The sequence below is a fragment of the Parabacteroides sp. HGS0025 genome, assembly GCF_000969845.1.
Taxonomy (GTDB): domain Bacteria; phylum Bacteroidota; class Bacteroidia; order Bacteroidales; family Tannerellaceae; genus Parabacteroides; species Parabacteroides gordonii.
The window spans coordinates 698,729-929,414 of the sequence record NZ_KQ033902.1 but is presented as its reverse complement, the minus strand read 5'-3'; the positions used below and the strand labels follow the sequence as shown (position 1 = coordinate 929,414).

Below are 230,686 nucleotides of genomic sequence, written 5' to 3'. Positions count from 1 at the left end.
ATTGCTCACCAGCAACCCCGGAACCATCCCTTGCAGGCTCTGCACGGCATCAGCTACCGGGCGACGTTCCAACACCTCGCCTTTTACCGAAGAAACCGAACCTGTCAGATTCACTTTCTTCTGAACACCATAGCCTACGACTACTACTTCACTTAAATCCACTGCGTCACTAACCATTTTAATTGTTAAATTCGACATGCCTTCCTTCACAAGTATTTCCTGCGGGATCAGGCCGATATACGATACCAACAAAGTCTCTCCGGGCGATACGGTAATGGAAAACTTTCCATCCGCATCGGCAATCGTTCCGTTCAGGGAATTTTTCACCTGAACAGCGGCTCCGGCCAGGGGCTCCGACGTTGCCTCTTCGAGCACAACGCCATTCACGTTTTGCTGAGCAAAACCAACAAAACAACATAACATCAATAAGAATGTTACAACAGATTTTTTCATAAAATCAAATTTTAAATAATAAAATAAAGTTCTCAAGACGGGTAACTACCCAGTGGTTTACCTCATGTAAAAAATCAACTCTTACTATACCATAAGCGTTTATAATTAGTTAACTATTCACAACGCAAAGTTGCATTTTCCGTCACATCCCGATGTCAAAAAGCGTACTTTTCATGTCAAAATTCATCCCGAAGTTCTAATTAAGTCTGCTATTTTCAAGTTCAGATTGCTTTTACTACATTTGCAGTAGTTAGAATGAGATATGATGGAAAGAACCTCTGTTACACAAACTTTATACTTTCTGATTTTACTGTTTTTTTGCACCGGATCTATGAAAGGGAGCAATCCCAGTTATTATTTCCAACAACTGAGCCTCGACAAAGGACTCTCGCAGACAACAGTAAACACCATCCTCGCCGATAATAAAGGATTGATCTGGATCGGGACAGCTTCAGGACTGAATTGTTTCGACCGTTACGATATGAAAAGTTATTTCCATGAGAAAGACAACCCTCATTCCCTCCCCGGAAATACGATCTATTTTATCACCGAAGATTCCCTTAACAACATCTGGATATCTACCAACAACGGGTTGACCCTGTATGAGAAAAGTAGCGATTCTTTTCTACCCGTAGAATATGAAGGGAAAATCATCTCCGTCAATTCCTTCCATCTTGTGGAAGGAGCTATCCTTTTCAGCACGAACGGCGGACTTTATATATACGATTATAAAGAGAAAAGCCTTCGTAAGAAGCCTATCATGCAAGCCGATTCCTCCCCGTTCAATCCATTTTATATGTTCCTCTGGGATGAAGACGAGCTATTGCTGGTTTCACCCAATGCCGGGACATTGCGATACAACTTTGTCACCGGAACCGTCACCCCTACGAACTATCCGCTTCAGACAAACCTGAATGCGGCCTGGCTCGACAGTGAAAAGAAGCTTTACCTTTCCTCTTACAAAGAAGGGATCGTCTGTTATGGTACGGACGGGAAACAACTCTACCATATCTCCACCCAAAACTCAAAGCTGACGAACGATGTGGTACTCGATATCACAGAAAGAGAGAATAAGCTGTGGATCGCGACCGACGGCGGCGGCATTAATATAATGGATAAGAACGATCCTTCCGACATATCATCCATCATGCACACGCCGGGCGATATGAACTCTATCCCCGTCAACTCCATCAAATGTATTTATCAGGATAACCAGGGTAACATCTGGGCCGGGACGGTCAGAGGCGGTATGATAGGCATCAAGGAAGTCTTTATGAAAACATACAAGGATGTCCCCCTCAACCGTACCAGCGGGTTGAGCGAAAAGTCGGTAGTCAGTATCCATGAGGACAAAAAAGGACGGTTATGGATCGGGACAGACGGCGGCGGCATCAACCAGTATAACCCTTATACGGATACCTTCAAACATTATCCGTCCACTTACGGCGACAAAGTGGTTTCCATTACCGACTATTCGGATACGGAACTATTGGTTTCCTTATACACGACAGGCATCTTCCTTTTCAACAAAGAAACGGGCCAATCCCGTCCCTTCTATATCATAGACAAGGAAACAACGATCGACCAATGTTTCAGCAGTTACGTCAACCTGGCTTACCAGGTTACGGACGAATGGTTCTATTTCATCGGGAAGAATGCCATCAGCTACAACAGACGTGCCGGAAAGTTTTCTTTCTTGAAAATAGACGGGAACAGGCTCGCTGTCGGTGCCATGAAAATGGTTTGTGCAGACGAACATGCCGCCTATATCATCCAAAGCAATAAACTGTACGAAGTACGTCACGGGAATGACACGCTGCGGGTGTTGCTCAGTATCGGGCAACATGAAACGATCAAGGCCGTTGCCCGCGACAAGAACGGTATTTTCTGGATCGGGACGGAGTATGGTTTCGGCTATTTCGACTCCCATACAAAAGAGTTCACCAAGATCGAAACCAAGCTGTTCAATAGCGTATCCACCCTCCTGCTGGATGAACAGGAACGGCTTTGGATCGGTGCACGCAACATGTTGTTCACTTACGACCTGAAAAAGAAACGGTTCGCTTCGTGGGGAGAATCGGATGGCTATACGACTAACGAGTTCATCTATAAGTACCAGGTATCTTCCATCTCCGATTATATCTATCTGGGGGGAGCTTCCGGTTTGCTGCGTATCAACAAGAACATTTCGACCAAGGAAGAACCGTTGCCCGAAGTCAGGCTGATGGATGTCTTGCTGGACGGAAATTCCTGCATCGACAAAGTACAAACCAAAGATAACCGGATCACAATCCCCCACACCCACAGCTCGATAGAAATAAAGGTGATCGCAATGGAAAAAGATGTGTTCAGAAACAAGCTGTACCGCTACACGGTGGTCGGACTCGACAACCAGTACACCGAAACATACAGCCACATCCTCTCCCTGCGTATGCTGGCTCCCGGCAACTATTCGATACAGGTTTCCTGCAACTCGAAGAGCGGTGAATGGAGCGAACCGGCCGACGTGCTTCATATCACGGTGACGCCTCCCTGGTATCAGCGCCCTTACGTATACGCCATTTTTATTATCCTGTTCGTCCTGACGTTGCTCCGGCTCGATTACGTTTCTCGCCGCCGCAGGAACAGGAAAATGCAATGGAAGATACAACAACATACCAATAAGATAAACGAAGAGAAAGTCCATTTCCTGATCAATATCAGCCACGAACTGCGTACCCCGCTGACACTGATCTATGCCCCGTTAAAAAGGATACTCGACAAAAATAGCTGGAACGATCCGGATACACTGAAAGGCCAGCTGGGCGGCATCTACAAACAGGTACTCGATATGCGTAACATCATCAACATGGTACTGGATATGAACAGCCTGAAAGAAACAAAGAGCCCGCTGCATAAAACACCCCATGCACTCAACGAATGGATCGTCTCGATAGCCAAAGACTTTGAAAGCGAGTTGGAAGCCCGGAATATCCGGATAGACTACCACCTGGACGACAGGATCAGTCAGGTTACCTTCGACGGTCAGAAATGTACGACCGTCCTCTCGAACCTGCTGATGAATGCGTTGAAGTTCAGCTCATCGAATACAGTGATCACCCTGTCCAGCCAACTGCGGGAAGACAAGGTATATGTCAGCGTTGCCGATCAGGGGATCGGGCTGGGCAATCTGGATATCACGAAGCTATTCACCCGCTATTATCAGGGCAACCATGAGAAGTCGGGAAGCGGTATCGGCCTGTCTTTCGCCAAAGTATTGATCGAACGCCACGGTGGAACGATCGGAGCGATGAATAATGCAGACGGTGGGGCAACCTTCTTCTTCGAACTGCCTCTCGGTGCAGCCCATGATGATCCATCGAACGAAGAAAACCAGTACGACACCTGGCAGCCGGTCGAAACACCGTCGGAGCCGGCAGCGTTCTCTACCGGCAACTACTCCGTCATTATCGTTGAAGATAAGAAAGAGTTAAGTTCCTTCCTGAAAGAGTCGTTGCAAGAGTCGTTCAAGAATGTTTATGTAGCGGCCAACGGAGAGGAAGCCTTGGAGATCATTAGCCAGAAACATCCCGATATCATCGTCAGCGATATCATGATGCCAAAGATGAACGGTTACGAGCTATGCAAAAAGATCAAGGAAGACATAGCCACCAGCCACATCCCGGTAGTGCTTCTCACGGCAAGGGGCGATCTGGACAGTACCACGATGGGTTACAAACTGGGAGCGGACGCTTACCTCGCCAAGCCATTCGATATGGAGTTGCTGCTGGCCGTTATCACCAACCAGTTGAAGAACCGTGAAGCCATCCGGCAGAAATATAAGGAAAGCCATCTGCATCTGGCAGAGGCCACTGTCGCCCCGACAAACAACCTGGATGAAGAATTCATGCTGAAGCTGAACAAGCTGATCTATGATAACCTCTCCTCCCGCGAACTCGACGTCAAGTTCCTGACCACCCAGATGGGTATGAGCCGCACCCCGCTTTATGCCAAGCTCAAAGCGTTGACCAACATGGGGGTAAACGATTATATCAATATGATCCGTATCGAAAAGGCTTCGCAGTTGTTGACTGGATCAACCCTAAATATAACGGAGATATCCGAAGCCGTCGGCTTTGAATATCCCCGTCATTTCAGTACCCTGTTCAAACAGATTAAAGGGATGCCACCGTCGCAATACAGGCGCTCTTAAAACGCGTACCCGAAACCGATATTCAGATAAATCGGATACATGGCGAAAGTGATCGTATCAAAGTCTTTCTTAAAGATATCATTCAATCCCCAGGTCAGATCGGCATATACATTCAAGTGCTTGAACGCTTTCCATTCACCGCCGAGTTGCATACCCCACTGGAAGCGGCGCAGGTCTTTCGAGAAATCGTAAGGAGCACTTTTACCGTCTTCAAATATCACCTTGTTTCCTGTCGGATCGTTCTCGCGCAGGTAACCATCATACACGCTTCCGGTAAAGTCACCTTCCAGGCGGTAAGACACGTACGGGCCGAGATTCAGTTTCCAACGGGGAGAGACACGCCAGGCAGCCAACACAGGAACAGTCAGGTAGGAATTGCTAACCTTGGTCTTTACCTGTCCCGTCCAGTACCCTTTCATCAGCTCGCCGCCATCACCGATAATCTCCATCTTATAATTCTTCACACGCGCATCCGTTTTCATTCCCTTCGTTTCGAGACGCAGGGCAACCATAACGCCCCAAGTGCGGGCAGGATCGAGCCATTTCGTTACATTCCCCTCGATAGCTACCTGCAAAGTCGGGTTATAACTGTCGATAGAACGTATCTCTTTGGGCAAAGGGATCGGAGCCGTACCACCGATACTCAAACCGGCTTTTACTTCATACTCCAGACCGATCAACGATGATTTGATGATCCCCTGATTCCGGTCTTTCTGAGCCGAAAGAGTGACAGACACTAATAATAACAGACTCAGAATACTTATAAATCGATTGTTTCTCATATTTCTATCAGGTTTATTCTTCCACGGAATGGATCAGTTCAACTTCATCTATATATAATGTACTACCTACCGCACCGTTAAACAAGTCGCCTTCTATACTTGAAGAAAAGACGATGGCCACGTTATACTGTCCGGCTTCCAGCTTCGCTTTATCTACCGTCTTGCCCGGAAGAGTTTTGAAAGGAAGATAGAATTGCGTCCATTCATCCGTTTCCTTAGCATCTTCGATACGGGCGATCGATACCAGGTTCGGATGCGAGAACTTGTTGGTTCCGTCGAGCGTCCTTACCGTTTCGCTGGTTTCATAGAAGATGGCATATATATCGAACATATCATGTTTTCCCTGTACGATCTTGCCCGACTCCGAAAACTCTGTTCCTGCCTTATACTTATAATATCCGGTCAGATAAGTCGGCACATGTTCGAACGGCATACCGAATTTCGTCGCCTTCAAAGCATCCGTAATAGCACTAAGCATATCGAATGTACCCATGAATAAGTTTCCGGCAGCAATCGGCATTCCTACATCTGCTCCGAATTTACCGGTCGAACGGGTCACCAGCATGGCACATTTTCCTTTATAACCGTCATTCGACGCCATCGTAGGATAATTCTCACGCGGGGCACTCATATCGGTAAAGGCAAAGCCAGGGTTACCGCTGGCCCAGTCCATGATGCTGCCGCCGTTACCGTCAGATTCATAGAATATATCATAGCCGGCATTACCGCCATGTTTCACATCTTCAAAATGATATTCCGTACCGATACCCGTAACGATATAAGTTACTTCATACCGTTTTTTCCATCTTCCGTCCTCGGAAGTAACGGTATAATACTGGGAAGAATTAAAATCGAGAGTCGTACCGCTGGCCGGTGAAATTGTAGCCCCCGGTGTCAGAGTAAACTCGGGAGACTGCTTCGACAAGTCGGTATTGGCTTTAACCATCAAGGTTATTTTATCGTTATCAATAATCGGTTCGCGTCGTAATATCTCTGCCGGAACCGTACAAACCACGATATCGGCTTCCGCATTAGGAGCTTCGTCCTGTATACAGGACATCCCCATAACACATAATAAAAGACAGGTTAATAAGCGTGTCAGCTTCATTTTGTTTCATTTTTGGTGGATACTCTTTACATCGCCTTCTTCCGAAAGCAGCTGCAAATTTACTTTCCTTTTTCGGATTTATACTCTATATTATATATTTATTACATATTTTATTGGGGGATACCGGGCTTTATTCTTACTTTTGGTGTCTAACTAACAATTGTGTATCTTTACTATTAATTCATATAGACCATGACAACACGCAGAGATTTTATCCGGCAGGCAGCGATCCTGGGAGCCGGTATTTCTATCAATCCTTTCTTTATTAAAGCCGGTAATAACCCGGTGGGTGCCAACGACAAAATACGTGTCGGCCTGATCGGTTGCAAAGGGATGGGCTATTCCGATTTGCAGGCTTTCCTCCGTAATCCGGAAGTAGAATGTATCGCTTTATCCGATATTGATGAAAAAGTGTTAAACGACAGGGCTGCCGAGACGCAAAAGCTGACCGGTAAGAAGGTAAAACACCTCTACAAAGACTGGCGGAAGCTGATCGACAACAAAGATGTAGACGTCGTTATCGTCGGCACACCCGACCATTGGCACTGCCTGCAAATGGTAGCCGCCTGCGAAGCCGGTAAAGACGTTTATTGCGAAAAACCGCTGGGTAACAGCATCGAAGAATGTAACATCATGGTGCGCGCCGCCGAAAAATACAACCGTGTCGTACAGGTAGGCCAATGGCAACGCAGCGACCCGCACTGGCAGGATGCAATGGCTTTCGTGCATAGCGGAAAGCTGGGCAAGATCCGTACCGTACGGGTTTTCTCTTACCAGGGATGGTGCCCGTCGATCCCCGTTGTGGCCGACGAACCCGTTCCGGCAGGTGTAGATTACGATATGTGGCTCGGCCCGGCTCCCCTGCGTCCGTTCAACCGCAACCGCTTCCACTTCACTTTCCGCTGGTTCTGGGATTATGCCGGAGGGCTGATGACAGACTGGGGCGTCCATCTGCTGGATTACGCGCTTTACGGTATGAACGTGACGGCTCCGAACTCCATCATGGCTTCGGGCGGCAAATTCGGTTACCCGGATGATGCCTGCGAAACACCCGATTTGCTTCAAACGATTTACACTTTCGACGATTTCACCGTGATGTGGGATCATGCCATCGGTATAGACGACGGTGCTTACGGACGTAACCATGGGCTCGGCTTCGTGGGTGAGAACGGCACACTGGTTATCGATCGCGGCGGCTGGGAAGTCATTCCCGAAAAGGTAAACGGCAAAGCCCGTATGGAAGCCGTCGCCCTCAACAAAGCCTATGGCGAAGGCGGCCTGAACCTCCATGTGAAGAACCATCTGGAGTGTATCAAATCGCGCAACCGCAACTGTAATGCAAGTATCGAGATCGGCGCCCACATCGCAAAATTCTCCCAACTGGGTAACATCGCCTATCGTACCGGAAAGAAATTATCATGGGACGGTACGAGTTTCCACGATACGGAAGCAGATAAATACTTATGCAAGGAATACCGCACTCCGTGGGAATTACCGAAGATATAAGAAGATATAAAGAGGTACAGATAAAAGGCGGGCTCTCACGAGTCCGCCTTTCCCTGATAAAATTTAACCTCAATCAATACAATCTATAGTATCAAACTGATCATTGATGCTCAGACCGTAATAAGTCATTAACTGTTTTCACCGGGTTGAATGTTTCGATAGGCACTTCTACGAAGATCGTGTTCCAGTCGCTCATCGCACCGTTCCACAGGCCGGGCAATTCCAGCGCTTTCAGATCGCGTCCGTCCTTACTCTTGTAAGAGATAAAGCCGGTATTCTTATCTACATATTCCGGTAAATCATATTTTTCTCCTTTATGGTTCTTCAAAGCACATACCAAGTCAACCGGGTTGAAGTGGGTGCCTTGCTCGAACATGGCTTTCTTAACAGGGTCTTTCAGGTCGATCTGGGAACTTTCCAGGATCTGCAAAGAGACAGTTCCGTCGGGGTTGACTGCCAGGAACGGGCCACCGCCCGGTTCGCCTACATTCTTCACCATACCGCAAACGCGCAACGGACGCAACAGCTTACCTTTAATATAAAGGATCAGTTCGGCATCTTCCAGCAGTTTCATTTCCGGGTTCTTCACACAGAGTTCGTTCTGAAGGAACTGGATCATTTCTTCTACCTGGTCGTGTGTGTATTTGCCTGTTTCAATCAGGTTGAGATAGTTGAAGATGCGATCCTGCAACGTTACCAATACGCCGGCAATCACTTTCTTGAAGATAACAGTCGAGCATTTGAAGCTGTCGGGAACTACATTATCGATGTTCTTAACGAATACGACATCAGCGTCGATATCGTTCAGGTTTTCGATCAGTGCACCGTGGCCACCGGGACGGAACAAGAGTTTACCGTTCTTATCGCGGAAAGGATTGTTCTCCATATCGGCGGCAATCGTGTCGGTGCTCGGTTTCTGCACGCTGAAAGAAATATCGTAAGCAACGGAGAATTTTTCTTCGTATTCGTGTTTCTTTTCATTGACCAGTTTCTCGAACAAGGCTTTATGTTCGGGAGAGACGGTGAAATGGATATTGACTTCACCGGCATTGTTCTTGGCATACATGGCACCTTCAGCCAAGTGTTCTTCCATAGAGGTACGTACCTTGTCGGCTGTCTTATGGAAAAGGAGCAAGCCTTTGGGGAGTTGTCCGTAGTTCAGCCCTTTTTCTTCCAGCAGGTTGGCTACGACAGCTTTGTAATTGCCGGCGGCTACCAGGGCAGGGATATCTTTCCCTTCATTGGCCACGCAAGCGGCATTCAATTTTTCATAAAAGGCGAAACGGGTGATTTCGTTGAAGAACTTCTTTTCAAAATCAGTGGTCGGCACATCGTAGGCAGCAGACAGGAACTCATAGAGGTTCTTGAACATGCGGCTGGCAGCACCCGACGCCGGAACGAACTTAAGGATTCGTTTATTTTTAGCCAGGTAAGCGTCCCAGGCTTCCATATAAGTAGCCTGATCTTCCTGTGATACAACCATTATTCCTTTTTCGACTGAAGCCGAGGCTGAGATACCCAAATAAGGAAAGCCTTTTACGAAACAGGCTAGCTGTTCTTCAATCTGCTGTTCGCTGATTCCTTTGTCCGCCAGCTGTTTTAAATCGTTTGCGTTTAACATAGCATATCTTTTAAAATTAGTATTCTTCTTTTATTCATGGCCTTTTGGCCTATGCTTCTCGCAAATGTATAAAAATACCATTAGAATAGCATTGATATTCGGAGAAAAAAGATACTTTTACAGTATGTTTTACGGCCTGTCCTCAAATGGGCAGTAAAAAAAGAGACGCAACTATGGATATACAACCGTTCTTTACTAACGAGGAGAGAAAAGATTTCTTCTCGAAATACAGACAATTATTACGTAGTCTTTATTCTTTCTTGCAAAAAGAAGATATACGGAAAATGAAAGAGCTGATGCAGCGTGTTGTCGCACTCGACTGTTACGGGAGAGACAAGAACGGCATCAACGGCTTGATACGAAATATAAATACCGCCCTGATCGCAACCACGGAGATCGGTCTGAAACGGACTTCCGTGATTGCGCTCCTGCTCTATCGTCCCGTTCTGAAAAAGATCATTACCTGCGAGGAGGTCGAAAAGACTTTCGATGCCGACGTGACGCTCATCATCCGGCGATTGCTGAAGACGTCCGATCTGTATGCACGCAATACGGCCGTCAATTCCGAGAACTTCCATCACCTGCTTTTCTCGTTTGCCGAAGATGTGCGGGTGATCCTGATTATGATTGCCGACCGTCTTTGCCTGATGCGCCTGGGCAAGCAGTTGAAGGACGACGACCGGCTGCGGCTGGCTACCGAAGCGTCGTACCTGTACGCCCCGTTGGCTCACCGCCTGGGACTTTATAAAATCAAGAGCGAACTGGAAGATTTGTCGCTAAAGTATACCGACCGTAAGCAATATGATTTCATCAAAAAGAAGTTGAATGAAACAAAGCGTTCGCGCGACATCTATATTGCCGAGTTTATTGCGCCTATCAAGAAGAAATTGCAGGAGCTCGGTTTGCAGTTCGACATAAAAGGGCGTACCAAGTCGATCCATTCCATTAATAATAAGCTGAAAAAGCAGAAGATCGAGTTTGAAGGGATATACGACTTGTTTGCGATCCGTGTCGTACTGGATACGCCGCTGGAAAAAGAGCGTTCGGAATGCTGGCAGGTGTATTCGATCATTACCGACATGTACCAGCCCAACCCTAACCGCATGAAAGACTGGATCTCCATCCCGAAAACGAATGGATACGAAAGCCTTCATATCACGGTGATGGGGCCGCAGAATAAATGGGTGGAAGTACAGATACGTACCCGCCGCATGGACGAGATCGCCGAGCGTGGCCTGGCCGCCCATTGGAAATACAAAGGTGTGAAAGAGGAAAGCGGCTTGGATGAGTTCCTCAACACCGTACGTGCCGCCTTGGAAGAGAAGGAGAATAATCCGTTGGATCTGATGCAGGATTTCAAGATGGATCTCTACAAAGACGAGATATATGTCTTCACTCCTACCGGCGAACTGATCAAACTGGCCAAAGGGGCTACCGTGCTCGACTTTGCCTTTGCCATCCACTCGAAGCTGGGAAGCAAATGCGTTTCGGCCAAAGTAAACGAAAAGAATGTACCTATTAAATATGTACTGCATAACGGGGATACGGTTTCAATCGTCACCTCCCCTACGCAGTCGCCGAAGCGTGACTGGCTGAATATCGTCGTTACCTCCAAAGCCCGTGTGAAGATCAAACAGGCTTTGCGCGAAGAGACGGCCAAGGCGGTCGACTTTGCCAAGGAGATGTTGCAACGCCGTTTTAAGAACCGGAAGATCGAGATGGACGAGCCTTACCTGATGCGCTACATCAAGAAGAAAGGTTTCAAGACCGTCACCGATTTCTACATCGAAATAGCAGAGGAGCGCCTGGATGCCAATAACGTGATCGACGAATACCAGGAGTATGTTCGGAAGGAGACCGAAGCAAACGACCGTTCGGAAGTCCGCAGTGCGGAAGAGTACATCAAGACTACCGAAGTGGAAGAGATATCCACCAACAAGGATGTGCTTGTGATCGACAAAAACCTGACGGGCATAGAATACAAGTTGGCCAAATGCTGTAACCCGATCTATGGGGACGACGTTTTCGGGTTTGTTTCCACGCAAGGTATCAAGATACACCGTCTGGATTGCCCGAATGCGCAGGAGATGTTCAGCCGTTTCGGTTACCGTATCATCCGTGCCAAATGGAGCGGAAAGGGGGACAATGGCTATATCGTTACGCTGCGTGTGGTGGGACGGGATGATATTACGATCGTTACCAACATCACTTCCGTGATAGGAAAAGAAAGCAGCGTCACGCTCCGTTCGCTGAATATCGACTCGGTAGACGGTATCTTCCAAGGGAACTTTGCCGTGCTGGTAAGGGATACCAACTCGCTGAATATGCTGGTCAAAAAAATAAAGGCCGTCAAAGGGGTCAAGACGGTAGACCGCCTGAACTCATAAACACCATAAGAAAAAAGGCTCGTCCATAATGGCGAGCCTTTTTCATCTTTTCATAATCAATAAATTAATACTAAAGTAATAAAATAAAGTTCTTAATATTTTTACCTTAAAAACGTTCTATAGTTATTTATTTTCACAATTTGCTAGACAAAGATAAATCTTTTTGTTCAACTATTTAACGTATTATTAGCCGCCAAACAAACCCCGATGGTTATTGAACAAAAAGATTTATTTCGAGGACAAAATCAGTTTTTTACCTGATGCACCGTCAGTTGTGGGAACGGGAAACCGATGCCTTCCGCATTGAATGTCTCATAAATAGCCTTATTGGTATCGAAATACACGCCCCAGTAATCGGAACTCTTTACCCAGGCACGAACAACGACATTCACGCTGCTATCGGCCAATGCGCTCAAAGCGATGAAAGGTGCGGGGTTATCCAATACACGTGATTCTTTTGCCAGCACGTTTTCAATTACGCTTTTAACATGGTTGAAATCGCTGCCGTATTCTACGCCGAACGTCCATTCCACACGGCGGGTAGGTTCATTGCCGATATTGGTAACGACGCCGCTACTCAACGAGCCGTTCGGGATAAAGATATTCTTATTGTCCGCAGTCAGCAGGATCGTATGGAAGATCTGTATTTCCCTTACGGTTCCTCCTACGCCTTGCGACTCGATATAATCGCCTACTTTATAAGGCTTGAAAAGTAATATGATCAGCCCGCCTGCAAAGTTCGACAGGTTTCCGCTGAGTGCCATACCGATGGCAACACCGGCAGAAGCCAGCAGCGCAGCGAACGAAGTGGTTTGTACCCCCAGCGCACCGACCACCGAAATGATCAACAGCACCATCAAGGTCACATTGACAAGGCTTCCTACGAATGTCTTTACCGACGGATCGAAATCGCGCTTGGTTAAGATACGGCGGACAAGTTTGTTTATCATCCGGATAATAAACCGTCCTACTACAAATACAATTACCGCTTTAATGATTGTCCACCCCAAATGACTGCCCTGCTCTATCAGGGAATTGATAAACCCTTCCAATCTCGGATTGGACGCCAACACATCTAATAATATCATAAATCTATCATTTTTAATTAAACACTTTTACTCTTATAACAAGCTAAGCCCCGAAAAGTCTTATAAAATGTGGCAAAGGTATAAAGTTTTTTTAATCCGGCCACCGAACAATATATTTGAGTAGCTTTGCCGGACATTCCAAATAACAGATAAATACAACAGTATGAGACTACTTCCGATATTCATTCTCTTCCTCCTGATGGCAACCGGCAGTTATGCCCAGTCATACGAAGAGTTTATAGAAAAGAGTTACGATTTTCTGGACAAAAAAGACCTGGTATCTGCAGAAGAGAGCCTGCGTTCGGCCATGCGCAAAGAGCCGGGCAACCCGATGAACTATGCCTTGCTCACCAATCTGGGAAGTATCCAGCGCCGGCAGGGAAAGTTGGAAGAAGCCTTACTCTCATACACGGCCGCTCTAAGCGGACGCCCCAACAACCCGACAATTCTCGAAAACCGTGCTTCGCTATATTCTGAAATGGGCGAAACGGAAAAGGCTTTGAACGACTACAACGCCCTTCTGATCGAAGAACCGACAAATGAAGAGGCGCTCTATTGCCGAGGATTGATCTACATACAAAAGAAGAATTATATCTGGGCCGAACAGGATTTCGACAAGATCATGGAGATCAACGAGAAATCGGTACGTGCCCGCCTGGGACACGCCATTCTCGAAAAGATGCGTGGCAACTACGACGAGAGCGAAAAGATATTCAATTACCTGATCAGCCAGATGCCTCGCGACTGGCTCTTGTATGAAGGCCGTGCAGACGTTTATTTCATGATGGGAAAGAATGCCCGTGCCATGGCGGATATCAACAAGGTTTTCACTGAAAGTACTCCGAGTGCTTCGTTATATGTATTAAGAGGTAAAGTAAAACTGGCTCAATACGAAAAGACTTCCGCCGCCGCCGACTTCCAGAAAGCCCTCGAAATGGGATACGACCAGACGGTTATCGATGAACTGATGAAGATGACGAAATAACAAACCTATTGTTTTGGAACAGAAAATAAAATGATTTTTGTACTTTTGCGTTAATTTCATACACCTAAAAAAACAGGAACGTATGAAAGGACATATTTAAAGAGCGTTTTTAAGATATTATTCTTGTCATAGAAAATCCCCAATTTTCAAACCGTACAAGTTTAATAACAGCAGAAGACGCTCACGCCTTTGATATTATCAAACACTCTCCTGTAGAGTGTTGTTATATCATATTGGCGTGGGGCTGTTGTTTATTATTTGTACGGTGGGTATGGGGATACCTCTATGACAGATAAGACATAAAACAGTTTCCACGCCTCTTTTTTTGTTAATCTTTCCGGAGGAAACAGGAAGGGTAAAATTTAATTTATTATGAGAAGTTTTCTCTGCTTATTCGCCTGCGGACTCTTATTTACCGGCTGCGGGAAAGAACCTTTAAACCAAATGTTGAATCCGGATAGTATTACTGAAGTTGACTATCAACAGAGTATTAATGAGATCTATTCGAAACATGCGGAATTTGTCACTTTCGTGAATGAACTGGATGCTGCTTATTTGGAAGTAAATGATAAGACGGAATATTCGTCGGTTAAAGAAAAAAAGTATACCGGAGGAGATCCGTTAATCGAGCAGCTATGGAATGATGCATATGCGATAAGTTCAAGTCGTGTAAATCCCACATTAGACATAATGTATACAACTACGAATCCGACAAATAATATTAACGAAAGAAGTATCGGACAATTATTAGCAATAAGAGGGCATATCTATTTACAATTAGCACTCTGGTATGGAAAAGCACCATTGGTTTTAAAAATATGGGATGGCGGAAGTCCTATTTTCCCTGAAAGCAACAGAAATAAAATCCTAGATGAAGTCATAGCTGATTTAGAGGCAGCCTTGCTATATTACACGGATTCGGAATACACTTATATGAAGCGGGAACAAATCCGGCAATATCTTATCCAAGCTTATTCTTTGAAGGGGGAATTGTCGAGAGTTGTTCTATTGCTGAAAGATGAAAACGTTTCCGGTAATGCTTTTTATGCAGCACTGAACAATTGGCTGACCGGAGAAAAGAAAGGGAAAGTAATGGAGACTTACAAATCCACCTATTCCACAAGCCACAACTATGCCGGGAAATTATTATTGAATACCATGGAATATGACCAGACTTATTTCGGCTGGCCGGACAACCATTTAAGTATTTTTCCAATCCCTTCACATGAAGTATCCACAAACCAAGGAGTGACGCAGAATCCTGGCTATTAAATCACTTATAAAAATTAAAACGATATGAAACAATCTATTTACATTCTAATTGCCTTTGCAACAATTCTTTTTTATTCCTGTCAGAAAGATGATCCCATCGTAACAGCCATTAGCCTGGATAAATCGGAGATTGAAATTTATGTGGGAGAAACTTACCAGTTTGAAGTATCGCATATATCTTCGGAAGCTCCGACTCCAAAGTACAAATGGGAAGTAGCAGACTTTATCGATTACCGTCCGGCCGGTGTAGCCAAAGTGACGGACAACGGATTACTGACAGCTTTAAAGGAAGGGGAAACTGAAGTCAAAGTGTCGACCACCGAAATAGGCGATGCCAACGGACAGCCTTTCGTTGCAACCTGTCGGGTAAAGGTAAAACCGGTTGCCGCCGCCGGTATAAAATTGAATAAAACCGCGCTGACTTTGAAATCCGGCGAAACGGAACAACTATCCTATACAATATCTCCGGAAAACACCACTTATAAAGATGTCGAATGGAAATCGTCGGACGAAAAAGTAGCAACAGTCTCACCGTTAGGAGTGGTAAAAGCTATAGGAGTCGGAGAAGCTGTCGTTACAGTAAATGCCAAGAAAGACCAAGCGATAAAAGCCGTTTGTAATGTAAAGATAGAGGCAATGCCATTAAATGGAATTACACTGAATAAAGATAATATATCAGCAGTAGCCGGTGATTCTATTCAGTTAAGTATTACGTTCGATCCTGTATCGGCAACAAATAAAAATGTCAAATGGAGCTCTTCCGATACAAAAGTGGCGACAGTCGATGAAGCCGGTATGGTTCGTATCCTGTATCCCGGCAGTTGTGAAATAACAGCCATTTCGGAAGAAGGAAATTACACGGCGGTATGCAAGGTAAATGTAAAAGAAGTATCTATTGAGGATATTTATTTTTCTAATTCTTCATTAGAAGTGATAAAAGGGGATAAAATACAATTAGAGTTGTTCTTTATTCCTCAGAATGCGACTAATAAAGGGATTATCTGGAGTAGTTCTGACACGAATGTTGCATCGGTTGATCAAGAAGGGAATATCACTGCTATAAATGAGGGTACAACCTATATTAATGCCCAGACAAAGGATAATAAAATGATTGCGACTTGCAGGATTGTTGTTATTAATAAGGTGCAGGCAAATCTGAAGGTTGAGATTCGGCATAGTAGTTATGCTAATATTGGAGGATATGTAACTGCCAACTTTACTTGTATTCTTTTTAATGAGAATGAAAGACCGATTACTTTTACACGTCTTTTTGTGTGTGATGGCTCTACTGACCAGGTTCGAGTAAATTATGCCCCCGGTTGGGAAATTGAAGCTCATTCAAACATTGGATTACAAGGACATTATAATGGAATTTATCAACCATATTATGTAGTATTTTTTGAATATGAAGGAAAAGAATATTATAAAGAAGTAGGAAAGGAATAAATGACAGCACCAAAAAACTTCTATAAGCACTGTCCTGTTAGGGGACACGCTCTAAAAACTTCCGTACCCTCTGTCCCCAGCAGGGACAGTGTCAAAAAAACTCTGTAAGCACTTTCCCCGCCGGGGACAGTTTCATTAATTTTCTGTAAGCCCTGTCCTCGTCGGGGACGGGGCTTACAATTTTTTAGAGCTCCTATCCCCGCTTTTTCCAAGAGAACGGGAAATATATCAGAGAAAAAACCTACATTTGTCCATACTGTATTTAATATTAAACTTTTCAAACTAATATCATGAAGAAAATAAACACACTTAATGTGAAACAACTCCGCACCGAAGAAGACTTCGGTTTCCTCCAACAAGTCAGTGCTGAAACTGCATATCTTCCCGTTGAAGAAGGGGAAGACGACAGACCCGTTATCGAAAGTGTCAACGACGATGCGCCGGCCGTGGCTAGTTCCGTAGGAGCTACCCCGGCATTGACGGCAGCAAAAGACAATTTCAAGGCTGCATTAGATACGTTTGACGATGCTCTGAAAGACTCCGCCGGCCTTTCTTCGGCTGCCGCCGCTACCGAGGCCGACAATCTGCGGGATGCTGCCTGGCGCGGAGCGAATGCCTATGTCAAGGCGATGATAGCGCATCCAACAGAGGCAGCAAGTTCGGCCGCTGTCGAGGTGAAAAGCCTGTTCGACAAATACGGCGACCCGACTTCGCTTTCACAAACCGAAGAAAGCGGTATATTGCATAACCTGATTCAAGACTTGAAGGCTTTAGACAGTAACAAACTGACTGCCGCCGCTTTCTCTCCCTGGTTAACGAATATGGAGACCCGTGAGGAAAACTACCTGACTTCTGCGCAAGTGCGTACCGAAGAAGAAGCTTCACGTATAACCGGTATCGTAAAACAATCGCGCCTGGCAGCCGAGGGAGCTTACCGCTCGCTTGTAGAAATGGTTAATGCTCTTTGCCTGGTAAACGGAGAAGCGCCTTACGCAACATTCATCGACCATGTAAACGTACTTATCGACCGACAAAAGACAGTGCTCAAGTCGCGCTCGACAAAAAGTGCAAAGAAGAAAGAAGACGATCGCCCGGTGATTGAATGATCATCGCCCGGAAAAGTCAAAAAGCCGGAATTAAAGAATGCGTAACCTGCATTCCTTAATTCCGGCTTTTTATATCAGCTCCAATTGGTTACAACCTATATCTTCACGATATATTTAGCCATCCAATATATATACATTGTATATATGATGTATATTTTATACCTTTGTGGAAAATACGAAAGATTATGGCAACAATAGCAATCGAAAAGAAAAGGAAAAATATAGATTTGTCTGTGGACACTTTGAAAAAGCTGTCCATTATGGCTGCTTCACAAGGCAAGAGTTTAAAAGCTTTCATAGAAAACATTTTGGAAACCAAAGCAAATTCTTTGAGCGTAGAAGTTTCAAGCAATCCAAGTCCAAGCGGCGATCCATGGTTTGATGATCCGGAGAATATGGCCGAAGTGGAAAAACGGGTAAAAGCGTACAAAGAGGGAAAAGTTAAAACTACCGTAGTTTTACAATCTACAGAAGATATTACAAACTTCATAAACAGTCTATGAAATGGCATATATTATCGCATTTGCACCAAAAGCCATACAAGACATAGCTGAACTTAAAAAATCAGGGAATAAGGCTGTAACAACCAAAATTGAAAGATTGCTCCTAGAACTAAGAGAACACCCCACCACAGGAACGGGCCAGGTTGAAGCTCTAAAAGGTAATCTGTCCGGTTTTTGGAGCAGAAGGATTGACAAATTTAATCGTTTGATCTATACCATAGAAGAAGAAAAAATAACCGTTACAGTTGTTTCAGCAAAAAATCATTATGGAGATAAATAAAGATGAGGGTGTGTCAAAACTCACTATCCTGTCATCCCGGGCTTGACCCGGGATCGCATCCTAAACATTCTTTTGACACACTCTCACTAGATGTTGTAATCAAATTATTTCTTTGCAATATATTCAGCAATCCAATCCCCTACTTCGCTGGTCTTGTAAGCCTTGCCGTTTTCTGCGATATCTTCCGTTACCACGTTTGCATCCATAGAGGCGGCAACTGCTTCGCGGATCAGAGCGCCTTCTTCCATCAGATTGAAAGCATATTCGAACATCAGGGCGGCACTCAGGATCGTTGCCAGCGGGTTGGCAATGTTCTTACCGGCAGCCTGCGGGTAAGATCCGTGGATCGGCTCGAATACCGAAGTATGCACACCGATAGAAGCGGAAGGCAACATACCGAGTGAACCGGTTATTACAGACGCTTCGTCCGTCAGGATATCGCCGAACATATTCTCCGTTACCATCACATCAAAGCTTTTCGGCCATTGAACCAGACGCATAGCGGCATTATCCACAAACATGTACTCGGTTTCCACCTCCGGATATTCCTTTTCGATCTCCTGAGCCACCTGGCGCCACAGACGGGAAGTAGCCAGTACGTTCGCCTTGTCGACAACCGTTACTTTCTTACGACGTTTCTGTGCATACTGGTAAGCCAGGCGAACGATACGTTCGATCTCTTCGCGAGTATAAACACAAGTATCGTAAGCCGTGTTACCATCTTCGCTTCTACCCTGCGGACGACCGAAATACATACCGCCTGTCAGCTCACGGATACACATGAAGTCCGCTCCTTCAATCAGTTCGGCACGGAGCGGCGACTTATGCAGCAACGACGGGAAAGTTGTTACCGGGCGGATATTCGCAAAAAGTCCCAGTTTCTTACGCATTCCCAGCAATCCCTGTTCGGGACGTACCTTGGCTGACGGGTTATTATCGTATTTCGGAGAGCCGATCGCACCGAAATAAACAGCATCGCTCTGCATACAGAGTTCGTGTGTTTCGTCCGGATACGGGTTACCTGTTTCATCGATAGCTACGGCTCCTACCAGAGCGTGTTTATAACTTAGTTCGTGACCATATTTTTCACATACGGCTTTAACGGCTTTCATGCCTTGTTCTACAATCTCGGGACCGATACCGTCGCCGGGAAGGACTGCGATGTTCAATTTCATTTCAGTTTGTTATTTTAGTCTCTTTTAAATAGCACATATTTGGGCTCGGTGGGGACATAATTGTCGTCGTCCCACAGGGTGCTCGTAATCATCAGGTCGGCACTGTAACGGTTACAAGCAATAGGCACGTTATGAACACGGCACTGGCGAAGCAACATCTGGATGTCGGCTTCGTGCGGCTGCGGATTCAGGTCGTCGATCAGGAAGATCGCCAGATCCACCTCCTTGCGTACTACCATTGCTGCAATTTCGGCATCCCCGCCCAACGGCCCGGAATGCATACAAGTTACTTCAGCGCCAACGCCTTTCTCGTCAAAGGCATTGCGTATAAGTCCTCCGGTTGTACCGGTACATACCAAGTGATGATGGGAAAGGAACTCTGCATTGTGCACTGCCCATTCTACCATGTCTGCCTTACGATTGTCGTGCGCTACCAGCGCAATGGTCAATTTCTTGTTCATAACTAATACCTCCTATAATTATTGTTCAATCTTATTCAGCATCTTCAGCGTTGCCTTGATGGCGGCTTCTGTCTGGTCGGCATCAAGACCGCGGGTTTTGAAATCCACTCCGGCATAATTCCAGCTGATGATCGTCTGCACAAAGGCATCGGTACGACCGCCCGGGGGAATGGAAACGGAATAGTTGGTCAGCATCGGGAAGGGACGTCCCAGGTCGGAATAGATCTTCCGAAGGGCACGGACAAACGCGTCGTACTGTCCGTCGCCGCAAGCCGATTCCTGGTAAGCTTCACCGTCGATCTCTATCTTGATGGTTGCTACCGGCCTCAGTCCCTGCGCCAAAGATAAGGAATAATTTAATATACGGATGCGTTGATCAGTCATTGTATCATGGTGAAGAACATCACTGATGATATACGGCAGGTCTTCGGTCGTCACCATTTCTTTCTTGTCGCCCAGCTCGATGATGCGCTCGGTAATCTTACGCATGGATTCATCATCCACATCGATACCCAGCGACTCCAGGTTCATGCGGATATTCGCTTTACCGGACGTCTTGCCGAGCGCATACTCGCGGACGCGACCGAAACGTTCGGGGATCAGGTCGTTGCAATACAGATTGTTCTTGCTGTCGCCATCGGCATGCACCCCGGCACATTGCGTAAAGACATGTTCGCCGATGATCGGACGGTTCGGGGCGATATGGATGCCTGAATAGGTTTCGACCAGCCGGCTGGCTGCATTGATCTTTTCCTCCCGCACACTGGTCTGACCATTCAGATGGTCTTTGATTACTGCGATCACACTGCTGAGCGGGGCATTCCCTGCCCGTTCGCCCAACCCGTTGATCGTGGTATGCACACCATGTACCCCGGCCCTGACAGCCGAGTAGACATTGGCAACCGCCAGGTCATAATCGTTATGGGCATGGAAATCGAAATGCAGGCCGGGATAACGGTCGAGCATCTGCTTACAGAACTCGTACGTATTGCCCGGATTCAGGATGCCTAGCGTATCAGGCAGCATGAAACGGCGGATCGGCAGGTCTTTCAACGCATCGATCAGTTGGAATACATAATCGGGAGAGTTTTTGATCCCGTTCGACCAGTCTTCCAGGTAAACATTAACCTCAATACCTTTTTCGGTAGCCAGCGATACAACAGAACGGATATCTGCAATATGCTGTTCAGGCAATTTGCGGAGTTGTTCAGTCACGTGTTTATACGAACCTTTGCAGAGAAGGTTTACCACGCGACAACCGGCCGATTCGATCCAGTTGAGCGAGGCGTCGCCATCCACAAAGCCCAATACTTCGAGCTTATGCAGATTTCCGGTACGTTCGGCCCAGGCCGCCACGCGCTTCACGGCTTCGAACTCTCCGTCCGATACGCGGGCAGAGGCAATCTCCACGCGGTTTACTCCCAGATCGTTCAACAACACTTGCGCGATATTGAGCTTTTCGTGAGCCGCAAAAGAGACACCAGATGTTTGTTCCCCGTCCCGAAGGGTTGTATCCATTATTTCTACCATCTTACTTTCTGTTTGCTTCGTACGATTCTATTTTCGACTTATTAGCCAGCAGGTAATCGATATCGTCCAGACCGTTTACCAGACAGTCTTTCTTATATGCGTTGATGTCAAAGGATTCGCTTTTGCCTGTTGCATTGTTGGTGATCGTTTGCGCAGGCAGGTCGATTGTCAGCGTCGCTTTCGGATCAGCCTCTATGGATGCGAATATCTCTGCCAGAAACTCAGGAGAAACAACAACCGGAACAAGGCCGTTGTTCATCGAATTGTTCTTGAAGATATCGGCAAAGAAGCTGCTGACCACCACACGGAAGCCATATCCGGCGATCGCCCAGGCAGCATGCTCGCGGCTGGAACCGCTACCGAAGTTCTTTCCGGCTACCAGGATCTGACCTTTATAGGTATCCTGATTCAGCACAAAGTTGGGATTAGGGTTACCGGCCTTGTCATAACGCCAGTCGCGGAAAAGATTATCGCCGAAGCCTTCGCGTGTGGTGGCTTTCAGGAAGCGGGCCGGGATGATCTGGTCTGTGTCTACATTTTCCAGCGGAAGAGGGACACAGGTGGATGTTACTATATTGAATTTCTCTTTCATTTGATTTATCTTATTTGTTTACTATTTCTATTTGCTACATCAGGCAAAACACCTTTGCCCGGTAAGGCAAATTACATCAACTCACGGGGATCGGTAATCTTACCTGTTACTGCTGCTGCCGCTGCTACCAGCGGGCCTGCCAGAATAGTACGTGCGCCCGGTCCCTGGCGACCTTCGAAGTTGCGGTTTGAGGTAGACACGGCATATTTACCGGCCGGAACCTTATCTTCGTTCATGGCCAGGCAAGCCGAGCAACCCGGCTGACGCAATTCAAAACCAGCTTCCGTCAATACCTGATCGATACCCTCGGCACGGATCTGGCGTTCAACTTGCCAGCTTCCCGGAACCAGCCATACGACCACATCGTCGGCCTTCTTCTTTCCTTTCACCAATGAAGCGAAAGCACGGAAGTCTTCGATACGTCCGTTCGTACAACTTCCCAGGAAAACATAGTCGATCTTCTTACCCATGATCGGTTCGCCGGCTGTGAAGCCCATGTAGTCAAGAGATTTTTTATATGAGATACGTCCTGCTTCGTCTACGCTCTCCATAGCGGGGATGCTTTCGCGGATACCCATTCCCATTCCCGGATTAGTTCCGTAGGTAACCATCGGGTCGATATCTTCGGCATGGAAGACGATCTCTTTGTCGAACTTAGCATCGGGATCGCTGTACAACTCGCGCCATTCAGCCAGCTTCTTTTCCCAGGCTTCGGCACGGGGAGAGAACTCACGGTCTTTCAGGTAATCGAAAGTAACCTGGTCGGGGGCGATCATACCGCCACGGGCACCCATTTCGATAGAAAGGTTACAGATGGTAAGGCGTTCTTCCATCGTGGTGTTGCGGATAGCTTCACCGGCATATTCCACGAAGTAACCGGTAGCACCGCCCGTTGTCATCTTACTGATGATATAAAGGGCGAAGTCTTTAGCCGTTACGCCCGACTTACGTTTACCGTCGATGGTGATGCGCATCGTTTTCGGTTTGCGCTGCATAATACATTGAGTAGCCAGTGTCATTTCTACCTCGCTGGTACCGATACCGAAGGCGATTGCGCCCATTGCACCGTGGGTAGAAGTATGAGAGTCACCGCAAACGATCGTCATACCCGGCTGAGTCAGACCGGTTTCCGGCCCTACCACATGGATGATACCGTTCTTCGGATGTTGCAGACCGTAATAAGTCAGGTTGAAATCCTTGGCATTCTGCTCCAACGTATCTACCTGGTTTTTTGATACCGGATCTTCGATCGGTTTTTCCTGGTTCAATGTCGGAATGTTATGATCCGGCATACAAGTGATCTGTTCCGGACGGAAGGGTTTCAGGCCACGGGCACGCAATCCGGCAAAAGCTTGCGGACTGGTCACCTCATGGCAGAACAGACGGTCGATGTAAAACTGGATCGTTCCGTCGGGCAGTGTATCCACCACATGTTTCTCCCAAATCTTTTCAAATAATGTCTTACTCATTGCTAATTATGTATTATGTTATTTTACGAACTTATTGATTGCATCGATGAAGGCTTCAACGGAAGCAGCGATGATATCGGTGTTGGCGGCAAAACCGTAGTAGTTGTTTCCGTCATATTCCACCTGCATATGTACCTTACCCATATCGTCGCTACCTTTATTAATAGCCTGGATGAGGAACTCCTGGATGGTCATCGTACGGTGAATAATGGATTTAACAGCTTTAATGGCAGCATCGACAGGGCCGTTACCGGCAGCGGCAGCCTGGAACTTCTCTCCGGCAATATCCAGACAAACACTAGCAACCGACTGTAAGCCAACGCCCGATGTAACCTGCAAGTAATCCAGTTTGATACGGTGCATAGCCGTGCGGTCTTTTCCGGCCAGCATCAACACGTCGTCGTCGTTGATATCTTTCTTACGGTCGGCCAGCTTCAGGAATTCCTGATATACCTTATCCAGTTTTTCCTGGCTCAGTTCCACGCCTAAAACGCTCAAACGATGTTTCAGGGCGGCACGTCCGCTACGGGCAGTCAATACGATGGCACTATCGTCGATACCAACGTCTTTCGGGTCGATAATCTCGTAGCTCTCACGGTTTTTCAATACACCGTCCTGGTGGATACCTGAAGAATGGGCGAAAGCGTTACGTCCGACGATCGCTTTGTTCGGCTGAACCGGCATGTTCATCAAGCTGGAAACAGTGCGGCTGATACCATAGATCTTGGTTGTATTGATATTGGTTTCAATTTCCCGTTCCTTATGGCTACGGAAAATCATCGCCACTTCTTCCAGAGAAGTATTACCGGCACGTTCGCCGATACCATTGATCGTAACTTCCACCTGGCGGGCACCGTTCAGCACACCCTGTACGGTATTGGCCGTTGCCATACCCAGGTCGTTATGACAGTGGGTAGAGATGATTGCATTATGAATACCATCCACATGCTCCATCAGGTATTTGATCTTCGCGCCATATTCGTCAGGCAGACAGTATCCGGTCGTATCCGGGATATTCACCACTGTTGCACCGGCTTTGATCACCGCCTCAACGACACGGGCCAGATAAGCATTGTCCGTACGTCCGGCATCTTCGCAATAAAATTCAATATCTTCCACATATCGTTTGGCATATTTGGTTGCAGCGATAGCACGTTCCAGGATTTCATCCTGATTGGAGTTGAATTTATGACGGATATGGTAATCGGAAGTACCTATACCTGTATGGATACGTCCTCGTTTCGCGAACTTCAACGCTTCGGCTGCCACATCGATATCTTTCTCGACAGCGCGGGTCAAGGCACAGATAGTAGGCCATGTAACGGCTTTCGATATTTCAACCACACTGTTGAAGTCACCCGGGCTGGATACCGGAAACCCTGCTTCAATCACATCCACTCCCAGTTCTTCGAGTGCTCTGGCAACCTGGATCTTTTCAATACTGTTCAACTGGCACCCCGGCACTTGTTCACCATCTCTCAATGTGGTGTCGAAAATAAATAATCTGTCTGACATAATCTTATACTCTTAAATTTGTTTATATTCTTGTTTGTATCCATAAAAAAAGCCCTTCTCACAAGGAAGTGAGAAAGGCTCTTTTATATCTTCATGCATCAGAAAAGCACGTACAGTCTCACTTCCTATCCCGTTCCCAGAGTAGAATAATGTTTAGAGAAATAATGAGACTATTTGCTATGTTCTGTTTCATTGTCTTTTCTTATTTAACGCTGCAAAGATACAGCCTTTTTCTAAACCACCAAATATAAAACGATATTTTTTACACCTGTTTTCTTATAAAATGAAAGCGAAGACAGAATGTAACCTATAAATCATTACACAAAAGTAGGTTTAAAGACTGGATAGATACGTTATTACTTATTTATAATCAGCTTATCCATCTCCTTGCCGTCCTGGTCGAGTATCTTTATGCTCAGCTTATTATTCATGGCTTCGGCTTTCAACAGCGTATTATTGGAATTTACAATGACGGGGAACTTCACGCCGTCTTTCGGTTCATTCCTCATATACCGGTGCAAGTGTCCGCAAAGCATCACATCCACATCGGCATTATTTAGCAGCGGGATAAATTTCTCTGCCACTTCCAATTCTCCATGCCAACCACCAAACGGGGGCATATGGCATACCACGACTTTGAACGGGGCTTCTTTGTATTCCTTACTTTCCAGCACCTTCTTCAACCATTCTGCCTGCTCCGTGCGATACTGATCATACACGGTTATGCCAGCATATTCGAGATCGGTATCCGGTTTATCTTCCCCACTATCCAATATGACGAAACAAACCGGCCCCTGACGGAACATATAATAAATATGCTCTTGTCCCGGAGAGAAATAATCCTGAAAAGAGGTGGCAAACGATCCGCGTGTTTCATGGTTTCCACGGGTATAATACATCGGCAGCTCCGAAGCAAAAAGTTCTGTCGCCTTACTCATAAATCCGTCGAATATCTCTTTCTCGCTATTGAAGATAGATACCATATCTCCGTTGAACAGAAACAGGTCGGTCGCTTTCAGGTCACAATGTGAAACCAGTTTCTCCAGCATATCGCTCTTACCATGTATGTCGTTTACCATAGCAAAGTTCACCGTTTGCATTGCATGGTCGCTTGTCTTAAAAACCAGCGGCTTCTGGCCGTACACATCGGTAGCGGCCACATTCCCATAAATAACCTTCCAACCTACATGGCTCAACACTTCCTGCGAATATACACGATAACGGTAACGCGTTCCGGGTTCCAGTCCTTTCAGATGGACAGTATGAACCGTAGAAGTCAGCTTTATTCCGTTCTTCGCATTAAACACTTTGGGGCGTTCCGTCCGATAGAAATGTGTTCCGTCGTCCGGTGCCAGTTCCACCCATCCGACCGATGGTTTATTAACCGTCCAGACGATTGTTACTTCATTCTCACCCAGGTTTTGCAGATACGGGGCATGGGTGATCTTGATGTCTTCCTGGGCAAAGAGAGGGAGAGTAGTCAACAGACAAAAGAGAAAGAAAAGGTTGATCTTATTCATGGTATTATTTTAAGTTATTAATGATTTGAATACTACAAAGATATTCAGTTCATTGCTTCTTTACAAGAAAAAAGGCATGCCTTTACAGACATGCCTTATTACTTTACTTATTTTACCAACAAGTTAGTTTCCTTTAAACGGATTCTGTTCCGATTCACTGATCTCTGTATTTTGTGTGAATTCCAACTGCGGGATCTGATACAAGAAGCGGTAGTCGTTGGATGGAAGATAACCATAAGGAGCTTTGTCGGTCGGGTTATAGTTATCCAGGAAATTCAATCCTAAAGAGAAATGGCCTGCCGGATCTTCGTTGGTTGCAGCATAGCGATAAAGCGGTTTCTGCAAACGCATCAAGTCGTACATACCAGTTACACCTTCACCCAACAATTCTTTACGGCGCTCTACATAAATAGCTTCCAGAAGTTCATCTTTACCGGTAGCAGTAGTAGGTTTGGCTACTTCACGGGCATTCTGCAAAGTATTCAGATGAGATAAAGCAGCCCCTACGTTATTCAGGTTAGCTTCAGCTTCCGCCATGATCAGCAACATTTCAGCACTACGCATATAGCAGAATTCAGGATAGGAATGTCCCTGAGGAGAACCATTGGCATCACCATAATATTTGAATTTGTTATATGCCCATTTAGCCCTTGTTTCTTCATTACCGTTAGCAGTACGGTGCCAGAACATTACAGGCTTTTCATCGGCATCCGTCACACCTTCCGTTTTCGTACATTTGCTACCACGGAAATCTGTTTCGTCAAACAATTGTACATATTTGGAGTCTACGAATAAGTTGATGAAATTATAAATAGGGCCATCCGTCATACCTTCGCCATAACTCGGATCCTGGTTATACCAGTAGTTGAATTCTGTATTAGAGCTGATATTAGACAGGTTTGTAAACTTAATACCCCAGATAACTTCCTTGCATCCGTCTGTAATCAAATTATCAAAACCACTGCACCATTCCGCTTTAGTCATCAATGAAGAATGGTTGTCATACACCTTCTTTGCTTCCGTCAATGCATTATTCCAATCTCCCATCACCTGATATACACGAGCCAGATAACCTGTTGCAACTTCAGCATTCAGGCGCCACTCTTCAATACGGTCGAAAGAAGCCAGCAGAGACTCTGCTTCTTTCAGGTCTTTAACCACCTGTTGATAGCCCTGTTCCACTGTTGAGAAAGGCATAGAGTCCGGATCTTCGGAAGAAAGGCGAAGAATAACTCCGCGTTTATCTTTGGCAATAGCATAGGTCTGCTGATAGTTCAGAAGCAAGTTGAAATAAGCAATACCACGCATAGCCAGGCACTGTCCCTTTAATTCTGCTTTCTCCGCCTCAGTACCTGTAGCTTCGGGGAGTGCATCGATAATGATATTTACCTGGTTGATGATTTTATACATATTCGTCCAGATACGTTTTGCATAGTCACCGGCTGACTGTGTACGACCTTCGCTGAAACGATAGTGATCTTCCACCGAACCACCATAATTCTTTGTACTTAAGATATCCGCACCCAGAAGGTCATATCCCATGCAAAGCCCGGTAACACCGGCATAACATGCATCATTTTGACTACTAGCTCCAGATTCACCCAACAATAAATATTTATAAGTACCAGTCAATGACATGTTCAACCCCGTCGTACTGGCGAGGATGGTTGATTCATCCACATCCGTCGATGAATTGGTAGTCAACTCCCCTGTACAATTGCTCAAAGAAATAGCCAATAAAGCAATTGCTGTAAATTTGAATGTTCTATATAATCTTTTCATACTTCGACTTAATTAAAATGTTACCTGAATACCTGCCATATAAACTCTTCTCGATCCCTGAACACCATTATCGGTTTCCGTATTACCATTGTAGTTATTACCCAGCACACCGGTTTCAGGCTCGCTATGACGTTTAGCTGCCGGTCCGAATGTGCACAGGTTATCGCCAGTCAGATAAACGCGGGCATTCGAAATACCCAGTTTCTGAGTCAACATTTTCGGAATAGTATAACCTAATGTTACATTTCTCAAACGCAGGAAGTCATTGTTGAACAAGAAGAAATCCGTACGTTTCACATTCAGACTGGCATTTGCAGAGGACAGACGGGAGAACTCGGCCTGATCACCCGGTTTTTCCCAACGTTTTCCTTCCACCAGATCCTGGATCATACCTACACCGTCCAAACCAGCCGTACGTTCCAACCATGTATAATCGTACATAGTAGATCCAAATGAAGCATAGAACATAAATGAGAAGTCAAATCCTTTGTAATTGAATGTATTGGTAATCGATCCGAAAGCAGTCGGTATAGCCGATCCGCACCACTGGTAATCATTCATGGTTACATCAGAATAATTTTCTGTTGTCTTCCATCCACCGTTGCCATCTTTGATCAGATACAGGCGGTTACCGTTTTCCGGATTCACACCGGCATGCTTCGGCATGTAGAATTCATACAGTGAATGTCCTTCTTCCAACTTATAAGTAGCACCACGGTTGGCATAAGTATAAGCACCACCCGGCAGATAAGTTACTTCATTATCCAAAGTAGAGAAATTCAGATCGATATTCCATTGGAACTCTTTATTCTTGATGGCCGCAGCGCTTAAAGAGATTTCAAAACCACTGTTACGGACATTACCTAAGTTGGTATTGTAACCGGCTGCATCTCCCACCTGGGCTGACAACGGTAGATCCCGGTAATAAAGCAAATCTTTAGAACTACGTGAATAATATTCGATTGTTCCGCTCAAACGGTTCAGGAAGGAGAAATCGACTGCGATGTTATACTGTTCGTTACGTTCCCACTTCAGGTTGGGAGTAGCCAGTGTCATCGGTTTGTAGCCGGCTGATCCAAACAGATTCTCTTTCTTATAATAAGCCTGATAAGCATACAGAATTTCATCTCCGGCCTGTCCGTTACCTGCATTACGCGGATACAGCTTATCGTTACCCGATGTACCATAACTACCACGGAGAGACAAGTTATCCAGCCAACTGCTTGTACCTTCCATAAATTCTTCCTTAGAAATTCTCCAGGAAGCACCAAAAGAGAAGAAGTTACCCCAACGGCTCTCTTTGCTGAAACGAGAGGAACCGTCACGACGGAAAGAGCCTGACAAATAATACTTGTTCTGATAATTATAATCGGCCTTACCGAAGAACGACAACAAAGAATAACGGTTACGATAGGAATCTACTTCCCAGTTGGTTGTTGTAGAAGCCATTTCAAACTGTCCCATCTGCATGATACCTTCACCGTAGCTCCTATCATATTGCCGGTTGTAGTGGTAGAACTCATGTCCTAACATCAAATCCAGGTTATGTTCGCCAAACGACTTATTCCACGTCAACAGGTTATTCCATGTAACAGACTGAGTTTTGTAGTTTTCACGTTGAGCCCAACCACCATTTGTCAGCACGGTAACGCCATAAGGTTGTTGTTGTCCTTGTCCGTGAACAGCCGAACCATACTGGTAATACGTTTCCGTAATATCATCCAGGTTGACATTCGTCTTGAATTTTATATCGAAGGGAAGATTCACACCTGCGAAATAATGGGCTGTCAACATACCGCCTTCTTTATTATTGAAGTCGTCATCGTTAGGGTTATCCCAATAGTCACCGGAGTTGGCCAAACTGTGGATACCGAAGAAGTTCGCTGAATTCTCACCAAAATCATAGATACGCTTTCCGGTCTTTTGGGAAGTATACCAGGCTGTGTTATCTTCGTTACGCAACCACGGTGAGTTCAGCGTATTAGTATATACTGTGGCACGGGTCGCACCGGAGATATTCTGGCGTGAATAGCTATAAGCCAGGCTTCCACCCATATTCAGCCACTTGGTCAGTTCAGTTGTGACGCTGGCACGAAATGAATAACGTTTATAGTACTGGTTATTAGCATAACCTTTATCATTCAAATAAGATAAAGAGGTGAAGTAGTTGGTTTTGCCATCCTGTGTAGCACCACTGACATCAATACCGTAATCCTGACGCAGTTTGCGTGAGAACAAGGCACCATACCAATCATAATCGCTCTCGTCCCACACCATTTCCAGATCCGGGTTTGTCCAACAATTACCGGCACCATCATGCATTACATAATTGGAAGCATCACCCGTCCATTTAAACGGAGTGACATATACTGTTTCCCCTTTTGAATTGACACGCGGATTGACGGCACGCGAGAGCAGGTTGGCTGAAGCATAATCGCCCGCAGTCTTTGAGTCCAGCCCTTCTACATAATGTTTGTCATTATAGATACCACGCCATAAGTTAGTTAGCTGTTGGTAGGGGTCTGCCTTTTTAGGATTTGCTACGGCGTTATCGGAAGTACCCCAGGCACCACGGAAGTTTATAACCGGTTTACCCGCTTTACCTTTCTTGGTCGTAATCACCACAACTCCGTTTGCTGCACGCGATCCGTACAGTGAAGAAGCTGCCGCATCCTTCAAAACCGTCATCGACTCGATATCGGAAGGTGAAATAGAGTTTATACTACCGTCATAAGGCATACCATCCACCACATACAACGGGGTTGTCTTACCTGACATCGAACTGATACCACGGATCTGGATACGGGTTTCACCGCCCGGGTTACCTTCGTTGTTAGAAACATTTACACCGGCACTCATACCCTGCAATGCTTCTGTGAAGCTAGTGGCAGAAATCTTTTCCAGCTGATCGGATTTTACCACTGAAGCCGATCCGGTAAATGAGGACTTTTTGGTTGTACCGTAAGCTACTACCACTACCTCATCCAAATCTTGCGTATCACTGGCCAACTTTACATTCAGAGTGCTTTGTCCGTTCCAGACAATCTCCTGGGTTGTCAGACCGACAAATGAAACAACAAGTACAGAACCTTTCTTTAGACCATCCAATGTAAATTTACCATCCATATCCGAAATAGTACCGTAAGAAGTACCCTTGATAGAGATAGAAGCACCAGCTACAGGACCCATATCGTCTGTTACGACTCCTGTAACTTTTCCATTCTGCTGTGCGATCATAGCACCTGCTGAGGTGGGGATCACTGATGCATTGATAGTCCCGGCTGTACCAAATACAGTTGCAAGAACTAATGCTTTAACCAGTTTCGAGTTTGTCAACATAAGCTAAAATTAGAATTAAACAATTAGACACTTTTAACTACTTCGGAAGGCTTAAGTGGGGAGCTCAAGAGTACTAGTGAAACTCATTGACACTGTGAACCTTCCATACTGAAACTGAAATACCTGGTATACATAAATTAGCCCGGCAGTTTAACATTAATACCATAGTTTTTGTAGAACTCACGTATTTCACGGGGACAAATATAGTAATATTATTTAAATTGTGCTTAAAAATACAGCATTAACGTTACCAAATAAGAATTTTAACATAATAGACTGCAATAAGAAATGTGGCTAAAGCCAATAATACCCCAATATCTTGACCGTCGGTTGAAACCGACGGCAATCGAACTCAGGTTAAAACCATGAAGGGCATGAGTTCTACAAAGACTATGGTATATCTCTTGTCCGGTTTCGAAGTCTTCAACATCTTATTATCTGCTGAAATATTATTATCAACTTTTAGCCTTCATGCCTTCATATCAGGCGTATGTAATTAATAGACCGACAGTTACATATGAAGGCACAATGTATTCGCCTTCATCCGATGAAGGCACAAACCCGGCCGCCTTCACACATAACAAACTAACCAGCAATCAATTATGCCACACATGAAGGCTATGAATACAAAAAACACAAAACATTTTTCTATAATAACCAATCGTCGACAGTAACAATGGGAAAAGATGAAAAGTAATATACTAAAGATAAATCAGTAAGGTTTTAGTTCTAAGCCTATTGCCAACTAACCAAAAGCTCCTTACTCACTTTCACCAGGGTGTACAGGGTAGTCGGTTATCCTGTACACCCTAACACATCAGCCTGTACACCCTAGCGAACTACCCAGTACAGGATAATAGGACTATATCCTTAGATAACAACTAGTTTGTGACAATGAATAACATAATAGTAGGTGGGGCTAATGTTAGTAATAGCATATTTTAATAACGCAAAAAAGGCATGCCGTCACGACATGCCTTCTTCTGTATTAGTATGTAGGAATATGTATTAGTTGTTTTCCGGACGCAGTTTGCGAACAACGGCACCTGCACGCCACATTTCGCTTTCACGAAGGGCTTTCAGTTCTTTTTCCAGACCTTCACGGTAGTCAGGCTTGCTGTTAGTGTCGATAGAACGCTGTGCTTCGTTACCGCAGGCAACTTCGCTATACAGCTTCTGGAATACCGGTTTTGTGGCATCGTGGAACGGGCCCATCCAGTCCAGAGCACCGCGCTGTGCAGTGGTTGAACAGTTGGCGTACATCCAGTCCATACCGTTTTCAGCGAACAGCGGCATCAACGACTGTGTCAGTTCTTCTACTGTTTCATTGAATGCTTCTGAAGGTTCGTGACCGTTTTCACGCAGTGTTTCGTACTGAGCCAGCAGCAATCCCTGGATGGCACCCATCAAAGTACCACGTTCGCCTGTAAGGTCGGAATATACTTCTTTCTTGAATGTTGTTTCAAACAGGTAACCAGAACCTACACCGATACCCAATGCAATTACACGATCCCATGCACGGCCTGTTGCATCCTGGAAGATAGCGTAGCTTGAGTTCAGACCACGGCCCTGCAGGAACATGCGACGCAGTGAAGTACCCGAGCCTTTCGGAGCTACCAGGATCACGTCTACATCAGCAGGCGGGATGATGTTTGTACGTTCTTTGTATGTGATACCGAAGCCGTGTGAGAAATACAATGCCTTACCCGGAGTCAGGTATTTTTTGATGCGAGGCCATACTTCAATCTGTGCTGCATCTGAAAGCAGATACTGGATGATTGTTGCTTTTTCGCATGCTTCTTCAATATCGAACAGTGTTTCGCCCGGTACCCAACCGTCTGCAACGGCTTTTTCCCAAGTCTTACCACCTTTACGTTGTCCTACAATTACGTTAAAACCGTTGTCGCGTAGGTTCAGGCTCTGGCCCGGGCCCTGTACGCCATAACCTATAACGGCGATAGTTTCGTCTTTCAATACTTCTCTTGCCTTTTCCAACGGAAATTCTTCGCGGGTTACTACGTTTTCGTCAACGCCGCCAAAATTCATTACTGCCATTTTCTTTTTACTATTAAAATGAATGTATATAAAATAATTTATTTCTATGTGATGGGCGGGCAGACCCCGCCCCTACGGTTATGTCCAGGTGACGGCGGCGCGGCTGATGGCTTTGCCTTCGTGACAGATGGACATGTTATACTTTCCGGGGGAAACTTCCTGGTTGTGGAGAGTTAGCTCCATACCGTACTTTCCTTCGGACTGGTAAGCTATTTCGAAACGGCTTATCTCTTTTTCACGGAACAGGCTGATGTCGAACAGGTCGAGCAGGTGTTCCATGTATTTGATGCTGTTGAGATGGCCGTTTACGTCGAGGTCGCTGTACTTCACACGGTAGGGTTCGCCGGAGACGTTGTTTTCTACCGGGGCGATCTTGCCGGGTTTCTCGATCGGACAGGGACGGTCGGTGACGTAAGCACTCAGCCCTTCCACATCGAGCAGGGTCGGACGGCGTGTTTCCATATCGATGGCCGCCCAGATGGAACGGGCGAAGCCGAAGGTTTTACCTTCACCGTTCACCAGTTCGAAACAACGGCTGGTGAACAGCTTGCCGACTTCGTCTACCCAGGTGTATAAGGTTACGGATTCCGACATAGCAGGATAGGATGTCATTTCGATTGCTAGGCGGGAAAGTACCCAAGCTGTATGCCTTTCGGTCATGTCGTTATAACCGAACCCACGGTCGGCGGCATGACAGGAAGCTGCGTGCAGCAAATAGGTTCCGATCATCGGGATGGTGATGCGGCCCCGGAAGTCCATCAGATAGGACTCGGTGACAAAATGAAATTCTCCTACTTTGTTTTTCTCCATAATCTTCTTTTTATAGTGAGGACTGTGTCCTTTCGTTATTATTGATGTTTGTCCTGCAACTTCTTTTCCATAGAGGAAAGCATGTCGCTCAGACGTTCCACTTTACTCTTCGTAATGGCGACACGGCCGGAACGGATGAATTGCAGTACACCGATCGTTTCGCTCAATTCTTTGAACAGGGCTTGTGTCTCGTCGTAGTGACCGCTCTTTTCGAGCACGACACAGGTTTCGTTCACTTCGAGGATACGGGCGTTGTACTTGCGGATCAAGTCCTCTACCGTTCCCATCTTGATGAAAAGCTCGGTACTCAGTTTGTAGAGGGCGATTTCCTGATACACCAGGTCTTCATCCGTATTGTAATAGGCTTTCAGAATATCCACACGTTTGTCGATCTGTTTTACCACCTTGTCGATCATATCTTCTTCGGCAAAAGTAGTGATCGTGAACTTATGTATTCCCTTTATAGCAGAGGGGGAAACGGAAAGCGTCTCGATGTTCAGCTGCCGGCGCGTAAAGATAATCGTAATCTGGTTCAGAAGACCTACTGTGTTCTCTGAAAAGATAATAACGGTATATAATTTCTTTGTTGTCATAGCTTGTCCTCCTTACTTATCACCTAAAATCATGTTCGTAACGCTTCCTCCGGCCGGAACCATCGGATATACCATACCACAGGTTTCAACGTTGGCTACCAGCAGGTAAGCTCCGTCGTGGTTCAGCATTTCCGCTATTGCATCGTCCAGTTCTTCACGGTTGTCGACTGCGCGGGATGCGATACCGAATGCCTTGGCAATGGCCACGAAGTCGGGGTTCTTCATGATCGTATTCGAATAACGTTCGTGGAAGAACAGTTCCTGCCATTGGCGTACCATGCCGAGGAAGTTGTTGTTGAGCACGATGATCTTTACGTTCAGGTTTTCCTGCATGATAGTTCCCAGTTCCTGGATGGTCATCTGGATACCGCCGTCGCCGGTAAAGAAACAAACGGTGCGGTCGGGAGCTCCCAGTTTGGCGCCGATAGCGGCGGGAAGGCCGAAGCCCATCGTTCCCAATCCTCCGGAAGTAACCACGCTGCGGGTTTGTTTGTATTTAAAGTAACGTACACCCATCATCTGGTTCTGACCTACGTCGGTCACCAGGACAGCGTCGTCGTTGGTTGCTTCGGAGACTTTACGGACTACCTCACCCATCTTCAACTGTCCGCTGGTCGGATAAAGTTCTTTTTCGATCACCTTGTCATGCTCTTCCTTCGCATCCGGTTCGAATTCGGCATTCCATTCCGGACGCTTGCGTTCTTCCAGCAGGGTGGTGATCATCGGAATGGTGTGTTTGGCGTTACCAAGGACTTTTACGTCTACCGGAACGTTCTTTCCTATTTCCGAGTTGTCTATATCGAGGTGGATGATCTTCGCTTGCTTGGCGTAAGTCTTCAGATCACCGGTCACACGGTCGTCGAAACGCATACCGATGGCGATCAGCACATCGCATTCGTTGGTCTTGCGGTTAGGGCCTACATTTCCGTGCATTCCCAGCATACCTTTATGCAACGGGAAGTCGGATGGTAATGCGGATAGACCTAAGACGGTAGAGCCTGCGGGTATATCGTTCTTCAGCAAGAAAGCTTTCAATTCTTCTTCAGCCCCGCCCAGGATAACGCCCTGGCCTACCAGGCAGAAGGGTTTCTTTGCGCTGTTGATCAAAGCGGCGGCGGCTTCTATACGTTCTTCCCTGATATCCGGTTCCGGTTGGTAACTGCGGATATAATCTACTTTCTGGTATTCATAATCGACCAGGCCTACCTGTGCGTCTTTCGCCAAGTCCAGTACAACAGGGCCCGGACGGCCGGTAGAGGCGATATAGAAAGCACGGGAAACGGCCCAAGCTATTTCTTCGGGTTTACGGATCTGGTAAGCCCATTTCGTGATAGGCTGTGCAATGCCGATCACATCGACTTCCTGGAAAGCATCGGTTCCCAGCAGCGGAGACGGAACCTGTCCGGCTATTACTACCATCGGCGTACTGTCCATCAGTGCATCGGCAATACCGGTGATGGTATTGGTTGCGCCGGGGCCGGAAGTGACGAGCGTTACCCCTACTTTACCGGAGACACGGGCGTATCCCTGAGCCGCATGTGTCGCACCTTGTTCGTGGCGTACCAGAACGTGTTTCAATTGATCTTTGTAGTCATACAAACTATCGTAAATAGGGATCGCTTGCCCGCCCGGATAACCGAAGATAGTATCTACTCCTTCAGCGATCAGCGCTTTCAGCAAAGCTTCCGAACCGGTTATCTTTTGTTTATCCATCTCTAAATTATAGTGTTTGGTGTTTTATTAATCTTCTACTATTCGTACACCGCCTTTATCGGCCGAAGCAACCATCTTGGCATATGCTTTCAGGGCTTTCGATACCGTACGCTGGCGGAAAGGGGGTGTAAAGGCTTTTGTTCCGCGGGCTTCTTCTGCCTGACGGCGTTCTGCCAGTCCGGCATCGCTTACCTTTACATTTATAGTTCGTTCGGGGATATTGATTTCGATTATATCGCCGTCTTTCACCAGGCCAATCGCTCCGCCTGCTGCTGCTTCAGGAGAGATATGTCCGATTGACAATCCGGATGTTCCACCGCTGAAGCGTCCGTCTGTGATCAGCGCACATTCTTTACCTAGGTGTTTGCTCTTTATATAAGAGGTCGGATACAACATTTCCTGCATACCCGGGCCACCTTTGGGACCTTCATAGGTGATAACGACGACATCGCCGGAGACGACTTTGTTTTGAAGGATACCTTCGCATGCGGCATCCTGCGAGTCGAATACCTTGGCAGGGCCGGCAAAGCGGAAGATGCTTTCATCTACTCCGGCAGTCTTTACCACACAACCGTCCTGGGCGATGTTTCCGTAAAGGACGGCCAGACCGCCATCTTTTACATAGGCGTGTTCTACATCACGGATACAACCGTTTGCACGATCCGTATCGAGTTCCTTATAATAGCTTTCCTGTGAACCGAGCACCAGGTTGAAACGGTGCGCCGGAGCACTCTTATAGATATTTATTGCTTCATCCGTTACATTTACGGAAGTAATGCTGTATCGATCGATAGCTTCTGACAATGTCATACCGTCCACACGTTTTACCGAACCATCTACCAGGCCGGCTTTTACCAGCTCGCTCATAATACCGATGATACCGCCTGCACGGTTCACATCTTCCACATGGTATGAACAGCTGGGTGCAACCTTACAGATAACCGGGGTTTTACGTGAAAGCATATCGATATCCTTCATGGTGAAATCTGCTTCTGCTTCATGGGCGACTGCCAGCAGGTGAAGAACAGTATTGGTAGACCCTCCCATCGCGATATCGAGCGACATGGCATTCAGGAATGCCTGACGGGTAGCGATGCTGCGCGGCAGAACCGAGTCGTCGCCATCACGATAATATTTATAAGCATTATCGACAATCATTTTAGCCGCTTTCTTGAACAGGCGGGCACGGTTGGCGTGTGTTGCAACAACAGTTCCGTTTCCGGGAAGGGCCAGACCGATGGCTTCATTCAGGCAGTTCATCGAATTGGCGGTAAACATACCGGAGCAGCAACCGCAGGTCGGACAGGCTGAACGTTCCACCTTTTCTACTTGTTCGTCGCTTATCGAGTCATCGGCAGCTTCGATCATGGCATCGATCAGGTCGAGTGCACGGCCATCCAGGTTTCCGGCTTCCATCGGGCCTCCCGATACAAATACAGTCGGGATATTCAAACGCATCGTTGCCATCAGCATACCCGGCGTAATCTTGTCGCAGTTACTAATACAAACCATAGCATCTGCTTTATGGGCATTTACCATATATTCCACGCTGTCTGCAATAATGTCGCGTGAAGGAAGGGAATAAAGCATTCCGTCGTGTCCCATAGCAATACCGTCGTCGATGGCAATCGTATTGAATTCGGCGGCAAAGCAACCGAGCTTTTCAATCTCCGCCTTTACCTGCTGACCGATCTCGTGCAGATGCACATGTCCCGGCACAAACTGGGTAAATGAATTCACAATGGCTATAATTGGTTTACCGAACTGCTCTTCTTTCATGCCGTTGGCACGCCACAATGCACGGGCTCCGGCCATGCGTCTGCCCTCTGTGCTATATGAACTTCTTAACGGATTCTTCATCATATTTGTTTTTATCTTTTAGTCAATAAAAAAGCCCTTCTCTATATGGAGAAAGGCTTAAGAAATATCATTTACGACTTCACAACTTCTTACACACCTTTCTCCTTACCTACTAATGACTAGAAGGACCACCACGAGAATAATATGTAATACATTGTTCATCATCTTTTCTTATCGTCTTTATTTTGTTTGACGCTGCAAATGTAGAATAATAATTTATACGAGCAAAGGATTTAAAAGAAAAATCTTACTTTTTCTTTCATTTATCAAGAAAAGAGGGTAGTCCTCTTGCATTTTAACAGATAACCACCCTCTATATCTAAGGATTTTAATAATTATCAATACAGTATGGTTTCAATGATGTAGCCACCATCCCAGATATCCCCACATTATATGAGACCCGAACCATTCTTCCCGTGAAGGAAATTTATCTTCTTTTATATCCTGATAGTATTGTCCGGTTACATCACGATTTATCATATGAATCATTTCCGTATTCCGAACCGTAGCCCATTCTATTGCTTTTACAGAAGATTTATGATCCCATCCGTACAAATATGCCATTACATCCATCAACCAATAATTAGCCTGCCTCTTTCCTCCCCAATCATTTCCTTCAGGAAAATAAATCAAAGAAGATGCTTTCCCATCATTTGACTTCTGATACATCGTCTTTCCATTAAATTGCAGTTCAGTTAACACATTATAGATTATAGCCCCATTATATAATGAAGATTGTAACCCATTTCTACCAGCTAATTCATAAATCCAGACATTTATAGCATTATGCATAAACGCAGTCATATAATCAGGATGGAGTATATTATGATTAATAACTGTCCCATTCGAATTCATATTACTGCCTTTCAATATTTGGTTTAACTTCACACCATCTACCACTGTATCTTTATTAATATCTTCCGGGGTTGCATATGCAGATATTTGCATTTCCACATTCTTTGCCATCCAACGATCATGATGTTCATGATGTGGCATCATGGCCGTTGCAATTGTCAATATGTTAGAGTTCCAAGCATTTTCTTCAGCCTTGGTATCTCCTTCCGATATGATATTGCCGGATATATCCCGGTAATAAGGTACGTCATAATCGATGAACCGGTCGGCTTCATGAACTAACATCCGACATACCAATTCCCTATCAGAGACAGATAATTCATTCCATAAAAACCAACCGGCATTTGCCACTTGTGCTGCCCATAAAGCACTTTGCCACTGGTCTCCCCATCCCCCTTCACCGATATTCGATTTATGGTGATAAGCCAAAGAGCGAATTAAGTTTAAAGCGATATCCAATGCTTTTTCTTCCGAAACAAAAGTTATCTGCGGATCATACACATGCAATTTCAGACAAAGAGCCAATGTAAATACATGATGGGAAGCCGGGCGAATAAAATGTTCTGTATTTCCTCCAAAATCAAGATATTCACCAGACTGATCCTGAAACCGCTTAATCCCATAATACCATTTATTCACAGTGTATTTATTATTTTGTCTCAACATATACCTCATCTCATCAGGGAATCTCCCTTGAGGTGACTCGCGTTCCCACATCGAAACGGAAACAGGAATAACCAAATCCTGTAAAGTAATTGTATCTTCTGCAACTGCCCTCTCAAAACAAAAGAACAGACTAAACAGAAATATAAAAAAGCGGTCACTGTATTTCATGCTTACATTCTTATTTCACCAATTTATAGATCTCACAAGCCGCCATCAGAAAACCACCTGTTCCATAAACCTGAGTCATTCTTTTTTCTATTCTTTTAGGATCCTGCCCGACAGGTTGCACCCAGCAAACTTTACCTTCCGTATCGACAGATGCAACGAGAGCTTCCCATCCTTTAATTACTATAGGTAAGTAATCTTCTTTGGAAAGATATCCTTGATTAATGCCATAAGCTAAAGCATAAACAAACAAACCGGTACTACTTGTTTCCGGATCTGCGTATGTTTCAGTATCCAACATGCTGGCACGCCAAAAACCATCTTCACACTGCAAGTCAGCAACCCGGCGACTCATTTCCTTAAACAATTGTAAGTAAAACGAACGGTATTTTTTATCCTTCTCCGGTAATGTTTTTAAAATCTCTGCAAGACCACCCATTACCCAGCCATTACCTCGTCCCCAAAAGACCTTTTTACCATTAGCCTCTTTTTTATCAAAATATTTTGCATCGCGATAGAATAATTTTTCTTCTTTATCATATAAATGATCATAGGTCGCTTTAAACTCCTTATCTGCAAATTCCATAAAATCCTTATTACCAGTGATGGTATATAAACGAGAATAAACAGCAGGTGCCATATATAATGCATCACACCACCACCAACGATCACTATGTCCTTTCGTTATATCAATATTGCCTTGTGGTTGATGATTGATTACCCATTCTGCTCGCGCCAATGTAGGTATAAACATATTTTCCTTTTTATATTTGGTATACATATCCAAGTATGTTTGAGCCACACAAATATCATCGGCATTATACATCCGGTTTCCTATCTGCCAATATTCTTTATTGAATATATTTTCGAGATATTCAAAATACCTATCATCACCACTCAATTCTGCCCAATCAAACATTCCATTATATAATACCCCATTTCGCCAACCACGTGCAACATTACTGTTAAATGGAGCTGTTTGATAGTCACGAACCTGCCAATCGGCAACTTTAGTTGCCACCTTTTTAATAGCATCTTTATCCAACTTGTTATCAAATCCTTTTGCTTTTTGATTTATTCGGATAGCACTATCATAAGATCTAAATCCCGGATATTTATAATTATAGACCCAAAGTACATCCGGCTGATCTCCAGAGTGATTCCGAACCACAAACGGTCGAATATTATCACGTTCGGAATCTTTTGTCAATGCTTCCGACACCCAAGGTTCCTTATTTCCGGGAAAAGTCCATTTCTCAATTTCAAACACATTATTAATCGGACGTGAAGTATAAACTATTGAAGGATTTTCATGATCAAGATAAACGCCTCCCGAATAGTTTTCTTCAGTTTCCAGGTAATTTTTATTATTATAATCATTACGCATAAAACACTGCGCAGCATCGGTTATCTTATAATTTTCCCATTCTTTCCCATTCCAACGGGCATACCAATAGGAATGAATACTTCTTGCATGAGAAAAACGGGCATATACCAAAACCGGATTTTCGTCTTTATCAAACGCTATATCCCATATCCAGGCTTTATCAAATGTTTTAGTTGCATCATAAACTTTATCTGTTTGACTGGGCATTACCGGTTTACTGAAACTCTCAGAAATCACTTCTCCATTTGCTTTACACAATTTTCCATTTTGGTACATCATAAAGTAAATTGAATTAGTGGCCCTGTCGCGAGGATGCGCATCTGTAAAAGCAAAAAAGATTTTGTCTTTATGGTTTGTTGTCACTTTCATATATGGACGCCCACCTTCTCCATAAATAGTATCATTTACAACTATTGTCGTCGGATTACTCCATGTCTTAAAGTCGTCTGTAAAAATAAATGTCGGCTTAAAATTTCGTCCCCTAAAGAATAAATAAGTTCGATTATTCTCTTTCGATAACATAGCTGCATTTGTATAACAAACTCCTAAATTACCTGACATTTTCGGATCAATACTTTGCAGTTCACCCCAGGAACGAATATCTGAAGGATTCTTGGTTATTGCATAATAGATCGGTGAATTCTTTGTCCCTCCATGAGCTGAAAAATATAACACCAATCGCTTATCAGGCAATGCCATCACAGAAGGGTTAGCATGATCGTCATAATCAAACTTATCACTTAACTTATACTGAAACTTTTCCTGTGTTGCCGGATCATAGCTAAAAGCCCAGATACTACCCTCTTTATCAACAAAACCGCCAAACATTTTATTATCGACATAAATAGCCCTGGGGTCTGAAAACCAGCACCAGGCACCATCATTTGTAATAAATGCATAATCTTCCGCATAAGGAGGTGTATCCCAATTTCTTGTTTGTGCCACAAGAAAACTTGATGGCACAAACAATATTACTATTTGAATTAATAATAGAAATCCTTTCATTTTCATTCTTTTATATAAGTTACCAACCTGTGTTTTGTTCTAAACTCGGATTCAAGTCAAGTGCATCCTGAGGAATAGGCCATACATACATATGATCTTTCCATACACGTTTTTCCATAAAAATATTCTCCCGTTTTCCGGTTTCCTCATTCATTATGGCAAAACCATACATATCACCATTTTTTACCTGATCACAAATCCTCCAACGAATAATATCATAATAACGGAGGCCTTCACAAGCTAATTCAATACGACGTTCGTGACGAAGTATTTTTCTCATTGCATCTGCTCCCGCTACAGTAATATGAGGCATGCCTGCTCTATCTCTAATTTGATTTATCAAAGTCCCAGCTTCCTGTAAATCCCGATTCAATTCAATCAAAGCCTCAGCTCGCATCAACAGAATATCTGCATAACGTATTAATGTTATATTTTTGTAAGATTTAGTACGATCTGCATTTTCACCTGTCATGTCAACCCACTTTGTAATCACATAGCCTGTACTCCAAGGTTTATTTTTGATATAATCCAATCCATTTTTATCAGCCGGGTCAAAGACAAAGGTCGTAACACCATTCTTCTTCCATTCCCAACCAGGAGTAACGACTGTTGATTTCAATCGCGGATCTCTGAACTCATATTCACCATAGTTACCTTCAGCTTCAATAGCAGCTCGTTCTGCAACATGCTTACACCCTAAAGCTTCACATTCCGAAAAAGGATGTCCTTCCATACATTCATATTCATCTACCATATTTTCCAATGGCATAACACGTCCCCAACCTGCATAAGGAGATGCTCCTGCTGATAAATTTCGGTTTAAATCATGTAACTTTAACGGGTTTGAATACTGATACTCCAATATGACCTCTTTATTATTTCCATCAGCTTGTGGTCTGAACAAATCCTCATAAGAAGCATACAATTCATACTTCCCCGATTTAATCACAGCTGATGTTTGTTCCAAAACAGCTTCATAATCTTTTTCATACAAGTATACACGAGACAGAAAAGAACGAACGACCATTTCATTTACACGACCACTTTCTTCATTCGGATTTTTCTGAATATCCTGTAACGATTCATTTAATTCCTGCAATACGAATTTCAAGACATCCGCCCTGGGAGTACGTCCAGTCTGCTTTGATTCCTCGACCGTTAATAATTTTGTTACTAAAGGTATATCACCGAAATAGAATAACATGTCATAATACAGGAATGCACGAATAAAACGCACTTCAGCAGTCATATGGGCAAACTCATCTTCTGAAAAATTTTCTTTCGATTTTTCAAGACCCTCCAATACATAATTCAACTGAGCAATATCTGCATATTTCCATTCATCTTTCACCTTATTTTTTATTGCAGTAAATGAACCATCTCCCATCATATTTTCAGAACGCCAAATAGCATTATCAGAATAGCCATCCCGATAAGGTACAATTTCGTGATCAGGTAAGAAAGTATAACAATTATCTACCATCATTTTTGCCTGGGTTGCATCTTTCCACCAATTATCATCTGAGATTTCATGCAAAGGCGGCATATCTAAAAAAGAGTTACAACTAATTCCACAGCAAGCTAAGCATACAAACAATGTATATTTTATTATTTTTTTCATACTGCCATAATTTTAAAATTCAACATTCAGACCGAAAGAATAAGTTTTTGCCAATGGATATGTAAAAGCATTTTCCGTTTCAGGATCATAACCCGGCACAAAATTATCTATCGTAAATAGATTTGTAGCTGAGAAAAAGACACGCATATACTTCAATCCAATTGCGGATAATGCTGTTTGTGGAAGTTTATATCCCAACTGTAAGTTCTTCATGCGAAGATATCCTCCATTGATTTTCCAAAAATCAGAACATTCATAATTAAAACTACCTTCCGCATTCGGTTGTACTCTTGGGTAGGCAGCATCCCTATTCGTCTCAGACCAATAATCCATATGTTGTTTCATTAAAGGACTATCATTAAAAGGACGTACTCCAGGGCCAGTCATGATATAGTCTTTTTGCCCAATGCCCTGGAAAAACATTGATAAGTCAAAACCTTTGTATTCACCGCTCAAACGTAAGCCAAACAGATAATGCGGACTAGGATCGCCAATAACAACCCGATCATTTCCATCAATCTTTTTATCATTATTTTGGTCTACATAGCGAACATCTCCGGGCTTATTTTTAACATTCTGGAATGGAGCTTCTGCTATTTCTTCTTCAGATTGAAACAATCCCATCGACTCATAACCATAAATTGAATTTATCGGATAACCAACATTAGTATATTTATTCTCACTAATCCAGGCATTCGAATCACCGATATCTTTTACTTCATTTCGGTTATCCGAGATATTAGCACGGACACTATATCTGAAATCTTTTATCTGATCCGTCCAACCGACTTCTAATTCCCAACCCCGATTACCAACTTTACCTATGTTCATTTTAGGCTTACCTAAGCCGTATTCCATAGGAACAGGCATTTCTATTAGAATAGCACGGGTTTCTTTAGAATAATAGTCTGCAACAATACTTAAACGATTTCCTAACAATTGAGCATCCAATCCTATATCAAACATATATGTTTTTTCCCAACCCAAATCGGCATTTCCCAAAGACTTAAGATAAGCACTTTGCCCATAAATATTATTTAAAACAACATTTCCCATCGAGATAGTCGTATAACTAGGATACAGACTCATTTTTGTTTTAGCATCCACCAATCCGGAAGATGCACCAGCCATTCCCCATGATGCACGTATTTTCAAATCATCCAACACATTCGCTGTTCTCTTCATAAACGATTCTCCTGTCACACGCCAGGCGGCAGAAACAGTAGGGAAAGTAGACCATCTGTGACCTTTGGCAAAATTAGACGAGCCATCAGAACGGAAACTGGCAGACAACAAATATTTTCCGGCATAATCATAATTCAATCGGCCTATAACCGATGCTATACTCCAATGTTCTGCTGTTCCCTCATTACTCCATGCGTCTTTTGAACCCGCATCCAAAACATAAATCAGATCTGTCGGATACCCATCACGAAATGCATCCACATTATTTTTACTCTCACTTTCCGACTGGAAGCCAGCTAACAAATCAAAATTATGGTCTTTTATCTTTTTCTTATAATTCAATAATGCTTGTAAATTATAATATTGCAGAAAATCCCGTTCCTCTTTTAATGAGTTTACACCATTTTCATAAGTCTTCTGAGTAAAATAATCCGTAAAAGATATTTTTCTGCTACGGGAAGATACATTATCGAATACATAATTCACATTCGCTATACCAGTGAATTTCAATCCATCCAATATTTCATAATCCAACTTGAACACACCACTGGCATCATGTTTATCTTTATATCCATGACCACGTTCTTTCAGATAAGCTATTGGATTAATAATCAGACTTGAATTATATCCATATGTACCATCAGTGTAATAAGCGACCTGGGTTGGATTCATCTTATATACATCCTTAATAATGTCATCAAATCCCAGAACTTCATCTTTCTTACGCTGGATATAACGAAAATCAAAAGAAATTCCAAAGCGTTTTGTAATAGCAACATCTACATTGGAACGTACATTAAAGACATTCTGCGTTATCTCCGGAATAACTCCTGTTTGATGATCCACTCCTCCACTCAAATGATATTTCACGGTTTCATTTCCACCCGATGCAGCAATAGAATGCCGTGTAGAAATACTATTCTGAAACATTAAATCAAGCCAATCTGTACTAGGGAAACGATTTAAATCCTCACCACTGGCAAATTTGGCTATGTCGTCAGGTAAATAAACATCCGATTTGTCTATATTCCGATAAGCCTCATTAAGAACAGCTGCATACTCTGCTGAACTGAGGGTTTCAGGCATATCGGTCGGAGTATTTATTCCCACATAACCACTATATCTGAATGTCGGTTTTCCCGTTTTACCACGTTTCGTCGTAACCAATATTACGCCATGCGCAGCACGAGATCCGTAGATTGCTGCAGAAGCGGCATCTTTCAACACTGTCACATTATCAATGTCGTCCACATTCAGATAATTAAACTCACCGGGAACACCATCGATAAGAACTAAAGGAGTTCCACCATCATTCAATGAAGTTGCACCACGTAACTGCATCTTTGAAGCCTCACCAGGTCGTCCGGAACTTGTAATACTTAAACCCGCCACTTCGCCCTGAAGAGCATCCGTCACTGTTTGTATTGGACGATTCTGTAATGTTTCAGACTTAACAGAAGTGACTGCTGTTGTCAAGTTTCCCTTCTTTACAGTTCCATATCCTACCACAACAACTTCTTCCAATAATTCAGTATCCTCTTTCAATACTACAGTAAAAGTATTATTACCATTTACAGTCATTTCACGAGGAGCATAGCCGATATAGGAAATAAGCAATACAGCATCATCTGGAACTTCAAAGTTAAATTGCCCGTCCATATCTGTAATCGTACCGTTTGTAGTACCTTTCACAACAACGTTCGCACCAATAATAGTCTCGCCTTTATCATCTTTCACAACACCAGACACTTTCTTTGTTGAAGAAGATGCCTTGGTTTGTTTTTTAATGATAATATGCCCGTTAGTAAATGTTATTGAACAGCCAGAACCTTCCAGTAATTGTTCTAAAACTGTTTTCACGTTATTATTTTTAGGCAACTTGGTTATGACACGAGAATCATTTACTTCATGGACATTATAATCCACAAATAATTTTGTTTGCTGTTCGATCTGCTTGAAAGCAGTCTTCAATGTAACGTTATTCCCTGTAAGACTTACTCGTTGTTGTTGTGCATAAGAAAATATGCTACAAGCAGATAGAGCCATTACCAGCAACAATTTGGATATACTTTTTCTATTATTTATAGGTATTAGATTAGTTAATTTCATATATTTGTATGTTTGAAAATTGAATATTAATAAAATCTGACGATTTACTCGTCAATCCAAAGATGTTCAATGATCGATTTCGAATTCCGGAAAGAGGGATTTTCGCACTTTCTGTCTTTCCGGTTTTCTTTTGTTCATACCTGTTCTCTCCTATATTTTAGTTTATAAATACCACATTCCCTTTTATTTTATAATGTATACCAACCAATTGTTGCAATATATTCAGCACATCTTCCAGCTTTTCATCCGGTGAGAATTTCACATTATAATATTCCTCTGCAAACTTCTGAGAATTATAATGGATCGTCACATTGAACTTACGTTCCAAAGAAGCCATTAAACGATTGAATGATGTATTTTCAAATATCAGATAACCGTTTCTTTCCATATTATATAAGGAAGCATCGATAGAATGAACCATTACTGTATGTTCCGAATGTGAATAGACTAATTGCTGATCCAGCTTTAATATGGTTGGTTGAATGTTCTCATCCCTTACGGACACCAGCACACTTCCCTCTTCCAATGTAGCCATGGAACATGAATCGCTCGGATAAGCTTCCACAGTAAAAACTGTACCCAAAGCCTGGACATCGAGGTAAGTCGTCTTTACAATAAACGGTTGCTCCGGATTCTTACGGACAGAGAAGGATGCTTGCCCGGTCAGGTAAACCGTTCGTGTATCGGTATCGGTAAAATCTTTCGGATAAACCAACAGCGTACCGGCATCCACCCACACCTTCGAACCGTCAGGCAATACCACCTGCTCACTTTCTCCGTAAGGGACAAATATCTGTGCCATTTCCACATGACGGGCCGGTTTAAAATTATCGGTTGTCCAATAGGTTATTCCGGCGGTCATAATCAGTAAAGCAATAACGGCAGCATACTTTAACCATTGACGATACAATGGCACCGAACGTTCCCGGACAGGAGCGACGGAAAGATGCCTTTGCAGGATTTCCCAGTCGCTATGAGTCGAAGCGGTCACTTCCGGCTGCGACTTCTCCCATAAATCCTGTAGCATTTCCTCCTTTTCTATTTTTCCATCGTCCGCCTTCAACCAACGTCCAAACAAGATACGTCCATACCGGGAAAAGTGTTTTCCGAAGTACAGTCGCATCAATTGTTTTGTATTGTTGTTTTCTTCCATAAAATATCCGTCTTTATAAGGATGTAGGTTAACCGGACGGATACACACAACCAAAATATTTTTTTCTGAAAGTTTCAATCATTTCCTTTAGTTGAAACATTTGTTCCACCAAAGTGAAACACTTGTTTCTTCTAAGTGAAACAGTTGTTTCTCCATAGTGAAACTTTTATCGGATATAAAGACTTTTATTCTATACAAACGAGGAAGAAAAGATAAAGTACCTTCCGAAGAATGGCTAATGCTGCCGTCAGATGGTTTTCTACAGTTCGTTTACTGATATTCAGGCGGGTGGCAATCTCATCATTAGACAGACCTTGTTCACGGCTCATTTGGTAAATCAATTTCCGCTGGGGAGACATTTGTTCAACCGTACGGCTGATAATACTTTGCAACTCACGCGCAAACAGCGCCTCTTCTTCCGATTGGGAGACGGAAGCTTCCAACAAAAACTCATTCGTATACTTTTCCGAGACGGCAAGACGGTCGAAATAATCGTAGACGGTAAAACGTGCCATTTGAAATAGATAGGAAGAAAAAGAACGAACGTCTTTCAGTTTTCCCCGGTCTTTCCATAAGGTAAGGAACAAATCCTGAGCGATATCGCGACTGACTTCCTTATCGTGCGTCAGGCCAATAAGGAAATATACCAACCTAGGTTGGTAGCAGAAAAAAAGCTGTTCGAAAGCTTTTATATCCCCTTTTGCGATCTCCTTTAAGATATGTTGCTCCTCTGGTAATTCCATAACTAGTGCGAAGTAGCGAAAAATATCAGAAATATCAAAATAAAAAGAATCAGATAAAATAATTTGTATCTTTGACCCCGATCAATCGACAAACTAAGAAAAACTGACTGAACTAAGATAAAATGAAACAATACAACTTTGACGAAGTAATCGAACGCCGCGGAACCAATTGCGTCAAATATGATGCGATCAAAGAGCGGTACGGCAATGAGAATCTTACTCCTCTATGGGTTGCCGATATGGATTTCCGTACACCTGACTTTATTGTCAATGCAATAAAAAAACGCTGTGAGCACGAAATATTCGGTTATACTTTCGGTTCTGACTCTTACTATCAAAGTATTATCGAATGGGTAGACTACAAACAAAAGTGGAAGATCAAACGGGAATGGCTTAGCTATATTCCGGGTATTGTGAAAGGAATTGGCTTCGTAATCCAGTGTTTCACCAAGCCGGGAGATAAAGTGATCATACAACCTCCTGTATATCATCCCTTCCGTATCGTGCCGGAAAGCATGAAACGTGAAGTGGTCAATAATCCGTTGAAATTGGTTGATGGTATTTATGAAATGGACTTCGACCAACTCGAATCCGTGATCGACGAGCAATGTAAAGTCCTGATCCTTTGTAATCCTCATAACCCGGGCGGAATTGTATGGAAAAAAGATACACTGATCAAACTCGCTGAAATCTGTGCAAAGCATAATATCCTGGTCGTTTCAGATGAGATACATGCAGAGATGGCTTACCCGCAATTCACCCATCATCCGTTTGCCACCGTTTCGGAAGCTGCCGCCAATTGCAATATTACTTTCATGGCGCCAAGCAAGACATTTAATATTGCGGGCATCGTAACTTCCTACTCTATCGTTCCTAACGAAAGGATAAGAAAAGAATTTTACGAATTCCTGGAAGCCGGAGAACTGGGTGACGGTACGATCTTTGCTTATACGGCAACCGAAGCAGCTTATACATACGGAGCCGAATGGTTACAACAAATGCGAATGTATATAATGGAGAATGTCCGTTTCGTAGACGAATTCTTCAAAACAAAACTGCCGAAGATCAAAGTATATCCTCCACAAGCCTCCTTCCTGGTCTGGCTGGATTGCCGCGATTTGAAGTTAAGCCAGGAAGAACTGGTTAAACTATTTCAGGAGAAAGCCGGCTTATTGTTGAATGATGGAAGTATGTTCGGACCTGGCGGAGAAGGTTATATGCGACTGAATATTGGTTGCCCACGTTCCATTCTGGATACAGCATTGAACGCATTGAAAAAAGCAATCGACAAAAAATAAACCCCTATAAGCCGGTTCTCTCCAGAATCGGCTTTTTTATTACTTAACAGCAACTATATCAGTCCTTTTATTCTGATCATACCGATGTCCCAGATAATCGTACCGGATAATCATATCTGATATCTCCCAAGCTTTCTTAGCCATATAAATATCCTCTTTAGAAACTCCCGCCGTATCTCCCAGAACATTCAACTGGGGATCCACTTCAAAACCCGGTCTATGAGGATCTAATATGCTTTCTCCCATTCCTCGCCACCAATAATCATTCAGGCCTAATAAATCCAATAAAGTCGGATATACATCCACCTGCCCCATCACCTTTCCATAATATAAATTGAAAGGTGCATTTAGTATGATCAAAGGAACAAATGACTTATCTGAAACGATCTGCTTCCCTACCGGATCATCGCAGAGTTCTTTTCTTACTGTGCCTAACGCTTCATGGTCTCCCATGATCATGATCAACGTATTTTCAAAACGTTTATCAGCCCGGAGTTGCGCAATGAACTCACCGAGAGCCCGGTCTGTATAATTGGCCATCGTCATATAGTTATTAAGCACTTCGGGTACTTCGGGAGAAAAGAATACCTTTTTCAATGAATCAGGTAAGAGGAAAGGGTTATGCCCCGAATAAGTTACGCATTGCAGAAATGTATTTCCCGATTCATTCCAGACTTCATTATTCCGAATCTTCTTCAAACACTGACGCAGAAAGGCACGATCGCCCACTTGTCCACGCGATCCGACAGGCTCCTCTTTTATAAAACATTTCTTTGAAACCAAGCTATCATAACCCATAGCCGGTGTTATTACACACTGATTCCATACCATCGGTTTATCAATAGTCAGACTATACGTTTCAGAATCTTTATACTTTTCTTTAAACGCTTTTGCCAGTGAAGGATAATATGAGTCCGGGAATTTTATACTATAAGGCCCGGAGTTTATAGGTAAAAGACCTGTATTTACCAATAATTGCGCATCGATAGAACGGCCGCCTTTTACCTGCGATAATACATGAGGAGCATAGATTACGGATGAATCCCCTATTATCCGGTTCAGATTCGGCGTTATCTCCTGCCCTTCGACTGTCTTTTCGAGTACCCAACTTTCCAGAGATTCAGCTAAAATAATAATACAATTATCCCTTGAATAAGTCTTTGGGAGAACGGATTTCCAATCCGTTCTCCTGGTTAACCAGGAGTCAATGCGATCCTTTATTTCCGGACTGTATGTGATATTACTACATGAATAGTCATAATAAAGAGAACCGAATATCGTATACATCGGGATATTGCATGTATGAAGATAGGCATCCTGTAATTTCTCGTAGGCTGTTTTAAAACCATTCTGGCTCCAAAGCCGGATCGCAGGAAACAAAGAAACAAGTAATATCAGACAAATATACCGGACAAAGGCTAAAGGCATTTTACCCCCTTGAACTGTTTTAATATCTGTTCCTTTCCGGTAGTTGAACCACCATAAGAGACCGACCACCAAAGTCGAGAGCGGAAATAAAGTATCTACTATCCGTAGTGAGTCAAACACACTTCCTGAAAATTCAGTCAGGTTGGCTGCCAACGAATAGCTATCCAATGGAATTGCCGTAAAATAAGTACGGAAATACATCAGGTTGGAGACAAACAAACAGTCCATCAACACGAAGATAACCAAAGTAACCTTTACCGCCCGGAAACAGACCAACGGCAATAATAAGAACAAGGCTACCAGCAGAGTATCCAGATAGGTCTCTATCTTTGAAAACGGAGTAAACGTGGATAACATGCACCAGAGCAAATTAAACCACATAAACTTCAGGATCAAACAGGAAAAAAACAGACTTACTAACCTTCTGTTATCCATACAACAAGGAAAGAAAAAGTCCCTCAATTTAGAAAACCACATGTGTAACTACTACTTTATTAACCTATCGATAAACACTATCTACTCACTGCTAAAATATATAATTTGTAGATTTTTGTTTCAGCCGACAAAGATAAGTATATTATAGATTAAAACATTACATATCTTTATTTTTAAAAGAATAACCTGATTAACTCGGAAATTATACGTAAATTTGTCTCGTTTTATTTATTACAAATACAATTAAAAATGAAAATTACAGCAAATAAGTTCGTTGCGGTTACATACGACCTGAACGTAGGAGAAGGTGAAGAGCGCGAGTTGATGGAAAAAGCAGTGACAGAAGCTCCCTTAAAATTCATCTTTGGAACAGGCGCCATGCTTCCTGCTTTCGAAGATGCTTTGAAAGGTCTCGAAGTAGGTGACAAATTCGACTTCTCTATCGCTCCTGCCGACGCATACGGAGAATATGTGGAAGATCATGTATTGGATCTGCCGAAAAACATTTTTGAAGTTGAAGGTAAATTCGACTCGGAAGTGATCAAAGAAGGTAACACAGTTCCTATGATGGACTCGAACGGTAACCGTCTGAACGGTTCTATCCTTGAAGTTAAAGACGATGTGGTTGTTATGGACTTCAATCACCCGTTGGCTGGTGAGACTTTACACTTCAGCGGTGAGGTTATCGATGTTCATGAACCGACAGCAGAAGAAATTGCAGCGTTATCAGCTCCGGCTGGCGGATGTGGTTGCGGATGCGACGACTGCGGAAGCGATTGCGGTGACCACAATCACGAAGGTGGTTGCGGATGTGGTAGCTGCCACTAATAAATAAAAAAAAGATGCAGAATGGGGAATGAAGAATTAAAAGAGATTCTGCATTCCTCATTTTCATTTCCAGACTCATTCTTAATTCTCTACTTTTTCATTTATCAAGTATGAATACATTCGGAAATATATACAGATTAACCTCATTCGGCGAATCACACGGCCCGGGTATCGGAGGTGTTATCGATGGATGTCCGGCTGGCATCGAACTGGACACAGAGTTTATCCAGCAAGAATTGAACCGACGTAAACCGGGACAATCAAAAATCACGACTCCCCGTAAGGAAGACGATGAAGTACAGTTCCTTTCCGGTATCTACGAAGGAAAGACTACAGGTACACCGATCGGATTCATTATCTGGAACAAGAACCAGCATTCGTCGGATTACGACAATATGAAGACGGTTTACCGCCCTTCACATGCCGATTATACTTACCAGACGAAGTATGGCATCCGCGATCCTCGTGGCGGTGGACGTTCTTCTGCCCGCGAAACGATAGCCAGATGCGTTGCCGGTGCAATTGCAAAACTGGCATTGCGTCAGAAAGGAATCAATATACAGGCATTCACTTCCCAGGTCGGCCCTATCAAGCTGGAAGGCAGTTATAAAGAATATGATCTCAACCTGACAGAAGAAAATGCAGTAAGATGTCCTGATCCGGCTAAGGCTGCCGAAATGGAAACATTGATTGCCGAAGTGAAATCAAAAGGCGATACGATCGGTGGAGTGATCACTTGTGTGGTAAAAGGCACGCCTGTCGGTCTGGGAGAACCGGTATTCGGTAAACTACATGCAGCTTTAGGTCATGCCATGCTGACAATCAATGCAGTAAAAGGGTTTGAATACGGCGATGGATTCGATGCTGCCTTGTATCGTGGTTCCGAACGCAACGACCGTTTCTTCAATGACAACGGACATATCAATACACATACCAACAACTCAGGCGGTATCCAGGGAGGAATTTCCAACGGACAGGATATCTATTTCCGTGTTGCCTTCAAATCTGTGGCTACAATTCTGATGGAACAGGAAACCATCGATATGGATGGAGAAGATACCATCTTGAAAGCTCGCGGACGCCATGACCCGTGCGTACTTCCCCGGGCTGTGCCTATTGTCGAGTCAATGGCTGCAATGACGTTACTGGATTATTTATTGATACAGAAGACAAGAGAGTAATAATGTGACAATTATACAATGTGCCGATATGCTAATTAAGAGAATGATAGTTCTATTCTTTAACTGGCATATCGGCACATTTCTTACCTTAGCACATTACTTTTATTCGTGATGATAAGGTTCATTATTCAATATGGTCATCGCCCGATAAATCTGTTCCACGAAGATCAGGCGGATCATCTGGTGCGAGAAAGTCATCTTACTTAATGAGATCTTTTCGGAAGCGGCCTTGTAAACAGCTTCACTAAATCCGTACGGCCCACCTACAACAAAGACCAGCCGCTTCGGAACTGTATGCATCTTCTTTTCTATATAGGCAGAAAACTGTACAGATGTAAAATCCTTTCCTTTTTCATCCAATAATACTAAATAGTCTCCAGCCTGTAAAGTCTTCAATATCAACTCACCTTCTTTTTCTTTCTGTTGGGTTTCCGATAAGTTCTTTACGTTCTTTATATCCGGGATCACTTCCATTTCAAACGGGATGTAATGGACTAAACGGTTCTTATATTCATTGATTGCCTCTACAAAATAACCGGCATCCGTTTTGCCTATTACGACCAGTGCTATTTTCATTCGTTTACATTTTAAGTGTTGAAGGCGCTAATTTACAGGAAAAATACATACCTTTGCCTCAGAAAACTCATAAAAAGAGGAGATAGCTTATGAAACGATTATTACTTACATTGGCATTGATACTCTCATTTTTGAGCGTCATGGCGGCCGATATTACTCCTATATCAAATGCCTTCAAAGGAGGAAATGCCTCTTCACTAACAGGAGCAATGGATCAGGAAGTAGATATGGCCATACCCGGCTCATCTAAGAAGTGCAACGGAAGCGAGGCCGTAAAGATGCTGTCTACCTTCTTCGGGAGCAATAAACCCACAGGCTTTTCAGTAGTACATCACGCGGATAAAAAGGACGCAGGTTTCTTTGTTGGAAAACTTCCGACAGCTTCAGGCGAATACCGTGTAAACATCACTTATCGTGCCGATGGGGATAAAGCGATCATACAATCAATCAGAATAGAATAACAAATGGATCAGTTAATCGACGACTTAATTAAATTATCGTTTGCCGAAGATATTGGCGACGGCGATCATACAACATTATGCTGCATTCCCGATACAGCCATGGGAAAGAGCCAGCTTATCATTAAAGAAGATGGCGTACTGGCCGGCATTGAAATGGCTAAACGTATCTTCCACGACTTCGACCCGGAACTGAAAATGACAATCTTTATCAATGACGGTGCAGAGGTTAAGAAAGGCGACATCGCTTTCACCGTAGAAGGTAAAGTGCAGTCATTATTACAGACAGAACGCCTGATGTTGAACGTGATGCAGCGCATGAGCGGCATTGCAACGACAACCCGCAAATATGTCAAGGCACTGGAAGGTACTAAAACCCGTGTGCTGGATACCCGTAAAACAACTCCGGGTATGCGTATGATGGAAAAGGATGCCGTAAAGATCGGTGGTGGCGTTAATCACCGTATCGGATTGTTCGATATGATCCTGCTGAAAGATAATCACGTAGACTTTGCCGGTGGTATCGAACAAGCAATTACCCGTGCACAGAACTACCTGAAAGAAAAAGGCAAGAACCTGAAAATCGAAATCGAAGTTCGCAACTTCGACGAACTGCAACAGGCCATGAACGTGGGCGGCATCGACCGTATCATGCTGGATAACTTCAATATCGAAGACACAAAGAAGGCTGTTGAAATGATTGGCGGACGCTTCGAAACCGAATCATCCGGCGGTATCACTTTCGATACATTACGCGATTATGCTGAATGCGGCGTAGACTTTATCTCTGTCGGAGCACTGACCCACTCGGTCAAGAGCCTCGATATGAGTTTGAAGGCTTGCTAAGAAATATTTATAAGGCGGATAGTTGACTATCCGCCTTTCTTTTTATATATTTGCCACAGTATTAACAAAACAACTATAAACTATGAAAAATGCTACGACAATCCGTAGGCCTAAAAAGCCCGATAAACTAAAGTTTCTCACCCGAATAAGTAAGAAAACACAAAAGGCTGTTTATCTGGAAGCCAGCAAATACATTAGCGATCTTACCAAGTTGATATTCGGCGGCATCATTTTAACGAACATATTAAACTTTAATATTGATAAAGTGATTATCTTTGTAGCAGGAACAATCGCAATTATAGGTTTTGTCATCCTGAGTTTATTATTATTTTTAAAAGGAAAGGAGTAAATTATGGGATTTCTTTATTTATGCATAACATGTATTGTTATATCTGCAGTTTTCTTTATTTGGCTTATGACTCCAAGTGGCCAAAGATGGTTAAATGAGAAATAACGACTTACATTAACTAAAATATACCAAAGGCGGAGTCACTTCCGCCTTTTCTATTTTTATCCGATACGGGTAACCTCATTATCCTTCAACTGATACCTCTCCCCGCTTTCCGGGCAAACCGCACAGCCATTCCCGTTAAAATACAGCCGATGGCCATACTCGCTCACCCAACCGATCTGTTTGGAAGGATTGCCAACCACCAGCGCATAAGGCGGAATCTCTTTAGTGACAACCGCACCGGCACCAATCAAGGCATACGCACCGATATTATGTCCGCAAACGATCGTCGCATTTGCACCGATCGTAGCCCCTTTGCCTACATGCGTTTTCATATATTCGTCTTTACGGCAAACGGCACTGCGCGGGTTGATCACATTTGTAAATACACAGCTAGGCCCCAAGAAAACATCCTCTTCACAAGTCACGCCGGTATAGACGGAGACGTTGTTCTGCACCTTTACGTTATTACCCAGCACCACTTCAGGCGATATAACGACGTTCTGCCCGATGTTACATCGTTCACCAATCGTACAACCGGTCATAATATGGGAGAAATGCCAGATGCGGGTATCATCGCCAATTGTACAACCGGGGTCGATAACTGCTGTTTCGTGTGCCTGATAAGTTGCCATAACAGATTATTTATAGATTAAGAAAATAGTCGGTTTCTTGCTCAGATCGGGCACTTTCCCTGCCCAATCCTTTACCGGACGGGTATGGATATATTCATCTTCGCAGGTGATGTCCGATGCAATACATAACTTGGTAGAAGGGCGGCAGGTACGGATCAGCTCCTCAGCCAGTTTATTGTTGCGGTAAGGCGTTTCGATAAAAAGCTGCGTCTGATTCTCCGCATAGATACGTCCTTCCAGCTTCTTGATCGCATGGGTACGTTCCGACGCATCGATAGGCAGATAGCCATGAAAGGCAAAACTCTGTCCATTGAAGCCGGAAGCCATCACCGACATCAGTATGGACGACGGCCCTACCAGCGGCACAACCGGATAATTCTTCCGCTGTGCTATAGCCACCACATCCGCCCCCGGATCGGCAACCGCCGGACATCCCGCTTCGGAGATAACACCTACGTGTTCTCCCTTAGCCAACGGAGCCAGGTAACCCGCCACATCCTCCACAGAGGTACGCTTATTCAGTTCATAAAAAGTCAGGTCGTCGATCACGATAGACGGCTCCGTCTTTTTCAGGAAACGGCGGGCGGTACGTATATTTTCTACAATAAAATGTTTAATCTGAAGAATGATCTCACGATTATATTCAGGAAGAACCCGACGATGTTCAGTCTCCCCCAAAGTAACCGGTATAAGGAAAAGCGATGCTTGCATACTGTTAGTTTTCTGCAAAGTTAGTATTTTTGCACCAAACAAACAGAATAAGATGGCACTTCCTATCGATTTTATCACACGCACCCGTGCCTTGTTAGGCGACGAATATGAGAAACTGGAAGCCGCATTGCAAGCGGATGTTCCCGTAAGTATCCGTATCAACCAAGAAAAAGGGACGAAAGCTCCGGAGACATCTCCCGTAGGCTGGAGCAAAACAGGTTATTATTTACCCGAACGCCTGTCGTTCACCTTCGACCCGCTGTTCCATGCCGGAGCTTATTATGTGCAGGAAGCCTCTTCGATGTTCCTCGAACAAGCCATCCGCAATTTCGTTACGGAGCCCGTCAGATGCCTCGACCTGTGTGCCGCACCGGGTGGGAAATCCACCCATCTGTTAAGCACCTTGCCCGAAGGCAGTCTGTTGGTCAGCAATGAAGTGATCCGCAGCCGCAGTAATATCCTGGCTGAGAACATCACCAAATGGGGTAACCCGAACAACATCGTAATCAATAATGATCCCGAAGAGATCGGCCGCCTCACCCATCTGTTTGATGTGATCGTCACCGACGTGCCCTGTTCCGGCGAAGGAATGTTCCGCAAAGATACCGACAGCACCGGCGAGTGGAGCGTGGCCAACGTCAACCTTTGTGCCGCCCGCCAGCGACGCATCATCCACGATATATGGGATGCTCTGAAACCCGGTGGCCTGCTTATTTACAGCACCTGCACGTACAATACGGAAGAAGACGAGGACAATATACATTATATTACAGAAGAACTGGGAGCCGAAGCCCTGACCATCCCCCTGAAAGAAGAATGGCAGATCACAGGTGCACTCCGCCACGACCATCCGGTATACCGCTTCTTCCCCCATAAAACCAAAGGGGAAGGTTTCTTCCTCGCCGCCCTGCGTAAAGCACCGGGTGAGACAGAAGAAATCCGTCCCCGGAATAAAAGCAAGAAAGAGAGAGGGAAAGCGGCGCCCGTCCTCCCTTCCGTGGTAAACGACTGGATAGAGGAAGCCGGCAAGTTCCGCTTCGAACTGATCAACGACACGATACAGGCCATCCCCTCAGCCCATCAGGAAGCATGGCAACTGATTGCAGGCCAGTGCCGGATCGTCACAGCCGGAATCCGCATCGGCGAGATAAAAGGGAAAGATATCCTCCCTGCCCATTCGCTGGCAATGAGCACGTCACTGAACAGAGAAGCCTTCACCACCGTTGAAATCAACTGGGAAGAAGCTGTCAAGTACCTGAAAAAAGAGGTTTTACTCTTGCCCGAAGAGACAAAGAAAGGCTATGTACTGGTCTGCTACAACGGCTTCCCACTGGGATTTGTCAAGCATCTGGGCAACCGGGCTAATAACCTCTATCCCCAGGAATGGCGTATCCGCAGCGGTTATCTGCCGGACAAAGTGGTCTTATATCCCGAGAGCTAAGCATGAAGGTCGTTACATCTAAGGATCTTCCTCCTTACTATTAAGCATTTTCCTCCCTACTTTGAATAAAGGAAGGCAGACTTTACATAAATGCAAAGCGAGCATTACATAAAAGAAAGGCAACTATTACATATACGTAAGGCAAGCCTTACTTTTGCAAAAGTGTGGACTTGGATGCTTAATTGTCCGGAGAAAAGAGCTTAATAGTGCAGACCTATCGGCTTAGTATTCGTATAGTCAATACGCCTGGACTACTAGCGGTTTAGGGATATTCACCGTATAAAGAGCCGCTTCGATCTTACGTATCAGGTTTCGTTTCGTTGTTTCGGGAGCGAAAACAAGGCCTTCCGTCACGACAATGCGCTGACTCCTCTCATCCAGGAAAGCATGGCTGACGAACGGGCCACCCATCTTATCCCCCACCATCTTCCACAGTCCGCGCAGGACTCCGCAATACTGATTATCGAGGGTTATCGGTTCGTAAGAGAGTGCGGCACGTCTTTCTGTCGCCATGTACGAATCCGGGAAAGCACCGGGAAGGTTCACTTTCAGAACGGAGTCGCGTTTGGCTACCAGATAATCTTCGGTGAATGTATTCTCATCCGTATAAGGGAAAGAGTAAACCAGCAAGTCCACGCGCCCGGTCTTGGCATTGTTGGAAACCCAAAGGAAGTCGGTCGTATCTTTGTAATAGGTCATATCATTCGGGGCATAGAGCTGGATATCAAACTTCTCGTTTACTTTTTCCATAGCCAGTTGGCTGTAATCCTTTTTCAGGATAGCCACACGGCGTTCTCTTTCTACTTTGGAAAACTGATTAACAATATCGGAATCGTGGAAAAGGAGATAAGTTACCAGTTCTTCTGTTGAAGGGGCATTTAGCTTTATTACCTCCTGGTTGGTAGCCCACTCGTCTTTGCTGGTTTTCATAGATACCGTTGTATATTTTGCCGGATCTATATCTACAAGGAGAATGTTGCGGACGTATCTTAGCAAACCGTTGAAGGTTTCGACCGGAGCGTAAGTAATACGCATGGAAGGTTCGATCTGGGGAAGTCCCGCAACCGGGGTATTCAGCTGGGCTCTTACCAGCTCGCCGACCTCACTGTCGTTAACTTCCTTAGTCATTACCACCAGGACTTCATACGGCAGTCCCGTTGCCCGTTTCTCGACAATGGATGTATTGCAACCGGTTAATGTAAGAAGTCCTAACAAAAAAAGGGTGATTAGATGCTGTGTTCTCATAAGCATTATTTGTTTGTGTATTATCAGAGTTAATTATTTACTCCGACAAATGTACGGGAGAAAAGGGAAAGGGAGAAAGATTACTGCCGGACAAACGAGGACAGACATAAACAAATAAAAACCAACACCATAGCTTCTCAAAGAATAGTATTTTACGTATTTGGCAGGACATTCTGCACGGACAGATCTATTAATAAAGACGAATAAACTGATCCAAATCCGTCTTTTCATCCAGTTGCAAGCGTTTCTTCAGACGGCTCTTCGACTTGGTCAGAGCGTCGGTGGTATTATTGAAGACAGCCATTTGATCCTTACGGGAGAAGTTCCATTTAATCAGGCAGCAGATCTCTTCTTCGTGCCGGGTGATGCCTGATTTCTCCTTCAGCTCCGTAAGGAAGTTGTTAAAGAGAAGGTCAGTGGTATGCAACAACTCCGTCCATTCCTGTTTGGTCAGGTTGGTGCGCACGGGGTCTTTCTTCAGTTGCATCAGCAGGGAGAAAGCATCGGGGGGAAGACGCAGGGTATCTGCCGTTTCGGACGAAAGGCGTTCGATGATCTGTTCGCTCTCACGAACTTTCCGTTGGTAATATTCCAGGTCGGCGACGCGTTCCTTGTAGAGCTCAGATTCTGAAGTCAGGTTATGCAGTTCTTCTTCGAGACGATTGATCTGCTCGATATAATCATACTTTTCCTTCTGGTAGTGATAAATGGCCACCTTATTCTTCCTGATCTTTTCCTTTACCAGCCGGTGGCGCTCCTTATTGCGTGCCATCCGGATGCCGATAATGTAGCCCAGCACCGCACCGGCTATCAGGGCTACCCAGCAAAAGCAGAAAAGGAAAAAGGTCAGGGAAGAAGGATTATCCATATCAGTTCATTCACGATTTGTTTTTCAAATACTCATAGATTGCCAACTGAGAACGAACCTTTACGGGGGAATCATCCCGCTTAAAGTTGTTATGCAGCTGTCCGTCGATCTGGCAGGCCTTCACGTTATCGCGCATCTGTATCTTGAGGATGTCGATGACTTCCTGTTTGATCTCCGGCACCAGTATCGGGAAGGCCGTCTCGATACGGCGGTTCAGATTACGGCGCATCCAGTCGGCCGACGTCAGGTAAAGGTCTTCCTTACCGTCATTATAGAAGTACCAGATACGGGAATGCTCCAGAAACATATCCACAATACGAGTAATCCGTATATTGGCACTGTAAGGCTGATCGGGCACCAAGCAGCAAATACCGCGAACGATCAGATCGATCTCCACGCCACATTCGCTGGCATGATAGAGTTCGTTGATCATATTCTGGTCGTGCAGGCCGTTCATCTTCAATACGATCCGTCCCTTGCGTCCCTGCTCTACATGCTCGATCTCACGATGAATCATACGGATCAGTTCGGGCACCATATTGAAGCGGGCAACCAACAGGTGGCGGAAGGTCGGTTCGGTCAACTTCCCTTCCAACACGGCAAAGACCTTATTTATATCGGTTATGATCTCGTCATTGCATGTCAGCAACGCCATGTCCGAATAGACGCGGGCGGTCTTTTCATTGAAATTGCCGGTACTCAGATACGCAAAGTCACGGCGTTTATTACCGTCCTCCGAGTCTTTCCGGATAATAACGGCTACTTTGGCATGCACCTTCAACCCGGGGATACTATATATAATACGTATACCCGCCTGCTCCATCCGCTCGGCGGTACTCATATTGTTTTCTTCATCGAAACGGGCTTTCAGTTCCACGAATACCGTCACTTTCTTCCCGTTCTGCGCCGCACTGACCAACGTGTTGATCACTGCCGAATTCTCCGCCACCCGGTATTGGGTGATCTTTATCTCATCCACCTTCGGATCGAAAGCCGCCTCCATCAGGAAACGGATCAGGTAATCGAACGATTGATAAGGGAAGTGCAACATGATATCTTTCTTCTTCACCGCACGGAACACGGAGCCTTTCTCATCCAGATAAGGAATACGCATGGGAGAAGGTATCTGCTGCTCCAGCTCTTTCCCTTTCGGGTTAGGCAGTTTGGCCAGGTCTTGCAGATTCAGATAACGGCCGCCGACCACCAGGTCGTCACCGGTAATACCGAACGCATCGCAGATAAAGGCTAGGAAATCGTCCGGCATAGCCCGGTCGTACATGAAACGGCTCAGGTCGCCGATCTTCCGTTTCTTTACTTTCTTGCGGATACTTTCCACGATATTCCCCTTTTCGTTCTCCAAATAAATATCGGCATCGCGGGAGATCTTAATGCTGTAACAGCTGTCGATAATGTATCCGGGGAATATATTTGCCAGATTTGCACGGATAATATCATCGATAAACATGATATAGAACTTTCCTTCATGCTCCGGCAACTCGATAAAACGGGGCACCTTGGCATAGGGTATCTTCATCATGGCATAATGATATTCGGGCGCCTGTCCCTCCTCCGGTTTACGTTTGCTTTTCTTGACCATACGGATCACCAGGTACAAACGGCGGTCGCGGATAAAGGTGCGGATATCCCCAGCCTGTATCATAACAGGCGAAAGGAAAGGAAAGACCTCTTCATTAAAGAAGTTATGAACAAACTCTTCGTGGAAGGGTTCGGGGTCGCTATCCTGATACAGGTAAATATTCTGCCGGTGTAGTTCAGGCAATATCTTTTCGGAAAAGATCCGGTAATATTCACGTTGCTGGCGGTTTACTTCATTGGTTATCTCGGTCAACACTTCTTCGGCTTCAGCACCGCTTTCTTCGGTGTAATTCTTTTTCATAATCACTCCGCGATGTTCGGCCACACGTATTTCGTAAAATTCTTCCAGATTGGAAGAATAGATAGACAAGAATTTAATCCGCTCATAAACAGGCAGCGTATCATCTTCCGCTTCCAGCAAAACCCGGTAGTTGAAAGAGAGCCAACTAATGTCGCGTTTAAAGTATTTATATGAATTCTCCATCGTATTCTATTCTTAGATGCGTAAATATAGATACTTTTGTAGAATAAAAGAAATTGTTATGATTAAAGTTGGACTTCTCTCGGATACTCACGCCTGGTGGGATGATAAATATGCGGAATACTTTGCAGAATGTGATGAAATATGGCATGCAGGAGATATCGGATCGGACGGGCTGGCTGCACGTCTGGCAGCCCTGAAACCTTTACGGGCGGTATACGGTAATATAGACGGGCAATCACTCCGGCTGGAGTATCCCGAGGTCGCTCATTTCACTGTGGAAGAAGTAAATGTGATGATGACGCATATAGGCGGTTACCCGGGACGATACAACCCGGCTATTCGCAAAGAACTGTACGATACCCGCCCGAACTTGTTCATAGCGGGGCATTCGCACATTCTGAAAGTTGCTTTCGACAAATATCTTAATTGTTTATATATCAACCCGGGAGCCGCCGGAAAAAGCGGCTTTCACCAGGTTCGCACATTAGTACGTTTCGTTATCGACGGCAAGAATATTAAAGATCTGGAGGTAATAGAACTTGGTATCCGATAGGTAGTTCGTTACTCTCCGCAGCAGAAACTTTCAGCCAGCAATATCGTATTTTGAAGATAAGAGAACTCCTGCTCAAAGTATTCACTGAATACACCCGATTGCAGGTTTTCTTCTATTTGTTTGGCAGTCCATAACTTTCCGCCTGCCTTTTTACACTGGCTCAATTGTTCTTCTGTACGCAAACAGATCACATAAAGCGAAACCAAGTGTTTAACCTTCTCGTTTTCGAACGTATAACGTATCAGGAAACGAGGTGTAATATCCTCCTGTTCGGCCAGTTCACCGACGGATTCGCGCACTGTACTTTCAATACTATGCCTGAACAGTACATAACTATGGAAAGGATAATCGATCGTATCTGGAGATACGAATGCATCTTTACTCCTTTTCATCAAATAAAGCATGCCGTTATGAATAACAGCTACCCGGACGATCGGATGATAGTATTTCTTCGGCAACGTACGGCTCACCGAACGTGCAATACAACCAATCACCTTTCCTCCTTCATTCAACACTGGCAACCACATCTCTTTACGCAAACTACCTTGCATCAACGACAGGCGTATCTGTTCATACAAAATAACCAGTATACCTATCAATACCCCCAGCTCCCTGTAAAGGAAACGCTCCGTACGCACACTCTGCATCGTATCCGGCAGGATACTGTACACCAGAATGGCAAACAGGTGCAATGTATATATATTCTGAACGAGCTGAGCAATGAAATAAAATTCATTCAATGTTGTTCGCATTAAAGTCCGCTTATAAGTCGGATGCGTTGATGTTCGTATTTTCTTCAGTACCGAGCGCCGGCTAAAACCGATAAACGCAAGTACAACTACCAACAACACCTCCGTAATCAACGGAGAATAAATGAACAATACCGGCTCTAGTTTCAGACAGAGAAAAACAGAATACAAGACCAATGTTATTGCCGAAGGCAACAGCAGGAATTGATACACTTTATCTTTACTCAAGACCTGATAGAGAAAAATACATACAAAACAAAAGGTAACGCCGATGATGAAAGACAAGAGATAAGAAAAATAGTTGTCCAAAAACATAAACAACAGCAATGGCAAAAGACCAATGGCTTGGTTGTCCAATCCTTTCTTAACTTTGTTCATACCCTTTCCCCCTTTCTTCGCACTTTAAATATATAACAACCCAATTTGTTAAATGTTTTCGTTATTAAACATGCTTTTCAGCGTGATAAGAGGAACGAACCAGCGGAGCGCTCTCCACCATACGAAAACCTTTCTCCAAAGCGATTGATTTATAAGTAATAAACTGTTCGGGGGCAACGTATTCGGATACTTGAATATTTTTTCTCGATGGTTGTAAATATTGTCCAATTGTTAATACCGAAGTACCTGTTGCAAGCACATCGTCCATCAAGCAGCAGACTTCTTCCGGGGTTTCCCCCAGGCCGACCATAATGCCCGTCTTGGCTGTTGCACCTTGTCCGGCAATACGCGACAGGACAGACAAGCTGACATCATATTTGGCAGCACTACGAACTTGCGGACTGATACGCCGCACTGTTTCCATATTATGTGAAATAATTTCAGGCCCAGCAGCAACTATCAGATCTACCAGATCGAGACGTCCCTGAAAGTCCGGGATCAGCACTTCGACGGTGGTTCCCGGATTAACCTCCTTGATCGTCCGGATGGTTTCAACCCAATGCCCGGCTCCCATATCCGGCAGGTCATCCCGGTCGACCGATGTTATTACCGCATGTTTTAAATTCATCAGGCGGATGCTTTCAGCTACATTGGCCGGTTCTTTCGGATCCAACGGCAACGGCTTGCCTGTAAGTGTATTGCAAAAACGACAGGAACGGGTACAGATCTCACCGGCAATCATAAAAGTGGCGGTTCCACGACTCCAGCACTCTCCCATATTCGGGCATTTGCCGCTTGTACAGATCGTGTGCAGACAATGAGACTCAACAATACTTTTAGTCCTCGTGAACTGTTCGTTCCCTCCCAGCCGGATCTTCAACCAATCCGGCTTTCTCAAATATTCTGACATTATAAATTATCAAATAAGAAATTAGACATCGAAGTATACAGATGATAACGTGCATTTCCTCCGTAAATACTATGATTATAATCTGGATAAATCTGCATTTTATAATCTTTACCAGCTTCTATCAGCGCTTTTGTATAGGCTATCGAATGCTGGATATGAACATTATCGTCTGCTGTTCCGTGGATCAGCAATAACTTACCTTGTAAGTCTTTTGCCAGACGAACCGGAGAAGTAGCAGCATAACCTGCGAAGTTTTCCTGAGGTGTACGCATATAACGTTCGGTGTAAACCGAGTCATAATATTTCCAGTCTGTCGGAGGAGCAACTGCGATACCGGCCTTGAATGTACCGTTACCCACGCTCATAGACATCAATGTATTGTATCCACCGAAGCTCCAGCCCCAGATAGCAATACGGCCGGCATCTACATACGGCAATTTACCTAACGCCTGTGCAGCTTCCACCTGGTCTCTGGATTCCAAATCCCCCATTCGCAAATACGTACATTTACGGAAGGCTTCACCACGTGCACCGGTTCCACGTCCATCCACACTAACTACGATAATACCTTTAGCTGCCAGATAATGTTCCCAGTCAAAACCATATTTATCCAGCACTTGTTGCGAATTAGGCCCGCTATATTGAACCATTAACACCGGATATTTCTTCGATTCATCGAAATCAACCGGTTTGACTATCCAGGCATTCAGCTCATAATCAGAGGCTGTATGCACTTTGAAGAATTCTTTTTTCGAGAAGGATGTATTTGCCAGTTTTTCTTTCAAAGCAGCGTTATCCTGCAATACCCGTAATTCCTTTTTAGTCTTTGTTTCGTTCACTGTGATCTTTGCGGGGGTGTTCGCATTCGACCAGGTATTAACAAAATAAGCATAGTTATCGCTGAAGTCGGCACTGTTCGTTCCTTCTGCATCCGTCAACTTCGTTTTTACACCTTTTGCGTCTATCTTATAAACGGAACGGCGCAACGGGCTTTCTTCTGCAGACTCGTAATAAGCGACTTTAGTTGCATCATCATATCCGATCAGGCGGGTAACATCCCAATTGCCTTTCGTTACCTGACGCTGCATAACCCCTGTCGGGGAATACAGATAAAGGTGGGAATAACCGTCCTGTTCGCTTACATAAGTAAATCCGGAAGGGAAGAAATGGATGGAAGTCAACCACTCGGAGTCTACATAGCATTTATTTTCGTCACGAAGGATCAGACGCGATACGCCGCTCTTCGGATTTACATAATACATGTTGAAAAGATTCTGCTGACGGTTCAAAGTCATCACAGCCAGTTGATCGGAATTAGTCGTGAAAATAATTCGCGGGATATAACTGTCCGGCTCTACCGGGACTTTCAATTCTTTGATATCTTTTGTCGCTACACTGTAAGAATGAACCGATACTTTCGAGTTGTTCTCTCCGGCTTTCGGATATTTAAAGTTGTAATAGCCCGGATATAAACCGTTGCCCCACATCTGCATAGAATACTCCGGCACTTCTGTTTCGTCAAAGCGCACATAAGTCAGGTATTCGCTGTCGGGCGACCAGGCCATCAGGTTTGTTACGGCAAATTCTTCTTCATAAACCCAATCGGTAACACCGTTCAGTATTTTATTCAGTTCGCCGTCTTTGGTTACCTGTACTTCGGTATCGTAATCAAATTTACGAACCCATATATTATTATCCACCACATACGCACACATACGTCCGTCGGGCGAATAAGTCGGGATCATCTGTTTGTTCTTCGAATCGGATAAAGGCTTTACATAATTACGACGCACGTCATAATCGTAAACCATAGCCTTGAAAGAACGACGATAGATAGGCTCAGTCTCTCTCCAGACCAGAATATGATGGCCGGTAGCACTGATATCGTAGCCATCGAAGTCGTCGAACGTAGATTCGCGGGCTGTGCGGGCATTAAACAATGTGTCTACCGGATTACCTGTACGGTATGAATATTTTATAATCATACTCCGATCTTTGTTCATTGCCGTATAATGCTCACCATCCGGCAGCGACCGCATTTCTCCGATAGCAGTTACCTGACGGTATTTACCATCTGTAATTTCTTTTAAATCTACACGTTTGCTCCCGTTCTGAGCAGATACGCTTCCAATTATCGCCAATGAAAGCAAGAAACCAACACCCAATCGTTTCATGAATACTTTTAATTTTATATTGAATAGGCCGCAAAGTTAGCATTTTATCATGGTAAACCCTTAACCATTAAAGGTAATTTATGTACTGAAGCTGTGATGTCCGGGCATTTTATCATTAAATTAACCACCGGACATTGGTCATTAACCATTATAAATTACCTTTGCCTTATGGAAAACGTAAAGCCTTATAATGATTTCGGAGATTTCCTGCGGAAAGTATTCCCCCATAAAGTACAGAAAATCTCTATCAACGCCGGCTTCACCTGTCCTAACCGCGACGGTTCGAAGGGATGGGGAGGTTGCACTTATTGTAATAATCAAACCTTCAGTCCGGAATATTGCCATACGGAAAAGAGTGTATCCGAACAGTTGGAAGAAGGAATACGTTTCTTCTCCCGCAAGTATCCGGAGATGAAATACCTGGCCTATTTCCAAGCATATACCAATACGTATGACGAACTCGATTCATTAAAAACCAAGTATGAGGAAGCATTGTCTTACCCCGGTGTAGTCGGCCTGATCGTCGGAACACGCCCGGATTGTATGCCGGAAGCTCTACTGGATTATTTCACATCCCTTTCCAAAGAAAAGTTTGTCATGATAGAATACGGACTGGAAAGCACATTGGATAAGACATTGATCCGTATCAACCGCGGACATACGTATGAAGAGTCGGAAACAGCTATCCGCCGGACAGCCGAAAGAGGCATCTATACCGGGGCACACCTCATTCTGGGGTTACCGGGAGAAAGCCATGAAGAGATATTGCAGCATGCCGACCGATTATCCGCTTTGCCGATTACTACCCTGAAATTGCATCAGCTGCAACTGATCCGGAATACCCGCATGGCCAAGGAATACGCCGAGCATCCCGAAGAGTTCCACCTCTATACGGCCGACGAATATATCGACCTGGTGATAGACTTCATAGAAAAATTAAACCCCTCTATTGTGGTAGAGAGGTTTGTATCGCAATCCCCGAAAGAGCTGCTGATCGCTCCCGACTGGGGACTAAAGAACTTTGAATTCACTGCTAAAGTCAATAAGCGTATTGCCGAAAGAAATGCACGGCAGGGACGACTGTTCACTCCTCTTTCTTAGGAGCCAATTCCCCGTAAAACGTGATATTCTGTTTATTCACAGGTGTCACATTTATAGTTGCGGAACCATTCGAGAATACCTGTACACTAAAAGCATACGTATCATCGTCGGTTCGGGCACGAAACTGTATTTGAGCGGTTCCCTTTTTATTAAAAGAGGTTTGATAATCGGTAATTGATTTTTCAAATCGCAACCCGTCACCGCCACCATAAGGGGCTGAATAAGCTCTTCCGAAATAAGGAAGATAAGAGATAGCCGAGTCGCCGCGCATTTCCAGAGAATAGGGAGAGGTCAGATTGAGAGAACGCCCTCCCATAGGTATCGCACGATCCACATTTATTGTAAACCGTTTACTTTCTATTAATTCTTTTACTTCTTTTTCCTTTTGTTCTTTCTTTTCCTTTTTGGTTTGAGCACAAAGGGATTGCCCTGCTATAAGAAGGACAATCCCCAGTAACCAGAATAACCTAACATTCTTCATAACCTTAAATAAATAACACACTGTTTGCCTTTTATATATAAGACAATTACAGAAGCTAAAAGTTTATGGCATATCCGTTAATTTAACGCAATAAAAGGTTAACAAAGTATTACTCAATCAAAGACTTAGACAAGCAGAACAAAATAGAGGCAAACCATAGCCTCAGCACTATAGTGACAGGGGTATCAGGACTATAGTGCTGCACCTGTCAGGACTATAATGTGACAGGTACTCACACTATAGTGCTATCCTATTTAAATGCATATACAGAATCTTTATTTATTCTTTTATCAATTAAGAACTAAACCCCTTGCGTATGTCCGTCAACTTTACGTAATTTGCTGTACATTATAATTCTGAATTGGAATAAACAAATTTATGGAGAAAAAACATCAGTATCAGGGCTTAACCAAACAAGAAGTTGAAGAAAGCAGGCGCCTTCATGGCGAAAACATCCTCACACCTCCCGAGAAAGCCTCTCTCTGGAGTCAGTTCCTCGAAAAGTTCAATGATCCGATCATTAAGATCCTGCTGGTAGCATGGCTCTTATCGATGATTATCGCCGGCGTGCATTGCTGGGGGCCGGAAGCGAAAGGCTTTACCGCTTTTCTCGAACCTATCGGTATATTCTTCGCCATCATGCTGGCATCATGTGTCGGCTTCTTTTTTGAATTGAAAGCCAACAAAGCATTCGATGTCTTGAACACAGTGAACGACGATACATTTGTAAAGGTGATCCGGGAAGGGAATATCTGTCAGATCACAAAAAAAGAAGTAGTAGTCGGCGATATCGTTGTACTGGAAACAGGGGAAGAAGTTCCCGCCGACGGCCATCTGCTGGAAGCCATCTCTTTACAGCTCAATGAGTCTACCCTTACCGGCGAACCGATCATCAGCAAAACGACCAATGAAGCCGAGTTCGACCACGAAGCGACTTATCCTTCCAATGTGGTCATGCGCGGAACAACCGTAGTAGACGGACACGGAGTGATGGAAGTCGAACTGGTAGGCGACGCCACCGGATACGGAAAAGTATACGAAGGTTCTCAAATAGAGAGCGACATTGAAACCCCGCTGCAGATACAATTGAAAGGACTCGCAGGCGTGATCAGTAAAGGCGGATACACCGTAGCCGGACTTACTTTCATCGCCCTGCTGATAAAATTGTTCCTCTCTTCTTCCGGTATGCCGGTAATGGATCTGATCTCCCATATACTGAACATCTTTATGATAGCAGTAACACTGATCGTTGTATCCGTCCCCGAAGGCTTGCCGATGAGCGTAACCCTCAGCCTTGCCCTGAGCATGAACCGCATGCTTAAGACAAACAACCTCGTTCGTAAGATGCATGCCTGCGAAACGATGGGCGCTACCACCGTGATCTGTACCGACAAGACCGGGACATTGACACAGAACCAGATGCAGGTCTACCAGACTAATTTCTACAACCTGAAAGACCAGCAACTGGGCGACGACGAACTAAGCAACCTGATCAAAGAAGGTATCTCGGTAAACTCTACCGCCTACCTCGACTTCTCGGAAGATAAAGTAAAAACATTAGGTAACCCGACCGAAGCGGCCTTATTGCTCTGGTTGAACAGCCAGAATCAGAATTACCTGACATTAAGGGAAGAAGCTCCGGTTGTGGATCAGTTGACCTTCTCCACCGAACGGAAATATATGGCAACGGTAGTCAAATCGCCGTTGCTGGGTAAAAAAGTATTATACGTTAAAGGTGCCCCCGAAATTGTCCTGGCCAATAGCCAACGGGTAGCTACCGACGGTACTTACAAACCGGTAGATACCTGCAAAGCCGGTATCGAAAAACAACTGCTGGATTATCAGAACCAGGCCATGCGTACGCTTGGTTTTGCATACCAGATCATTGAAGACGGACAAGACGAGTCGTTCTTCGTTAACGGCCGTCTGCACAATACCGATCTTACTTATTTAGGCATCGTCGCCATCTCCGACCCGGTTCGTTCGGATGTTCCGGCAGCCGTTCAAAGCTGTTTGAATGCAGGGATAGATGTAAAGATCGTAACAGGCGATACACCGGGAACAGCCAAAGAGATCGGCCGTCAGATCGGCACATGGAAACCGGAAGACACCGACCGTAACATCATTACGGGCCCGGGCTTCGAAGCATTGACCGACAAAGAGGCGCTCGACCGCGTACTGGATCTGAAGATCATGTGCCGTGCCCGTCCTACCGACAAACAGCGTCTGGTGCAGTTATTGCAGAAGAAAGGCGCCGTTGTTGCCGTAACCGGCGACGGAACCAATGATGCCCCCGCCCTGAAAGCAGCCCAGGTAGGTCTGTCTATGGGAGACGGAACATCGGTAGCCAAAGAAGCCAGCGACATCACGATCCTCGACAACTCTTTCGGAAGTATCACGCGTGCCGTTATGTGGGGACGCTCTCTATACCGCAATATCCAGAAGTTCCTGCTTTTCCAGCTGACTATCAATGTGGCAGCCTGTCTGATCGTATTGCTGGGCTCCCTGTTCGGTACCGAATCACCGCTTACCATCACCCAGATGTTATGGGTGAACCTGATCATGGATACATTTGCCGCCGGTGCACTGGCTTCACTTCCTCCTAACGAACGGGTGATGAAAGACAAGCCCCGCCGTAGCGGAAAGGATGGTGACTTTATCATCACCCGCCCAATGGCTTACAACATCTTCGGAGTAGGTATTGCTTTCGTGCTGATCCTGATGGGAGTATTATACTATTTCCATGCACAGACGGGATTGACTCCGCACGACCTGTCCTGGTTCTTCAGTTTCTTCGTCATGTTACAATTCTGGAATATGTTCAATGCCAAAGCATTCATGGAAGGCCGTTCGGCATTCGCCAACCTGAAAGAGAGCAAGAGCTTCCTGTTCGTTGCCCTGCTGATCCTCATCGGCCAGTACCTGATCGTCACATTCGGCGGAGAAATGTTCAATGTCGTACCGCTGTCACTGAAAGACTGGGGGATCATTATCGGTTCCAGCTCACTGGTTCTTTGGATTGGTGAGATTGCACGCGGAATTAAACGGTTGACCTCCCGATAAGAAGCTTTTATAAAGGTAGCTACCTCGACCATCAAAAGGTAGCTACCTCGGCAATCAAAAGGTAGCTACCTCGGCAATATCAAGGTAGCTACCTTGTGCTACTTAAGCCAGCATCGGCCAAAGGTGTCGGGAAATAATTAAAAACGCTTACAAAAAGTAGTACAAATAACAGGAATAATATTTACATTTGCTTACTTTGCAAACAGAGCAAACACATTGTAATATGGAAATAGAAATAAAACATGGAACAGAGACAGTAATCTGCCTTTCCGGACAATTGGACACGCTAAGCTCACCCGATCTTGAAAAAGAGATCACAGCGATTCTTGAAGGTGATGCAAAGAAAGTAATACTGGACGGCAGCAAACTTACCTATATCAGTAGTGCCGGCTTGCGGTTGCTTCTCATTCTGCAAAAAAGAATGAGTCAAAAAGGAGGTAAATTCGTGTTGAGGAATATCCAGGACAGTATTATGGAGATATTCAGAATAACCGGTTTCATCTCTTTCCTCACCATTGAATAATAAGATTCAAACTCCGGTAGAATGACCAGCACATTACATATTAAGAATGATCCGGAACAACTTGCGCTCTTGTATGATTTTCTGGAGCAGCAAGCAAGCAACTGCGGATTTGATGCAGCACTGCTCATGCAGATAAAGCTGGCAATGGACGAGGCTGTAACAAATGTTATTCAATACGCATATCCCGGTTCGGAAGGGGATATATGCATCGATATGGGGTGCGATAACGGACAATTGAAAATAGTCATAACCGACAACGGCATCCAGTTTAATCCGCTGGAAAAACAAGAGCCGGATATTACACTTTCATTGGATGAACGCCCGATCGGCGGACTCGGTATCTTCCTGGTAAAACAGCTGATGACGGATGTCAGGTACGATCGCTCCGAAGGAAAGAATATATTAACAATGACCAAAGAAATTCAGTAATATGGCCGACTTCGATATCAAAGAAATAGCTTCCCTCAAAAGACAGTTGCGCATCATAGAAAAGCTGACGCTGGTTGGCTGGATCCTTATAATTGCTGGTCTCTACTACGATTGGGAGACGGTCCCCGGTCTGGCTATCGTCGCAGAGATCGTACTTTATATCCTGAAAGGACGCCTGCGCAAAAAACTGAAGCAAAAGGAATATCTTGCCAAGATAGTGGAAGAACGTACTATCGAACTACGCATCCAGCGGGATCAGGTACTGAAAGAATCCGAAAAACTGTCGAAAGCACTGGATGCCCTTGCCGAAGCACAGGACGAACTGGTACGGAAAGAGAAGCTGGCTACCGTAGGACAGCTGACCCAGGGACTGGTAGACCGTATCCTGAATCCCGTTAATTACATCAATAATTTTGCCGGCCTGTCAGCAGACCTGATCAAAGAGTTGAAAGAGAACATAACGGACGAGCAGGCCGTTATGACCAAAGAAATCTATGAGGACAGCGTCGAAATACTCGACATGATAGAAGGCAACCTACAAAAGATCAATGAACATGGCTGCAACACCGTGCGTATTGTCAAAGCGATGGAAGAACTGTTGAAAGACCGCCGTGGCGAAGCTACTCCAACCGATCTGGGCGATCTGTGCAAGGTCAATGTAGATGTCCTCAACAAATTATTCAAAAAAGAAATTGAAGAGAACCGGATACAGATAAATATAGAATCTCCGAAAAAGCCGCTCATAGCAGAAATCGATATCGAACAAATGAACAAAGCGCTAGGCAGCATTCTTAAAAACAGTATCTATGCGTTGCTCCGGAAGATGCAAAAACAAAGTTTCTCCCCCGTTATCACGATAAAACTGGAGGAGAGAGCCAACAACACTGCATTTATCAGTATCTATGACAACGGGATCGGTATCGAAGACAATATCAAAGACAGGATATTCGAACCATTCTTTACCACCAAACCCTCCGCCGAAGCAGCCGGTGTCGGGTTGTATCTCTGCCGCGAAGTTATCCTCAACCACCAGGGTTCGATCCTGGCAAAAAGCGAGAAGGATAACTATACAGAATTCTTAATTACAATTCCTATCAGTCAAAAAAGGATCAACAATGAATGAGAACACCCAAAAAGAGATTGAAAATCTGAGGAAACAGATCAGCCAGCAGGAAAAGATGGCTTCCCTCGGATTATTGAGTGCCGGCATTGCACATGAAATACAGAACCCTCTTAACTTCGTGATCAACTTCAGCAAAGTCTCGCAGAAGTTGCTGAAAGATATGCAGGAAGTGTTGGACGAGCTTGGAGACGTATTGCCGGATGATTCAGTTGAAGAGATCAAAGAGATCATGTCTGACCTGGAAGGTAATATGAGCAAGATCGAAGAGAACGGCAACCGTGCTTCGAGTATCGTGCGCGGCATCCTGCTCTACTCACGCGGCAAAGACGACGAATATATCCCGACCGACCTGCAACAACTGACCAAAGAATATGTCTGGCTTTCCTATCATGCAGTCAGGGCAAACAACAAAAGTTTCAATGTCTCCATACAGGAAGACTATGCCAACGGCCTGCCATTGGTGAAGATCATTCCGCAGGATTTCAGCCGTGCCGTGCTCAACCTGATGAACAACGCGTGCTACGCCGTATTCAGTAAATCGAAAGAGGCGACCGGCACAGCCTATCAGCCGACTATCAGGATATCCTTGAAAAAAGAGGGCGACCGTATCAACCTGGCGATAGAAGACAATGGACAGGGTATTTCGGAAGAGATCAAAAAGAAGCTCTATACACCTTTCTTCACGACAAAGCCGATCGGTGAAGGTACCGGCCTCGGATTGTCGATCACTAAATCGATTATCGAACAAAAACATAACGGTACGATCGAGATGGATACCCGTCCCGGCGAATATACCCGTTTTACTATTTCTATTCCTATCCAACAATAAGAGAGACAAAAGTCATGGCTATAAAAATATTAAGTGTAGACGATGAATTAGACCTGGAAAGGTTGCTTACCCAATACTTCCGCCGCAAGATAAAGAAGGGAGAATATGAGTTCTATTTTGCGCACAACGGACTGGAAGCACTTCAAATGATGCTTGTCCAACCGGATTTCGATGTGATACTAAGCGACATCAATATGCCGGAAATGGACGGACTAACGTTGCTTGCCAAAATAAACGAAATGCAGAATCCGGCTCTTAAATGTATCATGGTTTCAGCTTACGGGGATATGGAAAATATCCGTAGCGCCATGAATCAGGGGGCATTCGACTTTACGACCAAGCCGATCAATCTGGAAGACTTGGAACGTACCATCGAAAAGGCTGCCCAACAGATCTCTTTTATTAAAAAGGCACAACAGGAACATACGCAACTGGAATCTATCCGCAACGACCTGCATATCGCCCAGGAGATCCAGCAAACGATCCTGCCGAAAACATTCCCCCCGTTTCCCGAACTGAAATCGTTCGATATCTATGCCTATATGAATGCGGCTAAATATGTAGGGGGCGACTTCTACGATTTCTTCCGCATAGACCAGGATCGTTTGGGCTTCGTTATTGCGGATGTGGCAGGCAAAGGTGTTCCGGCAGCTATCTTTATGGCGATCAGCCGGACGGTTATCCGGACAATAGCCCTGACGGAAAACTCGGCAGCCATGTGTATGCAGCGTTCTAATGCATTCCTCTGCCAGGAAAATACCAATGAAATGTTCGTGACTGTATTCTACGGAATTCTGAACCTGAATACCGGTCTTGTCACCTATTGCAATGCGGGCCATAATCCGCCTATCCTGATGAAGAAAGACAATACAGTCGTATCTGTTCCGTTGACAAACGATTTCATTCTGGGAAGCATAGACAATATCACTTATCACGAAAAAACATTGCAACTATCGCCGGGCGACAACTTACTGCTCTATACAGACGGGATAACAGAAGCTATGAATACCCGCCACGAGCAATACAGCGAACAGCGTTTACTGGAAAACTGCCAGGAGCTGATTGGAAAAAGCCCGAAAGAGATTGTTGATAAAATAACAGAAACGGTAGGTAAGTTCGTTGTCGGAGCGGTGCAATCGGATGATATCACCTTGTTATCTATTACCTATCAGGGATAAATAAGATTTTACAGAGTATAAAAAAGGAGATGTTCCAATCGGAACATCTCCTTTTTTGCTATACATTATATATATGTACTTATTTCAGTAAAGCATCACGGATACCCATGATCTCTGCATTAGCAGCTCTGGCTTCCTGGATAGAACCTACTTTTGTCTTCAACGGGCTGAGGATTGTACCCAACTGTTGCAGGTCAGGATAGTAAGAAGCCAAGTCGGCTACTACTTCTTCCAGCATAGTCACACGTTTCAGCATATTCTCAGAAAGTCCGGCAGATGTAGCATCTCCTTTAACAACCAATGTAGGATTAGCTAGCAGGCAAGCATATTCGGCAGAAGATGCACCCAGGATTTCAATCTGTACGTCGATCTTATTTTCTGCAGCCATCTTGTCGATGATCTTATCTTCCTGTGCATTCATGAAAGCCTGCAATTGCTCTTTAGTTGCATCTTTCGGAGCCTGTTCTTTCAAGATATCCAGAACGAAAGAAACATTCAGGTCGGTAGCCAGCTTAACGATAGCTCCTTCTACTTCTGCTGTAGACTGACCGATGGCTTTCAATACGTTGTAATCAGCCATATACATACCGAGTGCACGTGCTTTCAGAGTGGCTGTGCTCAGTTCTGCAGCTTTGGCAACGGGTAACATATAAGTCAAATCCGCCACTTTCACCTGAATTTCACCGCTGGACAAACGATAAGGAATTTCCGACTCCGGCATATCAGCCAAAAACTTAACAGTTTCCTGTTTTACTTCCTCTGTTAACAAATCTTTGGGAGCTTTACCGGCTATAACGGCAGCTTCTTCCGTTTTCTCGGCATCATTCGATTTCTTAGCACCATTGCAGGAAACCATGCCTACCATTAATGCGGCTATCGCAAGCACGCTTAATACACTCTTTTTCATGTTACTTTATTTAATAATTTATATTCCAGCTTTTTTATTCTTCTTTCATGAAACGTCCCGGAAACTCTGCGAATATAGCGATAATAGCTAATAATGCAAAGAAACCTATAATCAATAAATTAAAATTATAGGTAGAAATTAATATACCACCCAGATTTTTCTCATAAGCATAGAAAGGAGCCCTGCCATACGGATTGTCCGGCATAACATAAATCTGTCCGATTGCAGGGTAAATACGATGTCCGTACTCCTTATAAAAACTACGGCCTCCGGCTCCCATCACCAAGTCTTCGATTGCCGAATTATGATGCTTTTTCTTCTGGTCGGTGATCCATTCGGCCCCTTTATCACGTATATCTTCCTCTTGCACCTGATCCAGGTAGGCTGTAAAGTTATGCGCACGTTCATGCAAAGCCTTATCCACCTTATCCAGATACGACAGGTAAGTTTCTCCTTTAGCACGGGGAGCGATACGGGCGGCACGTCCCAACACGACAAGTTCGTTTTCTACCGTCAGACGTTTATCCGGATCATCTTTCCCTTCCAGTTGTTCAGCCAGGCGGCGTACCTCTTTCGAATGTATGTTTTCGTAATACTGCGCCAGATATTTTTCCCTCTCTATCGGAAAGTAAGCCTGATTATAGGTATTATCGGCAAACTGTTCCACCATCAATGCTTCGAAAGCCCAGCGTGAAGGGATCATCTCTCCGATCAACGGCACCTTATTCTCCTTCGAAGCACGGGTATTCAGATCATCGAACTTGATAACCAACCCGCAAAGCAATATCTGCGGGATCAGTAGAAGAGGGATCGTTATGTAAATAGCCACCACCGAATTCATCGACTGTGACAGGATCAACCCTGTCAGGTTGGCTAGGAAAGAAGTTGCCCAAAGGATACTCCACCAAACACCGAACATCTCCCATCCTACCCCCATAATCGTATTTCCTACCAAAATGAAAAGCAAGGATTGAAGCCCCGATACTCCCAACAGATAGACCATCTTCGACGTAAGGTAACTGCTACGGCTCAACCGCAGAAAATGCTCCCGTTTCAGGACAGGCCGGTCTTTGATGATCTCTTCGGCACTTATACTTAATCCCATAAAAGTGACTACGATAACCGACATGAAGATGTAAGACACAAAGTTCTTATTGGCAAGCAAGGTATATTCGTCACCATCGACATAGCGGGTAAGCAGGGCAACGATCAACGCCAGTAAAGGAGCTTCCAGCAGCATAATGGCCAGATACTGTTTATTAACCAGCTTCGTCCGGACATTCCTTTCCAAGAAGATACAGAATTGTTTGAACCAGGTAGGCTTTTTCTGCTTACTATCCGGCAACTCCTTTTCCTCGACCGCCCCATAAGAGGGACGCGAAGATACATATTTTTCATGCCATTCTTCGGGGGTAAACTTCCGGATATTCGTCTGGTTACCGGAGTCGTCGATCTTCTTTGAGTCGATAATATTCAGGATCAGCTCCGGATTTACATTGCCGCAGGTACTGCAAACGCTGATATCCGGATCGGTATATTTAGCCGCTTGTTTGAAATAGATGATCGCTTCAATCGGATTGCCGTCATAAATAGGATAACCGCCCCTATCCAGCAACCAAAGGCGGTCGAATAACTTATAGATTTCAGACGAGGGCTGATGGATATTTACAACAACCAGCTTTCCCCGGTGCGTCTGTTCCTTCAACAGCATGATAACCTTCTCAGAGTCGGATGAAGATAAGCCGGAAGTCGGTTCGTCCAGATACAGGATAGCCGGCTCACGGATCAGTTCGAGGGCTATATTCAACCGTTTTCGTTGTCCACCACTGATCGTTTTGCGGATAGGGGAACCCACCTCGAGGTCTTTTATTCCTTCCAGGTCTAACTCCTTCAGCACATCATCGACCCTTTCCTTGATTTCCGTATCTGAAAGGCGGGCAAAACAGAGACGAGCCGTAAACCAGAGGTTCTGATAAACGGTAAGTTCCTCTATCAGCAAGTCATCCTGCGGAACAAAACCGATCAGTTGACGGGCTTCCGGGGCATCCAGCGGATAACCGTTCACGGTTATACTACCTTCATCCGGATGAATATTCCCGTTCATGATACCCAGCAAAGTGGATTTCCCCACTCCGCTTCCTCCCATGATGGCAACCAACTGTCCCGACTCCAGATTGAAGGAAAAGTTATGTAATCCGTTACTACTGTTCTTGAAAGTAAAATTCAAATCTCTACCGTTCAGATAGATCGTTTCTTTCCGTTCATTCTTATTATAAACAGTCAGCAGATCACTGTAATAGACCGGAAGAAACAAAGGCCCTTTCAGCACGCTACTATGTTGCCAAGCATAAAAGATACCCGGCGACAAAGGAATATCGTTCATGAAAACGACTCCCGTACCGTAGTAAGTAAAGATCTGCTTATCAAACCGCCGGATAAAAAGGACACGGATAAAACCGTCCATACCCTTGCGGGTGATATGATTTTCAGTCGTCGTTTCTTCTCCGCTGATAGTAAGCAAAGAAGCAGAGGGCTTTCCGGTAATAAAGGCCAGTATATCATCAAACTCCTCCTGCGGGATAGCAAAAATCTCCGCTACAATATGAAAAAGAGGTAAATGATTCTCAAACTCTTCACTGTTCGAATAGGCAAACTCCACAAACCGGACCAGAAGAAGCAGTTGCTCTTCCGCCATCAGCTTCACCTTCATCTGTTCGCAGATATTGCGTACCACACTCTCCTTATCTACAGGAAAAAGCGAGTCGTCGTACAGACTGCGCAACTCACTATATAACTCGATATACTCTTTATGGGAACGAACACCGAAATGACTGGATAAATAAAAATGAACCGCACGGCTTGCCTGCTGCTCCTCGATACGCACAGCCGAAGCAAAAACAGCAAACAGATTCAGCAAACCGTTCAGAATGGTTTCATTCATATATTCATAGATAATGATGATTTACAGGACAAAGATAAAACTTTCAGGCATACTGAAATAAAAAATGTCTCTTTATTTAAGAGATTACTTCGGCGATAGGCCATTCGTGTAAAACTGATAGCTTTCTTCTATTATTTCAGGTGTATCAGCATCTAATGCATACAAGATTTCACGGCAGAAATCCAATGGAGCGGTACCATTGGCAGTCACAATATTTCCGTCTCTTACAGCATGTTTGTTTACATAGCCGGCTTCTCCTGTATATTTCTCTCCTGCATATTGTTTCAGATAATCCAATCCGTTGCTTGTATGCTTTACATTGTTTAGAAATCCGTTTGCCCCAAGAAATACCGAAGCATTGCATATTCCGGCAACCAATTTATTCTCCCTGATTGCTTCCTCGACAAGCGGAACGATTTGTACTGCTTCGGGCGAGAACCAACGCATGCCGCCAATCAATATCAATCCGGAATGATCCTTTGGTATATCATTTATGTCGTAATCGGGCAATACCTTAAAGCCACCTATCGACATAACAGGGTCTTTCGTTACAGACATTGTTTTTACTGTATAGTTGACCGGGCTTCCGGGCTTTACTCCCAGATTCAGACAGGTAGCGATATAAGCTCCTTCCCAATCGGCAAACTCATTTAAGAGTACGAAAATCACTTCTTTTTTATCCATTTTGTTGTATTGATTACTTTAAAATCGTAATTAGTAGAAAAATGCAGGTATAAACAAACTGCGAAAAGCACAGAAAAGCAATAAAAAAAGCAGTCATCTTTCCTGGATAACTGCCTGAGATTGTGAGCCGAAAGCCGGACTTGAACCGGCGACCTACGCATTACGAATGCGTTGCTCTACCAACTGAGCTATTTCGGCAACATTGAATATATATTCTTTGTTACTTGTTTTTCAATTCGGGCACAAATGTAAAAACTCTATTCGACATCTGAAAGAAGTTTGGCTAAAAAATCATCTAAATCTGCATCTAAATCTTTCAACAGCGGATCGTCGGCACGCAAAACTTCATCGTCAAGAAAGAGAAGTTCCTCTATTACAACGAAATCCTCATCTGTTAAGCTTACAGAGAAAGGTTTCGTAATATGAGGACTGTCAAAAATATTTTTTGCCACTAAAAGAGTCAGCACAGATTTCAGGGTGTTGGCTACCTGTTTATTGAATTTATCTTCATCACAGGGACAGTCTACCCAGTCGAATACGATTGTCTTGTCCAGCAACCGTTCTTCTTCATCATAGATTTGCAGCTCCCCGCTTTCAGGGTCTGCCTGGACATATAGATCACTGTGATAGCTATTGGAATCGTCGGCAGTCAGTTTTCCGATAGCGGAAGTAAAGGTTGTCTCCAGGACAGACTGAATCTTTGCATTATTTGCACTCATAACTCTTTTTTTATTCTTTTTGAATCGTCTGTCAAAAGTAATAATAATTCGGAGAATATATGATATTATTCTCCAAATTGCATATTAAGTTTTTTATCGGAGCGTATCCGGTTCATCAAAGCCTCTACGTAAAGGTATAAAAGACTGGCATTCTTACTCTCGCCGCCTTCGTTCTTTTTAAATAACTCATGCGACTTCTTAGCCCATTCATATGCCTCCTTCAGTTCACTTTTCATCTCATATCCCAAAGCGATGTTCGATGCAGCTTTCGCCTGCGTCTTCCAACTATTGGAATTATTGTACAGATGTTCCCACCGCTCGGCCGCCTTATCCCACTTCTCCGTCCGGGCATAAGCAGTGGCTTCCTTCCAGCGTGCTCCCATGCCGGAATAGAACCAGCGGGTTTCCTGGGTCCAGTGAGGAACAAAATTAGGACTGGTTCTCATACCGATATACTCGGCCGACGTACGTACGGCACTTTCCATCGTTGGCAACATCTGATCCAACAGGATCTGATTATAAGAACTTTCCGAAAAGAAAAGGCTGTCGGTCACATAAACAGTCGCCAGAGGATTAGGCCTGTTACGCAGATAAGCACGTATTACTCCCGACATCTTCACACTGATATCTCCGGCCACATAACCTTCCGCAAATGCAACGACATCTTTTGCAGACTCGAATAACATACGATCCAGCGATACTACCGCATCAGCTCCCGTTTCATCACATAAAGCATCGACCTCCTCCTGAGTCAGTTTCTTATCTTCATAATAAACATCATCCTTGCGGGTTGCATCCTGATAAAGAAGCACATCATTAAAGAAAGAAACGTCGACCATCGCTTTCCCCAATCCGCGACAAGCATCAAACAAGGCGCTGTCGACCTTTACATGACAGGTATCCTGCTTTGTACCGAACAAGCTTAGCTGGCAGCCTACATCATCGGGCTGAGGTACTGCATTATTCACTACCAGTATCTTACCGACATTCCCCGGGAAAGTTATTTCGGCCGGATTGTATGTTTCAATCGCCATATAGTTGATCGAACTACAAGATGTCAACAGGCAAATTGCCAACAAATAAAACGCACTTCTCATCACTCTTCTGTTTAAAAGAGGGCGAAACAAAGTCCGCCCCTACATTATACAATATCGCTCACCGCCTTGAAATAGCCGATCGACTCTGCGATCCCGAGGAAAGGATCTTTCATATCCTTCTCGTATTCCAGGCTGCACATACCGGTATAGTTCACCTCGCGCATCATCTTCATCAATGCCGGGAAGTCGATCTTTCCGCGACCGATCTCTATGCCTACACCCGCTTTCGACGAATCCGTTACATCCTTAATATGCATATCGAACACCCGGGTATGATATTTCTTCAGGTCGGTAACCGGGTTACAGCCGTTACGCAGATCATGGCCAATATCCAGACACATTCCGATACGCGGATCCAGGTCTTTCGTATGCTCCCATACATCCGTTGCATCCGGATAAGTTTTAATATCGGGCCCATGCAAATGGATCGCATAATGGTAATCATACTCCTTTACTTTCTTGTCCACATAAGGAAGCAATTCGTAATTGGGTACGCCCACAATCAACTTCACCCCTACACGTTTCGCATACTCGAAACCCCGGTCGATTTCCTCTTCACTCTTCATATAGATAGGCCCTACGGCATATCCTGTTACTTTATGGGCAGCACATTTTTCATGAAATGCCTTGATCTGCTCATCCGTACTATCAAACGGCAAATGGAAATCCTTGATACAAAGATAATGAATATCGAGTCTCTCCAAAGTCTTTAATGTAGTATCCAAATCAAAATTAACAAATGTATAGCCCGCCATCCCAAGCCGCCAGGGATTTACAGACTTCGCAGCCTTGGGAATGATCCTGTCCGGCAAGCCGGCTTTTACTACACCTGCCGCCCCTAACAATATGGCTCCGGCAAGTCCTTGTCTAAAAAAGTTTCTTCTAGAATTCTTCATGGTATAATTAATGTAAATAATATATTACGGTTTCTTCAGAGGCAGCACAACCGTAAAAGTAGAACCTTCACCAAATACGGAAGAGACACTGATCGTCCCACCCATCTGAGTAATAAGGCCTTTACAAATTGCCAACCCCAGTCCTACCCCTTTACTCCAATCATTCAACTGAACGAAACGACTGAATATCTTTTCCAACTTATCTTCGGGAATACCTTCTCCCGAATCTTCCACTGAAAAGATAATATCAGTTGCGGTCACCTGATAACCAAAGCGGATAAAACCTTTTTCCGTATGCTTAATCGCATTGGTCAGCAAGTTAGTAAGAATTTGCGTAAGACGATTACGATCTGTACAAAAAAGTTGCGGCGGGCATTCATTAAGTTCCAGCTCCACCTCCTCCGGCATCCTGAGCCGTATTACATTATATATCTCTTTCATCAGGACGGCAAGATCATGTTCGGCATAAGTCAAAGCCATCGTGTTGGATTCTATCTTCGAAATATCGAGGACATCCGCGATCAAACGCTGAAGCAATTCATTGTTACTTTGGATAATATCCGCATATTCCTGACGCGTTTCCAAATCATCTTCATCTACCAGTACCTGCGAGAAACCGACAATGGCATTCAACGGCGTACGTATCTCATGGTTCATATTAGCCAGGAATGCCGATTTCATCCGGTCGGCTTCTTCCGCCTTTTCCTTTGCCACTTTCAATTGCTGACCATAGCGATGGCGGCTATACGATATATATCCCAGCAAACAACATAAGACAAATAAAAGAGCCGCTCCTCCCCCCATTTGCAGGAGATGGGAATGCGCCTGGGCAACTTCCAGATCCATCTGCTTATTTTTCAGTTCCAGCTTATCCACCTCATGCTGCGTTTTCATTTCTGCCAGCTCGTCATAGAAGCGGACTTTCGATAAAGAATCGTTCAGGAAAGCATATTCTTTATAGGCCAGCGATGCTGCTCTGTCTCTTCCGCTTTCCAACAAAACGTCTGCTTTATCCTGCAATGTTTCCAGATAAGAGTCCATCGTATTCCGCTTACGCCAAAGCGGCAATAAAGAATCGTAAACAACCAACGCGCGGTTATACTGTTTGCTTTGTTTGTAATAATATCCGTAAATGGTCAGCAATTCATTCTTATAACTGAACATCTCATGCTGCCCCAACAGTTCTTCTGCCTTTTTCAGATGAGACAAGGCCTCCTGAAGTTCATTCCTCTTTATATATTCGATAGCATAATGCCGGTGTGCGACATATTCCAGATAATAGAGAGGTATCTCTTCATCCAGCCAGTCCATATTCCTGCTCTTACATATATGTATATAATCATCCAGCCGCTTTACGTATTTCATCCGGATATCCGGGTCGAGCGCTTTGTTCATCAGCTGCCTGACAATATTGATCCTTTTGATGAGCGGGGCATTCCGCATCTCCATACTCCGGATCACTTCCTCGTATAAAGCCACTCCTTCTTCACCTAAATTATTGGATAAATAGAAATCGGCCAATGCCTGGTTGGCCATCTCCATTCCTTCCGGGAATTTCAAACGACCGGCCTCTTCCCTCAGGCCGGATACGTATTTCAGCGCTTCTTCATTCCTTTTCGTCCGGTTCAGCACATAAATATACCAGGCTTTCATCCGGAAATATTCGACATATCTCTCCTGTTCCAGAAATAAAGGCAAAGCTTTTTGCATCCAGAAATACATACTGTCCGAATTCTTGGAGTAATAATACCGTACATAACAAAACATGGCATTGGCTTCCTGAAGCCTGTCTTTTTGCTGCCTAGACAGTTCCAGTAACTGTGTCGTATAATCAAACCCTTTCTGTTGTTGAACATTCGCTTGCGCCAACGCAAAGAGCGAATCCAGTGAAGGCGTTTTTTCTATCACTTCAGCGCCGTATATAGTTAATGGAAGGGTACAGCCCCACACAAAAACTAAAAAGATTAACAAATACCCTCTAATTACCCTCATTTCCCGCAAAACTTGTACAATCAAGGCCTGCAAGTTAGCAAAAAACAAATAGATTATTCCTTTTATTCCAGGAATTTAAACGAAAACATCCATATTTGTCCAAATAAGGAGCAAACATGGATGTTTTATATCTTTATAAAGAAACCTTCCCTTACTTTTTCAGGGCAGCAATGCTTTCTTCAATCGATTTGATCTTACTTTCGGCATCTGCCTGTTTCTTGCGTTCCATTTCGATTACCTTGGCAGGCGCTTTGCTTACAAAGCTTTCGTTGCTCAACTTCTTGGCAACAGAAGCCAGGAAGCCTTGCTGATATTTCAGTTCTTCCGCCAGTTTAGCCAGTTCTTCTTCCACATTAATCATGTTGCCCAGAGGTACTGCATATTCCGTAGTACGAACCAGGAAGGAAACCGCACCGGCAGCCTTATCATCTGTCCTGATAATATCCGTCAGGTTACACATCTTGGAAATAACGGGATTGAATGCATCGCTATGATCACCCAACACCTGCAATTCAAGTGTATCCTTATTCGGTATATTCTTCTGCAAACGGATGGTACGTACACCACTTACAATCTCTTTGACGATCTCGAACGATTCCAGATAAGCGCTATCCACCGGCGCAACTTCCGGCATCAAAGCAACCATCAGGCTTTCGCCTTCTTTACGCGGTTCCAGCGCCTGCCACAATTCTTCCGTGATAAACGGCATGAACGGATGAAGCAAACGAAGCAAGGCATCGAAGAAACCAAGAGTCGCATCGTAAGTTGCCTTATCGATCGGCAGCTGGTAACCCGGCTTGATCATTTCCAGATACCAGGAAGAGAACTCATCCCAGAACAGTTTATAAACAGCCATCATCGCCTCACTCAAACGATATTTGTCGAACGAGTCGTTCACTTCGGCTATTGTCTTGTCCAACTGCATCTTGAACCATTTAACGGCAGTAGCCGAAGCTTCTGGTTGGGCAATCGTATCGTCTACCGTCCAACCTTTGATCAGGCGGAAGGCATTCCATATCTTGTTGTTGAAGTTACGTCCCTGTTCACACAATGCCTCATCGAAAGGAATATCGTTTCCGGCAGGTGCAGCCATCATCAGCCCCATACGAACGCCATCGGCTCCGTACTGTTCGATCAGCAACAGCGGGTCGGGAGAGTTACCTAACGACTTGGACATCTTACGTCCCAGCTTATCACGAACGATACCGGTAAAGTAAACATTCTTGAACGGCATATCTTTCCGGTATTCGTAACCGGCCATAATCATACGGGCCACCCAGAAGAAGATAATATCCGGCCCTGTTACCAGGTCGCTGGTCGGATAATAATAGTTGATTTCTTCATTATCCGGATTATTGATACCATCAAACAAAGAGATCGGCCATAACCAGGAAGAGAACCAGGTATCCAGACAATCGTCATCCTGACGAAGGTCTGCCATTGTCAGGGAAGCGTTACCGGTCTTTTCTTTTGCCAGTTCCAGAGCCCGTTCTGCTGTTTCAGCTACAACGTAACCACCTTCCGGCAGGTAATAAGCCGGGATACGGTGTCCCCACCATAACTGACGGCTGATACACCAGTCCTTGATATTTTCCATCCAGTGACGGTATGTATTCTTGAACTTGGGTGGATAGAATTTGATATCATCCTTCATCACCGGTTCGAGGGCGATCTGCGCCAGATGTTCCATCTTCAGGAACCACTGCATAGACAGCTTCGGTTCGATAGGCACACTGGTACGTTCGGAATAGCCTACTTTGTTTTCGTATGCTTCTACCTTTTCCAGCAAGCCGGCAGCAGCCAGGTCTTTTTCGATCTGTTCGCGAACGTCGAAACGATCCATGCCGATATACAAGCCGGCCGCTTCACTCAAGGTACCGTTATCGTTGAATATATCGATGGAAGGCAAGTTATATTTCTCGCCCAGCATATAGTCGTTTACGTCGTGTGCCGGAGTTACTTTCAGGCAACCTGTACCGAATTCGATATCTACATAATCGTCTTCGATAACCGGGATCACACGGTTTACCAGCGGAACGATCACTTTCTTTTCTTTCAGATGTTGGTTCTTCGGGTCGTTCGGATTGATACACATGGCAGTATCGCCCATGATCGTTTCCGGGCGGGTAGTTGCCACTACGGCATAACCGTCTTCGCCTTCTATTTTATAACGCAGGTAAAACAGTTTGCTATGTTCTTCCTTATAAATTACTTCTTCGTCGGAAAGAGCAGTCAGGGCTTTCGGATCCCAGTTTACCATACGTACACCGCGGTAGATCAGTCCCTTTTCAAACAGGTCTACGAATACTTTCAATACGCTTTCCGAACGTTTTTCGTCCATCGTGAAAGCCGTACGGTCCCAGTCGCAGGATGCACCCAGTTTACGCAACTGTTTCAGGATGATACCTCCGTGTTCTTCCTTCCATTCCCAGGCATGTTTCAGGAACTCGTCGCGGGTCAGGTCTGTTTTCTTGATGCCCTGCTGCGCCAGTCTGTTCACCACCTTCGCTTCGGTAGCGATAGAGGCATGGTCGGTACCGGGTACCCAGCAAGCATTTTTACCCAACATACGGGCACGGCGGATCAGGATATCCTGAATGGTATTGTTAAGCATGTGTCCCATATGAAGTACGCCGGTGACGTTAGGGGGCGGAATGACGATTGTGTACGGCTCACGGCCGTCTGGTTTCGACTTGAAGAAGCCGTTATCCAACCAATACTGATACCACTTTCCCTCTACTTCGGCGGGGTTGTACTTACTTGCAATTTCCATATTGTTTTATTCTAATTATATCCTTATTAAATACAGGCCAGCCAGCCCGTTATTTTTGATTCGCAAAGGTACAAAAAATATTATCATATAGCATGTTCAGTCTATAAAATGAAAAGTTAGCAGCACTACAGACAATCATAATCATAAAATACATCCCATCGCTTTGTTATTCTCCGCAGAATATCTATATTTGCCGCATTCCATGTTGTCAAAGTGGCAACAGGAGTCAACCATCTAAATTATCTTAGCTATGAACGAAGTGTTTTTCCCTCCAAAGGAGAAGTTTATCAACCCCTATACAGATACGGGATTTAAAATGATTTTCGGAAGCGAGATCAACAAGGACATAATTATCAAGTTCCTGAACAGTCTGCTTGACGAAGCGATTACTGACATCACCTTTCGCAATGTGGAAGTATTGGGATTGAATCGAAATGACCGCAAAGCGGTATTCGACATCTTCTGCAAGACCGATAAAGAGGAAATGATCATCGTCGAGATGCAGAAAAGTTCACAAAAGTATTTCTCTGACAGAGTGTTATACTATGCCTCCTTCGCTATCCAGCAACAAGCTTCTTACGCAAAGGAGCAGTTGGAGCAGGAGTTGAAAGAGCAGAAGGATAATCGGGAGACAGGTAACCAAACGCCACCGAAACGGCTTCGCTGGAATTATGCGGTGAACCGTGTGTATGTCGTTTGTGTTTTAAACTATATCATGGACCGGAACCACCCCGATAAATATCGTTGGGATGTGATCCGTATGGACCGTGAACTGAAAATACCCTTCAGCGATACGCTGACGGAAGTTTATCTGGAGATGCCCAAGTTTGGTTTAAAGCTCTCCGAATGTGATACATTATATAAGAAGTTTTTATTTGTACTAAACAATATCGATATCTTGGAACGATTACCCAAAGAACTGAACGAGCAGATCTTCCAAAAGCTGAAAAGCATCGTGGAGATAGAGCGCATGACCCTTGATGAGCGTCTGGCCTACGAACTAAGCCTGTCCACCGAACGTGATTTGTGTGCCTGCATGGAGACGAAATATGAGGAAGGGATAGAAAAAGGCATGGAGAAAGGGAAGATCGAAGGAAAGAAAGAAGGAATATTGGAAGGCAAAGCAGAAGAGCAACGACTGATTGCAGCCAATTTTAAAAAGCAGGGAGTCAGTATCGAAACGATAGCCCAATGTACCGGCCTGTCTGTTGAAGAAATTGATGAACTGTAATTTATTCGTACGATATTGAATCAGCAAAGTGTCGAATCATCGGATCACTTTGCTGATTTCTTGTTTCAGTTCTTGGCAAATATGAATGTAGTGTCGTTATATAGGTTCACCTCTTTCTAACCCACCAGGCCATGCGATCGTCGGGAAATTATTCAATTACCGGGCGGTCGTCGGGGTCGGGAGTATCGGGAGAGTCGGGAGATTCGGTGCCGCCCCATTCTTCCCAGAAGATATCGTCGGAGATGAGGGAACGGGTAGCTACCTTCCGGCCACTGGTACGAGTCGTTTCAGGGATAAACCGGACACGCGTGCCGATAATATGAGAGGCTTTTACCTTTTCCCGCGAATCGACACCCTGTTTGGTGGCAACGGCGGTTAAGTAAAAGGTGCCCAGCCCGTCCAGTTTGACGGTACGGCCCTGCGCCATGAAGTCGCCCAATACACCGCCGAGGCATTTCAGGACGGCGAAGGTGTCGGCTGGGCTGACGGTTGATATTTCGGCCAGCCGTGCCGACACCTGGTTGGTGTTGACGGGCTTGCCCACTGTAACGGACTTCGGATACCAAAGCCCGTTAATTTTCTGTTGAACTCTCTTAAAAAACGCCATAATTTATATTGTGTTTATATACGAATATTCCTAATAAAGAGGTTTCCTATTCAGTGACGGACCGAATGTGATTCAGTGACGGACTGAATAGGGTTCTGTGACGGATCGAATACAGTTCTGTGACGGGCTGATTTCATTCAATCTTTATCATAAGTAATATCAAGTGAATAAGCCCCGGTCGTCGGTGTCTCAATTTTGATAGTAACTTTTATATTACATTGTGTGTAATATTCGGTACGTTCCTCTCGTTTTGCTTGTCTGCTACCATCGTTTGTTTTCAATTCGATTCCCGTCATTCCAACATAAAAGTAATCATCTGAATTAGAAGGATTAACAAATTTATTGTTCATCTGAAACCAGCATCGGGTTCTAGAGTCTTTACTTCGTAATATAAACTCAAAAGAACAATTATTTGTTATTGGTTGTCCATTCAATACAGTCTTAGGTCCATCCATCCAATCGAGATCATTGTAGTCATCAATATCTATAGTAATATTTCTATCTGTATTATTAATAATTCTTACTTTGCAATCAGTCTTTGCATATTTATCCATTTCTTCCATAATCGTAATATTTAATTTATTATACATTTGTTTTATGAATCTCTTCTGCCAATAAACCTCCTTTCCGAAGCAGATTTTTTAATTAATATTCATCTTTCCTCCTTATTTGAAAAGAGGTTTAAGTTTATTTCATCATCCTTTCACCGTCATTCTGCCGACTACATTATGACGGAGGCATGGCTTCTATATCATTACTATACTGCTTCCATCCATTAGCATTCTTATAAGTGTCTACACATCCAGATGGTACTGTTATCTTGACCTTGGGCAGACCACTGCCTAAAGCATTGCCGATATCTCCAAGATCCACAAACTCTGGAGGAGTTGTAGCCAGGCATCGCAATTCGCCCAACGAGGAGCAATTCAGAAAAACACTTGTCCACATCTTCTTCACAGTACTGGGTAGTGTAATTTTTGTTATACTTTTACATCCCGAAAAAGCATTAGCGTCTATATTTTCCAGTCCTTCCTCTATTGTTATAGTACTTAAACTAGAGCAGTTTCCGAACGCACTCTTACCGATATTTTTTACTGATCCCGGAACATTAATACTCTTTAAAGAACTACATTCTATGAAAGCGTAATTAAGTAAATCAGTGACTTGATCTCCTATCGTGATATCGGATAATGCAGAGCAACCCTGAAAGGCACGGACACCGATCTTTTTCAACCCTTTCGGTAGCTTCACGGTGGTCAGAGACCCTTTTCCTTCGAACTGCATGTAGGGAATCTCCTCCAAGGTCGCATCTTCCAGATCAATCTCCTCTAGTGAATTTAACTCTTTGATTTTAGCCATATGCTCCGATGTTAATGTTCCACTGACTTTCAGATTCTCCACATTGAGGTTTTTTTCCAACATGGCTATCAGATTATCCGCATTGCAATAGAGATAATCGGAAGCTATCGTGCGGATAGGGAGGGCATTCATTCCACTGCCGTCAGAAACTAGAATAATTGTCTCCACAGGGCCTGCCCATTCCGGATGGCTACTACAGTCTGACTCTGATGGGGAAGTGATGTTGATGCGACTATTTGCTCTGTCCAAAGTAGCCGACCAGCCTGTAGGGGCAATCACAACAATGGTGGAACCGGATTTCAATCCGGAGTAGGTGAAGGTGGCTGTTTTACCGTATGCTATTGACCTCATATATTCATCTTCTACTATCTGATCGTCAGGATCTGTTATAACCAGAGACAGTGCAGCATTATAGCGTGGAACCTTTATATTTTCACTTCCCACTTTAAATATGACATAGCCATTATTGGAATCATCTATTGAAATAGACGAGCCTGTTCCGGCGTTACCTTTATCGCCTTTATCACCTTTATCACCTTTATCACCGGACACTTTATTCCATGTCTTTCCATTATCAACCGAGAGGTAGAAGGCATCGTCTTGCCAGGAGCCGGCAACGGAAGCGACTTTTAACTGACGGCCTGTTTTCAGTTGCGGTGTCGGGGCCGAAGTGCCGTTGGTTCCGTTGGCTCGAATAGGTGCACCGGAGGCATCGGTCATCAGGGAGCCATTCAGCGTCCAATACCAGTTACCGTCTTTTTCTTGTTTCAGGCTGATGAGCGGAGTGTCGCCTTTATCCCCTTTGTCGCCTTTCTGACCATTCAATAGGGTGATGGTTCCACTCTTTTTAAAAGTAATAGTATATCCCTTTTGGGTTTCGCCCTCCATAACGGGAACGACAGAAAGAATATAGTCGCTCTCATCGGTTATTGCCTTCAAAAGAGCGATTTCTTCACTGGCTTGTTTCTGCCATGCTTCTAAATTAATAAGGCGCTCTTCCAGGTTCCTGACGGCATCCCAAATGGCGTCATCATCATACTTGCAGCCGAACAGTGATAGAACTGCAATGGCAATCAGAAGTAGGTTCTTTGTTTTCATCATCTTGTATTGTTATTATTATGAATTTGTCCAAATATCCGTTTTCCATCTGAACAATTCTTCCCAAATTACAATTTGAGAACTCTTTTTTACCATGAAAAATAAACTATTGATAGGAATACCTCTATCCGGAAGAATAATGATAAGAATACCTATGCCGGTTACCGGGCGCTGTTTTTGCGGAAAAGCGCTGGGGAAAGGCCTGAACGAAGCGATAAGAAGGAGAAAAATATCTTTACTTTCTTTTTGCCAGTATTATTTTTATACTTTTGCAAACAATAACACCAAGTGCAAATGGATATAGATCAGAATTATATTGAAGCAGTTAAGACCATTAAAGAAGCTATTCTACGTAGTCAGTACCGTGCAGTCTTATCGGTGAACAAGGAACAGCTATCTCTTTATTATGGTATCGGTCGTTATGTGTCGGAGAACTCCCGCAAAGGCTTTTGGGGTAAAGGGGCTATTGAACAAATATCGTCCATGTTGCAGAAAGAATTACCGGGACTAAGGGGATTTTCGGCAACAAGCATAAGATATATGCGTATTTTCTATGAGGAATGGGATCAGGTTTTAAATCATCAGCCAGTGGCTGATGATTTGGTTTTGAATGAAAAGTTACTTCTTGTAGGAATTCATCAGCCTATGGCTGATGAATTTAATTGGACAGACTTCCTTTCAATCGGCTTCAGTCATCACACCGAAATCATATCCAAAGCTAAAACGTTGGAAGCACGGCTGTTTTATATACATGAGTGCGCTACTCGCTATTGGAACAAATATACTTTAAGAGATTACTTAAAAGCTGATCTTTACAACCATAGAGGAACTTTACCTAACAATTTCACTCAAACATTGCCTGATGCTAAGCAGGCGATTAAAGCCGTTTGCTCTTTTAAGGATGAATATCTCCTGGACTTCATCAATGTAGAAGAATTGGATGAACAGGAAAAGGATGTGAATGAACGGGTAATAGAAAAGGCTATTGTTGCCAATGTGAAGAAGTTTATCATGACCTTCGGGCAGGATTTCAGTTTTATAGGTAATCAATTTCGTATAGAGGTTGCCGAAGAAGAAATGTTTATTGATTTGCTATTTTTCAATCGAGAACTTAATTCGTTGGTTGCGGTCGAGTTGAAAACCGGTAAATTTCGTGCATCCTATTTAGGACAACTGAATACTTATCTATCAGCTTTAGATACGCATATCAGAAAGCCGCATGAAAATCCATCTATAGGAATAATCCTTTGCAGAGAGATGAACCAAACCTTTGTGGAATTTGCTGTTCGTGACTATAATAAACCAATGGGAGTTGCAACTTACCGCGCATCCCGGGATATGCCGGAACGACTTCGTAAAGCCCTGCCGGATATTGAAGAGCTGAAAAAGCTATTATAAGAAGAAAGCCTTATTTCTTTTTTGCATGTAATTATCTTTTAAAAAGCCGGTTACCGGGCACTGTTCTTGCGGAAGAGGGCGGGGGAAAGGCCGGTTTCGGTTTTGAAAAGACGGTAGAATGTTTGCTGGCTCCTGAAACCGACAGAGAAAGCAATGTCGAGGATGGTCGCACTGTCGGCGGGATCGGACAACCGTTCGATCACTTCACGCAGGCGGAAGTCGTTAATATACTGGTTGAAATTTTGGTTCTGGATGAGATTGATTACTCTCGAAAGGGTATTGCGGTGTACATCGAGCCGGGTTGCCATCGAGTCGAGCGTCAGGTCGGGATCGCGGTAAAGGTGTTCCTCTTCCAGTAAAACATGCACCCGGTGCATCAACAGACGGTCGTCGTCGGCAACAGACAACGGTAACTCCCCTACCGTCTGCTTCCGGGCCCATTCGCGGCTACGCTCTACCAGGATACGGTAAGCGCTCCGTTTTTGCCGGTAGAACATCCATAATACAAGCAATCCGGCAGCAAGCAACACACAGCCGGCCGTAATCCATCCCAGCAATCGGCGTTGCATGGCGATCCGGTGGGCTGCGGTCTCCTCCCGTTGTGCCGCCACCTCCTGTTCCGCCCGGAGCAAGACCTGTGCATTGAACCGTTCTTCCCGCCGGTGACGGACAACGGTTGCCGAATCGAGGTAAGCCTGAAACAACGGCATATTGCCCTTCTCTGCATAATATTTATACATCAACGGATACAACCGAAGATACACGGAATTGTCGGCTCCGGCCTTTCCTTTATGCAGGTAGACAAAGGCCGAGTCGATCATGGCTTTTACCTGCACCGGGTCTTTCTTTACCTGACACACTTCGCCCAGTCCGGTGAAGATCGTGGCGGCCAGGGTATGGTAACCCTCCTTGCAGGCAAAGTCGGCGGCATAGCGGTAATAATCGGCCGCATTATCGTACGATCCTCTCAAATACAGGTTATACCCCAGTTCGACCAAAGCCAGATGATCGTAATAGGGACGGAATTTGATCATATCGCGGCTGGTTATAATGGAACGGAAATAGTAATCGGACGAGTCGAGCTGCTGCTCCGTACGGAAATAGTTGCCCAACTCCACACGGGCGCGGATATTGGAACGGTCGAAAAAGAAACGGGTCGTATCGACCAGCGCTTCACGAAGGTAAGAGAGCGCACGGGGATAATCACGGAAATCCATATAGGCCCGTCCCAAATGGAAAAACATTTCCCGCCGCTCGGTATATTGCCGGTCGGTCAGTTTATTGAGTTCCTCTACAACGCGGGGGGCGAAAGCAAAGGCATAGGCATAATGCCCGGTGCGATAGTTGGATATAAAATCGAAGTTCATCGCCCGTATTCGGGATACGGCATCGCCTTCTTTTCCGGCCCTCACGGCTACCTCCCTGACAATCCGGTTACAGACCTGCAAAAGGCTGTCTTCATAATAATCGAGTACCGAAACTTTCATCAGGTCTGCTTCGTTGGCCAGCGCTTTGCTCTTATAGCGGCGGGCGGCATCACGCATACGCTCCACTTCTTTTTCTGCTTCTTCCAAGCTCATATAGGAGACATAATCACGGTAATAATAGTATAATTCGTCCGGCAAAGCGGCATATCCTTCGGTGGCATACCTATAAAACAATGTATCGGCATTAAACAGGTATTTGCTCCGGTCTTCCTCGCTCTTTTCGCGAACCTGATACAGGTGGTGCATCGGGTTGTCGTACATATGCAACAACAATGTGTCGGGAACAGCTGCAAAAGCTGTAGCTCCGAGTATGAAAAACAGAAGATAAAACAAGGCTCTTCGAGACATTGTCGTTAATATTAATAAGAGTGTATTTTTTAACCGAGTTCTGAGAGAACTGTGGTAATTCTCCGGTAAAAATAGAAACAATTCGTTAAATTCCTTGCTTTTTCCCTAAAAAAGAACTTGTTTTTTAATGCTGCTTCAACCTTAAAAAGGTCTTATTCTACCGAAAACCGGACAAAAGGGATTTTGTTATGACCGAGTTCTCTCAGGACTATGTTATTCAGAGTTTCCCCCAACATATTACGGAGAATATAAACTTTTACCTATATCTATCTGTATATGAGAGTCTACGGAACAAAAACAACGGGCATGGACACCATCATCGTATCCACCTCCCAGTCAGGCCCTTTCTCTATCAGGCGAATTGCTTCCTTATCGACCGACTCGCAAAGACTTTGTTTGACTGCCAGGTCGACAGGACGACCTTGTTCGTTGATATGAAATTCTACTATTACGGTTCCGCTAACGTCCTTGCAAAGAGAGTCCTGTGGATGGATCAGTTCTTTTTTCAGATATTCCTGATAGGCTTCCTCACCGACAACAGGGCGGGGACGGCGATCGGCCACAGCCACGTCATCATCCGCAATAGACCGGGCTTCCAGTTGAGCCATAGCAGGAGCAGCGGCAAACGGTTCTACCTGTGCCTGTTCCAACGGAGCTGCCTCTTCTTCCGTCACTACTGCCAACGGTGATTGTACAGGTACCCCCGGTTGACGGTTCAGCCAGAAGTAGCTGCCGAAACCTATACAAATCAACAGACTGGCGGCAATACTCCATTTCGTTATGCTGTCGCGACGGGAACGGGTACGGCGGGAGATCCGGCGGCGCATCTCTTCAATACTTTCCACATGGTTGCCCTCGACGGACTGGTAACCGTCGAGCGCTTCCGAAAGGAAAGGGTCTTTCATCGCCTCTATCTCCAGGCGATGGGCTTCCTTGCCTTTTCGTGAACCTTGTATGTATTGCATCAGATTTTTCATTGCGCCATTCTCTTTTCAATACAACTTTTCAGATTGCGTTTACCATTCTGGATATAACTTTTTACGCTCTTCAGCTGATATCCGGTCTGTTCCATGATATCGGCGTACGACATTTCTTCCATAAAGAAAGAGAGGATACAACGTTGCTGCGGTTCGGGCAGTTTCTCCATGCAATGTTTGAGGGCTGCCGTACGGGCATCGTCGCTTGTCTCTTCCTTGTCTAATAGATGCAAAATATCGTACGTTTCCACAAATTGTTGGTCGAAATCGGTTGCTATCTCCGGATTTTCTTTCCGGAGCAACTGGAAACAATGGTTCTTCGCGACACTGTAAATCCAGGTTCTGAACTCCCGTATCTCGTAACGTGACAATTTAGGCAGCAGGTCTTCAAATAATTGCATCACAGCATCCTGTGCCTTGACCTCTTCCTGCAAGTATTTCAGACACAGCCCATAGATCAACGGGATATAGCGGTTATACAATTCACCGAAGTAATCGCTTTCCCCGGTTTCCTTATATAATCGCACCAGATCACTGTCGGAATAGGTCGATATGTTACGTCTGAAAAACAGCAAGTTGTTCTTATATTTTTCTACAAATGTAAGATTTAAATCAAAATCTTGGCAAAAGAAGCCCGTACAAACACGTGCCAACTATGAAAAAAATCACAAAATAAGGCATCCCTTACAGATTAATAACTAAGATATATAAACACGGCTTGCAACATTCCGCAAATGCCAGTATCTTTGTGAATTATTTACGAAATAAAATGGGAAGACGCTCAGGTTACAAAGACACAAATCTAAAAAAAGCCCCTCGCGGACGCAAAGTATCGGTGAAGGAAGAGAATACTCTTCTTCCTTTCCTTTTCGAATTGCTGAGCCAACAGAGCAAAAGTTCCGTTAAAGCGCTATTAGGCCACGGACAAATCTTGATAAACGGGAAGGTTACTTCCCAGTTCAACGCTCCTTTAGTGCCGGGAGACGAAGTCGAGATCAGTTACGAACGGGGGAAAGTGGAGTTTACCAATCCGCTATTACACATTGTCTGGGAAGATGACGACCTGATAGTGGTCAACAAGAAAAGCGGGCTCATGTCCGTCTCCAGCGACCGTGTAAAAGAACGTACCGCTTATCATCTGCTTAGCGATTACGTGAAAAAGAGCGATCCTAATAATAAAATATTTGTCCTGCACCGTCTCGACCGTGATACATCGGGGCTGATGATGTTCGCCAAAAACCAACGTGTGCAGAAAGCATTGCAGTCGAACTGGAATTCAGCCATTACCCAACGTGCGTATGTCGCTGTTGTGGAAGGCAAGCCGGAAAAAGACTCCGACCTGATCGTCTCCAACCTGGTTGAAAATGCCAAGATGCAGGTATATGTAGCTGTCGACGGCGACGGAAAGGAAGCCATCACCCGCTACCATGTGCTACATAGCAATGGCCATTACTCATTACTGGAACTCGACCTGGAGACAGGCCGCAAAAACCAGATACGTGTCCAGATGGAATCTATCGGACATCCCATCGCCGGCGATTACAAGTACGGCGCAGAAACTGATCCCGCCGGACGGCTGATGCTTCATGCCCGACGGCTCTTCTTTATTCATCCGGCAACAGGTGAAGAGATGCGTTTTGAAACACGTATTCCGGATGCTTTCATTTCATTAGCTAAATAACTAAGACAGAAATATAGACAAAGTATGAAGAAACTCTTTAGCATCTTTTTGCTGGTGTTCGTAACACTGGCTGTACAGGCGCAGATACATCAGCCTGTCAAGTGGAAAATCAAACTGGAGGACTCCAAAACTGCCGAAAAAGAAATCGTGTTTACCGCTACCTCTGAGAAGGGATGGCATTTGTACGATATGAATCTGCCTGAGGGAGGGCCCGTTTCTACTTCATTCACATTCGAGACTTTAAAAGGGGCCGAATTGATCGGACAACCGGTTTCATCCGTTAAACCGACTGTAGTTTATGACGAACTGTTCGCGATGGATCTCCGTTGGTATCCGGGAACGGTTTCATTCACTCAAAAAGTCAAAATCACCGATCCGAAGAAATTCAAGATTGAAGGGGAGGTTGAATTCATGGCCTGCAACGACGAGACTTGTTTACCTCCTGATCGTGTAAGCTTTACTTTCGACGCAAAGAATACAAAACTGACCTTGCCGTCGGATGCCCCGGCAATCGACAAAGAGGATGTAACGGCTATCCAACCGGATACCGAACAGGTGGCGCAAGAAGCAGAAACGCTTACGACTCCCGATCCGGTTGCAAAGACCGATAATATAATTTCCAGCCCGGCAAAGATAGCCAATGAGCTGACAGACGACGCTGCTCTCTGGACACCGGTCATCGACAACCTGAAAGCATTCGGTGATACAACTGTTACAGCCACAGATACTTCCTGGTTGTTTATCTTCTTCGCCGGGTTCCTGGGTGGATTGATCGCCCTGCTGACACCTTGTGTATGGCCTATGATCCCGATGACGGTCAGCTTCTTCCTGAAACGCACCAAAGACCGGAAGAAAGCCATCCGCGATGCATTGACTTACGGTCTTTCCATCATCGTTATCTATCTGGTTATGGGATTACTGATCACCGGTATATTCGGAGCCAGTGCGCTGAACGACTTATCAACGAACGCGATCTTCAATATCATATTCTTCCTGCTACTGGTAGTATTTGCTATTTCGTTCTTCGGAGCATTCGAAATGGTATTACCTGCCTCATGGACTACTAAGCTGGATAGCAAAGCAGACTCGACAACCGGTATATTGAGTATCTTCTTTATGTCGTTTACGTTGGTATTGGTATCCTTCTCTTGTACCGGCCCGATCATCGGAACATTGCTGGTTCAAGCTGCATCTATGGGTAACGCAGTTGGCCCGGCTATCGGAATGTTCGGATTCGCATTAGCATTGTCCATTCCGTTCAGTTTGTTCGCCATCTTCCCGAATATGCTGCAAAGTATGCCTAAATCAGGCGGTTGGCTGAACTCCGTAAAGGTTGTATTAGGCTTCCTGGAACTGGCTCTGGCACTGAAATTCCTTTCTGTTGCCGACTTGGCTTACGGCTGGCGTTTGCTGGATCGTGAAGTTTTTATCGTATTATGGATTGTGATATTCGTTCTGTTGGGCTTCTACCTCTTAGGCAAGATCAAGTTCAGCCACGACAGCGATGTGAAATATGTATCTGTACCGCGCCTGTTCATGGCAATCATTTCATTCGGTTTTGCCGTTTATATGGTTCCGGGGCTTTGGGGTGCACCGCTGAAATCGATCAGTGCCTTCGCTCCTCCTTTGTACACACAGGATTTCAGCTTGTATGACGATGAAGTACATGCAGCTTTCGATGATTACGAAAGCGGTATGGCTTATGCCAAACGGGTAAATAAGCCGGTGATGATCGACTTCTCCGGTTTCGGCTGTGTCAACTGCCGTAAGATGGAAGCCTCTGTATGGACAGATCCGAAAGTAAAACAGTTACTGGAAAAAGATTACGTCCTGATCACCCTGATGGTCGACGATAAAACTAAACTGCTGCATCCGATCGAGATCGAAGAACATGGCAAAGTGCGTAAGCTGAAAACGATCGGTGACAAATGGAGCTACCTGCAACGAAGCAAATTCGGTGCTAACGCCCAACCGTTCTATATCCTGCTGAACGACGAAGGCCAACCGCTCGGCCCATCCTATGCTTTCAACGAAGATGTATCGAAATATGTGCAATTCCTTGAAAACGGATTGAAGACATTTAAAGAGCAAAGTAAATAAAACACCATAGAGGGGTAGGTTTTGCCTACCCCTTTTTTATAACTATAAACCCTGGCGTGGTCTATCCGCCTTTATAATATGTCAACGAAACAAGAAAAAATGGAAGCCTTCGGGCAACTGCTCGACATCCTGGATGAACTCCGGGTAAAATGTCCCTGGGACAGAAAACAAACAAATGAGAGCCTGCGTACCAACACGATCGAAGAAACTTACGAATTGTGCGACGCCATTATGAAGAACGATAACAATAACATCAAAAAAGAGTTGGGCGACCTGCTCCTGCATATCGTCTTCTATGCTAAAATAGGCGAAGAGAAAGAAGCATTCGACATCAAGGATGTATGCGACAGCCTCTGCCAGAAACTGATCTTCCGCCATCCGCACGTTTTCGGCGATGCATCTGCCGATACGCCCCAGAAGGTGGAACAAAGCTGGGAACAAATAAAACTAAAAGAAAAAGGTGGCAACAAAACCGTCCTGGAAGGTGTCCCCGCCTCTCTCCCGTCTGTTGTCAAAGCACACCGCATCCAGGACAAAGCACGCAACGTAGGCTTCGACTGGGAACAACGCGATCAGGTATGGGATAAAGTACACGAGGAATTTACCGAGCTGAAAGAGGAAATCGACAAGATGGATGCTGACAAGATGGAAGGCGAATTCGGTGACTTATTCTTCAGTCTGATCAATGCCGCCCGCCTGTATAAGATCAATCCCGACAATGCACTGGAACGCACGAACCAGAAATTTATCCGCCGTTTCAATTACCTGGAAGATCATACTATCAAACAGGGATGTTCATTGAAAGAAATGCCGTTGGAAGAAATGGATAAGATATGGAACGAAGCCAAATCGAAAGGGTTATAAAAAACAAAAGGGGAACCGACATCACGTCGCCACCCCTCCCTTAACTTAAACGCCAAAACTAAATCTAAACAAAAAACACAAATAATGATAATATTTTATTTTTTCTTGTTTTCATCTTTCTTATCGTCCGGCCCTTTCATAAAACTCCGTGCAAACTTATATTCTGCCCGCCGGTATTTATAAAGTTTCTCAGGCGATAATATCTTTTTGAATTTCTCGTAATATTCTTTTTCCAGAGCAGCCTCTTTCAACTTTACTCCGAGACATTCATCGTTAACCTTTGAATAATCGGACTCTGTCGGAGACTTCTTATGTCTCATTTCTTTCGTCAGTTTACGGCATTCACGACCGACTTCAAACATCTTCTGTTGCAACTCGTTACATAACGGAATAAAAGCTGCTGCTTCTTCCGGTGTAAGACCTACTTCAGCTGTAATAAAAGCACTTCTCTTTGCCTGATAGGCTTCTTTGTCAAAATGTCGATGTTCTTTATCTCCCTGCGCCAACACTTTCGAAGAGAACAATACTGAAATCGCCACAAATGTAATAAAAAATATTTTATTCATACAAGTATTATTACAAAAATATGCTAATAACTTCTTTTTTTCGTCAAATTATTCATAATTACCCAATTCTTCTGCTAAAAGATAATCCGTGTACTGTGCTTCCAGATACTCCAGGTATTCCTCATTTTCAGCTTCCTGTATAGCAGATATTGTTGCAGATGCATCGTTAGACTGCACTAATAATGTATCTGTTTTACTTTGCTCACCGTCGATACCGACAATTGCTTTAAAGAACAGCCCCAGCCCGGCAAATACAGCAGCCATATACAACCACGGACGCATACGATCCATCATAGAGATCTTTTTCGCCTCTACTTGCGGTTTCTCAGGCAGCTGGCTCATTATATTAGCCGTCAAATCCTCCATGTACCCGTCGGGCACGGTAAAAGGATTTTTTCCTTTAAAACGATCCAGATTGTTTTGTTCTTTTTCCATACTCCTGCGTTTTAATACACCTTTGACGAGCTTCCGTCCAAAAGGTTTAAATGTCTTTTGTTAAAAACTCCTCGACTTTTTTTACTGCATGATGATAAGAGGCTTTCAGGGCACCAACCGAAGTCCCCAGAATATCCGACATATCTTCATACTTCATCTCGTCAAAGTATTTCATGGTAAACACTAAACGTTGTTTCTCCGGCAAAGTAAGAATTGCATTCTGCAACTTCAGCTGTGCTTCATCACCATCAAAGTATTCGTCTCCTTTCAGCCGTTCCAGCAAAAAGACATCCGTATCGTCGATCGACACGTTATTCATATTCCGCTGACGGTTCAGAAAAGTAATACATTCATTGATTGCAATTTTATATAGCCAGGTAGATAACTTTGCCTCGCCCCGGAAATAGTCTATATTCGTCCAGGCCTTCAGAAATGTATTCTGCAAAAGATCGTTGGCATCATCATGACTCAACACCATCTTCCGTATCTGCCAGTACAACTTTTCCCCATAAAGATTCACCACCCGGGCAAAAGCATCCCTTTGCCTGGCCGGATCCCGTAGCTGTTCTACTAATTCATCTTCTGTATACTGCTGCATCCTCTCTATTTTGGCGTAAATATATAAAAAAAACAGATATAAAAAAAGCGGGCAACTTTACAGTTGTCCGCTTTTCGGAAGTGCCCAGAACAGGACTCGAACCTGCACGCCTCGCGACACACGCACCTGAAACGTGCGCGTCTACCAATTCCGCCACCTGGGCAATTCATTATTTTCAGGTAAGCAATCTCTCGTGATTGCGGTGCAAAGGTAGTGTTTTTTTTTATTCTACAAAATATTCACTCTTTATTTTTCAATATTATTTATTTTATCCCCCATGAGTAATTGGGCTCCGATGACATTTCAAGAACAAGAGAGCCTCCTTTCAGTAATTCTGAAGCCGGAAAACTAAAAGACTGCAAAGGTTTACCATTCAGGAGAGCGCTTTGTACATATTTATTACTACGGGAAGCATTACGGGCTTCAATCGTAAATGTTTTACCTCTACCGAAGCGTTCTCCCAAATCGATTACAACTTTTTCATACAAGGGGCTTGCTATTTCATAAACAGGCTCGGTGCTGCAACCTCCGTCTGTTTGAAAGAGACCCAGGGAGGCCATTATCAACCAACCACTCATCTGTCCCTGATCTTCATCGCCCAGATAGGCATTAGCCATACCTGTACCATAATAACGTTCTATGATAGAACGGCTCCACCGCTGAGTCAACCAGGGTTTGCCAACCCAGTTAAATAAAAATGCAAAGTGCATGGATTGTTGATTACCCTGAACCACCGGATAATCCCAGTACTGATCGTTCGGGGCATTATATCTCCAGGGTTCACTCGCTTCAAATCCCCATTGCAAACGTTCAACAAAACGATCTTTTCCGATGACTTCTGCCAATGCCGGAACATCTTGCGGAACAAAATAAGTAAGCTGCCAGGCGTTTCCTTCCACATAATGATGGTTGGCTCCCGAATGGAACGGGTCAAAATCTTTAGACCAACTGCCATCGCTACTGCGCATCTGAGCATATCCGGTCTCCGGATTAATTGCATTTCTCCACCATGTACCCCGTTCAGTAAAGTATTTATAATCCTCTTCCTTATTCAGTGATTGTGCTAATTGGGAGACCGTCCAATCATCATAAGCATATTCGAGCGTGTTGGAGAAACGTCCCAGATCGGTCGGAACATATTTATGCTTCAGATAAGGGATCAAATCGCGATTACCGGCATACCCTCCACAAACCTTTTGACTTGGAGTTGTCTGCATCTTCTTTACAGCTTCAAAGGCCTTTTCTCCGTCGAAACCACGAATACCCATTTGCCAGGCACTAACGATCAGGGGAATTTCATGTTCCGCTACCATCACTGGAATATATTCCATACCTGCCGGGCCTTTTGCCAGCCAACCGTTTGCATCATACATTCCCAGTTGTGACTTCACCCAGCGATTGCTCCACTCCGGAGTGACCAGATTCCAGAACTGATTCAGATTCCAAAACGTATTCCAGAAAGCATCGCAGCCCAATGCTACATCATCCGGATCAGTAAAACGACGCACTTTTTCATCGGCAGACACCCATTCACCGTTTACATCACTCCATATATTGCGGCTGCACAAAGCTCTGTACATATTCGTATAGAAACGGACTTTTTCCAATCGGTTATCAGTCGTTATCTGTAGCCGGTTGAATAAATCATTCCACACATTCTGTTGGTTAGCACGTACCTGATCAAACTGCCAGCCAAAAGGAGTGCTGATTTCTTTTTCCAGGTTATCCGCTGCATTGGCGATACTAACCAGGGAAATACCGGAACGAGCCTGTACTACAGGCGACTTCCGGGCATCAAACTGCAACCAGGCTCCGGCATCTTTTATATCACGGGCAGTCAAACAATCGGTTATCTGCCGCTTTTCATTCACCCATCCGCCCATCGACAAGATCGGTTGATCAAATTCTATTACAAAATGTATGGTATATTCCTGGTCTGCATCCGAACTCCATACATTCTTAGACAATTGATGACTAAATCCCTCGATACGGTTATCACTGACTTTTTTAATTTCAATATCTTTTAATTGATAATCGTATTCGACAGGTATATGTAAATCTACCAGAACGCGGGCACTGTCTTTATCCGAAGGAAAAGTATATCGCAGGAAACCACAATGGGTAGTCGCTGTCAGTTCTGCACGGATGCCATAATCAGTAAGATCGACTTTGTAATATCCCAGAGGGGCTTCTTCACTCAACTTATCGATCCGGGAGCGATAGCCCGAGTCCGGATCTGATTCATCTCCAACGACGGTATTCAAAGAACCATTTGTCGGCATCATTCCTAAACCCCCCATTGTCCATTCATGGATATGGCTAAAACAACCTACACTTTCAAAAGTGGGCTGATAACCGGCCTGCCATCCGGCATTCTGGTTATCCGGACTTAGTTTAACCATACCGAAAGGCATCCAGGGGCCGGGAGCAATCATCCAGCGGGAATGAGCCGTACCGATTCTTGTATCAACATATTGTGCGAATGTTTGAAGTGGTTGTTGCCGGCGTTGTATCTCTCCTTTCTGAAGGACTTTACCATCTGCACGAACCTCATAAGAACTTGTCACCTCTCGGGTAACAGACGGCATCGGAGCTTCAAGGCAATAGCGTGCCGTATCCAGCCGGGTAGACAGGATTTCCTTTCCATCCAGTCTGACAGATAAAAGCGGTTGCCCTTCCAGATGTTCTACATCGACAAGCAGAGGTTGTATCTTATTTCCATCTGTTTCTATTTCATAATTTGCGGCTTCTACGGAACGGACAAATGCCTTTTCCGGAACTGTTGTCCGGACATTTCCCGGCCCTTCCAATGCTATATGATCAAATAAAAGCCACGATCCTTCAAGTACGGAAAGCGTAATGCAGTTCCCTCCTTTTCGCAAAGACTCTCTCTTTACAGGAACAATCAGACGGACAGGTTTCCCTTGACTCATATCTCCCGTAATAGAAGTATCGCTTCCTCCGGCAGTCAGTTGTATTTTTTCTTCCTGACAATTGTTGATCGCTATTTTTAATAAAGGGGGAAGATGCGGAGAGTTATCAGCGAGGTCGATTACCAAATTCCATTCTCCCTTTGCCGGAAGTTTATCCAGGCCAAAGAGAATATTAGACTCATGCGTCCGCAAACCGGCAGTAGACCAGGTTCCTCCCCATTGGTCGGCAGGCCCCGGCAAAACATAAGGGAACGATTCTTTGGCATCACTCCTCCCTACCAGATAATATCGGTCTTCAAAGCCAAAGTCATTCGCCAGAAATTCTTTATATCGATCAGGCCCCAGAGCCAGCTCGACAGCCGAACTGTCAGCCACACCAATATTCCATACCTGTTGTCCCTTTTCCGGTACTGTACATGAAGTAATTATCAAGCAACACAGACAACCAAGCGAGAGTATTCTTTTTCCCATAACTGCAAAGATTGTTTTAATTGACAAAAGAAGTAATCTTTCACGATTCCGGCAAGTCATATTATTCCGATTGAGTTGTACTATGTTCTGATTTTTCTATAAGACGCAAAAAGCCCCGCCGGATAACCAGCGGGGCTTTGTAGCATGTTACCTGTCAACCTTACGGTTTACCAGGAGTGTCTTATTTACTTAACGATAGCTTTAACTGCGCTTTCACCGTCAACAGCAACAACTACGATACCTGCAGGAGCAGAGAATGTTACGTTGTCTGAGTTCAGAGTCTGAACTGTTACTGTCTGACCAAGGATGTTGCTTACAGTTACTGTCTTACCAGCTGCATTCTGGATAGTGATCTTACCTTCACCTGCAATTACGCTAACTGTTGATGTAGAAACACCTTCGTTAGATGTTGCGAAGTCTTCAGTATCTTCCAGATTGAAGATCTGAGCCTGGTTGATCAATTCCTGCATCTTCTGGTCGTCATCTGCATGGTTACCGTTATCTACAGTGTATTCTGCCAATACAGGAACACCGTTGTGGATTTTCACCCATGCACCCTTGAAGGAAGCAACGTGAGATACACCATCCAGGTTAGATTCCAGTAAGAAGTCTTTATGATCATCGTCTGTGTAACGCAGAGAGAATGCATAGTTCTTATGTAAACCATCTACCGGTTTCTTTTCGAAGATAGCTTCATTGTACAGGTCGCGAGGATCAAGAACGCCGTCTTTAGTTCTCAGGTCTGCCAATTTCTTACCGTCTTTCAGGATATACAAGAATTCGCCATCTGCATCTACCTGATGAACACCTTCTACAAAACCAAGGCGAGTGTAAGACTGCCATTTGTAAACGTCAGGATTGTTCAACATGTTAGTGCTGCTCTTAACCGAGTCAGTCAGGTTGATCAGGAAGCTACCAGCCAGGTAACCATTGTAATCAACTTCGTGCTCGCAGTTCGGGTTGTAACCGTGAGTGTTACACCATTTGCCGTCTTTTACAGAATCCGGACGTACAACGAACAGATACTGAGGCATACGATCAGAAGAACTTAATACATAATCTGCATACAGAGCTTTTGTGCTTTCTTTACCTACCGGCTGGATCTTTTCAGCTGTCATACCCAGGTAACCGAAGTCTTTCACTACCTGCGGAGCATTGCTCTGGTTGTTAGAGTCTTCGAACAGGAATTCAGAACCTGTACCTCTTGCACGGAAGATATTGATGTTCTTACCGATTTCACCCAGATCCATATACAATGGACGGTCGTCTTTGATAACTGCAAATGCAGAAGCTCTTTCAGTAGCTACGTTGTTCAGAGGCAGATAGCTCATTTCGCCAACGCCGTCTTCGCAATGTGCCTGCATCCAACCATTAGAAGTTTCAAGAACTGCACCACTGTTGATATCAACTAATACATAGCAGATTTCGTCACCCTTCACCTGGTCAGCTTTCAGATAGAATACACCCAGTTTAGGATTATCAGCTGCATTATCTTCAGCCTGAGCCTTAGTCATAGCCTTGTAGTAAGGAGTCTTACCCTGCGGGCTTACCAGATATACATATACCTTATCGTTGTCGATCAAGTTTTTGTCGCTTACTTTCAGTACATAAGCAGTTCTAGCCAACTGAGGCAAACCGATTTCTGCACCGTAACCGAACGGAACGTCAATAGCTTCTTCGTCTTCAACCGGAACATCTTTCGCTTCGATCAATTCATAAGTTGTAGCCTGACCTGGAGTCGGAGCAAAGCTCTTATCCTCTGTTACATTCAGATAAAGTTCCTGATTTGCGAACAGGTTATAGTTCAGATAATACTTAGTATAAAGCAGATCATCAGAGTTCAGATATTTGTAACCATGACGAACACTTGTTTTAGCTTCATTATCTTCTACAGCAGTGAATGTATAAGTATCTTCGTTCAGAAGCTCTTTCTGTCTGAAGCTATCATAATTCTTATTGATGAAGTAAGTACCGGTTGCATCTGTGTAAAGCTGACCTTCAAATACTTCGTCTGCATATTCACGGTTGTAAACAGCAACTGTAGGAACATCACCGCAACCTGTAGTTTTAACAACCCACATAGTAGCCGGCATATCATTGTAATCCTGAGCAGTAGTAGCAGCATCCAACATCAGACGACCGATGAAGTTATCAACTACATTCTTACCTGTAGCTACGTCTTTGATGAAATATAGACCTTGATCAACTTTAGCACGAGTCAGATAGTCAAATTTTCTATCTTTGAAAGTAAACTTAGTCTGAAGAGAACCAGGAAGTTCAATACCACCGTCTGTTTCAGTATTCTTTGCTGTGATAACAGCCTTACCTTCTGTCAGATAAGCGATACGAACTGCAACCTGACCATTTTCGGCTGTATGAAGACCTGCACCAGGTGTAGCCGCTGCACTTGTATGAAGTTTTGTCAAGTCATTGTAAACAGAGTTGAATGCGAAATCAGGATTCTGCCACAAGCTGCTAGCCGGATTCTTCGGCAAAGCATTCATAGGCTCAATGAACAAACTATCATTTGAAGGATAGTAAGTAAATCTGAACAAGCTACGAGCTTCCCAAGTTCCTGCAGTCAGGTTTGTTCCATCAGGAATAGCAACTCTTGTAGGAGCATCTTCCAGCAGAACCAAAGGTAATTCCTTACTTAGACTTGAATAAAATTCTGTACCTACAGACAGAACTTCACCCTTTGCATTCTTCAAATATACGAATTCTTCTGCAACCAAAGCATCTGCACCAGGTGTATCACTAAGACCTAACTGATCTCTAACAGCTTCTGTTGCAGTAGCAGTTGAAACTACCGGGAAGTCTGTAGCATTAAGTTCCACAGCTGTGAACTTCTCAGTCAGCAGTGGACTTGCCGTGTTCGGAGTAACAGCAGAAACGATACCGAATGTACCATCATACTGAATGTCAACCATTCTGTTCAAGTCATCAGCAGTAAGGATGATACCACCAGCCAGAACCGGTTTCAATTGTACAGCATCAGTAATAGCCTGAACATGAGTTTGAGCTATATCGTGAGAATACTTAGCAGCGATGATCTCGTCGTCATCATTCTTCTGTAGAACAACAACAGAGTCACGATTTGCAAAATAAGAATAAACAGGTTTGAAAGCAAAAGGAGTATTTCCCTGATTATCGGTTGTATACCAAGTCCAATCTGTTAAACAGCCTTCTAGAATAGAAGTAGGCAGATCCTGATTAGAAGTTTCAGTAGCAACATCAAATAAAGTAGCATTTACATGCGAATAAACCAACTCCAGATTTGTTTCTTTATTGATCAATGTAAAACTGATACCGCTAGCGTTATCATCGTTTACTTTAACTGACCACAAAGAAGCATTGATAGGAGCGTTAGCTACTTCAACCAACTTCATGTTTAATTCACCTGTTGTGTAATTACGAGTCTGGATAAGCACTTTTCCGTCTGCATCTGTCAACTGATACAATTTGTCTGCATCAAAGCGAGTGATGTCAGATCCTACTGCGGCACTTGCTGTTGCAGTTGGACGAAGAGTAATACCGTGACCAATCTCATTTTTGTTGGTATGCACTGCGGTAGTACCTTGCGCGAAAGCTCCAAGACTAGTTGTCAGCAGAGCGCCGACAAGAAGAGTAGAAAACTTTTTGTTCATAATCAAATAATTTAATTAGTAATAAAATATAAAGTTCAAATAATCTATACTGTAATAAAATATAAAGCTCTAACGATTTATCTTTATCATTATAACTGTGCATACTTTGCACCTAAATCGTATGGCAAAGATACATATCTTTTTTGGTTGCACTATTTTTTTGTTATATTTTTTTCCCTTTAACCATGCTTTCTTATCCGATTCTTGGTTTAAAACGTACAAATAATGCGGTTTTAAGGACATAGTAAATCATCCTTGCTGGGTTCGGCCATGCTCCGACTCTTTCTTACGGTAATCGGAAGGAGATACTCCCATCACCTTTGTAAAGGTACGCGAGAAATAAGCGGGCTCTTCAAAACCAAGCTTGGTAGATATCTCATTCAGCTTCAGGTTTGTCAATACAATATACTGACAGGCCTTCTGTATCTTCAGACGGATAAAATAGCTTATCGGCGACACACCGGTCTCTTTCTGAAAAAGCATGGAAAAGTGGGAAGGAGAATATTTAAAATAAGCCGCCAACTGATCCAAAGTCAGGTTACGCTCCACATGTTCGTTCATATAATGGATCACGCGCGAAGCAAAAGAATACTCTTTGTGATTAGGCAAGTTAATATAACGATACTGCTCCAGATATAAAAAAGAGGTAAGGAACATATACAGGCACATCGACGAGTAAACCATATACTCCTTAATATATCCCATCGAGAAGCAACTGTAAATCTCCTCGAATAATTGTATCCTGTCTTGCAGGCGCGAATATTCTCCCGGCAGGATCGTTCCCGGTATCGGGGTAGACGGGAGAAACTCCTTACTTAGCTTTCCCATGAAATGAACCCAGTAGATAGTCCAGGGATCGTGTTCGGAAGCACCGAAGGAATAAGAGACATTGGGCGGTATAATAATGTATTGGTTCTGTTTCACCGGATAAGTCTTGCCGTTAATCGTATACCACCCCTCACCTTCTATACAATAGATAAGCATGGCATAGCTGCATCCCTGGTCTTTTTGTACATAATGGTACTTTACCCTGGGGAAGAAACCGATTTTACGGACATACAGATTCCCGATAAGCGGCTCGTGGCTATAGGCGTTCAGCAATTCGTCCGGCAAAGAGACAAAACGCTCTCCTTTAAATCCTTCTTTAATCTTTATCACTATACATTATTATATATGTAAACCGTGACAAATATAATAAAAAAACGGCCACTTCCTTTTTTGGAAGCAGCCGTTTCGGTTTTATTTTCCGGAGAAGGAATTACATCATTCCACCCATTCCGCCACCCATACCCGGGTTCATCGGCGGCATAGCAGGGCCTTCTTCTTTCTTTTCAGCAATCACACATTCAGTTGTCAGGAACATACCAGCTATAGAAGCTGCATTTTCCAGAGCAACACGAGTTACCTTAGCCGGGTCGATTACGCCGACAGCGCACAGGTTTTCATATTTGTCTGTACGGGCATTGTAACCGAAGTCGCCTTTACCTTCTTTCACTTTCTGAACGATAACGGCACCTTCCTTACCTGCGTTGGCAACGATCTGACGTAACGGTTCTTCGATAGCGCGTTTTACGATTTCGATACCGGTTGTTTCATCTTCGTTTTCACCCTTCATGCCTTCCAGTGCTTCGATAGCACGGATGTAAGCTACACCACCACCAGGAACTGTACCTTCTTCGATAGCAGCGCGGGTAGCATGCAAAGCATCATCCACACGGTCTTTCTTTTCTTTCATTTCCACTTCAGAAGGAGCACCTACGTAAAGAACAGCTACACCACCTGCCATCTTAGCCAGACGTTCCTGCAGTTTTTCTTTGTCGTAGTCAGAAGTAGTATTTTCGATCTGAGTCTTGATCTGACCGATACGAGCCTGGATAGCAGCTTTGTCGCCTGCACCGTTAACAATGATAGTAGTATCTTTGTCTACAGTGATCTTTTCGGCAGTACCCAGCATATCCATTGTAGCACCTTCCAGCTTCAAACCTTTTTCTTCAGAGATAACAACACCGCCAGTCAGCACTGCGATATCTTCCAACATAGCTTTACGACGGTCGCCGAAGCCCGGAGCCTTCACAGCACAGATCTTCAAAGAACCACGCAGACGGTTTACAACCAAAGTAGCCAATGCTTCACTGTCGATATCTTCAGCGATGATCAACAGCGGACGACCGCTCTGAACAGCCGGTTCCAGAATAGGAAGCAAGTCTTTCAATACAGAGATCTTCTTGTCGTAGATCAGGATATACGGATTTTCCATCTCGCATTCCATCTTTTCTGTATTGGTTACGAAGTACGGAGAGATGTAACCACGGTCGAACTGCATACCTTCCACTACGTCTACTGTAGTTTCAGTACCTTTTGCTTCTTCCACTGTGATAACGCCTTCTTTCTTCACTTTCTGCATAGCTTCAGCAATCAGTTTACCGATAGTTTCGTCACCGTTGGCAGAGATTTTAGCTACGTGTTCGATCTTTTCGAACTGGTCGCCTACTTCTTCAGCCTGGTCAGCGATCTTTTCAACCACTTTGGCAACGGCTTTGTCGATACCGCGTTTCAAGTCCATAGGATTAGCACCAGCTGTAACGTTCTTCAAACCTACACCGATGATAGACTGTGCCAATACAGTAGCAGTAGTTGTACCGTCACCTGCATTGTCGTTTGTTTTAGAAGCAACTTCCTTTACCAACTGAGCACCCATGTTTTCGAACGGGCAAGCCAATTCCACTTCTTTAGCAACAGTTACACCGTCTTTAGTGATGTGAGGAGCACCGAATTTCTTTTCGATGATCACGTTACGGCCTTTCGGGCCTAATGTTACTTTTACAGCATTTGCCAATTCGTCCACACCTTTCTTCAAAAGGTCGCGGGCATCCATATTGTACTTAATTTCTTTTGCCATGATTATATTTCTTTTTTATTGTCCGTTAATAAATTAGATAATAGCTAAGATATCAGACTGACGCATGATAAGATATTTCTCACCATCCAGTTCGATTTCTGTTCCTGCATACTTTCCGTACAGTACAGTATCGCCTGCTTTAACAACCATTTCTTCATCTTTTGTTCCGTTACCTACGGCAACAACTTCACCTTTTAAAGGTTTTTCTTTTGCTGAATCCGGGATAATGATTCCGCCAAGTGTCTTTTCTTCTGCTGCAGCCGGCTTGATAAGCACTCTGTCTGCTAATGGTCTAATGTTCATCTTTTGATATATTTTTAATGTTAATAATATTATGTATAATATGTGTATTTCTAATTCACGCTTACTCCTATGCGAAATCTGTGCCAAAACATTTGGCAGGAAAAAGACTGACAAATTTGCATAACCCGACCCGTAGTTGTGCCGACACGACTGACAGGATGACTATCCTTCCCGCCTTACTTGCTTCCCGACTAGAACAAAAGTACCGGGAAAGTAGTTCATTGGTAACTATCTTTTAACTGATAAGTGCTATATTTTTATTCTTTTGGGCATGCTTCAATTTAATTTTGAGCTAGCTCAAAATTGATTTCGAGCATGCTCAAAAGCAAAAAAATAAGGGAAGAAAGATTTAGAATCTGCCTTCCCCTACATTAATATATAGTAAGCTATCGATTAGTCTATCAGGAGAGTGGAGATAGAATGTGCCGGTAATACAGGTTGATACACGCGGCCGTCTATTTCGACAGATACCTGCCGGTCGTCGTTTCCCTCGTTTGCCAAAGCGACAACAATGCTTTTATCGGGGTTGATAAAGGCCAGAAGGTTAGCGAAAAGGCCGGAAGTTTCGAGTTTACGGGCACCGGGCTGCACGTAGTGGCTTAGATGTTTCATTACATAATACTCGGGAGTGTAATGGAAAGATTTCGTATCGGGGTCGACAACCACCAGGGAATTTTGCGCCCATCCCCACCGGCTGATACCGCCTTTATCCAGCGAAATATTCCAGTACATATAGGCCGAAGCACCGTTATCCAGGTAATGACGCATCAGGTTCCAGGAATAGACGGCTCCGCTCCAGTCGTTCTGTCCGTCGCCACATTCCTGCTCGGTCTGGTAGAGCTTCATATCAGGGTAACGTTCGTGCAAGCCTTTGATCGCTCCTTTCCCTGCCCATTGGAAACCAACACCGCTGATATACTTACGGCTTGCCGGGTCTGTCAGGATGGTATCCACCAGGGCTTCGTTTGCACGTTCCATAGTACCGAACATCACCTTTACGTCCTGATCCTTCATTGCCGGGCCTAGATAACGGCCGATAAAGTTTGCCAAAGAAGCGGCCGTCCAACAACAGCTGGGGAATATCTGGGCCGAGTTGAATTCGTTCTGCGGCATAACGGCAAAGATGTCGATGCCCTGTTCGCGATAGGCTTCGATAAACTTGGAGAAATACAGTGCGTACGCCTGCAGATAAAGGGAGTCCTGAATAAACATGTCCGTACCTTCGTAGCCGACTTTATCGGCCGGCAATCCGTTACGGTATTTCTCGTTGAAATTTTCGCCTGTATAGGCAGAGGCGTAATGTTTATTGTATTTCATCCAGGAAGGAGGGCACCAGGGGGAAGCCCAGATACGCAGGTCGGAATTGTATTTCTGCGCACTCTTGATGAAAGGGATCAGCGTTTGCTGGTCGTTGGCAATGGTGAAATACTTCATTTCGAAGTCGCCATCCGTTTCATTATAGGAGTACCAGTCGCGGGAGAAGTCGTTGGCTCCCACCGGCATACGGCAAATAGTAAAGTTAGCCCCTATCTCCGGGAAAAAGAGTTCTTCCATGATTTCTTCCCTCACAACCGGGTCGAGTTTGCTCAGGGAGATCCAGCCCAGTTCGTTGAAACAGGCGCCGAAACCGTCTATCTTCTGTAGCTTCTTATTGGTATGGATGATGGCATCGATCTCAGGAATGGTATCCGGAGAAGCGGAAACGAGGTCGGACTGCTCCTGCCACGGTTCGTTTTCAGTAGTTGTCACCCAGGAAGCTCTTGGTTGGAAAGAACAGGAAGAGAGACAGAGGGCGAATGTGAGAATTAAATAATATGTTTTCATAAGGCAGTAAATATAAAGGACAACGACTTCTCTTTTATCGAGAGAAGTCGTTGTGTTTGTTAGCTTTCCGAATCAGGTTAGAACCGTGCGATCAGTTCTTCTACGGTAACAGGCACTTGTTCTCCTGTGAGCATATTCTTCAGGTTTATCTTACCTTCGTTCATTTCATTTTCACCGACGATAGCGACAAACGGGATCTTCTTTGTATCGGCATATCCCATCTGTTTCTTCATCTTGGCTGCTTCCGGGAAGAGTTCGGTACGGATGCCGGCGGCACGTACTTTGGCGATAATAGGCAGCAGATAGCTTTCTTCTTTCTCACCGAAGTTGACAAACAGCAGTTGTGTTGTCAGTAATGAATCGGCAGGATAAAGCTCCAACTGGTTCAGTACGTCGAAGATACGGTCTGCACCGAAGGAGATGCCTACGCCGGATACGCCATCCATGCCAAATACGCCGGTCAAGTTGTCATAACGTCCGCCCCCGGTGATACTTCCGATCTGAACATCCAATGCTTTTACTTCAAAGATAGCTCCGGTGTAATAGTTCAGTCCGCGTGCCAAGGTCAAGTCGAGTTCCAGCTCGGAATGCATGGGCAGCAGGTCGATACGGTCGAGGATGAAGGTCATTTCTTCCACGCCTTTCATAGCGATCTCGGATGTAGCCAGTTGTTCTTTCAGGACGGCCAGTTTTTCGCGGTTGCTACCTGTCAGCATAATAATCGGTTGCAGGCGGGCTATGGAATCTTCGGTCAGGCCTTTACTGCGAAGTTCTTCATTCACATTGTCCAGGCCGATCTTATCCAGTTTATCGATGGCGACAGTTATATCGACGATCTTATCCGCTTCGCCAATGATCTCGGCAATACCGGACAGAATCTTACGGTTATTCATCTTGATGCAAACACGGATACCGAAACGGTGGAATACCTCATCCATAATCTGGATCAGTTCCACTTCATTAACCAATGAGTCGGAACCGACCACGTCGCCATCACACTGATAGAACTCGCGGTAACGTCCTTTCTGCGGACGGTCGGCGCGCCATACAGGTTGTATCTGATAACGTTTGAAAGGGAAGGTTATATCGTTGCGGTGCTGCACCACGTAACGGGCAAAAGGAACAGTTAGGTCGTAACGCAGGCCTTTCTCGCAGGCTTTTACACCGAATTTCACGGCGTTACGTTCCAATAGTTCTTCGTCTGTAATACCGGAGAAGCAATCACCGGAGTTTAATATCTTGAAAAGCAGCTTATCACCTTCTTCGCCATATTTACCCATCAGGGTAGACAGGTTTTCCATAGCCGGAGTTTCGATTTGCTGAAATCCGTACAGATGATATACTTCGCGAATTGTATTGAATATATAATTACGTTTCGCCATTTCTTCGGGCGAAAAATCTCTTGTACCTTTTGGTATAGACGGCTTCTGCATATACTGTTTGCTCTTCTTTATCGTCGGAGCTAACCGACTTTTATCTATTATATTATTATTCGGAATGCAAAGGTAGGTATTTTGTTTCAATTTCGTTATTTATTGGGAAGGTTCATTGGTTTATCCGTTTCTTTTTGCTACGTTTGTAACATAATCAAAATATGACGAGACTATGAAAAAGAAACAGAAGAAAGCGTTATATGGCGAGATGAGTAGTTTTTTTACTGATCTTGCAAAATATATTGCCACAGGTGTAATTGTAACGACCCTGTTAAAAGATTTCGGAGAGAATACAATTATTATTTATGCCCTCGGGATCATTGCGATTGGAGGATTCTTTGGCCTTGGTTTATTATTCACTAAATATAAGGAGGAATAATTATGACAAATATAATTATGGCTTTTATGATTCCTATAACATTAGCTATTATAGCATTAATCTGGCTTATTTATATGGAACGGAAGTTTAAACAAGAAAAGAATAAGAAGAAATAAAAAACAACTGCCCAAGCCATTCAGAATGACTCGGGCAGTTAGTTTTATTGGGTGCGGCAGCGGATTTTATTGACTGCAGCAGCCAGCAAAATCTGCTACAGCAGTCAGCCCCGCTTAGTCGCGGCTTCTGCCACCCAGGAATATCATTACATAATATAATAAGGTAGCCAGCGAACCTAAAGCTGCAACCACATAGGTATAAGCTGCAGAACGCAAAGCATCTTCGGCCTTATCATGTGTATAGGCATTCGTTATCCCGGCATTACTCAACCAGGCCAAAGCACGCTGGCTGGCATTGATCTCTACCGGCAGTGTAATAAAGCTGAACAGCGTAGTCATCGCGAACAGAATGATACCGAACAGCATCAACTGCGGAAACGTATGCAACATCAACATACCGCCCAGCAATACCCAGGTCATAATGTTGGAAGAAAAACTTACGATCGGAACCAGAGCCGAACGCATCTTCAGCGGACCATAAGCCGTAGCATGCTGTACCGCATGACCACATTCGTGTGCTGCCACAGCCGCAGCAGCGATACTATTACTATAATAAACCGATTCACTCAGATTCACCGTTTGATTTGCAGGATTGTAATGGTCTGTCAAATGTCCGGGAGTAGAAATTACTTTTACATCGTAGATGCCGTTATCGTGCAACATCTTCTCTGCTATATCCTTTCCGGTCATACCGTTAGGCATAGGAATCTTAGAATACTTCTCAAACTTGCTTTTCAGTCTGGAAGAAACCAACCAGCTTAACAAGGCAAAACCAATAAATATAATCCAATACATGCTCATAATGTCCAAATAATTAAGTGTTATACTAGAAATGTCTTACAAAAAGTCTGCCAAAAACAAAAATGGCAGAAGATTGGCCTGCTAGAGGTGGTCTTCTGCCATTTTGTAATAGTATCTGATGTTTATTCTTCGGTATATCTGATAATTGTCTGTTCGCGGTCGGGCCCTACTGACACGATTTTAACAGGAACACCCAGCTCTTCTTCAAGGAAAGCAAGGTATGCATTGAATTCTTCCGGGAATTCATCTTCACTCTGCATCTTTGTCATGTCTGTCTTCCAACCCGGCAGTTCAACGTATACAGGTTCGATCGTATCGTCAATCTCAAACGGGAATTCTGTTACCTCTTCCCCGTTGATCTTATAAGCGACACAAGCCTTGATCGTTTCGAAACCGTCGAGTACGTCGCTCTTCATCATAATCAACTGGCTTACACCATTGATCATAACGGCATATTTCAACGCTACAAGGTCGATCCATCCGCAACGACGTTTACGTCCTGTTACGGAACCGAACTCATGTCCCAGTTCGCAAAGCTGGTCGCCTGTTTCATCGAACAACTCCGTCGGGAACGGGCCACTACCCACACGGGTACAGTAAGCTTTGAAGATACCATAAACTTCACCTATATTACGCGGAGACACGCCCAGACCGGTACAGCATCCTGCGCAGATCGTATTGGATGAAGTAACGAACGGATAAGAACCGAAGTCGATATCCAGCATAGTGCCCTGTGCACCTTCTGCCAAAACAGACTTACCTTCTTTCAGGTAGTTGTTTACGACATGTTCGCTATCGATCAGGTTGAATTTCTTCAGATATTCCAATGCTTCGAACCACTGGGCTTCGAGTTCCTTGATATCGTAAGAATAATTCAATGAGTTCAGGATAGCTTCATGGCGCGCTTTGGCAGCAGCATACTTTTCATCGAAGTTATGCAGCAAATCACCTACGCGGAGACCGTTACGGCTGATCTTGTCTGTATATGTCGGGCCGATACCTTTACCTGTAGTACCGATCTTACCGGAACCTTTGGCAGCTTCGTAAGCAGCGTCCAGCATACGGTGGGTAGGCAGGATCAGGTGTGCCTTTTTAGAAATACAAAGTTGTTTGGTCAGATCGTGACCACTGGCAGCAAGCGCTTCGGCTTCCTGTTTGAACAATAACGGGTCAAGAACGACACCATTACCGATTACATTCACTTTTCCACCCTGGAAAATACCTGACGGGATAGAGCGTAAAATATACTTCTCTCCGTTAAACTCCAGTGTGTGTCCTGCATTGGGACCTCCCTGAAAACGAGTGATTACATCGTAGTTAGGAGTCAGCACGTCGACAACTTTTCCTTTGCCTTCGTCACCCCATTGCAATCCTAATAAAACATCTACTTTCATTTTATCTTTATAATAGGCTGTTAATATTCTTATTTTCCAATTCTCTGCTGAAGCTTGAATTTACATTTGCTGCATATCCCGTAGATATATAACGAATGAAACTCGGGTGTGAAGCGGGATATCTTCAAATTGCAGACATCCTTCTTCAACACGCTGTCTTTCATTTCCCTAATCGCCCCGCATTTCATACAGATCAGATGCAAATGCGTTTCCGCCAAAGCCCGCAGTTCGTATTGAACCGACTGGGCATTCAACTGATGCCGCACGATCATTCCGCCGTCTTCCAGCACATCCAATGTATTGTAAAGCGTAGCCTTACTCACATGGAAGTTTGTTTCTTCGAGCCTTTCCTGGAGTGAGTACATGTCGAAATGCCCAGAGAAACCGCATATGCATTCGAATATAGCATATCTTTCTTCGGTCTTTCGTAGTTTTTTCTCAGTCAGGTACTCCGTAAATGACTGCTTCATCTCTATGTACTTCTTTTCATCCATTTTGTTGCGACACCACGCGACCGACAAAGTTAGCGCATTTATTTTAAACGCAAAGCCTTAGCTATAATATTCAAATTCAAATTTTAATTCATTATAGATTTCCTGCTTCTCGGCAGTCGTCATCAGCTCCGGAAAATCTTCGAAGCCACTCAATATTTGTCCGGCATGAAGAGGAGACTGACGGCCGTAAAATTTCATTGCTTTCACGGCAGACTGTATCTCTTTCCAGGATGCACCGAAATCTGTCCTCAACACCGTGCGCATAGACTCAGCCAGAAAGGCTGCCTTTGCTGGTTCAGTCATATCTTTTCCCTGCCGGAACATTTCGCACCATATCAGGAAAGCAACCGTCCGCGCATATTCATCTTTCTTGTTAACGATAAGTTCCAGAGTCAAATCTTCTGCATAGGGAAGTTTACAAAACAAATTCCTGCTGCATTGCTCGGCTATTTCCAGATAGGGGATTTCCTTAACCCACTGTTCCGCCTGCTCAAAAGGAAAATCATCAACAGGCTGCAACAAAGGGGCCAGTAGCTTGAACTCACGAATATCCTCTTTCCACAAAGCTACTGCCAGCTCCGAACCCGATTCATGTCTGGCGGCTATCAGCTTTACTTCCGGCAATGGAACGCCAAAGTTCAGTTTATAGATCATACCCTTCTCACGCATACTTGTCGAGATAACCCCATTCATAGCCATACGGAGTTGGGTACGTATTTCTCTTAATTCGTCCTGCAACATTGCTTAATCGTTGTAAGAAGGTAAGAATGAATAGTCTTTGCTGTAACGGAGCATCTGCTCGGTGTAACCTTCGGTATAATCGAGCACGATATCGGTAACTTCACCTTTATCGTTTTTCACTTCCTTCATAACCGGATTCACGAAACCTTTATAGGGAGCCAGATTCAGTTTGGCATAACGGGCTAGCACTTCGTCATGCAATGTCTGATCCACTTTCACGGCGTAATCTTCTACCAGCTTCTTACCAGCAGCAAAGTCTCCTTCGCTCTTGATACGCTGTACCTCGGCCAACAGAGTCCCGAACAACTTACGTAGCTTTTCATAGTCATTCACTACAACATACGTTTTATCGTCGCGTTTTCTGTATTCGATCACGTTGTCGGCTTTACCGTTTTCGTATGCCCATTTGGCAATCAACTGACGGTTACGCATATGGGCTTCTTCTACATCTTTGCCTGCTTCGATGCGGACAAGCTGTGTCATCAAGCCGTTCATGATATATTTGTAATACTCTGCTTTATAAGCGTCACTATCCGGCACCAGTCCCAACTCTACTAGTTTCAGATCCCCCAGATAATAAAGTCCGAACAGATCGGCACGGGCTTCTTCCAATGTAGAGTCGTAAGCTTTCAAAGCGCCCGACTCGGTAGTTGGTAAGAGTTTACCGGAGCCGTGTCCGAGGCATTCGTGAAGGTCTGTATGTAAGTTGTCTGTCAGGAAGCCGTATTTATTAAGGGCTTCGCGTTCGGTATCGCTCCAGATAAATTCTTCATTGAAGCCATTCCCTTGCGAAGCTTTATCATAAGCTTCCGTTATATTCTCGATAGTGACAGATTTAGAACCGTGATCACGGCGGATCCAGTCTGCATTCGGCAGGTTTATTCCGATCGGAGTAGCCGGATAACAATCCCCACCTAACATAGAGACAGTGATCACTTTGGCACTTACTCCTTTCACCTTTTCTTTCTTGAAACGGCTGTCTACCGGAGAATGATCTTCGAACCATTGCGCATTATCGCTGATAACTTTTGTACGCTTAGTCGCTTCCTTATTGATAAAGTTTACCGTTGACTCCCAGCTGGCTTTCATTCCCAACGGATCGCCGTATGTTTCGATAAAGCCGTTCACGAAGTCCACATCCGAAGTAGTATCTTCTACCCAAAGAATCGAATAAGCATCGAATGTTTTCAGATCGCCAGTCTGGTAATATGCGATCAGCTTTTCAATGATAGCTTTCTGTGTGTCATTCTCTGCAAAAGGAACTGCCTTCTGAAGTTCTTTAACGATTTGTTCGATGGCAGGAGAATAGAGACCGCCCACTTTCCAAACCTTCTCCACCACCTTGCCGTTTTCCTTTACCAGTCGGCTGTTCAAACCGTAAGATATCGGAGTGATGGTATCCTGTCCGACTTTCATAGCAGCATAGTAATCTTCCACCTCTTTCTGGGTGATACCGCCACCATAATAGTTATTGGCCGAAGCCTGGATCAAATCCCGGTCACCGCTCTGTACGGTACGTTTGGCCAAAACCGCCGGATCAAAGATAACCGGAGAGATCTCGGCGATGAATTGTTCCAGTGTCTGTCCTTCACGCAAAGGCAGATCCGAAACGTTAACCTGTTCCAGACAACCCTTAAAGAATTCGGGAGTGAAACCCGGAGCAAACTTATCTTCGGCATAATGATGGTGGATACCACTGGAGAACCATACCCGTTTCAGATAAGTTTCCAGTGCCTTAAATTGTGCATCTTCCCGATTTCCCTTGTATTCCTTATAGATTGTTTCCAGTGAACGGCGGATCGGCAGGTTGTAACGACAATTTTGATCGAAGAATATGTCACGCCCCATCTGCGCGGCTTCCGCCAGATGATATAATAACTGTTTCTGTTTTAACGAAAGAGACTCGAATCCCGGAACCTGATAGCGAAGGATCTGCAGGTCTGCGAACTGGTCTACTACATAATTGAATTCTCCCTGCGGAGCCTGGGCATCATCAGCCTTCTGGCCTGCGCAAGCGGTTAATGCCATTGCTGTCATAAGCGATACAATTGTATTTCTCATATTATTTATACTAATTCTTTTGTTTTTTCTGAAGTATTACAAAGAAAGGCTCTCCCGCAAAGGTAACGAATAAATCGAACCCGTAGGAATATCATCCTAATATTTTGTACCTTTGTAGCCGATATATTAGTAAAGAATGGAAATAGCAGCATTAGTATCAGGAGGTGTGGACAGCTCTGTAGTAGTCCATCAGTTAAAGGAGGCGGGATATGATCCTACCATCTTCTATATCCGTATCGGTATGGAAGATAAAGACGGATATATCGACTGCCCTGCCGAAGAAGACATTGAAATAACATCTTACATAGCCCGTAAATACGGATGTCGTTTCGAAGTGGTATCCCTGCATGAAGAATATTGGGATAAGGTGGTCAGCTACACGATCGACTCGGTGAAACGCGGCCTTACCCCCAACCCGGATATGATGTGCAACAAATTCATCAAATTCGGATGCTTCGAAGAGAAATGGGGAAAAGACTTCGACAAGATCGCCACCGGCCATTATGCCACAACGACTGAGATAGACGGAAAAGTATGGCTCTCCACCGCCAAAGACCCGGTGAAAGACCAGACTGACTTCCTCGGACAGATCACGAGCCTGCAGATACAAAAACTGATGTTCCCCATCGGTCACCTGATGAAAGCCGAAGTACGTGCCATTGCCGCCGAACAAAAGCTACCAAGCGCCATGCGGAAGGACAGCCAGGGCATCTGCTTCCTCGGAAAGATCAACTACAACGATTTCATCGAACGTTATCTGGGTAAACGCATCGGAAAGATCGTCGAACTGGAAACAGGCAAAGTGCTGGGCAAACACAACGGTTACTGGTTCCATACCATCGGACAGCGTAAAGGGTTAGGTCTTAGCGGTGGCCCCTGGTTCGTTATCAAGAAGGATATCAAGCGTAACATAATATATGTATCCAACGGCTACGATCCCGAAACCCAATATGGCAAAACAATCAACCTACATGGTTTCGACTTCATTACAGAAGATCCGTGGGGCGAGTTCACTGACGAAAAGGAAATCACATTCAAAATCCGTCACACCCCGGATTTCACCCCGGGACGTATCCGCCGTATCGGAGATCTCTATCGTATCGAGTCAGAGAACAAAATACAGGGAATTGCCCCCGGTCAGTACGGTGTTGTCTATGACAAAGACCATCATCTTTGCCTGGGAAGCGGTATGATTATTGACGACAGCAAAGAGTAATCTTTCATTTATACTCTCAAAATAACGGCTACTCTTTTGAATAGCCGTTATTTTTTTGTACTACACCACAATAAATAATTATTTTTCTTCTATTTTATTTGGTTTATAACATAAACTATTTTATATTTGCAGCGTGCAGATGAGAAATGCGCAGCTCTCTGCACTTTTTTAATCCATATATAGTTTATATTATAAACTTATTTATTTTATCCTTTAAAGAGCAAGAAACAATGAAACGAACAACATTATTAATCATTCTGGCAATGATCTTCACCTATAGTACAGTCGGAGCACGTACAATTATTGTAAAAGTAAGCAATATCCGTGGAGAACAAGGAACGATCCTTGTCATGGCCCAATCTGGAAAAGAGAGTAAACCTGTTTACGGCATGGCAAAACCGGAAAAAGGAGAAGCGACCATTACGCTCGAGAATGTAGAATGGGAGCAATTCGACCTCTCCGTCTTTCATGACGAAAACGAGAATTACAAAATGGATTTCACAGATGATAAAAAGCCTGCGGAAGGATATGCTATGAAAAGCTGTAAAACCCGGAAAGAGGAAGAAACAGTTAAGCTGAAGTTATATTACCCGTCAAACGAGTAGCACCATGAAAGGAATCCTACTCCTTATACTCCTCCTTTCTTCCAGCTTTACGGGCATGGCTCAAAAGCCGGAAGAGACTAAGCCTTATTCAGGCCATCTGGCAGATGAACAGGGAAACAGAGTGGAATATGCAACGATCGTTTTGCTACAGGATGATTACCAGAAAGCCGGCGGAACCACCGACAGCAACGGTAATTTCATCCTGGAGGCGAAAGCCGGAACATATACGGTAATTGTCCAATGTCTCGGATACGACCCCATACGGAAAAACAGACAATTACCTGTATCCGGTCAGGACACACTTGTACTAAAGGCCTCCGCCTATGCATTAAAAGAGGTCGTAGTACAAGCCAGGAATATGGAACGTAAGGCAGACCGGTTTGTCATATCGGTTTCGCCTTCCGCGGGAAAAGACGGAACGGAGTTATTATCGCAGGCACCAGGCGTATGGCTGGCAGAAGATAATATTTCTATCAATGGCGCGCAGGGCACCAAAGTATTTGTCGACGACCGGGAAATCAAACTCACCGGAGAAGACCTCCTCGCCTATTTACGTTCCCTGAAATCGGAGGATATAAAACGGATAGAGATCATACCAATTGCCGGGGCTGAGTATGACGCCAGTTCCCGTGGAGGGATCATACAGATATCCCTCCGCCGGCGACAAAACAATGGTATCCAGGGAAATGTAACAATGGGAACAGCTTTATCTTCCACCTTCGGCCGTTATCTCCCCGCCGGCACAATGAATGCACGTATCGGGAAATGGACGATCAATGCTGCCGCCTCCGGTACTTTCACCCCTAAGAACGACAGTGAAATGACTTCCGAACGGCATTACCCGGACAGTAACAACCGTTTTTCGAGCCTTTCCGAACTAAATACCCGTTCCGGCTACGGTACCGGACGCATCAGTACAATCTATGAAATAGATACGCTCAACAATATCGGAGTTGAAATAGAGTATGTCGGGCAAAAGTCTAAAGGCGGATCACGCAGTCAAACCCAATTAACAAAGGATGGATTTTCGATAAACAGCTTCGGCGATTACAAGCAAAGAGAGGATTATAACACGGTAGCCGCCACAGCCAATTATCTGCACAAATTCGACAATAAAGGTTCCATCCTCAAGCTGATCGTGGATTATGCCAACAAAAAATCGTCAGGAAAGAATGACTATCATACCCGGCAAAAGCCAAACTCGGGGGACAAGGGTGGAGACAAAGACAGTACGTATCGTAGTAATGTGGATGCCACCTATGAAATTGTCACATCAGACATTTCAATGAAGAAGCATATCAGGAAAGGTATGTCATTCGATGCGGGTCTGAAATATACACATACGCTCATGGATGACAACTCTCAATACAAAGGATTGTCGGAAGACCAGCAGTGGACGGTAAGTCCGGCTTACGGATACGCTCTCAAATACAAAGAAAACATACTAGGTGTATACGCCGCTTTTTCAGCAGAAATCAACCGCTGGTCGCTCATCGCCGGGCTAAGGGGAGAATATACCCGCACTTCAAACGAAAGCGACCATATCAAACGGGATTACTTCGACCTGTTCCCGAGCCTGAGCGCCACCTATGCCTTCAATAACCTGAAAACCTGGATGTTGGTCGGACAATACGCCCGCAACATCGAGCGACCGGCCTTCTATACACTCAACCCGAACCGGCTCCAGACTTCCGATTATAGCTACAACATAGGCAATCCTTACCTGAAACCGACCTATATCCATCGTTTCAGCACAACCCTTGTCTATAACTACCGTTACACGCTGACGGTCGGAGCCAGCCTGCACCGCAACTTGATCCGCGAATTCTGCAAAGTGGATGCCGTCGATCCGGATGTATCGTATATCACTTACGAAAACCATGATATCGAAAACCATTGGTTCGTTGCCGCCAATATTCCGATGCAACCCGTCTCATGGCTTAACCTGGCAACCAATTTCGTAGGTGTCAGACAGGATATCCGTATGACGGAGAAAGCCGCCTTTGCCCATCATTACCTGGCATTTGCAAATGTAACCGCGACCTTCACGCTGCCGAAAGAGATCACACTCGAAGGACAATACAACGGAGCCAGCCGACTGTATTCGGGAAATAGCGAAGTTGCTCCCCGGCACATCGTCAGCCTGTTTGCCCGGAAGAAGTTGGCCGGTAACCGCTTCCTGATAACCATTTCGGTCGCCAATATCTTCAACCGCAACAATAACTTCGCCAGCCATATCGAGGCTTATACGTCACAAAGCCATTTTGAAAGCGGCCACTTCGGACGTTCCTTTAAAGCGACACTGACTTGGAACTTCAACAGCGGCAAGAAGGTCAAAAAGTCGACGATCGAACGGGGAGTAAATTCTGAAAGAAACCGGTTGAATGAAAAATAGACCGGAATGATTGACTGTTAAAAACAATGACATTATCTTTGAACAAACATAGTATGAACAAAATAAAAACAAATATAATCATGGAAGAAAGAACATTAAACGAGAAAGAAAGCCTGGCACTCATCACACAGATGATAAACTCCAGCAAAAAAAACATGGAGATGGGACAGGGAAACATCATGCTGTTTTGGGGATATTTTACAACAGCCTTATCAGTTATACTGTTCCTATTGATAAACTTCACACACAACTTTATGTGGAGTTGGGGATGGATGCTGATGTTTGCCGTATGGCCGGTAATCTCTTATAGAAAACGGCAAAATAAGCCGAAAGTCGTAACCTATACAGACAAAGTGATCTCACAGGTATGGCAAGTAATGGGATATATGTTCATCATCACTTTTCTAACGATCGGTGTTATGGAATTCACATTCGCCAGACACGCAGATTTTATGCTTATGTTACCGCTGTCCCTGATCTATTGCGGACTTGGGACTGCCATTACAGGCATTATAATACAAGAACGCTGGATGACATATAGTCCTCTTATTGCATTTATCATAGCAATATATATGCTAACCATGCTAATGATAGGCACTAAAGTAACACTTTTGTGGTATCTTTACTTCGGTTTATCGTTCGTGTTTATGATGATCATACCCGGACATATCGTCAATCATAAAGCCAAGAAGCAATGTTTAAAGAACTAGATCCACTACTCCACTCACAATTACGGCTCGCCGTGATGTCTATACTTCTGTCGGTCGAGGAAGCGGATTTCGTCTATCTGCGGGAAAAGACTCAGGCAACAGCCGGTAACCTGAGTGTCCAGATAGATAAACTGAGCGAAGCTGGCTATATAGAAGTCGAGAAAAGTTTCGTCGGAAAGAAGCCTCGCACCACCTGCCGGATAACGCCCGCAGGCCGGCAAGCCTTCGAAAACTATGTGAATGCCCTGAAAGGATATATCGGAGACTAAACATAAAAACAGGCACGGAATGCACATTCAGTTGTGCTTCCGTGCCTGTTTTATATTATGTACAATGATTAAATAGCGTACAAAGAACTGATAGACTCGCCACTGCAAACACGACGGATTGCTTCGGCAAACATATCGGCAACAGACAGAACCTTTACCTTTTCGCATTTCTTAGCGTAAGGGATAGAGTCAGTAAAGATCATTTCAGCCAATGCAGACTGGTCAACACGTGTTGAAGCCGGGTCAGACATAACAGCGTGGCTGGCAATAGCACGTACAGACTTCGCACCGTTCTCCAGCATCAGGTTGGCAGCCTTTGTGATCGTACCGGCTGTGTCCACCATATCGTCAACTAACAGCACATCCAGACCTTCCACATCACCAATGATACGCATTTCAGCCACTTCGTTTGCACGAAGACGGGACTTATGGCAAATAACCATCGGCAAGCCAAGATATTTAGAATAGCTGCTGGCACGTTTCGTACCACCTACGTCGGGAGTTGCGATACACAAATTCTCCAACGGCAGTTCCGATTTAATGTAATCAAGGAAAATAGAAGAAGCATACAGGTGATCCACCGGAACATTAAAGAAGCCCTGGATCTGGTCTGCATGTAAGTCCATCGTAATCAAACGGTCGATACCGGCTGTACTTAACATATCAGCGATCAGTTTCGCACCGATAGACACACGGGGTTTATCCTTTCTGTCCTGGCGAGCCCAACCGAAATAAGGAACTACGGCTATCACAGAGTGTGCAGAAGCACGTTTAGCAGCGTCAATCATCAGGAGAAGCTCCATCAGATTGTCCGAATTAGGAAATGTTGATTGAACCAGGAACACATCGCGACCACGGATAGACTCTTCGTAAGAAACCGAAAACTCACCGTCAGCAAAATGTTGAATGTTCATCTGTCCCAGAGGACAACCAAGACTATTGCAAATTTTCTCTGCAAGATACCGGGAGTTGGTTCCCGAAAACACCAAGAAAGGAGTTTGTGCACTCATTATTCCGAATATTTATCTTAAGTAAATAGATTTGAATTGTGGTGCAAAAGTACAAAACTTATTTGCAATTATCTCTTTATCTTAGGAAAACTTTCAACAAGAAGGGCGAGTCACCCCCGCCCTTCCTACTCGTTTTCCGTATGTAAACAGATTATTTCTTATACGTAAACTTCAGTAACTTACCCGAATAGGCCGGAAGATAGACCTGATACGGACATGCAGCCGTCAGGGTACTGATACTTGTCTCTCCTGTCAGTAAATCGGTCAGGACAGCCGCTTTGTTATCATCAAATCCCAGTGATTGAAACGCTTCCGATGGAATTTTCACCCGTACGGTCTGTTCATTCTTATCGAAATTGACAACAACCAACAGCACTTCTTTCTGGTATTTACGCATAAAGACATACTGGCGGCTCGTATTAAAATACGGGTTGCGCGAGTTGGCATACATCAGGTCGTAGAAGGCACCCTGGGTAATCACCTGCTCCGTTTTAGCCACGTTCAGTATTTTAGCATATTGCGAGCGAAGGAGACGCTGTTCTGAAGTCAGTTTACCGCCGTCGAAAGCACCGTCATTCATCCAGTTACGCAGGCTTTCCACACTCCAGTAATCGAATATCGTAGTGCGTCCGTCACGTCCGCTGAAACCTTCTTCGTCCATACCCGGTTCGCCCAATTCCTGCCCGCTATAAATCATGACAGGATTGGTATTCAGGGTAGCCGACACGATCAGTCCCGGAATACCCGGACGCGGATCACCAGCAAAGAAATAAGAAGCCACACGTTGTTCGTCATGGTTTTCGAGGAAGTTCAACATATGAGACTGAATACCTTCCAACGCCTGCCAGCAACCGGAAATATTGGTAGCCGGAGCCTGGTCGCACATAACCGCACGCACGGTATCGTAAAGGCCTACCTTGTCATACAGATAATCGAAATGACCGTTGAAGATATAATTACGGTATTCGTTAGGATTATATACTTCGGCAATGAAACAAACATCATGCTTCTCTTTCACCTTCGGGATTACCCAGTTCCAGAATTCTACCGGAACCATTTCCGCCATGTCGCAACGGAAGCCGTCAATGCCTTTATCCGCCCAGAACAGCAGGATATCGAGCATCTTCGTCCACGTATTCGGTATCGGGTTGAAATGGCAAATCCCCCCGTTCACATAATCCACTCCATAGTTCAGCTTTACTGTTTCATACCAGTCGTTCTTGCCGGGAGAGGCATCAAAATGGTTGTTACCGGTTACTTTGGCCGGGAACTCGCTATATTCGAAATCTTCCTGGTTATCCCCGAAATGCAACTGCAAAGGTTGTCCGGGTATATAATAGAAGTTATTGTTTATATCGAAAGCCTTCGATGTATTATCGTGTTGCCCGAGGTCTTCCACATACGAAAGACGTGCATCCGAATGATATTCGCGCGCCACATGGTTAGGGACAAAATCGATGATCACTTTCATTCCGGCATCATGCGTCCGTTTCACAAGGGCTTCAAACTCCTTCATACGGTTCGGTACGCGGTCGGCCAGGTCGGGGTCGATATCATAATAATCTTTGATGGCATAAGGGGAACCGGCCTTGCCTTTCACAACGTCCGAATGATCCTTATGTATCTGATAAGCGGTGTAATCAGTCTGTGTGGCATGCTCTATCACGCCTGTATACCAAATGTGGGAAGTTCCCAGTTCCTTGATTCTGGCCAGAGCCGTAGGGGTAAATGCGGAGAATTTACCCACTCCGTTTTCCGTAATACTACCGTTCTTGACCAACGGATATGTCGAATTTCCGAACCAACGGGGAAAAACCTGATATATAACCATTTTGTCCTTTTGTTTCATCGCCTTTATCAACTTTAAATTATCGGTGAAAGTAGTTCCGGCCCCAGGCCGGGCCCGGCTTACGGCATAAGGATATTCGTCTTATGCTCCGTAATTGCTTTCACCAGGGTTTCATATTTATTCTCTTGTATCACCAGTTCGAATGCACGGACAGCGGCAGAATAACCGATTTTGGAAATCTGATCCACATTCTCCAGATCGAACGTTTTATACATGCCGAACTCCTCCGCTTCGATCAGCACGTCACACATTTCACGGTCTTCTATCGTATTGGCACGGAACATATAATGGTATGAACGCTCTGCGATATGAAAGATCGTCTGCTTATATTTCTGCGAAATAAGCGGACTCACGTTTACCCCGATCACCCTTTCGCACGAGTCGCGGATAATGGATACCGGGAAGTTATGGAACAAGCCTCCGTCAACATAATGCACCCCATTGATAACCACAGGGCTGAAAATAATCGGGATACTGCACGAAGCGGTCACCGCTTCCACGATCGGCCCGCTGCGAAACTCGTGGCTTTCGCCATTATCGAGATCGGTAGCCATTACGATCAGAGGAGTCTTTAGTTCTTCAAACGTTTTTGCCCTTAAATGGCGTCGTAGGAAATGCCGGAAGCGTTTGCTGTCGAACAATCCGGACTTGGGAAGTTGGAGCTGTGCAAACTCGGAGAATTCGCGGCCGCTAAAGAGTTCTTTTATCTCGTCGGCCGTATAACCGTCGGCAAACAGAGCACCCATCAACGCACCGACGCTCGTTCCAACGATCACATCCGGCATCAATCCACACTCTTCCAACAATTTAAACACTCCGATGTGTGCAAATCCTTTCGCGCCTCCTCCACTCAGAGCCAGGCCCAACTTATAGGTCGTATGGTTCGATTCTTGCGTCATTGTATGTTTCTTCTCTTTAGCAGTGGCAAATATGATGTTTTTTTTAGTATGAAACAGTATTATTCTTAAAAAAGTTTCTCTGCAACTTTATTTTTCTTACATTTACAGGGCATGAAACAAGACCTTGAAAGGCTTGTCATGAAACGATTAAGACTGAATTACTTTTAAATCGAACTGCTATGATAACAAGTATTTTCTGGATTATTCCTGTGGCGTCGATCCTGGCGCTGGTATTTGCCTGGTTCTTCTTCCGGCAAATGATGAAAGAGAGTGAAGGAACGGAAACGATGGCTAAAATCGCTTCATACGTGCGTGAAGGTGCGATGTCGTACCTGAAACAGCAATACAAGGTTGTTGCCTCTGTCTTTCTTGTTTTGGTTATCTTGTTTTCAATTATGGCTTATGGCTTCGGGGTGCAGAACGAATGGGTACCCGTCGCTTTCCTGACCGGCGGTTTTTTCTCGGGACTGGCCGGATTTCTGGGAATGAAAACAGCCACCTATGCTTCCGCCCGCACCGCCAATGCCGCCCGTACATCGCTCAACAAGGGGTTGCAGGTGGCTTTCCGCAGCGGGGCTGTGATGGGGCTCGTGGTTGTCGGGCTCGGACTGTTAGATATATCCTTCTGGTATTTCCTGCTGAATGCCCTTATCCCCGACGAAGCATTAAACCCTACACATAAACTGACTATTATCACCACCACCATGCTTACCTTCGGAATGGGAGCATCCACCCAGGCACTTTTTGCCCGTGTGGGCGGCGGTATCTATACCAAAGCTGCCGACGTGGGTGCCGATCTGGTAGGAAAGGTGGAAGCCGGCATTCCGGAAGACGATCCACGCAACCCGGCCACCATCGCCGACAATGTGGGTGATAATGTAGGCGACGTTGCCGGTATGGGCGCCGACCTCTACGAGTCGTACTGTGGCTCAATCCTCGCCACTGCTGCCCTGGGAGCTGCCGCTTTCGTTTCTTCCGGAAATGTAGAAATGCAATATAAAGCCGTGATCGCCCCGATGCTGATCGCCGCTGTCGGGATCGTCCTTTCCATTATCGGTATCTTCGCCGTGCGTACAAACGAGAACGCCACGATCCGGCAATTGCTGAAAGCACTGGCTGTCGGAACCAATCTCAGTTCCGTCCTGATCGCCGTCTCCACGTTCGGTATCCTGTATCTGCTGGGACTCGACAACTGGTTCTGGATCAGCTGCTCGGTAATTATCGGTCTGCTGGTCGGTATCGTAATCGGACAGGCCACGGAATATTATACTTCACAATCGTTCAAACCGACACAGCGAGTATCGGAGTCGGGACTTACAGGCCCGGCAACCGTCATTATCTCGGGGCTGGGACTGGGTATGTTATCAACAGCCATTCCGGTATTGGCCGTCGTGGTAGGTATCATCTGTTCGTTCCTTTTTGCTTCCGGATTCGACTTTAACAATACCGGAATGGGGCTTTACGGCATCGGTATCGCCGCAGTCGGAATGCTTTCTACCCTGGGTATCACACTGGCTACCGACGCTTACGGGCCGATAGCCGACAATGCCGGGGGAAACGCCGAAATGTCGGGATTGGGAAAAGAGGTGCGTAAACGTACCGACGCCCTCGACTCGCTGGGAAACACCACAGCGGCAACCGGTAAAGGTTTTGCCATCGGTTCGGCAGCCCTGACGGGACTGGCACTGCTAGCTTCTTATATTGAAGAGATAAAAATCGGCCTGCTGCGTCTGGGCGAAACGGTATTATCGTTTGCCAACGGCAGTACGGTAGAGGTGTCGAAAGCTTCTTTCTCCGACTTTATGGTCTATTATGACGTCACGCTGATGAACCCGAAAGTGCTGTCGGGTATGTTCCAGGGATCGATGATGGCTTTCATGTTCTGCGGATTGACAATGAATGCCGTAGGCCGTGCTGCCGGACACATGGTGGAAGAAGTACGCCGCCAGTTCCGCGAAATACCGGGCATACTGACCGGCAAAGCGGAACCGGATTACGCCCGTTGCGTAGAGATCTCCACCAAAGGGGCACAGCATGAAATGGTTCTTCCTTCCCTGCTGGCTATCATCGCCCCGATCCTGACAGGGCTTATATTCGGTGTAACGGGAGTGATCGGCTTGCTGATAGGTGGTCTGAGTACCGGATTTGTTCTGGCTATCTTCATGGCAAACGCCGGCGGAGCTTGGGACAACGCCAAGAAGCATGTGGAAGAAGGCAACCACGGCGGTAAAGGCAGTGAAGCCCATAAAGCAACCGTAGTAGGCGACACCGTAGGCGATCCGTTCAAAGACACTTCCGGTCCGAGCCTGAACATTCTGATCAAATTGATGAGCATGGTGGCCATCGTGATGGCGGGATTGACGGTGGCTTGGAGCTTGTTCTAAATAAAATGACTGCTGCAGCCGTTTTTAGTGGCTGAGGCAACTATTTTTGGTGGCTGCCGCAGCAAAATAAATTAGCTGCGGCAGCCATTTTTTCTTATTTGGGGGGCAGATGGGGGCAGCAAAAAGGCTGTTTTGAAAACTTTATAATAAGATGTTCCTTGTTCCATCTACGAACCTTTCATAGATGGAACAAGGAACATACTATACAGAAGTTTACCAAAAGGTCTTTTTGCCGCCCCCATCTGCCCCCGATTACTAAAAAGAGGAGTCTCGCCTCAAAACAATTTCACAGATAAAACACAGATTATCAAACAATAAAGCCAAAACAAGCAAATTACATCGAATCCCCTTTTAACAGGCTTTTACCTGCCCATTGCCCGGGAAACAATCGGCAAAAACACGCATATTGGCAGCTACTTGTTCCTTAAAAACGGCACTTTTTAACACTTTTTCGGGCACATTTCCACCTAATACAGGCACAAAACAGCGTATTTGTTCCACAGTTTGTGACACAAGTTGGAGCTTACTCCGGAACAGTTAATAGAATTTAATCGGACTCAAACATTCCTGTACGAATAGCCCGTAATTACGAATCATTCGTATTTTTGTATACAGTAAATAACTTTAAACGATCTTGTATGAAAACAACTGGCCTACTCCTCTCCTCCATCCTGTTAGCAGGATGTTTATCAGCATGCGACACCTCCACCCGGAAACAACAAACGCAGAAAGCAAACGACGGAAGTATCACCACTGTTGAAACAGACGGGCACAAACTGACCATGTGCGACTTCGCCCTCGCGAAAGATACCATCGACGTGCCGCTCAGCGAATTTATCGACGACTGTCGAATCATACATTTCGACAACTCCGACAAAGCTATGTTTAAAGCCTGGTTCACCCTTGCCACCGACCAGTATATCGGGGTACGGCAAGAAGGCGCCCCCTTCAAACTTTTCGATAAAGAGGGTAGGTTCCTGCATGATATCGGCTCCGTGGGGAATGGGGCGGGAGAATATGCCATTTCCATCTACGATGAAGTCATCGACGAAAAGAACGGCCATATCTTTCTTTCTCCTTTTGTTGGCGACAAAATCATGATGTATAGTACAGACGGCAGTTGGATAAAAGACATCAAGCTCCCCACAAGACTCAACAAGCCCAAAATATACTTAAACACAGACGGCACCTTATCGGTCGTGCACATGCCTTTTGCCGAAGGAGAGTATTTTGCTTTCCGCATGGATCCGGAAGGTAACATCCTGCAACAAATCCCGGCAACCGCAACAACAAAAGTAAGTGACTTCAACGGAGAAGTTTTCTCTCCCAGAAACTGCAACGATTTCGATTTCTTCCACACCAACATAGACACTCTCTTTGTCTACGATCCTGCCGGCAACCGGCTATTGCCGGAATTCACCATGACTTTCCCGAATCCGAAAGAGAAACCGGTACATTTTTATTACAGACTACCAAACCATTTTATAATTACTTATTACTATTGGAGGAAAAACGGTCCGGAAAATGGTGGAGACATATTGGTAGATACGCAAAAGAATGCCTCCTCCCATTTCCGCCTCGTAAACGATTTCTACGGAAATCTCCCGATCTCCAATCCGGGATATCGCTTTTACCGTGGATATTTTATCCAGAATCTGGAACCGGGACAGCTGGCAGAACAAATAGAGACTCATCTCGCTTCCGGTAAATGCCCCGCCCAGGACAAAAAGAAACTCGGGGAGCTGGCTGCTTCTTTGAATGAGAATGATAATAATGTGTTATTTATCGGGAAGATTAGAAAAAGGCTTTAGTGTATTCATATATTATTTCTAAATCGTTGGTTGGCAAACTTCCTTCTAAATGCTTCGCTACGTTAATATCAAACAGATGTAAATTGAGTACAACAATGAACATAATGGTCGGTTTTATGGAATATTTATAACAGTACCTTCTTTTTATACAGTCCTAAAAGCCGGCTATCAGCCAATTTCCGGCAGGTAATTGCAAATTAAGTCCTGCCTGATGCCAACTACCCGGCAGGTAGTTTCAATTACCTCGGACTTCACCGGCAATTACCCGGCAATTGGTCGCGATTACCTGCCGGGTAATCCGAACTAACTGCGCAGACAATTTCTTTTTTCGGAAAATATCTGCAAAAAGCATCCTCGTCTATATCAAACAGCCCCCTTTTTTACACAGAAGCTCGTCCGAACAAGTTTATTCTCGATTGACATTTTTATCTGTATATCAACCAACCGGTAACCGATGAGCAAATTACCCGCCGGAACTTTCCATAATAATGAAATTTATTTTACCATTATAAACAAACCGCTATCATTATGTCAATGCCCAACATTTGCTCCGTTCGTTATTTGAAAACCACAGTCCGCTTCCCCGCATACAACGGGTTCTCCCGCAGCATAAATATCAAAATGACAAAATGATCATTTTATCAAAACCATCTCTGACCTTTACGTTTTATAGATAGTATACCCCCAATCATATATTATCATCCACCAAGAGTTACACTCTTCTACATACTAATTATTCATAAATCCGTCAGCCATAATTTTTGCTATCTAAAACCAATATTCTATCTTTGCTGTCATTACCGGGGAGAAATCCGGCAATTTGTTATAGAACATTTAATTATCTAGCTGTAAAACTGGAAATTTAACAAAATCGATGATTGGATGTTCGTGCCACGCTTATGTAATTTTTGTTACGATAAGTGGGGGTACGGGCATGCTACGTATTCTCGATTTTGGGGTATTCCAGTACCTACAGCTGGGGTTTATGTATATGTTACGTGCCCCTTTTTTGTGCGGTTGCGGAACATATCAGACTTAAAACTCAGTAGGATATGAAAAAGAAAACACTAGTACAACTTCGCCACATCGCCGACCGCATCCCGAGACAATGTCCCTGCGATATCGCCGCTTTCCTTTACTCCATCTGCGAAGAATGGGAATTTGCTTTTTTGAATGGTTGCCTGGTATTTATGGAAGATGGAACTCCTGTCCTCGTCATGCCACTAACCACTATTTATGGGACATTAAAAGCCGGCGATACCCTCTATATCCTTTGTAATAACGGGGCACTGCATTATTTCGATCGGATGACACACCAATATTGGGTCACTTTCCTCGATAATACGGACGAAGATTTCTTTGACAGTATGTTCAACTGAAAGGTTGTTCTAACATACTACACTAAAAAAGGAAAAATTGAGCTCATCCAAAGTCAGCGGACTTTTTTGTTTTTAACTACCCAGTGAAAGCATAACTAAAGATTTGCTCGTATCTTTGCGGTCGGTAAACAAAAAAATAATCCGTATGTCAATCTCACGCTTTAATGCAGTGGAGAAAGCTTCCAACCGTAAGGCCGTAGAAGCCGTCACTCCCAATCAGAAAGTATCAGAGTACTATGGCGAGAACGTATTTAACCGTAAGGCAATGAAGAAGTATCTCTCCAAGGAAACGTACAAAGCCCTGACCCACTCTATTGATAATGGAACACCTATCGACCGCGAAATAGCCAATCATGTGGCAGCCGGTATGCGTATGTGGGCACTGGAAAAAGGAGTAACTCATTACACACACTGGTTCCAGCCTCTTACCGACGGAACAGCCGAAAAGCACGACGCTTTTGTAGAACACGACGGCAATGGCGGTATGATCGAAGAATTCAGTGGCAAGCTGCTCGCCCAACAGGAACCGGATGCTTCCAGCTTCCCCAACGGCGGACTGCGCAACACGTTCGAAGCCCGCGGATATTCTGCCTGGGATCCTTCCTCCCCCGCATTTGTTGTAGACGACACACTGTGTATCCCGACTGTCTTTATCGCTTATACCGGTGAGGCACTCGACTACAAAACTCCGCTGATCCGTTCAGTAGAGGCTCTGAACAAGGCGGCAAAAGATGTTTGCAACTACTTCAACGAAGATGTTCATAAAGTAATCACTTATCTGGGTTGGGAACAGGAGTATTTCCTGGTTGACGAAGAATTGTATTCCGCCCGTCCCGATCTGTCACTGACGGAACGTACCTTGCTGGGACACGAAAGTGCCAAGAACCAGCAGTTGGACGACCATTATTTCGGTGCCATCCCTTCCCGCGTACAGGAATTTATGAAAGACCTGGAAGTGGAATGTTATAAGCTGGGTATCCCGGTTAAGACACGTCATAATGAGGTTGCTCCCAACCAGTTCGAGTTGGCTCCCATCTATGAGGAATGTAATCTGGCCAACGACCATAACCAGTTGCTGATGTCGGTCATGAAACGTGTTTCACGCCGTCATAACTTCCGCGTACTGCTTCACGAAAAACCTTTTATGGGTGTGAACGGTTCGGGTAAGCATTGTAACTGGTCGATGGGTACCGATACGGGTATCAACCTGTTCTCGCCGGGTAAAGACCGCGAAGACAACCTGCGTTTCATCACCTTCGTTGTGAATACGCTGATGGCTGTATATAAATACAATGCGTTGCTGAAAGCCAGTATCGCTTCTGCAACCAACGCACATCGTCTGGGTGCCAACGAAGCGCCTCCTGCTATTATCTCATCTTTCCTGGGAACGCAGATCAGCGAAGTACTGGATAAGTTCGAAAACAGTTCGATCGAAGATGCCATCGAGGTGGACGACAAGAAGCGTCTGAGCCTGGGCTTCGGACAGATCCCCGAACTGCTGCTGGATAATACCGACCGTAACCGTACTTCTCCTTTCGCTTTCACCGGAAACCGTTTCGAGTTCCGTGCCCCAGGTTCATCCGTTAACTGCGGATCGGCTATGCTGGCTGTCAACTCGGCTGTAGCCCATCAGTTGCAACAGTTCAAAAAAGATGTAGAAGCACTTCAGGCGGCAGGAAAGAGCAAAGAAGTTGCTATCTTCGAAACATTGAAGGCATACATAAAAGAGTCTAAACCTATCCGTTTCGACGGTAACGGCTACTGCGACGAGTGGAAAAAAGAAGCTGCCCGCCGTGGACTGGATTGTGAAAACAGCGTTCCTCTGCAATACGATGCTTACCTGAAACCGGAAGTGATCCGTATGTTCAAGGAAACCGGTGTTTTGAATGAAAAGGAGCTGGAAGCACGTAACGAAGTGAAATGGGAGATCTATATCAAGAAAGTACAAATCGAAGCCCGTGTATTGGGAGACTTATCCATGAACCATATTATTCCGGTCGTATTGCATTACCAGTCTTTACTGCTCAGTAATATCACCAAACTGAAAGAAACATTCAGTCCGGAAGAATACGAGGAACTGTCAGCCGAACCGCGCCGTTTGGTACGTAAGATCTCCAAACATGTAAATGCCGTAACACGTATGACAGACGAAATGATCGAAGCCCGCAAGAAGGCAAATGTCATAACCGACTACCGCAGCAAGGCAATTGCTTATCACGACACGGTTGTTCCGTTCTTGGATGAGATCCGCGAACATATCGACGAACTGGAGTTGATGGTGGATAACCAGATGTGGCCATTGCCGAAATACAGAGAGTTGCTGTTCATCCGGTAATAAAGACTATAAATAACAAGCCCTGTGTAAGTACAACTTTACACAGGGCTTTCTTTTTTACATTGATAGGTTAAAATCACTAAGTGCCTGATAAAAGCTTTTTATATTCTCTGCCGGAATATGGGGCGGTACATCACAGCCTGTCGACAGAATGAAATTTTTCCATGACTTGGTTTGCTGTAACAGATCCATCGTTGCAGCATACACTTCTTCCGAAGATGATTGTTTAAAAAGACCGACAGGATCCAGGTTCCCCATCACCAAACGATCTGTCGGGCAATCTGCCAGCGCATCCATCATATTGATCTTATTACCGAAATGAAGGCCGGCTGCTCCCGACTGAACCATAGCATCCGTACAATGACCGGCATTCCCGCAATTATGTAAGATCACAATGAAGTTCTCATCCTGCACGGCTTCCACGACCTGACGGACATAGGTTGTCGAATAAAGTATAGAGTCTTCGTTCGAGATCAGCCCCGCTGCCGGTTCCGCCATAATTACTCCCTGAACGCCGGTTGCTTTGATCGCACGACAATAGTCAATCAGGAAGCGGGTACATTTATCTAATAGAATTGTTATATTCTCGGGTTCTACATAAAGGGCAATCATCAGCTCCGATAAACCGAACAAGCGTCCGGCCAGTGAAAACGGCCCGATACAACCGGCAAAGACCGGTTTGTCGTTGATACGTTCCGCTGTCAGTCGGTTTGCCTTCAGATATTCGGGAACACGCGCACTATCCAGAGAAGGTATCTGCAAATTGTCGATCGATTCCTTATCCGATACCAACGGTTCCGTCACGCTGGGGACTTCATCTTCGGGGAATACCACTTTCGCACCAAAAGCTTCGGCTTCCACTGTCAGATCCATGATCACGGTCGGAGCGGCCGCGGGATATAACTCATTCAGCCGACAAATAGCTTCTGCATGTACCGTACCGCTGGTGACGGCTTCTTTTACTGTCTTTCCACAAAGCTCGATACCGGGATGAGTCATGATAGGGATAGCCCTACGCTCATTCTGCCCGATTGTTTCCTGTAACCATTTTTGTATTTCCATTAATTCTTCTTTCTTTTTCGTTTATAGCAGGTTTCCAGTTCACAATACTGGCAACCGTATTTTTTCACATCGACCTCCGGGCCGATACCGATTATTCCGCTGATCGATTTGATCGGGGTCATAAGGCAAACATCCGACAGGCTGATGCCGCAGGGATTTCCGCCCATCAGCCGGAACAAGGCTTTCTGCCCCGTCAGGTGCCAGCCACAATAGCCGGGACTCAGGCGGTTCGTATGCCGCTCACCTTTCAACTCTTCCTCTAGCAGACGTTCCATATAATCGCCGGCTTTTTCTGCTACACATGTTCCAATAATATCTGCGATGAAACATTTCAGAATATCTCCTTCCTCCTTCAGACGATCCTGGTATTCCTGAAAAACCGTTCCCGCCGTAGCCGCAAAAAGGGCAAAACGTCTGGATCCTTTCAGCAGGGAAGCGATCGTATCTCCAACAGGGATAGTCTGACCGCAAGCGAGAGATACAACTCCGGCATCAACCGCACCTTCAAATAAGCTGAAAAAACAACGCGGGACAATCCAGGAAGAAACCTCTTCCAACATGGAAACAGCCAATGCTTCCACAGGTTCTTCCGGAGCAGTGTTTCCGTATCCCATTTCAGCAAACAAATCGTCTGCTGTCAGGGATAACGTACTAAAATCCAATTTACAATCAAGCATAGTATCAAGCTGATAACAACGATTTTGCCAATGTCACAGCAGCATTCGCATTATCACTATAGCCATCCGCCCCGATCTGGTAAGCAAACGACTCCGATACAGGTGCTCCTCCAATCATCACTTTCACTTGCTGACGGATACCGGTTGTTTCGAGAGCATTGATAACCTCCTGCATATAATTCATTGTCGTTGTCAGCAAGGCGGAAAGGCAAAGGATCTGCGCCTGGTTTTCCCTGATCGCCGCTATAAACTTTTCCGAAGAGATATCCGTCCCCAGATTGATCACCTCAAAACCACAACCTTCCAACATGGAAGCTACCAGGTTCTTACCGATATCATGTAAATCCCCCTTTACCGTTCCTATCACCACCTTACCCAAACAATGGGAAGCAGTTCCTTTCATCAATGGCTTCAGCAGGTCGAGTGCTCCTTTCATGGCACGGGCTGCCATTAATAGTTCAGGGACAAAGGCTTTTCCTTCCTCAAAACGTTTACCTATATCTTCCATTGCTCGCGACATATAGTCGTTGATGATCAGAAGCGGATCCACATTCTCCGCAATCGCCTCGGTTGTCACCGCTTTGGCAATTTCTAGCTTTCCTTTCAAAATAGCTTCATATAAACTCTCTAAATCTGCCATAACTTTATTCCGTATAAATTATAAATTCCGTATTTCGCGTAAGGTTTCGATCATAGCCACCACATTTCGTACAGGTGCATTGGCCTGGATATTGTGGACGGCGTTGAATATAAAACCTCCGTTTGCACCCAATATTTCACATTCCTGCAAAACATGGCTCCTAACTTCTTCAGGGGTTGCATTCGGTAAAATACGCTGAGTATCGATTCCCCCACCCCAGAAAGTAACCCGGCTGCCATATTCTCTTTTCAAAACCGCCGGATCCATATCCTTTGCATTGATCTGTACCGGGTTGATAATATCGAAGCCTGCTTCCACCAAGCCGGGAAGGATCGGCATAATAGCCCCGCAGGAATGTTTAAATACTTTCCAATTAGTGTGCTGATGTATCCAGTCATTCATCCGCTTATAATGGGGAAGCCACAGTTCCCTGAAGGTATCCAGCGAACAGAATTGGGAATCCTGAGTTCCGAAGTCAGTACCACAGGTGAAAACAACATCTACTTTGTCTCCAACCGTATCCCACAACCGCTGATAGTTTGCTATTGCTATGTCGGTTTGTTTTTCAAATACAGTCTGCACATAGTCACGGCGCATGGCGGTCGACATATACCACTCGGCAACATTACGGATACCTTTCGGGTTCTTCAATCCCATGCCGGGGACAAAGGCGATATCCCCTAATGCAGTTCCTCCGAAACTGGCGACAACGGCTTTTCCTGTTGAAGCGGCCCGGCCTACAGCCGTCTTATAATATTGCAGGTCTTCCTCCGAAATAAGACCGAACTCTTCCAGATTATCCTCCGGAGTGATTTCGTCGTCATTCACATATTCCTGTCTTTCCGTCGCATTGATGAAATAGCAATCGGAAGGCATCACGGCACTGGGAGGATAGGAACGGTCGCCACCGGCATAAATATAGACATCTCCCTCCTTATCTGTCGTCAGGTCGATACCGGTGGCGATCATAACCTTCTGTCCCCAGGGGGTAATCTGCTCATGCAGTTGGGTTTCGTCGATATCAAACATATTTTTACGTCCGAAAACAGGGACGCAGTCTATTCCCATCACTTCCTGCAAATCATCTTCTATCTCGCCCAGCATCTGAAAGGGTTCGATAATACGGACGGGATGGGCGTCCAGCCCGTAATGTTGTCTTAATGCTTCCACGACCTTGCAATGAATGCCAGTGACAGATGTGGCTCCGAAGTCAACAGGTATATAATCGGGAGTCCTATGGTTTAATGCGTTTTGTACGCGCTCTCTGGATGTCATATCAATATATATTTAAGATTACCATACTTTAATCCTGATCTCTCCGTCGCGGATAGATTCCAGCGGCCCGGGTTTAGGTTGGTTTCCACGTGCATTGCCCAGATAGTCGGTAGCAATATCGATCGGGCTTCCGTCCGGTTGGTCGAAGGTCTGGCGTGGAAGTTTTGCTTTCCCCAGCCTTTCGGTTGTCACCCGGGAAGTTTGCAAACCTTCCAGACCTTTCACGGAAAAAGAAAGATAAACGCCATCAGCCGTTTCATCGACTTTCACATTCGGAATGAAGTCAAGTAGAACGACTTTATTCTTTTCACCTTCAAAAGGTAACGCGCCATTGTAATAAACATTTCCGTCCACCATCATCGGATAAACAGTCCCGTTATAATCAGCCAGACCGTATTTCCGTTTACTATCTTTTTCATTTAGAGGAAGAACCGTAGCAAAGAGGTTATTGATGTAACGATCGTCTCCTCCGGGGATGATAGACAAACCGGCTACTTCCGTCGAATGAGGCTGGAAATAAGGCGTATACCGTCCATGTTCCACGTAACGGTAGATCTCTCCGACAATCAGATTGTGTACATAAGCTCCTCCCTGTGATTGTTCGAGAATGCTCCGGCGGGAAGCAAAGATATTATTATCAACCAGGAACGGGCCGTGATTAACTTCCAGGAACAGATCTTCCATAGTATTGTCATAGAATAAATTACAAGAGACGCGCGTACCCTGCGTCATCCAATCCAGCCAAAGGGCACGACCGGCATTGTGGATACGGTTATGGATAATCCGGGTATCCACAGCGGCATGAAACTTGATACCTCCGATCTCGGCACCGGTAAACTGGCGCTTTACCCAGATATCATGGATATGATTGTTTTCAATCAAGCTGAAAGCAGCTCCCATACTTCCACAGATACCCGTTTGTTCGCAATGGGATATTTCATTGTTACGAACAATATGCGAACCAATGTTCTCCTTGTTCCAGCCGTGGCGGATCGTATTGAAAGTAACTTCAATATAATGTAGTGAGCCGTCGAGAGTAGTGTCGTTCAGCCAGACATTATGCCCGGTTTTACGTTCTTTTCCGAGGGTGATGCCCGAGCACTTTGAGTTGCTGATGATGTTATTCTCAATAATCCAGCCTTTATTCCAATGGGTAGCTACCATGCCGATCTGCTCGGCGGTCGGTGCCCCCCATTGGGTAGCTGCCTGACTGATTTCAAAGCCCTGGATAGTCAGGTAGTCGATACCCGGTTTCTCTGGATAAAAACAAGTGGGGCGGGTACTTATTTCCACTAGTTCTTTATTGGGATCGTATTTATGGAAATTGGCGAAGATAGTGGTATTTATACCGTCGTTCTCGCAATACCAGGTGTAGACAGATCCTTCCTTATCCCGGCTATTTTCGTGCACGACAGGAGTCAGCACCTTATCCAAGGTTTCCTTTTCATAAAGGGACTTGTTATTAAGGAATACCTCTCCGGTATGATGCTTGCGTCCCATATCACTAAACCAATCTCCATAGATCAGATCTACGTAGGGATTATAATTTCCGAAGAAGGTGTTCGGTATCGTTACTTTCCAGACACCGTTTTTCTCTTTCGTCCAGTTGGTAATTCTTTCCGAGCCTTTTATCTCGACCTTTTCTCCTGGCGCTGCGCGGTAGATAATGCGTTTCTCATCGCTTTCGCCTCCCCGGGGTGGATTCACCCATTCCCGGTACGTTCCTCCATGCACGGTAATCACATCTCCCGGGAAAGCATATTCCGCAGCTTTCCCGATAGTCCGGAAGGGAGCCTTTTCCGTTCCTTCATTCATATCATTACCTTTTACGGAGACATGATATTCTTTTGCCTGTACTACCGCGCAACACAACAAGAGTAGTGTAAATAATAGTTGTTTTCTTTTCATGGTATTTCAATCGCTTTATTGTACATCGTACTGTAAGTATGATGCAAATATAGAAGGTACCATGTCGATAAAAAATAGCAAAACATTGCTTATTTTGTGGATTATTATTGCTTATTTTAGGCAGTGAATGGCAAAAAACATGAAATATGGCGAAAGTAGAACTAGGATTTTCCGGCGAACGTTTCATTTATCTTCCTATCCCGATGATCAACCTGATGGAAGACAGTCCGTTGACGGGTGATTTGTATCTTTACTCGATGGGATATTTCTCAAGAGCGTCCCATCATTATATCAACCGCCCTACCGGATGCGATGAATTTCTCTTTATCTATTGTAAAGATGGCTGCGGATGGATTGAGTTATATGAAAAAAAACAGAAACTGGAAGCCAATCAGTTCATTATCCTACCCCGGAACATTCCACATGCTTACGGGGCGGATGAACAAAGTCCCTGGACAATCTACTGGATTCATTTCAGAGGGAGTAAAGCGCCTCTTTTTTCCAGCCGCTTCGATAAACCGACAACAGTAACCCCTTCCGCCCGGTCGCGCATCGAAGAAAGGATCGACCTGTTCGAAGAAATTTTCTTTACACTGAATGAAAGTACGTCTATGGATCATATGCACTATGCCAATCTGTGCTTTGCCCATTTCCTGGGTTCCTTCCTGTTTATTGATATTTACCGGAATAAATTCCGCCAGAAAGAATATTCCGAAAATGTAATGAACCGGGTGGTTCATTATATGAATGATAATATTGAAAGTAATCTCAAACTGGCAGATTTCGCAGACTTCTGTGGATACTCAACGTCTTATTTCTACCGTAAATTCGTCAAGGAAACAGGCCACTCCCCAATGGATTATTTTATTCGCCTGAAAATAAATAAAGCCTGCAAGCTACTGATCCAAACAGATATGAAAGTGAATCAGATCGCTCACAAGCTTGGTTTTAAAGAGTCTCAATATTTCTCCCGTACGTTCTCCAATGTGATGGGACTTTCACCGCTGGAGTTCAGGAAGCAAAATTTTAAGTTATAACAACAAAAGATTATATTATATAGGACATGCGCGGGCTGTTGTTCTATTATTACTGGATGGGTCTTTGCCGATACCTTTAGTTTGATAATAGACAACACGCTCGCGTTTTTTGTGCCCGTTCATAATCATTCGCAGGGGGTGTTTATCCTCCAAACCGGGGAATATGTTGCGTAAATAGTGTTGTTTCGTTCTATAATCCTCCTATTTCGGAAAATTAGGAGCGTTTTTTCTTGTTGATTCGGAAAACCTCTTTACCTTTGCAACAGAATCCGTAGCGGGCAGCGGCCCGCGATGTGCGGTTTCGATTACATATTGTAAGTATTTACGAAGAAGATTATTCCAATCTGAAAATCTGGTAAATTTTTAAGTGTGAAGGAATAATGGACAGTAAATGCTTGCGCTGGTTACGTATAAATATATCTGCCATTTTATATGGATGGGTTTTATTATATCGTATAAGGCGCGGGCTGTTGTTCTATTATTTTCACACGGGCTTACCAGAGCCTTCAGGTTGATAATAGACAACACGCTCGCGTTTTTTTGTGCCCGTTCATAATCATTCGCGGGGGTGTTCTCACCCCTTCGTAAATTAGTTGTTGGTTTTATTATTCCATTTTATAAACAATTAATTTTAAGATTATGAACAAAAAGTTTTCTACATTGATGACAGCGGCACTGCTGATGGTAGGTGCGCTGTTTAGTAATGTGCAAGCGGAGATAAAGGAAGGTACTCCTACTGAGCTTGCGAACAACGCTGTAATAACGAATGGCGCCAAGTATTATTTGGGGGATGGAAGTGGTAAGTATGTGCAAGCAACGCCTATATCCGCTTCAGATAATACAGAAAAGAAAGTGCTTACTCCTGCTACGGCTTCTAGTGCTGACGCAGCAACTCTGTTTGAAGCAGTAGTCACCAACACGGGAGGAACCAAGCAGATTCAGTTCAAAGCAACTGTTGGAGATTTTACAGGTTTCTTATCTGTGGATGCTAGTGGAGCTTTATTTACAAGCCCGGATGCTGATGCTGTCGATGCTGCAAAATCAGGGTTCGACTATGTTGAAAAGTATGTAAATGGTACCGGTATAGCACTGGCATTACATGGTTTCACTGATAAATTTTTGAAAGGTGACGGAACTATTGAAGGTACTTCACAGAATGTTAAGTTTTACCAATCGGCCTCCATCACTGTAGATGCAGAAGAGCTTTATAAACAGAACGCTGGCCGCAACACCCTCTCTTTCGGTGTTAAGGACATCAAGAGCAGCTTGTTCGGCAAGAGCTTTAAGGCGTTTGAAGTGACTGCAAGCACTGTTGATGTAGATGGAAAATCAACTACTTATGTTCCTGCCGGTACTTATTTCGCAACAAGCTATCCGGAAGAACTGGCTGCTTCCACTGTAAATACAATTACTAAAATTGAAGACTTCCAGAAATGTACTTTCATTGCCGTAGACCCGGTTACCTCCTTAGGAGATAAAGACGATCTGAAAGCCGGCAAACACCTGTCATTTAAAGAAGTAGCCGGTAAAAACCTGCGTTTCGCAACAACTACCGGAACTGAAGTATCTGTTAACAATGCAGCATTTACAGTAACAACAACTATGGCACAGAAAGATGCAGATGGAAATCATAGTTTCTCTATCGCTGCTACTTTCAATTATCGTCCGGAAGCAGACAAAAAAGCTCATGCTTCTGCCGGCGGTGTTATCACTGTTGACAAAATTGACGGTGTAAAGGTATTGTCGATCTCAAAAGGTGCAAATGCAAGCTATATCTTCTCTTTGTCGGCAGGCCCTGTTGCTAAACCGATCGATTTGCTGAGCAAGACCGGCGCTTCTGTTTACAATGTGAAGTTCTTAAGCGGAAAGGCTGAAGAAGAACTGGGTAAATATCTGGGTGTTGGTATTACTTCTGGTGCTTCCAATTTCGAATTCCTTGCACAGGGTACAGCTGTAGCCAACCTGTCTACTCCTCAGTATCAGTTCGTTATTTCTGAAGTAGATACAGAAACAAACGTGATTACTTTCACAAACCGCGAAACAAAAGAAGGTTTTACATGCTTGTTGGATACAACAACTACAGCCGGTGTATATAATGTAGTGAGTGCAAAGAAAGCTAGTGCTGATGCTAAATTCAAAGCAGCAAACCTAGATACGGATGGTTCGTATAAATATACTACTGAAATTGATATGACAGGCAAAACAATCCAGTTGATCCCTGCCACAGTAGATATGTTTGCCGGCTTCTCAGTAAGAGGAACAGAACTCGATCAGACTTTCATCACATTCGCTAAGGATGAAAACGATGCGGATAGATTCTATGTGAAGGCTAAATATACTCCTTCGCCTGCCGGTGTTGCTCAGGAAGTAGCTACCGACGATGAAATCGAAGCCTCTTTGTTCGAACTGGTAAGAAGCGAAAAACCGGTGTACGTAAGAAGCGACTATGCATACGACAACGATGGCGAAGTGGGTTATGTGTCTAATGGTGATACGGTAGCTTACTATACTTATTATATTAAGTATGTAAACCCGGCAATCTCAGGGGATAATCAATTCTATATGAAGAAGGCTGATTTAACTTTCGAACAAAAGAAGCCTGCTGCCCTTACTGCTGATCACGAATTTATCCTGAAAGAAAACAACGACGGTTCTGTTTCTATCATTGCCGCTCCGGTAGCTCCTGCTTTTGCAGCACACGACATGGCAGCTGTAAAATTTGACGAAACTACTTCAAAGGCTGATATTTCAACAGGTGTTGAAGCTTACCTGAATGCAAACGCAACAGACTTAAAACTCTTCCTGGTAAAAGAAGGTTTAGGTGCTACATTGAAAGCTGTTCCTACTCACGTAGCGCTGCATGCAACAACCGGTGGTTATGTAGCTTTGAGCGAAAAGAACGAAGGTATCGTTGCTATCGAAACCGCTGTCAGCGAAGACCTGACATTCTGGTTGGATACTGCCGATTCAAAAGCTACACTGCCTGCTTTCTATATCTCTAAAAGTATGAACAAGGGAACTAAGGCTGCCGATACAGACAGATTGTTTATGTATTATGCCACTGATTCTGCTGATTACTTTGTAGAAAAAGAAGGTGTAAAGAACCCGTACAAGTGGTCAAACGGCGAAGCTAAGATCATCTTCAAGGCTGCCACATTGGCCAATGCCGACACACTGGTTACAACAGCTAACGGTAAGACTATCAACGTAGCCGTAGCCGGTGACGTAAACGGTACACAGGGTGGTCTGAACAACTTCCGCTTCCAGATCTTCAAGGCCGACGATGCAGAAGACGCATACGTAGTTCGCAATGCAGGCGGTCAGTATCTGGTAAGTATCGCTAACCAGTTGCAGCTGGGTGACAAGAAAGACGCCCTGATGCTGTACGCAGAAGAAGGCATGTCTCCGGTTGCCAACGACGCTATCAACGTTTCTTCAATCTCTGTAATCTCTAAAAACGGTGCCATCATCGTGAAGGGTGCTCAGGGTAAGAAAGTAGTTGTAAGCAACGTACTTGGCCAGCAGATTGCTAACACAGTCGTTTCTTCCGACGAAGCTACCATCGCTGCCCCTTCCGGCGTAGTAATCGTAGCCGTTGAAGGCGAAGCCGCTGTTAAGGCAATCGTAAAATAAGAAACTTTTTTATAATCAATAATTTTAAATGGATTGCGTATCGTGGGGCGGGCTTTGTCCACCTCACGATAATTACCCCGCGAGGGCGAACAAGCAGTCATTATTAATACTAATAATAGTGAAATAAAGTTCTTCTGTTCTGACCCCTGTGAAGGGGAACGGCAGGCAAAACAAAGCCCCGACGGTATTTCCGCCGGGGCTTTCGTTATAGAGATCGGAAGCCTACGCCAAATCAGCAAGTACTTCACTCATTACATAATATGCAAATCATCTACCACATCTACCATCAGTCATAAAATATATTGTATATATGCAAGTTACCACGCAGTGGTAGATAAAAAACATCTACCACTAAAGAATATCATCTACCACCATTCCCTATTTTTCAACTACCAAATACAACCGTCCCCTGCTCGTCAGCTGCGTCATCAACCCTAGCTTCTTCAAGAAGCGACCGAAGACGGAAACATTGCTCATTGACAGTTTTACACCGCTCTTTTTCTGCAACGAGAGGTAAATTTCTCCGGCAGAAGCCTTAATACCCTCCTCCTTGTGTAAGGCTGGACGATAATATTGGAAGAACAAATCTTCATACAAAGGACGCTGCTGAAACGCTTCATTCGCCTGCATCTGCAACGCCTCTTCTTCGTGCGTCAGCCAGTAACGCTCGTTATTATTCAGAGCGGCGACGGCTTGCGCGTAAAGCTGGGCATACTCGACCGGTTGTGCATTGTCTATCATTCCTTTCACCTCGATACAGATGAAACGGCGGCTGCCGGAAGGATCACCCAGTAAATCCGTATGGTTGCTTGTGGCAATGAACGACGCGTAACGCTTCACAGCCTCTACCTGCGTAGCATAAGGCTTACGCACATTTACCACCGGCTTCTGCAACAGATGCTTCAGAAAACCTTGATGCCGGACGCTCACCTGGTCGAACTCATCGATATTGATCAATCCGAAACGAGTAAGATACAATTCGGCATCCCGCTTTTTACTGAAATCGATACTGTCCGTGTAATACTGATTCAAGTTCGGAGGCAACAGATTGAAACAGAAAGTGGACTTTCCGCATCCCTGTCCACCCACCAAAAGAGGCGAAAGACTGTTACCATGCTGTTTGTCACGCCCTTGCCAATGCGCTACCATAGACAGGAACCAGGTGTAAAACAACTGTTCCCACCGCATATTATCGCAAGGGATGCGTAAAGCCAGCGGACGGATGCGATCCTTGCCGTCCCAGGCGGGCAAATGGGCCAGGTAATCTTCGATAGGCGTATAATCCGGGACACGATCCGAAAAGACAAAACGCCGTACATCCCTGTCCCACAACTGCAAACCTTCCTTTTGAGCATTCAGGGCGACACTGTTCAATACACGATCCGTCACAGGGCGATAGTCGAAACAGAATGTATTTTTCTCCCGATATTCCGGTCCGCCGGACATCAGATTGTAACGAAAATCATAGCGACGGTTCATAAACTCCTCTATTTTCAGAGCCTGCAACTGCTCAGGCTTATGAATCGGCGTACCGCCAAAATCCGAACCGGGGGCTAACCGATAAGCATTATTCAACGTCTCCCGAATCTCTACCTCCGAAATCAGATTCCCCCAATAGAGCAACGTCCACTTCACACAATCCTCTTCCTCTACCCCGGCAGTAAAACAGAATCTACCGAGCGTGACCAACATAGGTTTGAAATCTACTTTCTGATCCAAATCCCCATGCTCCTCCAACGCCCGTTGCAAAGCAAATTCATATTGAATGGCGACGTAACGATATTGCTCATAGAGCGTCTTCCCGGCACTCTCGACCGGCATCCGTTTTTCAAATCGTTCCTGATAAGCGCTTTCTTCGGGCATGGCGACAGGTTGCTCCAGATGAATGGCGAGCGCGTCGGTATTGTAATACACATCGGCGTCAAAACTCAGGCGGCACCCCAGCTCCAAGGCCGGGCGGTTCAACTCGATAGGATAAGAAAGGCGCGGTTCATACGTTTTGAGTGCATGCCGGTAAGCGTGTGCATGAAAAATTTCGGCATCAGTCCGCGTACGGGGGAGCGATCCGTCGGGATAGGTATACCCCACCACAAACTTCACACTCCGTCCACTGGAACCGATCATGGCAAACAAGGTCTGCGGATATTCAACGATTTTTCGTTTCAGGGCCAAAGCCTCGTCCATACTCTTCAACCGATTGATTTCCAACAACACCCAACCGTTATACTCTTTCAATTCGCCTTTCCGGAAAGTCCCGGCAAAAAGCAATTGGGGCAATTTCCGGGTAAACGAATAACGCCTGTCGGGATAAGCCCGGCTCAGCTTGTCACGAAAGAGCATAAGCTTCTCCTTCGTCTGTTCGTCCTTTATCCATGCTACAATTTCTTCCATGCCCATCGCCCGTTGCGCGACACGATTCCGATAGACAGTCTGCTTGGTTATCTTCATTTTATACGCTGTTTGAGAGAATTACTAACTGACATTGATTTGTTTTTTCGCTGAAAAAACTTTAGTTTCTTGCTGGGAAAACTTTAGTTTCTTCGGGAGGAAACAATAGTTTTGTTTGCAGAAAACTTTAGTTTCCCCCCGAAGAAACTTTTTGTTCACTCCTATCCCTTTGTCCATCGGTAGCCTGCCTGCCAGGAATCGAAAGCAGGTTCTTCCTTCACTCCGTTGCTAAGAAAAACCTGACGGATATAACTCCGGTCTTCCGGCGTAAAGATTCTTTCTTTGCGCTTAAACTGATAAAACTTATTCTTACCATACGTTGTCAACAGGCGTTGCTTGATGCACATCGCCTCCTGATGGGGAATCCGGTCTAACAAGTGATCCATGCCAACAGCATATTGCACAGGAGTATCCGCCATAAAAGCCCGACATTCGCCATCAGGATTGGTACATGCCGGATTCACGACAGAAATCGACCAACGTGTATCAGGAATAAAACGGACAATTTGGTATCGCAAACAGTGGTCCGCGTTCTTGCAGTCTCCGTTAAAACAGTGTTCGAAACCGGCCGGAACCATCGCGTAATTGAAGTTTTCTATCATATTTGTCTGTATTTTGAATCTCCTTCAAATATAGCATATTTCTTCGCCAAAAGCAAACAAAAAGAGTAGAAAAACAGGTGTATGGTGGTAGATAATGATGAATAGTGGCAGATAGTTTTTTATCTACAACCAGTATCCAACAAGATGATATATAAAGCTTATTGGATACAGTTGTAGATATTGTTGATATTTTAAAAAACAATATTCATATAAACTCTATCATTCGGAACCTACGGATAGATCGTACTAATATCTTTCCAACAGGAGATCTCTTGAGAAACGAATATTCTTTTTCTTCATATTTTCAATCCGGATATTACGCCCCGGCACATCGCCCTCAAAGCTTGTTCCTTCGATGACTACCCGGTTACATCCATTCAACAGAAATGTATTTTTATTTCCGGATGAGGGTTGTAATTCGGAAGTACGGACAATCCGGTTATCCTTAAACAACAGATCGGTTGTACTCTTGGCATAGAGGATCGGATAATCGAACGTTTTAAACGTATTATTCTCTATCCGGACATTCCGATGCACCGGGCGATTCGGTTCGATCGCCGTGTTTGAAGGGTTCAGTGCTATGATCGCATTACCCGGCCCTCCCTGATAAGCACAATCGATAAAGGTATTATTCCTGATCAGTACATCGGATACCGGGCCGGATTCAAACCATCCCTCGGCATCCCCTTCTATCAGGATAGCACTCATACCTGTTTTATAGAAAGTGTTATTCTCAATCACTGCCTTACGGGGAGTAGTGAGCAGCAGGCCACGGGTACATGTCCGTGCAAAATAGTTGTTCCTGATATTAACTTCGGGGGTACAAGTCATATTCTCAATACAATCCAGATTCAGCTCCATATCTGACGGAACAGGGTTATCCAGACGAAGCTCCACTTCCCTGTCGGAAAGCCTTTTAACAGATAGCACCTTAGCCGAAGCATATCGTTCCATCCGTTTTGCTCTTACAAATGCGATTTCATCTCCTTCATGGAAAGCTGTAAAGCCATAACTCTGACCATGCATAAAACGAAGTTTCAATGTCTGAGCATCCAACTTTTCAACAACCCGCAGGTTCGTTCCATGTATATTGATCGGATCATCATGGGCTCCTTCAAAACGGCAATCGGCGATACTGATCTTTCCACTGCAACCGGAGAAATGCATCATATCGGCAGAGGCAGCCAATATTCTACCACTCCCTTCCGGCGGTACACAGTGAACCTGATCCATTGTAATATTTTTTACAAACTGATTCACGATTCCCAGTCCATGCATATAATGCATATTAACCTGACGAAGGGTTATATCACTACTCTCCACAATAAACATGCCGACCTGATCACGGATAACATCACGAATTGTCAGGATATTTCCTACTTTCGGTCGGAAATCGGACAGAGTAGAAAAATGAATAATACCCGGAGCTAATTCTTTAGCCTCCGACTGTGACAAGATTTTCCAGCCGGTGCTATACCGTGAAGTTTCATTCTCTGCATCGAATTCGTTACAATGTATCAAATTCGATTTCCATCCTTCTCCAAAGATATTTATCCTGCCTTTCCGGATTTCATACCAGGAGTCCGGATGGAGAGTAACAACCACTCCGTCTTTCTCTATCCGGGTATAACAGATCTCCGACGCAGTAGGTCGTTGAAAATCCGTACTGAGATTCTGAAGCCTGATATTCTTACAATGGTCGAACACCATTGTGATCATTTTACCATGATACATCAACACAGAACCGTTCCCCTCGATAGTCAGGTTCTCCATGTCTTTAAAAAGCAGACCTATCGTTTTGATCTTAGAAGGGCATTCCGATTCTGTCGATGTATTGGATATAAAATATTCAGCACGGGCTGCCCCTTCGGGCCAGATATCATACCGGCCTTCCGGAAAAGACAAGACCTTCGCTCCGGTCTGCTTGCAGGCATCAATAGCGGCCTGCAAGCCTGTTACTACATTCTCATATGTATCCGGATGTACTCCAAAGCCGGATACACAGATCGTATCTCCTCTATCGGCCTTCATTGTATGAACCGACAGAAGAGACAACGATAGAAGCAAATATTTAATATACGACATAGGAGTCTCCTTCTATTTTCAACTCTCCGAAACTTCCTTCTGATTTATAGGGTTGTCCCCCACCGATGTACAATTCAACCGAACCTTCTTTTTCAACAAGGTTTCCCTTCTCGTCCACCAAAGCCAACTCTTCGGGAGAAAGAGTGAAGATCACCTGCCGGCTTTCCCCTTTATCCAGATGGATACGCTTAAAACCTTTCAGAGCCCGCAAGGGAACACGGGTGTTACCATTCTGCGGATGAGACACATATAGCTGAACAACTTCGTCACCGGCGCGTTTACCCGTGTTGGTTACCGTTGTTGTCACTTGGATGCTTTCCCCTGTTTTAACGGTCGAATTATTCGTTAATGGAGCATACCCGAATGTCGTATAACTCAATCCGTAACCAAACGGATACCTGACATCTCCCTTAAAATAACGGTACGTACGGTTTGCCATCGAATAATCTTCGAAGTCGGGCAGATCCGTATCGTTCATATAAGTGGTGAGCGGCATACGACCCGCCGGATTGTAATCTCCGAAAAGGACGTCGGTAATGGCATCACCGGCAGCCTGTCCGCCATACCAGGCCTGAAGGATCGCGTCGGCATTGCGGCTTTCCCAATCGAAATTCATCACGGAACCGGACATATTTACCAAGATCAACGGGCGACCTGTCTTTTTCAGTTCTTTCATTAATTCCGTCTGTACAGGAGGCAATTTCATCGTTGTACGGTCACCGCTGGCAAAACCACCGTAACCGGCAGCTCCGGCATCACCGGCTTCCCCCTCGTAATCGGCACTGATACCACCTATAAAGATGATAATATCGGCTTTCTTCGCCTGGGCGGTTACCTGGGCAAAGGAAGGTGCCCCTTCGAGTTTTTGAACGATCCCGACACCGGTAAGCGTATCGATCTGAATACTACTACCGAAACGTTTCTGCAAGCTCTTATACGGGGTAATGATCTCACTCGGCGTACCGAAATAGTTAGCCAACTGCGTACTGCCGTTATCCATATTCGGGCCGATCAGGGCAATCCGCTTAATCTTGGAAGCATTCAACGGCAGGATATTCTTGTTATTCTTCAGTAATACCATTGATTTCTGCGCCATCTCATAAGCATGTTTCTTATGGGCATCGCTTTCGATCACTTCCCGGCCGATAGAGGCATAAGGAACCCTACCGGTAGGATCGTACATACCCAGTTTGAACTGTATCTCGAACAGGCGGGCCAGAGAAACATTGATCTCTTTCTCGGAGATCAATCCCTTTTCAACCCCCTGCTGTAATTTTTGATAGAGGTTGCCACATTCAAGGTCTGTACCGTTCAGTACGGCATCGACTACCGCTTCCGTATCGTTGCTATGCGTTTTATGATACTGGGCGAAGTCGCTGACAGCCCAACAATCGGATGTAACGTAACCATTAAACTTCCACTGGTTACGGAGAATGTCCTGTAACAGCTCATTGTGACCACAACAAGGAGTTCCCTCAAAACGGTTATAAGCACACATGACACCGTGTACTTTCGCCTTGGTCACCAATTCGCGGAAAGCAGGCAGATAAGTATCCCACAAGTCATACATGGAAACGCGGGCATCATAGGAATGGCGGTTATGCTCAGGGCCGCTATGAACGGCATAGTGCTTGGCACAGGCCACAGCCTTCAGGTAGTACGGATCGTTACCTTCCAGACCGCGAACAATTGCCGATCCCATTTTGGCTGTCAGATACGGATCTTCCCCGTAAGTTTCCTGTCCACGTCCCCAGCGGGGATCACGAAAAATATTGATATTGGGTGTCCAGTAAGTCAGTCCTCGGTAAATTTCTCCGGTCTTGCCTTCCCGCAAGTCTTCGTTGAAAAGGGCACGGCCTTCCGAAGAGGTCATGTCTCCCATCTTCTGAAGGGCTTCCGGATCGAATGTGGCAGCCATACCGATCGCCTGGGGGAATACAGTTACTTTTTCTTTTGTACGAGCCACTCCATGCAGGGCTTCATTCCACCAGTTATAAGCAGGGATACCCAAGCGGGGAATAGCTGGGGCGGCATGTTTCATCAACTGGACTTTCTCTTCCAAAGTCAGCCGGGAAATAACATCCTGCACACGTACATCCAAAGGTAATTCCGGATTGCGGAATGGATAGTCATACGTTTGTGCCGTCAGGCCGCCCCAAGAGAGAGCGGCCAGTAACATGATACTTTTCAGTTTGCTTTTCATGTGATTGCCTATTTTATTTGGTTACTTCTACAATAATCTTGCTCTCTTTCAACCCATCCGATACAGCAGTCAATTCGATAGGTTGTCCGGAACGGTCACTGGTGACAAGTACCTGGGCATAGCCGTTAAAAGCATTCCGGTGTACATCGCTGCCGGCAGAGAAGACATCCGGTTCCTGACTACAAGGATTACCATTACCCACTCCCAGAATTTTGCCGTTACGGACATCGAAGTGAATTCCGTTTTCAGCAGTAGGCACTACACGTCCTTTGGCATCCAATACTTTAACGGTTATGATTGCCACGTCGTTACCATCACCTTGGATAGAAGAACCGTTTTCACTGACCAGTTGCAGAGAAGCCGGCTTTCCGGTAGTTTCCACCAACTCGGTGTATTTCTTTCCGTTCTTCTTCCCTTTGGCCAACAGCTTACCCGAGGTATATTTAACACGCCAAGCAGGAATATCAAACTTTTCAACCGTCTTTTTGCCCAGGCTTTTACCATTCAGGAACAATTCCACCTCATCCATATTGGTATACAGATGTACATCGACCGAATCCGTACCGATTCCATTCCAATGCGGAAGCACGTGCAACACCGGTTCTTCCGTCCACCAAGCCTTGTAATACCAGAATGCATCTTTCGGGAAACCGCAATAGTCTAATATTCCGAAATGAGAAACTACACCCGGCCAGAAATGCAACTGCGCCTCGCCTCCATAATCGAACCCGGTCCATACGAAAGCACCGGCAACAAACTTGCGTGCATCGACATAACGCATCCATTCTTGTGCACGTGCTCCCCATCCCGGAACATCACGGTCGTAAGCCTGGTGGAAACCTTTCTTTGCATCAGTCTCATAAATACCACGCGTCATCACCGTACTTGCCTCTTCGGTGAAGATACAAGGTAGGTTCGGGAACTTTTCATGTACGGCATCGATATTGCCTATTTTATAATAATTAGAACCTTGTACATCTACGGCATAGGTAAAACCTTCCCCCCAACTACCGTTCATGGCTGCCGTACACGGACGAGTAGGATCCAGTTTGCGCTGGACGGCTTTCATGCGCTCAACAATCATACGCCCCTTCTCTGTTCCCTGTATGGCAGGCTCTTCGTTTCCCAAACACCAAATGATAACAGACGGATGATTCCTGTCGCGGCGAATGATTGTCTTCAGCTGGCTCAGACCTTCATCACTGGAGCTCAATACACGCAGTTCATCCATGACCAGCATACCCAGCGTGTCGCAAGCATTCAAGACAGATTCCGTCGGAGGATTATGGGAGGCGCGGTATGCATTTACTCCATACTCTTTCAAACGGGCGATTCGCCACGCATTCAGCTGGTCCGGAACAGCAATCCCCACACCGGCATGGTCTTGGTGGCAGCATACCCCCTGAATCTGTACTCGTTCGCCATTGAGGAAGAAACCTTCGTTGGCATCGAAACGAATGTCACGGATACCGAAAGAGGTATCGTAGCTATCGACAACTGCCCCATCCAACAAAATATCAGTATGCAACGTATAAAGCGTCGGAGTCTTCAACGACCATAAGTCAACCTGCCGTACATCCATGTATGTTTCCACCTCTTTCGTTTCCAACGAGGGTAAGGTAAGGGTTGTACCAGACTTGTTTACTTCTTTCCCTTGACAGTCGATTATACTGTTTTGCACAATAAGATCAACCGATTTACCACTTTGGTTCGTCACTTCTATCTGTGCCTTCACACGGGCTTCCTTCTTTTGCAGATCCACTTCGCTGGTGACAAACGTCCCCCATTGCGGGATATGCACGGGAGCCGTGCGGGTCAACCATACATTCCGATAGATACCGGCACCTTCGTACGACCATAATTCGGAATGAGTAGCGTCTACACGGACGGAGATCACATTTTCCGCATCCTTTTCATAATTCAGGCATTCCGTTACATCGAAGACCAAAGGCACATAACCGCTCTCACCGCGTCCTAAATAGACACCGTTCATCCATACCTGTGCATCACGGAAGATACCTTCAAACTCCAGCGTATATCGGTCCCCTTTTACCAATTCGGGAGTAAACCGTTTCCGATACCAGCCCACACTGTTTTCGGGTGCACGTCCGCCCAACTTGCGGTATCCTTTCATCTTGAATTGCTCTTGGCTATATCCCAAAGCCATCCCCCAGTCATGAGGCAAAGAGATCTTCTCCCACTTGCTGTCGTCAAACCGTTGCGTATGAGGAATAGCCAAACGTGATTCCTGGTCTGCATCCAACATAGTCGACTCCTGTAAAAAGGCAATCTTAGAGAACGACAATGCCTGCCCATAATTAAAATCCTTATTCGGATCGGCCGCATGCCCTTTAGCAAAAAGCCAATCCTGATTCAACAACTCTTTCTCCCGCTGTGACTGGGCACCCAGCCAAAAGCAGGGGAGTAATAACATCACTGTAAAAATCAATCTTTTCATTTCTCTGATCTATTGTTTCTTAAATGTATTAACGGCATACCTCCACCTGCTCGGTCCGGGTGATGCCATTCTCGTTATAAGTATCTATCGTGAAATAGTAAGTTACTCCATTATTTAAACTACCGATTTCCAGCCGGGTATCTCCCATCACCTGGAAATTTGAATATAGTTTGTCTTTAGCGATACCATAGCGGACAATATATCCTTGTGCATGCGGAACTTCATTCCATGTCAGCACCGCTTTACAACCGTCTGTTTCATCACGTCGCACATCAAACTCATTCACCGGGCGCGGCTTACTACCCTGGCCTTTACCAAAGATCCTCAAATCGCGGACAGACAAGTTGGAAGATATGGTATACGCCTTATTCTGTAATTTAATGTACCGGGCTTTGAAGGGTTCTTCAAATTCTATATAGTCGTGGGGAGCATCCGTCTTCTTTGTGCTATAATCCACCACTGTCGACCAGTCTTCTCCATTGGCCGATGCATAGATTATATAACTCTGGTATACACGGGGCACATATCCTTTCTGATCTGCACCGTATTCATCAAAATTAACCTGAATGGCATGGACAGATGAAAGTTGTTGCAGGTCTACCTGTAACCATTCGGTATCGTTGTTCGACTCCGCAACCCAGGCTGTGCGTGAATCCTCATCTACGCTATTTTCTGCCGGATAACCATCCAGCGAAGAAGATGCAGTTACTGTCTTCTTATAAGAAAGTAACATCCAACCGGGTTGATCCATCCCGGAAGTTTGTTCCTTGCCTCCGGGTAAGTACATCGGATAGTCCCCCAGGTAAGTATTTGTGAACATATAACCGTCTTTATCGAAGCCGGCCGGGAAGAAAGAAATCCTCCGTTCGAACATATGCCTGACAGAGATAGAGTTTGTTGCCGCTTTCCAGTAATTTTCATTACCGACGGTAAACAGGCAACCATGTCCGGCTCCTCCTATAAATCCGGTCGGTTTATAAGAGACCGGGCTATTTTCCATATAGGTAAAAGGGCCTGAAGGCGAGGTACTGACATATACTCCGTCCGCATACGATTTCCATTCCGTTCCCGGAGCAGCATATTGTAAATAATATTTACCCTGATGGGCTGTCATCCAGGCTCCTTCGATATAAGGACGACGAGGGAGTTCATTCAATTCGCCGGTTCGTTCCCAACCCCTGTTTTCCTTATCGCTATTAAAACAGTCAATAATCCCGGATCTTGCATCCAACGTATTCAGATCCAGCACCTGCATACGGATCGGATCGACCGGGGAACAGCCATGATACATATACAGGTTGTCTCCCTCCACATAAAAGGCAGGATCCCAATACGACAAAATTTCCTTCACAGGCTCCCACTCACCTTTTTCGGGCTGGGATGAACGGTACAGCATCCCTTTTCCATGTGTGGAGCCGACATAATACAGGTAGTCATTATGTACAAAAAGACCCGGTGCATAATCCTCTATCGGCAGAACGGAATCGGTTATAAAAACATGTTTCCAATCTGTAAAATCATCCGAATACCAATAACCGGACGATTTGGATGCAAACAGGTAAAATTTGTCTTTGAAGGGAACAACAACAGGGTCAGCTGCTTCACGAATACCCTCACCTCCATCTATTTTCATAAAACGGTAATTCAGGTTAACCGGATTACAAAAAGTTTTAGGAGACTGGGAGATCTTTGCTTTGATCGGATAGGAACCCTGACAACTGATCAATAAAGGAGCAATCATAAAGGTTAGCAATAAACTTTTCATACTTCTTGTATAAATTAAGTCTTATTATTATGTTTTCCAAGTATCTATGAGCGCAAATATACAGACTATCAATTATATAAACAAGAATTTAGTCTATATTTACTGTATACACAACAATATCTATTTCAAAGAAAATAAAACTACTGTGCTAAATACGATAGCACTACTGTGTTAGTAGTTATGGCACAGTAGTGTTACCACATCTGACACAATAGTGCTACCATACTTAGCACAGTAGTATTACTTCTAATAGCCTGAGGCCCGGTGCAGCGGATATGATTCTACTATCTTTCCGTCGACAAGCCTATGTAGTATCCAGCTGTTACCACCTTCTTTTGCTTCCAGCCGCCAGTCGTAAGACGGGTCACGCAACAGTTTCTTGATCTCACGGGGGAAAGCGTCGGCATGGCGGGCATCCTCCCAGGTACGGATTACCTGGAATATCTGTTCCTTCTGCGGACAACTTTCCACGTCTTTCTGGTTGATAGCCAAAAAGTAAGTAGCTCCGTAGCCAACCGATATGGCCTGTACATGCTCATATTGTTCGACGGTAGAGGTGTCCTTTATGGCAAAGTTTCCTCCGAAAGAAACCGGGTAGTAATTGGAATAAGTGACATCGCGCAAGTCTTTTCCCTGACTGGTAGCACTTCCCCATTCGCGAGTATCGATGTCATAGAGGTTACGACCGCCTCCTACATTCCATACACTCTGGTAATGCCATGAACCTTCCGACAAGGTAGCACCGGAAAAGCGGATATAGGGAACTCCCAACTCTTTTGCCCGTTCGAACATTTTCCGGAAGAAACGTTTAGCCGAATAGTACCCGTGACCATTATTGAACAGAAATTCCTGCCCGTCAAAGTCATACAGGGTCACTCCGCAATGATGGGCAACATCAGCATAATATTCGGCGATCTTATCCTGAAGGGCCAGATTCGGGATGATACCTTCGTAGCCGTAATTGATGGTCACCTGTAATTTGTAGACTGTATCATTAGCCTTATGCGCAGCCGGTTTAGTTCCCCAATATCCCCTGGTTACATTCTTCAAGGTATAAGGAGCTGTTTCAGATACACCCAGGTAATGGATCAATTCACCACCTATCTTTACCATATTCAGGTCTTTACAATGTCCTTCCCAACTGGCTATTTCTTCCAGATAGGTAGGATCGTCCACGATAATAAAGGTATCTTCGGGAGAGAGATCTTTCATCAATAAACGTTTCTGCTGGTAACACAAGCTGTCGCTCGGGAAAGGGCTGGCATCCATCGTACCCGGTGCCAGCGAATTTGTTATATTGACACGTCCTAACATGATACCTTTCTCTGCCGCCATGTCGGCAAATTCACGGTGGGATTTGTTACCCGAATTGAAACGGAAAGGTTTCTTTTCCTGATTCCTTCCGTCCAGATAACTTTCATTGGCACGATCGGGACGCAGGAAACCCTGGTCGTAGGCATGGATAGCCGGAAAACCTAACTTTGCCGTATAGGAAATGATACTGTCGTACTGGTTTCCGCTGGTCATTACATCGGGCGAATAGGCGGCCGGATCTTTTATCCATTTACCGTTTACAGTAGGATAAGGCAAACCTTCCGACAGAACGATATTCTGTATCACATCCATTAGGGCCGTACTGTCAGGACTCCCCCAAAGGGCAACGGAAGAACCTATAAAATCGACACCCGGTATGGGTTCCACATCTATATGATTTGGAATATTAGCCGGCATATTCGGGATAAGAGAATAAAATACCTGTCTCTTTTTCGCACGGTCGCGCGAATGATAATTCAGAAAGATACGTCCCAGGCTGTCTACCATAGCAGCATTACCGTACATGATGCGGTAATAGGGTTCTTTATTGGCATAGAAAGCGACATCGCTAACTCCGTCACCACCCAGAGAAAACACCTGTCCTTCATGCAAATGATCCGGCAAAGGAAAACGTTCGGCATCAGGCGTATGGATTATATATTGAAACGGCGCTGCATCTCCTTCGAGATCGGATGTCCCGCCCAGCGTATTATCATCCAGGGCAAGCATACCGATACTATAATTGACCACATCGCTGGTATCACGGGCAACGCCTATTATTTCACCTAAAAGATTGGTGATATTGGTATAATAGGAGCCCCATTGAATACCATCTATACCGTTTCGGGGTTCCAAGCTATTTAAGGTCAGTCTGAAATATTTGCCGGTAGGTTGTAAGGCTACGGTTGCCACCGAACCGTTCGGGTATTCGAGAGTAAAACAATCTGTGTCTGCATTATAAGTAGCCTTTTGAGGAGTATAATACACTTTCTTTTCACTATCGTACAACGACATCAGCGGAGAGGGCTTATCAGCAGGACTGAACTCACGGTTCGGAGACACAGTCGTATTCTTCATACTCGTGATATATCCCTTGTTGTTAATACCGATACTGAAGTAGTCGGTCTGGAAATCCCATGTCTTTTCGGTCGTACAGCTGAATAGGATCAGAGATGCAGTCAGGAAAGACAAACTTTTCTTATACATAATTATTTTAATTAATTTGTTTTCAATTTATAGTTCACCGTCTTACCAGCTTTCACCGTCACCTTATCTTTCCATTGCAGAAAAGCGTTATCCCCCAGGGGCAGGAAAGCCTGTTCGGCATTCTCGGCAAAGATCGTCACAGTGGCGTCATAGGCGGTAGGGTTAGTTATTTGTATGACCATCTGCTTGTTGCTGTGCTTCACAACCTTTGCCTCTACATGGTCGAAGATATACAACGAACCAAGGTCGGTACGGACATAAATTCCGGGAATTTCCAAGGCCATCAGTGCACCGTTTGTCTCGTTCCAGCCCGTCTGACCGCCATCGCCACGTGAGCCACGGCTATCGGCGTCACAATAGGTCAGTCGCTCCGTAATTTTTCCATTCGGCTGAATACCTTCGGCATGCGCATGGATTACATCACGTAGCAGTTCGGCATACGAAACATCACCGGTCGAACGATATAGCTTGAACAGGGCATCGCCGGACTGGGTACAGAAACCGGGAGCACCATGTTTATTCTGCGTGCTGGCCCATACGGCCCCGGTCAGGTTAGCTCCCAACTTTGCCAGCGGAGTATTTTCCGGTAAACGGTAAGGGAAAGAGACTGTCCATGTGGCACACAAGTTAGCCAGGTCAGCCGATCGTTTCAGATATTCATCTGCTCCTGTCACTTCATAAAGGGTCATAAGGGAAGTTGTCAGAGCAATAGCCGTTTCCGAATCGGCATTCTGAAGAATATCCCCGCAACCGCCCGAAGTAAACCCGACCAAGGCAAAGTTTGCATAATAATCGGTTGCTGCTTCCTGTGCAACTTGCAGATAAAGCGGATTGTCAAAATAAACAGAGGATAAGGCCAGGCCTGCTACTGCCATAGCACCACTTGTCGTATTGTAAACGGCAATATCGCCGGATTCTACGTCCAGGTAATTACCCCATGTCTCATGTTTTTTCCAGGTATTGACAAAGGCATCCGCCAACAAACGCACATTGGTTTCCCATTCCGGATCAATAGCATTTGCCTTACCCTGCGTTTTCAGCAGCATAAACTGTTTAACCATCCAGTATAGGATATCCCCGTTCTTGCGGGTCAGTCCGACTCCCGGATTATTGGCTGCGGCATCCCGGTAAAGGACTTTTCCGTCCGCTCCCAGCACATCATAATAATAACCACTTTTCCCTTTGGCACGCGGCAAGGCGAAATCGAATGTATTCTTTACTTTCTGCAAATGCTCCGCATCACCCAGAGCCAGCATCGGATAGGTATTCATCAGGCCTCCGATCCAACCATACGACATCCAATTGGCATTCTCCGGACAATAGTATTGCCATTGGTCACCAATATAATAGCGGTCATCGATATTCTTCACCATGCGGGTCAATACTTCACTCATCGGCATCAGGTTACGGGGGGCTTCTCCCTGGATATGCGACTTACGTTCTTTCATAAAACGGGCCAACAGTTCGGGAACATCTTTACAGGGAAAAATGACTTCCGTTACCCGGATAACGATCTGATCGCCTTTTTCTACCTGTATTCCCCGATCGGGGCTTTTACTGAAACCGATAAATTCGGGTTTGCGTTCACGTACTCCCGGAGCACTGATTATAAATGAAGCCACACTTCTGTCGGGAGTTTCCTCCACTATCAGGGCATGATCCAGAACCTGATTATTCCAATCAATTCCCTGGTCGGTCAACAGGAATGTACCTTTTTGTTTCGCCCGGTCCAGGATAGTGATAGCCGGAGTGGCCGTATTACTAACATTCACCTCCAGACGGGAATTGGCTCCATACTCAGGGGATAATTGAGGGATAGGGTTTGAAGTCAATGCCAGGTCTTTCCGGCGATAGTCCGTTTTGTCCAGTCCGGTTGCATATTCACGGTTGACAATACGCTGCCGGTTTCCGTTATATACGGAGGAAGGAATCATAACGTAATTATCGCTCGTCCAACCGTATTGATCAAAAGCCACTGCCACTCCGGCATCTTTCATATCCTGTTTGGCTGTAAAGGTGAAGGTGTACATTATGCCACTATCAGTTGCAGTCTGCTCAGTCCGGACATTCCATGCCAAAGCTAGTTTTATTTCTTTACATTGTTTTAGTTCCGCATCCTCGTAAGTGCACTCCAGTAACCGGATTTGCTTACTCGCATCCTTTAAGTCCGGCAGCCAGTTTGTTTCCCTGGCACTATTAATTAAACTGAAATGAATATCGGCCCTGACAACTGACAGGATACAAAACAAAGATAAAAAGGATACAATGCTTATATTCTTCATGGTATATTTACGTACATAAAATTGCCACAAATATAGAGAGCAATATATCCATAATAAATAGCAAATAATGACTTATTCAGTGGATTATTATTGCTTATATAGCAAAAAGGAAGCTTCCTCCCGGAAACTTCCTTCCCTTTTTGGTGTGTCCATCAATTATGTTTAAAAATAGGATCTAAAATCCAACTGTAAATAATATTATAAGGTGATTGGTGTTCCGTTATAAAAGTCCAGTATCTTGGCACGGAAGATAAAGTTATACTTTGACTGTGTTTGTTCGGCAAGGCTCTGTGCATACTTCGTCTTCGCTTCGCTATATTCGAAAACCGTACTTTTGCCTGCACCATAACGCTCTTCCGCATAAGAGAATGCGATCTTACTTGCATCCACCGATTTGTCGGATGACACATATTTTTCCTGTGCTGCCGTTGCATTATAATAAGCCTGCTGGATCTCTTTGTAAAGTGTCTTTTTGCTGTTCTCCATCATCAACTCGCGGTTATGGATATTGATGCGGGCGGAACGAACACTGTTACGAACCTGAAAGCGGTTGAAGATTGGAATACTCAGACTGAAACCGATCGACTTCTGTCCGTTATTCTTCAACTGATCGCTAAAAGAAGCATTGTTATAATCGCCATCACCGAAATTGTGATAGTAACCATTGCTGTAACCTGCACTGAAATTCAGTTTCGGATAATATCCGGCCTGAGCTACTTTCAGCATCTTCTTTTGGCTTTCGAGCAAATACTCCTGTTCCTTGATCTGTGGTTTGAAACCAACAGCATGATCGTACACCTGATCAGGCGGGATGATACTGCTCATATATTGCTCCACAGCATCGCCTGTTTCCGGTTCCAATATATCGAAATTCTCACCGTCACGTTCCAATTCCAGGCTCTGGGCCAGATCCAGTAATGCCAGTTTTACGTTGTTTTTCGACTCGGTCAGTGTAACCTCATCCTTCGCCAACTGCGCTTTCATGTCGTAAAGTTGAGAAACAGGCACTTTACCGGCATTATAGAGTGCTTCGGTTTTCGTAACCTGCTCCGAACTCAGTGCAACCTGCAACTCGGCGATCTTTAGCATTTCTTTATTATAAAGAGCTTGCAGAAAATAGGAAGCCACGTTTATGGACAGGTCTTCCTTAGCCTTATTCAAGGTTTCGAAAGAAGCTTTCAAATCTAGTTTCCGGGCAGCGATATCGCTGGGGATCTTCAAGTCAAGCAAAGGCATACTCAACTGGATACCGGCCGTCGTATTTGCCGAGTTGCGGTCTACGATCAGACCGTCTTTCGATTCCGAACGGCCGAAGCCGAAGTTTTCACCGACACTGGCATTCAAACTGGGTAACCAGCTATATTTGCTGGTGTGCAGATCCACTTCACGGCTTTGCTGTTCCAGCTCCCTTTGTTTCAGGTCTATATTGTTTTCGATAGCGTAGCGGATACATTCCTCCAGCGACCATTGTTTAGCCGTTTCCTGTGCTCCGGCAGGGAGACAGAAGAGGAAAGATGCCAACGCTACTGATGATATTACTTGTTTCATAGCTTATTCGTTTATTTCTATTACTTATTTGCAGATACAATACCGCCACGGATCTTATCATTTTCCGTCAGACCTTCTTTCACTTCAATCTTGATACCGTCAGACAAACCGACTGTTACAGGACGTTTTTCGAATAACTGTTCCGGCTTTTCCTGTTTTACGATCTGTACGAAAGTGGAATCACCACTGAACTCCACGCAGCTTTCAGGGATGGTCAAGACATCCAATGCACGTTTCAAGACGATCTCAGCATTCGCACTGTATCCGGCACGGATGAAAGCATCTTCCGGCATCTGGACGGCGGCCTTGATCTCGAACAAAACAGCACCGTTTTCTTCCGTACCTTTCGGTGCTACATATTCCAACAGGGCATTGAACGAACGGCTATCCAACGCTCCGACGGTCAACTTGATCGGCATTCCTTCGTGGATACGGCCAACTTCGGTTTCATCCACCTTTCCACGGAAGATCATATTATTCATATCTGCCACAGAAGCGATCGTCGTACCGTCGTTGAACGTATTGGACTGGATCACGGAGTTACCTACTTTAATAGGAACATCCAGAATCATACCCGTAATAGTAGAACGCACTTGTGTCGTACTGGATGAAGCAGACCGGCGCGAAATACCTTCGCGGATAATCTCCAATGCATCCTGTGCATTTTCGGCTTCTTCCTGTGCTTTCTTATAGTTAGACAGAGAGGTTTCATAATCTTCTTTCGCGATCACTCCCTGTTTGTGCAAGCCTTCATCCCGCTTATAAGTAGCCGTGATCTGCTCCAGGTTGATCTTAGCCACACGCACACGTGATTCGGCACTGTTCAACTGAACCATTTCCGGGATCACCTTGATCCTTGCAATGATCTCGCCTTCCTTCACCATCTGGCCGGCCTCTTTCAGCAATTCGGAAATGATACCCGACATCTGCGGTTTGATAAGGACTTCATCGCGGGGTTCTACTTTTCCGGTAGCTACGGTTTTCGTTTCTACGGAGTCGCGTTTAGGTGTTACTACTTCATAAACAGTAATGACAGGTTGTGATTTTTTCCACAAGAAGTAGAAAGTGCCGATCACCGCGGCTCCCACCAATACTAAAAAGATGATTCGCAGGACTTTCTTTACGATACGATTCTTCATAATTTATCTAGTTTATTTTAATTGACAAATGATATACTGTTATTCTTCTCTGATTGCATCAATAGCCTTGATCTGCATGGCACGCCAGGCCGGGATCAGACCAGCCAGCAAACCACTGATAAGCAAAACGACGGTTGCGGCCACTGCTGCTCCGATATGTATCTCCGGATTACTGAAGAAAGTACCGTTGTTAGAAGCGTCTCCGCTACTTGCCATCATCCGGTTCACTACATCCAGCAGGAATACTCCGCAACTCAGCCCCATCAATCCGGCCAGAGCCGTAAGCAACAAACTTTCGCTCATGATCTGGGAAATGATATCGAAAGGCTTGGCTCCGATCGCACGGCGTACACCGATCTCACGGGTACGTTCCCTCACGGTCACCATCATAATATTACTCACCCCGATGATTCCCGCCAGCAAGGTTCCCATACCGACCAGCCACACCAGGATATTGATCCCGGTAAAAAGCATATCGAATGTCTCGAACTGTTTGGCTATCGTAAAGCTACTGACAGCCTGCGGGTCGGTCGGCGAGATCTCGTTCTGCAGCTTCAACACCATCGTTATATCCTCCACCATCTTGTCGCAGGAATAACCATCCTCGGCCGTAGCACAGAGGAACCAGAACTTGTCTCCCTGGTTAGCCACCTGCTGCAAAGTGGTAAAAGGCGTCATGATACTTTCTTCCGTACGTCCGCCGATCTGTACACGCGGTTTGGGTTTTACCACCCCGACCACCTGGTAATAAATTCCGTTTACACGGATATATTCGCCTATCGGATCTTCGGCCGGAGTAAACAATACCTCACGGACAATACTACCGATCACACATACTTTTCGTTTTTCCAGTACGTCGATCTCATTCAGCAAACGCCCTTCCAGCACATGCTGCGTCTCGATCTGAAAATATTCCGAGTGTACCCCGCGTACATTATATGTACCGACTTTCTGGCCTCTCACCACATTATTCTGCCCGCCCCACGACATGGCCATCGGCGACAGGTAACTGACACCTTTCACACGCTGGCGAATGGTTTCCAAATCGCGGTTGCGCATCTGCCAGTAACGGCCTTTCTTATATCCTTTATAAGCTTCCCCGGTACGTTCGGAAAAGAAAAATGCAGAGTTCGTCGCAAAGCCATCCACATTCTTCAGCACGCCATTCTTGAACCCCGTACCCGACCCCAGCAGGATCACAAGCATCAGGATTCCCCAGAACACACCGAAACCGGTCAGAAAACTTCTGGTTTTATTGCGGGTGATCGTCACCCATATTTCCACCCAACGGTCTATATCGAACATATCTTTCTTGTTTTATTCGTTTCTCATGGCCTCGATAGCCGTAATTTTCACTGCTTTACGTGCCGGAAAATAACCAGCCAGCACACCGGCCACAATAATCAGGGCCGTAGCCGACAGGGCGATACCCAGGCTCACTGTCGGATTCAGGAAGATACTCATATCGTCATTCGAAGAGGCCTGCCCCATATTATTACTTTCCATCACGGCATTGATCCCTTCCGTCAACCCTACCCCGGTGATCATACCGAAGTAGCCGAAGACGGCCGTTATCAGGATCGACTCTACGATGATCAGTTTCAGGATAGAGAAAGGGGTTGCCCCGATCGCTTTACGAATACCGAACTCGCGGGTTCTTTCCCGTACGGTGATCAACATGATATTACTTACTCCCACGATACCGGCAGCCAATGTTCCGATTCCGATCACCCAGATAAACAGGGTTATCCCGTTCAGCATTCCGTTAAACATGGCAAAGTCTTCAATCGTACTCCACATACCGATCGCCCGTAAGTCTTCAGGATCAAAGCGATGCCTTTTTCCCATCTGTGCACGGAAACGTTTCTCGAAAGCCTCATATTCTTCTTTGGTACTGATACCGTCGAGAGAAAAGATGATATTATCCAGGCCATAGCCCGAACGGTAAAGTTGTTGTGCCGTAGAAAAAGGAATATAAGCCGGAGCATTGTTATTATTGTCCTCATCGGTATAGATACCGATCACCTGATAAGCAATATCACTGGCATTCACATATTTACCCAGCGGGTCTTCTCCACGGAAAAGGACTTCCTTCATTCGGGGACTTATCACGATCACTTTTCGCTTCTGCAATATATCCACCTCATTGATAAAGCGCCCGTTGCCCACCGTCATTTCGATCTTATCAATGGTCGCCTTATCCGGATGGACACCTTGCAAAGAATAGGTATTATATTCCTCCTTATATGAAAGCGTATCGCTCTGGTAAAGTACGCCCGACACCAGATTCACTTCAGGATTTTGCTGTCTCAAAGCCACCAGGTCGTCATCCTTATATTGTATACGCCGGTTTGTCTGCATCCCCTTGTAAGGTTTGCTGGCATAACGGGGCCATGTTTCCACACGGTTTCCGGCCCAACGGTCGAAGTTTTTCATTATACCGTTCTTCATTCCGTTGCCCGCTCCCAGCAAGACGATCAGCATGAAAATCCCCCACGCCACGGAAAAACCGGTGAGGAACGTACGGAGTTTGTTCTTTTTGATCGTACTCCAAATCTCACGGAAGTTATCAAAGTCGAACATATCCTTTTCCTTTTTCTATGTTTTCAATCAAACCGTCTTTCACACGGATGATTTTTTCAGTCGCATCAGCTACGGATTGCTCGTGGGTAACGATCACCATAGTCATACCTTCTTTATTTACGTTACGCAAAAGCTCCATTACCTCTACCGTGGTAACACTGTCGAGAGCACCGGTAGGTTCGTCGGCCAGAATCACCTGCGGCCGGGCAATCAGGGCACGGGCAATAGCTACACGCTGCTTCTGTCCCCCGGACATTTCATTCGGCATATGCTCCGCCCAATCTTTCAGGCCGACCATATCGAGGTATTCCATTGCCATAGCATTTCTTTTCTTGCGGTTTATCCCCTGATAATATAAGGGAAGGGCGACATTCTCCATCGCATTTTTAAAAGAGATCAGATTGAACGACTGGAAAATAAAGCCGATCATCTGGTTACGAAGTTCAGCTGCACGGGTTTCGCTCAGGTTCTGAATCAATTGTCCATTCAAATGATAGGTACCGGTGTCGTAAGTATCTAATATCCCCAGTATATTCAATAGTGTCGATTTTCCCGACCCGGAAGCCCCCATGATGGAAACCATTTCCCCTTTTTCTATCTCCAGGTCTATACCTTTCAATACATGTAGCGGAGCACCATTGAAATACGTTTTGTTAATTCCTTTCAGCTGAATCATAATATCTGTCATTTCTTTTTATTATTAGACGTACACATTGCTAAAAATGTTACATGTTTAAGGAACTTTTTTTCATTTCTACGCAACAAATGTATGCTTATATAAGATACCTTGTATCGCAAGGTACTAATTTTTAATTCATATTAACTATTACTTTTATCGATATGTAAGAATACGTAAGTAAACACATCAATAAATAAACGACCTGATACTATTTATACTGCATATCCGCTAATATAAAAACAATGAGACTTTTTAAGAATTCTCTTTTTTAACATGAGGTTCAATCATTTTACTCCCTTGTTTATGAATAACTTATTGCTTTATTTATTATATTGGGAACGGAACAAATCAGCGGCTGATAATTATCGGCCGTATGGTTGACAATTATCAGCCAAGCGGCCAACGATTATCAACCATACGGCTGACGGTTATCAACAGCTGATTAGTCGCCATACTAATTTGGATTAGTATGTATAGTAATTGGGATTAGTACGCATAGTAAATAAAAATTCATCGAAATCCTTTTGTATATTTGTACCCGCCGAAACAACCAAAGCGGCGATTCCCGTGTTTTTATTACAGATCAACAAACAAGAAGAAGATTATGAGACTTACTTATATCTACCATAGCGGATTTGCCATCGAAGCGGAAGGATATGCCATCCTGATAGATTATTTCCAAGATACGGGAAAGACACCGGACACAGGCTTCGTTCACGACGAACTGCTTCACCGTCCCGGTACATTATATATATTATCGTCACATTTCCATCCCGACCATTTCAACCCGGAAATACTCGAATGGAAAAAGATAAAAAAGGATATCAAGTATATATTCTCCAAAGACATACTGAAAAGGCGCAGGGCTAAACCCGAAGATGCGTTATACCTGAAGAAGGGAGACGTGTTTGAGGATGAAAACATCCGCATCCAGGCATTCGGTTCTACCGATGTGGGTACTTCTTTCCTGATAGATTGTGAAGGGAAAAAACTTTTCCATGCAGGCGATCTGAATAATTGGCATTGGAAAGATGAATCGACACCTGCGGAAGTGGCCAAAGCAGAAGGCGACTACCTGCATGAACTGAATACACTGGCCGAAACGACCAATCATCTGCATCTGGCCATGTTTCCTGTCGATCCGCGTATCGGGACGGATTTTATGCGGGGAGCCCAGCAATTTGTCGACAGGATAAAGACAGACGTTTTAGTCCCCATGCATTTCTGGGAACGGCCGGCCGAAGTAATGGCTTTCGGCCCTTACGCCGAGTCGAAGGGCTGCCGTTATATCTTGTTGTCCGTACCCGGAGAAGGCACTGATTTTTAATTTATAAAGAAAACAATCATGGAAATTAAAAGTAAATTCGATCATTTCAACATCAATGTTCTCGACCTCGACAGAAGTATCGCTTTCTATAATAAGGCACTCGGGCTAAAAGAACATCACCGCAAAGAGGCACAGGACGGCTCTTTCGTCCTCGTTTACCTGACGGACGATCAGACGGGATTCCTGCTGGAACTGACCTGGCTGAAAGACCGCAACGCCCCCTACGAACTAGGAGACAACGAAAGTCATCTCTGCTTCCGTGTAGCTGGTGATTACGACGAAGTACGCAAATTCCATAAGGAAATGGACTGCGTATGTTATGAGAATACGGCTATGGGGCTATATTTCATCAACGATCCCGACGATTACTGGATCGAGGTTCTGCCAGCTAGATAAAAGACAGCATACCAATCATCTTGCACCAAAATTGTATCAGCCTTTTACCGGCAATACAATTTTGGTCAACCGTTCTTCATACGTCTGCTCCTTCTTCTTATAGTAAAATTCATAGGCCGTACCTTCGGGTTCATATCCCTTCTGCATGATCCAGGCCGTCATTTCCCCATATAGATAATCCATTTCATCATAATCGCCTTTGAACAGGCAATGGACTACTTTCGTTTCAGGGATGATGCGTGATTGCAGGCTCTCGTTACCTTCCATCCAGGTAGAAAGAGGGAAACAGATCTCTATATCCAGATTATGTATATCCAGATCCAGGTAATCGTAGTAAATAATAAAAGGGACATCGGTCATATATACTCCGGTCGGCCGGAGAAGTGACAGTGCGACTTCGCGTTTTTCGGCAAACAGCCGTTCCATATCTTTATAGCTGGCTTTCATGCGGGCCGATAAAACAGGCTGTTCCGCCCGGACCATGAGCCGTATATCTGAAACCTGTGGCATAGTGTTATTCATTAATGGGTTAAGAATTTACCAAAGGTAAAATAAACATTCAATGAAGCGGTACCAGAATGCAGAAAAAAACTGAAAATGACATATTTTGATCCAACCGACAAGTAATCTTTCATTTATTGTAATAGATGAAATAAAACATCATTACGCATTTTTTTTAAGAAAATCATTGCAGCTAACCATATTCCTCTTATATTTGCTTTCCAGAAAAACTCATTATTAATCATAAATATAAAATCATGGAGAAGCCTTATGTAGTAGGTATTGATATAGGCGGTACCAATACTGTTTTTGGAGTAGTAGATGCGAGAGGTACAATTTTGTACAGTGGATCAATCAAAACAGGTAAATATACTGATATCGATGAGTATGTATCAGAACTTGGTCAAGGTTTGCTACAAGTAATCGATCAGGCCGGTGGTCCCGACAAAATCAAAGGTGTAGGCGTAGGAGCTCCTAATGGTAACTTCTTCAACGGCTGTATCGAATTTGCCCCAAACCTTCCGTGGAAGGGTAAAATTCCTTTGGCTCAGTTGATCAGCGAACAAATCGGTGGTATTCCTGTAGCATTAACAAATGATGCCAACGCTGCTGCGATTGGTGAAATGACTTATGGTGCAGCTCGTGGTCTGAAAGACTTTATCGTAATCACACTGGGAACAGGGGTTGGTAGCGGTATCGTTATCGGTGGTAACCTGGTTTACGGACACGATGGATTTGCCGGTGAATTGGGTCACGTAATCATGCGTCGTAACAACGGACGTCCTTGCGGTTGCGGTCGTCAGGGATGTTTGGAAACGTATGCTTCGGCAACAGGTGTGGCTCGTACAGCCCGTGAATATCTGGAAATCCGTAAGGACGACAGTTTATTGCGCGAACTCGATCCGGACGAAATCACTTCAAAAGATGTATATGAAGCAGCTATGAAGAATGATAAGCTGGCTCTTGAAATCTTCGAATTCACAGGAAACATCCTGGGTGAAGCTTTTGCTGATGCTGTTGCATTCTCAAGCCCGGAAGCAATCATTCTGTTCGGCGGTCTGACCAAGGCAGGCGATCTGATCATGAATCCGATCAAACGTTCTATGGAAAAGAATATGCTGAAAGTATACGAAGGTAAAACTAAACTGCTTTTCTCTCAATTGAAAGAAAGCGATGCAGCTGTACTCGGTGCCAGCGCATTAGGTTGGGAAGTAAAAGAGTAATCGTATTTCAACGGGGTTCGGCCCCAGATCGAGGGCGGCTTCAGGCCGCCCTTATTTGTTTATATACATTATATATATATTAATAATATGAGTCATCCTTTACATCAGTTTATCTATTGTCCGAAATGTGGTGCCAAAACATTCGTCGAACGTAACGAGAAGGCCAAAATGTGTACCACTTGCGGTTTCGTCTATTATTTTAACCCCTCATCGGCAGTAGCCTGTTTTATCCGTAACGCAGCCGGGGAAGTTTTATTGGTACGTCGTGCGAAGGATCCGGCCAAAGGAACACTCGATTTGCCGGGAGGTTTTGTCGACATGCATGAATCGGCTGAAGAAGCAGCACATCGCGAAGTGAAAGAAGAAACAGGACTGGATATCACCGAATGCTGTTACCTGTTTTCTATTCCTAACCTTTATCCATATTGCGGTTTTGAAGTACACACGATAGATATGTTTTTCGAATGCCATGTAGAAAACTTCAACAACGCTCATGCAGAAGACGATGCAGCTGAAATTGTTATTTTGAAAGAGGAAGAGCTGAAAGCGGATGACTTCGGATTGATATCAATAAAGAAAGCAATTGAAATTTACAAAGAAAACAATCGTTAACTTCCATCTTTTTATCTATCAATTGACAATTAGGGGACGAAATATTTCGTCCTTCTTATTTTCCGTATTACAATTTCTCTACCACATCCTACTTATTGTTTTTTTATAAAAAAGAAGATACATAACCCTAAAAAAAGCCATAGTTCTAAAAGAACTATGGTGTGATGTAAGCAGAAAACATCTAATTATCAATAGTATTCTATTGGTTAAGTAAGGTTAAAAGCTTTTTTTTATAACATTGGTTCATATGAATTACTTTCTGTTTATCTATCTGGCATTAATAAATATTGTTTAATATGAATAGGAGGATATTACGATTAACATACAAATTTATAATGATATCAAAATGTACAATATGAATATAATCAAAGGATAAGATTTGTAGTCAGATTGAATGCTGATTATTTTCTTTGTTATTGTTGAAGTTGTTAAAAACAAAGCATAATATATCTTTTTTTGACGTAAAATAACAGTGTTTGATAATTTATTAATATATTTGCGCCGGATATTTAGTACGGAGTTCTTTTAGAACTAAGATCAAAAACATCAATAAACGTCAAATCTAAAGCAACTCCACTAACACTAGTATTATTATCAATAAACTCATTAATTATGTTGAAACACTTCAAACCTGTCAGCTTAATTCTTGTCGCAGGAGCAATAACACTTCCTACAAGTGTATATGCAGACTTAGCGCCAGAAAAGCACGAAACTGCTATTACCCAACAAAGTGGTAAAGTAAGCGGTGTTGTAGAAGATGATTTCGGACCTGTTGCCGGAGCATCAGTAGTGATCAAAGGAACCACTCACGGTAGTATTACCGATATGGATGGTAAATTCAACCTGGAAGGAGTAAAAAAGGGAGACATTATCCAGATTTCTTTTATCGGATATGCTACTCAGGAAGTCACCTACACTGGCCAATCTTCATTAAACATTAAACTAGCAGAAGACACTCAGAAGCTGGACGAAGTTGTCGTAACAGCTTTGGGTATCAAGAAAGATGCCAAGAAATTAGGTTATGCCGTAAGTAATGTATCATCTGAAGAATTAACCAGAACTGGCGGTTCAAACATCGCAACCGGACTTTACGGTAAAGCTACCGGTGTACGTATTCAGGCTGCTCCTGGTGGCGGTACATCAGCGGTATCTATCTCCGTTCGTGGTCTTTCTTCTATCACGGGTAATACTCAACCGCTGATCATCATGGACGGTGTACCTCTTCACAACAGTAACACCAACAATGATGGTTACTGGGGTAACCAGCGTATCAACTCCAACGGTATGGTAGATATCAACCCCGAAGATGTCGAAAACATCTCTATCCTGAAAGGAGCTGCCGCTTCTGCCCTGTACGGATCGGAAGCTGCCAACGGTGTTGTGATGATTACTACCAAAAAAGCTAAAGCCGGTTCAGGTACTCAGATTGACTTCAGTGCAAATGTAAGTTTCGACAAAGTGGCTTATATGCCTGAAATACAAAAGGAATACGGTCCGGGTTACGATAACTCACAATTAGGAAACGATAGTCAAGAAGCTTTAACTGGTTTCCGTCAGTTACGTGTAGACCGCAACGGTAACGCAATTGTTACGCCGAACCGTGAAACTTATTATTCGTGGGGGGCTAAATATGATCCCAGCAAAATGGTTACTTACTTTGACGGTACACAGCGTGCATTCGCACCGATTGACAACAACCAATGGGCAGATATCTTCCGTACCGGTGTAAACCAAACTTACAACCTATCGTTGACCAACAGTTCCGAGAAAAACAACGTACGTTTCTCATACACTTACAACGATGTAAAAGCTATGCAGCTCAACTCTAACAACCATAAGCATAATTTCAACTTAAACGGTACATTCAATGTAACCAATACCATCAAGTTGAACTACACGGCCACTTATCAGAACCAGTTCATTAAGAACCGCCCGTATCGTATCAGCCGTTTAACCAACAACTTCAGTGGTATGTTCGGTGGCTTCACCGATGTTGCTTACATACGCGACCATACAGTAACAAGCCTTGGTTATCAAAACAGCACATCATCGTATAACGGTGGAACAAGCGATACATTAACACCAGACGAACAATTCCTTTATACCCCAATGGGATCTACCTCATTAATGAGTGAATACTTCTGGAACATTATGGGTAAAGAACAGTTGGAAGAACACCAGCGTTTCATCGGTGCAGTCAACCCGACTTGGGAAATCATCCCTGGATTAACATTGAACGGTCGTGTAGCAGCCGACTTGACTGTTGACAAGATTGAAAACAAAAACCGTGCAGAAAACGCACATGTATTCTCTACCAACGGTCAGTATAGCGACTCTTATGGATTAAATAACAGCCGCTACCAGATTGTTTATAGCGATGTGATGTTGATGTTCGATAGAACATTCAATGAGCTTCATAATGTAACAGCCAACCTAGGTTGGACAGCTCGCCAGGAATCTTATTACAAATCGGATGTTAGCACCAGCCAAGGTCTGACACAAGAAAACTGGTTCCACTTGAACGCCTCTGTCGGCACAAAGAATGCAAGTATGACCAAACAAGATTTGCTTAAAACAGGTGCTTTCCTGACTGCCAGCTACGGCTACAACGGCTGGGGATTTCTGGAAGGTTCTATCCGCCAGGAAAAGACCTCTACCCTGAAGAAAGGCAACAATTCATTCTGGTATCCTTCTGCCAGCGCCAGCGTACTCTATACGGAATTACTTAAAGACCAAATGCCAACTTGGTGGAACTATGGTAAAGTACGCGCTTCTTATGGTATTGTAGGTAATGCCCCTGAACTTTATCGCGCCGTTTTGGCATTCAAACAAGAATCATTGCTGAGAGGATCTACTTACAGTTATAATTACATTGATAAGAGTATCGGTAATGAAAGTATCAAGCCGGAAACCAAGTATGAATTTGAAATCGGTTTGGAAAACAAATTCTTTGGAAACCGCTTAGGCATGGAATTCAACTTCTATAGCAATACCATCAAAGACCAGATTCTTCAAACGACCAGTGCCGCTTCTATGGGTGCACAGAGCATGTTGATGAATGTAGGTGAGTTGAGCAACAAGGGTGTTGAATTTAGCGTATACGGTACTCCTATTGAAAACAAAGATTGGAAATGGGATCTGCGTGCAAATGTAGCTTGGAACAAAAATACAGTAAAAAAGTTAGCTGATGGTTTGGATGTATTAAATCACTCGGATATTGATGGTGGTGCAGCCTCGCTTGAATCACATGTAGGCGAATCTATGGGTGACTGGTATACTTATACTTGGAAAACAGACGAAAACGGCAATTACATCGTAGGCAGCAACGGTTTGTATATAACCGATACATCCGAACGTCACAAAGTAGGTAACGCCATGCCAAAAGTTACCGGAGGTTTCGGTACAAGTTTAAGCTATAAGAACTTTACTTTGGATATGGCCTTCGACTTCCGTTTTGGTGGCGATGTATTGAACACACCTTGGCAATACATGATGGCTGTAGGTAATATTACCGACGCCGTAGGTGTTCGCGACCATTCCACAGGAGGTTTATTCTACTACTGCGACACAGAAAAAATGGACGACAAAGGTTCTATCCATATCGTTAACCCAAGTGAAGTAAGCAACTACAAACGAGGTGAAACGATGATAAACGGTCACTATGTTTGGGACAACGGTTTGATCTTGCCGGGTGTAAAAGAAGACGGCACACCAAACGACATCATTGTAACTCAAATGGAAGCAAACGTCAGCCAATATGGTTGGGGTACAGGCGCCAGCATGAGTTATCAGGATGCTATCCAAAAGAACAGCTACATCAAATGTCGTGAAATCAGCCTGGGTTATACACTGCCGAAAGACTTGACCAAGAAGTTTGCTTGCAATAACCTGATGGTTTCAGCTTTCGTACGTAACCCGTTCTATGTATATCGCACATTAAAATTGTTCGACTCTGAAACAACAGACGGTACAAACTGGATTTATCAGGCACAATTAGGCGGTTCAACGGCCAGTGCACGCACATTCGGTTTCTCTGTTCGTGCAAACTTCTAATTTACATTTTATTAAATCAGATTAAAAAGAAGAATTTATGAAAAAGATATTTTCATTGTTAGCAGGAGGAATCGCACTAGTATCGCTTGCCTCATCATGCGCCGATTCAGCGTATGATGATAAGTACGCAGATCCTTCTCAAACAACAACAGTAGGTGTACCTCAGGTATTTACCGCCGTAATGTTTAAAGGGAACACCTGGATGAACCCGATTTATTATCGTCATTGGGTACAATCAACCACCTCAGGTCTGTTCTCCGGAGTTATCGGTACAACCAATTCGCGTGCTCGCTATATGGGTTCCGGTGAAGGACGTTACAATGATCGTTGGAAAGAATTTTACGATATGCTAACCCAACAGCGTTTGTTAGAATATACTTATGAAAATCTTTCCGAAACAGAAAAGCCCTCAAACATTGTATTCTATTATCTGGGTCGCACACTGGTTGAATCACAATTACATGAAATGTTGTCCATATTCGGAGATGTACCTTTCAACGGTGCAGGTACACTTTGGAGAGATGGCGATTACAATGCAGCCAAAGAAAAATGCGTTTATGATGACGATGTAGCACTTTATAAGCAGATCCTTGTCGACCTGAAAGAAGTCGGCGACTATTTTGCCAGTGGCAATGTAAACCAGATTGGTCTTACCTCATTAAGCCGTCAAGACTACACGATCGCGGCCGGTGATGCTACATTATGGCGCAAATATGTCAACTCACTCCGTCTGCGTATTGCTCTTCATTTGTCTACTGCCGGCGATTGCACAGCAGAAGCCCATGCTGCCATTGCCGAAATCCTGAACAATCCGGGACAGTATCCGCTGATTGACAACAATACGGAAAATATGGGTGTGACAGCCAATACCCAGAAGGACGATTTCAATTTCGGTAAAAGTTTCTCACAAGCGCTTCGCTCAGGTGGTATGGCTGCTTGTTCACAGACTATTCTGGATGCTATGAACTTGCCGACAAACGGTTTACCTGACGAAAATACCGACCCACGTCTGGAAGTTATGTACGATTGCAACCCCGATGGACAATACATCGCTTATGATGTCATGATGACCGAGGCTGAAATCACAACCTTGAAAGACCAAAAACAGAAAGAGTATGTAGAAAGAGGTATGACACAAGCCAATTATTTCTGTGAAATCGACACAATCGCTGCCGCCGGTTGGGCTACATATCAAGGAAACGAAAACATATTCGGCCTATGGTTAAGTGCAGCCGAAGTAAGTTTCAGCAAAGCCGAAGCTTATTTGATGGGATATGGCGTGAGTACCGATACCAACAAGGCGAAAGCAAACTTCATTGAAGGAGTGAAACAGTCTACCGAATACTATTGGGACATGAAGGAAACCAGCTCGCTTCATAAAGAAGGCAACGATAGCTACAGAGGATTCCGTCCATTGGTTAGACCAACAAACGATGCTATTGCAGCCTACGCCGAAAGCATCTGGAAACCGACCCAGGAGGTTATCTGCACGCAGTTATGGCTGAACTTCGGCTTCATGAACAAGCTGGAAGCATGGAACGTAGTACGCCGTACAGGTTATCCTGTAGTTGAATTTGCAACAGATAACCAGGTATCTGGTTTCCCTACTCCTCCTAACCGTTTGCCTTATCCAAACGATGAGTTGACTTACAACAGCGAAAACTGCCAGGCAGCTATCGCTAAAAACTATGAAGAGCCAAGTGGTTATTACACCAACCTCTTCTGGGCTAAGAAAACTTATTATAAGATGGTTAGATAATCAACAAAAATATCTCCACACAATTATATAAAACATAATTGATGGTAAATGTGGAAACCGAAACCGCCCCGAAGTGATTCGCGGCGGTTTTTATTTATATACTATAATTAGCGTTGTTCATCATACACCCCGAACTCAGCAATTGAAGCCTGCCCATTGGTGATCTCTATTTCTATTTTGACTTTGTTTCCCCAAACACGGTCAAAACGATGCACTTTAACTTTATCAGCCTTATCTCCCGAACAGATCTCTTTCCAGATACCATCCGTTTCATATAATAAGCGATACCGTTGTATACTTCCCTGAAGATCGGTTATTGTTATCATATTGAAAGAATGGCATTTATCCAGATCCACTTCCAACCAGGGGGTTGCTACAGCCTTGTTCGACCGCCAACTGGTTGTAAAATCATCGTCATTTCCAAAATCCATGATCCACATATCCTCACTCCAACTGGAATCAGCCGGTTTACCTTTGGCTATATTCGTTGCAATTATTGGGGCATCATAAGCCGGAAGTTGGGGTACGGCTACATCATCTTTCCAGAGTTCTCCGATCTTCTTCAATCCCTCAACAGCATTCGGATCGATCAGGCCGTCACGGTTAGGAGCCACATTCAATATAAAATTGCAATAAGCCTGATTGAATGGTTCCAGATTATCCTTTACAATCGTAACGGGATCTTTTACAGGCGATACCGGAAAGTTTTCTTTCCAGAACCAGCTCTTATTGATCGGTAAGCAAGATAAAGCGGGTAGTTGGTTCGTCTCTTTTGAAATATGCTGTCCGGCATTCTGCTCATACGACTTTATATCTGTGTAGAACAAGGCATCCTTCGGATACTTGGCGGCATTCAGATCCATCACCAGGCAATTGGGCTGAAGTCTTTTTATCAACCGGTACACTTCCTCAAACGGTATTGTCTCATAGGAGATACGCGACCAGGGAGCGTCCCATCCATCGATAATGATTGCGGTTATCTCCCCGTAGTTGGTAAGAAGTTCCGTTAACTGCTCTTTGACCATTTCGACATGGGCTTTAGTGATAAAGCCGGGACGCAGTTTATGATGAGTATCGAGTATGGAATAATAAAGCATCGTTTTCAGTCCTTCCTTACGGAATGCTTCGGTATATTCTTTTACGACATCACGTTTGAGCGGACTATTCATCACATTATAACCGGTCGTTTTCGTATCCCAGATACAGAAACCACTGTGGTGCTTGGTCGTCAGGCATCCGTAACGCATCTTAGCGGCTTTCGCAGCTTTGGCCCACTGCCCGCAATCCAGCTTCACCGGATTAAAAATGGCCGGACTCGCTTCCGGATCCGCCCAGTCGTCATCCATAAACGTAGGGATATTGAAGTGGATAAACATACCGAACTTCAGGTCGACAAATTGTTGTTGCAGATTTCTTAGATTCGTATCCCGGCTATCCGGACGGGCATTTGCCTGTTGCACTCCCAACCAGCTCCAGATCAGCAATCCGGCAAAGATCTGTAAATAAAACTTCATACGCATTAAATTTAATTCTAAATTAATAATCTGTTTTGAAGCAACATGACCAGCCCCCACAAGGCCGGTCATATTGCTTCAATTATTTCTAATAACCATCATTCTGTTTCAGGTTCTTGTTATTCTTGATCTCGTTGGTCGGGATCGGGAATAACAGTTCCCGTTCGCTCAGAGCCGGCCCGTAAGTGAATTTATGGCCAACATAGTTATCAAACTTTCCGGTTGTCAGATTCAGCACCTTGCGGGTACGAGCCATATCAAACCATATCTTATTTTCAAAAGACAGTTCATGATAACGTTCTTTCCAGACTGCATGGCGAAACTCATCCTGCGACAAGCCGCTAAGACCTTTCAGGTTTGCCCGCTGCCGCACCTGGTTCACGCAGGAATATGCATCGGCTGAAGGACTTCCATCGGCTTCATTCTGTGCTTCGGCATACATTAATAATACGTCTGCATAGCGAAGCAACGGATAATTCAGACTGCTTTTCGCCGTATTCAGGTTCGCATCCATATCGAAGAACTTAAAGATATGATAAGCACCGAACTTAACGATCTCTTCCCTGTTCGCATTCGAAGTAAACTGGGTATAATAGAATTCGCCTTCCTCTGTCCGCTTATCTCCTTTTTCATAGGTATTAATAAATTCATCCAGTACGACTATCGAACCTGTTTCAGTCGAGTAGTAGGAAATATCCATATTATAAGGCAAATATAAGCTTTGGAACGGACTTTCCACTATTCCCGACTGATATTGGATCATAAAAAGATGTTCCCCCTTATTTTCCATTTCAATATTATGCAGATCGCCGTAGGAAGAAAACAGCTTGTAACTACCGTTATCTATCACTTCCTTCGCCTTGGATGCAGCCAGCGAGTAATATTCCTTCCCCTTTTCCAATGGATAACCGGCCATTGTCAGATAGACGTTTGCCAACACAGACTTAATAGTAGCCATTGTTACTTTGCCACTTTCATCTACCCAGGGCAACTCTGATTTTTCAGCTTCCTTCAAGTCGGAGATGATCTGGTTATAAACATCCTCAACAGAAGCCTGCTGCGGATATAATTCGGGAGAAGAAGCATCTACCGGTACCAGAACCAAAGGTATCGACCCGAACAGACGAACCAGGTTAAAATAGTTATACGCCCGGAGAAAATAAGCCTCACCCAGACATTTTTTCTTTGTACTGTTATCCATTTCTATACCGGGTATATAGGTAATTGCCAGATTCGCATTCGCTATTGCACGGTAAGTATAGTTCCACCAGCTCTTGCTGTATTCGTTGTCGGAGTTATTCACCACCAGTCGGATATTATTGATGTTGACATTCTGGCTCACTTTCGTTCCGGCAAGTCCGGTCTGGAAATCGGTCATGAAATAAGGGTTACCGCCATAGTCGCCATTGGCCGAATATCTTAAATCCTGATAAATCGAATTCACTACGCTGCGGGCGTGTTCTGCCGTTCTGAAATAATTCTGCTGGGTAAAATTAGACGGGTTCGATTCATCCAGAAAGTCTGTACAACTACTACACCCCAGAACCAGCGATACTATCAATAGTGCATATCTTGTTTTCATAACTTAATCGTATTTAGAATTAAAAACTAACATTCAGCCCGATGGTAAACGTACGTGGTTTCGGATAACCGAATACAGTTATACCCTGGGCAAAGGTTTGTGTGGCATCGGATACTTCCGGATCATAACCATTGTACTTCGTGATCAGGAAGAAGTTCTGCACACTACCGTATATCCTCAGGTATTTTACATAAAACTTATTGGTCAGTTCCGAAGGGAATGTATATCCCACTACCAGGTTCTTACCACGCAGGAACGAGCCGTCTTCTATAAAATGAGAGTCGATATTCGTTGTATATCCAGCACCGGTCGGCCTGATCTGGGCAATCATCGTATTCTGGTTTTCAGGCGTCCAGGCATTCAGCACGGTCTTGTAGCTGTTGGCTATACCTGTACGGTCTTCTGCCGAGTGTTTAGAAATATCCATTACATCGTTGCCAAACATATATTGCAGGTCGACAACCAGGTCGAAGTTTTTATAACGGAACGAGTTGGAGAATGTTCCGTAACCGTCGGGAATACCCTTACCGATGATCATACGGTCGAGGTCATTGATCTGTCCGTCGTTATTCCTGTCCCAAAGTTTCAGGTCACCCGGGCGAAGGTTATATTTAGCAGCTTCCGCAGCTTCGTCCGTACTCCAGGTACCCAGGCGTTTGTAGCCGTAGAAAGAACCTACCGGTTCACCTACACGGATGATATTATTGCTGGACGACAAAATGTCCGGCCCCGGATAAATATCATCGCCACCTTCGCTCAATGCCAAGACCTTGTTCTTATTGAAGGAGATATTGAAAGTCGACTCCCATGTAAAGTTCTCATTCCGGATATTCACCGTATTGATAGAAAACTCGAAACCTTTATTACTCATGCTACCGATATTCTTTGTGATAGAAGTAAAACCGCTGGAAGCCGGCACCGGTGCATTCAGCAACATATCCGTCGTTTTCTTATAATATACATCCATTTCCAGGTTGATCCGGTTATCGAGCAAACCGATATCCAACCCTGCATTCACCTGAGAAGTCTTTTCCCATTTCAAATCCGGGTTAGCTAATGAGGAGACTCCAATACCGGAAGCTTTGGAACTACCGAATACAGTCGTGTAATTTCCTAAACTTCCCTGCGAAGCATAAGCACCCGTTTCCGAGTTACCGGTCAAACCATAACTGGCTCTCAGTTTCATGTTGGAGATCGCCGTTACCGGTTTTAAGAATGCTTCTTCAGAGATACGCCAGGCAGCACCTACAGACGGGAAGAACGCATACCTGTTCGACTGGCCGAATTTGGAAGAACCATCCAGACGAGCCGTTGCCGTCAGTAGATATTTACTTTTAAAGCCGTAATTCACACGTGCAAAATAAGAGTTCAAACCATAGGCGTTTGCACTGGAAGCAGCCGTAGGAGAAGTTCCTATTCCCAGGTTATTGTACTGGAAGAAGTCATCTTCGAAACCAGTTGCAGAGGCTGTAGCCGATGCGTTATCGACATGCTGCCAGGACAGACCGACCATACCGGTAAACGAATGCATACGGGCAAACTCTTTATTATAAGTCAGGTAGTTCTCAAACTGCCAGGAGTTATTTCTGTTATTCACGACAGAAGCACTACCATTTGGAGAAGAGATCCAAATCAACTGACGGCCACCATAGTAACCGGATTTCTGATTAATAATATTAGCTCCTAATACCGAACGGAATTCCAGACCGGGCATCAATGTAATGTTAGCATACACATTACCCAGCATTGTCTGTGTCTCCATGGTGTAGTTACGGTCTTTTGCTACCTGTACGGGGCTGTTGCCACCTTCCATTCCCGGATAATCGTTATTTCCGGCGAAAGTACCATCCTCATAGCGAACCGGAAGGAAAGGCAACGCCTCTACTATCTGGCGTCCAACGGTTATACCGCCATCGCCCATAGAGTCGGTCTGGCGTTCCTGTTGGTAAGCGTAACTTAAGCTACCTCCTACCTTCAACCATTTGGTCAGTTCGCTATCCATAAAGAAACGGGCGGAATAGCGTTTCAGATAAGACTCGATGATCAAACCGTCTTCTCCTCTGAATCCGACAGACAGGCCGTAGCTATCGCCCCCCTTCGTATTGGACACAGATATCTGGTGAGTCTGGGAGAAGGCATTCCGTATCGTTTCATCCTGCCAATCGGTATCATACAACGGCCGGCCGTTTGAATCGAACAACCTCGGATCGGTTCTTTTCAGTTTCGGATCCTTATAACTGCCATTCTTCCATCCATCAGGATCAAACTTCTGTGCATTGGCATAGGCCAGTTCTTCCAGTTGTAAAAACTCCGAAGCATTCAGGACATCCAGTTTCTTAGGAAGGACACCTATACCGAAGTCTGTATCGTAACGGATGGTTGTTCCCATCCCTTCACCTTTCTTGGTGGTAATCAGGATCACACCGTTGGCTCCGCGTGCACCGTAGATGGCTGTTGCAGATGCATCTTTCAAAACCTCTACCGATTTGATATCATTCGGGTTCAGGTAATCGATCGGAGAAGTTCCGTTCGTCAATGTACTGACGTTCAATATAACACCGTCCACAACATAGAGCGGATCATTCGTTACGCTGATGGAAGAATTACCACGGATACGAATAGAAGCGCGTCCGCCCGGACGGCCTGAGTTGGTGGAGATATTCACACCGGAAACCCTACCCGACAAAGCCTGTCCGAAAGAGGTAACCGTACGTTGTGCCAAAGCATCTTCCTTGACGGAACCGGATGCTCCCGTCAGGTCACTTTTCTTCATCGTACCGTAACCCACCACAACGATCTCGTCAATATTCTGAGTATCTTCCTGTAAAGTGATCTTTAGAATCGATTTATTCCTGGTACTTATTTCCTGCGACAAGTAACCGATATACGAAACTACCAACGTGGCATTATCCGGTATCTCGAAAGCAAACTTCCCGTCTACATCTGTCATATTCCCGATAGTCGTGCCTTTTACCAATACATTCGCTCCGATAACGGGTTCTCCATTGCCGTCGACCACAACACCTGATATCCGGCGACCGGCCTGCTGCTGTTGCTGCAGTGCGATAATATTATTTTCCTTCGAGGATAAAACGATATGGTTTCCCTGGATCATATACTCGATGTTCGTATCCTCGAACAATTCGTCCAACACCTGGCTTACCTGTTTATCCTTTACTTTTACGGAAACTTTACGATTTACATCGATCTGGTTGTTATACACAAAGAGATACTCTGTCTGTTTCTCTATTTCAGAGAATATCTTGTTTAACTGCGTACTGGATTTACTGATGCTTACCCGCATATTCTGCGAATGAGTTGTAGAAGCGAACGAACAAAATATACAGACTAATAACAGGAATGTAGTTATTCGCATAATTCTGAATAGTTGTTTAAGGTTGGGACTTTTTAGGCAATAATGTCCCTGTAAAGTATTTTTTTTCATACATTTGTTGTTTCAAAGTAATACAATTTAATGAATTGTGTTATAGATTCTTGCCGGTTGATGCGTCACCATCAGCCGGCATTTTCGTTAACAAGGATTTTTTATGTCATAGGCAAACAAGATTAAAAGGTTAATACTAAATTGGATCAGTTTATATAAACGATATGATTCTCACGATCCCGTTGATAGGTAAAATGAATATTCTTCTGCAACAGGCTCAGTGCGTAATCCACTCCATCCGTTTGTTTGAATTTACCGGTATACAGATATTGAGTGACTTTCTGATTGTTAACTACAATAGTCAGGCCATAAAACTTTTCAAAGTCTTCCATAACCACTTTGAAAGGCTCGTCAACAAAGCAGATCAGGCCTTCTTTCCAACGGTACCGCTCATAGTTACTGACTTTTTGTGTCAGTAGCTTCCCGTTTGACCGATATACCTTATTATTAGGCTTCAGCGAAACGGCCTGTGTCGGATCGTCGAGCATCGAGACCTTTACACTTCCTTCCATCAACACCGTTTCAAATTTATCCCGGGAAGAATAAGCATCTATATTAAACTTGGTACCCAGTACCTCGACACTACATTCTTTGGTATTAACGATAAATGGCCTTTTCGAATCTTTTGCAACGTTGAAATAGGCTTCTCCATCCAGCTTAACCTGACGGTTTTCCTTATTGAAGGATACCGGATATTGTATAGTGGTCTGGGCATTCAGCCAGATATTACTGCCGTCAGGCAAGGTCACGTTTACGCATTGACCGGCCGGAACCGATATGGTCTGCATAGCGATCGGCCCTTCCGTTTTTTCCGATTGCCAGAAGTAACCGAGGCCAAAGGCAACGACAATCATTGCAGCAACTCTCAGGAACCGGGCAATACCACGGCGCAGGAAATATTGCTGTCTGCCGGCCTGTTGCTGTACCTGTTTATCCTCCCCATGCAATAAGACGGCATTATAAAGCTTCCGCTCTTTCAAAAGAAATTGCTTATTGCCCGGATCTGATTCCATCCAGTGCATGATTGCTTCTTTCTCCTCCAGCGTAGCCGCTCCGGCAAAAAATTTATGTAATAATTCTTTTTCCATTTTTCCTGTTTCTGTCTATATAGAAATCGGGAGAAGGAAGTGCCTAGTTAAAAAATAAAAAAAGTCACAATTGGTAGAGTAAAAAGGGAAGCAACACATAATAATCCTTGAGATTGACGCGCAAAGCTGATAATGCTTTAGCGATATGGTATTCTACTCCTTTCGCGGTCATATTCATTTCCTCGGCTATCTCTTTGCGGGTTTTGTTGGCAACCCTGCTCATGATGAAAATACGGCGGGTCTGTTCCGGCAACTGCTCCAAAGTCCGGTTGACTATTTCTTTTATTTCATTGGTGAAAAGCTCTGTCGGTTCACAGACTTCCAGGGAAGATATTTGAATGTTCAATTCCCATTCGGCCACATTCCTGATCCGCTGAGATACATCTTCCTGAAGCTGTTTACGCTTCAGGTGGTTCAGGCATTTATGCTTAACCAATGTCAGGATATAGGCAGGAATATTGGAGTCTTCACGCAGGATATCCCTCACTTCCCAGTAATCCATAAAAGCTTCCATTACAAAGTCTTCGGCCACTGTCAAATCTTGCACATACGAATTTGCAAAGCTGATAAAGCGGCTTTTATAATCTTCAAATAGCTGATTTAATTTCTTTATGTCTTCCGATCCCTTCATTATGCCTTTTCATTCGTAGAAAGCGTAAATATAGAACATTTTTTATTCTTCTTTAGTAAATAACGTCTCTCTTTTTATCTGGACCGATTTGTTTATGAAATCAAATATTAATTCTTTTTGTTAATAACTTACTAAGCATTTGTATGTTATTCTTTATATTTGCAACTTAGAACTAACAGAGACTGTTTAATATCTGTACATTAAAGCGAAGGAGTGATGAAAAGAATACTTATTCCACTGTGCCTGGTGGTAGGAAGTCATGTGGCTAGCGGGCAACGGTCGTACCAGTTTGAGGCACCGGACCGATTGTTCTTAGAAGGTAAAGAATTGTTTAGTTTAAAGAATTATCCGGGTTGCATCGATAAGCTGGAAGCTTACAAGCAGCATTCGAAAGATGCCGACCTGATCCAGGAAGCCAACTATATGATCGTATATGCGGCTTATGAGCAGGGACGACCTAATGCCGACCAACTACTGAAAGATTACCTGGAAGACTATCCGGCATCACGCCATAGTGACGAGGTGAACTTCCTGATCGGTTCGGTTCATTTCGGACGTGGCGAATATCAGAAGGCCATCTTCTGGTTCAATGAGTCGAACATCGACATGCTGAGTCCGGAACAACAGGAGACTTACAGTTTCCGCCTGGCCTACTCACTGCTGCAAAACGGGGAAATGGACAAAGCGAGAGGATACTTCTCACGTATCCAGCAGGTCGGGACACAGTACCGCGAAGCAGCCACCTACTATGTGGCTTATATCGATTACGCTACCGGCAAGTACAACAATGCACTGGTCGAATTCAGCCGCCTGAAAGAGATGCCTGACTACCGCGAACAGTCATTATATTACATCACGCAGATATACTTTATACAGAACAAATACGACAAGGTGATCAGCGAAGGGGAAGAGCTTCTCTCCTCTTATCCGAACAGCAAGAATAACAGCGAACTCTACCGCGTCCTGGGTAACTCTTACTATCATCTGGGAAATCAGGACAAGGCGATCAACATGTTAAGCAAATATGTATCGTCTACCGACAGCCCGTTGCGGGGCGACCTGTATATCCTCGGTGTTTGCTATTATAATAAAGGTAACTACAACAGCGCAGTCAATGCCCTGTCGCAGACCGTCCGCCAGGATGATGCACTCACCCAGAATGCCTATCTCTATCTCGGACAATGTTATCTGAAGCTGAACGACAAGAACAACGCCCGTATGGCATTCGAAGCGGCAGCTACTTCTTCGTTCGACAAACAGATCAAGGAAACGGCCATGTTCAACTACGCCCTCCTGATCCATGAGACAGCTTTCACCGGCTTCGGTGAATCGGTTACGATTTTCGAGGACTTCCTGAATGACTTCCCCAACTCCCAATATGCGGACAAGGTGAACGATTACCTGGTGGAAGTCTATTTAACGACAAAGAACTATCAGGCTGCCCTGAACTCTATCAATAAGATCAACCGTCCGAGCACCAAGATACTGGAAGCCAAGCAGGACATTTTGTTCCAGCTCGGTACACAAGCATTCACCAATATGAAACTGGACGATGCGGTAGACCTGTTCACCCAGGCTATCAATCTGGGTTCTTATAATATGGAATCGCGCAACGATGCTTACTTCTGGCGCGGAGAGTCTTACTACCGCCAGGGTGAATACCAGAAAGCTATTTCAGATTACCGTACGTATCTGAACAATACCCGTCAACGCAATACGGATATGTATGCCCTGGCTCATTACAACCTGGGTTACTGCTACTTCAAACAGAAACAATACGGAGAAGCCCAAAACCGCTTCCGCCAATATATCGACCTGGAAAGCAACCAGAATGCTCCGGCTCTGGCAGATGCCTACAACCGTGTAGGCGACTGTCTGTATCAGAACCGCCAGTTCGCACAGGCCGAAGAAAATTATTCGCGTGCCGCACAACTGCAACCTTCCGCCGGAGATTATTCAGTCTACCAGAAAGGCTTCCTGCTGGGCTTGCAGAAAGATTATAAAGGAAAGATCAATATGATGGATCGCCTGATCCGCGACTATCCCGAATCGCAATATGTAGATGATGCCCTTTTCGAAAAAGGACGTTCTTATGTATTGCTGGATAACAGTTCGCAGGCTGCCAAAGCGTTTGAAACATTAGTGCAAGAGTTCCCGCAAAGCAGTCTGGCACGTAAAGCCGGTATCCAGCTGGGTCTGCTCTACTTCAACGACAACCAGCCGGAGAAAGCGGCCGATGCCTATAAAAAGGTGATCAGCAATTATCCGGGAAGCGAAGAAGCCAGAGTGGCGCTGCAAGACTTGAAATCGGTCTACATCGACCTGAACGATATCAATGCGTATGCCAACTATGTAAACTCCCTGGGTGGCAATGTCCGCTTGGAAGTAGGCGAACAGGATTCACTGACTTATATTGCTGCCGAGAAACTGTTCAACCGTGGTAACAACGAAGAAGCACGCCGCAGCCTGATCAACTATTTGCAGACATTCCCGGAAGGTGCCTTCAGTTCGAATGCGAACTATTACCTGGCTAGCATTGCCTTCAGCAAGAAAGAATATGACGAAGCACTGCAGCGCTTCCAGTCGGTTATCGAAAGTGGCGACACGAAGTTCCTGGAAGAAGCGGTTGCACGTACGGCCGAAATGCAATATCTCACCAAAGATTTCCCGGCTGCACTGGAAAGCTTCAAGCGTTTGCAGGTCATTGCCGAAAATCCGGAAAACAAACTGGCTGCCCGTCTGGGTGTTATGCGTTGTGCCTTACAGACCGGACAACAGGAAGAAGCACAACTGGCCGCCAACGAGTTGCTGAAAGAATCGAAGCTATCACCCGAAGTGGAAGCGGAAGCACGTTACATCCGTGCCAAAGCTTATATCGACCATAAGCAGCCTGCAAAAGCTGTCGAAGACCTGAAAGTACTCAGCCAGGATACCCGTACCGTTCACGGTGCCGAAGCGAAGTATCTGCTGGCACAGTATTTCTACGATACGAAGGATGATAAGAACGCAGAAAAGATCCTGGAAGATTTCGCCAAGAACGGCACGCCTCATCAGTACTGGCTAGCACGCGGCTTTATCCTCTGGGCTGATATTTATATCCGCCAGGGAGACGACCTTCAGGCACGCGCTTATCTGAACAACCTGAAGAACAACTATAAGGGTGACGACGAAATTGCCGGCATGATAGAAGACAGATTAGGTAAACTAAAGCAATAATAGAATACAATGAAGACTATATATAATGTAAAAACACTGTGCGTCGTTGCTCTGTTGGGAACAGCTGCCACAGTCAATGCACAGGAAGATACTTCGAAGAAACAGAATCTTGATCGGGAAATGACGCTCGAACGCGAATACGATCCGTCGGTTCAGGATGCCAGTAAAGTCAACACCTTGCCGGTCATCAAGGAACCGACAGTGAAGAAGATGCCGATCGACTATGCCGGCTTCACGGTTCCGGCCGATCCGGAAAAGGAGATCAGCCTGCTTCCTTCGGGTAATATCATGACGGATATCCTCTACAACAAACGCCGCGGTTATTTCAACTTCGGTGCCGGTACGTATCTGAATCTGAATGGCGACCTGGGATACCACATCCTCAGCACAGACAAGGATCAGTTGAATATCTGGTTCTCGCACCGCTCCACCAATGGAAAGGTGAAATACCTGCAATATGACGAAAAGGTGAAAGCGAAACTGAACGATAACCTGGGAGGTCTCAACTTCAAGCACAACTTCGATAAGCTGGCATTGACGATGGGGGTTAAATACGGGTATTCGGGATTTAATTATTACGGCTTCCCGATGTATTCAAATCCAAGTTCAAGCACTATCCCTGAACTGTTGAGTGACATTGAAACAAACCAGGTAGCTCAGACGATCAAAGCGAACGTAGGTGTCGAATCGAAAGAAGATGCCCCGGTAGGCTATCTGCTGGATTTAGGCTATACCAATTTCTCTTATAAATATGGGAGGGGAGAACCTTTCGATGGCCCGACAGAAGGAACATTCAATCTTAATTTCGGATTAAATGCCGGCTTCGGAGGCAATCAAAGAGTCGGATTGGACGGAAATTTCCAGTATTTCAACTACAGTTTACCGAATGAAATGAAGATACCAGACGGAGAAAAAGCTAGATATTCCTACTATTTTGACAATTTTGCAGCTGCCACTTTAAGTCCTTATTATAAGATAGAAGGCGAGAACTGGCATGTCAAACTGGGAGTAAACGCAATGTTCTACAGTGGAGAACATAAAGAGTTCATGGCATCCCCCAATATTTCGGCTGACGTGGAAGTAGCAGACAAAACTGTACTATACCTGAGTGCTAACGGCAAATTGAAGTCAAACAGCATGTATGACTTGTTCCAGGTAAACCGTTATACTTCTCCAATTTCCAGAATAACTCCTTCGCGTAACTGGTTGGACGGAATACTGGGGATCAGGAGCGGCGTAGCACCGGGGTTCTGGTTCGATGTTTTCGGAGGATATAAGATCACAAGTGACGATTATTTCTATGTTCCGGCATTTCATAATGTGGAGGATCATTTCGGAAACCTTTGTTACCCGTCAAACTTAATGGACTCCAAACAACTGTTTGTCGGAGCCAACCTGAAATACAGCTACCAGCAACTATTTGAAATCTCCTTAAAAGGGGTTTACAATAACTGGAATGTTGAATACTCTAAAGATCATTCAGAAGGTTTCCTCAACATAAACGAACCTGAAGCCTACGGAATGCCGGAAATGGAAATCACAGCCGGTGTAACTGTCCGTCCAATCAAGAACTTATCAGCATCGTTGGACTACTACCTGGCCACAGGACGTAAAACTCCGTTAGGTCTTGAAAAGATTAAGATGGACAACATCAACGAACTGAACCTGACCGGAGCATACAACCTCAACGACACCTTCGGCCTGTATCTGAAGCTGAACAACGTACTGTTCCAGAAATACGAACTTTATTACGGTTATCCGTTGCAGAAGTTCAGTGCGATGATCGGAGTGAATATTAATTTCTGATCCGACAGAAGAAACATAACATAGAAGGAGAATCCGATATCGGGTTCTCCTTTTTTATTCCTACTTTTGCACCCAAATAAGACAAACATGCAAGGAACAAAGAACCTGACACAAGGCCCCATCAAACGCCAACTATTCAACCTGGCATTACCTATCATGGGGACTTCTTTTATACAGATGGCTTACAGCATCACCGACATGGCCTGGGTGGGACGCCTGGGTAGTGAAGCCGTTGCCGCCATCGGTGCCGTAGGTATTCTGACCTGGATGACCAACTCGATCTCCTTACTGAATAAAGTAGGTTCGGAAGTGAGTGTAGGACAAAGTATCGGTGCCCGCAATGAAGAGGATGCGCGGAGTTATTCTTCCCACAACCTCACCATCGCCCTGCTCATTTCCATTTGCTGGGGGGTACTTCTTTTTGTGTTTGCCAATCCGATTATCGGGATATATAAACTGGAAGCTCCTATCGCAGCCAATGCGGTAGAGTATCTGCGGATCATTTCTACCGCCTTCCCTTTTATATTCTTGTCTGCCGCTTTCACGGGCATCCACAATGCTGCCGGATTAAGTAAAATCCCGTTCTATATCAGTGGAGCAGGACTTATTATGAACATGATACTCGACCCGGTATTTATCTTCGTATTTGACATGGGGACTGCCGGAGCGGCCTGGGCTACCTGGTTATCGCAGGCTACCGTATGCGCCCTGTTCGTCTACCAGCTGAAATGGAGAAGCAAATTACTGGGCGGCTTCACCTTCTTTGTCAGATTAAAGAAAAGTTATTCGAAAAGGATATTGCAATTAGGATTACCGGTTGCCATGCTGAATACGCTGTTTGCCATCATCAATATATTCATGGCCCGCACGGCATCTACCTACGGAGGACATATCGGGTTAATGACGCTCACCGCCGGAGGACAGATAGAAGCCATCGCGTGGAACACCTCTCAGGGATTCAGCACGGCATTGAGCGCATTTGTCGCCCAGAACTATGCCGCATCCGAGAAGAACAGGGTGTTGGAAGCTTATCACACGACGTTAAAGATGACTACCGTGTTCGGTATTCTCTGTACGTTATTGTTCGTATTCTATGGCAGCGAAGTATTCTCGTTGATCGTTCCCCAGAGAGAGGCCTATGAAGCCGGAGGTATTTTCCTGCGGATAGATGGTTATTCCATGTTGTTCATGATGCTGGAGATAACCATGCAAGGATTGTTCTACGGAACAGGACGGACGGTTCCACCTGCCATTATCAGCATAACATTCAACTCATTGCGTATCCCGATGGCGATCGCTTTATCGGCTATGGGATTAGGTATTGTCGGCGTCTGGTGGGCTATCAGTATTTCCAGCATGCTGAAAGGGGTTGTTTCATTTGTCTGGTTCAGGGCATTGCAAAAGAAAATATTGAAGTAGTGAATAGCTGCCGACCCATTCAGTAAAAGCTGCCGGCCTTTTTTACAAACACTGCTTCCTTTTCCCCCGTCTCAGTTTCCGGAAGATAAACCGTATGCCCAGCCATACCCCTGTCAGCGAAAGGGATGCGCCGCCCAAACAAAGCGTCCACATGGCGATCGTCCATAAGGTATGCCTTTCTACCAGCCAACGGATGTTCAGATAATGGAAAGCGCTGAAAAGCCATTTCTTTACCTTACGGTTGGTGTTAAGGTATTTATGGTTTCCGGTGGCCGGGTCGATATAATAAACGCTGCGGTCGTTGTTGTCGATCTCCACTTTGTAGACAGGCAGCGGACGGGTGTTGTCGATAGAAAGGTAATACTCGTCATACTGATCGATCATGGAGATATGGAAAGGGGTATCTTCACCATGCATCTTTTTGATGGCACGGGCGATTGTTTCTTCCGGCAGGAATAAATCCTTTACTTCCGGAGAAGAAGCATCGATCATCAGGGTACGGTTACCGGCAATGATCTCATAGACAGGAAGGTCGCTGTAATAAGTCCACTCCACCTGCTTCAGGTCGGGATAGGCCTCTTTGAGCTGTCTGTAATCCAGCTTATATCGATCCACGGGGAAAGACTTTCCACGAAGTTTCTCCGGGTTGACGCTGTAATCTCCTTCGATAGGAATGATCCAGCGGGGGATCCGTTGCAAAGAGAGGGCACCGCTCAAGCCCCAGGTAACGATGAGTACACCCAGGATCAACCCTAATGCATAATGCCAGCGATACCAACGTTTACGATAGGGATTATCGAACGTTCTCCGCTGTTTATATCTTCTGTAAAGAATAGATACACCGACGTACAAACCTGTCAGGCCGGCCAGCATGGCAATGATCCCGGCTACAGTCAGCGTATTTGTCCAGGCGTCGGTATTCTGACGCAGGAAAGGAATATAAAAAGTATGAGGGATATATCCTACCCAGGCCCAGAAGCGCTGCGTAGAACTGGTAAACTGAAGCACTTCCCCGGAACGGGCAGCTATATAGAGTTGGTGCTTCTCTTTGTCATCAAAATAAAACTTATAAATCGGCATTTCCCGTTCATAACGGCTATACATGATCCACTGTTCCCGCCGATGCAGCGTATCTATTTTCAGTATAGGTGCATTCACCCAGTCCTGGGCTACCTGACGGATATAATCGAATGTAACCGGTTTAACGGGTTGTAAGGTATCGGTACAGAAAGTATACGTACTATCTTTTGTCGCCACAGAGAACAAGGTCTGTCCCTGAAACCGGCGGACATTTATTTTACGGATCTTCCCTTTATCCGGAATTTGCTCCAGATAACTATTTATATCAGGTAATGAAGAAGGGAGCGTCTCCATTTTTTCATATTGAACTGCTTTATCCACCCGGGGAAAACTGTGATAGACCAACACCAACCCGGAAACAAACCACATCAGGAAAAACAACGCGATAACAGCTCCTGTTATCCGATGTAAACTCCACAAAAAACGAGCACCCTTCTTCATTATAATTACCTGTTAATCTACTTATTCTGCGTCTGCGTTATCCATTAACGTAATACGGTCGAATCCGTAACCTTCTGCGATTGTCAGACCTTTTTCCATTGTACCATTCTTAATATCATAGATGTAGATACATGGATTTGATGTTTCCGGATTTACGCCGATATAAGCAACGTCGCCATCCACAAGAGAACGCTGTGAGAAGTTACCGCTGCTGAAAGGCAAATGCTTTCCTTCATACTGGAACTCTGTTCTTTCGTCGGTTGTCAAATCCAGCATAGCATAGTAGCAGTTGTAAGCAGCTCCCCATCCGGTAGCTCCGGTATAGTCGGGATCCATGATATAAAGAAGCGCTTTGCCTGTTGTCAGATAGCTGGAAGTGATAATCTTTCCTTTGTCGTAATTATGTCCGAGATAAGATTTGTCAAAGTCCAGATCCCCTTTCTTGATACGAAGCATGCGGCCGAATTGTTGAGTTGTACTCGGAGCACCCGGGATCACATTGTTACAAGCCAGATACAGGTTTTCGTTTTCATCGAAGAACATCTTATCCTGCAACAACTCGCCATAAGCTGTACCAGCCATCATTTCGGCACGGTCTTCCATTACTTCTTTTTCTACACTCATATCTTTGGCATTGATAAAGGCTGCGTAGAAGTTTTTGGTTTCTTTCTTATGCTGGAAGAAATAGATGATCTTATCGTCTGACTTTCTATACTTTGCCAGACCGGATGTACTGAATTTATCTCCTTCCGGAACTTCCAGACTCAATTCGCCTTCATCCAGTATCCTCATGTCTTCAGCATTCAATTTTGTCCAGATCACCTTATCAGCCGAACCGTTGGCAGCCATGATCACCAAAGTCTTATCATCTATCCAGGCATGTGTGTAACGACGATCTTTGAATGTGTTCTTAACAAACCTCTGTTCAAAAACAGTTATCAGCTTATTGCCTACAATCTGGTATTTTGAAAAACGGTCTGCAGAAACCGGAACCTGATAATAGTATTTCCCTTTGTAGATCGTTTCTTCCTTTATAGTTGCTGTAACATCCACTCCGTCATTCTTAAAGTCGATAGTAGGCTGTTCCTTCAATGAGTCCACGCTCTTTACCAAAATAGCATCGGTAGATCCCATACCACCTGTGGCACCTACCGTTACCCAAAGGTCAAAGTGGGTGGTAGAAGCTTCCGGTTCTTCGGGATCTTCCGGAGTTTCAGGTGTTTCAGGTGTTTCAGGTACTTCAGGAACTCCAGGCTTTTCGGGTTCGATCTCCGGATCATCACTCGAACAAGCATTAAAAGATAAACTAAATAATGTTGCAGTAAATGCGCAGGCAAATAATTGAAACTTTTTCATCTCATATATAATTTAATTAATGAATAATCTGAATTTACAGAAGAACGAACGTCCCGGCTTCTGAAGCATATAATTATCGTAGAGGGTATTATCAAAGAGGTTATTACATTCCAATGATATATTATACCGCTCTTTATTCCATGAATACGAAAGAACTGCGCTATGCAGATGTTGTGTCGGAATTTTCGATTTACTTTCTAATACGCCGTAACCTTCCCAGGTCAGGAAGAACCAATGGACATACTGATAGTTATATCCTACACGGATCTTACTATTCTTTTGGAACAGGTCGCGAAGGATAAAATTCAGCTCGGCGTTACTGAACAGCCAAGGGCGGTTCGGCACTTTATTATCATAAGAGATAGACGGTTTTCCGTCTGCCCTGTACTTTTGTTTATCGCGGGCATCCTGATAGCTGCAATTGACAATTGCCTGCAGGTAATCTTTCCAGTTATAACGCACTTCACCTTCAACACCCTTTATGTCTACACTGGAAACATTTTCATACTGCATCATACCTTCCGACTCTGAGACTACCGCATGGATATAATCGTTCACATCCCGGTAAAATGCATTGGCTTCATAATACAAGAGATGTCCGGGAGCCAAGCGTACGCTTCCATAAGTTCCCAGATTGACATTATTACTACTTTCCGGATTCAACTTCACATTCGGATAAATAGTTGTCCCGTTACCGAGTAACTCCCTGGCTAACGGCAGACGGACACTATGTTCAAATGAAGCTTTCAACGCCAACTCTTCCCAAAAAGAATAACGGGTACCGACACCGTAACCAACATTGTTCTTAGTCGAGGAAGAAGCTTCGCGGGAACCGGTGATCCAGTACAGGTCTTGCTGTTGAATATTCAGATGGTTGATATAGTCTTTTACGAAAAAGGTATTATCCATCTTTCCGTTGAAGAATGACTGGTTGTAAGACAAGCCCAGGATATGTTTGGCCAACACATCATTCGATGGTTCGAACTCGGTATCGATCTCATCATACCGGTCATTTCCTGTACGGCTCAACAGATAATTCAGGTTAAAAGAATGGTTCCTGTTCAGCTGGTAATCCAGGTTTGTACGGACAATGGTCAACGGACGCTTATAATGACGGAGCGAACGGTCGCGGCCGGTTATTTCATTTCGTGAACTTTCTATATAATCGCCATCCCAGTCATATTTACGGAAGGCGGTATCGACCGTCAGCGAATGATCCCAGGTATGGGAAAGGGATGCATTCAGCTTGAGGTTATTTACCAGAAAGTTATGTTTGAGGTAACGGGCAGAGAGGTTCCAGGCATCGACCTGCCGTTCCGCCATACCGTACACCTTACTCTGGATCGAGCCGGTCTGCAATTCTTTATCCACTTTGGTATAAGAGCCGGAGATAAAGAAAGCATCGGCCCATGACTTATTGACGAAGCCGACTTCCAGTTGTCCCAGTAAGGAGAAATAGTCGTCATGGAAGCGTCGGCGATTGGCTGAAATATACTTACGGTTGGCTTCATCCCATACTTCAACCCCTTTCATCATATAATCATTCTTCGAGTAATTGACCCCGATTGTCGGCTTGATGATCAAAGAGGTCTTTGGTTCGACGAATTGTGCATTCAGGTCTACTTTATGCGTATGGAAAGAACCGATACCATACGAAACATCCAGATAGTTTTTCTTATCCTGGTTGGTGATAATATTGATAGCGCCCCCCAGCGCATCAGCTCCCAAGTTGGCAGGGACAACGCCTTTATAAATTTCAATCCGGTCAATGATATTGACCGGCAAGTTCGCTAGCGAAACACCACTCCCCTTTGCATCCAACGGCATCCCGTCGATGAAGTAACGGACAGAGTTACCGGACATTCCGTTGATAGACAGGTCGAAATCGGAACCTACCCCGCCTTCTTCCCGGATCTTGATACCGGTCGTCCGGTTGACCATTTCGTTGATATTTTTCAAAGAATTGACCTGCGGTTTAATATCCAACGCATTTACGGCAAAAGCTCCTTCTTTGACTTGTTGGGTTTTGGTTTTACCATATACTTCTACGGAGTTAAGGGTTACGGAATTTTCTTCCATAACAAAATCCATCGTCCTGTTTTTACGGATATCGATTGTGGTCTTTATTGTATTATATCCCAGCAGAGTTACGATAAGCGTCTGTTTACCGGGAGTTACCGCCAGTGAATAACGTCCCTGGTCGTTGGTATAAGTACCGGCTGTCGTATTTTCGATAGCCACAGTGACCAACGGAAGCGGTGTACCGTCTTTTTCCTTCACTTCACCTGACAAAATAACCTTATTCTGTGCAGCCAGGGACACAGGAAACAAACAAATCAATAATAAAAGCACGTGCATGAAACCTCTCATTCCATCAAATTCATTAATTGTTTTACTGATGCTTCCGATGAAAGATAATAACGCACATGGATAGACAGAACTACCTGGATAAAAAGGTAAAGTCCTTACTTACATGTTTATCAGCCTTATTCCTCGAAAGCTTTAAACTAATCATTCTGGCAGGTCTTCTGACTTACTCCATCTTTGGGCGTCCTTCCCATTCATTGCGAACAGTGGATTGAGTTGTACCCAAAGACTTTGGCGGAGCTTACAGCAGCGGGTCTGTTCAGGATTCGCACCTGATTCCCTTTTCATCACTTTTCCGTAGATATGGAATTGCGACACCAAAATCGGTCACAAAGGTACAGATTATTTTGAAACAATAGTGGATTTTTTATAATTGATCGAATATTTGTATAAATGGAACAAACTATTCTTTACTTTTGTCAGCAGAATATAATTACATAACAAACCTAAAAAATATGAGCAATTCATTCAAGCCGGCAACCCTCTGTGTGCAAGGTGGCTGGCAGCCGAAAAAGGGAGAACCGCGCGTACTCCCTATCTATCAGAGTACTACATTCAAGTATGAAACCAGCGAACAGATGGCTAAATTGTTCGACCTGGAAGAAAGCGGTTACTTCTATACCCGCCTGCAAAACCCGACAAATGATGCCGTAGCATCCAAGATCGCCGCGTTGGAAGGTGGTGTTGCAGCGATGTTGACTTCTTCGGGACAGGCTGCAAACTTCTTCGCTTGTTTCAATATCTGTGAAGCTGGCGACCATATTGTAAGTGCAACCGGTATCTACGGAGGTACTTATAACTTACTGTCCGTTACATTGAAGAAACTGGGTATCGAATGTACTTTCATCGATCAGGATGCCAGCGAAGAAGAGATCGGCAAGGCTTTCCGTCCGAATACAAAGTTATTGTTTGGCGAAACGATTTCCAATCCGGGCGTAATGGTGCTGGATATTGAAAAATTTGCCCGTATCGCCCATACGCACGGCGTTCCTCTGGTTGTCGACAACACGTTTGCCACTCCGATCAACTGCCGCCCGTTTGAATGGGGTGCCGATATCGTAACGCATTCTACTACAAAATATATGGACGGACATGCTACTGCTGTCGGTGGTTGTATCGTCGACAGCGGCAACTTCGATTGGGAAGCACATGCCGACAAATACCCGGGTCTTTGCCAACCGGACGAATCTTATCATGGCCTGACTTACACAAAGACTTTCGGTAAAATGGCGTATATCACCAAGGCTACCAGCCAGTTGATGCGTGACCTGGGTTCTATCCAGTCTCCGCAAAATGCGTTCCTGCTGAACCTGGGACTGGAAACGTTACACCTGCGCATGCCGCAGCATTGTAAGAATGCGTTGGCTGTAGCTAAATGGCTTCAGAACTGCGACAAGGTTGCCTGGGTCAATTATCCAGATCTGGAAGGTAATAAGTATTACGAACTGACAAAGAAGTATCTACCGAACGGTTCTTGTGGTGTACTGTCATTCGGCCTGAAAGGTGGACGCGAGGTTGCCATCAAGTTCATGGATAGCCTAAAGCTGGCCGCTATCGTTACTCACGTAGCAGATGCACGTACTTGTGTACTTCACCCGGCAAGTCATACACACCGCCAGCTGACTGACGAGCAGTTGATGGAAGCGGGTATCGCTCCCGACCTGATCCGTTTCTCTGTCGGTATCGAAAGTGCGGACGATATCATTGCGGATATCGAACAGGCGTTGAAGCAGTAAAAAATAAACAGATAAAGCAGGAGCCGTCTTCTATGGAAGGCGACTTTTCTATTAAACATAATAAACTCCGTTTCCAGGAGCTCTTTAAAAACAAAACCCCGATGGTACTGAATACCACCGGGGTTGTTTTTTGTCCATTTTCTCCCTTCACAGGGATACTCACGGATGAACTTTATTTTATTTTTATTACTAAAATTCAGCCTCCAATCTGTTCACCTTCACAGGCTACTCACCCTTCCCCGAAGGGAAGAGTAGAGAAGCTATTTTCTATTTAATTATTCTTTTATCCTTATTTTACAATTGCTTTAACAGCAGCTTCACCTTCAACAGCAACTACAGCAACACCAGCAGGAGCAGCGATTGTAGCATCGTCAGAAGAAAGGATTGTGTTAGCGATTGTCTGACCAAGGATATTGCTAATAGCAACAGTCTTGCCTGCAGCGCCCTTGATAGTAATAACACCATTACCTGCTACGATAGATACTTCTGAAGTAGAGATACCTTCATTTGCAGTCGGAGTTTCTGTTGTCGGTTCAATATTAAAGATTTCTGCATCTGTAATTGCTTCTTTATATCCACCAGGATAATTTGCAATTACAGGAACACCATTCTGAATCTTAACCCAACCAGCACGTTCCGGAGTCGGAATTTTGTGGTTACCTTCTGATTCGATCAAGAAGTCGCAATCTTTCTTATCGTCAACCAAACGGAATGCGAATACCGCATTTTTAATACCATTCTTATGAGCAGAATGCATTGCTTTTACTTTTGCATTTGCATAGTCTGCATCTGCATCATATAAGGTGTTATGTAAGTTATCACCCAGGAAGATAGAGTCAGAAGCAACAACCTTCTTCATATCCATATCTTTACCGCCACGTAAAATAACCAAAGTATCACCAACATGCTTAGCCCAAACGAAGTTCAAACGTTTGTAGTTTGTATTCCAAACATAATCTTTACCATTAACAGCTGTAGCAATTGAGTCTGAAGAGTTGATCAAATAGCGACCGATTGTAAACGGAGACTGTTTGATTGCGTGAGGACAACCTTCCGGATGTTCTTTCAGATATTCATCAGAGTTATGATACGGATCATAAGGACAATAGTTTTCACCATCATTGTGAGTAACATCAACAGCAATCATATACTGAGGCATGTTTGTGTTATTGCGTACATAAGCAGTATCAATGAACAATGCTGATTTTGCATTATCACCCTTACCTTCAAGGCCTAAGAAGTTAATACCTTTATCTTTTGAATATTTGCTATAAGCATCTTCATACAGATATTCTTTAGCAGTGCTATTAACTGTGTAGATCTTAGCTCTTGCAGTATCAAGATCTGCGAAGTTATCATCAGGATTAGAAACACCCAGTCTTCTATACAGAGGTGACAAATCTTCGTTCAATGCAAATGTTGACAGACGAACTTCATCACAAGTTCCTTCCATTGTAAATTTGCCAGAAACATCACGAACACCTACACGATACTGGTCATCAGCTGTATAAACACGTTCACCCTTAGCATTCACAATGGCTTTATTAGCTTCCTGCAATACATAGTAGCATGTTGTATCACCTGCTTCACTTACCAACTGATTATTTTCTTTCAGGAAGAATACTACAGCATCTTTCTTATCTACATTAGAAACAGCATAAGTCATTTCATTCAGCTGATCTCTAACAACATATTTCAAGTCATTAGTCAATTTAGAACCGTCAAATACCTGCATTACATAAGCATTCTTATATAATTGAGGAGCATTTGCCTTAACACTAGGATAACCGAATTCGATATTTGCATAGTTTTCCGGAGCCGGAACTAATTTGATATATGTCTTCTGATCTTTGAAGTCAACAAATACAGTAGTATCTCTTTCTGTTGAACTAACATTTACATAGTTACCTAATTTAATACCAGAGAAATAATCGAAGTTGAATACTTTGTTATCCAAATCTTCTTTAGACATCTGGAAGTAACCCAAATATTTATTAGTATTTACACCAGAAACCGGTCTAACTTTGGATACCAAAGAGAAAGATACTGTATCGATAGCAGCATTTGTATTCAATACATCTGCATCACTAGAATACAAAGCAAAGAACTTATCGCCAGCCTGATAAAGTTGAACACCTTTTGCATTATATTCAGGATATTCACGGTTTACGATATTGATAGTCTGTTCACCAGAAATACCTTCATTCTGTTCAACAACCCACTGTGCACGAGGCATATGACCAAAGTCCTGAGCTGCACCAAACAACTGAGAAACTTCTTCGCTTACCCATTCCTGTCCATCTTCACCACAATATTTGATAACATTAAACTTACCGTTCAATTGTTTTCTACTAATATCATTTGTGAACAAATTCATGAAATAAACACCTGAAGGCAGAGTTGTCTTCACATATTCAGATGAACCGTTGATGCTGATACGAGTATTAATTGTGTTAGTCGGGTTCATCAAACGATCGTATTCTGAATTACCGATTGTTAATTCGCGGTGTGAGCTATTACCTAAAACCTGAATCTTAACAAGGTTACGTTCTTTAGAATTATTGCCTATAGTTTTTCCAGGAATCACTGTTTCTGGCAAGCTAAGGTCTTTCCAAACAGAAGTAGCCACTTCACCATCAGCCAAAGTTGCAAAACCAGCAGAACGAATAACGATAGAGTCCTGATACGGATGATATACAAACTGGAAGTTGAAACGACCATTGATATCTTCACGAGTCCAAGAAATAGGACTGATTGATTCACCGTTAGACTTAGCTGTCAGGTCTTTAAATGTTTTATCATCAGAAATCTTCAGATATTTATCACCAGCGTCAGATGTCATGTAAGCTGTATCGACCATGATATACTTACCAGCGTCAGTCTTCAAAGATACCCAACCCTGAGCATCCCATTTACCACGTACACCTTCTTTTTCTGCATTAGCAGCTTCCAGTTTTGCATCAAGAGCTAAACCTGTTACATATGCTGTAAGTTGAGCCGTATTCTTATTTGAAACAGCAGTTATAACATCTGTTACTTTTGCCAAACTTCCACTATTTTTCACATTCGGCATTTCACTCTTTATGAATGCAATCACTGCAGTTTTTACTGCTGCTAAAACTTTATCATCATTAGTAGAAAGAGCTTCCACTCCAGCCAAACCGTTTTCATAGCTAGTTATAAAAGCGCCATTTACTGAAGCCAAGAAAGTGTTAATTTTTGCAACATTTGCATCAGATGCACCCAACTGAGCTTTTACAGCATTTGCAAAAGTAGCCTGATGTTGAGCAACTTCATACGCATTCAAATCTTTATATAGTTGATTGTATTTCAACAATGCATCTTCCATTGCATCTGCATTCTCTCCTGCACTCTTAGCATCATCGTATTCAGGTAAATCCCATTTAAAGTTTCTAAACGGATAACCTACAGCAGACTCAGCTTTCAAGTTCTGAGTTAAGACATTTGCAAATTCGTTGTTGTTTACGTCTGGAGTAAATGTCAGTTTCAATTTGCCATTTGTAGAACCAGTCCACAACATTGAGTTCAAATCATTAACTTGCAGAACAACAGCCTTAGGAGCAACAGGAACAACCTTTACTTCTGCTAAACTTGTCGGCTTATTATTAAGTGCATACTTAACAGCTGTAATACCACTTGTTGTACCTTTTGCCAATGTCATTACAGAGTCTTTTTTTGCACCAAATGCAGTCCAAAGAGTAGCGGCATGAGTCGGTCTGAAACCACCTACAGGATCCGGAGCATCTACCCATTTCCAATCAGCAACGCCACCAGCAATGACATTTGTTGCATTAGCAGGAACTGTTACAGAACCATTAGCAGCGGCTTTAATTACATCATTTGAGCTAAAAGACAAAACCTGATTTGTACCAAGATTAATGTAGCTATATCTGTAACCATCTACCAGATTTCCTAAAACACGGATAGTCCACAGAGTATAACGCAAATCTTCCTGATTCGCAGCATCAACAATTTTCAAAGAGTAAGTACCATTCCCGTTAGGAATCATGGCTAAAACACCATTAGCATCTGCACTAAAGTCTGTAGTACTAGCAGCAACGGGAGTTGAAAGACCTAATTGGAAATAACCTTTACCAAGAATTGATTTAGCGTAACCAGCTTGGAAAGCAGTTGTTGCATCTGTAACAGAAACAGCTGTATAAGGTCCCGGATAAGCGGTAAACCCTGCAGTAACTGCTGCATTTGCATTTCCAACACCTGCAGCCAACAGAACGCTGGCTACCAAAGTAGAAAACTTTTTGTTCATAATCAAAAATTTAATATTAATACTAAGTAATTTAAAGTTCTATCTTATTTTAAAATACCGACCTCTCATCTATCGGCTTGCTTGTACGATCGTCAAATACTTCAGCAAAAGCAAGCAATAGTTTTTTATCCGCAATTATTTTCATTGATTTTTTCACATCATTATATTCTTTCTTATCAATTGAATAGCTTACTATGTACAAAACCTGTTCTTAGAATTACAAACCTTGATTTTGCATATACCTTATTTCAGACCGACACTTAAACTTCCATTGCGTAAGCTTATTATATATATGTACGCATACATTAATATATAGGTATACCGAAAAAGATACGTTCAGTATTACCTCTATCTCCTACAGCGAAAAGTTCTTTGCCACCCTATACACCCATTGCATCGACAAACGGTGCCATACGGAAGAAGGCATTTCTTCCATTAGCAGATCTTCGCGGAACTCGCGCAGGATCAGCCAATCCGCCTGTTTCACCCAATGACGGAAAGAAGGATTCGGTTGGTGAGTTTCGGATAGATGTAATAAGGCATCCAAGTCGAAACGATCGGCGATCACTCCGGCTCCCGATAAGGAAGCGTCGTAAGCATTGCATGCCTGCTCGATATGGGTGGGTACCATCAATACCGGCTTATTCAGATACATCGCCTCACAAACAGACTCGAAGCCGGCTGTGGTTGCATAAGCTTTCGCTCCAGCCATGTACTTAACGAAACGAATATCGTTCAGTTGATGAAAAGAAAGGGTATCGTCTACTTTGGTCGTTTCTTTCGCACCTCTTTTATCCCAGAAAATATGCATCGGAACATCAGGATGCTCAGTGTGCCACGCCTTTACCTCTTCACTAAAGCCACTATTCAACAGATACCCATGCAGATAATTTCCTTTACGCGAAGTCCTGCTCATCACCTCTTTACGCAGCAAAGGGGGAACTACCACAATCTTATCATTCGGAACTTCCCGCATCTTCCGGAAAGATAAAGCCAGTTTCTTCGTTGCACCGATAGCTGTCACACGGGTAAAGAATTTCAACAAAGATAAAGAGACTGCATTCAATTTCGGGAAGGAGAAATCGGGATGCAGGAAAAGGTATTGATGGGCGATACAGATCATAACAGCCTTCGGACGGGCAAAAAGAAAAGTCAATCCCGTCAGCAATTCATAGAAATTGACTACCACATCGGCTCTGGTCTCTTTAATCATCCGGTCGATATAACGGATACTACCTATATATTTATGTAAACGCAACAGATTATAGCCGATACTACCCAACAAGTTTACCTGCTTATTCTTTGCCGTAGGCAAGAAGTTCGGACTTTCGAAATCGTAGAGCGGTGCATTGATCTTCTCCGTAAAGAATTCCGGGATACGGCGGGCCGGACTTTTCCCCACCAGTACACCGACTATCTGATGCCCCTCATCCATCAGTTTCTGACGTAGAGATAAAGCCTGGGTAAGATGTCCCCGGCCCTCTCCCTGTATGATAAATAGTATCTTCATATTACTTCTGCGTATAATACGTTTCTTGAAACGGTTTCCTCATCAAACTCATATTCAGCCTTATTGTAAGTAACGATACCCCATTCACCTTGCTCATTCTCCACCAGGGCGGTCATACTTTCCACCCAGTCACCGGAATTAAGATAATGGACGTCTCCATACCAAACATTGGCTGCCTGATGGATATGGCCACAGATAATACCGTCCAACCTCTTAGCCTGGGCCAGTTTCACCAGCTCCCTCTCAAAATCGGAGATATAAGAGACGGCACTTTTCACCCGATGCTTTACATGCTGGGATAGAGAGAAATAAGGTTTACCCTGTTTCTCACGATTCCTGTTATAAATTTTATTCAGCCATAACAGAAAAGTATAGCCGATATCACCCAGCATGGCGAGCCAGCGCATATTGGTAGTAACCGTATCGAAGATATCGCCGTGAGTCACCAAGTAACGCTTCCCGTGGCTGTTCAGCAGATAATCTTTTACTATAGAGATATTGGAAAACCGGAACGGAACCAGTTTATCGAGAAAGTCATCATGATTACCACGCACATAAATGATTTGCGTCCCTTTCTTCTCCATCATTTTCATAAGCACTTTGAAGAAATCGGTCTGAGCCTGTTTCCAGCGCTTGCCGGACTTTTGGAGTTGCCAGCCATCGATAATGTCGCCATTCAAGATCAGGCGGTCGCAGTCGATATGCTTAAGGAAATTGGTTACTTCTTTTGTCCTCGAGTGTTCAGAACCCAGGTGAATGTCAGAAAGCACAACAGTCGGATAATATTTTCTTAGTTTCATACGTAAGATATTTACACTATACAAAAGAACCTGTTTGCTGTTACAGGGATGCAACAACGGTATGAAGATGCTTTTTCTTTTTCCGCTGTAAATGATTACATTTGTTCCCTCAAATTAAAACCCAATCGTTTTATGGATATTAACTCCCTCCCTGAGAGAGCTAAGAAAGTAGAAAAAGAGACAAAAGCTTTTTTCAAATCAATTAAGAAGAATCGTTTACGGGTACTGGATGATACGGTTCATGCCATCCACGAAGAGGTGTTCGACTCGATAAACTGCCTGGAATGCGGTAACTGTTGTCGTACGCTGGGACCGCGTATTACCGATCGCGACATCGAACGGATTGCACAGGCATTGCGTATCAAGCCGCACGAAGTGGTAACACGCCATTTGCATATCGACGAGGATAAAGACTATGTATTCCGGTCGATGCCTTGCCCTTTTCTGGGAACAGATAACTATTGCAGTATTTATGAGGACAGGCCGAAAGCTTGCCGCGAGTACCCGCATACGGACAGGAAAAAGTTTTACCAGATACATTCGCTGACAATTAAGAATGCACAGACTTGTCCGGGTGTTTTTGAAGTATTGGAACAGTTGAAGAGGGAGCTTTGATAGCATACTGTATTTACAATTATGATCAGAAAAATTAAAGAAACGGATTATCCTCGTTTGATAGAGATTTGGGAAAGTGCAGTGCTGAATACACATGATTTTCTTAAAGAAGAGGACTTCTTATATTATAAGAAACAGCTTCCTGTATATTTTCAATATGTCACCCTGGTTGGATTTGAGCAAGAGGGAATCTTAGCCGGATTCATGGGAATTGCAGAGGAAAACCTTGAAATGTTATTTGTCGATAACGAGTACCGGGGCACCGGAATAGGGAAAAAACTGATTGCGTATGCGACAGCTAATTTACACGTAACGAAAGTCGATGTGAATGAGCAAAATACGCAAGCTGTCGGTTTCTACAAATATATGGGATTCAACATAGTAAGGAGATCCGAATTGGACGGAGAAGGTAAAGAATATCCTATCTTGCACATGCAATTATAGTGTTGACCGGACATTTCGACTTATAAAAAAAGGCAGCCGCTTGAAACAAGGGCTGCCTGATTGTTGTTAGAATTCTTTTCAATTAATCTTCCGCCTGAGTAGCTTCATAAGCCTTCAACAGCTTATCCTGTACATCGGAAGGAACAAGTTCGTAAGCGGCAAACTTCATTGTGAATGAAGCACGTCCACCGGTGATAGAACTCAAAGAAGTTGAATAGCTAGACATTTCCTTCAGAGGAACTTTAGCCAGCAACTTTTCAAATCCCTTTTCGCTGTTCATACCCATAATGATAGCACGGCGGCCTTGCAGGTCACTCATTACATCACCCAGATAATCGCCAGGTACGGATACTTCTACGTCATAGACAGGTTCCAGGATCTTTGGCCCTGCTTCTTTAAAGGCAGTACTGAAGGCATTACGACCGGCCAGCATGAAAGAAATTTCATTACTGTCTACCGGGTGCATCTTGCCATCATAAACAATGATGCGCACATCACGGGCGTACGAACCGGTCAACGGTCCCTGTTCCATACGTGCCATAATACCTTTCAGAATAGCCGGCAAGAAACGTGCATCGATGGCTCCACCAACGATACTGTTAATAAATACCAGCTTACCACCCCAGTCCAAATCAATAGTTTGCGTATCACGTACGCTAATTTTAAATTCCTGTCCGCCGAAACGATACATATCCGGAGCCGGCATACCTTCGTAATACGGTTCCACGATCAGGTGAACTTCACCAAACTGACCAGCACCACCGGATTGTTTCTTATGGCGGTAATCTGCACGGGCAGCCTTCGTGATCGTTTCGCGATACGGTATCTTCGGTTCGATATATTCGATCGGCAGTTTATCATTATTTTCTATTCTCCATTTCAATGTACGCAGGTGGAATTCTCCCTGACCGGAAACAATCGTTTGTTTCAGTTCTTTGGATTGTTCGATCACCCATGTCGGATCTTCCTCACGCATACGGTTCAGGATCTCCATCATCTTTTCTGAATCCGATTCATTGACCGGCTTTATAGCACGACGATACTTAGGATCCGGATATTTGATGAAGTCGAAACGATAGTCGCAACCCTTACCATTCAGCGTATTACCCCGGCGTACTTCTTTCAGTTTTACTGTTGCACCGATATCACCGGCCACCATTTCAGTTACCGGATTACGTGTCTGACCTGCCACAGAGAACAACTGGGCGATGCGTTCTTTCGAACCACGGTCGGCATTCAACAAGTCATCTCCTTCTTTTATTTTTCCTGATATCACTTTAAAATAGGAAACCTGGCCGATATGGGGTTCCATCGTTGTCTTAAAGAAGAACAAGCTGGTCGGTCCGTTTGAATCGGGAGTCACTTCCACACCATCGGTAGTCACCGGGCGAGGCATCTTATCTGTACAAGGAACTACATTTCCAAGGAATTCCAATGTACGGCGCACACACATATCGCGTCCTGCACAAACACAGAATACAGGGAACATGCCACGGGTCACCAGACCGGCACGGATACCTACACGCATGTCGTCTTCGCTCAAAGTTCCTTCTTCAAAGAACTTTTCCATCAGCATATCGTCATTTTCGGCTGCCGCTTCCACAAGAGCTTTGTGAAGTTCCATTGCTTTGTCCATTTCCTCTTCGGGGATTTCCAAAACATCAGGCACGCCGCCTTCCGGTTTCCAACGGTACATTTTCATCTTCAATACATCGACTACGGCATTGAAAGAAGCCCCCGTACTGATCGGATACTGAACCTGAATGACTTTACCACCATATTGATCTTTCAACTGGGCAATAGTTCCATCGAAATCCGCTTTGTCGTTATCCAACTGGTTGACAACAAAAATAACGGGTTTATGAAATTGTTCTGTATACCGGAACTGGTTCAATGTTCCCACTTCCACACCATACTGGGCATTCAAAACCATCAGTGCCGTATCGGTCACGTTCAGGGCTGAAACCGCTCCACCGATAAAGTCGTCCGAACCCGGACAATCGATAAAGTTCAGCTTTCTGTCCTGCCATTCAACACTGAAAACGGTTGAGAACACTGAGTATCCATACTCTTTCTCAACCGGGAAATAGTCGCTCACCGTATTTCCTGCGTCTACAGTACCGCGACGTTTTATAACTCCACCCTCGTAAAGCATAGCTTCAGCGAGAGTGGTTTTCCCAGAGCCCGAACTTCCCAAGATAGAGATGTTCTTAATTTCGTTTGTTTGGTATACTTTCATGATATCAGGTATTAATTGAGTTTAACAATAAATATCAACCACGTGAATTACTCACGAGGCCGCAAATTAGAGAATGTACAGGAAAAATCCAATCATTACAGCCCTGTTTGAGAACTATGTTATGCAGCAGGCTATGATTTCAGGAATAGATTCCGTACTTTTGCTATTAAATATATGTATAGTATGGCAGGCCTTTATATCCATATTCCTTTTTGTACGAAACGTTGTTTGTACTGCGATTTTTTCTCCAATACGGAGATGAAGTATAAAGAACCGTACCTGTCTGCCGTGATCCGTGAACTGGAATTACGGAAAGATTATCTGGAAGGTGAGCCTGTCGAAACCATTTATTTCGGTGGAGGAACCCCTTCCCAGTTGCAGGCGGCAGATTTCAGCCGTATCTTTGAAGCGATCCACCGCCTGTTCGATGTCAGCCCTTGTGCAGAGATTACGCTTGAGGCTAATCCGGACGATATGACACCCGGATACGTTGCCGGATTGCAAACGCTTCCCTTCAACCGGGTCAGTATGGGCGTGCAAAGTTTCAAGGAAGAAGACCTGCGCTTCCTTAATCGGCGACATAACCGGGAACAAGCCTTGCTTGCGGTGGATTTATGCAAAAAGAACGGCCTGGAGAATATCAGTGTCGACCTGATCTACGGACTTCCGGGACAAACCCTCGAAGAGTGGAAGCAGAACCTCGACACAGTGATCCGCCTCGACATCCCTCATATCTCCGCCTACCATTTAATATATGAAGAAGGAACTGCCCTTTACAAACTGAAGGAAGCCGGAAAGATCATTCCGGTGGATGAAGACCTGAGCGTAGCACTTTTCACATCACTGATCGACCAGCTGACGGCAAACGGTTATCTTCATTATGAAATATCGAACTTCGCCCGTCCCGGCATGCTCTCCCGGCACAACAGCTCCTACTGGATCGGGAAAAAGTACCTGGGCATAGGGCCATCCGCCCATTCCTATAACGGACAAAACCGCCAATGGAACATTTCCTCGTTACCGGGTTACCTGCAGGCCATCGACAAAGGAGTACCGGATATCGAAATCGAATATCTGGACATAAATACCCGGTACAACGATTTTATTATCACCGGACTTCGCACCATGTGGGGCATCAAATTTAATGAAATTCAACAACAGTTCGGAAAAGACAAATTAATCTACTGTCAAAAACAGGCCGCCCCTTACCTCAAACAAGGACTACTTATCGAAAAAGACGATACCCTGACGCTTTCGCGCAACGGAATTTTCATATCAGATAGTATAATGAGCGATCTTTTATGGGTCTAATTTTAACAAAACAGGCCTCCGAAACAACGAAACACGGGGTTATTCGTACAAATTCTGCACATTTTTACTATTTTTGAGAAATAAATTATACAACGTATTAAACTATTATCTATATTTGCCCTGTCAAAAAGCAGCAAATAGTGCCATATTTATATATAATATCAGGTTGCAACGGAGCAGGGAAAACAACAGCGTCCTTTACAATACTTCCAGAAATGTTGAAGTGTAAGGAGTTTGTGAATTCCGACGAGATAGCCAAGGGGCTTTCCCCTTTTAACGCAGATAGCATCGCCGTAGCTGTAGAAGCAAGCCGAATTATGTATAAGCGCATTAAAGAACTCATCGCAGCTGGTGAGACTTTTGCAATGGAAACTACGCTCGCCACCCGGTCAGTCGCAAACCTGATCAGGGAAGCACAAAGGGAAGGATATTATGTTACATTGTTATATTTCTGGTTGAATACACCGGATCTGGCAGTGGAACGGGTAAAAATGAGAGTGGCAGCCGGTGGTCATAACATACCGGAGAGTACTATCCGCCGTAGATACGAGGCGGGTATTCACAATCTTTTTGAACTATATATCCCCATTAGTGATTATTGGATGGTAACAGACAATTCTATGTCTCCGATGGAAGTAATCGCCAAAGGATTCAGGAATGATAAAAAAGAGATATATAATTCGGATATTTACACTAAACTTGAACATCATGAGTGAACAAGAAGTAAGAGAATTTGAAGAGAATATAGTTAAAGGTGCCAATATAGCTTTTCAACGCTTAGTTAACCAGAAAAAGAAAGAAGACGGAGAATTAGTCTTCTCACGCAACGGATATATTTTCCGTGTAAAGGCAGCTGACCTGGAAAAAGGCATATTTTAATTATATTAGGATATAAAAAAAGCGAGTGATCTTTCGATCATTCGCTTTTTTTATGGAATCAACTCCCGCTGGCCGGTTATTCCACCAGTTCCATTTCCTTCAGGAGATAGCTGGCTCCGGCGTACTTATCCATGATAAACAGGACGTAACGGATATCGACGATAATACTGCGCTGGTAGTCCGGCAGATACTGGATATCGCCACCTACTCCTTCCCAGTTACGGTCGAAGTTAATACCGATCAGTTCACCGTTGGCATTCAGCACAGGACTTCCCGAGTTTCCTCCGGTGGTATGTGTCGTTGCGCTAAAAGCGACCGGCATTCTACCGTCAGGCATCTGATAACGGCCGAAGTCTTTGGCTTCGTACAATTCTTTCAGACGGGTCGGGACAACAAATTCCCAATTCGTAGAGTCTTCCTTTTCCATCACACCATCCAGCGTTGTCTGGCAACTGTAATAGTCGGCATCACGCGGACTGTATCCCTTCACCTGTCCGTAAGTCAGGCGCAAAGAAAAGTTGGCATCCGGGAAATTCGCTTTATCCTGATACATAGCCAGCAGGCCTGCTACATACGTACGGTGGGCAATGGCATAGCTGGCATCGAAGTCGGCCAACGCTGCATTGAGGTTTGCCTTTTCTTCCTGCACGGATTTAGCGAACAGGATCATCGGATCTTGTTCGAGTGCCTTCACGGAAGGATGTGTCTTAAACTTATCGAAGTTTTCTTCGCTGCCATAGATCGATTTGTCGAACAGATAGTCAACAAAACGGTCTACATCTCCTTTGAACTTCTTGTCGATCAGGGCAAAGTAAGCCGGTTGCGACTTGGCTGGAACCAGGCGGCAGTATTCCTTCAGCATCACTTTGGCGATTTTCTTATCCACCTCGGGAGCATAATCTTTATCGGCAAAACGATGGTAAGCCATATCCAGCATACGCACCTGCTTTTGTTGTTCGTTGCGGTCTTTACCTTTCAAGGCATCGCAAACCGGTTGTATTTCAGCAGGGACTTTCGTGAATTCGATACCGCGAAGGATTGCTTCATCCAGCATCCAGCTACGGAAGCGCAGGTCTTTACGGTCGGATACGATCTGTTCGAGTGTCAGCAATGCTTCGGGATAATCCGATTCGTCGTGATCTTCCGACCAGGCAATCAGACGATCCTGTTCTTCTTTCTTTACCTTCTCAAAGTTACGTTTCTTGATTGCCCAGTTACTACCGATCGCATTTTTATAGGCATTGGTCGATCCGGCATATTTACTGGCGTACTGGATACGAACGGAAGGATCTTTCAGCATCTCGTCCAACATCACTTCCTGACGAAGATTACGGATATTGATACGGACAGCATTGTCGATATCACGACGCTCGGCTACTTCCCAGGATGTATAGTATTTGTTTGTCCGTCCGGGGAAACCCATCATCATGGCATAATCGTCTTCCTCTACTCCTTTTATTGAAATCTTGAACCAGCGCTTCGGACGAAGGGGAACGTTCGTTTCCGAATATTCGGCCGGATTACCGTTTGCATCGGCATAGACGCGAAAAACGGAAAAGTCGCCCGTATGGCGCGGCCACATCCAGTTGTCGGTATCCGCACCGAACTTACCGATAGACGAAGGGGGAGCTCCGACGAAACGGATATCCGAATAGATCTTCTTCGTGAACATATAATATACGTTACCGCCATAGAAGGCTTTGATCTCCACCTCCGTTCCGGGGTTATCCTGCAGGAACTTTTCACCGACCTTTGCCTTTGCCAGTCCGTTCAGATATTTGGGGGAGAGGAAGTTCATGCTGTTCGGATCGGTATCCTTTTCGAGTTCCTTCTTTACGTAGTCGGTGACGTCTTCTATTTTGTCGATGAACGTCACGGTCAGTCCCGGGTTGGGAAGTTCCTGGTCGCGGGTAGTTGCCCAAAAGCCGTCGGTCAGGTAATCATGTTCCAGGGTACTGTGTTGTTGTATCTGGCCGTATCCGCAATGATGGTTGGTCAACAACAAGCCATCCGGTGATACGATCTCGCCCGTACAGCCGCCGCCAAAGATCACGACGGCATCTTTCAGCGAAGCCGAGTCGGGACTGTAGATATCGTAATCCTGCAACTTCAATCCTAAAGCCTGCATCTCCGGAAACTTCTGCTGCTTAAGCAACGGAAGCAACCACATTCCTTCATCCGCCACCGCCGGCAACGACAGGGCACCTGCCAAAAGGGATAATAAGATTCTCTTCATAGTGTTTTATCGTTTAAATTAGTATTATTTCTTTGCCCATTGTGTATAGGGTTGTTTGGTAAGCATCGAATTGTAATATCTCCTGTCGCCGCTTACCTCCTCTCCTATCCAGTCCGGTTTCTCAAAAGGTTCGTCTTCGGAAGCCAGTTCTATTTCAGCCATGACCAGGCCTTCGTTGGCTCCGTGAAAGACATCGACTTCCCAAGTATGCTTGCCGGCCCGGACGAGATGGCGCACTTTATCTATGGCTCCCGGTTCGCAGAGCTTCAACAGTTGTTCGGCATCCGCTAACGGTATTTCCTGCTCAAACTCGTAACGGCTCAGGCCTTTGTCATCCGAAGGGCCTTTGATAGTCAGGAAACCTTTCTCCCCCCGGATACGGACACGTACCGTGCGACCGGGCTCGGAACAGATATATCCTTGCACAATGCGCTCCGAACTGTAAACATCAGCAGTGAAGTCGCCTTCGACAATGAACTTTCTTTCTATCTCAGTAGCCATATCTTTTTATTTTCTCCGGTTGTCAGCCATATTTGAACGGCATGTATTTTATTTTACTCTTGCAGGAAAGTTGTTGCCGACGCTGTCGGCTATATTGCCGAGGGCGTCGGCTAAATTGTCGACGACGTCGGCAAAGCTTTCGAGGGCGTCGGCAACAGATTTCCTGCAAGGGTAAATACGATTCATCCGGTACTTAGTTCTTATTAATCAGGAGCTAATTCTTATTTGATGGTAACCATTGTGGCACCGAAACCGTATTCACGGAAAGAAGCATCCTGGTAATAGTGTTGTTTGTATCTTGTCTTCAGTTCTTTCTCTATGGCAGTACGAAGCACACCGTCCCCTTTTCCGTGGATAAAGACAATCTTCTGTCCTTTATGGTTTGCATATTTGCCCAGTATTTCATGGAACTTATCCAGCTGATACGTCAGCATATCCGCATTGCTCAGGCCATTTGTATTGTCGAGCAACTCCGTGATATGCAGATCGACTTCCAGAACGGCACCGTCAGACTTCTTCTTAACGATAGTCTGCGGGGCATGGCGGTCTTCACGGACTTTCTGATACATCGCTTCCTTCAATTCAGCAGCGGAGACAAGCAACTCTTTCTCCGGAACGTCATTGCGTACGATCGGATAGACCATCGCTTCTTCTTCGAAGAAATCGTTTTCCATAAAACAGTGCTGTTTGTAGAACTTAACCGTGTCGAGACGCAATTCTACGGAGATAGAATTCTTCAGCGAGTAAGGTTTATCTTTCTTGAAAGCGATCAGCTGCACGCATACGCGTTCAAGGTCATTCAGATCTTCTTTGCCGAACTCTTCCATAAAGATCTTTGTGTTCGGCTCTATCAGACCGTTATAACGGCTTATCCAGCTATTGTTGTTCCGGTACATGTAGTTGAAGAACAGATAGTAATTGCTGTCATTCACAAAATAGGCTTCGTAAGCGCTGTCCTGCATTACTTTCGACAGTTCCATCGGCAAGTAAACCAGATAGATGTTCAGACGTTCTCCTTCGGCTGTTTCTTCCACCTTCACTTCTTCCGGTTTAGGTTGCGGCTTCGGCATGGGCTGCTGAACCTGCGGCTGGGGTTGCACCCGCGGACGGTTAGAACTGTGTACCTGCATCTCATTTTCGCCGCCAACGACGACACATTCGCGGATCAGGGCCGGGATATCGAAACCGTCTTCGTCTTCCACCAATACCTGATCTTTACCTCTAAAACTACGTACGATGCCGCCTCCTGTCGTATTCAGGAAACGCACTTTGTCACCCACCTTTATATTCATACTTATATTATCTTTATATTCGTGTCGACAAAGATACTTCATTATACCATAATATCATACAAATTTGTACTTTTGCAGCCGGGTTCAGTAAGATCGTACCCGGTAATTAAAGAAAGCAATGGTTACAAAAACTCAACAGATAAGCATCGAAGATTACAATTATTCGTTGCCCGACGAACGGATCGCCAAGTTCCCGCTGCCGAAACGGGATGAATCCAAATTATTACTTTACCGCAACGGAGAGGTGAGCGAGAGTATCTTCAAACAGATCACGGAGTATCTTCCGGAAGGTTCGCTGATGGTATTCAATAATACCCGCGTGATACAAGCGCGGCTCTTATTCCAGCGTGCGACGGGGGCACAGATAGAAGTATTTTGTCTCGATCCTTCCGAGCCGCACGATTACGAACTGATCTTCCAGGAAACGGCAACCTGTTGCTGGATCTGCCTGATCGGGAATGCGAAGAAATGGAAAGAACCGTGCCTTTTCCGGGAGATCGAGATCAACGGACAGCAGGTAACGCTTCGTGCAGAAAAGGTGCAGAGTTACGGGGAGACACATCAGATCCGGTTTAGCTGGGATGGTGGATTCAGCTTTGCCGAAGTACTGGATGCCGCGGGTGAACTGCCTATTCCTCCCTACTTGCACCGGAAAACGGAAGAAAGCGATTTGAAGACTTATCAGACGGTTTATTCCAAGATAAAAGGTTCTGTTGCGGCTCCGACAGCCGGACTTCATTTCACTCCGGAAGTATTGGCAGACCTGGAAGCCAAAGGTTTCGGCCGCGAAGAGCTTACGCTGCATGTGGGTGCCGGGACATTCAAACCGGTAAAGAGTGAGACGATAGAAGGGCATGAAATGCATACGGAGTTTATTTCCGTACGCCGAAGTACCATCGAACGTGTCAAACAAAATCTCGGTAAGATCATAGCTGTCGGCACAACTTCCGTTCGTACCCTCGAAAGCCTTTATTATATAGGTGTAGCGCTCGCTTCCAACCCGGAAGCGACTTCCGACGAACTGGTTGTGAAGCAATGGATGCCCTACAACGAGGAAAACAACCGGCTGACACCTGCCGATGCCTTACAGAATATTCTGGATTACCTGGATAAACATCAGTTAAAGACATTGGTCACAGCAACCCAGATTATCATTGCTCCGGGCTATGAATTCAAGATCGTCAAAGGCATCGTCACCAACTTCCACCAGCCCAAAAGCACTTTGCTCCTGCTGATCTCCGCCTTTGTCAAAGGCGACTGGAAGAATATCTATGACTATGCACTCGGACATGATTTCCGTTTCCTGAGTTATGGGGATAGTTCGCTGCTGTTATAATTAATGAATACAAGGTAAAGGCAATATCCTTTCAATCTATTCGTTATTATTTATTATAAAGAATTTCCGGTGATGAATAAGAAGATTACTCCCTATATACTACTGTTTTTATCTGCAATGCTACTGTTTTCCTGCAAATCAGCCAAGCTGAGTGATGCAGAAGAGAAGCAGCGCATTGGTGAATACTTTGAAGCAGCGGCTATCTACCGGAAAGTTTATACGAAAACGTCTCCCCAGAAAAGGGATTTACGCGGATATATCGCATACAGGATGGCTGAATGCAACCGGCTTATCAATAATACGCCGAGGGCGACAAGCGCCTATATGAACGCACTGCGCTACGATTATCCCGACAGCATTGTAAACCTGCGACTGGGACAGATGTACCAGAGAAGCGGCAGATATCCCGACGCTATCCGTTATTACAACGAATTTCTGAAACTAAACCCGGAAAGCGAACTGGCCCTGAACGGTATCAAGGGAAGCGAACTGGCTCCGCAATGGAAGCAGAACCCAAGCCGTTACGTCGTTAAACGTATGGAGAAATTCAATTCCCGCCGCGGCGAATTCTGTCCGATGCTATTCGGCGATGCTTACGACCAGCTTTATTTTACCTCTTCCCGTACACCTAAAGGAGCCGGAAAAGATAAAGAAGAAACGATCAGTGCCATCACAGGATTAAGAAACAACGATTTCTTCCTCGTAAAGAAGGATGAACAAGGTAACTGGCTGGCTCCTATCGAACTGGAAGATGAAGTCAACACCGAATTCGATGAAGGAACACCCTCTTTCTCGAAAGACGGCAACACAATGTACTATACTTATTGCGCACAAGACCCGGAAGGCCCGCGCACCTCTGAAATATACGTATCCACCCGCAGCAGTGCCAAATGGGGAAAAGGGACACGTGCCTCTATTGTAAAAGACTCTGTAACAGCTTTAGGACATCCGTCCGTCTCACCCGACGGAAAATACCTGTATTATGTATCGGATGCCGTCGGAGGCTTCGGGGGAAAAGATATCTTCCGTTCCAGACTGGTCGGCAGCGACTTTGGGCCGATGGAAAACCTGGGGCCGGAGATCAATACGCCCGGAGATGAAATGTTCCCGTATGTACGCGACTCCGTTACGCTCTACTTTGCCTCGAACGGCCATCCGGGCATGGGGGGTCTCGACCTGTTCAAAGCCACACAGGACAGTACCGGTAAATGGCATGTGGAGAACCTGAAGGCACCGATCAACTCGATGGGCGATGATTTCGGTATCACTTTCGAAGGGAAGAAGGAAAAAGGTTTCTTTAGTTCCAACCGGAATGACGCGCGTGGTTACGATCATCTTTATTCATTCGAATTACCGACCATCACCATATTTATCGAAGGACTCGTTTCGGATGTAGATGAATATCCGATCGAAGACGCCACCGTGCGTATCGTCGGCAAGGATGGATTGAATGTTAAAGTACCGGCTAAGAAAGACGGCAGCTACCGGGTGGAACTGGAACGTGATATCCGTTATGTAATGATGGCCAGTGCCCGTGGTTACCTCAACCAGAATTTCGAATTGAAAACCGGCCCGGAAGAAAAGAACGAGACTTATATTGTGGACTTCTACCTCTCCCCGATCAGTAAACCGGTCGTAATCGACAATATCTTCTACGACTTCGACAAGGCAACCCTGCGTCCGGAGTCACAGAAAGCACTGGATGAAATGATCAAGATGCTGAACGACAACCCGAATGTCACGATCGAGTTGGGAGCGCATACCGACCGTAAAGGAACGGATCAATACAACGAACGTCTCGCCCAGCGGCGTGCCCAGTCCGTTGTGGATTATCTGATTGCCGGAGGTATCGACAAAGAACGCCTGGAAGCCAAAGGTTACGGCGAAAGCGTTCCGAAGACAATCAATAAGAAGCTGGCTAAAAGTTTCGACTTCCTGAAAGAAGGAGATGTCCTAACGGAAGAGTTTATCCTGACGCTGACACCCGAACAACAGGAGATGGCCGATCAGATAAACCGCCGTACAGAGTTCAAAGTGCTCCGGACAAACTACAATTTATTCTAACAACAAAAGTTATTCCGTTCTGCTTCGTGCCAGGATTTCGGAGAACGAGATGGGCCAGTCGATAGCGTTCATCAACGTCTCGAAGGCAACACGATAGTCGAACGGAACGACCATGTATTCGGAATACAGGTCGCACACAGCCATAGCCAGCATCATCTTCGTATTATAATGTACTTTTTTTAGTACACCCAAACTGGTCAGTACAGATTCCTTACGGGCCATTTCAAAGTCCTGTTCCGTCAAGGAGATTTTCTCTTTCAGCTGTTTATAGTGAGGACAATCGGAAATAGAAACACTGTCACCAATACTTTCCGCGATATCAAGTAAAACACAGCAAACAGCAATCCGTTCTTTTTCTTGTGGATTCATACTTTTAATCTGTGCCGCCCCGTTTCCCTCGTTTGGCATTTTATATTATAAAGAAGCGTGGAAACTGTAAATCTATTATTCGGAACTGAGGTATCGCCAAACACCCATCGAACAAATAATAAGACAACAGCCCACGCCCTATTCTATATACATGAGTATATATAACAAGCGTGAGCGTTTAGTTGCCTATTATCCTTGTCCGACTTGAAACTTGGCGATTTTCAGTTCCAAAGATAATATCTTAAACGCTTAACGTACCAACAGATAACAACCGAAACTCAATGTCCGGCCAACATGTTGTGGCAACAAAGATAGCGAAAAGCAATAAAATATATTGTTTGCAAAGAATTATTAACAAGAAAAAAGGGCACCGTAAAACGGCACCCTTTATTCATCAACAGGCAGGATAGTTCTACCCGTATACTTTATCACCCGGATTATTCGGCGGTGAACTTATAAATACATTCGCTGAAATACTTTTCACCCGGATTCAGGACAACAGTCGGGAAGTCGGGATGATTGGGAGTATCAGGATAATGCTGGGTTTCCAGACAGAAAGCACCGCGATGAGGATATAACACATCATGTTTGCCGGTATCTTTTCCATCCATAAAGTTTCCTGTATAGAATTGTATACCCGGTTCATTGGTATATACTTCCAAAGCGATACCGCTGGTCGGAGAATAAGCTTTTGCAGCCAGTACGTTCTTGTCACCGTTTGAGTTCAGCACCCAGTTATGGTCGTATCCGCGGCCTTTCTGCAATTGATCGAAAGGTTCGTTGATATGTTTGCCGATAGCCACCGGAGTACGCAGATCCAGCGGAGTTTCAGCAACTGTGCTTATGCCTGTAGGGATCAGCGTTTCGTCAACCGGAGTATAATTGTCGGCATTGATCATGATCACCTGATCCAGCACATCCGAACCGGGAACGCCTGACAGGTTGAAATAACTGTGGTTGGTAAGGTTCACCACTGTTTTCTTGTCGGTAGTAGCTTCATACTTGATATCGACAGCATTGTCATCCGTCAAAGTATAAGTTACCTTAATATCCAGATTTCCGGGGAAACCGGCTTCACCGTCTTTCGACAGGTAAGTAAGTTCCAGAGCCTGGTCGTTCAATTGTTTGGCATCCCACATGCGGGTATGATATCCCAGCGGACCGCCATGCAGACAGTGCATACCGTCATTAGCAGGAAGGGTATACTCCGTTTCATCCAAAGTAAACTTAGCCTGGTTGATACGGTTGCCGTAACGTCCGATCAGGGCGCCATAGTTACCATCTGATTTTACATACTGATCTACATTGTCATAACCAAGAACAACATCGGTCATTTTTCCGTTCTTGTCGGGCACCATGACAGAAACCAAGCGTCCGCCATAATTGGTAATGCACGCTTCGGCACCGTTCTTATTCTTCAGCACGTACAATGCCGTTGGTTTACCTTCTACCTCTGACACGAAATCAGACTTCAATAACCCGGAGAGTGTAGCCTCTTCTTTCTTTTCGGCGCACGACAGCAACAAACACATTGCCATGACAGCCATACATAGTCTCTTCATTTGAAAATTAATAATTTAAAGTGTACATTTCATAGGATGGCAAATATACACTTTTATCTGAATAGTAGCAGCTTTAGAAAAGATAAAATTGTTCCAATAAACAGAAACCTCCCCGGAAATAATCCGGGAAGGTTTGTTTTTGTCTGTTTTTACTCTTCACAGAGTTCGAACAGAAGAACTTTATTTCATTACTTTAGTATTAATAATTACCGTTTGTTCGCCTGTCGCAGGGTAATTGGAGTCCGATAACACCGCACGGTAATAAATTTAGAATTATTTGATTATAAATAATTACTTCTTATTTTACGATTGCCTTTACAGCGGCTTCACCTTCTACGGCAACTACAACTACACCTGCAGGAGCAGCGATGGTTGCATTGTCGGAAGAAACTACTGTGTTGGCAACTGTTTGGCCTAAGATGTTGCTGATAGCAACTCTCTTACCCTGAGCACCCTTAACAATTACTGCACCTTCTGTAGCGATTACGCTGATAGAAGAAGCATCGATAGCTTCGTTGCTAACTGCATCACGGTTTTCGTCTTCGTTGATTCCGAATACATCTCCGTTAGCATAACCATTAACAACAACTACTGTACCGTTGATCCATTTCAGGTAACCTTCATTGCTTGCAGTCTTAACTACAGCTTCTACATCTGTAGGAATATAAGCTTTGTACTGAGTCTGGATCTTGAATGTCTTATCTGCTTCGTTGGCAGGATTTACATAACGGAATGCAAACTTAGCAACATTGAAGTCAGGAGTATCCATATACAATTTCACAGCTTCGCCACCTTTACGGTTGATGATCAAAGTATCGTTGATATGCATTGCGTCTACGAATGACAGTTTAGCCAGGTATTCACCAGCTTCTGTTCTGTTGATGTACGGGTTGTTATGCAGGTGAGTTGCACCATATACGTTAGCTGTATCGATCAGGTTGATCAGGTAGCGGCCTGTTACCATACGGTCATTTCTCGGGTGACCCGGGATTGTACAAGTATCAGGGTTATGAACTTCCGGGTTTACAGCCAACAGATACTGCCAACGAGTGTTTTCACCTCTGTTGATATAAGCTGTATCAACAAACATAGATGGATTGATCTTGTCGAACTGATAAACGTTATCAATATTCAGGAAGCTCAATGTATCATTGTCTACAACAGACTTAACATCACGTTTTTCATACAATACCTGAGCATCGTTTTCTTCACGGAAGATGCTAACCTTTTCACCGAAACCATTTTCTACGAAGTGATATTCAGGAGCGTCAACAGCAGTCAACTTGAACAAGTCGTTAGAGTTGATCTGTTCCCATGATTCTTCAACCTGAACCTGACCGTTCTTTTCAGTTGTTGCACCGAACAGTTTCTTTGTCAAATCTAATTCATAATGAGCATCATCACCTGTACCAACTTTCTTAATACCGATGATATTGAATAAACCGTCAGCTCTTTTCTTCAATACGAATGCATAAGCAGACAGATCATTTTCTCTTGTCAAATCTACAGAGTTAGGATCACAATACATTGCATCTTCATCCAAAGCCAATTTAGCAGGAGCGATAGTCATGTATTCATCGTTAGCAGTGTTCTGGAATGCGTAAGTCGGGATCAGCATAGTATCTGCCAGTGCTTCATAGTCACCGTCTTTGTCATATTTACCATATTTGTTGATCAAAAGAGCTGTATCTTTTGTAGCAACGACTTTCCAGTTTACAGAGTTAGCATCTTCTTTTGTAAGACCCAACAGGTGTTTGCCTTCGTGATTTTCAGTAACATAGAAGTCTGTTGTTTCTGTAGAAGCAATAGCCATCTTATACTGTGTATCTTTGATTTCTTCGTTCTTGTAGTTTACATAATAATCTTTAGAAACCATTTTCAAATCAACACCGTTGATAACGAAAGTATCTCTTATACCACCAGAGAAAGTAGTAGCTCCAGTAGCTTCATAAACAACTGCATATTTGTTTGTCTTAGCATCGATCAGATACAAAGCAGAAGCAGAGAAAGAAATATTACTTTTCTCACGGTTGGTGAACTTGAAGTTATATTCAGAGTCACCCAGAGTTACAGCCCACTGACCTTCAGGTTTTGACTGCAGATATCTGTCGGCTTCAACTAAATCTTTACTGTTACCTGTTTTGTTATCAACACCTAATACTTTACCGTCTTTAGCAGCAATGTTCTTGTCAGCTGTAACGAAAGTAAATGTTACATATTTGTTTAACAACGGGTTGTTCTTTGTATCAACCTTACCGTTAACCATGTTGGTTTTGCTAAGAACAGCAGTCAAGTCTGTCTTAACAACATCAGACTTAACAGCAGTCAATACTGTGCCTAAATCTGTAGAAACAACTGTCAAATAAACATTGTCAGAACCAACTTTTGAGCTGATAGCTAACTTACCATCTACATTTGTAATTTTAAAATTAGTAGCATCAGCTTCTTTGTCTACAAATTTTACTTTGTAAGGAGCATCAGTAATATTACCCCATTGTTCAGCAACAACAGTCAAATATTTCTTACCTGACATCAACTTAAACTCACTAGTAGTTCCTGTTGCAGTCAGTAACTTTTCACTTACAACATCGCCATTATCAATAGCTTCATCATCTACATCAGTTAATGTTAAGATGAAACCATCACCCAGAATTTTGTTAAGTTCTGTTGCGGTGTATTCTACAACGTCTGCTGTAGAATTATCTTTATCTAAAGCTACAGTGTTAGAACCAGAAGAAACTTCTTTCACAGCTACAGTTTTTAAAGAAGCATTCAAAGGATCAGCATCTCCTTTTACAACATTTGCACCATCAGCTATAACTGCAAATGTTGCAGGAACAGCAGTGTAAGTCTGATCTTTTGCTGCATTGATTGCAGAAATAACATCTAAAGCACTGGCACCTTTAATTACCAAAGATTTGCTCTTTGCATTATAACCACCAAGTACATCAAGAACGGCTTCAGGGCGAGCTGAATTATAAGTTACTTGTGCACTATAATAATAAGGAGTTGCACCAGCTTTTGTTTCAGTAATAGTTCTTTCATCAAAGAAATCAATACCGCAATCAACGAAAGTATTTTTTGCAGCAATATCTGAAGCTACATTCTTTCCTGTTTGGCCTAAGAAAACCAAACCAGCAGAAATGAACGAATACTTATAATCATCATTACCTTTAACAAAAGCCTTAGCTGTAATCTTATTACCTTCAATAGTCATATCTTTAGCATCACTTCTAACAAGAATGCCATAAGTCATGAAACCATCTTCCAATTTAGGCTCTGTAATAACATTATCGACCAAAGTCACTTTTGTTACATCTGCTGCAACTTCAATAGCAGTCTTTGTTGCTGCCGGTTGGTTGTTGATAGATTTATTAGAAATAGCAAGCCCCTTTACAACTACACCATCTTTAGTAATCTTCAGGTGACCTTCAATTCCTTTACTATCTTTTTCTGCTAAAATAACAACAGCCCCACCAATAGTCAAATAGTTAACATTTGTTGCGACTTGAGATAATTCCTTTTTTCCATAAGCATATTCTCCAAATTTGATAATATCCTTATTAGTAAAAAGAAGGGTATCCGCATCAGAAGTTAATGTCCACTCTGCATTATCGTCAGATTGAGATTCTTGACCTTTTACAGTAGACCAGTTTGTTACTGCTTGTAGTTCTGCCAATGTCGAAATCTTTACAGTCTTCGCCAAAGCATCCCCACTCCACAACGAGCCAGCCAAAACCAAACCCGTTGCCATTAACGTAGAAAACTTTTTGTTCATAATCAATAAATTTAATATTAATAATAGTGTTACTAAAAACTCCTTTATAGCCCCGTTCTGAGGGCATGTCATGTTAAATGACTAGAAATAACGGTCGTTTATTCTCGTCACACTTTATGGGGAGTGATGTCTTTGTCATAAAAAGAGGGAATTTCATACTAATCTTTCTATCCGGTTGATAAGAAAGCATATAGGTCAGGAAAAAAATTAATCAAAAGAATTGCAGGTTTAAAACTTATGAGTACT

163 protein-coding genes, 2 tRNA genes and 1 riboswitch (1 of these 166 only partly in view) are annotated in these 230,686 nt (G+C 44.5%); of the genes, 58 read left to right on the top strand and 107 right to left on the bottom strand.

Translation table 11 applies throughout. The features are described from left to right. Positions 1-453, bottom strand: the beginning of a protein-coding gene (locus HMPREF1212_RS03280) for a SusC/RagA family TonB-linked outer membrane protein (RefSeq protein ID WP_028726071.1). It extends 2,745 nt beyond the left edge of the window; the window shows 453 of its 3,198 coding nt (coding positions 1-453); it begins with the start codon at positions 451-453; its stop codon lies beyond the left edge, outside the window. Positions 454-784: 331 nt separating this feature from the next. Here HMPREF1212_RS03280 and HMPREF1212_RS03275 point away from each other — a divergent pair, with 331 nt between their 5' ends. Then, positions 785-4,645 (top strand): hybrid sensor histidine kinase/response regulator transcription factor, encoded by a 3,861-nt coding sequence (locus HMPREF1212_RS03275; RefSeq protein ID WP_232430040.1) that lies wholly within the window; start codon positions 785-787, stop codon positions 4,643-4,645. Here HMPREF1212_RS03275 and HMPREF1212_RS03270 read toward each other — a convergent pair. Both HMPREF1212_RS03270 and HMPREF1212_RS03265 read right to left on the bottom strand, forming a co-directional pair. After that, the gene (locus HMPREF1212_RS03270; RefSeq protein ID WP_046148421.1) at positions 4,642-5,427 is read right to left on the bottom strand and encodes a porin family protein; all 786 of its coding nucleotides are present in this window, start codon (positions 5,425-5,427) and stop codon (positions 4,642-4,644) included. The genes HMPREF1212_RS03275 and HMPREF1212_RS03270 overlap by 4 nt on opposite strands. Before the next feature lie 13 nt (positions 5,428-5,440). Beyond that, the gene (locus HMPREF1212_RS03265; protein WP_046148420.1) at positions 5,441-6,535 is read right to left on the bottom strand and encodes a PCMD domain-containing protein; all 1,095 of its coding nucleotides are present in this window, start codon (positions 6,533-6,535) and stop codon (positions 5,441-5,443) included. A 192-nt stretch (positions 6,536-6,727) separates the two neighbouring features. On the opposite strand from HMPREF1212_RS03265, the gene HMPREF1212_RS03260 reads away from it, so the two are divergent. Then, complete coding sequence (locus HMPREF1212_RS03260) at positions 6,728-8,041, top strand: Gfo/Idh/MocA family protein (protein WP_046148419.1); 1,314 nt, start codon at positions 6,728-6,730, stop codon at positions 8,039-8,041. 100 nt (positions 8,042-8,141) lie between these two features. Here HMPREF1212_RS03260 and HMPREF1212_RS03255 read toward each other — a convergent pair whose 3' ends face one another. Continuing rightward, positions 8,142-9,662 carry a DUF4301 family protein gene (locus tag HMPREF1212_RS03255; RefSeq protein WP_028726076.1) on the bottom strand — a complete coding sequence of 507 codons (1,521 nt, stop codon included), beginning with the start codon at positions 9,660-9,662 and terminating at the stop codon, positions 8,142-8,144. A gap of 173 nt (positions 9,663-9,835) precedes the next feature. On the opposite strand from HMPREF1212_RS03255, the gene HMPREF1212_RS03250 reads away from it, so the two are divergent. After that, on the top strand, positions 9,836-12,049 hold the full coding sequence (locus HMPREF1212_RS03250) for a RelA/SpoT family protein (RefSeq protein WP_046148418.1): 2,214 nt from the start codon (positions 9,836-9,838) through the stop codon (positions 12,047-12,049). A 245-nt stretch (positions 12,050-12,294) separates the two neighbouring features. Here HMPREF1212_RS03250 and HMPREF1212_RS03245 read toward each other — a convergent pair whose 3' ends face one another. Beyond that, on the bottom strand, positions 12,295-13,137 hold the full coding sequence (locus HMPREF1212_RS03245) for a mechanosensitive ion channel family protein (RefSeq protein WP_046148417.1): 843 nt from the start codon (positions 13,135-13,137) through the stop codon (positions 12,295-12,297). A 163-nt stretch (positions 13,138-13,300) separates the two neighbouring features. On the opposite strand from HMPREF1212_RS03245, the gene HMPREF1212_RS03240 reads away from it, so the two are divergent. From HMPREF1212_RS03240 to HMPREF1212_RS03215, 6 genes are all read left to right on the top strand, one after another. Next, a complete protein-coding gene (locus HMPREF1212_RS03240) occupies positions 13,301-14,122 on the top strand; it encodes a tetratricopeptide repeat protein (RefSeq protein WP_028726079.1) in 822 nt (273 codons plus the stop codon). A 372-nt stretch (positions 14,123-14,494) separates the two neighbouring features. Continuing rightward, entirely contained in the window at positions 14,495-15,394 is a 900-nt protein-coding gene (locus HMPREF1212_RS03235; protein WP_082099811.1) for a RagB/SusD family nutrient uptake outer membrane protein, read from the top strand. A gap of 24 nt (positions 15,395-15,418) precedes the next feature. Next, positions 15,419-16,840 (top strand): Ig-like domain-containing protein, encoded by a 1,422-nt coding sequence (locus HMPREF1212_RS03230; RefSeq protein WP_046148415.1) that lies wholly within the window; start codon positions 15,419-15,421, stop codon positions 16,838-16,840. 290 nt (positions 16,841-17,130) lie between these two features. Continuing rightward, positions 17,131-17,946: a DUF6261 family protein gene (locus HMPREF1212_RS03225; protein ID WP_046148414.1), complete on the top strand. Its 816-nt coding sequence runs from the start codon at positions 17,131-17,133 to the stop codon at positions 17,944-17,946. Positions 17,947-18,131: 185 nt separating this feature from the next. Continuing rightward, on the top strand, positions 18,132-18,449 hold the full coding sequence (locus HMPREF1212_RS03220) for a hypothetical protein (RefSeq protein ID WP_046148413.1): 318 nt from the start codon (positions 18,132-18,134) through the stop codon (positions 18,447-18,449). A 1-nt stretch (position 18,450) separates the two neighbouring features. Then, the gene (locus HMPREF1212_RS03215; protein WP_046148412.1) at positions 18,451-18,729 is read left to right on the top strand and encodes a Txe/YoeB family addiction module toxin; all 279 of its coding nucleotides are present in this window, start codon (positions 18,451-18,453) and stop codon (positions 18,727-18,729) included. A 104-nt stretch (positions 18,730-18,833) separates the two neighbouring features. Here the strand turns inward: HMPREF1212_RS03215 and leuB are convergent, their stop codons facing one another. From leuB to HMPREF1212_RS03115, 20 genes are all read right to left on the bottom strand, one after another. Further along, positions 18,834-19,904: a 3-isopropylmalate dehydrogenase gene (gene leuB / locus HMPREF1212_RS03210; RefSeq protein WP_046148411.1), complete on the bottom strand. Its 1,071-nt coding sequence runs from the start codon at positions 19,902-19,904 to the stop codon at positions 18,834-18,836. Between the two features lie 14 nt (positions 19,905-19,918). Beyond that, positions 19,919-20,365, bottom strand: a complete 447-nt coding sequence (locus HMPREF1212_RS03205; protein WP_028726081.1) for a methylglyoxal synthase — start codon at positions 20,363-20,365, stop codon at positions 19,919-19,921. Positions 20,366-20,383: 18 nt separating this feature from the next. After that, entirely contained in the window at positions 20,384-21,895 is a 1,512-nt protein-coding gene (locus HMPREF1212_RS03200) for an alpha-isopropylmalate synthase regulatory domain-containing protein (RefSeq protein WP_046148410.1), read from the bottom strand. Between the two features lies 1 nt (position 21,896). After that, the gene (gene leuD / locus HMPREF1212_RS03195; RefSeq protein WP_046148409.1) at positions 21,897-22,487 is read right to left on the bottom strand and encodes a 3-isopropylmalate dehydratase small subunit; all 591 of its coding nucleotides are present in this window, start codon (positions 22,485-22,487) and stop codon (positions 21,897-21,899) included. 71 nt (positions 22,488-22,558) lie between these two features. Next, positions 22,559-23,956, bottom strand: a complete 1,398-nt coding sequence (gene leuC / locus HMPREF1212_RS03190) for a 3-isopropylmalate dehydratase large subunit (RefSeq protein WP_046148408.1) — start codon at positions 23,954-23,956, stop codon at positions 22,559-22,561. An 18-nt stretch (positions 23,957-23,974) separates the two neighbouring features. After that, positions 23,975-25,471 (bottom strand): 2-isopropylmalate synthase, encoded by a 1,497-nt coding sequence (locus HMPREF1212_RS03185; RefSeq protein ID WP_028726085.1) that lies wholly within the window; start codon positions 25,469-25,471, stop codon positions 23,975-23,977. 356 nt (positions 25,472-25,827) lie between these two features. Then, positions 25,828-26,991 carry a purple acid phosphatase family protein gene (locus tag HMPREF1212_RS03180; RefSeq protein WP_046148407.1) on the bottom strand — a complete coding sequence of 388 codons (1,164 nt, stop codon included), beginning with the start codon at positions 26,989-26,991 and terminating at the stop codon, positions 25,828-25,830. 123 nt (positions 26,992-27,114) lie between these two features. Next, positions 27,115-28,773, bottom strand: coding sequence for a RagB/SusD family nutrient uptake outer membrane protein (locus HMPREF1212_RS03175; protein ID WP_046148406.1), 1,659 nt, complete (start codon positions 28,771-28,773; stop codon positions 27,115-27,117). A 12-nt stretch (positions 28,774-28,785) separates the two neighbouring features. Continuing rightward, the gene (locus tag HMPREF1212_RS03170; RefSeq protein WP_046148405.1) at positions 28,786-32,112 is read right to left on the bottom strand and encodes a SusC/RagA family TonB-linked outer membrane protein; all 3,327 of its coding nucleotides are present in this window, start codon (positions 32,110-32,112) and stop codon (positions 28,786-28,788) included. A 1,008-nt stretch (positions 32,113-33,120) separates the two neighbouring features. Continuing rightward, positions 33,121-34,167: a ketol-acid reductoisomerase gene (gene ilvC, locus HMPREF1212_RS03165; protein ID WP_046148404.1), complete on the bottom strand. Its 1,047-nt coding sequence runs from the start codon at positions 34,165-34,167 to the stop codon at positions 33,121-33,123. A 78-nt stretch (positions 34,168-34,245) separates the two neighbouring features. Beyond that, positions 34,246-34,977: an acyl-[acyl-carrier-protein] thioesterase gene (locus HMPREF1212_RS03160; RefSeq protein ID WP_044192800.1), complete on the bottom strand. Its 732-nt coding sequence runs from the start codon at positions 34,975-34,977 to the stop codon at positions 34,246-34,248. Between the two features lie 38 nt (positions 34,978-35,015). Continuing rightward, entirely contained in the window at positions 35,016-35,570 is a 555-nt protein-coding gene (gene ilvN / locus HMPREF1212_RS03155; protein WP_046148403.1) for an acetolactate synthase small subunit, read from the bottom strand. Positions 35,571-35,582: 12 nt separating this feature from the next. After that, on the bottom strand, positions 35,583-37,283 hold the full coding sequence (gene ilvB, locus HMPREF1212_RS03150) for a biosynthetic-type acetolactate synthase large subunit (protein ID WP_046148402.1): 1,701 nt from the start codon (positions 37,281-37,283) through the stop codon (positions 35,583-35,585). Between the two features lie 27 nt (positions 37,284-37,310). Continuing rightward, positions 37,311-39,143 carry a dihydroxy-acid dehydratase gene (ilvD, locus tag HMPREF1212_RS03145; protein ID WP_046150210.1) on the bottom strand — a complete coding sequence of 611 codons (1,833 nt, stop codon included), beginning with the start codon at positions 39,141-39,143 and terminating at the stop codon, positions 37,311-37,313. Positions 39,144-39,497: 354 nt separating this feature from the next. Further along, positions 39,498-40,832, bottom strand: a complete 1,335-nt coding sequence (locus HMPREF1212_RS03140; protein ID WP_046148401.1) for a hypothetical protein — start codon at positions 40,830-40,832, stop codon at positions 39,498-39,500. A 10-nt stretch (positions 40,833-40,842) separates the two neighbouring features. After that, entirely contained in the window at positions 40,843-43,227 is a 2,385-nt protein-coding gene (locus HMPREF1212_RS03135) for a glycoside hydrolase family 88 protein (RefSeq protein ID WP_046148400.1), read from the bottom strand. Between the two features lie 13 nt (positions 43,228-43,240). Then, on the bottom strand, positions 43,241-44,842 hold the full coding sequence (locus HMPREF1212_RS03130; protein ID WP_046148399.1) for a RagB/SusD family nutrient uptake outer membrane protein: 1,602 nt from the start codon (positions 44,840-44,842) through the stop codon (positions 43,241-43,243). Between the two features lie 12 nt (positions 44,843-44,854). Beyond that, positions 44,855-48,136: a SusC/RagA family TonB-linked outer membrane protein gene (locus tag HMPREF1212_RS03125; protein ID WP_046148398.1), complete on the bottom strand. Its 3,282-nt coding sequence runs from the start codon at positions 48,134-48,136 to the stop codon at positions 44,855-44,857. 157 nt (positions 48,137-48,293) lie between these two features. After that, positions 48,294-49,289, bottom strand: a complete 996-nt coding sequence (locus tag HMPREF1212_RS03120; RefSeq protein WP_046150209.1) for a FecR family protein — start codon at positions 49,287-49,289, stop codon at positions 48,294-48,296. A gap of 185 nt (positions 49,290-49,474) precedes the next feature. Further along, positions 49,475-50,032, bottom strand: coding sequence for an RNA polymerase sigma-70 factor (locus tag HMPREF1212_RS03115; RefSeq protein WP_046148397.1), 558 nt, complete (start codon positions 50,030-50,032; stop codon positions 49,475-49,477). Positions 50,033-50,154: 122 nt separating this feature from the next. Here HMPREF1212_RS03115 and HMPREF1212_RS03110 point away from each other — a divergent pair, with 122 nt between their 5' ends. Further along, the gene (locus HMPREF1212_RS03110; protein WP_046148396.1) at positions 50,155-51,330 is read left to right on the top strand and encodes a MalY/PatB family protein; all 1,176 of its coding nucleotides are present in this window, start codon (positions 50,155-50,157) and stop codon (positions 51,328-51,330) included. Between the two features lie 39 nt (positions 51,331-51,369). Here HMPREF1212_RS03110 and HMPREF1212_RS03105 read toward each other — a convergent pair whose 3' ends face one another. Then, the gene (locus HMPREF1212_RS03105) at positions 51,370-53,139 is read right to left on the bottom strand and encodes an LTA synthase family protein (protein WP_232430039.1); all 1,770 of its coding nucleotides are present in this window, start codon (positions 53,137-53,139) and stop codon (positions 51,370-51,372) included. Positions 53,140-53,442: 303 nt separating this feature from the next. Here HMPREF1212_RS03105 and HMPREF1212_RS03100 point away from each other — a divergent pair, with 303 nt between their 5' ends. Next, positions 53,443-54,021 carry an FKBP-type peptidyl-prolyl cis-trans isomerase gene (locus HMPREF1212_RS03100; protein WP_028728714.1) on the top strand — a complete coding sequence of 193 codons (579 nt, stop codon included), beginning with the start codon at positions 53,443-53,445 and terminating at the stop codon, positions 54,019-54,021. A 110-nt stretch (positions 54,022-54,131) separates the two neighbouring features. After that, positions 54,132-55,202: a chorismate synthase gene (aroC, locus tag HMPREF1212_RS03095; RefSeq protein ID WP_046148394.1), complete on the top strand. Its 1,071-nt coding sequence runs from the start codon at positions 54,132-54,134 to the stop codon at positions 55,200-55,202. A gap of 102 nt (positions 55,203-55,304) precedes the next feature. Here aroC and rlmH read toward each other — a convergent pair whose 3' ends face one another. Then, a complete protein-coding gene (gene rlmH, locus HMPREF1212_RS03090) occupies positions 55,305-55,778 on the bottom strand; it encodes a 23S rRNA (pseudouridine(1915)-N(3))-methyltransferase RlmH (RefSeq protein ID WP_046148393.1) in 474 nt (157 codons plus the stop codon). A gap of 89 nt (positions 55,779-55,867) precedes the next feature. Here rlmH and HMPREF1212_RS26850 point away from each other — a divergent pair, with 89 nt between their 5' ends. The 3 genes from HMPREF1212_RS26850 (at position 55,868) to HMPREF1212_RS03075 (ending at position 57,431) form a co-directional block, all read left to right on the top strand. Next, the gene (locus tag HMPREF1212_RS26850) at positions 55,868-56,239 is read left to right on the top strand and encodes a DUF4783 domain-containing protein (protein ID WP_028728717.1); all 372 of its coding nucleotides are present in this window, start codon (positions 55,868-55,870) and stop codon (positions 56,237-56,239) included. Between the two features lie 3 nt (positions 56,240-56,242). Beyond that, entirely contained in the window at positions 56,243-57,082 is an 840-nt protein-coding gene (gene nadC / locus HMPREF1212_RS03080) for a carboxylating nicotinate-nucleotide diphosphorylase (RefSeq protein WP_046148392.1), read from the top strand. Between the two features lie 82 nt (positions 57,083-57,164). Further along, the gene (locus tag HMPREF1212_RS03075) at positions 57,165-57,431 is read left to right on the top strand and encodes a DUF6722 family protein (protein ID WP_052724903.1); all 267 of its coding nucleotides are present in this window, start codon (positions 57,165-57,167) and stop codon (positions 57,429-57,431) included. 161 nt (positions 57,432-57,592) lie between these two features. Here HMPREF1212_RS03075 and HMPREF1212_RS03070 read toward each other — a convergent pair whose 3' ends face one another. Together HMPREF1212_RS03070 and HMPREF1212_RS03065 are read right to left on the bottom strand one after the other, a co-directional pair. Then, complete coding sequence (locus HMPREF1212_RS03070) at positions 57,593-58,168, bottom strand: acyltransferase (protein WP_046148391.1); 576 nt, start codon at positions 58,166-58,168, stop codon at positions 57,593-57,595. A gap of 6 nt (positions 58,169-58,174) precedes the next feature. Next, entirely contained in the window at positions 58,175-58,879 is a 705-nt protein-coding gene (locus tag HMPREF1212_RS03065; protein WP_046148390.1) for an SAM-dependent methyltransferase, read from the bottom strand. A gap of 52 nt (positions 58,880-58,931) precedes the next feature. Between HMPREF1212_RS03065 and HMPREF1212_RS03060 the strand changes: the two genes are divergently transcribed. Beyond that, complete coding sequence (locus HMPREF1212_RS03060) at positions 58,932-60,320, top strand: methyltransferase RsmF C-terminal domain-like protein (RefSeq protein ID WP_046148389.1); 1,389 nt, start codon at positions 58,932-58,934, stop codon at positions 60,318-60,320. Between the two features lie 237 nt (positions 60,321-60,557). On the opposite strand, the gene HMPREF1212_RS03055 is transcribed toward HMPREF1212_RS03060, so the two are convergent. The 3 genes from HMPREF1212_RS03055 to HMPREF1212_RS03045 form a co-directional block, all read right to left on the bottom strand. Continuing rightward, positions 60,558-61,565, bottom strand: a complete 1,008-nt coding sequence (locus tag HMPREF1212_RS03055; RefSeq protein WP_046148388.1) for a DUF4837 family protein — start codon at positions 61,563-61,565, stop codon at positions 60,558-60,560. A 190-nt stretch (positions 61,566-61,755) separates the two neighbouring features. Next, positions 61,756-62,433 carry a hypothetical protein gene (locus HMPREF1212_RS03050; protein ID WP_028728515.1) on the bottom strand — a complete coding sequence of 226 codons (678 nt, stop codon included), beginning with the start codon at positions 62,431-62,433 and terminating at the stop codon, positions 61,756-61,758. A 10-nt stretch (positions 62,434-62,443) separates the two neighbouring features. After that, positions 62,444-64,513: an RNA degradosome polyphosphate kinase gene (locus HMPREF1212_RS03045; protein ID WP_046148387.1), complete on the bottom strand. Its 2,070-nt coding sequence runs from the start codon at positions 64,511-64,513 to the stop codon at positions 62,444-62,446. 58 nt (positions 64,514-64,571) lie between these two features. Here HMPREF1212_RS03045 and HMPREF1212_RS03040 point away from each other — a divergent pair, with 58 nt between their 5' ends. Then, positions 64,572-65,066, top strand: coding sequence for a metallophosphoesterase family protein (locus HMPREF1212_RS03040; protein WP_028728513.1), 495 nt, complete (start codon positions 64,572-64,574; stop codon positions 65,064-65,066). An 8-nt stretch (positions 65,067-65,074) separates the two neighbouring features. Here the strand turns inward: HMPREF1212_RS03040 and HMPREF1212_RS03035 are convergent, their stop codons facing one another. From HMPREF1212_RS03035 to HMPREF1212_RS03025, 3 genes are all read right to left on the bottom strand, one after another. Beyond that, positions 65,075-66,193: an NUDIX hydrolase gene (locus HMPREF1212_RS03035; RefSeq protein ID WP_046148386.1), complete on the bottom strand. Its 1,119-nt coding sequence runs from the start codon at positions 66,191-66,193 to the stop codon at positions 65,075-65,077. Positions 66,194-66,257: 64 nt separating this feature from the next. Then, positions 66,258-67,103, bottom strand: a complete 846-nt coding sequence (gene lipA / locus HMPREF1212_RS03030; protein WP_046148385.1) for a lipoyl synthase — start codon at positions 67,101-67,103, stop codon at positions 66,258-66,260. Continuing rightward, a complete protein-coding gene (locus tag HMPREF1212_RS03025; protein ID WP_046148384.1) occupies positions 67,103-69,277 on the bottom strand; it encodes a S9 family peptidase in 2,175 nt (724 codons plus the stop codon). Before HMPREF1212_RS03025 ends, lipA begins: the two co-directional genes overlap by 1 nt. 168 nt (positions 69,278-69,445) lie before the next feature. On the opposite strand from HMPREF1212_RS03025, the gene HMPREF1212_RS03020 reads away from it, so the two are divergent. Continuing rightward, a complete protein-coding gene (locus tag HMPREF1212_RS03020) occupies positions 69,446-70,378 on the top strand; it encodes a tRNA modification radical SAM protein MnmL/YtqA (RefSeq protein WP_028728509.1) in 933 nt (310 codons plus the stop codon). On the opposite strand, the gene HMPREF1212_RS03015 is transcribed toward HMPREF1212_RS03020, so the two are convergent. Further along, the gene (locus HMPREF1212_RS03015; RefSeq protein ID WP_046148383.1) at positions 70,362-70,859 is read right to left on the bottom strand and encodes a DUF4251 domain-containing protein; all 498 of its coding nucleotides are present in this window, start codon (positions 70,857-70,859) and stop codon (positions 70,362-70,364) included. The two genes, HMPREF1212_RS03020 and HMPREF1212_RS03015, sit on opposite strands and share 17 nt — an antisense overlap. Positions 70,860-71,237: 378 nt before the next feature. On the opposite strand from HMPREF1212_RS03015, the gene HMPREF1212_RS03010 reads away from it, so the two are divergent. From HMPREF1212_RS03010 to HMPREF1212_RS02985, 6 genes are all read left to right on the top strand, one after another. Next, positions 71,238-73,922 (top strand): calcium-translocating P-type ATPase, PMCA-type, encoded by a 2,685-nt coding sequence (locus HMPREF1212_RS03010; protein WP_046148382.1) that lies wholly within the window; start codon positions 71,238-71,240, stop codon positions 73,920-73,922. Positions 73,923-74,145: 223 nt separating this feature from the next. Continuing rightward, positions 74,146-74,445 carry an STAS domain-containing protein gene (locus HMPREF1212_RS03005; protein WP_028728506.1) on the top strand — a complete coding sequence of 100 codons (300 nt, stop codon included), beginning with the start codon at positions 74,146-74,148 and terminating at the stop codon, positions 74,443-74,445. 21 nt (positions 74,446-74,466) lie between these two features. After that, a complete protein-coding gene (locus HMPREF1212_RS03000; protein WP_046148381.1) occupies positions 74,467-74,874 on the top strand; it encodes an ATP-binding protein in 408 nt (135 codons plus the stop codon). Between the two features lies 1 nt (position 74,875). Continuing rightward, positions 74,876-75,997, top strand: a complete 1,122-nt coding sequence (locus tag HMPREF1212_RS02995) for a sensor histidine kinase (RefSeq protein WP_046148380.1) — start codon at positions 74,876-74,878, stop codon at positions 75,995-75,997. After that, positions 75,990-76,826, top strand: coding sequence for a sensor histidine kinase (locus HMPREF1212_RS02990; RefSeq protein WP_046148379.1), 837 nt, complete (start codon positions 75,990-75,992; stop codon positions 76,824-76,826). Before HMPREF1212_RS02995 ends, HMPREF1212_RS02990 begins: the two co-directional genes overlap by 8 nt. Before the next feature lie 14 nt (positions 76,827-76,840). Continuing rightward, positions 76,841-78,004: a PP2C family protein-serine/threonine phosphatase gene (locus HMPREF1212_RS02985; RefSeq protein WP_046148378.1), complete on the top strand. Its 1,164-nt coding sequence runs from the start codon at positions 76,841-76,843 to the stop codon at positions 78,002-78,004. Positions 78,005-78,083: 79 nt separating this feature from the next. Here HMPREF1212_RS02985 and HMPREF1212_RS02980 read toward each other — a convergent pair whose 3' ends face one another. The 9 genes from HMPREF1212_RS02980 to HMPREF1212_RS02940 form a co-directional block, all read right to left on the bottom strand. After that, complete coding sequence (locus HMPREF1212_RS02980) at positions 78,084-78,911, bottom strand: hypothetical protein (RefSeq protein WP_028728501.1); 828 nt, start codon at positions 78,909-78,911, stop codon at positions 78,084-78,086. A gap of 34 nt (positions 78,912-78,945) precedes the next feature. Further along, positions 78,946-81,852: an ATP-binding cassette domain-containing protein gene (locus HMPREF1212_RS02975; protein WP_046148377.1), complete on the bottom strand. Its 2,907-nt coding sequence runs from the start codon at positions 81,850-81,852 to the stop codon at positions 78,946-78,948. Between the two features lie 84 nt (positions 81,853-81,936). Beyond that, the gene (locus HMPREF1212_RS02970) at positions 81,937-82,536 is read right to left on the bottom strand and encodes a type 1 glutamine amidotransferase family protein (RefSeq protein WP_046148376.1); all 600 of its coding nucleotides are present in this window, start codon (positions 82,534-82,536) and stop codon (positions 81,937-81,939) included. 125 nt (positions 82,537-82,661) lie between these two features. Further along, positions 82,662-82,734, bottom strand: a tRNA-Thr gene (locus tag HMPREF1212_RS02965). 59 nt (positions 82,735-82,793) lie between these two features. Further along, positions 82,794-83,255, bottom strand: coding sequence for a hypothetical protein (locus HMPREF1212_RS02960; protein ID WP_028728498.1), 462 nt, complete (start codon positions 83,253-83,255; stop codon positions 82,794-82,796). 65 nt (positions 83,256-83,320) lie between these two features. Next, positions 83,321-84,352 (bottom strand): DUF6340 family protein, encoded by a 1,032-nt coding sequence (locus tag HMPREF1212_RS02955; RefSeq protein WP_028728497.1) that lies wholly within the window; start codon positions 84,350-84,352, stop codon positions 83,321-83,323. A 44-nt stretch (positions 84,353-84,396) separates the two neighbouring features. Then, a complete protein-coding gene (locus HMPREF1212_RS02950; RefSeq protein ID WP_046148375.1) occupies positions 84,397-85,248 on the bottom strand; it encodes a sugar phosphate isomerase/epimerase family protein in 852 nt (283 codons plus the stop codon). Positions 85,249-85,272: 24 nt separating this feature from the next. Further along, positions 85,273-87,156 (bottom strand): sensor histidine kinase, encoded by a 1,884-nt coding sequence (locus HMPREF1212_RS02945; RefSeq protein WP_232430038.1) that lies wholly within the window; start codon positions 87,154-87,156, stop codon positions 85,273-85,275. Between the two features lie 235 nt (positions 87,157-87,391). Further along, the gene (locus HMPREF1212_RS02940; RefSeq protein WP_046148374.1) at positions 87,392-90,013 is read right to left on the bottom strand and encodes a valine--tRNA ligase; all 2,622 of its coding nucleotides are present in this window, start codon (positions 90,011-90,013) and stop codon (positions 87,392-87,394) included. A gap of 250 nt (positions 90,014-90,263) precedes the next feature. On the opposite strand from HMPREF1212_RS02940, the gene HMPREF1212_RS02935 reads away from it, so the two are divergent. Then, positions 90,264-91,244 carry an Rpn family recombination-promoting nuclease/putative transposase gene (locus HMPREF1212_RS02935; protein WP_046148373.1) on the top strand — a complete coding sequence of 327 codons (981 nt, stop codon included), beginning with the start codon at positions 90,264-90,266 and terminating at the stop codon, positions 91,242-91,244. Positions 91,245-91,392: 148 nt separating this feature from the next. Here HMPREF1212_RS02935 and HMPREF1212_RS02930 read toward each other — a convergent pair whose 3' ends face one another. The 3 genes from HMPREF1212_RS02930 to HMPREF1212_RS02920 all read right to left on the bottom strand — a co-directional run bounded on the left by HMPREF1212_RS02930 (position 91,393) and on the right by HMPREF1212_RS02920 (position 94,311). Beyond that, a complete protein-coding gene (locus HMPREF1212_RS02930; protein WP_046148372.1) occupies positions 91,393-91,851 on the bottom strand; it encodes an HU family DNA-binding protein in 459 nt (152 codons plus the stop codon). 137 nt (positions 91,852-91,988) lie between these two features. After that, the gene (locus HMPREF1212_RS02925; RefSeq protein ID WP_157316943.1) at positions 91,989-92,414 is read right to left on the bottom strand and encodes a hypothetical protein; all 426 of its coding nucleotides are present in this window, start codon (positions 92,412-92,414) and stop codon (positions 91,989-91,991) included. 163 nt (positions 92,415-92,577) lie between these two features. Then, on the bottom strand, positions 92,578-94,311 hold the full coding sequence (locus tag HMPREF1212_RS02920) for a leucine-rich repeat protein (protein WP_046148370.1): 1,734 nt from the start codon (positions 94,309-94,311) through the stop codon (positions 92,578-92,580). A 291-nt stretch (positions 94,312-94,602) separates the two neighbouring features. Here HMPREF1212_RS02920 and HMPREF1212_RS02915 point away from each other — a divergent pair, with 291 nt between their 5' ends. Next, a complete protein-coding gene (locus tag HMPREF1212_RS02915; protein WP_046148369.1) occupies positions 94,603-95,706 on the top strand; it encodes a PDDEXK nuclease domain-containing protein in 1,104 nt (367 codons plus the stop codon). Between the two features lie 50 nt (positions 95,707-95,756). On the opposite strand, the gene HMPREF1212_RS02910 is transcribed toward HMPREF1212_RS02915, so the two are convergent. From HMPREF1212_RS02910 to HMPREF1212_RS02900, 3 genes are all read right to left on the bottom strand, one after another. Beyond that, positions 95,757-97,541, bottom strand: a complete 1,785-nt coding sequence (locus HMPREF1212_RS02910; RefSeq protein WP_046148368.1) for a helix-turn-helix transcriptional regulator — start codon at positions 97,539-97,541, stop codon at positions 95,757-95,759. Positions 97,542-97,825: 284 nt separating this feature from the next. Further along, a complete protein-coding gene (locus HMPREF1212_RS02905; protein WP_046148367.1) occupies positions 97,826-98,518 on the bottom strand; it encodes an energy transducer TonB in 693 nt (230 codons plus the stop codon). Next, on the bottom strand, positions 98,515-99,093 hold the full coding sequence (locus tag HMPREF1212_RS02900; RefSeq protein WP_046148366.1) for an RNA polymerase sigma factor: 579 nt from the start codon (positions 99,091-99,093) through the stop codon (positions 98,515-98,517). Before HMPREF1212_RS02900 ends, HMPREF1212_RS02905 begins: the two co-directional genes overlap by 4 nt. Before the next feature lie 194 nt (positions 99,094-99,287). Between HMPREF1212_RS02900 and HMPREF1212_RS02895 the strand changes: the two genes are divergently transcribed. The 3 genes from HMPREF1212_RS02895 (at position 99,288) to mazG (ending at position 103,163) form a co-directional block, all read left to right on the top strand. Continuing rightward, positions 99,288-100,199 carry an RluA family pseudouridine synthase gene (locus tag HMPREF1212_RS02895; protein ID WP_046148365.1) on the top strand — a complete coding sequence of 304 codons (912 nt, stop codon included), beginning with the start codon at positions 99,288-99,290 and terminating at the stop codon, positions 100,197-100,199. A 24-nt stretch (positions 100,200-100,223) separates the two neighbouring features. Next, positions 100,224-102,299 carry a protein-disulfide reductase DsbD family protein gene (locus HMPREF1212_RS02890; RefSeq protein ID WP_046148364.1) on the top strand — a complete coding sequence of 692 codons (2,076 nt, stop codon included), beginning with the start codon at positions 100,224-100,226 and terminating at the stop codon, positions 102,297-102,299. A gap of 78 nt (positions 102,300-102,377) precedes the next feature. After that, the gene (gene mazG, locus HMPREF1212_RS02885) at positions 102,378-103,163 is read left to right on the top strand and encodes a nucleoside triphosphate pyrophosphohydrolase (RefSeq protein WP_046148363.1); all 786 of its coding nucleotides are present in this window, start codon (positions 102,378-102,380) and stop codon (positions 103,161-103,163) included. 95 nt (positions 103,164-103,258) lie between these two features. Here mazG and HMPREF1212_RS02880 read toward each other — a convergent pair whose 3' ends face one another. The 11 genes from HMPREF1212_RS02880 to hisS form a co-directional block, all read right to left on the bottom strand. Beyond that, positions 103,259-103,729, bottom strand: a complete 471-nt coding sequence (locus tag HMPREF1212_RS02880; protein ID WP_028728483.1) for a hypothetical protein — start codon at positions 103,727-103,729, stop codon at positions 103,259-103,261. 48 nt (positions 103,730-103,777) lie between these two features. Next, on the bottom strand, positions 103,778-104,164 hold the full coding sequence (locus HMPREF1212_RS02875; protein ID WP_028728482.1) for a hypothetical protein: 387 nt from the start codon (positions 104,162-104,164) through the stop codon (positions 103,778-103,780). A gap of 46 nt (positions 104,165-104,210) precedes the next feature. Further along, positions 104,211-104,762 (bottom strand): RNA polymerase sigma factor, encoded by a 552-nt coding sequence (locus tag HMPREF1212_RS02870; RefSeq protein WP_028728481.1) that lies wholly within the window; start codon positions 104,760-104,762, stop codon positions 104,211-104,213. Between the two features lie 81 nt (positions 104,763-104,843). Beyond that, positions 104,844-104,925: transfer RNA gene (locus tag HMPREF1212_RS02865), tRNA-Leu, on the bottom strand. 100 nt (positions 104,926-105,025) lie between these two features. After that, positions 105,026-108,166, bottom strand: a complete 3,141-nt coding sequence (locus tag HMPREF1212_RS02860) for a GH92 family glycosyl hydrolase (protein ID WP_046148362.1) — start codon at positions 108,164-108,166, stop codon at positions 105,026-105,028. Positions 108,167-108,351: 185 nt separating this feature from the next. Next, positions 108,352-111,813 carry a DUF6383 domain-containing protein gene (locus HMPREF1212_RS02855; RefSeq protein WP_046148361.1) on the bottom strand — a complete coding sequence of 1,154 codons (3,462 nt, stop codon included), beginning with the start codon at positions 111,811-111,813 and terminating at the stop codon, positions 108,352-108,354. A 249-nt stretch (positions 111,814-112,062) separates the two neighbouring features. Next, positions 112,063-112,971: an AraC family transcriptional regulator gene (locus HMPREF1212_RS02850; protein WP_028728478.1), complete on the bottom strand. Its 909-nt coding sequence runs from the start codon at positions 112,969-112,971 to the stop codon at positions 112,063-112,065. Positions 112,972-113,071: 100 nt separating this feature from the next. Then, positions 113,072-114,712 (bottom strand): chaperonin GroEL, encoded by a 1,641-nt coding sequence (gene groL / locus HMPREF1212_RS02845; RefSeq protein ID WP_046148360.1) that lies wholly within the window; start codon positions 114,710-114,712, stop codon positions 113,072-113,074. Positions 114,713-114,745: 33 nt separating this feature from the next. Next, complete coding sequence (locus tag HMPREF1212_RS02840; RefSeq protein WP_028728476.1) at positions 114,746-115,015, bottom strand: co-chaperone GroES; 270 nt, start codon at positions 115,013-115,015, stop codon at positions 114,746-114,748. A 393-nt stretch (positions 115,016-115,408) separates the two neighbouring features. Next, entirely contained in the window at positions 115,409-116,839 is a 1,431-nt protein-coding gene (locus HMPREF1212_RS02835) for a glycoside hydrolase family 30 protein (RefSeq protein ID WP_046148359.1), read from the bottom strand. 77 nt (positions 116,840-116,916) lie between these two features. After that, on the bottom strand, positions 116,917-118,272 hold the full coding sequence (gene hisS / locus HMPREF1212_RS02830) for a histidine--tRNA ligase (protein WP_046148358.1): 1,356 nt from the start codon (positions 118,270-118,272) through the stop codon (positions 116,917-116,919). A 172-nt stretch (positions 118,273-118,444) separates the two neighbouring features. On the opposite strand from hisS, the gene HMPREF1212_RS02825 reads away from it, so the two are divergent. Continuing rightward, positions 118,445-118,651: a DUF6722 family protein gene (locus HMPREF1212_RS02825; protein WP_028728473.1), complete on the top strand. Its 207-nt coding sequence runs from the start codon at positions 118,445-118,447 to the stop codon at positions 118,649-118,651. Positions 118,652-118,881: 230 nt separating this feature from the next. Here the strand turns inward: HMPREF1212_RS02825 and HMPREF1212_RS02820 are convergent, their stop codons facing one another. The 5 genes from HMPREF1212_RS02820 to HMPREF1212_RS02800 form a co-directional block, all read right to left on the bottom strand. Beyond that, entirely contained in the window at positions 118,882-119,568 is a 687-nt protein-coding gene (locus tag HMPREF1212_RS02820) for a zinc metallopeptidase (protein WP_028728472.1), read from the bottom strand. A 122-nt stretch (positions 119,569-119,690) separates the two neighbouring features. After that, positions 119,691-120,962, bottom strand: coding sequence for an adenylosuccinate synthase (locus HMPREF1212_RS02815; RefSeq protein WP_028728471.1), 1,272 nt, complete (start codon positions 120,960-120,962; stop codon positions 119,691-119,693). Positions 120,963-120,991: 29 nt separating this feature from the next. Next, the gene (locus HMPREF1212_RS02810) at positions 120,992-121,456 is read right to left on the bottom strand and encodes a Fur family transcriptional regulator (RefSeq protein WP_028728470.1); all 465 of its coding nucleotides are present in this window, start codon (positions 121,454-121,456) and stop codon (positions 120,992-120,994) included. Between the two features lie 57 nt (positions 121,457-121,513). Continuing rightward, complete coding sequence (locus tag HMPREF1212_RS02805) at positions 121,514-122,197, bottom strand: DNA alkylation repair protein (protein ID WP_046148357.1); 684 nt, start codon at positions 122,195-122,197, stop codon at positions 121,514-121,516. A 3-nt stretch (positions 122,198-122,200) separates the two neighbouring features. Continuing rightward, complete coding sequence (locus HMPREF1212_RS02800) at positions 122,201-124,234, bottom strand: dipeptidyl-peptidase 3 family protein (RefSeq protein WP_369800834.1); 2,034 nt, start codon at positions 124,232-124,234, stop codon at positions 122,201-122,203. 160 nt (positions 124,235-124,394) lie between these two features. On the opposite strand from HMPREF1212_RS02800, the gene mnmA reads away from it, so the two are divergent. From mnmA to HMPREF1212_RS02775, 5 genes are all read left to right on the top strand, one after another. Then, positions 124,395-125,474: a tRNA 2-thiouridine(34) synthase MnmA gene (gene mnmA, locus HMPREF1212_RS02795; RefSeq protein WP_046148355.1), complete on the top strand. Its 1,080-nt coding sequence runs from the start codon at positions 124,395-124,397 to the stop codon at positions 125,472-125,474. A 230-nt stretch (positions 125,475-125,704) separates the two neighbouring features. Beyond that, entirely contained in the window at positions 125,705-126,079 is a 375-nt protein-coding gene (locus HMPREF1212_RS02790; protein ID WP_046148354.1) for a DUF2141 domain-containing protein, read from the top strand. Positions 126,080-126,083: 4 nt separating this feature from the next. Then, a complete protein-coding gene (locus tag HMPREF1212_RS02785) occupies positions 126,084-128,474 on the top strand; it encodes a TonB-dependent receptor (RefSeq protein WP_046148353.1) in 2,391 nt (796 codons plus the stop codon). 80 nt (positions 128,475-128,554) lie between these two features. Next, entirely contained in the window at positions 128,555-129,184 is a 630-nt protein-coding gene (locus tag HMPREF1212_RS02780) for a hypothetical protein (RefSeq protein WP_046150206.1), read from the top strand. Next, on the top strand, positions 129,169-129,453 hold the full coding sequence (locus HMPREF1212_RS02775) for a winged helix-turn-helix domain-containing protein (RefSeq protein ID WP_046148352.1): 285 nt from the start codon (positions 129,169-129,171) through the stop codon (positions 129,451-129,453). The genes HMPREF1212_RS02780 and HMPREF1212_RS02775 overlap by 16 nt, the downstream gene beginning before the upstream one ends. Before the next feature lie 68 nt (positions 129,454-129,521). Here HMPREF1212_RS02775 and HMPREF1212_RS02770 read toward each other — a convergent pair whose 3' ends face one another. From HMPREF1212_RS02770 to HMPREF1212_RS02760, 3 genes are all read right to left on the bottom strand, one after another. Further along, on the bottom strand, positions 129,522-130,463 hold the full coding sequence (locus HMPREF1212_RS02770; protein ID WP_028728462.1) for a ribose-phosphate pyrophosphokinase: 942 nt from the start codon (positions 130,461-130,463) through the stop codon (positions 129,522-129,524). A gap of 151 nt (positions 130,464-130,614) precedes the next feature. Then, positions 130,615-132,312: an alpha-amylase family glycosyl hydrolase gene (locus HMPREF1212_RS02765; RefSeq protein WP_046148351.1), complete on the bottom strand. Its 1,698-nt coding sequence runs from the start codon at positions 132,310-132,312 to the stop codon at positions 130,615-130,617. Positions 132,313-132,371: 59 nt separating this feature from the next. Beyond that, positions 132,372-133,211 (bottom strand): patatin-like phospholipase family protein, encoded by an 840-nt coding sequence (locus HMPREF1212_RS02760; protein WP_028728460.1) that lies wholly within the window; start codon positions 133,209-133,211, stop codon positions 132,372-132,374. A 179-nt stretch (positions 133,212-133,390) separates the two neighbouring features. Here HMPREF1212_RS02760 and HMPREF1212_RS02755 point away from each other — a divergent pair, with 179 nt between their 5' ends. The 4 genes from HMPREF1212_RS02755 to HMPREF1212_RS02740 all read left to right on the top strand — a co-directional run bounded on the left by HMPREF1212_RS02755 (position 133,391) and on the right by HMPREF1212_RS02740 (position 141,120). Then, the gene (locus HMPREF1212_RS02755) at positions 133,391-135,595 is read left to right on the top strand and encodes a sodium-translocating pyrophosphatase (protein WP_046148350.1); all 2,205 of its coding nucleotides are present in this window, start codon (positions 133,391-133,393) and stop codon (positions 135,593-135,595) included. 638 nt (positions 135,596-136,233) lie between these two features. Beyond that, on the top strand, positions 136,234-137,406 hold the full coding sequence (locus HMPREF1212_RS02750) for a 6-bladed beta-propeller (RefSeq protein WP_028728458.1): 1,173 nt from the start codon (positions 136,234-136,236) through the stop codon (positions 137,404-137,406). A 1,052-nt stretch (positions 137,407-138,458) separates the two neighbouring features. Continuing rightward, a complete protein-coding gene (locus HMPREF1212_RS02745; RefSeq protein ID WP_046148349.1) occupies positions 138,459-138,785 on the top strand; it encodes a hypothetical protein in 327 nt (108 codons plus the stop codon). 145 nt (positions 138,786-138,930) lie between these two features. Continuing rightward, positions 138,931-141,120, top strand: a complete 2,190-nt coding sequence (locus tag HMPREF1212_RS02740; protein WP_028728456.1) for a glutamine synthetase III family protein — start codon at positions 138,931-138,933, stop codon at positions 141,118-141,120. A 57-nt stretch (positions 141,121-141,177) separates the two neighbouring features. Here the strand turns inward: HMPREF1212_RS02740 and HMPREF1212_RS02735 are convergent, their stop codons facing one another. From HMPREF1212_RS02735 to HMPREF1212_RS02715, 5 genes are read right to left on the bottom strand one after another with little or no spacing between them, the layout of a single operon-like run. Beyond that, positions 141,178-142,182: a methylcobamide--CoM methyltransferase gene (locus tag HMPREF1212_RS02735; protein WP_046148348.1), complete on the bottom strand. Its 1,005-nt coding sequence runs from the start codon at positions 142,180-142,182 to the stop codon at positions 141,178-141,180. Next, positions 142,182-142,859: a vitamin B12 dependent-methionine synthase activation domain-containing protein gene (locus tag HMPREF1212_RS02730; protein ID WP_046148347.1), complete on the bottom strand. Its 678-nt coding sequence runs from the start codon at positions 142,857-142,859 to the stop codon at positions 142,182-142,184. Before HMPREF1212_RS02730 ends, HMPREF1212_RS02735 begins: the two co-directional genes overlap by 1 nt. 4 nt (positions 142,860-142,863) lie before the next feature. Continuing rightward, positions 142,864-143,499 carry a corrinoid protein gene (locus HMPREF1212_RS02725; protein WP_046148346.1) on the bottom strand — a complete coding sequence of 212 codons (636 nt, stop codon included), beginning with the start codon at positions 143,497-143,499 and terminating at the stop codon, positions 142,864-142,866. An 18-nt stretch (positions 143,500-143,517) separates the two neighbouring features. Further along, entirely contained in the window at positions 143,518-144,774 is a 1,257-nt protein-coding gene (locus HMPREF1212_RS02720; protein WP_046148345.1) for a uroporphyrinogen decarboxylase family protein, read from the bottom strand. An 18-nt stretch (positions 144,775-144,792) separates the two neighbouring features. Continuing rightward, positions 144,793-146,682, bottom strand: coding sequence for a right-handed parallel beta-helix repeat-containing protein (locus HMPREF1212_RS02715; protein ID WP_046148344.1), 1,890 nt, complete (start codon positions 146,680-146,682; stop codon positions 144,793-144,795). 146 nt (positions 146,683-146,828) lie between these two features. Between HMPREF1212_RS02715 and HMPREF1212_RS02710 the strand changes: the two genes are divergently transcribed. Then, the gene (locus HMPREF1212_RS02710) at positions 146,829-147,719 is read left to right on the top strand and encodes an AraC family transcriptional regulator (RefSeq protein WP_046148343.1); all 891 of its coding nucleotides are present in this window, start codon (positions 146,829-146,831) and stop codon (positions 147,717-147,719) included. Positions 147,720-148,358: 639 nt separating this feature from the next. Beyond that, positions 148,359-151,352, top strand: a complete 2,994-nt coding sequence (locus tag HMPREF1212_RS02705; RefSeq protein WP_046148342.1) for a DUF6383 domain-containing protein — start codon at positions 148,359-148,361, stop codon at positions 151,350-151,352. Between the two features lie 378 nt (positions 151,353-151,730). On the opposite strand, the gene HMPREF1212_RS02700 is transcribed toward HMPREF1212_RS02705, so the two are convergent. The 13 genes from HMPREF1212_RS02700 to HMPREF1212_RS02640 form a co-directional block, all read right to left on the bottom strand. After that, the gene (locus HMPREF1212_RS02700) at positions 151,731-153,800 is read right to left on the bottom strand and encodes a virulence-associated E family protein (RefSeq protein ID WP_046148341.1); all 2,070 of its coding nucleotides are present in this window, start codon (positions 153,798-153,800) and stop codon (positions 151,731-151,733) included. A 161-nt stretch (positions 153,801-153,961) separates the two neighbouring features. After that, entirely contained in the window at positions 153,962-154,402 is a 441-nt protein-coding gene (locus HMPREF1212_RS02695) for a DUF6078 family protein (protein WP_046148340.1), read from the bottom strand. A gap of 246 nt (positions 154,403-154,648) precedes the next feature. After that, positions 154,649-156,487, bottom strand: a complete 1,839-nt coding sequence (locus HMPREF1212_RS02690) for a right-handed parallel beta-helix repeat-containing protein (protein WP_046148339.1) — start codon at positions 156,485-156,487, stop codon at positions 154,649-154,651. Next, positions 156,474-158,690, bottom strand: coding sequence for a glycoside hydrolase family 3 C-terminal domain-containing protein (locus HMPREF1212_RS02685; RefSeq protein ID WP_046148338.1), 2,217 nt, complete (start codon positions 158,688-158,690; stop codon positions 156,474-156,476). Before HMPREF1212_RS02685 ends, HMPREF1212_RS02690 begins: the two co-directional genes overlap by 14 nt. Before the next feature lie 13 nt (positions 158,691-158,703). Continuing rightward, positions 158,704-161,148, bottom strand: a complete 2,445-nt coding sequence (galA, locus tag HMPREF1212_RS02680; RefSeq protein ID WP_046148337.1) for a beta-galactosidase GalA — start codon at positions 161,146-161,148, stop codon at positions 158,704-158,706. Positions 161,149-161,176: 28 nt separating this feature from the next. Beyond that, positions 161,177-162,913 carry a discoidin domain-containing protein gene (locus tag HMPREF1212_RS02675; protein ID WP_046148336.1) on the bottom strand — a complete coding sequence of 579 codons (1,737 nt, stop codon included), beginning with the start codon at positions 162,911-162,913 and terminating at the stop codon, positions 161,177-161,179. 246 nt (positions 162,914-163,159) lie between these two features. After that, complete coding sequence (locus HMPREF1212_RS02670; protein WP_046148335.1) at positions 163,160-165,433, bottom strand: hypothetical protein; 2,274 nt, start codon at positions 165,431-165,433, stop codon at positions 163,160-163,162. An 11-nt stretch (positions 165,434-165,444) separates the two neighbouring features. Then, positions 165,445-167,715, bottom strand: a complete 2,271-nt coding sequence (locus HMPREF1212_RS02665) for a YyaL domain-containing protein (protein ID WP_232430037.1) — start codon at positions 167,713-167,715, stop codon at positions 165,445-165,447. Positions 167,716-167,913: 198 nt separating this feature from the next. Beyond that, positions 167,914-169,263, bottom strand: a complete 1,350-nt coding sequence (locus tag HMPREF1212_RS02660; RefSeq protein ID WP_046148334.1) for a TolC family protein — start codon at positions 169,261-169,263, stop codon at positions 167,914-167,916. Positions 169,264-169,283: 20 nt separating this feature from the next. Further along, positions 169,284-170,402, bottom strand: a complete 1,119-nt coding sequence (locus HMPREF1212_RS02655) for an efflux RND transporter periplasmic adaptor subunit (RefSeq protein ID WP_028729551.1) — start codon at positions 170,400-170,402, stop codon at positions 169,284-169,286. Positions 170,403-170,441: 39 nt separating this feature from the next. Further along, positions 170,442-171,707: an ABC transporter permease gene (locus HMPREF1212_RS02650; RefSeq protein WP_046148333.1), complete on the bottom strand. Its 1,266-nt coding sequence runs from the start codon at positions 171,705-171,707 to the stop codon at positions 170,442-170,444. A 12-nt stretch (positions 171,708-171,719) separates the two neighbouring features. Continuing rightward, entirely contained in the window at positions 171,720-172,985 is a 1,266-nt protein-coding gene (locus HMPREF1212_RS02645) for an ABC transporter permease (protein ID WP_046148332.1), read from the bottom strand. Further along, a complete protein-coding gene (locus tag HMPREF1212_RS02640) occupies positions 172,972-173,661 on the bottom strand; it encodes an ABC transporter ATP-binding protein (RefSeq protein WP_028729548.1) in 690 nt (229 codons plus the stop codon). Before HMPREF1212_RS02640 ends, HMPREF1212_RS02645 begins: the two co-directional genes overlap by 14 nt. 607 nt (positions 173,662-174,268) lie before the next feature. Here HMPREF1212_RS02640 and HMPREF1212_RS02635 point away from each other — a divergent pair. Both HMPREF1212_RS02635 and HMPREF1212_RS02630 read left to right on the top strand, forming a co-directional pair. Beyond that, on the top strand, positions 174,269-174,991 hold the full coding sequence (locus HMPREF1212_RS02635) for an MBL fold metallo-hydrolase (protein WP_046148331.1): 723 nt from the start codon (positions 174,269-174,271) through the stop codon (positions 174,989-174,991). 18 nt (positions 174,992-175,009) lie between these two features. Further along, the gene (locus tag HMPREF1212_RS02630; RefSeq protein ID WP_028729546.1) at positions 175,010-175,387 is read left to right on the top strand and encodes a VOC family protein; all 378 of its coding nucleotides are present in this window, start codon (positions 175,010-175,012) and stop codon (positions 175,385-175,387) included. 36 nt (positions 175,388-175,423) lie between these two features. Here the strand turns inward: HMPREF1212_RS02630 and HMPREF1212_RS02625 are convergent, their stop codons facing one another. After that, a complete protein-coding gene (locus HMPREF1212_RS02625) occupies positions 175,424-175,897 on the bottom strand; it encodes a GyrI-like domain-containing protein (protein WP_028729545.1) in 474 nt (157 codons plus the stop codon). A 248-nt stretch (positions 175,898-176,145) separates the two neighbouring features. Between HMPREF1212_RS02625 and HMPREF1212_RS02620 the strand changes: the two genes are divergently transcribed. From HMPREF1212_RS02620 to HMPREF1212_RS02605, 4 genes are all read left to right on the top strand, one after another. Continuing rightward, positions 176,146-177,111 carry an ROK family protein gene (locus tag HMPREF1212_RS02620; RefSeq protein WP_028729544.1) on the top strand — a complete coding sequence of 322 codons (966 nt, stop codon included), beginning with the start codon at positions 176,146-176,148 and terminating at the stop codon, positions 177,109-177,111. A gap of 87 nt (positions 177,112-177,198) precedes the next feature. Next, positions 177,199-177,723, top strand: coding sequence for an NUDIX domain-containing protein (locus tag HMPREF1212_RS02615; RefSeq protein ID WP_028729543.1), 525 nt, complete (start codon positions 177,199-177,201; stop codon positions 177,721-177,723). A 612-nt stretch (positions 177,724-178,335) separates the two neighbouring features. Further along, entirely contained in the window at positions 178,336-181,776 is a 3,441-nt protein-coding gene (locus HMPREF1212_RS02610; RefSeq protein ID WP_028729591.1) for a SusC/RagA family TonB-linked outer membrane protein, read from the top strand. 37 nt (positions 181,777-181,813) lie between these two features. Then, complete coding sequence (locus tag HMPREF1212_RS02605; protein WP_046148330.1) at positions 181,814-183,535, top strand: SusD/RagB family nutrient-binding outer membrane lipoprotein; 1,722 nt, start codon at positions 181,814-181,816, stop codon at positions 183,533-183,535. A gap of 107 nt (positions 183,536-183,642) precedes the next feature. Here HMPREF1212_RS02605 and HMPREF1212_RS02600 read toward each other — a convergent pair whose 3' ends face one another. The 5 genes from HMPREF1212_RS02600 to HMPREF1212_RS02580 form a co-directional block, all read right to left on the bottom strand. Then, positions 183,643-185,049, bottom strand: coding sequence for an alpha-L-fucosidase (locus HMPREF1212_RS02600; RefSeq protein ID WP_087880909.1), 1,407 nt, complete (start codon positions 185,047-185,049; stop codon positions 183,643-183,645). Between the two features lie 88 nt (positions 185,050-185,137). Continuing rightward, positions 185,138-186,631 (bottom strand): RagB/SusD family nutrient uptake outer membrane protein, encoded by a 1,494-nt coding sequence (locus HMPREF1212_RS02595; protein ID WP_046148329.1) that lies wholly within the window; start codon positions 186,629-186,631, stop codon positions 185,138-185,140. Between the two features lie 19 nt (positions 186,632-186,650). Then, positions 186,651-190,007 (bottom strand): TonB-dependent receptor, encoded by a 3,357-nt coding sequence (locus HMPREF1212_RS02590; RefSeq protein WP_082099810.1) that lies wholly within the window; start codon positions 190,005-190,007, stop codon positions 186,651-186,653. A 215-nt stretch (positions 190,008-190,222) separates the two neighbouring features. Then, positions 190,223-191,164: a FecR family protein gene (locus HMPREF1212_RS02585; RefSeq protein WP_046148328.1), complete on the bottom strand. Its 942-nt coding sequence runs from the start codon at positions 191,162-191,164 to the stop codon at positions 190,223-190,225. Between the two features lie 64 nt (positions 191,165-191,228). Then, on the bottom strand, positions 191,229-191,795 hold the full coding sequence (locus tag HMPREF1212_RS02580) for an RNA polymerase sigma-70 factor (protein WP_046148327.1): 567 nt from the start codon (positions 191,793-191,795) through the stop codon (positions 191,229-191,231). 216 nt (positions 191,796-192,011) lie between these two features. Between HMPREF1212_RS02580 and HMPREF1212_RS02575 the strand changes: the two genes are divergently transcribed. The 3 genes from HMPREF1212_RS02575 to HMPREF1212_RS02565 all read left to right on the top strand — a co-directional run bounded on the left by HMPREF1212_RS02575 (position 192,012) and on the right by HMPREF1212_RS02565 (position 198,236). After that, on the top strand, positions 192,012-195,011 hold the full coding sequence (locus HMPREF1212_RS02575; RefSeq protein ID WP_046148326.1) for a tetratricopeptide repeat protein: 3,000 nt from the start codon (positions 192,012-192,014) through the stop codon (positions 195,009-195,011). 9 nt (positions 195,012-195,020) lie between these two features. Further along, positions 195,021-196,817, top strand: coding sequence for a TonB-dependent receptor (locus HMPREF1212_RS02570; RefSeq protein ID WP_046148325.1), 1,797 nt, complete (start codon positions 195,021-195,023; stop codon positions 196,815-196,817). 87 nt (positions 196,818-196,904) lie between these two features. Then, a complete protein-coding gene (locus tag HMPREF1212_RS02565; protein WP_046148324.1) occupies positions 196,905-198,236 on the top strand; it encodes an MATE family efflux transporter in 1,332 nt (443 codons plus the stop codon). 42 nt (positions 198,237-198,278) lie between these two features. Here HMPREF1212_RS02565 and HMPREF1212_RS02560 read toward each other — a convergent pair whose 3' ends face one another. The 3 genes from HMPREF1212_RS02560 to HMPREF1212_RS02550 are packed head-to-tail and all read right to left on the bottom strand — an operon-like array spanning position 198,279 to position 203,483. After that, positions 198,279-199,757, bottom strand: a complete 1,479-nt coding sequence (locus HMPREF1212_RS02560; RefSeq protein ID WP_046148323.1) for a PepSY domain-containing protein — start codon at positions 199,755-199,757, stop codon at positions 198,279-198,281. Between the two features lie 21 nt (positions 199,758-199,778). Beyond that, positions 199,779-201,113 carry a hypothetical protein gene (locus tag HMPREF1212_RS02555; protein WP_046148322.1) on the bottom strand — a complete coding sequence of 445 codons (1,335 nt, stop codon included), beginning with the start codon at positions 201,111-201,113 and terminating at the stop codon, positions 199,779-199,781. 12 nt (positions 201,114-201,125) lie between these two features. Next, positions 201,126-203,483 (bottom strand): TonB-dependent receptor, encoded by a 2,358-nt coding sequence (locus HMPREF1212_RS02550; protein ID WP_046148321.1) that lies wholly within the window; start codon positions 203,481-203,483, stop codon positions 201,126-201,128. A 130-nt stretch (positions 203,484-203,613) separates the two neighbouring features. After that, a riboswitch (cobalamin riboswitch) is annotated at positions 203,614-203,817 on the bottom strand. Positions 203,818-203,935: 118 nt separating this feature from the next. Here HMPREF1212_RS02550 and HMPREF1212_RS02545 point away from each other — a divergent pair. Continuing rightward, positions 203,936-205,216 (top strand): O-acetylhomoserine aminocarboxypropyltransferase/cysteine synthase family protein, encoded by a 1,281-nt coding sequence (locus tag HMPREF1212_RS02545; protein WP_046148320.1) that lies wholly within the window; start codon positions 203,936-203,938, stop codon positions 205,214-205,216. Positions 205,217-205,505: 289 nt separating this feature from the next. Here HMPREF1212_RS02545 and HMPREF1212_RS02535 read toward each other — a convergent pair whose 3' ends face one another. From HMPREF1212_RS02535 to HMPREF1212_RS02525, 3 genes are all read right to left on the bottom strand, one after another. Beyond that, complete coding sequence (locus tag HMPREF1212_RS02535; RefSeq protein WP_046148318.1) at positions 205,506-209,504, bottom strand: DUF6383 domain-containing protein; 3,999 nt, start codon at positions 209,502-209,504, stop codon at positions 205,506-205,508. A 355-nt stretch (positions 209,505-209,859) separates the two neighbouring features. Further along, complete coding sequence (locus HMPREF1212_RS02530) at positions 209,860-211,014, bottom strand: glycosyltransferase family protein (RefSeq protein ID WP_046148317.1); 1,155 nt, start codon at positions 211,012-211,014, stop codon at positions 209,860-209,862. Beyond that, complete coding sequence (locus tag HMPREF1212_RS02525) at positions 211,011-211,814, bottom strand: UDP-2,3-diacylglucosamine diphosphatase (RefSeq protein WP_046150202.1); 804 nt, start codon at positions 211,812-211,814, stop codon at positions 211,011-211,013. Before HMPREF1212_RS02525 ends, HMPREF1212_RS02530 begins: the two co-directional genes overlap by 4 nt. Before the next feature lie 132 nt (positions 211,815-211,946). On the opposite strand from HMPREF1212_RS02525, the gene HMPREF1212_RS02520 reads away from it, so the two are divergent. Both HMPREF1212_RS02520 and HMPREF1212_RS02515 read left to right on the top strand, forming a co-directional pair. Continuing rightward, a complete protein-coding gene (locus tag HMPREF1212_RS02520; RefSeq protein WP_028729605.1) occupies positions 211,947-212,429 on the top strand; it encodes a YkgJ family cysteine cluster protein in 483 nt (160 codons plus the stop codon). A gap of 21 nt (positions 212,430-212,450) precedes the next feature. After that, a complete protein-coding gene (locus tag HMPREF1212_RS02515; RefSeq protein ID WP_028729606.1) occupies positions 212,451-212,873 on the top strand; it encodes a GNAT family N-acetyltransferase in 423 nt (140 codons plus the stop codon). An 82-nt stretch (positions 212,874-212,955) separates the two neighbouring features. Here HMPREF1212_RS02515 and HMPREF1212_RS02510 read toward each other — a convergent pair whose 3' ends face one another. Continuing rightward, positions 212,956-215,112 (bottom strand): elongation factor G, encoded by a 2,157-nt coding sequence (locus HMPREF1212_RS02510; RefSeq protein WP_028729607.1) that lies wholly within the window; start codon positions 215,110-215,112, stop codon positions 212,956-212,958. A 183-nt stretch (positions 215,113-215,295) separates the two neighbouring features. Between HMPREF1212_RS02510 and hemW the strand changes: the two genes are divergently transcribed. The 3 genes from hemW (at position 215,296) to HMPREF1212_RS27085 (ending at position 217,302) form a co-directional block, all read left to right on the top strand. Beyond that, entirely contained in the window at positions 215,296-216,423 is a 1,128-nt protein-coding gene (gene hemW / locus HMPREF1212_RS02505) for a radical SAM family heme chaperone HemW (protein ID WP_046148316.1), read from the top strand. 140 nt (positions 216,424-216,563) lie between these two features. Continuing rightward, on the top strand, positions 216,564-217,139 hold the full coding sequence (locus tag HMPREF1212_RS02500; protein ID WP_028729609.1) for a zeta toxin family protein: 576 nt from the start codon (positions 216,564-216,566) through the stop codon (positions 217,137-217,139). Then, on the top strand, positions 217,132-217,302 hold the full coding sequence (locus HMPREF1212_RS27085; RefSeq protein ID WP_165359785.1) for a hypothetical protein: 171 nt from the start codon (positions 217,132-217,134) through the stop codon (positions 217,300-217,302). Before HMPREF1212_RS02500 ends, HMPREF1212_RS27085 begins: the two co-directional genes overlap by 8 nt. Before the next feature lie 76 nt (positions 217,303-217,378). Here HMPREF1212_RS27085 and HMPREF1212_RS02495 read toward each other — a convergent pair whose 3' ends face one another. From HMPREF1212_RS02495 to HMPREF1212_RS02485, 3 genes are all read right to left on the bottom strand, one after another. Beyond that, positions 217,379-219,538 (bottom strand): S46 family peptidase, encoded by a 2,160-nt coding sequence (locus HMPREF1212_RS02495; protein ID WP_046148315.1) that lies wholly within the window; start codon positions 219,536-219,538, stop codon positions 217,379-217,381. A 24-nt stretch (positions 219,539-219,562) separates the two neighbouring features. After that, entirely contained in the window at positions 219,563-220,039 is a 477-nt protein-coding gene (locus tag HMPREF1212_RS02490) for a CYTH domain-containing protein (protein ID WP_046148314.1), read from the bottom strand. Between the two features lie 221 nt (positions 220,040-220,260). Next, positions 220,261-221,331 (bottom strand): DUF2027 domain-containing protein, encoded by a 1,071-nt coding sequence (locus HMPREF1212_RS02485; protein ID WP_046148313.1) that lies wholly within the window; start codon positions 221,329-221,331, stop codon positions 220,261-220,263. Between the two features lie 118 nt (positions 221,332-221,449). Here HMPREF1212_RS02485 and HMPREF1212_RS02480 point away from each other — a divergent pair, with 118 nt between their 5' ends. Next, entirely contained in the window at positions 221,450-222,667 is a 1,218-nt protein-coding gene (locus tag HMPREF1212_RS02480; protein WP_046148312.1) for an S-adenosylmethionine:tRNA ribosyltransferase-isomerase, read from the top strand. 72 nt (positions 222,668-222,739) lie between these two features. Further along, positions 222,740-224,731, top strand: a complete 1,992-nt coding sequence (locus HMPREF1212_RS02475; RefSeq protein WP_046148311.1) for a PorE family type IX secretion system protein — start codon at positions 222,740-222,742, stop codon at positions 224,729-224,731. Positions 224,732-224,740: 9 nt separating this feature from the next. Here HMPREF1212_RS02475 and HMPREF1212_RS02470 read toward each other — a convergent pair whose 3' ends face one another. From HMPREF1212_RS02470 to HMPREF1212_RS02460, 3 genes are all read right to left on the bottom strand, one after another. Further along, positions 224,741-225,100 (bottom strand): hypothetical protein, encoded by a 360-nt coding sequence (locus HMPREF1212_RS02470; protein WP_046150201.1) that lies wholly within the window; start codon positions 225,098-225,100, stop codon positions 224,741-224,743. 437 nt (positions 225,101-225,537) lie between these two features. After that, positions 225,538-226,662 (bottom strand): aldose epimerase family protein, encoded by a 1,125-nt coding sequence (locus HMPREF1212_RS02465; protein WP_046148310.1) that lies wholly within the window; start codon positions 226,660-226,662, stop codon positions 225,538-225,540. Positions 226,663-226,960: 298 nt separating this feature from the next. Further along, on the bottom strand, positions 226,961-230,440 hold the full coding sequence (locus HMPREF1212_RS02460) for a DUF6383 domain-containing protein (protein ID WP_157316942.1): 3,480 nt from the start codon (positions 230,438-230,440) through the stop codon (positions 226,961-226,963). Between the last annotated feature and the right edge of the window lie 246 nt (positions 230,441-230,686).

Excerpts from the sequence above, each read along its gene's own strand:
- HMPREF1212_RS02620 (WP_028729544.1), top strand. The coding sequence starts at position 176,146 with ATGGAGAAGCCTTATGTAGTAGGTATTGATATAGGCGGTACCAATACT.
- nadC (WP_046148392.1), top strand. The coding sequence starts at position 56,243 with ATGGATCAGTTAATCGACGACTTAATTAAATTATCGTTTGCCGAAGAT.
- HMPREF1212_RS02745 (WP_046148349.1), top strand. The coding sequence starts at position 138,459 with ATGAAAAAGAAAACACTAGTACAACTTCGCCACATCGCCGACCGCATC.
- HMPREF1212_RS02730 (WP_046148347.1), bottom strand. The coding sequence starts at position 142,859 with ATGCTTGATTGTAAATTGGATTTTAGTACGTTATCCCTGACAGCAGAC.
- leuC (WP_046148408.1), bottom strand. The coding sequence starts at position 23,956 with ATGAGTAAGACATTATTTGAAAAGATTTGGGAGAAACATGTGGTGGAT.
- HMPREF1212_RS03050 (WP_028728515.1), bottom strand. The coding sequence starts at position 62,433 with ATGGATAATCCTTCTTCCCTGACCTTTTTCCTTTTCTGCTTTTGCTGG.
- HMPREF1212_RS03140 (WP_046148401.1), bottom strand. The coding sequence starts at position 40,832 with ATGAAATACAGTGACCGCTTTTTTATATTTCTGTTTAGTCTGTTCTTT.
- leuB (WP_046148411.1), bottom strand. The coding sequence starts at position 19,904 with ATGAAATTGAACATCGCAGTCCTTCCCGGCGACGGTATCGGTCCCGAG.
- HMPREF1212_RS02645 (WP_046148332.1), bottom strand. The coding sequence starts at position 172,985 with ATGTTCGACTTTGATAACTTCCGTGAGATTTGGAGTACGATCAAAAAG.
- HMPREF1212_RS02670 (WP_046148335.1), bottom strand. The coding sequence starts at position 165,433 with ATGTATAAGAAAAGTTTGTCTTTCCTGACTGCATCTCTGATCCTATTC.
- HMPREF1212_RS02475 (WP_046148311.1), top strand. The coding sequence starts at position 222,740 with ATGAATAAGAAGATTACTCCCTATATACTACTGTTTTTATCTGCAATG.
- HMPREF1212_RS02720 (WP_046148345.1), bottom strand. The coding sequence starts at position 144,774 with ATGACATCCAGAGAGCGCGTACAAAACGCATTAAACCATAGGACTCCC.
- HMPREF1212_RS02780 (WP_046150206.1), top strand. The coding sequence starts at position 128,555 with ATGGAAGAAAGAACATTAAACGAGAAAGAAAGCCTGGCACTCATCACA.
- HMPREF1212_RS03000 (WP_046148381.1), top strand. The coding sequence starts at position 74,467 with ATGACCAGCACATTACATATTAAGAATGATCCGGAACAACTTGCGCTC.
- HMPREF1212_RS02615 (WP_028729543.1), top strand. The coding sequence starts at position 177,199 with ATGAGTCATCCTTTACATCAGTTTATCTATTGTCCGAAATGTGGTGCC.
- HMPREF1212_RS02890 (WP_046148364.1), top strand. The coding sequence starts at position 100,224 with ATGAAGAAACTCTTTAGCATCTTTTTGCTGGTGTTCGTAACACTGGCT.
- HMPREF1212_RS02640 (WP_028729548.1), bottom strand. The coding sequence starts at position 173,661 with ATGATTCAGCTGAAAGGAATTAACAAAACGTATTTCAATGGTGCTCCG.
- HMPREF1212_RS02805 (WP_046148357.1), bottom strand. The coding sequence starts at position 122,197 with ATGTTGCAGGACGAATTAAGAGAAATACGTACCCAACTCCGTATGGCT.
- HMPREF1212_RS02750 (WP_028728458.1), top strand. The coding sequence starts at position 136,234 with ATGAAAACAACTGGCCTACTCCTCTCCTCCATCCTGTTAGCAGGATGT.
- HMPREF1212_RS02955 (WP_028728497.1), bottom strand. The coding sequence starts at position 84,352 with ATGAGAAGTGCGTTTTATTTGTTGGCAATTTGCCTGTTGACATCTTGT.
- HMPREF1212_RS03220 (WP_046148413.1), top strand. The coding sequence starts at position 18,132 with ATGGCAACAATAGCAATCGAAAAGAAAAGGAAAAATATAGATTTGTCT.
- HMPREF1212_RS03015 (WP_046148383.1), bottom strand. The coding sequence starts at position 70,859 with ATGAAGAATGTTAGGTTATTCTGGTTACTGGGGATTGTCCTTCTTATA.
- HMPREF1212_RS03040 (WP_028728513.1), top strand. The coding sequence starts at position 64,572 with ATGATTAAAGTTGGACTTCTCTCGGATACTCACGCCTGGTGGGATGAT.
- aroC (WP_046148394.1), top strand. The coding sequence starts at position 54,132 with ATGAATACATTCGGAAATATATACAGATTAACCTCATTCGGCGAATCA.
- HMPREF1212_RS02940 (WP_046148374.1), bottom strand. The coding sequence starts at position 90,013 with ATGGAAATTGCAAGTAAGTACAACCCCGCCGAAGTAGAGGGAAAGTGG.
- HMPREF1212_RS02770 (WP_028728462.1), bottom strand. The coding sequence starts at position 130,463 with ATGAGTGCACAAACTCCTTTCTTGGTGTTTTCGGGAACCAACTCCCGG.
- HMPREF1212_RS02755 (WP_046148350.1), top strand. The coding sequence starts at position 133,391 with ATGATAACAAGTATTTTCTGGATTATTCCTGTGGCGTCGATCCTGGCG.
- HMPREF1212_RS02630 (WP_028729546.1), top strand. The coding sequence starts at position 175,010 with ATGGAAATTAAAAGTAAATTCGATCATTTCAACATCAATGTTCTCGAC.
- HMPREF1212_RS03230 (WP_046148415.1), top strand. The coding sequence starts at position 15,419 with ATGAAACAATCTATTTACATTCTAATTGCCTTTGCAACAATTCTTTTT.
- HMPREF1212_RS03175 (WP_046148406.1), bottom strand. The coding sequence starts at position 28,773 with ATGAAAAGATTATATAGAACATTCAAATTTACAGCAATTGCTTTATTG.
- HMPREF1212_RS03255 (WP_028726076.1), bottom strand. The coding sequence starts at position 9,662 with ATGTTAAACGCAAACGATTTAAAACAGCTGGCGGACAAAGGAATCAGC.
- HMPREF1212_RS02625 (WP_028729545.1), bottom strand. The coding sequence starts at position 175,897 with ATGCCACAGGTTTCAGATATACGGCTCATGGTCCGGGCGGAACAGCCT.
- HMPREF1212_RS02995 (WP_046148380.1), top strand. The coding sequence starts at position 74,876 with ATGGCCGACTTCGATATCAAAGAAATAGCTTCCCTCAAAAGACAGTTG.
- HMPREF1212_RS03070 (WP_046148391.1), bottom strand. The coding sequence starts at position 58,168 with ATGGCAACTTATCAGGCACACGAAACAGCAGTTATCGACCCCGGTTGT.
- HMPREF1212_RS02660 (WP_046148334.1), bottom strand. The coding sequence starts at position 169,263 with ATGAAACAAGTAATATCATCAGTAGCGTTGGCATCTTTCCTCTTCTGT.
- HMPREF1212_RS02675 (WP_046148336.1), bottom strand. The coding sequence starts at position 162,913 with ATGAAAAGTTTATTGCTAACCTTTATGATTGCTCCTTTATTGATCAGT.
- HMPREF1212_RS02600 (WP_087880909.1), bottom strand. The coding sequence starts at position 185,049 with ATGAAGTTTTATTTACAGATCTTTGCCGGATTGCTGATCTGGAGCTGG.
- ilvB (WP_046148402.1), bottom strand. The coding sequence starts at position 37,283 with ATGGATAAACAAAAGATAACCGGTTCGGAAGCTTTGCTGAAAGCGCTG.
- HMPREF1212_RS03020 (WP_028728509.1), top strand. The coding sequence starts at position 69,446 with ATGGAAAACGTAAAGCCTTATAATGATTTCGGAGATTTCCTGCGGAAA.
- HMPREF1212_RS03130 (WP_046148399.1), bottom strand. The coding sequence starts at position 44,842 with ATGAAAAAAATAATAAAATATACATTGTTTGTATGCTTAGCTTGCTGT.
- HMPREF1212_RS03120 (WP_046150209.1), bottom strand. The coding sequence starts at position 49,289 with ATGGAAGAAAACAACAATACAAAACAATTGATGCGACTGTACTTCGGA.
- HMPREF1212_RS02715 (WP_046148344.1), bottom strand. The coding sequence starts at position 146,682 with ATGAAAAGAAAACAACTATTATTTACACTACTCTTGTTGTGTTGCGCG.
- HMPREF1212_RS02790 (WP_046148354.1), top strand. The coding sequence starts at position 125,705 with ATGAAACGAACAACATTATTAATCATTCTGGCAATGATCTTCACCTAT.
- HMPREF1212_RS02530 (WP_046148317.1), bottom strand. The coding sequence starts at position 211,014 with ATGAAGATACTATTTATCATACAGGGAGAGGGCCGGGGACATCTTACC.
- HMPREF1212_RS02740 (WP_028728456.1), top strand. The coding sequence starts at position 138,931 with ATGTCAATCTCACGCTTTAATGCAGTGGAGAAAGCTTCCAACCGTAAG.
- HMPREF1212_RS02870 (WP_028728481.1), bottom strand. The coding sequence starts at position 104,762 with ATGCAGCAGTATACAGAAGATGAATTAGTAGAACAGCTACGGGATCCG.
- HMPREF1212_RS03245 (WP_046148417.1), bottom strand. The coding sequence starts at position 13,137 with ATGATATTATTAGATGTGTTGGCGTCCAATCCGAGATTGGAAGGGTTT.
- ilvD (WP_046150210.1), bottom strand. The coding sequence starts at position 39,143 with ATGAAGAATCCGTTAAGAAGTTCATATAGCACAGAGGGCAGACGCATG.
- HMPREF1212_RS02470 (WP_046150201.1), bottom strand. The coding sequence starts at position 225,100 with ATGAATCCACAAGAAAAAGAACGGATTGCTGTTTGCTGTGTTTTACTT.
- HMPREF1212_RS03250 (WP_046148418.1), top strand. The coding sequence starts at position 9,836 with ATGGATATACAACCGTTCTTTACTAACGAGGAGAGAAAAGATTTCTTC.
- HMPREF1212_RS02860 (WP_046148362.1), bottom strand. The coding sequence starts at position 108,166 with ATGGGAAAAAGAATACTCTCGCTTGGTTGTCTGTGTTGCTTGATAATT.
- HMPREF1212_RS02895 (WP_046148365.1), top strand. The coding sequence starts at position 99,288 with ATGGGAAGACGCTCAGGTTACAAAGACACAAATCTAAAAAAAGCCCCT.
- HMPREF1212_RS02810 (WP_028728470.1), bottom strand. The coding sequence starts at position 121,456 with ATGGATGAAAAGAAGTACATAGAGATGAAGCAGTCATTTACGGAGTAC.
- HMPREF1212_RS02950 (WP_046148375.1), bottom strand. The coding sequence starts at position 85,248 with ATGAAGAATTCTAGAAGAAACTTTTTTAGACAAGGACTTGCCGGAGCC.
- HMPREF1212_RS03260 (WP_046148419.1), top strand. The coding sequence starts at position 6,728 with ATGACAACACGCAGAGATTTTATCCGGCAGGCAGCGATCCTGGGAGCC.
- HMPREF1212_RS02760 (WP_028728460.1), bottom strand. The coding sequence starts at position 133,211 with ATGACGCAAGAATCGAACCATACGACCTATAAGTTGGGCCTGGCTCTG.
- galA (WP_046148337.1), bottom strand. The coding sequence starts at position 161,148 with ATGAAAAGATTGATTTTTACAGTGATGTTATTACTCCCCTGCTTTTGG.
- HMPREF1212_RS02985 (WP_046148378.1), top strand. The coding sequence starts at position 76,841 with ATGGCTATAAAAATATTAAGTGTAGACGATGAATTAGACCTGGAAAGG.
- HMPREF1212_RS02535 (WP_046148318.1), bottom strand. The coding sequence starts at position 209,504 with ATGAACAAAAAGTTTTCTACTTTGGTAGCCAGCGTTCTGTTGGCTGCA.
- HMPREF1212_RS02605 (WP_046148330.1), top strand. The coding sequence starts at position 181,814 with ATGAAAAAGATATTTTCATTGTTAGCAGGAGGAATCGCACTAGTATCG.
- HMPREF1212_RS02775 (WP_046148352.1), top strand. The coding sequence starts at position 129,169 with ATGTTTAAAGAACTAGATCCACTACTCCACTCACAATTACGGCTCGCC.
- HMPREF1212_RS03135 (WP_046148400.1), bottom strand. The coding sequence starts at position 43,227 with ATGAAAATGAAAGGATTTCTATTATTAATTCAAATAGTAATATTGTTT.
- HMPREF1212_RS02735 (WP_046148348.1), bottom strand. The coding sequence starts at position 142,182 with ATGGAAATACAAAAATGGTTACAGGAAACAATCGGGCAGAATGAGCGT.
- HMPREF1212_RS02490 (WP_046148314.1), bottom strand. The coding sequence starts at position 220,039 with ATGGCTACTGAGATAGAAAGAAAGTTCATTGTCGAAGGCGACTTCACT.
- HMPREF1212_RS02705 (WP_046148342.1), top strand. The coding sequence starts at position 148,359 with ATGAACAAAAAGTTTTCTACATTGATGACAGCGGCACTGCTGATGGTA.
- HMPREF1212_RS03170 (WP_046148405.1), bottom strand. The coding sequence starts at position 32,112 with ATGTTGACAAACTCGAAACTGGTTAAAGCATTAGTTCTTGCAACTGTA.
- HMPREF1212_RS02800 (WP_369800834.1), bottom strand. The coding sequence starts at position 124,234 with ATGACAGCAATGGCATTAACCGCTTGCGCAGGCCAGAAGGCTGATGAT.
- HMPREF1212_RS03065 (WP_046148390.1), bottom strand. The coding sequence starts at position 58,879 with ATGCAAGCATCGCTTTTCCTTATACCGGTTACTTTGGGGGAGACTGAA.
- HMPREF1212_RS02920 (WP_046148370.1), bottom strand. The coding sequence starts at position 94,311 with ATGATGAAAACAAAGAACCTACTTCTGATTGCCATTGCAGTTCTATCA.
- groL (WP_046148360.1), bottom strand. The coding sequence starts at position 114,712 with ATGGCAAAAGAAATTAAGTACAATATGGATGCCCGCGACCTTTTGAAG.
- HMPREF1212_RS02765 (WP_046148351.1), bottom strand. The coding sequence starts at position 132,312 with ATGAAACAAAAGGACAAAATGGTTATATATCAGGTTTTTCCCCGTTGG.
- HMPREF1212_RS03200 (WP_046148410.1), bottom strand. The coding sequence starts at position 21,895 with ATGGTAGAAATAATGGATACAACCCTTCGGGACGGGGAACAAACATCT.
- HMPREF1212_RS03225 (WP_046148414.1), top strand. The coding sequence starts at position 17,131 with ATGAAGAAAATAAACACACTTAATGTGAAACAACTCCGCACCGAAGAA.
- HMPREF1212_RS02595 (WP_046148329.1), bottom strand. The coding sequence starts at position 186,631 with ATGAAAACAAGATATGCACTATTGATAGTATCGCTGGTTCTGGGGTGT.
- HMPREF1212_RS02480 (WP_046148312.1), top strand. The coding sequence starts at position 221,450 with ATGGTTACAAAAACTCAACAGATAAGCATCGAAGATTACAATTATTCG.
- HMPREF1212_RS02875 (WP_028728482.1), bottom strand. The coding sequence starts at position 104,164 with ATGGAAAAAGAACAAAACAATCTGGATCGTTTTAAAGGAAAAAATCCT.
- HMPREF1212_RS03160 (WP_044192800.1), bottom strand. The coding sequence starts at position 34,977 with ATGGAGAAAAACAAAGTAGGAGAATTTCATTTTGTCACCGAGTCCTAT.
- HMPREF1212_RS03055 (WP_046148388.1), bottom strand. The coding sequence starts at position 61,565 with ATGAGAACACAGCATCTAATCACCCTTTTTTTGTTAGGACTTCTTACA.
- HMPREF1212_RS02635 (WP_046148331.1), top strand. The coding sequence starts at position 174,269 with ATGAGACTTACTTATATCTACCATAGCGGATTTGCCATCGAAGCGGAA.
- HMPREF1212_RS02980 (WP_028728501.1), bottom strand. The coding sequence starts at position 78,911 with ATGAAAAAGAGTGTATTAAGCGTGCTTGCGATAGCCGCATTAATGGTA.
- HMPREF1212_RS02700 (WP_046148341.1), bottom strand. The coding sequence starts at position 153,800 with ATGAAGATAACCAAGCAGACTGTCTATCGGAATCGTGTCGCGCAACGG.
- HMPREF1212_RS02880 (WP_028728483.1), bottom strand. The coding sequence starts at position 103,729 with ATGAATAAAATATTTTTTATTACATTTGTGGCGATTTCAGTATTGTTC.
- HMPREF1212_RS03105 (WP_232430039.1), bottom strand. The coding sequence starts at position 53,139 with ATGTGGTTTAATTTGCTCTGGTGCATGTTATCCACGTTTACTCCGTTT.
- mnmA (WP_046148355.1), top strand. The coding sequence starts at position 124,395 with ATGGAAATAGCAGCATTAGTATCAGGAGGTGTGGACAGCTCTGTAGTA.
- ilvC (WP_046148404.1), bottom strand. The coding sequence starts at position 34,167 with ATGGCAGTAATGAATTTTGGCGGCGTTGACGAAAACGTAGTAACCCGC.
- HMPREF1212_RS27085 (WP_165359785.1), top strand. The coding sequence starts at position 217,132 with ATGAGTGAACAAGAAGTAAGAGAATTTGAAGAGAATATAGTTAAAGGT.
- HMPREF1212_RS02650 (WP_046148333.1), bottom strand. The coding sequence starts at position 171,707 with ATGTTCGATATAGACCGTTGGGTGGAAATATGGGTGACGATCACCCGC.
- HMPREF1212_RS02825 (WP_028728473.1), top strand. The coding sequence starts at position 118,445 with ATGAAAAAGAAACAGAAGAAAGCGTTATATGGCGAGATGAGTAGTTTT.
- HMPREF1212_RS03100 (WP_028728714.1), top strand. The coding sequence starts at position 53,443 with ATGAAAATTACAGCAAATAAGTTCGTTGCGGTTACATACGACCTGAAC.
- HMPREF1212_RS02610 (WP_028729591.1), top strand. The coding sequence starts at position 178,336 with ATGTTGAAACACTTCAAACCTGTCAGCTTAATTCTTGTCGCAGGAGCA.
- HMPREF1212_RS03275 (WP_232430040.1), top strand. The coding sequence starts at position 785 with ATGAAAGGGAGCAATCCCAGTTATTATTTCCAACAACTGAGCCTCGAC.
- HMPREF1212_RS02655 (WP_028729551.1), bottom strand. The coding sequence starts at position 170,402 with ATGAAGAATCGTATCGTAAAGAAAGTCCTGCGAATCATCTTTTTAGTA.
- leuD (WP_046148409.1), bottom strand. The coding sequence starts at position 22,487 with ATGAAAGAGAAATTCAATATAGTAACATCCACCTGTGTCCCTCTTCCG.
- HMPREF1212_RS02665 (WP_232430037.1), bottom strand. The coding sequence starts at position 167,715 with ATGAAGAATATAAGCATTGTATCCTTTTTATCTTTGTTTTGTATCCTG.
- HMPREF1212_RS02905 (WP_046148367.1), bottom strand. The coding sequence starts at position 98,518 with ATGAAAAATCTGATGCAATACATACAAGGTTCACGAAAAGGCAAGGAA.
- HMPREF1212_RS02515 (WP_028729606.1), top strand. The coding sequence starts at position 212,451 with ATGATCAGAAAAATTAAAGAAACGGATTATCCTCGTTTGATAGAGATT.
- hisS (WP_046148358.1), bottom strand. The coding sequence starts at position 118,272 with ATGCAGAAGCCGTCTATACCAAAAGGTACAAGAGATTTTTCGCCCGAA.
- HMPREF1212_RS02510 (WP_028729607.1), bottom strand. The coding sequence starts at position 215,112 with ATGAAAGTATACCAAACAAACGAAATTAAGAACATCTCTATCTTGGGA.
- HMPREF1212_RS02710 (WP_046148343.1), top strand. The coding sequence starts at position 146,829 with ATGGCGAAAGTAGAACTAGGATTTTCCGGCGAACGTTTCATTTATCTT.
- HMPREF1212_RS02690 (WP_046148339.1), bottom strand. The coding sequence starts at position 156,487 with ATGTCGTATATTAAATATTTGCTTCTATCGTTGTCTCTTCTGTCGGTT.
- HMPREF1212_RS02785 (WP_046148353.1), top strand. The coding sequence starts at position 126,084 with ATGAAAGGAATCCTACTCCTTATACTCCTCCTTTCTTCCAGCTTTACG.
- HMPREF1212_RS02590 (WP_082099810.1), bottom strand. The coding sequence starts at position 190,007 with ATGCGAATAACTACATTCCTGTTATTAGTCTGTATATTTTGTTCGTTC.
- HMPREF1212_RS02695 (WP_046148340.1), bottom strand. The coding sequence starts at position 154,402 with ATGATAGAAAACTTCAATTACGCGATGGTTCCGGCCGGTTTCGAACAC.
- HMPREF1212_RS02580 (WP_046148327.1), bottom strand. The coding sequence starts at position 191,795 with ATGAAGGGATCGGAAGACATAAAGAAATTAAATCAGCTATTTGAAGAT.
- HMPREF1212_RS03125 (WP_046148398.1), bottom strand. The coding sequence starts at position 48,136 with ATGAAATTAACTAATCTAATACCTATAAATAATAGAAAAAGTATATCC.
- HMPREF1212_RS02685 (WP_046148338.1), bottom strand. The coding sequence starts at position 158,690 with ATGAAAAGCAAACTGAAAAGTATCATGTTACTGGCCGCTCTCTCTTGG.
- HMPREF1212_RS02835 (WP_046148359.1), bottom strand. The coding sequence starts at position 116,839 with ATGAAAACATATTATTTAATTCTCACATTCGCCCTCTGTCTCTCTTCC.
- HMPREF1212_RS02495 (WP_046148315.1), bottom strand. The coding sequence starts at position 219,538 with ATGAAGAGAATCTTATTATCCCTTTTGGCAGGTGCCCTGTCGTTGCCG.
- HMPREF1212_RS03215 (WP_046148412.1), top strand. The coding sequence starts at position 18,451 with ATGGCATATATTATCGCATTTGCACCAAAAGCCATACAAGACATAGCT.
- HMPREF1212_RS02910 (WP_046148368.1), bottom strand. The coding sequence starts at position 97,541 with ATGTCTCGAAGAGCCTTGTTTTATCTTCTGTTTTTCATACTCGGAGCT.
- HMPREF1212_RS02570 (WP_046148325.1), top strand. The coding sequence starts at position 195,021 with ATGAAGACTATATATAATGTAAAAACACTGTGCGTCGTTGCTCTGTTG.
- HMPREF1212_RS03240 (WP_028726079.1), top strand. The coding sequence starts at position 13,301 with ATGAGACTACTTCCGATATTCATTCTCTTCCTCCTGATGGCAACCGGC.
- HMPREF1212_RS02555 (WP_046148322.1), bottom strand. The coding sequence starts at position 201,113 with ATGAAAAAGTTTCAATTATTTGCCTGCGCATTTACTGCAACATTATTT.
- mazG (WP_046148363.1), top strand. The coding sequence starts at position 102,378 with ATGTCAACGAAACAAGAAAAAATGGAAGCCTTCGGGCAACTGCTCGAC.
- HMPREF1212_RS26850 (WP_028728717.1), top strand. The coding sequence starts at position 55,868 with ATGAAACGATTATTACTTACATTGGCATTGATACTCTCATTTTTGAGC.
- HMPREF1212_RS03205 (WP_028726081.1), bottom strand. The coding sequence starts at position 20,365 with ATGAACAAGAAATTGACCATTGCGCTGGTAGCGCACGACAATCGTAAG.
- HMPREF1212_RS02855 (WP_046148361.1), bottom strand. The coding sequence starts at position 111,813 with ATGAACAAAAAGTTTTCTACTCTTCTTGTCGGCGCTCTGCTGACAACT.
- HMPREF1212_RS02840 (WP_028728476.1), bottom strand. The coding sequence starts at position 115,015 with ATGAACATTAGACCATTAGCAGACAGAGTGCTTATCAAGCCGGCTGCA.
- hemW (WP_046148316.1), top strand. The coding sequence starts at position 215,296 with ATGGCAGGCCTTTATATCCATATTCCTTTTTGTACGAAACGTTGTTTG.
- ilvN (WP_046148403.1), bottom strand. The coding sequence starts at position 35,570 with ATGACAACAAAGAAATTATATACCGTTATTATCTTTTCAGAGAACACA.
- HMPREF1212_RS03035 (WP_046148386.1), bottom strand. The coding sequence starts at position 66,193 with ATGAACAAAGTTAAGAAAGGATTGGACAACCAAGCCATTGGTCTTTTG.
- HMPREF1212_RS02990 (WP_046148379.1), top strand. The coding sequence starts at position 75,990 with ATGAATGAGAACACCCAAAAAGAGATTGAAAATCTGAGGAAACAGATC.
- HMPREF1212_RS03270 (WP_046148421.1), bottom strand. The coding sequence starts at position 5,427 with ATGAGAAACAATCGATTTATAAGTATTCTGAGTCTGTTATTATTAGTG.
- HMPREF1212_RS03265 (WP_046148420.1), bottom strand. The coding sequence starts at position 6,535 with ATGAAGCTGACACGCTTATTAACCTGTCTTTTATTATGTGTTATGGGG.
- HMPREF1212_RS02550 (WP_046148321.1), bottom strand. The coding sequence starts at position 203,483 with ATGAGAGGTTTCATGCACGTGCTTTTATTATTGATTTGTTTGTTTCCT.
- HMPREF1212_RS02820 (WP_028728472.1), bottom strand. The coding sequence starts at position 119,568 with ATGAGCATGTATTGGATTATATTTATTGGTTTTGCCTTGTTAAGCTGG.
- HMPREF1212_RS02545 (WP_046148320.1), top strand. The coding sequence starts at position 203,936 with ATGAGCAATTCATTCAAGCCGGCAACCCTCTGTGTGCAAGGTGGCTGG.
- HMPREF1212_RS03110 (WP_046148396.1), top strand. The coding sequence starts at position 50,155 with ATGAAACAATACAACTTTGACGAAGTAATCGAACGCCGCGGAACCAAT.
- lipA (WP_046148385.1), bottom strand. The coding sequence starts at position 67,103 with ATGTCAGAATATTTGAGAAAGCCGGATTGGTTGAAGATCCGGCTGGGA.
- HMPREF1212_RS02575 (WP_046148326.1), top strand. The coding sequence starts at position 192,012 with ATGAAAAGAATACTTATTCCACTGTGCCTGGTGGTAGGAAGTCATGTG.
- HMPREF1212_RS02585 (WP_046148328.1), bottom strand. The coding sequence starts at position 191,164 with ATGGAAAAAGAATTATTACATAAATTTTTTGCCGGAGCGGCTACGCTG.
- HMPREF1212_RS03025 (WP_046148384.1), bottom strand. The coding sequence starts at position 69,277 with ATGAAACGATTGGGTGTTGGTTTCTTGCTTTCATTGGCGATAATTGGA.
- HMPREF1212_RS03010 (WP_046148382.1), top strand. The coding sequence starts at position 71,238 with ATGGAGAAAAAACATCAGTATCAGGGCTTAACCAAACAAGAAGTTGAA.
- HMPREF1212_RS02525 (WP_046150202.1), bottom strand. The coding sequence starts at position 211,814 with ATGAAACTAAGAAAATATTATCCGACTGTTGTGCTTTCTGACATTCAC.
- HMPREF1212_RS02485 (WP_046148313.1), bottom strand. The coding sequence starts at position 221,331 with ATGAATATAAAGGTGGGTGACAAAGTGCGTTTCCTGAATACGACAGGA.
- HMPREF1212_RS02925 (WP_157316943.1), bottom strand. The coding sequence starts at position 92,414 with ATGGAAGAAATGGATAAATATGCAAAGACTGATTGCAAAGTAAGAATT.
- HMPREF1212_RS02960 (WP_028728498.1), bottom strand. The coding sequence starts at position 83,255 with ATGAGTGCAAATAATGCAAAGATTCAGTCTGTCCTGGAGACAACCTTT.
- HMPREF1212_RS02935 (WP_046148373.1), top strand. The coding sequence starts at position 90,264 with ATGAACGAAGTGTTTTTCCCTCCAAAGGAGAAGTTTATCAACCCCTAT.
- HMPREF1212_RS02915 (WP_046148369.1), top strand. The coding sequence starts at position 94,603 with ATGGATATAGATCAGAATTATATTGAAGCAGTTAAGACCATTAAAGAA.
- HMPREF1212_RS03005 (WP_028728506.1), top strand. The coding sequence starts at position 74,146 with ATGGAAATAGAAATAAAACATGGAACAGAGACAGTAATCTGCCTTTCC.
- HMPREF1212_RS02975 (WP_046148377.1), bottom strand. The coding sequence starts at position 81,852 with ATGAATGAAACCATTCTGAACGGTTTGCTGAATCTGTTTGCTGTTTTT.
- HMPREF1212_RS02815 (WP_028728471.1), bottom strand. The coding sequence starts at position 120,962 with ATGAAAGTAGATGTTTTATTAGGATTGCAATGGGGTGACGAAGGCAAA.
- HMPREF1212_RS02520 (WP_028729605.1), top strand. The coding sequence starts at position 211,947 with ATGGATATTAACTCCCTCCCTGAGAGAGCTAAGAAAGTAGAAAAAGAG.
- HMPREF1212_RS03235 (WP_082099811.1), top strand. The coding sequence starts at position 14,495 with ATGAGAAGTTTTCTCTGCTTATTCGCCTGCGGACTCTTATTTACCGGC.
- HMPREF1212_RS02930 (WP_046148372.1), bottom strand. The coding sequence starts at position 91,851 with ATGGCGTTTTTTAAGAGAGTTCAACAGAAAATTAACGGGCTTTGGTAT.
- HMPREF1212_RS03045 (WP_046148387.1), bottom strand. The coding sequence starts at position 64,513 with ATGGAGAATTCATATAAATACTTTAAACGCGACATTAGTTGGCTCTCT.
- rlmH (WP_046148393.1), bottom strand. The coding sequence starts at position 55,778 with ATGAAAATAGCACTGGTCGTAATAGGCAAAACGGATGCCGGTTATTTT.
- HMPREF1212_RS03075 (WP_052724903.1), top strand. The coding sequence starts at position 57,165 with ATGAAAAATGCTACGACAATCCGTAGGCCTAAAAAGCCCGATAAACTA.
- HMPREF1212_RS02970 (WP_046148376.1), bottom strand. The coding sequence starts at position 82,536 with ATGGATAAAAAAGAAGTGATTTTCGTACTCTTAAATGAGTTTGCCGAT.
- HMPREF1212_RS02465 (WP_046148310.1), bottom strand. The coding sequence starts at position 226,662 with ATGAAGAGACTATGTATGGCTGTCATGGCAATGTGTTTGTTGCTGTCG.
- HMPREF1212_RS02460 (WP_157316942.1), bottom strand. The coding sequence starts at position 230,440 with ATGAACAAAAAGTTTTCTACGTTAATGGCAACGGGTTTGGTTTTGGCT.
- HMPREF1212_RS02560 (WP_046148323.1), bottom strand. The coding sequence starts at position 199,757 with ATGAAGAAGGGTGCTCGTTTTTTGTGGAGTTTACATCGGATAACAGGA.
- HMPREF1212_RS03115 (WP_046148397.1), bottom strand. The coding sequence starts at position 50,032 with ATGGAATTACCAGAGGAGCAACATATCTTAAAGGAGATCGCAAAAGGG.
- HMPREF1212_RS03060 (WP_046148389.1), top strand. The coding sequence starts at position 58,932 with ATGGCACTTCCTATCGATTTTATCACACGCACCCGTGCCTTGTTAGGC.
- HMPREF1212_RS02565 (WP_046148324.1), top strand. The coding sequence starts at position 196,905 with ATGCAAGGAACAAAGAACCTGACACAAGGCCCCATCAAACGCCAACTA.
- HMPREF1212_RS03185 (WP_028726085.1), bottom strand. The coding sequence starts at position 25,471 with ATGTCAGACAGATTATTTATTTTCGACACCACATTGAGAGATGGTGAA.
- HMPREF1212_RS02725 (WP_046148346.1), bottom strand. The coding sequence starts at position 143,499 with ATGGCAGATTTAGAGAGTTTATATGAAGCTATTTTGAAAGGAAAGCTA.
- HMPREF1212_RS03180 (WP_046148407.1), bottom strand. The coding sequence starts at position 26,991 with ATGAATAAGATCAACCTTTTCTTTCTCTTTTGTCTGTTGACTACTCTC.